The sequence below is a fragment of the Petralouisia muris genome (assembly GCF_004793545.1).
Lineage (GTDB): Bacteria > Bacillota > Clostridia > Lachnospirales > Lachnospiraceae > Petralouisia > Petralouisia muris.
Map to the genome: position 1 here is coordinate 57,672 of NZ_SRYA01000001.1, position 196,961 is coordinate 254,632.

The 196,961-nt window shown below is 46.0% G+C and carries 184 protein-coding genes and 3 pseudogenes (2 of these 187 cut by a window edge); 28 read left to right on the forward strand and 159 right to left on the reverse strand.

The annotated features are described in order from the left end of the window. Positions 1–18, reverse strand: partial view of an N-acetylneuraminate synthase family protein gene (locus E5329_RS32475; RefSeq protein ID WP_135987580.1) — the 5' portion only. Its footprint begins 222 nt before the window's first position; 18 of the gene's 240 nt are visible here — the first part of the coding sequence; its start codon is at positions 16–18; its stop codon lies off the left edge, out of view. Further along, positions 1–322 carry the 5' portion of an N-acetylneuraminate synthase family protein gene (locus E5329_RS00260; protein ID WP_275442875.1) on the reverse strand. Its footprint begins 80 nt before the window's first position, so only the first 322 of its 402 coding nucleotides appear in the window; it begins with the start codon at positions 320–322; the stop codon falls past the left edge of the window. Before E5329_RS00260 ends, E5329_RS32475 begins: the two co-directional genes overlap by 98 nt. Then, positions 319–693, reverse strand: coding sequence for a cytidylyltransferase domain-containing protein (locus E5329_RS00265; protein ID WP_135987581.1), 375 nt, complete (start codon positions 691–693; stop codon positions 319–321). The genes E5329_RS00260 and E5329_RS00265 overlap by 4 nt, the downstream gene beginning before the upstream one ends. Before the next feature lies 1 nt (position 694). After that, complete coding sequence (locus E5329_RS00270) at positions 695–931, reverse strand: hypothetical protein (protein ID WP_275442876.1); 237 nt, start codon at positions 929–931, stop codon at positions 695–697. Positions 932–1,107: 176 nt separating this feature from the next. After that, positions 1,108–1,946 (reverse strand): annotated as a pseudogene (locus tag E5329_RS00275) (SDR family NAD(P)-dependent oxidoreductase). 96 nt (positions 1,947–2,042) lie between these two features. Next, positions 2,043–2,186, reverse strand: a complete 144-nt coding sequence (locus E5329_RS29565; protein WP_168356466.1) for a hypothetical protein — start codon at positions 2,184–2,186, stop codon at positions 2,043–2,045. 680 nt (positions 2,187–2,866) lie between these two features. Here E5329_RS29565 and E5329_RS00285 point away from each other — a divergent pair. Next, the gene (locus E5329_RS00285) at positions 2,867–3,208 is read left to right on the forward strand and encodes a PilZ domain-containing protein (RefSeq protein ID WP_135987582.1); all 342 of its coding nucleotides are present in this window, start codon (positions 2,867–2,869) and stop codon (positions 3,206–3,208) included. 115 nt (positions 3,209–3,323) lie between these two features. Here the strand turns inward: E5329_RS00285 and gpmI are convergent, their stop codons facing one another. The 7 genes from gpmI to E5329_RS00320 all read right to left on the reverse strand — a co-directional run bounded on the left by gpmI (position 3,324) and on the right by E5329_RS00320 (position 12,244). Further along, positions 3,324–4,865, reverse strand: a complete 1,542-nt coding sequence (gpmI, locus tag E5329_RS00290) for a 2,3-bisphosphoglycerate-independent phosphoglycerate mutase (protein ID WP_135987583.1) — start codon at positions 4,863–4,865, stop codon at positions 3,324–3,326. Between the two features lie 363 nt (positions 4,866–5,228). After that, positions 5,229–6,275 carry an electron transfer flavoprotein subunit alpha/FixB family protein gene (locus E5329_RS00295; protein WP_135987584.1) on the reverse strand — a complete coding sequence of 349 codons (1,047 nt, stop codon included), beginning with the start codon at positions 6,273–6,275 and terminating at the stop codon, positions 5,229–5,231. A gap of 80 nt (positions 6,276–6,355) precedes the next feature. Beyond that, on the reverse strand, positions 6,356–7,141 hold the full coding sequence (locus tag E5329_RS00300; RefSeq protein ID WP_135987585.1) for an electron transfer flavoprotein subunit beta/FixA family protein: 786 nt from the start codon (positions 7,139–7,141) through the stop codon (positions 6,356–6,358). A 122-nt stretch (positions 7,142–7,263) separates the two neighbouring features. Further along, the gene (locus E5329_RS00305) at positions 7,264–8,418 is read right to left on the reverse strand and encodes an acyl-CoA dehydrogenase (RefSeq protein WP_135987586.1); all 1,155 of its coding nucleotides are present in this window, start codon (positions 8,416–8,418) and stop codon (positions 7,264–7,266) included. Positions 8,419–8,506: 88 nt separating this feature from the next. Continuing rightward, a complete protein-coding gene (locus E5329_RS00310) occupies positions 8,507–9,346 on the reverse strand; it encodes a 3-hydroxyacyl-CoA dehydrogenase family protein (protein WP_135987587.1) in 840 nt (279 codons plus the stop codon). Between the two features lie 152 nt (positions 9,347–9,498). Beyond that, positions 9,499–10,680, reverse strand: coding sequence for an acetyl-CoA C-acetyltransferase (locus E5329_RS00315; protein WP_135987588.1), 1,182 nt, complete (start codon positions 10,678–10,680; stop codon positions 9,499–9,501). A gap of 376 nt (positions 10,681–11,056) precedes the next feature. Next, on the reverse strand, positions 11,057–12,244 hold the full coding sequence (locus E5329_RS00320; RefSeq protein ID WP_168356467.1) for a cell wall hydrolase: 1,188 nt from the start codon (positions 12,242–12,244) through the stop codon (positions 11,057–11,059). A gap of 178 nt (positions 12,245–12,422) precedes the next feature. Between E5329_RS00320 and E5329_RS00325 the strand changes: the two genes are divergently transcribed. Then, positions 12,423–13,604 carry an HD-GYP domain-containing protein gene (locus E5329_RS00325; RefSeq protein ID WP_168356468.1) on the forward strand — a complete coding sequence of 394 codons (1,182 nt, stop codon included), beginning with the start codon at positions 12,423–12,425 and terminating at the stop codon, positions 13,602–13,604. A 55-nt stretch (positions 13,605–13,659) separates the two neighbouring features. Here the strand turns inward: E5329_RS00325 and galE are convergent, their stop codons facing one another. The 3 genes from galE to E5329_RS00340 form a co-directional block, all read right to left on the reverse strand. After that, on the reverse strand, positions 13,660–14,676 hold the full coding sequence (galE, locus tag E5329_RS00330) for a UDP-glucose 4-epimerase GalE (RefSeq protein ID WP_135987591.1): 1,017 nt from the start codon (positions 14,674–14,676) through the stop codon (positions 13,660–13,662). A gap of 243 nt (positions 14,677–14,919) precedes the next feature. Then, complete coding sequence (locus E5329_RS00335; RefSeq protein ID WP_135987592.1) at positions 14,920–16,017, reverse strand: phosphotransferase enzyme family protein; 1,098 nt, start codon at positions 16,015–16,017, stop codon at positions 14,920–14,922. Positions 16,018–16,042: 25 nt separating this feature from the next. Then, entirely contained in the window at positions 16,043–16,957 is a 915-nt protein-coding gene (locus tag E5329_RS00340) for a nucleotidyltransferase family protein (protein WP_135987593.1), read from the reverse strand. 239 nt (positions 16,958–17,196) lie between these two features. On the opposite strand from E5329_RS00340, the gene E5329_RS00345 reads away from it, so the two are divergent. After that, positions 17,197–18,084: a helix-turn-helix domain-containing protein gene (locus E5329_RS00345; protein ID WP_135987594.1), complete on the forward strand. Its 888-nt coding sequence runs from the start codon at positions 17,197–17,199 to the stop codon at positions 18,082–18,084. 250 nt (positions 18,085–18,334) lie between these two features. Here the strand turns inward: E5329_RS00345 and efp are convergent, their stop codons facing one another. From efp to E5329_RS00405, 12 genes are all read right to left on the reverse strand, one after another. After that, a complete protein-coding gene (gene efp, locus E5329_RS00350) occupies positions 18,335–18,892 on the reverse strand; it encodes an elongation factor P (protein WP_135987595.1) in 558 nt (185 codons plus the stop codon). A 161-nt stretch (positions 18,893–19,053) separates the two neighbouring features. Then, a complete protein-coding gene (gene rpiB / locus E5329_RS00355; protein WP_135987596.1) occupies positions 19,054–19,515 on the reverse strand; it encodes a ribose 5-phosphate isomerase B in 462 nt (153 codons plus the stop codon). A 34-nt stretch (positions 19,516–19,549) separates the two neighbouring features. Continuing rightward, positions 19,550–20,044 carry a YqeG family HAD IIIA-type phosphatase gene (locus E5329_RS00360; protein WP_135987597.1) on the reverse strand — a complete coding sequence of 165 codons (495 nt, stop codon included), beginning with the start codon at positions 20,042–20,044 and terminating at the stop codon, positions 19,550–19,552. Positions 20,045–20,160: 116 nt separating this feature from the next. Further along, entirely contained in the window at positions 20,161–20,613 is a 453-nt protein-coding gene (gene nrdR, locus E5329_RS00365) for a transcriptional regulator NrdR (RefSeq protein WP_135987598.1), read from the reverse strand. 320 nt (positions 20,614–20,933) lie between these two features. Further along, the gene (locus E5329_RS30295) at positions 20,934–21,065 is read right to left on the reverse strand and encodes a hypothetical protein (protein WP_275442877.1); all 132 of its coding nucleotides are present in this window, start codon (positions 21,063–21,065) and stop codon (positions 20,934–20,936) included. Next, positions 21,040–21,840, reverse strand: a complete 801-nt coding sequence (locus tag E5329_RS00375; RefSeq protein ID WP_135987599.1) for an MBL fold metallo-hydrolase — start codon at positions 21,838–21,840, stop codon at positions 21,040–21,042. Before E5329_RS00375 ends, E5329_RS30295 begins: the two co-directional genes overlap by 26 nt. A gap of 92 nt (positions 21,841–21,932) precedes the next feature. Beyond that, positions 21,933–22,442: a DUF1097 domain-containing protein gene (locus E5329_RS00380; protein ID WP_135987600.1), complete on the reverse strand. Its 510-nt coding sequence runs from the start codon at positions 22,440–22,442 to the stop codon at positions 21,933–21,935. Between the two features lie 24 nt (positions 22,443–22,466). Next, positions 22,467–23,576: a butyrate kinase gene (buk, locus tag E5329_RS00385; protein ID WP_135987601.1), complete on the reverse strand. Its 1,110-nt coding sequence runs from the start codon at positions 23,574–23,576 to the stop codon at positions 22,467–22,469. 14 nt (positions 23,577–23,590) lie between these two features. After that, positions 23,591–24,589 carry a phosphate acyltransferase gene (locus tag E5329_RS00390; protein ID WP_135987602.1) on the reverse strand — a complete coding sequence of 333 codons (999 nt, stop codon included), beginning with the start codon at positions 24,587–24,589 and terminating at the stop codon, positions 23,591–23,593. A 2-nt stretch (positions 24,590–24,591) separates the two neighbouring features. After that, entirely contained in the window at positions 24,592–24,831 is a 240-nt protein-coding gene (locus tag E5329_RS00395) for an acyl carrier protein (protein ID WP_135987603.1), read from the reverse strand. Positions 24,832–24,865: 34 nt separating this feature from the next. Beyond that, positions 24,866–25,279, reverse strand: a complete 414-nt coding sequence (locus E5329_RS00400; RefSeq protein ID WP_135987604.1) for a Zn-ribbon domain-containing OB-fold protein — start codon at positions 25,277–25,279, stop codon at positions 24,866–24,868. An 11-nt stretch (positions 25,280–25,290) separates the two neighbouring features. Continuing rightward, complete coding sequence (locus tag E5329_RS00405) at positions 25,291–26,601, reverse strand: thiolase family protein (RefSeq protein ID WP_135987605.1); 1,311 nt, start codon at positions 26,599–26,601, stop codon at positions 25,291–25,293. 194 nt (positions 26,602–26,795) lie between these two features. Here E5329_RS00405 and E5329_RS00410 point away from each other — a divergent pair, with 194 nt between their 5' ends. After that, positions 26,796–28,343, forward strand: coding sequence for a PucR family transcriptional regulator (locus E5329_RS00410; RefSeq protein ID WP_135987606.1), 1,548 nt, complete (start codon positions 26,796–26,798; stop codon positions 28,341–28,343). A gap of 18 nt (positions 28,344–28,361) precedes the next feature. On the opposite strand, the gene E5329_RS00415 is transcribed toward E5329_RS00410, so the two are convergent. The 13 genes from E5329_RS00415 to E5329_RS00475 all read right to left on the reverse strand — a co-directional run bounded on the left by E5329_RS00415 (position 28,362) and on the right by E5329_RS00475 (position 41,179). Next, positions 28,362–28,937 carry an NADH-ubiquinone oxidoreductase-F iron-sulfur binding region domain-containing protein gene (locus E5329_RS00415; RefSeq protein ID WP_135987607.1) on the reverse strand — a complete coding sequence of 192 codons (576 nt, stop codon included), beginning with the start codon at positions 28,935–28,937 and terminating at the stop codon, positions 28,362–28,364. Between the two features lie 11 nt (positions 28,938–28,948). After that, a complete protein-coding gene (locus E5329_RS00420) occupies positions 28,949–31,039 on the reverse strand; it encodes an FAD-dependent oxidoreductase (protein ID WP_135987608.1) in 2,091 nt (696 codons plus the stop codon). A gap of 56 nt (positions 31,040–31,095) precedes the next feature. Continuing rightward, the gene (locus E5329_RS00425) at positions 31,096–32,583 is read right to left on the reverse strand and encodes an FAD-dependent oxidoreductase (protein ID WP_135987609.1); all 1,488 of its coding nucleotides are present in this window, start codon (positions 32,581–32,583) and stop codon (positions 31,096–31,098) included. Between the two features lie 26 nt (positions 32,584–32,609). Further along, positions 32,610–33,554 carry a flavodoxin family protein gene (locus tag E5329_RS00430; RefSeq protein WP_135987610.1) on the reverse strand — a complete coding sequence of 315 codons (945 nt, stop codon included), beginning with the start codon at positions 33,552–33,554 and terminating at the stop codon, positions 32,610–32,612. A 276-nt stretch (positions 33,555–33,830) separates the two neighbouring features. Further along, complete coding sequence (locus E5329_RS00435) at positions 33,831–34,079, reverse strand: YlmC/YmxH family sporulation protein (protein ID WP_135987611.1); 249 nt, start codon at positions 34,077–34,079, stop codon at positions 33,831–33,833. Between the two features lie 70 nt (positions 34,080–34,149). Beyond that, positions 34,150–34,509, reverse strand: a complete 360-nt coding sequence (locus tag E5329_RS00440; protein WP_135987612.1) for a DUF1667 domain-containing protein — start codon at positions 34,507–34,509, stop codon at positions 34,150–34,152. Between the two features lie 4 nt (positions 34,510–34,513). After that, entirely contained in the window at positions 34,514–35,785 is a 1,272-nt protein-coding gene (locus E5329_RS00445) for an NAD(P)/FAD-dependent oxidoreductase (protein ID WP_135987613.1), read from the reverse strand. Between the two features lie 27 nt (positions 35,786–35,812). Continuing rightward, positions 35,813–37,249, reverse strand: a complete 1,437-nt coding sequence (locus E5329_RS00450; RefSeq protein ID WP_135987614.1) for an NAD(P)/FAD-dependent oxidoreductase — start codon at positions 37,247–37,249, stop codon at positions 35,813–35,815. A 127-nt stretch (positions 37,250–37,376) separates the two neighbouring features. Then, on the reverse strand, positions 37,377–38,081 hold the full coding sequence (locus tag E5329_RS00455) for an MIP/aquaporin family protein (protein ID WP_135987615.1): 705 nt from the start codon (positions 38,079–38,081) through the stop codon (positions 37,377–37,379). A 39-nt stretch (positions 38,082–38,120) separates the two neighbouring features. Further along, positions 38,121–39,617, reverse strand: a complete 1,497-nt coding sequence (gene glpK / locus E5329_RS00460; protein WP_135987616.1) for a glycerol kinase GlpK — start codon at positions 39,615–39,617, stop codon at positions 38,121–38,123. A 144-nt stretch (positions 39,618–39,761) separates the two neighbouring features. Next, on the reverse strand, positions 39,762–40,316 hold the full coding sequence (locus E5329_RS00465; protein ID WP_135987617.1) for a hypothetical protein: 555 nt from the start codon (positions 40,314–40,316) through the stop codon (positions 39,762–39,764). Between the two features lie 63 nt (positions 40,317–40,379). Beyond that, complete coding sequence (locus E5329_RS00470; protein ID WP_135987618.1) at positions 40,380–40,946, reverse strand: glycerol-3-phosphate responsive antiterminator; 567 nt, start codon at positions 40,944–40,946, stop codon at positions 40,380–40,382. A gap of 26 nt (positions 40,947–40,972) precedes the next feature. Beyond that, positions 40,973–41,179 carry a hypothetical protein gene (locus E5329_RS00475; RefSeq protein WP_135987619.1) on the reverse strand — a complete coding sequence of 69 codons (207 nt, stop codon included), beginning with the start codon at positions 41,177–41,179 and terminating at the stop codon, positions 40,973–40,975. 475 nt (positions 41,180–41,654) lie between these two features. Here E5329_RS00475 and E5329_RS00480 point away from each other — a divergent pair, with 475 nt between their 5' ends. Further along, positions 41,655–41,915, forward strand: coding sequence for a hypothetical protein (locus E5329_RS00480; RefSeq protein ID WP_135987620.1), 261 nt, complete (start codon positions 41,655–41,657; stop codon positions 41,913–41,915). Between the two features lie 179 nt (positions 41,916–42,094). On the opposite strand, the gene E5329_RS00485 is transcribed toward E5329_RS00480, so the two are convergent. The 7 genes from E5329_RS00485 to E5329_RS00515 form a co-directional block, all read right to left on the reverse strand. Then, the gene (locus E5329_RS00485) at positions 42,095–43,099 is read right to left on the reverse strand and encodes an HsdM family class I SAM-dependent methyltransferase (protein WP_135987621.1); all 1,005 of its coding nucleotides are present in this window, start codon (positions 43,097–43,099) and stop codon (positions 42,095–42,097) included. A 149-nt stretch (positions 43,100–43,248) separates the two neighbouring features. After that, a complete protein-coding gene (locus E5329_RS00490) occupies positions 43,249–44,064 on the reverse strand; it encodes a TrmH family RNA methyltransferase (protein ID WP_135987622.1) in 816 nt (271 codons plus the stop codon). 14 nt (positions 44,065–44,078) lie between these two features. Further along, complete coding sequence (gene pfkA, locus E5329_RS00495) at positions 44,079–45,053, reverse strand: 6-phosphofructokinase (RefSeq protein ID WP_135987623.1); 975 nt, start codon at positions 45,051–45,053, stop codon at positions 44,079–44,081. Between the two features lie 47 nt (positions 45,054–45,100). Further along, on the reverse strand, positions 45,101–48,691 hold the full coding sequence (locus E5329_RS00500) for a DNA polymerase III subunit alpha (RefSeq protein WP_135987624.1): 3,591 nt from the start codon (positions 48,689–48,691) through the stop codon (positions 45,101–45,103). A 20-nt stretch (positions 48,692–48,711) separates the two neighbouring features. After that, positions 48,712–49,749, reverse strand: coding sequence for an immunity protein Imm33 domain-containing protein (locus tag E5329_RS00505; protein ID WP_135987625.1), 1,038 nt, complete (start codon positions 49,747–49,749; stop codon positions 48,712–48,714). Between the two features lie 41 nt (positions 49,750–49,790). Next, positions 49,791–50,378 (reverse strand): hypothetical protein, encoded by a 588-nt coding sequence (locus E5329_RS00510; protein ID WP_135987626.1) that lies wholly within the window; start codon positions 50,376–50,378, stop codon positions 49,791–49,793. A 65-nt stretch (positions 50,379–50,443) separates the two neighbouring features. Further along, positions 50,444–51,862, reverse strand: coding sequence for a phosphoglucomutase/phosphomannomutase family protein (locus tag E5329_RS00515; RefSeq protein ID WP_135987627.1), 1,419 nt, complete (start codon positions 51,860–51,862; stop codon positions 50,444–50,446). A 205-nt stretch (positions 51,863–52,067) separates the two neighbouring features. Between E5329_RS00515 and E5329_RS00520 the strand changes: the two genes are divergently transcribed. After that, complete coding sequence (locus tag E5329_RS00520; RefSeq protein ID WP_168356469.1) at positions 52,068–52,937, forward strand: CPBP family intramembrane glutamic endopeptidase; 870 nt, start codon at positions 52,068–52,070, stop codon at positions 52,935–52,937. Between the two features lie 54 nt (positions 52,938–52,991). Here E5329_RS00520 and E5329_RS00525 read toward each other — a convergent pair whose 3' ends face one another. The 4 genes from E5329_RS00525 to xylB form a co-directional block, all read right to left on the reverse strand. After that, complete coding sequence (locus E5329_RS00525; protein WP_135987629.1) at positions 52,992–54,551, reverse strand: ATP-binding cassette domain-containing protein; 1,560 nt, start codon at positions 54,549–54,551, stop codon at positions 52,992–52,994. A gap of 497 nt (positions 54,552–55,048) precedes the next feature. Continuing rightward, a complete protein-coding gene (locus E5329_RS00530; RefSeq protein WP_135987630.1) occupies positions 55,049–55,231 on the reverse strand; it encodes a hypothetical protein in 183 nt (60 codons plus the stop codon). Between the two features lie 180 nt (positions 55,232–55,411). Then, positions 55,412–56,887, reverse strand: a complete 1,476-nt coding sequence (locus E5329_RS00535; RefSeq protein WP_135987631.1) for an L-fucose/L-arabinose isomerase family protein — start codon at positions 56,885–56,887, stop codon at positions 55,412–55,414. 54 nt (positions 56,888–56,941) lie between these two features. Continuing rightward, entirely contained in the window at positions 56,942–58,411 is a 1,470-nt protein-coding gene (gene xylB / locus E5329_RS00540; protein WP_135987632.1) for a xylulokinase, read from the reverse strand. Between the two features lie 255 nt (positions 58,412–58,666). Between xylB and E5329_RS00545 the strand changes: the two genes are divergently transcribed. Then, positions 58,667–59,692: a LacI family DNA-binding transcriptional regulator gene (locus E5329_RS00545; RefSeq protein ID WP_135987633.1), complete on the forward strand. Its 1,026-nt coding sequence runs from the start codon at positions 58,667–58,669 to the stop codon at positions 59,690–59,692. A gap of 103 nt (positions 59,693–59,795) precedes the next feature. Here the strand turns inward: E5329_RS00545 and E5329_RS00550 are convergent, their stop codons facing one another. From E5329_RS00550 to E5329_RS00770, 46 genes are all read right to left on the reverse strand, one after another. Then, the gene (locus E5329_RS00550; RefSeq protein ID WP_135987634.1) at positions 59,796–61,157 is read right to left on the reverse strand and encodes an MATE family efflux transporter; all 1,362 of its coding nucleotides are present in this window, start codon (positions 61,155–61,157) and stop codon (positions 59,796–59,798) included. Positions 61,158–61,333: 176 nt separating this feature from the next. Continuing rightward, entirely contained in the window at positions 61,334–62,431 is a 1,098-nt protein-coding gene (ychF, locus tag E5329_RS00555) for a redox-regulated ATPase YchF (protein ID WP_135987635.1), read from the reverse strand. A gap of 152 nt (positions 62,432–62,583) precedes the next feature. Beyond that, entirely contained in the window at positions 62,584–63,237 is a 654-nt protein-coding gene (locus tag E5329_RS00560) for a thiamine diphosphokinase (RefSeq protein WP_135987636.1), read from the reverse strand. A 19-nt stretch (positions 63,238–63,256) separates the two neighbouring features. Next, positions 63,257–63,907, reverse strand: coding sequence for a ribulose-phosphate 3-epimerase (gene rpe / locus E5329_RS00565; protein ID WP_135987637.1), 651 nt, complete (start codon positions 63,905–63,907; stop codon positions 63,257–63,259). Positions 63,908–63,945: 38 nt separating this feature from the next. Continuing rightward, the gene (rsgA, locus tag E5329_RS00570) at positions 63,946–64,824 is read right to left on the reverse strand and encodes a ribosome small subunit-dependent GTPase A (RefSeq protein ID WP_135987638.1); all 879 of its coding nucleotides are present in this window, start codon (positions 64,822–64,824) and stop codon (positions 63,946–63,948) included. A 64-nt stretch (positions 64,825–64,888) separates the two neighbouring features. Further along, the gene (pknB, locus tag E5329_RS00575) at positions 64,889–66,979 is read right to left on the reverse strand and encodes a Stk1 family PASTA domain-containing Ser/Thr kinase (protein WP_135987639.1); all 2,091 of its coding nucleotides are present in this window, start codon (positions 66,977–66,979) and stop codon (positions 64,889–64,891) included. Further along, positions 66,973–67,719 carry a Stp1/IreP family PP2C-type Ser/Thr phosphatase gene (locus E5329_RS00580; protein WP_135987640.1) on the reverse strand — a complete coding sequence of 249 codons (747 nt, stop codon included), beginning with the start codon at positions 67,717–67,719 and terminating at the stop codon, positions 66,973–66,975. The genes pknB and E5329_RS00580 overlap by 7 nt, the downstream gene beginning before the upstream one ends. After that, on the reverse strand, positions 67,716–68,762 hold the full coding sequence (gene rlmN, locus E5329_RS00585) for a 23S rRNA (adenine(2503)-C(2))-methyltransferase RlmN (RefSeq protein WP_135987641.1): 1,047 nt from the start codon (positions 68,760–68,762) through the stop codon (positions 67,716–67,718). The genes E5329_RS00580 and rlmN overlap by 4 nt, the downstream gene beginning before the upstream one ends. An 11-nt stretch (positions 68,763–68,773) precedes the next feature. Continuing rightward, positions 68,774–70,078, reverse strand: coding sequence for a 16S rRNA (cytosine(967)-C(5))-methyltransferase RsmB (gene rsmB, locus E5329_RS00590; protein ID WP_135987642.1), 1,305 nt, complete (start codon positions 70,076–70,078; stop codon positions 68,774–68,776). A gap of 15 nt (positions 70,079–70,093) precedes the next feature. Continuing rightward, positions 70,094–70,795 carry a zinc metallopeptidase gene (locus E5329_RS00595; RefSeq protein ID WP_135987643.1) on the reverse strand — a complete coding sequence of 234 codons (702 nt, stop codon included), beginning with the start codon at positions 70,793–70,795 and terminating at the stop codon, positions 70,094–70,096. 50 nt (positions 70,796–70,845) lie between these two features. After that, positions 70,846–71,793: a methionyl-tRNA formyltransferase gene (gene fmt / locus E5329_RS00600; protein WP_135987644.1), complete on the reverse strand. Its 948-nt coding sequence runs from the start codon at positions 71,791–71,793 to the stop codon at positions 70,846–70,848. A gap of 4 nt (positions 71,794–71,797) precedes the next feature. Beyond that, positions 71,798–72,277 carry a peptide deformylase gene (gene def, locus E5329_RS00605; RefSeq protein WP_135987645.1) on the reverse strand — a complete coding sequence of 160 codons (480 nt, stop codon included), beginning with the start codon at positions 72,275–72,277 and terminating at the stop codon, positions 71,798–71,800. 31 nt (positions 72,278–72,308) lie between these two features. Further along, positions 72,309–74,555, reverse strand: a complete 2,247-nt coding sequence (gene priA, locus E5329_RS00610; protein WP_135987646.1) for a replication restart helicase PriA — start codon at positions 74,553–74,555, stop codon at positions 72,309–72,311. Positions 74,556–74,574: 19 nt separating this feature from the next. Beyond that, positions 74,575–76,044 (reverse strand): UDP-N-acetylmuramoyl-L-alanyl-D-glutamate--2,6-diaminopimelate ligase, encoded by a 1,470-nt coding sequence (locus E5329_RS00615; protein WP_135987647.1) that lies wholly within the window; start codon positions 76,042–76,044, stop codon positions 74,575–74,577. Between the two features lie 145 nt (positions 76,045–76,189). Beyond that, positions 76,190–77,284, reverse strand: a complete 1,095-nt coding sequence (locus E5329_RS00620) for an HD domain-containing phosphohydrolase (protein ID WP_135987648.1) — start codon at positions 77,282–77,284, stop codon at positions 76,190–76,192. A gap of 132 nt (positions 77,285–77,416) precedes the next feature. After that, the gene (gene cbiB / locus E5329_RS00625; RefSeq protein ID WP_135987649.1) at positions 77,417–78,397 is read right to left on the reverse strand and encodes an adenosylcobinamide-phosphate synthase CbiB; all 981 of its coding nucleotides are present in this window, start codon (positions 78,395–78,397) and stop codon (positions 77,417–77,419) included. Next, entirely contained in the window at positions 78,384–79,013 is a 630-nt protein-coding gene (locus E5329_RS00630) for a GTP pyrophosphokinase (RefSeq protein ID WP_135987650.1), read from the reverse strand. Before E5329_RS00630 ends, cbiB begins: the two co-directional genes overlap by 14 nt. A gap of 77 nt (positions 79,014–79,090) precedes the next feature. After that, positions 79,091–81,343: a tripartite tricarboxylate transporter TctB family protein gene (locus tag E5329_RS00635; protein WP_135987651.1), complete on the reverse strand. Its 2,253-nt coding sequence runs from the start codon at positions 81,341–81,343 to the stop codon at positions 79,091–79,093. Between the two features lie 13 nt (positions 81,344–81,356). Next, positions 81,357–81,848 carry a bifunctional adenosylcobinamide kinase/adenosylcobinamide-phosphate guanylyltransferase gene (locus E5329_RS00640; RefSeq protein ID WP_135987652.1) on the reverse strand — a complete coding sequence of 164 codons (492 nt, stop codon included), beginning with the start codon at positions 81,846–81,848 and terminating at the stop codon, positions 81,357–81,359. Beyond that, complete coding sequence (locus E5329_RS00645) at positions 81,842–82,603, reverse strand: adenosylcobinamide-GDP ribazoletransferase (RefSeq protein ID WP_135987653.1); 762 nt, start codon at positions 82,601–82,603, stop codon at positions 81,842–81,844. Before E5329_RS00645 ends, E5329_RS00640 begins: the two co-directional genes overlap by 7 nt. Then, on the reverse strand, positions 82,600–83,127 hold the full coding sequence (locus tag E5329_RS00650) for a bifunctional adenosylcobinamide kinase/adenosylcobinamide-phosphate guanylyltransferase (RefSeq protein WP_135987654.1): 528 nt from the start codon (positions 83,125–83,127) through the stop codon (positions 82,600–82,602). The genes E5329_RS00645 and E5329_RS00650 overlap by 4 nt, the downstream gene beginning before the upstream one ends. 22 nt (positions 83,128–83,149) lie before the next feature. Beyond that, entirely contained in the window at positions 83,150–84,202 is a 1,053-nt protein-coding gene (gene cobT / locus E5329_RS00655; protein WP_135987655.1) for a nicotinate-nucleotide--dimethylbenzimidazole phosphoribosyltransferase, read from the reverse strand. 132 nt (positions 84,203–84,334) lie between these two features. After that, positions 84,335–85,834 carry a cobyrinate a,c-diamide synthase gene (locus E5329_RS00660; RefSeq protein ID WP_135987656.1) on the reverse strand — a complete coding sequence of 500 codons (1,500 nt, stop codon included), beginning with the start codon at positions 85,832–85,834 and terminating at the stop codon, positions 84,335–84,337. Further along, positions 85,835–86,236, reverse strand: a complete 402-nt coding sequence (locus E5329_RS00665) for a DUF6483 family protein (RefSeq protein WP_135987657.1) — start codon at positions 86,234–86,236, stop codon at positions 85,835–85,837. Between the two features lie 13 nt (positions 86,237–86,249). After that, on the reverse strand, positions 86,250–86,906 hold the full coding sequence (locus E5329_RS00670; protein ID WP_275442881.1) for a YoaK family protein: 657 nt from the start codon (positions 86,904–86,906) through the stop codon (positions 86,250–86,252). A 22-nt stretch (positions 86,907–86,928) separates the two neighbouring features. Continuing rightward, entirely contained in the window at positions 86,929–87,351 is a 423-nt protein-coding gene (locus E5329_RS00675; protein WP_330571865.1) for a thioesterase family protein, read from the reverse strand. 93 nt (positions 87,352–87,444) lie between these two features. Beyond that, entirely contained in the window at positions 87,445–88,362 is a 918-nt protein-coding gene (locus tag E5329_RS00680) for a fructosamine kinase family protein (protein WP_135987658.1), read from the reverse strand. Positions 88,363–89,124: 762 nt separating this feature from the next. Continuing rightward, on the reverse strand, positions 89,125–89,331 hold the full coding sequence (locus E5329_RS30300) for a hypothetical protein (RefSeq protein ID WP_275442882.1): 207 nt from the start codon (positions 89,329–89,331) through the stop codon (positions 89,125–89,127). Positions 89,332–89,385: 54 nt separating this feature from the next. Further along, positions 89,386–89,544 (reverse strand): Panacea domain-containing protein, encoded by a 159-nt coding sequence (locus tag E5329_RS30305; RefSeq protein ID WP_275442883.1) that lies wholly within the window; start codon positions 89,542–89,544, stop codon positions 89,386–89,388. A gap of 175 nt (positions 89,545–89,719) precedes the next feature. Continuing rightward, on the reverse strand, positions 89,720–90,772 hold the full coding sequence (gene pseI, locus E5329_RS00690; protein WP_135987659.1) for a pseudaminic acid synthase: 1,053 nt from the start codon (positions 90,770–90,772) through the stop codon (positions 89,720–89,722). Continuing rightward, entirely contained in the window at positions 90,769–91,905 is a 1,137-nt protein-coding gene (gene pseC, locus E5329_RS00695) for a UDP-4-amino-4,6-dideoxy-N-acetyl-beta-L-altrosamine transaminase (RefSeq protein ID WP_135987660.1), read from the reverse strand. The genes pseI and pseC overlap by 4 nt, the downstream gene beginning before the upstream one ends. Positions 91,906–91,932: 27 nt before the next feature. Next, a complete protein-coding gene (gene rfbG / locus E5329_RS00700; protein ID WP_168356471.1) occupies positions 91,933–93,057 on the reverse strand; it encodes a CDP-glucose 4,6-dehydratase in 1,125 nt (374 codons plus the stop codon). Positions 93,058–93,064: 7 nt separating this feature from the next. Beyond that, positions 93,065–94,525, reverse strand: a complete 1,461-nt coding sequence (rfbC, locus tag E5329_RS30310; protein ID WP_275442884.1) for a dTDP-4-dehydrorhamnose 3,5-epimerase — start codon at positions 94,523–94,525, stop codon at positions 93,065–93,067. Continuing rightward, entirely contained in the window at positions 94,470–95,867 is a 1,398-nt protein-coding gene (gene rfbH, locus E5329_RS00710; protein WP_135987661.1) for a lipopolysaccharide biosynthesis protein RfbH, read from the reverse strand. The genes rfbC and rfbH overlap by 56 nt, the downstream gene beginning before the upstream one ends. Before the next feature lie 12 nt (positions 95,868–95,879). Then, positions 95,880–96,659: a glucose-1-phosphate cytidylyltransferase gene (gene rfbF / locus E5329_RS00715; RefSeq protein ID WP_135987662.1), complete on the reverse strand. Its 780-nt coding sequence runs from the start codon at positions 96,657–96,659 to the stop codon at positions 95,880–95,882. After that, positions 96,656–98,494 (reverse strand): glycosyltransferase family 2 protein, encoded by a 1,839-nt coding sequence (locus tag E5329_RS00720; protein ID WP_135987663.1) that lies wholly within the window; start codon positions 98,492–98,494, stop codon positions 96,656–96,658. The genes rfbF and E5329_RS00720 overlap by 4 nt, the downstream gene beginning before the upstream one ends. A gap of 9 nt (positions 98,495–98,503) precedes the next feature. Continuing rightward, complete coding sequence (locus E5329_RS00725; RefSeq protein WP_135987664.1) at positions 98,504–98,941, reverse strand: GNAT family N-acetyltransferase; 438 nt, start codon at positions 98,939–98,941, stop codon at positions 98,504–98,506. After that, on the reverse strand, positions 98,938–99,684 hold the full coding sequence (gene pseF, locus E5329_RS00730; protein WP_135987665.1) for a pseudaminic acid cytidylyltransferase: 747 nt from the start codon (positions 99,682–99,684) through the stop codon (positions 98,938–98,940). Before pseF ends, E5329_RS00725 begins: the two co-directional genes overlap by 4 nt. Continuing rightward, on the reverse strand, positions 99,645–100,403 hold the full coding sequence (gene hisF, locus E5329_RS00735) for an imidazole glycerol phosphate synthase subunit HisF (protein ID WP_135987666.1): 759 nt from the start codon (positions 100,401–100,403) through the stop codon (positions 99,645–99,647). The genes pseF and hisF overlap by 40 nt, the downstream gene beginning before the upstream one ends. Before the next feature lie 17 nt (positions 100,404–100,420). Next, positions 100,421–101,032 (reverse strand): imidazole glycerol phosphate synthase subunit HisH, encoded by a 612-nt coding sequence (hisH, locus tag E5329_RS00740; protein ID WP_135987667.1) that lies wholly within the window; start codon positions 101,030–101,032, stop codon positions 100,421–100,423. Further along, entirely contained in the window at positions 101,013–102,218 is a 1,206-nt protein-coding gene (locus tag E5329_RS00745) for an N-acetyl sugar amidotransferase (RefSeq protein WP_275442885.1), read from the reverse strand. The genes hisH and E5329_RS00745 overlap by 20 nt, the downstream gene beginning before the upstream one ends. Next, positions 102,211–103,206 (reverse strand): UDP-N-acetylglucosamine 4,6-dehydratase (inverting), encoded by a 996-nt coding sequence (gene pseB / locus E5329_RS00750; protein WP_135987668.1) that lies wholly within the window; start codon positions 103,204–103,206, stop codon positions 102,211–102,213. Before pseB ends, E5329_RS00745 begins: the two co-directional genes overlap by 8 nt. Positions 103,207–103,251: 45 nt before the next feature. Further along, on the reverse strand, positions 103,252–105,108 hold the full coding sequence (locus tag E5329_RS00755) for a motility associated factor glycosyltransferase family protein (protein WP_135987669.1): 1,857 nt from the start codon (positions 105,106–105,108) through the stop codon (positions 103,252–103,254). Continuing rightward, complete coding sequence (locus E5329_RS00760; protein ID WP_135987670.1) at positions 105,077–105,445, reverse strand: hypothetical protein; 369 nt, start codon at positions 105,443–105,445, stop codon at positions 105,077–105,079. Before E5329_RS00760 ends, E5329_RS00755 begins: the two co-directional genes overlap by 32 nt. 145 nt (positions 105,446–105,590) lie before the next feature. Next, positions 105,591–106,769 carry a flagellin N-terminal helical domain-containing protein gene (locus tag E5329_RS00765; RefSeq protein ID WP_135987752.1) on the reverse strand — a complete coding sequence of 393 codons (1,179 nt, stop codon included), beginning with the start codon at positions 106,767–106,769 and terminating at the stop codon, positions 105,591–105,593. Positions 106,770–106,938: 169 nt separating this feature from the next. Next, on the reverse strand, positions 106,939–107,250 hold the full coding sequence (locus tag E5329_RS00770) for a carbon storage regulator (protein ID WP_135987671.1): 312 nt from the start codon (positions 107,248–107,250) through the stop codon (positions 106,939–106,941). A gap of 852 nt (positions 107,251–108,102) precedes the next feature. Here E5329_RS00770 and E5329_RS00775 point away from each other — a divergent pair. Beyond that, a complete protein-coding gene (locus E5329_RS00775; protein WP_135987672.1) occupies positions 108,103–108,858 on the forward strand; it encodes a Fic family protein in 756 nt (251 codons plus the stop codon). 186 nt (positions 108,859–109,044) lie between these two features. Here E5329_RS00775 and E5329_RS30315 read toward each other — a convergent pair whose 3' ends face one another. Continuing rightward, positions 109,045–109,326, reverse strand: a complete 282-nt coding sequence (locus E5329_RS30315) for a hypothetical protein (protein ID WP_275442886.1) — start codon at positions 109,324–109,326, stop codon at positions 109,045–109,047. Between the two features lie 279 nt (positions 109,327–109,605). Between E5329_RS30315 and E5329_RS00785 the strand changes: the two genes are divergently transcribed. Next, a complete protein-coding gene (locus E5329_RS00785) occupies positions 109,606–110,184 on the forward strand; it encodes a tyrosine-type recombinase/integrase (protein WP_135987673.1) in 579 nt (192 codons plus the stop codon). A gap of 316 nt (positions 110,185–110,500) precedes the next feature. Here the strand turns inward: E5329_RS00785 and asnB are convergent, their stop codons facing one another. From asnB to cbiD, 8 genes are all read right to left on the reverse strand, one after another. Continuing rightward, on the reverse strand, positions 110,501–112,360 hold the full coding sequence (gene asnB, locus E5329_RS00790) for an asparagine synthase (glutamine-hydrolyzing) (protein WP_135987674.1): 1,860 nt from the start codon (positions 112,358–112,360) through the stop codon (positions 110,501–110,503). A 160-nt stretch (positions 112,361–112,520) separates the two neighbouring features. Continuing rightward, the gene (locus E5329_RS00795) at positions 112,521–113,156 is read right to left on the reverse strand and encodes a hypothetical protein (RefSeq protein WP_135987675.1); all 636 of its coding nucleotides are present in this window, start codon (positions 113,154–113,156) and stop codon (positions 112,521–112,523) included. A gap of 64 nt (positions 113,157–113,220) precedes the next feature. Next, positions 113,221–115,332 (reverse strand): precorrin-6A reductase, encoded by a 2,112-nt coding sequence (gene cobK, locus E5329_RS00800; protein ID WP_135987676.1) that lies wholly within the window; start codon positions 115,330–115,332, stop codon positions 113,221–113,223. Next, positions 115,322–116,056, reverse strand: a complete 735-nt coding sequence (cobJ, locus tag E5329_RS00805; protein WP_135987677.1) for a precorrin-3B C(17)-methyltransferase — start codon at positions 116,054–116,056, stop codon at positions 115,322–115,324. The genes cobK and cobJ overlap by 11 nt, the downstream gene beginning before the upstream one ends. Further along, positions 116,049–117,206 (reverse strand): cobalt-precorrin 5A hydrolase, encoded by a 1,158-nt coding sequence (locus E5329_RS00810; RefSeq protein WP_168356470.1) that lies wholly within the window; start codon positions 117,204–117,206, stop codon positions 116,049–116,051. The genes cobJ and E5329_RS00810 overlap by 8 nt, the downstream gene beginning before the upstream one ends. Positions 117,207–117,299: 93 nt before the next feature. Further along, entirely contained in the window at positions 117,300–118,064 is a 765-nt protein-coding gene (gene cobM / locus E5329_RS00815; RefSeq protein WP_135987679.1) for a precorrin-4 C(11)-methyltransferase, read from the reverse strand. After that, positions 118,061–118,753, reverse strand: a complete 693-nt coding sequence (cobI, locus tag E5329_RS00820; RefSeq protein ID WP_135987680.1) for a precorrin-2 C(20)-methyltransferase — start codon at positions 118,751–118,753, stop codon at positions 118,061–118,063. Before cobI ends, cobM begins: the two co-directional genes overlap by 4 nt. 135 nt (positions 118,754–118,888) lie before the next feature. Next, positions 118,889–120,091, reverse strand: coding sequence for a cobalt-precorrin-5B (C(1))-methyltransferase CbiD (gene cbiD / locus E5329_RS00825; protein ID WP_135987681.1), 1,203 nt, complete (start codon positions 120,089–120,091; stop codon positions 118,889–118,891). Positions 120,092–120,462: 371 nt separating this feature from the next. On the opposite strand from cbiD, the gene E5329_RS00830 reads away from it, so the two are divergent. Both E5329_RS00830 and E5329_RS00835 read left to right on the forward strand, forming a co-directional pair. Next, a complete protein-coding gene (locus E5329_RS00830) occupies positions 120,463–121,197 on the forward strand; it encodes a radical SAM protein (protein ID WP_275442887.1) in 735 nt (244 codons plus the stop codon). Then, positions 121,187–121,894 carry a queuosine precursor transporter gene (locus E5329_RS00835; RefSeq protein ID WP_135987682.1) on the forward strand — a complete coding sequence of 236 codons (708 nt, stop codon included), beginning with the start codon at positions 121,187–121,189 and terminating at the stop codon, positions 121,892–121,894. The genes E5329_RS00830 and E5329_RS00835 overlap by 11 nt, the downstream gene beginning before the upstream one ends. Before the next feature lie 134 nt (positions 121,895–122,028). On the opposite strand, the gene nadA is transcribed toward E5329_RS00835, so the two are convergent. Both nadA and E5329_RS00845 read right to left on the reverse strand, forming a co-directional pair. After that, the gene (gene nadA, locus E5329_RS00840) at positions 122,029–122,931 is read right to left on the reverse strand and encodes a quinolinate synthase NadA (RefSeq protein WP_135987754.1); all 903 of its coding nucleotides are present in this window, start codon (positions 122,929–122,931) and stop codon (positions 122,029–122,031) included. Between the two features lie 113 nt (positions 122,932–123,044). Then, entirely contained in the window at positions 123,045–124,175 is a 1,131-nt protein-coding gene (locus E5329_RS00845) for a pyridoxal-phosphate-dependent aminotransferase family protein (protein ID WP_135987683.1), read from the reverse strand. Positions 124,176–124,480: 305 nt separating this feature from the next. Here E5329_RS00845 and E5329_RS00850 point away from each other — a divergent pair, with 305 nt between their 5' ends. Beyond that, positions 124,481–124,759 carry a type II toxin-antitoxin system RelB/DinJ family antitoxin gene (locus E5329_RS00850; RefSeq protein ID WP_135987684.1) on the forward strand — a complete coding sequence of 93 codons (279 nt, stop codon included), beginning with the start codon at positions 124,481–124,483 and terminating at the stop codon, positions 124,757–124,759. A 9-nt stretch (positions 124,760–124,768) separates the two neighbouring features. After that, positions 124,769–124,870: pseudogene (locus tag E5329_RS00855) on the forward strand (type II toxin-antitoxin system mRNA interferase toxin, RelE/StbE family); the annotation flags it as partial. A 248-nt stretch (positions 124,871–125,118) separates the two neighbouring features. Here the strand turns inward: E5329_RS00855 and E5329_RS00860 are convergent. The 15 genes from E5329_RS00860 to E5329_RS00925 all read right to left on the reverse strand — a co-directional run bounded on the left by E5329_RS00860 (position 125,119) and on the right by E5329_RS00925 (position 137,572). Next, entirely contained in the window at positions 125,119–126,876 is a 1,758-nt protein-coding gene (locus E5329_RS00860) for a CotH kinase family protein (RefSeq protein WP_135987685.1), read from the reverse strand. A gap of 11 nt (positions 126,877–126,887) precedes the next feature. Further along, positions 126,888–127,559, reverse strand: a complete 672-nt coding sequence (locus E5329_RS00865; protein ID WP_135987686.1) for a DUF4956 domain-containing protein — start codon at positions 127,557–127,559, stop codon at positions 126,888–126,890. 24 nt (positions 127,560–127,583) lie between these two features. Beyond that, positions 127,584–128,255 (reverse strand): polyphosphate polymerase domain-containing protein, encoded by a 672-nt coding sequence (locus tag E5329_RS00870; RefSeq protein ID WP_135987687.1) that lies wholly within the window; start codon positions 128,253–128,255, stop codon positions 127,584–127,586. Positions 128,256–128,341: 86 nt separating this feature from the next. After that, complete coding sequence (locus E5329_RS00875; protein ID WP_275442888.1) at positions 128,342–129,595, reverse strand: sensor histidine kinase; 1,254 nt, start codon at positions 129,593–129,595, stop codon at positions 128,342–128,344. Then, positions 129,588–130,271, reverse strand: a complete 684-nt coding sequence (locus E5329_RS00880; RefSeq protein ID WP_135987688.1) for a response regulator transcription factor — start codon at positions 130,269–130,271, stop codon at positions 129,588–129,590. The genes E5329_RS00875 and E5329_RS00880 overlap by 8 nt, the downstream gene beginning before the upstream one ends. 210 nt (positions 130,272–130,481) lie before the next feature. Continuing rightward, on the reverse strand, positions 130,482–131,588 hold the full coding sequence (locus E5329_RS00885; protein ID WP_135987689.1) for a zinc-dependent alcohol dehydrogenase: 1,107 nt from the start codon (positions 131,586–131,588) through the stop codon (positions 130,482–130,484). Between the two features lie 141 nt (positions 131,589–131,729). Then, positions 131,730–131,966, reverse strand: a complete 237-nt coding sequence (locus E5329_RS30320) for a TetR-like C-terminal domain-containing protein (RefSeq protein WP_275442889.1) — start codon at positions 131,964–131,966, stop codon at positions 131,730–131,732. Further along, the gene (locus tag E5329_RS30325; protein WP_275442891.1) at positions 131,963–132,277 is read right to left on the reverse strand and encodes a TetR family transcriptional regulator; all 315 of its coding nucleotides are present in this window, start codon (positions 132,275–132,277) and stop codon (positions 131,963–131,965) included. The genes E5329_RS30320 and E5329_RS30325 overlap by 4 nt, the downstream gene beginning before the upstream one ends. A gap of 145 nt (positions 132,278–132,422) precedes the next feature. Then, on the reverse strand, positions 132,423–133,526 hold the full coding sequence (locus E5329_RS00895; RefSeq protein WP_135987690.1) for an Ig-like domain-containing protein: 1,104 nt from the start codon (positions 133,524–133,526) through the stop codon (positions 132,423–132,425). Then, a complete protein-coding gene (locus tag E5329_RS00900) occupies positions 133,468–134,103 on the reverse strand; it encodes a hypothetical protein (RefSeq protein ID WP_135987691.1) in 636 nt (211 codons plus the stop codon). Before E5329_RS00900 ends, E5329_RS00895 begins: the two co-directional genes overlap by 59 nt. A 105-nt stretch (positions 134,104–134,208) precedes the next feature. Beyond that, on the reverse strand, positions 134,209–134,370 hold the full coding sequence (rd, locus tag E5329_RS00905; protein ID WP_135987692.1) for a rubredoxin: 162 nt from the start codon (positions 134,368–134,370) through the stop codon (positions 134,209–134,211). A gap of 112 nt (positions 134,371–134,482) precedes the next feature. Beyond that, positions 134,483–134,764: a DUF2325 domain-containing protein gene (locus E5329_RS00910; RefSeq protein WP_135987693.1), complete on the reverse strand. Its 282-nt coding sequence runs from the start codon at positions 134,762–134,764 to the stop codon at positions 134,483–134,485. A 90-nt stretch (positions 134,765–134,854) separates the two neighbouring features. Then, the gene (gene feoB / locus E5329_RS00915) at positions 134,855–137,041 is read right to left on the reverse strand and encodes a ferrous iron transport protein B (RefSeq protein ID WP_135987694.1); all 2,187 of its coding nucleotides are present in this window, start codon (positions 137,039–137,041) and stop codon (positions 134,855–134,857) included. 83 nt (positions 137,042–137,124) lie between these two features. Continuing rightward, positions 137,125–137,346, reverse strand: a complete 222-nt coding sequence (locus E5329_RS00920) for a FeoA family protein (protein ID WP_135987695.1) — start codon at positions 137,344–137,346, stop codon at positions 137,125–137,127. A 13-nt stretch (positions 137,347–137,359) separates the two neighbouring features. Further along, positions 137,360–137,572 (reverse strand): FeoA family protein, encoded by a 213-nt coding sequence (locus tag E5329_RS00925; protein WP_135987756.1) that lies wholly within the window; start codon positions 137,570–137,572, stop codon positions 137,360–137,362. Positions 137,573–137,806: 234 nt separating this feature from the next. Between E5329_RS00925 and E5329_RS00930 the strand changes: the two genes are divergently transcribed. Continuing rightward, positions 137,807–138,181, forward strand: coding sequence for a metal-dependent transcriptional regulator (locus E5329_RS00930; protein WP_135987696.1), 375 nt, complete (start codon positions 137,807–137,809; stop codon positions 138,179–138,181). A 217-nt stretch (positions 138,182–138,398) separates the two neighbouring features. Here the strand turns inward: E5329_RS00930 and E5329_RS00935 are convergent, their stop codons facing one another. From E5329_RS00935 to E5329_RS00960, 6 genes are all read right to left on the reverse strand, one after another. Next, entirely contained in the window at positions 138,399–138,842 is a 444-nt protein-coding gene (locus E5329_RS00935; RefSeq protein ID WP_135987697.1) for a GNAT family N-acetyltransferase, read from the reverse strand. A gap of 182 nt (positions 138,843–139,024) precedes the next feature. Then, positions 139,025–139,711 carry a hypothetical protein gene (locus tag E5329_RS00940; RefSeq protein WP_135987698.1) on the reverse strand — a complete coding sequence of 229 codons (687 nt, stop codon included), beginning with the start codon at positions 139,709–139,711 and terminating at the stop codon, positions 139,025–139,027. A 50-nt stretch (positions 139,712–139,761) separates the two neighbouring features. Beyond that, on the reverse strand, positions 139,762–141,180 hold the full coding sequence (locus tag E5329_RS00945) for an efflux RND transporter periplasmic adaptor subunit (RefSeq protein WP_135987699.1): 1,419 nt from the start codon (positions 141,178–141,180) through the stop codon (positions 139,762–139,764). Then, positions 141,170–142,006, reverse strand: a complete 837-nt coding sequence (locus tag E5329_RS00950) for a carbohydrate ABC transporter permease (RefSeq protein WP_275442893.1) — start codon at positions 142,004–142,006, stop codon at positions 141,170–141,172. Before E5329_RS00950 ends, E5329_RS00945 begins: the two co-directional genes overlap by 11 nt. A 94-nt stretch (positions 142,007–142,100) precedes the next feature. Continuing rightward, on the reverse strand, positions 142,101–142,937 hold the full coding sequence (locus E5329_RS00955; protein ID WP_135987701.1) for a carbohydrate ABC transporter permease: 837 nt from the start codon (positions 142,935–142,937) through the stop codon (positions 142,101–142,103). Then, positions 142,934–145,276 (reverse strand): ABC transporter substrate-binding protein, encoded by a 2,343-nt coding sequence (locus E5329_RS00960; RefSeq protein ID WP_135987702.1) that lies wholly within the window; start codon positions 145,274–145,276, stop codon positions 142,934–142,936. Before E5329_RS00960 ends, E5329_RS00955 begins: the two co-directional genes overlap by 4 nt. Before the next feature lie 311 nt (positions 145,277–145,587). Between E5329_RS00960 and E5329_RS00965 the strand changes: the two genes are divergently transcribed. Beyond that, the gene (locus E5329_RS00965; protein WP_135987703.1) at positions 145,588–146,262 is read left to right on the forward strand and encodes a response regulator transcription factor; all 675 of its coding nucleotides are present in this window, start codon (positions 145,588–145,590) and stop codon (positions 146,260–146,262) included. Between the two features lie 36 nt (positions 146,263–146,298). Beyond that, the gene (locus E5329_RS00970) at positions 146,299–147,564 is read left to right on the forward strand and encodes a sensor histidine kinase (protein WP_135987704.1); all 1,266 of its coding nucleotides are present in this window, start codon (positions 146,299–146,301) and stop codon (positions 147,562–147,564) included. On the opposite strand, the gene E5329_RS00975 is transcribed toward E5329_RS00970, so the two are convergent. Then, the gene (locus tag E5329_RS00975; RefSeq protein ID WP_135987705.1) at positions 147,565–150,702 is read right to left on the reverse strand and encodes a hybrid sensor histidine kinase/response regulator; all 3,138 of its coding nucleotides are present in this window, start codon (positions 150,700–150,702) and stop codon (positions 147,565–147,567) included. Positions 150,703–150,726: 24 nt separating this feature from the next. Continuing rightward, entirely contained in the window at positions 150,727–152,112 is a 1,386-nt protein-coding gene (locus E5329_RS00980; RefSeq protein WP_135987706.1) for a glutamate synthase-related protein, read from the reverse strand. A 186-nt stretch (positions 152,113–152,298) separates the two neighbouring features. On the opposite strand from E5329_RS00980, the gene E5329_RS00985 reads away from it, so the two are divergent. Beyond that, positions 152,299–153,342 (forward strand): LacI family DNA-binding transcriptional regulator, encoded by a 1,044-nt coding sequence (locus E5329_RS00985; RefSeq protein ID WP_135987707.1) that lies wholly within the window; start codon positions 152,299–152,301, stop codon positions 153,340–153,342. 78 nt (positions 153,343–153,420) lie between these two features. Here E5329_RS00985 and aes read toward each other — a convergent pair whose 3' ends face one another. The 10 genes from aes to E5329_RS01035 form a co-directional block, all read right to left on the reverse strand. Continuing rightward, positions 153,421–154,437 carry an acetyl esterase gene (gene aes, locus E5329_RS00990; protein ID WP_135987708.1) on the reverse strand — a complete coding sequence of 339 codons (1,017 nt, stop codon included), beginning with the start codon at positions 154,435–154,437 and terminating at the stop codon, positions 153,421–153,423. A 2-nt stretch (positions 154,438–154,439) separates the two neighbouring features. After that, entirely contained in the window at positions 154,440–155,720 is a 1,281-nt protein-coding gene (locus E5329_RS00995) for an MFS transporter (protein ID WP_135987709.1), read from the reverse strand. Between the two features lie 18 nt (positions 155,721–155,738). Next, complete coding sequence (locus E5329_RS01000) at positions 155,739–156,599, reverse strand: YitT family protein (RefSeq protein ID WP_135987710.1); 861 nt, start codon at positions 156,597–156,599, stop codon at positions 155,739–155,741. Continuing rightward, positions 156,599–158,212, reverse strand: a complete 1,614-nt coding sequence (locus tag E5329_RS01005) for a sodium:solute symporter family protein (RefSeq protein WP_135987711.1) — start codon at positions 158,210–158,212, stop codon at positions 156,599–156,601. Before E5329_RS01005 ends, E5329_RS01000 begins: the two co-directional genes overlap by 1 nt. 219 nt (positions 158,213–158,431) lie before the next feature. Then, positions 158,432–159,574, reverse strand: a complete 1,143-nt coding sequence (locus E5329_RS01010) for an acyl-CoA dehydrogenase (protein ID WP_135987712.1) — start codon at positions 159,572–159,574, stop codon at positions 158,432–158,434. A 98-nt stretch (positions 159,575–159,672) separates the two neighbouring features. Further along, positions 159,673–160,809: an acyl-CoA dehydrogenase family protein gene (locus tag E5329_RS01015; protein WP_135987713.1), complete on the reverse strand. Its 1,137-nt coding sequence runs from the start codon at positions 160,807–160,809 to the stop codon at positions 159,673–159,675. A 136-nt stretch (positions 160,810–160,945) separates the two neighbouring features. Continuing rightward, the gene (locus E5329_RS01020; protein WP_135987714.1) at positions 160,946–161,719 is read right to left on the reverse strand and encodes an enoyl-CoA hydratase/isomerase family protein; all 774 of its coding nucleotides are present in this window, start codon (positions 161,717–161,719) and stop codon (positions 160,946–160,948) included. A 111-nt stretch (positions 161,720–161,830) separates the two neighbouring features. Continuing rightward, positions 161,831–162,451: an MBL fold metallo-hydrolase gene (locus E5329_RS01025; protein WP_135987715.1), complete on the reverse strand. Its 621-nt coding sequence runs from the start codon at positions 162,449–162,451 to the stop codon at positions 161,831–161,833. A 74-nt stretch (positions 162,452–162,525) separates the two neighbouring features. After that, entirely contained in the window at positions 162,526–163,731 is a 1,206-nt protein-coding gene (locus E5329_RS01030) for a CaiB/BaiF CoA transferase family protein (protein ID WP_135987716.1), read from the reverse strand. Positions 163,732–163,810: 79 nt separating this feature from the next. Then, positions 163,811–164,998 (reverse strand): CaiB/BaiF CoA transferase family protein, encoded by a 1,188-nt coding sequence (locus E5329_RS01035; RefSeq protein WP_135987717.1) that lies wholly within the window; start codon positions 164,996–164,998, stop codon positions 163,811–163,813. A gap of 362 nt (positions 164,999–165,360) precedes the next feature. Between E5329_RS01035 and fixA the strand changes: the two genes are divergently transcribed. From fixA to E5329_RS01060, 5 genes are read left to right on the forward strand one after another with little or no spacing between them, the layout of a single operon-like run. Then, positions 165,361–166,125, forward strand: a complete 765-nt coding sequence (fixA, locus tag E5329_RS01040; RefSeq protein WP_135987718.1) for a putative electron transfer flavoprotein FixA — start codon at positions 165,361–165,363, stop codon at positions 166,123–166,125. A gap of 19 nt (positions 166,126–166,144) precedes the next feature. Next, entirely contained in the window at positions 166,145–167,071 is a 927-nt protein-coding gene (locus E5329_RS01045; RefSeq protein ID WP_135987719.1) for an electron transfer flavoprotein subunit alpha/FixB family protein, read from the forward strand. 52 nt (positions 167,072–167,123) lie between these two features. Continuing rightward, the gene (locus E5329_RS01050; RefSeq protein WP_135987720.1) at positions 167,124–168,689 is read left to right on the forward strand and encodes an AMP-binding protein; all 1,566 of its coding nucleotides are present in this window, start codon (positions 167,124–167,126) and stop codon (positions 168,687–168,689) included. Further along, positions 168,686–169,492: an electron transfer flavoprotein subunit beta/FixA family protein gene (locus E5329_RS01055; protein ID WP_135987721.1), complete on the forward strand. Its 807-nt coding sequence runs from the start codon at positions 168,686–168,688 to the stop codon at positions 169,490–169,492. Before E5329_RS01050 ends, E5329_RS01055 begins: the two co-directional genes overlap by 4 nt. Positions 169,493–169,522: 30 nt before the next feature. Next, complete coding sequence (locus E5329_RS01060; protein WP_135987722.1) at positions 169,523–170,527, forward strand: electron transfer flavoprotein subunit alpha/FixB family protein; 1,005 nt, start codon at positions 169,523–169,525, stop codon at positions 170,525–170,527. 101 nt (positions 170,528–170,628) lie between these two features. On the opposite strand, the pseudogene E5329_RS32480 reads toward E5329_RS01060, so the two are convergent. From E5329_RS32480 to E5329_RS01080, 4 genes and pseudogenes are all read right to left on the reverse strand, one after another. Beyond that, a pseudogene (locus E5329_RS32480) lies at positions 170,629–170,888 on the reverse strand (hypothetical protein); the annotation flags it as partial. Positions 170,889–171,645: 757 nt separating this feature from the next. Continuing rightward, complete coding sequence (locus tag E5329_RS01070) at positions 171,646–172,305, reverse strand: helix-turn-helix transcriptional regulator (RefSeq protein ID WP_135987723.1); 660 nt, start codon at positions 172,303–172,305, stop codon at positions 171,646–171,648. 189 nt (positions 172,306–172,494) lie between these two features. Further along, positions 172,495–172,839 carry a YolD-like family protein gene (locus E5329_RS01075; RefSeq protein WP_275442895.1) on the reverse strand — a complete coding sequence of 115 codons (345 nt, stop codon included), beginning with the start codon at positions 172,837–172,839 and terminating at the stop codon, positions 172,495–172,497. Further along, on the reverse strand, positions 172,832–174,097 hold the full coding sequence (locus tag E5329_RS01080; RefSeq protein ID WP_135987724.1) for a Y-family DNA polymerase: 1,266 nt from the start codon (positions 174,095–174,097) through the stop codon (positions 172,832–172,834). Before E5329_RS01080 ends, E5329_RS01075 begins: the two co-directional genes overlap by 8 nt. Positions 174,098–174,314: 217 nt before the next feature. Between E5329_RS01080 and E5329_RS01085 the strand changes: the two genes are divergently transcribed. Then, on the forward strand, positions 174,315–174,731 hold the full coding sequence (locus E5329_RS01085; RefSeq protein ID WP_135987725.1) for a DUF523 domain-containing protein: 417 nt from the start codon (positions 174,315–174,317) through the stop codon (positions 174,729–174,731). 95 nt (positions 174,732–174,826) lie between these two features. Here the strand turns inward: E5329_RS01085 and E5329_RS01090 are convergent, their stop codons facing one another. Then, positions 174,827–175,630, reverse strand: a complete 804-nt coding sequence (locus E5329_RS01090) for an AAA family ATPase (protein ID WP_330571873.1) — start codon at positions 175,628–175,630, stop codon at positions 174,827–174,829. Between the two features lie 21 nt (positions 175,631–175,651). Then, complete coding sequence (locus E5329_RS01095; RefSeq protein WP_135987727.1) at positions 175,652–177,058, reverse strand: amidophosphoribosyltransferase; 1,407 nt, start codon at positions 177,056–177,058, stop codon at positions 175,652–175,654. A 252-nt stretch (positions 177,059–177,310) separates the two neighbouring features. On the opposite strand from E5329_RS01095, the gene E5329_RS01100 reads away from it, so the two are divergent. From E5329_RS01100 to E5329_RS01115, 4 genes are all read left to right on the forward strand, one after another. Next, positions 177,311–177,940 (forward strand): ABC transporter permease, encoded by a 630-nt coding sequence (locus E5329_RS01100; protein WP_135987728.1) that lies wholly within the window; start codon positions 177,311–177,313, stop codon positions 177,938–177,940. A gap of 114 nt (positions 177,941–178,054) precedes the next feature. Further along, the gene (locus tag E5329_RS01105; RefSeq protein WP_135987729.1) at positions 178,055–178,948 is read left to right on the forward strand and encodes a glycine betaine ABC transporter substrate-binding protein; all 894 of its coding nucleotides are present in this window, start codon (positions 178,055–178,057) and stop codon (positions 178,946–178,948) included. Positions 178,949–179,043: 95 nt separating this feature from the next. Then, complete coding sequence (locus tag E5329_RS01110) at positions 179,044–179,829, forward strand: ABC transporter ATP-binding protein (protein ID WP_135987730.1); 786 nt, start codon at positions 179,044–179,046, stop codon at positions 179,827–179,829. A 13-nt stretch (positions 179,830–179,842) separates the two neighbouring features. Further along, complete coding sequence (locus E5329_RS01115; RefSeq protein ID WP_135987731.1) at positions 179,843–180,457, forward strand: ABC transporter permease; 615 nt, start codon at positions 179,843–179,845, stop codon at positions 180,455–180,457. Between the two features lie 109 nt (positions 180,458–180,566). On the opposite strand, the gene E5329_RS01120 is transcribed toward E5329_RS01115, so the two are convergent. From E5329_RS01120 to E5329_RS01130, 3 genes are all read right to left on the reverse strand, one after another. Further along, on the reverse strand, positions 180,567–181,223 hold the full coding sequence (locus E5329_RS01120) for a hypothetical protein (RefSeq protein WP_135987732.1): 657 nt from the start codon (positions 181,221–181,223) through the stop codon (positions 180,567–180,569). A gap of 88 nt (positions 181,224–181,311) precedes the next feature. Next, positions 181,312–182,616, reverse strand: coding sequence for a sensor histidine kinase (locus tag E5329_RS01125; protein WP_135987733.1), 1,305 nt, complete (start codon positions 182,614–182,616; stop codon positions 181,312–181,314). A gap of 26 nt (positions 182,617–182,642) precedes the next feature. Then, positions 182,643–183,347 (reverse strand): LytR/AlgR family response regulator transcription factor, encoded by a 705-nt coding sequence (locus tag E5329_RS01130; RefSeq protein WP_135987734.1) that lies wholly within the window; start codon positions 183,345–183,347, stop codon positions 182,643–182,645. Positions 183,348–183,603: 256 nt separating this feature from the next. Here E5329_RS01130 and E5329_RS01135 point away from each other — a divergent pair, with 256 nt between their 5' ends. Continuing rightward, positions 183,604–184,383, forward strand: a complete 780-nt coding sequence (locus E5329_RS01135; protein ID WP_135987735.1) for an HAD family hydrolase — start codon at positions 183,604–183,606, stop codon at positions 184,381–184,383. A 139-nt stretch (positions 184,384–184,522) separates the two neighbouring features. On the opposite strand, the gene E5329_RS01140 is transcribed toward E5329_RS01135, so the two are convergent. The 8 genes from E5329_RS01140 to E5329_RS01175 form a co-directional block, all read right to left on the reverse strand. After that, entirely contained in the window at positions 184,523–185,929 is a 1,407-nt protein-coding gene (locus tag E5329_RS01140; RefSeq protein WP_135987736.1) for a sodium-dependent transporter, read from the reverse strand. A gap of 294 nt (positions 185,930–186,223) precedes the next feature. After that, on the reverse strand, positions 186,224–187,255 hold the full coding sequence (locus tag E5329_RS01145; RefSeq protein WP_135987758.1) for a galactose ABC transporter substrate-binding protein: 1,032 nt from the start codon (positions 187,253–187,255) through the stop codon (positions 186,224–186,226). 59 nt (positions 187,256–187,314) lie between these two features. Next, positions 187,315–188,289, reverse strand: a complete 975-nt coding sequence (locus tag E5329_RS01150) for a sugar ABC transporter substrate-binding protein (RefSeq protein ID WP_135987737.1) — start codon at positions 188,287–188,289, stop codon at positions 187,315–187,317. Continuing rightward, a complete protein-coding gene (locus tag E5329_RS01155) occupies positions 188,276–190,174 on the reverse strand; it encodes a sensor histidine kinase (RefSeq protein ID WP_275442897.1) in 1,899 nt (632 codons plus the stop codon). The genes E5329_RS01150 and E5329_RS01155 overlap by 14 nt, the downstream gene beginning before the upstream one ends. Continuing rightward, a complete protein-coding gene (locus tag E5329_RS01160; protein WP_135987739.1) occupies positions 190,155–191,759 on the reverse strand; it encodes a response regulator in 1,605 nt (534 codons plus the stop codon). The genes E5329_RS01155 and E5329_RS01160 overlap by 20 nt, the downstream gene beginning before the upstream one ends. Before the next feature lie 232 nt (positions 191,760–191,991). After that, positions 191,992–193,638, reverse strand: coding sequence for an ABC transporter permease subunit (locus tag E5329_RS01165; protein ID WP_135987740.1), 1,647 nt, complete (start codon positions 193,636–193,638; stop codon positions 191,992–191,994). Positions 193,639–193,653: 15 nt separating this feature from the next. Continuing rightward, a complete protein-coding gene (locus E5329_RS01170) occupies positions 193,654–195,162 on the reverse strand; it encodes a sugar ABC transporter ATP-binding protein (RefSeq protein WP_135987741.1) in 1,509 nt (502 codons plus the stop codon). Positions 195,163–195,299: 137 nt separating this feature from the next. Next, positions 195,300–196,649 (reverse strand): substrate-binding domain-containing protein, encoded by a 1,350-nt coding sequence (locus E5329_RS01175; protein WP_135987742.1) that lies wholly within the window; start codon positions 196,647–196,649, stop codon positions 195,300–195,302. Positions 196,650–196,961: the final 312 nt, after the last annotated feature.

Below are 196,961 nucleotides of genomic sequence, written 5' to 3' on the forward strand. Positions count from 1 at the left end.
AATCCAGACCTTTTTCATTGGCGTATTGGATGAGCCCTTCCTGCCATTCCCATGGGGTGTAGGCTTTCTGGTATAGCTGGTACAGATTCATCCCTTCCCACAAGCCATGGGCCTGAAACTCCTTGGCGCCGCAGTCAATGGTTATGGTATCCGCCCGATAGGTCTGGATTTTCACTGCATCCGCTCCAGCCTCTGCCGCTGCGTCAATAATCGCACACGCCCGTTCATAATCCATGTTATGGTTTGCAGACAGTTCCGCTACAATATAGACGCTGCTGTTTTCTGAAATAATATGGTTTCCCAACTGTATTTCTCTGTTCAATCCTGATTCCCTCCAACTTCTTGCCTGCTGCACATCATTTCATATTTCAGTTCCGCCAGCTTCTTTGCTGTCACAAAGGGAGCTTTGGGATAAATACAGACCATGTAATCAAATGTTTTGCCCTGCTCCCCGTAATTTTCAAGAACTTCCAGCAATACTTCCGCTGTTGTGGCGTAATCTCCCGACGCATCCTGGCTTCTCATAAAAGGAACTGCCGCTCCATACCTCCTTGCCGCCTTTGCAATTTCTTCACTGTCTGTAGAAACCATGGCTTCTTCCAAAAGCCCTGTCCCAAGAGCCGCTTCAATGGAATATGCCAAGATAGGCTTTCCGCAGAAATTGCATGTTATCGCTGCCTGATCCTCAAACACATTACTCTTTTTCCATCAAAAACCATGTAATGTCGTCCATGGGAAAATTGGAATCCAAATGATAGCGAAAACCATAAGATAAAAGCTTCACATCCTGGTATTTAATCAGGACAACATCATACGGCACTGCAGGTTCATATTCCAAAATAGAAGTCTCATGAACCTTTACCGGGATTTCGAAAAAAGAATCCTTTCGTAAGATTTCCGCCGCTTTATGGTTGATCTCAACCGCTTCCAAAGAAGCCTTAGGTAGCAGCCACAATCTGTTGATTCTGGTTTCTTTCTATGTAAGCGTCCCCAAACTGCCCGCTCCAAAATTCTTCCTGTTCTGTCCTGTATGCCATATCCTGTTCCTCTCTTTTCTAAAAATGATTATGAATTCTCTTGAAAGAGCACTCCATAGACTGCCTGTTTTTATTCTGCTTCAAACACTTTCAGCCGTTTTGGCAGTTCTTCTATCCCAAGCCAATCCGGATTGCTGCCAGAACTGTATTCAAATCCTTCCGGCACCTTCCTGCCTCCCGGAATCACCTTTTCCTTTCCCCACCAGCTGTAATGGGGATAAATGATGAAATGCTTTTCATATTCATAAGTCATAGGGGAATCTTCTTCTGTCACCATAATCTCATGAAGCTTTTCTCCCTCCCGAACGCCAACCTGGGGCATTTCACATCCCGGTAATATGGCCTGCGCCAAATCCGTAATTTTGAAGGAAGGAATTTTGGAAATAAATGTTTCCCCGTCACATTGCCATATCGCACCACGGAAAAACTGATATCCTTAGGGCCTGCGTAAGAATTGGCTGAAACAAACAATTTATCTGACACCAGCTTCGTTCCGCCGTACAGATTCACGGGATTTGCCGCCTTGTCAGCGGAAAGGGCAACCACCTTTTTTACATTGCAGTCCAGGGCTGCTTCAATCACATTAATTGCGCCATTAATGTTGGTCTTAATGGCTTCGATAGGATTATACTCACAGGCCGGCACCTGTTTTAAAGCGGCCGCATGAATCACATAGTCCACTCCGTCAAAGGCCCGGCACAGACGCTCTCTGTCTCTGACGTCACCAATAAAAAACCGCAGCTTTTTCTCATATTCTCTGTAATTATTTTTCATGACAAATTGCTTGTACTCATCTCTGGAATAAACAATGATTTTCTTGGGATTGTAATGCTCCAAAACATATTTTGTAAATGCATTGCCGAAAGAGCCTGTGCCTCCGGTAATCAGTATGGTTTTGTTGTTCAGCATAAGGTTCCTCCTCGTATTTTTTCTGCCGAATCAGGTCTGCAAAATCTGGATACCACTTTTCCATTGCCTTTAGATTTTTTTCAAAAATAGTCTCTTTCATGCTATAGCCTCATCATCTTCTCTATAAATATCCACAAGCTCCCGGAGTCCATAATCCAACGTATCCAACATCAAAACGGTATCCTCCTGTTCCGCTGCCTCTATATAATCTTCCAACGTTTGTATAACATAACCGCACAATACTCGTATTTTTCTCCTATAAAAATATAAAAAAGGCAATTATGCTGATTCTCGTTGTTCCGCATAACCGCCTGACTGATTCACTTTTTGTTCTTTGCAAGGACACTCTCTTTCGCATGGACAAAAGCCTCTGTCCGCCTGGTCTACAACTCCAGGCTGTTTTCTTTCAAAAGAAAATCATAAATACTCATTGTGGTAATTCCAACTTCATCTCTTGTGACATTGACAACATCTTTCACAAGAATAATCTTCTAAAAAAAGTCATTTACACTGGCAAGGGGCACTTTCTCCTGAAGTCTTTTTTCCTCCGTGGCATGCTGAACGCAGATTGTATATAATAACGCCTGCTGCCAAGATTGGCAATAAAATCTATTTCCATCTGCTTCTTTTCTTCTTTGCTAGATATTTGTCCCGTTTTAAATCCATGCGGCACCTCCGTTGAATATGCAGGGTAAACCTGCCCTCTTTTTTCAACCAATATTATACCATACCTTTTTAATCTGTAAATGGATTGTAAACCTTTGGAGTAATTCTACTATTTTTCAATAAATAACTATTTACTCCAAATTCCGAAAAACCTCTTGCCATATTTTCTTCTCCGTGATAGACTAGTACCAAAATACCAGAGTTCTTTTGAAAATGCTCTGGTTACAAATTTTACAAAGGAGGTTAAATCAACCATGCTGGAAAAACGCAGAAGCCAACGAATTCCCAGTGATGTTCAACTTCACATTTGTGATCTGTACAGACAGGATGTCTCCGGCATCCATCATTTGGAAGTCTCCCTTGTGCTGATTCATATTTCTGAGCATGGCGTTGGATTCATTTCAGAGAGTATCCTTCCACCCCAATACCAATTCCACGCCTGCCTTACTCTTGGGACAATACCAGGATTTTTGGTTACATTGAAGATTGTCCACTGTTCCGCAGTGGAACATAACCGATATGCATATGTATGTGAATTTATTGAATTGGAAGATTCTTTCCGTACTTCGATTCGGAAGTATATCAAAACCTTATAATGAAAAGGCTATCACCGCACGGAAGCGTCCGCCGGAGACGGACTGCTCCTGTTCTCTGTGATAGCCTTTTACTTTACAGAATATTTTCTTCTCGCAGAACTCTCTGCACCCGTTCTTACCGCTTTACCAACAGGGATTTTCCTGTCATTTCTTCTGGCTGTTCCATACCCATAATTTCGATCAAGGTTGGAGCAATATCTGCCAGGCAGCCGCCCTCCCGCAGCGTGTAGCTGTCATCATAATTGATGAGGATAAAGGGCACTGGATTAATCGTATGGGCCGTAAAGCTTTCCCCGGTGTTATAGTCAATCAACTGCTCTGCATTTCCATGGTCTGCGCATAGGAACATTACGCCGTCCACTTCCTTCAATGCTTCCACTGCCTTGCCCACGCAGGCGTCTACTGCTTCCACTGCCTTGATAGCTGCCGCTTCCACACCAGTATGGCCTACCATATCCGGATTTGCAAAGTTAATAATGATCACATCATATTTGTCTGACTTAATGGCTTCCACCAACTTGTCACATACTTCATAAGCGCTCATTTCCGGCTTCAGGTCATAGGTTGCCACCTTGGGGGAATTCACAAGAATCCTGTCTTCTCCTGCATTCGGTTCTTCTACGCCGCCGTTAAAAAAGAAGGTAACATGGGCGTATTTCTCTGTTTCCGCAATCCTTGCCTGGGTCTTGCCATGGTCTGCCAAAAACTGCCCAAAAGTATTGGTCAGCTCCACTTTATGGAACGCCACAGTCTTATTGGGAATTGTCACATCATACTCCGTAAAGCAGATATAGGTCACCTGTCTCCTGGGGCCCCGGTCAAATCCGTCAAACTCATCCATGCAGAAAGTTCTGGTAATCTCTCTTGCACGATCCGGGCGGAAATTGAAGAAAATAATGCTGTCCTTATCTTCGATCGTTGCAACCGGTTTACCGTCTTTTTCCACTACTGTTGGAACTACAAATTCATCCGTCACATCTTCTGCATAAGACGCAGCCACCGCCTCCACTGCATTGGCCGCACGTTTTCCTTCCCCGTAAGCTAGAGCTTTATAAGCAATTTCCACTCTATCCCAACGGTTGTCACGGTCCATTACATAATAACGGCCCATTACCGTTGCAATCTGTCCCACGCCGATTTCCTGCATTTTGCTTTCCAGGGCTTCCATAAATCCTTTTCCGGAGGTTGGAGAGGTGTCACGGCCATCCAGGAAGCAATGCACATATACTTTCTCAACGCCTTCCCGCTTTGCCATTTCCAGCAATCCGTATAAATGCGTATTATGGCTGTGTACGCCGCCGTCTGACAGCAGACCGTACAAATGCAGGGCAGAGTCATTGTCTTTTACATTCTGCATTCCCTTAAGCAGCGCTTCATTTTTAAAGAAATCTCCATCTACGATTTCCTTGCTGATTCTGGTTAATTCCTGATACACAATTCTTCCTGCACCCATATTCAAATGGCCTACTTCGGAATTACCCATCTGTCCGTCCGGCAATCCTACCGAAAGCCCGCTGGCATAGCCTCTGACGAAAGGATAATCTTTCATCAAGCCGTCAATGTTGGGGGTATTCGCCTCATACACTGCATTTGCCTCATGCTTTTCATTTAATCCAAATCCATCCAAAATCATTAATACTGCTGGTTTTTTGCTCATAAGATTTTCCATCTCCCTTTCTCTCTTTAAAATGATATTTCATTTCAGGGCTCCTCCCGGCCTCTTTGTTTTGATATTTCTAGTTTTGCGCCGGGTCCCTCCTCAAGGCAAGGCCTTCAGGGCTCCTCCCGGGCTCTTTGTTTTGATTATTTCTAGTTTTGCGCCGGGTCCCTCCTCAAGGCAAATTATAACACAACCGGAAGGAAAAATACAATTAATTTCATGAATTCTCCAACATCATCCTGCTGGCACAACCGAAAAAATGTGGTTACCGGCAATAAACATTCATAATCGAAAAAAATGTGGCTTCCGGCAATGAAGATTCACCGCCGGAAACCACACAGAGTTTCATGACTTATCTGCTTATTTCGTCATTTCAGCTTTCAAAGCTTCTGTCAAAGCCGGAACAACTTTATGTAAGTCTCCAACCACGCCATAGTCAGCTACATCAAAGATCGGAGCGTCCTCATCTTTGTTGATTGCAATGATGATATCTGCTTCTTCCATACCTGCCACGTGCTGGATTGCTCCGGAAATACCGATTGCAAAGTATACATTCGGACGAACTGTCTTACCAGTCTGGCCTACCTGTAAATCTACCGGCTTCCATCCATTTTCCACTACTGCACGGGAGCAGCTTACGGTTCCGCCGATCACGTCTGCCAAATCCTGCAGCATCTTGAAGTTCTCTGCGCTTCCAACTCCGCGTCCGCCGGAAACCAGAATCTTTGCTTCCATGATATCTTCTGTTTCTTTTACAGCTTTTACCACGTTAAGGATTTCAACGTATTTGTCATTGGGAGTAAATCCTGGATTGTACTCAACTACATTAGCTTTTGCACCCTTAATCGGATCAATTTTCTGCATAACGCCGGGACGCACGGTTGCCATCTGAGGACGGTTGTCCGGGCATGCGATAGTAGCAATTGTGTTGCCGCCAAATGCAGGACGGGTCATAAGCAGCTGATTGTGCTTCTGCTCATTTTCTTTTCCCGGAACCGGATTCAATGGGAAATCACCGATTTCCAATACGGTACAGTCTGCAGTAAGACCAGTCTTCACCCTTGCGGACACACGGGGACCAAGGTCACGTCCGATTGCAGTAGCGCCTACTAACATAATTTCCGGTTTATACTCATTGATGACAGATGCAAGGGCATGTGTATAAGGCTCTGTTCTGTACTCTTTCAATTCCGGATCATCTACAACGATGACTTTATCTGCACCGTACTCTGCCAGCTGATCTGCCAAATCTTTTACTCCGGAACCAATCAATACTGCTGTTACATCTGTGCTTAAATCTTTTGCCAAGTCTTTCGCTTTGCCCAGTAATTCAAAAGCAATTCCGCTTAATACATTGTCTACCTGCTGTGCAAAGACATATACTCCTTTATATGCTTCTAAACCCATTATTTTCACCACTTTCCTTATTTTTACGGATATTCGCAATCCATCTGATTCGCTCTTTCGTGAGCTTTCTGAACTTTTCTTTAGATTACGTGTTTCTCTTTCAATTTACCTGTAATATAGGCAACTGCATCTTCGGGCGTATCGGGAACCACTTTTTCTCCGGCACCTTTTTTCACTTTATCAGATGCCTTTGCAATCTTCGTAGGTGAGCCTTTTAATCCAAGGTCAGAATCATCTACATCCTTCAAATCTGCCCTGCCCCATACAGTTACTTCTTTGTCGTAAGCGTCAAAGATTCCGCCCGGCGTCATATAACGCGGCTCGTTTAACTCGGAAAGAGCGGTAACTAAACATGGCATTTTTGCCTTTAATTCATGATATCTATCTTCATACTGACGCTGAACTACTACATAGTCCCCATCAATCTTGATTTCCTGCGCATAGGAAATAACTGGAATATTCAGGTGCTCAGAAATCTGAGGTCCAACCTGTGCGGTATCGCCGTCGATTGCCTGACGTCCGGTAATAATCAAATCATATTCCAGATTCCGGATTGCTCCTGCAATTGTAGTAGAAGTAGCCCATGTGTCTGCTCCTCCTAATACTCTGTCTGTTACAAGGATGCCCTTGTCTGCACCCATTGCCATTGCTTCACGGAGAACTTCGTCTGCTTTGGGAAGTCCCATGGTAAGTACAGTTACTTCTGCACCATACTGTTCTTTTAATCTAAGGGCTGCTTCTAACCCGGCTTTGTCGTCCGGATTCATAATAGTAAGCATTGCGCCTCTGTCCAGAGTACCGTCTGGATTGAATTTCACTCCGCCTTTGGTATCTGGTACCTGTTTTATACATACAACGATTTTCACGGTAATTCACTCCTTATGTTTTATTTTTGTGGCGAAAACTCCCGGCTTCCATCACATAGATAACCGTTTTGCCCGTCACTGGCATATTGAGATCAATGATTTTGTAAGCGCTGAATAATAATTTATTTCAGCAATGCGCCGGAAATAACCATACGCTGAACTTCAGAAGTTCCTTCATAAATCTCTGTGATCTTAGCATCACGCATCATACGCTCTACATCGTATTCTCTGATGTATCCGTATCCGCCGAAGAGCTGAACGCATCTGGTGGTTACATCCATAGCAACCTCTGCTGCAAATAATTTAGCCTTAGCTGCTTCAACAGAATAAACCTTCTGTGTTGCTTTTGCCATAGCTGCTTTGTAAACCAGAAGCTGAGCCGCTTCAATCTTAGCTGCCATATCTGCTAACTGGAACTGAGTGTTCTGCTGTGCAGCGATGGAACGTCCGAACTGTTTTCTTTCTTTTGTATAAGCAACAGTTGCCTCCAATGCGCCTTCTGCGATACCAAGAGCCTGAGCTGCAATACCGATACGTCCGCCGTCTAATGTATGCATCGCAATTGGGAAACCTTTGCCTTCCGGCCCTAACAGATTCTCTTTGGGGATTCTGCAGTCTTCAAAAATCAATTCATATGTAGCAGAGCCGCGGATACCCATTTTCTTTTCCTTGGTTCCAAAGGAGAAGCCTGGAGTTCCTTTCTCTACGATAAAGGTGGAGAAATTCTTTTTCTTCCTTCCTCTCTTATCTTCCACTACGCTTGTAATTGCAATTACAATATAGATATCAGCTTCCTTACCATTTGTAATAAAGCATTTGGAGCCGTTTAATACCCATTGATCACCGTCCAACACTGCCTTGGTCTGGCATCCCTGTGCGTCGGTGCCTGCACCTGGCTCTGTCAGGGCAAATGCGCCCAGTTTCTCTCCTCTTGCAAGCGGTGCAAGATATTTCTGCTTCTGTTCCTCATTGCCGTATGTCATGATAGGGTCACAGCAAAGGGAAGTGTGTGCGGATACGATAACGCCGGTAGTGCCGCAAACCTTGGATAATTCCTCTACACACATAATGTAGGTAAGAGGGTCACATCCCTGTCCGCCGTACTCCTTCGGAATAGGAATACCCATGAATCCTATTTTCTGCATTTTTTCTACGGTTCCTCTTGGGAATTTTTCTGTTTCGTCAACTTCCTGAGCAAGAGGCTTTACTTCATTTTCAGCAAACTCTCTGAACAGAGTTCTCGCCATTTCATGTTTTTTATCTAAAGAAAAATCCATGATACTTTTCCTCCAAACTTTCTTTTATTTTCAATACAGCATGGCCTTGCAGACTGGCTGCCCGGCCACGCTTCATTATATTTATGTATTATTTGCTGTAGTCATAGAAACCGATTCCGGTCTTCTGTCCCAGCTTGCCTGCACGAACCATTTTCTTTAACAATGGATGCGGACGGTATTTCGGATCTCCTGTTTCGTCATACAATACATTCATGATTGCAAGGCAAATATCAAGACCAACCAAATCTCCCAAAGCCAGAGGTCCCATCGGATGGTTTGCGCCTAACTTCATAGCAGTGTCAATGCCTTCTACAGAAGCAACGCCGTCTGCATAGATTCCAACCGCTTCATTGATCATCGGAATTAAGATTCTGTTTACAACAAAACCTGCAGCTTCATTTACTTCTACTGGAGTTTTGCCGATTTCTTCAGAAATTTTAACGATTTTGTCTTTCATATCGTCCGGCGTGTTCTCACCTTTGATAACCTCAATCAGCTTCATAACCGGAGCCGGGTTAAAGAAATGCATACCAATGACCGGTCTGTCAAGTCCTGCGCCAATCTCTGTGATGGAAAGGGAAGATGTGTTAGTTGCAAACATGCAGTCTTTCTTTACGATATCCTGCAGCTCTTTGAAAGTCTGTTTCTTAATGTCCATTACTTCCAATGCTGCTTCTACGATCAAATCGCAGTCACCGCAGATTTCCTTTGTGCCTGTGGTAATTTTAGCCAGGATTGCATCCGCTTTTGCCTGATCCATTTTGCCCTTTGCAACTCTCTTCTCAAATCCTTTTGCAATTTTGTTCTTGCCGTTTGCCGCAAATTCGTCATTAATATCGCAGAGGCATACTTCATATCCTTCTGTCTGTGCAAATGCCTGTGCAATTCCGGAACCCATGGTTCCTGCTCCAATAACGCCAACTTTCATGATAGTCCTCCTTAAATTATTCTATGGGATACCGGGGACTGGCCCCGGCGCCCCATTAGCTTTCTTATTTCCGGATGTTACAGAAGCCTTAACCTCCGTAATGGTATGAATTCATGCCGCCTGCCCCAGGGCAGGAACGGCTTGATTCTATATTAGTCTCTCTCAACGATGGTAGAGCATCCCATACCGCCGCCGATGCACAGAGTTGCAAGACCCTTCTTAGCGTCTCTTCTCTGCATCTCATGTAACAATGTAACAAGAATACGGCATCCGCTGGCTCCAACAGGATGTCCAAGAGCGATTGCGCCTCCGTTTACATTTACTTTGCTCATATCAAAGTTCAGATCGTGAGCCACTGCCAGAGACTGAGCTGCGAATGCTTCGTTTGCCTCTACCAGATCCATATCGTCAATGGTTAAACCTGTCTTTTCAAATACTTTCTTTGTGGAAGCAACCGGGCCTACTCCCATAATGGAAGGATCTACGCCGCCGAGAGCTCCTGCTACGAAAGAAGCCATAGGCTTCACGCCTAATTCTTTTGCTTTTTCTTCGCTCATAACAACAACTGCCGCTGCACCGTCATTGATACCGGAAGCATTTGCCGCTGTAACGATTCCGTCTGGTTTGAATGCAGGACGCAGCTTAGAGATGCCTTCCTTAGTTGTTCCAGGACGCGGGCCTTCGTCTGTATCTACAATAACTGTTTTCTTTTTCTGTTTTACTTCTACAGGAACGATTTCATCTTTGAACTTGCCGTCGTTAATTGCCTGTTCGCATTTCTGCTGTGAAGCTGCAGCGAACTCGTCTAACTGCTCTCTGGTCAGTCCCCACTGCTCTGCTACGTTTTCAGCTGTGATTCCCATATGATACTGGTTGAATGCATCCCACAATGCATCATTTACCATGGTATCCACCAAAGTAGCATTGTTCATTCTGTATCCGTAACGTCCCTGCATAGCTGCATAAGGAGCCATAGACATATTTTCCATACCGCCTGCTACAACGATATCAGCATCGCCTGCCTGAATCATCTGAGCAGCCATATTTACACAGTTCAAACCGGAACCGCAAACTACGTTAACGGTAACTGCTGGCGTCTCAATTGGCAAACCAGCGTTGATGGACGCCTGACGTGCCACGTTCTGTCCTAAACCAGCCTGGATAACACAACCCATATACACATGATCCACCTGTTCAGCCGGAACGCCTGCCCTGCTTAATGCTTCCTTAATTACGATAGATCCCAATACCGGTGCCGGAGTTGTGCTTAAAGCTCCTCCCATAGTTCCGATTGCAGTACGGCATGCGCCTGCCAAAACAACTTTCTTTGCCATTTTCTTCGTCTCCTTCTTTAAATATAGTGTATCGCGAAAACTTTTTGACAAAATCACCAAAATTCATGTTATTTTTTTAACAATCTTTTGCCAAAAAAAGGAAAACAGGCTGTGGACCTCTTCCAGGCTTCCATACCTGCAGGGCGCTTCCGATGATTCCCGTTTTTCCTGTGTTTTCTCCGTCGATAAAAGTATCCTAGCATATTTTTACGTAAATTGCAAGAATTATCTTGCCCCCGCTCTCCCTCTGTCCTTTTGTCTATCTTTGTTATATTTTTATCATTCTTTCCAGCCTTTTTCCCAGAAAAAAGGCTGTTTTTTGTAAATATTATACAAAAACTGCCTTTTCCTCATCTTCTGCTGTTTCCGCTATGTATTAATAAAAAACATGATTGCCGATGACAGTGCCGGGAATGGTTCCGTCATTCCTCCTGAAATACAGACAACTAATTGTAATGTTTCCGCCGAGAACTTCTCCTGCCGCCTGGGTGCAGCTCTGATTGGCCCCTTTTGCCAGCACAGAAGCAAACCGCCCGCTTGCCACAGGGGAAAATTGTCCGCCCTGATAGATGACTCCCGCCACCGTATTGGGAAAATAGGAGCTTCTCACCCGGTTCATCACAACGCTTCCCACCGCCAGCTTTCCTTCATAGCTTTCCCCTCCTGCTTCGCACTGAATCAACGCTGCCAGAAGTGAAATATCAGAAGCGTCGCTGCTGGGCGTAACCGTCCCGCTGCCTGTGGAACTGTTCTGGTTCTGTTTGACTTCTTCTTGCTTCTTGATTTCCTCTTCCTGTTTTCTGATTTCTGCCAGCCTTTTTGCATCCTCGGCTGCTTTCTGGGCTTCCAGCTCCTCCTCATAAGCCTTCTGCCGTTCAATTTCCGCTTCATAGGCTTTTACATCTGCCTGGGCTTCTGCAAGCTGTTTTCTGGCAGCGCTCAGCTTCTCGGAAGTGCTGTCTACAAGAACTGCCAGCTCCTGCTTTTTTTCTTCCTGCTGCAGCTGCAATTCTGCCAGCTGCTGTTCCTGCGATTCCAGCTCCTGTTCTTTTCCTGCAATTTCCTCTTTCGTTGCACGGTATTCTTCCAGCATTTTCCGATCGTAGTTATGAATATTTACGATATATTCTCCTTTATTCAGAAAATCTGCAAAATTCTCCGCGCTCAGCAGCACTTCCACCATTCCTTCCATGTCCATTTCATACATGAACCGGATTCTTTTTTTCATGGCCTCATACTGCTCCTGTTCTCTAATTCTGGCTCCTTCCAGCGCAATCCTGGTTTCCTCCAGGCTGTTTCTGGTGCTTGTGAGCTGCTCTTCCGTCTCATTCAGCCTGGCGGCCGCATCCTCCAGACTGCTGTTGAACTCCTTCAGATCTCCTTCCAGACTTCCTGCCTTGCCAGACAGGCTGTTGGCCTGATTTTCTGCTTCTTTCTTCTGTTGCTCCAGGTCTTTGATCCCTTCCTGGACTTCATTTATTTTCCCCTGAGTTGCAAAAACCACCAGATTGGATAAACAACACAAAAGGAAAATTAATGCCAGGGCTTTTCCTGTTCTCTTCATGGTATCCTCCAGTATCTCCATCCTGCTCCTTTGTGAACCGCTGTTAAAATTCTATCACACTGGCGGCCGCAAAGCAATTCCTGAAATAATTTTATCTGCTGACAGTCTTTGCCAATTGCATATTTTATCCGATATAAAATACAATGACAGAATGGCAACAGGATTTGGAGGTGTTTTCGTGCAATATGTAAAAATCAACCATTTAAAGCCTGGCATGCGTCTTGCCCGGCCTATTTACAATAAAAAGGGAGTTATGCTTTTAGAACGGGATACCCGGCTCACCCGTCAGGGAATCGCAAATATAGAAAATTTTGGTCTTTGGGGGGTCTATATTTTAGAGCCGGCGGAGCCAGTGCCCCCTCTAAGCGATGAGGACATTGAACTGGAACGGTTTCTGACCGTCTCCACCTTCCGTCTGAAAGACGATCTTGCCCTGCTTACGAACGATATGGCGCCCCAGAACCTTACAGGACTGGCCCAGACAATCCTCAGAGATTTCGGTTCTTTGGACCATAAAATCAATTTTGCAAAAAATCTGCGCAGCAACGGCGATTATGTATACAAGCACTGCCTGAACACTGCTATTTTATCTGCAATGATGGTTCACAGACTGCACTATTCTTACGGGGAGCAGCTTGCCATTGTATGCGCGGCTCTGCTTCATGATATGGGACTGCTGTTGGTTCCTGATGAAATTATGGAAAAAGGCGACGCCCTCCTGTCACCGGACGAGCGGCGGCTGATCCGGGGCTATCTGGAAAAGGGATACCAGCTTCTGCACCCAGATTACAACGACTACAGGCTGCCGGAGCTTACCCTTCAGCTTGTGGGGCAGTTGACCCGGCTAGAGCACAATGTGAAAATCCCTCTTCAGAAAAATATTCGCTGGAGAAACGGCACCCACGTGCTTCATGTAGCAAGCATGTTTGATGAACTGACTTCCATGAACCTGGACAAAGAACCAGTTTCTGAAATCCGTGCGGTACGCTTCCTCAGAGAACATCCGGATTACTACCCTGCGCCTTTTGTTACAGCCCTTACCCAGTGCATCCATATCTTGCCCGGCGGATGCTGCGTGGACTTTTCCAATGGACAGAAAGGCATTATCATTGAAGAAAATGACAAGAATTATGCACAGCCTGTAGTAATTCTTTTCTCCGATAACCAGCGCATTGACTTTACCGACGCCAGATTCCAGAAAACCATGCACATTTCAGATGTGATGAAAACCATGGATCTGCGGCTGAAAGTGGATCAGGAGACTCTGAAGAAATATGCCAGCGATCCCCACACCAAGGAAACTGCCAAACGGTACCAGGAGAAGCGGAGCAAGCTGGTGGCCGCAGGAAGGGTTTTGTAAGATACCGTTGGAAAGCACAGGAAAGGGGCTGTCGGGAAATGACAGCCCCTTTCTATTAGCTGCGGTATCCATCCGGATTCATGCTCTGCCATCTCCAGGAATCTTCGCACATCCGGTCAATGCCAAACTCAGCCTCCCAGTCCAGTTCTTTCTTCGCTTTGGACGCATCGGAATAGCAGGTGGCAATATCTCCGGCCCTTCTCGGCTTGATTTCATAGGGAATCGGCTTGCCGCAGGCTTTCTCATAAGCCTTGACCACATCCAGCACACTGTATCCGTTTCCGGTTCCAAGATTGTAAATATTCACGCCGGACTTATCCTCAATCTTCTTCAAAGCCTTCACATGGCCTTTTGCCAGGTCAACCACATGAATGTAATCACGCACTCCTGTTCCGTCCGGCGTGTCGTAGTCATCTCCAAACACTCCAAGACATTTTAATTTGCCCACTGCAACCTGTGCAATGTAGGGCACCAGGTTATTCGGAATTCCCTTGGGGTCTTCGCCGATAATTCCGCTTTCATGAGCTCCGATGGGGTTAAAGTAACGAAGCAACACCACATTCCACTCCGGATCTGCCACATGGAAATCCGTCAGAATCTGCTCCAGCATTCCCTTTGTCTGCCCATAAGGATTGGTAATCTGCCCTTTGGGGCATTCCTCTGTAATGGGGATGATTGCCGGATCGCCGTAAACCGTTGCGGAAGAGGAGAAAATGATATTTTTCACTCCATGCTTGCGCATCACATCGCACAAAATCAATGTTCCGGTAATATTGTTATGATAATATTCCAACGGCTTCTGTACGGATTCCCCTACCGCCTTCAGCCCTGCAAAATGAATGACGCTGTCAATTTTTTCCTTGTCAAAAACCTGGCTTAAGGCCGGCGCATCTAAAATATCCACCTGGTAGAAAGGCACCTTGGCTCCAGTAATTTTTTCCACTCTTTTAACCGCTTCTTCACTGGAATTTACCAAATTATCCACAACTACCACATCATAGCCTGCATGAATTAACTCGATGCAGGTGTGGCTTCCAATATAGCCTGCTCCGCCTGTTACTAAAATTGCCATAATGATTACCTCCTGTCCATAGTCTGCACACCATTGTGCAAAAATTGCATTGCATCCCGGAGAGAACGCCCTTCTCTCTTCATGACAAAGTATAGCACAATCCAATATTTTAGTAAATACTAAATTTATTTTACTATATTTTTAGTAAAACTTTATCTTTTACAACAGCTTAAGATATGAACCACAACTTTCGTCATCGCCGCAGCTGTGAATCGCAGCAGCTTTCTCCCGCTGATACTTGTTTTACTCAAAGCTGATTCCACTGATTTCTCTGACAATTTCCTTCAACTGTTCCCATTTCTCTTCCATATCCGCCATCAGCTTCATCTGTGTGCGGCACCGATCCAGATTGTGCCCTTCCCGGTGTATTTTGAAATACACGTCTCCTTTCAGGTAATCGGTCAGGAAACGGATTCCGTTTTCATAAGTCATCACCTTTGCCCCCATAGGAAGCATGGCAATTTCCATATCGGTGAGATTTCCTTTGCAGCCTTTCAAAAATCCTTCCGTATAGATACGAAACAATCTTAAATCACAGCTTACTTTCGACAAATCCCGCTCGTCTTCTTCTCCGGTGCTGGCGCCAAACCGGATTGCGTCTCCGAAATCATTGACCGCAAGCCCCGGCATCACGGTATCCAGGTCTATCACGCAAATCCCCTTTCTGGTATCTTCGTCTATCATGATGTTATTCAGCTTGGTATCATTATGAGTTACCCTAAGAGGCACTTTCGCTGCCGCCAGCATATCGCCCAGCACACAAGCCGTCTCTTTTCTGGCGCGGAAAAATTCAATTTCCTTCGCCGCATTTTTTGCCCTGCCGCAGACATCTTCATCCACCGCTTTCAAAAACGCCTCATACCGGGCTTTCGTATCATGGAATCCGGGAATTGTCTCATGAAGGGTTTCTGCCGGATAATCTGCCAGAAGCTGCTGAAAATTCCCAAAAGACAGCGCGCTTTCATAAAAATCCTCCTCCCGTTCCACCCTGTCATAGCTTATGGCGTTTTCAATCAGATAATACATACGCCAATACTCTCCCCGGGAATCCAGGTAATAAGATTTCCCGTCTCTGGCGGGAATCACCGTCAGTGTTTCCCGCATAACGTCTCCGCCGTTTTCCGCGATTTTCTTTTTTAAAAATTCTGTGACGCCCACAATATTTTCCATCACTTCCTCGGGACTTGAAAAAATACTCCGGTTCATCCGCTGCAAAACGGCTTTTTTTTCTCCCTCCACCAGAAAAGTATCGTTAATGTGTCCGCTGCCAAAAGGACGCACTTCCCCTCTAATTCCCTCCAATTCAAAGTGACTAACCGCTTCTTTTGCCTGTTCCTGCATTTCCTTCTCCTTTTTTTCGAAATTCTTAAAATTCTTCCGGATACAACCCTTTCTTCTTCAATTCTGCAATAGCGTTTACCACCATTTCTTTATCTTCTTTATAAGTAACGCCAAACCACTGATCCCTGGAATTCAGCACCTGTACGCTTGCCTTCCCTTCCCTGAGCAGGCTTCCCACTGCCATAGGCAGATAATATTCTGCTTTCAATGGGTTGTTGGGCAGCTCTTCCTTCAGGAAAGTCTCAAATCCCAGTTCCAGTTCTTTTAAAATACTTTCGGAAAATCCCCAGATATTCATGGAAACTGTGCTGTCCATGGAAATCTCTGTCCAGGTAGCGCCGTCATCTTCGGTATACACCGCCTGATCGCCCCGCTTCTCAATATGGGTCCGCTCACAGATTTCCGTCAGAAACCCTTCTGGGTCTGTCTCACAGACTCCCCTTGCCACATGACCGTTTTCCGTTAAGGTATTTTTCAAATCATATCCCACCATGGCGTAACGGTACTTTTCATCATCCTGATGGCTGGTCAGATAATCGTAAATTGCCTTGTAAGCATGCTTTCCGTAATAATCGTCTGCGTTAATCACTGCAAAGGGACCGTCCAGCACATCCTTGCAGCACAAAATCGCGTGTCCTGTTCCAAAGGGCTTTTCTCTGCCTTCCGGCGCCTGTATGCCTGCAGGTATTTTATCCAGTTCCTGAAACACATATTCCACCTGCATTTTCTCGGAAACACGATTGCCGATGGATTCCCGGAACACTGCTTCGTTGGCCTTCTTTATGATAAACACTACTTTTTCAAAGCCTGCTTCCACCGCATCATAAATGGAGAAATCCATAATAATGTGCCCCTGGGCGTCCACCGGATCAATCTGTTTTAATCCGCCGTAACGGCTTCCCATACCTGCTGCCATAATTACCAATGCTGGTTTCTTCATAATTTCAAACCCTCCTGATTTTAATTTCTTCTGTTGTCTATCATGATAATACAAAAAAAATATTCTGTATTTGCACAATATTTTTACTTTTTTGCACTATTTTATGTTAAAATAAAATACCTGGATCGATTGCCGCTTCCTGCTTCAGAATACTATTTCAGGCAGACGCAATTCAAAAAACGCCTGCAATTCAAAATACAACTCAACGGCTGCTGCGCAAAGGCCGGAAAGGACAATCTATGGACTTTTACAAATACCCTCTTACAAAATTATTTGAAATCCCGCAAATCGTTACCATCCACTATTTTGAATACAGCAGGGATTTCATATTTGACGGGGAATCCCATGATTTCTGGGAATTTCTCTGTGTAGACAAGGGTGAGGTGACAGTCACAGCAGACCATAGAACCCACAGACTGAAAAAAGGAAACATTATTTTCCACAAACCCGGCCAGTTTCATTCTGTGGCTACCAATGGGGTCATTGCGCCCAATCTTGTGGTAGTTTCTTTTGTGTGCCATTCCCCTGCCATCTCTTTTTTTGAAGATAAAATCTTGCCTTTGGGTGAAGCGGAACGCAACCTTTTGGCAACCATTCTTGCAGAGGCCAAAGATGCATTCCTGACTCCTTTAGACAATCCCTATACACGCCAGCTTTCCGGCAACCCCGGCCAGCGCCCCGGCTCTGAACAAATCATACAGCTGTCTTTAGAGCATTTTCTTATTTCTTTATACCGCAAAAGCTGTCAGCCTGCTTCTGACGCCCGCCTGAGCAAATCCGTCAAATTAAAACAGGATGACGAAACCTTCCAGCACATTATTGCTTATATGGAAAGCCGCTTAACGGGAACCCTCACGCTGGAGCAAATCTGCCGTGACAACCTGATTGGCGTCTCCCAGCTGCAAAATCTGTTCCGCAGTAAATGCGGATGCGGCATTATTGAATATTTCTCCCGGATGAAAATTATCCGGGCAAAGGAGCTGATTCGGGAAAAAAATATGAACTTCACCCAGATTGCCGACTTTCTGGGGTATAATTCCATCCACTATTTTTCCCGGCAATTCAAAAAAATAACCGGAATGACGCCTTCGGAATACGCCCTTTCCATTCAGGCCTTTTCCAAATAGTGTCATTCCGGCGTTTGTGAGGTAAACGAACCATCAGGTCTCCTCCCGGCATTCTTTGTTGCGATTCATTCTTCGTTTTGCGCCGGGTCCCTCCTCATGGTAACCATCAGGTCTCCTCCCGGCATTCTTTGTTGCGATTCATTCTTCGTTTTGCGCCGGGTCCCTCCTCATGGTAACCATCAGGTCTCCTCCCGGCATTCTTTGTTGCGATTCATTCTTCGTTTTGCGCCGGGTCCCTCCTCATGGTAACCTAAACTCTTGAAAGGTATTCTCCGGTTCTTGTGTCGATTTTGATTACGTCTTCCTGTTCCACAAACAGCGGAACATATACGGTTGCTCCGGTTTCCACCACTGCCGGCTTAGTTGCTCCGGTTGCAGTGTCTCCCTTAAATCCAGGCTCTGTTTCGGTAATTTTCAATTCCACAAACAATGGCGGCTCTACGGCAAACACACTGCCGTTATGGGAGCACATTTTTACCATTTCATTCTCTTTGACAAACTTCAGCGCATCCCCAATGGCTGCGGAATCCAATGCAATCTGTTCATAGGTCTCAACATCCATAAAATGAAACAGATCGCCGTCAGAATATAAGTACTGCATGTCCGCTCTGTCAATACGCGCCTGAGGACATTTCTCAGTAGGACGGAATGTTTTCTCCACTACGCCGCCGTTCTTGATATTTTTTAATTTTGTTCTGACAAAAGCTGCACCTTTTCCCGGTTTTACATGCTGAAATTCAATAATCTGAAAAATATTATTTTCTAATTCAATCGTAATACCATTTCTAAAATCTCCTGCTGAAATCATTGGATTTTCCTCCTTAAACTACATTCGGGCGCAATCCGCCCATGTGCTTTCTACATTCTATACTATAATGGCAGATTTTTCAACCTTTTTTTCCTGTTCATCCACACGAAACATTCTCCTGCCGCCGGGCTTAACCGAAAAAACTTCAAACAAGACATCTGTCACCGGCTGCAGAGTCCCCCTTCACTTTCTTCTATTTCGGAAATCATGTCTACCCGCGTCTGATGCCTTCCTCCCATAAATTCCGCTTCCAGATAAGCCTTCACAATATCTTTTGCTTTCTCAGGCCCTACGATTCTGGCTCCGAAAGCTATCACATTTGCTTTATTATGCTCCTTGATCAAATGAGCGGTGGTAGTATCGGAACAAACGCCGCAGCGGATTCCCTTAATCTTATTGGCGGCTAGGGAAATTCCCACTCCTGTTCCGCAAATCAGAATTCCGCAGTGTGCTTCCCCTGCTGCAACAGCGCGTCCTACTTTCTCCCCATAAACGGGATAATCGCAGCTTTCTGTACTGTCCGCTCCAAAATTAATGACTTCATGCCCCAGATCTTCCACAAACTTTATGATTTCTTTTTTCAAATCAATGGCGGAATGATCGTTTCCAATTGCTATTTTCATGGTGCTCCTCCTTTACAAACAAACCTTCCCTATTTCATTTTTTCCTATGATAAAAAAACAGTACAATTCTTTCCAGATACCGTTTTAATACAATCTGAATCTCTTCCTTTGGGTGAATGGGCTTCGTCAAAATTGTACGGATGCCTGCCCGGTTTGCCCCGTACACATCTGTAAAAATCTGATCTCCCACAAACAAGGTATTGTCCTTATTGGTTCCCATCAATTCCATGGCCCGCTCATAACCGGAAACTTTCGGCTTGCCTGCCTTAAAAATATACTGCACCTGCACCTCATCGTTAAACATTTTCACCCTGGGTTCCTTATTATTCGACAACAGGCAGCACTGATAGCCCAGCTTCTTCAACCGGGCAAATAATTTCTTTGCAGGCTCATCGGCCGGTGCGCCGTGAGGTACAAGGGTATTGTCCACATCAAAGATAATTCCCCGATACCCTTCCTGAAACAAACGCTCGAATTCTATCTGATATGCGGAATCCAAATATTCATTGGGATAAAATTTTTCTAACATTCCGTAACTTCTCCTGTGCCAATAAATTTCTGTCTCACTTAACCTGGCGTTTTGCAGGTCCCACGACCATCCTTATTGTGGAAGCCGAAGGTTTTCACAATAAAATCCAATCTTGCTTAATTGTCCAAAATCTTCTTCAGCTCATCCATAAAGGTATTGACATCTTTAAATTCCCGGTAAACGGATGCAAATCTTACATACGCCACCGGATCCAGCTCCTGAAGCCGGTTCATCACAATTTCCCCTATCTCCGAACTGGAAATTTCTTTTTCCTCCCGGCTGAAAATGTCCACTTCCACGGTATCCACCAACTGGCTGATCAAATCCACAGATACCGGACGCTTGTGACAGGCGCGGAGAATTCCCGCTTCCACCTTTGCCCGGTCATACTGCTCCCGGTTGTTGTCCTTCTTAATTACAATTAAGGGAATTGTCTCCACTTTCTCATAAGTAGTAAAACGCTTCCCGCAATCATCGCAAAGCCTTCTTCTGCGGATAGAATAATTGTCATCCGCAGGCCTGGAATCTATGACCCGTGTGTTATCGCTGCTGCAATATGGACATTTCATGATATCGCCTCCCCAATTTTATCTATTGCAATTTATCATTTCTTTCCGTATTTTTCCTTAATCTCATGCAGTTTATAATTTCTTTCAGTATATCTTTCTTTTTTTTTATTGTCAACAAAATTTGCAAGATTCCCCTGCTACAGCCAGCGTCAGCAGGCAGCTTTACTCCCAGTTTCGAATCATGAATGACATTGCCAGCCTGATAGCGGCAAACCCCAGAGCAATCAAAAAAGCCTGTCTGTAACCCCCTGTCTGCCAAAACAAATTCCCACCAGACAGATCCCCACATAAAATAATCCAGCAGAGCCATTTCCGCTCATTTAGAGAATTCCCATGGCAGCAACAGAAGCAACGAATACTGCCCGCAATGTCTGGATACAGTCAATCCGATCCGACGCCATTCCTGCCAGAATCCGTCCAAAGGTATTAAACAGAGCCAATACAGAAACCACTTTTCTCCTCTTCTGACAGAATCAGCGCTACAGGTTCCTCCTCCAGAGAATCCAGGTATATCCACCCCTTTGCATAAGGCGGATAAGGATACTGATAGCGGAGAAACTTTTTTCCAACGCTGTTTTCTATGCACTCCATCATCCTTTTGGTCAGTGATTTTGGAAATAACCTGTCATGATGAGACGTTAGATAACTGTCAAATTCCAGGTTCTGAATCTGTGCCAGAGTGGCATACTGTTCCTGCCCTGACAAATGATTCTGAAAATTCAAGCACATCACCGGAGTTAAGGCGTCTCCCGACAAAAGCAGCTTCATCGAGGGAATCCATACTCCAACAGAACCTGCCGTATGCCCTTTCAGGGGAATTATTTGGCACTCCATCCGTCCAAGATCAAAGCTTTCAAATTCCAGAGGAATGATACATTTCCATTCTTTTGGCGGAACCAAAAAGGGCCGGGCGCCATTCCCGGCCAAATCCAGAATCCAGCGGTTCAATGTTTCCGTATCATAGCTTTCTAAAATGGAAAAATCCGGTTTTGGAAAATACACACGCTCAAACTGGCTGTTTCCTCCTATATGGTCAAAGTGCCCATGGCTGTTTATCACCAAAAGAGGAAGTTCTGTCACGCTTTTCAGCGCTTTCCCCATATGGTCAATTCCGCAGCCGGTATCAAACAAAAGAGCCTTCTTACCTCCCACTACCAGATTCGCACAGCATCCTGCCTGATCCTTTAATACATACACATTCTCTAATACTTTTGTGATCCTAATCATATGTCCCCAAGAAAAGGACTGCCGCATTCTGGAATATGAATGCAGAAAACACCTTCCCGTCTCATATTCCTTCCTGGGGCAGCCCCGATTTCTCACCTTTTTATTTTACGAATTAAAAATTTCTGAAAAGCATCCACGCCTACGCCTACATAAAACACTCCGGCCGCCATGGCAATTCCAATTTGTATAGGGAGCGTCCTCAGTTCTGAAAGTTTCATCGGCCCCATAACGGTAAGTCCGATTGCCCATCCGCAGAGCCAGGCAGGGGTATAAAACACTGCCGGAAACGTTTCTCCGATGAGAACCGCAGCGCCGCCCAAAAGAAACAGGGTAAAATATAATTCCAGATTGGGATGCAGGGCCAGAACTTCCATTACCCAGATTGCAGTTACCGCCCATACATCGCCGGCAAGAAAACCTGCGGTAATCTTTAATGCGTCTTTTCTTTTATTTCCATTTGCCACATAAAGGCCGGCGCATATCAGCGCAACCGCGCCTACGTCAACGCCCAGATACGGCGCCGCCACTGCCCAGATGGGCGGCATAAAGGCAATGCCCAACGCCAGAGTCAGCATATTTATTTTCTTTTGTTTTTTCTCCATATGCCTTGTCTTCCTTTCATCTGGCTACCACGAAAAACCGCTCCATACTGGTTTCCCGGTATATTCTTTTAACCTTTCTTCCCCGTTCAGCACACGGACTGCCCCGGCAGCCATTGCTTCCATTTCAAACTCTCCCGGGTAAGCAGTAACCGGCGCAAGAAAGGAACAGCTTTCCGTTATCTGCCGCACTAAATCATCACTGTGCACCATGCCCCCGCCAAGCAGTATTCCGTCCACCTTTCCATGGAGAACCGCCGCCATAGCGCCAATGCATTTTTCAATCTGGTAAATCATGGAATTCCACAGCATTTCTGCATATTTATCCCCCTTCTTTACCCGCTGAGTCAGTTCCACTGCATCTGAAATTCCTACATGGCTGACAAAGCCGCCGGTCCTGGTACAAAGTTTCTTCATCTCTGCCGCATCCAGATGATTTTTCCCCATATACTCCAAAAGATCTGCAGCCGAAACGCTTCCGCACCTTGTAGGAGCCATAGGCCCTTCGCCGCCTACAATGTCATATCCGTCCACCATCCGTCCCTGGCGGTGGGCAGATACGGAAATTCCTCCGCCAATATGGCATACTACATAATTGCAGTTTTCATAAGCTTTTTTCAGCACATTTTTGCTGTGTCTGATTGCCGTTTCCTTTAAATTTAATGCGTGCAAATGGATGATCCGGTTCACTCCCTGAATGCCTGTCATCCTTGCCAGATCCTGAAGCTCATCCACATCCGGCGGATTCACTACCATGGCCTGTTTCCCATACTTCACGGCAAATTCATTGGCAAGCTGGGAACCCAGGGCAGCCGGGTGGATGACGCCGTTGGCGCATGTCCTGGCATGTTTCAGCATCAGTTCCGACACTCCATAGGTTCCTCCCTCCATGGCAAGAAGACCGCCGCCTCTTCCCACAAACACATCCACCTCTTCCAGTGAAATCCCCGCCTCCTTCAGAAGTTCCAGGATCATATCCCTCCGGTAAGGAAGCTGATCCGGAATCGTCTGATATTTTGAAAGCTCTGCGGCGTCATGGGATACATTTTTTGTAAAAACGCATTTCTCCCCTTGAAATAAAGCGATTTTCGTAGAAGTAGAGCCGGGATTTACCGCCAAAACCTTATATTGTTTCATTTATTTTCTCCTTTTCATTCTCCCGACGCCCGCACAGCGCTGATTACAATATTTCCTTTGATTTCAGAAACGGGAGCTCCTCTGGAACAGTCGCATACCACCTTGTTGAATCCCTGCATCATAGGGCCGTAAGCGTCTGCATGCCCAAACTGCTGAATCAGCTTCACTCCAACGTTTCCCACATTCAAATCCGGCCAGATTATGATATTCGCTTTGCCTGCCACCTTGCTCTCCCGCTTCACCTTTTTCTCCGCTACCGCTGGCGAAACTGCCGCGTCAAACTGAAACTCTCCGTCAATGGCAAGATCCGGCCGCTGTTTTTTCGCAATCTCCAGCGCCTGAACTACTTTATCAATCAATTCCCCCTGGCCGCTTCCCAAGGTGGAATAGCTGACCATGGCGCACCTGGGCTCCCAGTCCAGTAAGGCTTTGACCGTATCGCAGGCAGAAATTGCGATATCCGCCAGCTGCTTTGCATCCGGATTAGTGCACACGGCGCTGTCGCCCACCGCAAGAAGCGTCCCTTCGCTTCCCGCAAATCCCGGAATATCGCACAAGCCGATACTGGAAACAGTGCTGATGCCTTCTTTTAATCCAATGATCATCTGCCCCGCCAAAAGCACATCCCCGGTGGTATTGTCAATGCCCGCAAAGGTTACGTCCACTTCTTCCACTGCCTGCATTACCATGGCGTAATATAAAGGATTCTGCATCCGCCGGTTTAAAGCTTTTTCCTTTAAAATTGTCTGGGGAAGGGCCACGTATTTTTCAATCAGCTTTTTCTTATGGTCTTCTTCGCCGATATCCACAATTTCAAACACACTTTCCTCATAACCTCTTTCCCTGGCCGCTTCTCTGATCTCACCGCCGTTTCCCACAAGAACAGGGATAATATAACCTTCACGCCCTGTTTCATAGGCAGCCTGCATCATTTTTTCATTCATGGCTTCCGGAAACGCAACCTTTCTGGGGTTCCCTTTGGCCTTTTGGTAAATTTCATCCAATACTCCCATTTTTACATTTCCTCTTCAATCAGGTTTACCAAATCACCAATGGTTGCACAGCCGCTTGCGTCCGCCAGCATCAGTTCCACATCCAGCTCATTTTCAATCTCAGCCACAAGAGCCACCATCTGCACGGACGCGCCGCCTAAGTCTTCTTTGAATAATGTTTCCATCGAAAGGTTTGCTGCCTCCTGCTTATAAGATGTCGCCACCATATTGATTACCTGTGCTTCTAATTCTTTTCGTTCCATTTTACTTATTCTCCTTTTTCAAACAATCTATTATTTATGCTTCATCAAGGTCAAACACCACTGTCTTAAAGCCGCCTTCCCGTTCAAACACAGCCGCATGGCAGTTAAGGGGAAGTTTTGCGGACAATTCCGCCCTGTTTTTCTTACTGACGCCCCGGACAACAGCGTTCAGCCGTGTACCTTCTTCAAGTTCCACTTCGCCGTAGGCGTACTTGCCTAACTTTTTATATTCCGGCTTGGAAGAAAGAGCCGCTGGAAGGACAATCGAATGCAGCTTTGCTTTTCCGCTGATTTCATACCACTCCGTTTCATAATTGCCGCATGCATTGCAGGCGTATACCGGGGGAAATTCCACATTCCCGCATTTGGGGCATTTCCGTCCCATAAATTTTCCTTCTTCCAGTCCCTCATAAAACTTCTGGACTACTTTTTCTAACTGAATGCTCATGAAAGCGCCTCCTATCCTTCTAATGTACGAATTACAATTGCAGCCACATTCTGGGCCCCGCCGTATCCCCGGAGCATCGCAGTCCTGGGCGTCTGCTTCACCTGATGTTCTCCGCACTCGCCCCACATCTGTTTGCATGCCTCGTACACGTCTGCAAGGCCAGAAGCTGCATGTGCATGTCCAAAGGATGTCCGGCCGCCGTTGGTGTTGATGGGCTTGTCCCCATCCCATGCGGTGCGTCCATCGCAGATATACTTCCAGCCTTCTCCGTATGGAAGGTAACCTGCAATCTCTGCAGACACCAAATGGGAAGTAATGATAAAATCGTTGGCATAAAATAAGTCCAGATCTTCTCCTGACAATCCGGTTAATTCATAGACCTGCCGCACTGCCTCTTCCGTTGCCCGGACTTCAAAATGGGGAGTTGTGGCTTCGCAGGCTGCGCTTCCAATTCCCAGCACTTCAATGGGCCTGTGTTTTAAATTCTTTGCAATCTCAGAAACCCTCTCCGTTGCGCACACAATCGCTGCGGCTGCCCCGTCGCATTTCAGCTCGATGCCGCCGGCGCGGAGAAAATCTCCCATCCGCGGATTGTATGGAGAATTCATATATTCTTCCAGTGTCATGCCCGCTTCTTCGGCAAGGGCTTCATAAGTCTTTCTCTCAATTGCCAGGGGATTGACGGAAGCATTTCTTCTGTTGTTAATGCACATCCAGTTTAAGGTCTGGTTCATCTGTTCTGACGTAATGCCTCTGGTTCTGACATACCACTCTGCCGCATCATCATAAATCAGTTCCTGGCCCGCCATCAGGCTTCTGGTATAGGTACGGTCATAGAGCCATGATGTAGTTTTTAAGAACTTATCCATGGTCATCTTATCTCTTTTATAGGGATGTTTCGGAGATTCCACATTGTCTGCCGGCGACGGCGTGCTGTCCCCAAATTCCACTGCCCCGGTAAGCACACAGTCATATTTTCCGGAAGCTACGGCATTCACTGCCTGTTCAATGGCAAGATATCCGGTGCAGCACGCCTCAGAATGATGAATAGAGCCCTTCCCCTTCATTCCAAACCAGTTGGCAACCTGCACATTCGGCGTCAGATAGTTGGAGCCGTTTAAAGGGCTGGCTTCCCCATGAAAATAAAAATCCACATCTCTCGGATTCACGCCGGCGTCTTCCATTGCCTTCAATGCCGCATACCCAAACATTTCACCCTCTGTCAGCCCGTCCGTTTCGGGGTGATCTACCGTGTACATAAACGTAGTGCAGCCAACGCCGATAATCGACACGCTTCTTCCATACTTTCCCAAAGTACCCATAATTTTTCTTCCTTTCCTCTCTTTTGATATCATCAGTATAGAGAATTTTCTGCTTTGATTCATCGTGCCTGCATCCAATCTTTTCCTCTGCCAGCCTGATTTTTCGTGCACACGCACAATTCTGTTTGGGATATAATAAAAGCAATGACAATAAGAAACCATTCACACGCCACAAAAGCGAAAGGAACGCCTCTATGGAATATATACAGTTACTTAGCCATTTAAAAGAACAGGGATATGGTTACCATATCTACGGAAACTCCCTGCTGGATCCGGATTTGATTCATGCGCGTATCCTGACAGAGCAGAACCATGCTTATTCTCCATCCACCTTATATTTGGCGCCTGCCCGCCTGCTTCCGCCTCCCGATCTGGACAACTCCATCATCTTGTTTTGCCTGGAGCAGTCTGCCAATTTCCAGCAGTATGAAACAAGCGCCTTTCAGGTTGCGGCCTTTGAGCCGGGAATCTCCCAGGGAGAATTTTTGAACTTTATTTTAGATTGTCTTACCGAAATCCAGCAGATTACCTCCGGCATGCATATTCTGGTAAATGCTTTATTTTCTGGAAACGGGCTTCAATATTTAATCGACACAGCCACAAACATATTTGGCAATCCCATTTATGTGATTGATCTGCAATATAAATATCTGGCTATGTCTGCCGGAATTGTGCCTGACAATATTTTCTTTCAGGAGGAAAGCGCCACCGGATACATCAGCGAAACAGGAATTCAGCATATTACCAGAAATAACCTGGATGAAAAAGTACAGAAGACAAACCACGCCTATTACCATTACAATGAGTTAATCCAGAAAGGAATGCTGATTGATACAGTAGAAATTCAGGGAGTGGGAATCGGACATGTGATGATGCTGGAATCGGAACATGAGTTTTACGATTTTGACAGAGAATTTTTCCATCGATTCAGCAAGCTGATATCCATGGAATTGCAGAAAGACTCCTCTTTCCGGCGGAACAAAGGCGTCATGTATTCTTATTTTTTAATTGATTTAATCAAACATCCAAAGAAAAATACCAACCACATCCAGGAACGCTTAAAAGCTATGGGATACAACCTGAAGGAAACCTTTTACATTATTGCCATTCCCACCGTGGGATACAGCACCTCGGATTTGAAAATGGAAGTAATCCTGGAGCGGATGAAATTTATCTTATCTGGAAGCATTTACGTGATTTACGAAAATACGATTGTATTCCTAATCAGCCGAAACCTGAACCAGCGTTTCAGCGACTATGAAATGAACCAGCTGGAAAACTACCTGAACGCTAATAACCTGAAAGCGGGCATCAGTAATTTTTATCAAAATCTGGAAGACACAGCCTGTTTCTATCAACAGGCCGTGTCCGCCGTGCTTCTGGGAATAAAACTGTCTCCCGCTTCCTCTGTTTACTATTTCAGCGATTACTACCTCTACAAAATGTTAGAAACTCTGGAAAGGGAAGATCCCCAGATCCAATTCTTAATCCAGCCCGGCCTGATGAAGCTGTACCTTTACGACAAAGAACACGGCACAGACTTCATGGATACTATAATAGAATTTCTAAAGCATCCCGGCCAGCCTGCAAATATTGCGGATGCACTGCATATCCACAAAAACACGCTGCTGTACCGCATGGGAAAAATCAAACAGATTACAGGCTGCGATTTTGTGGAAGGGGAGGAATATATGAATTACAACCTGTCTGTAAAAATTATGAAATATCTGCACCTCATCTAATCTGGCTTGGGAACAGGCTTATTTTCTTTTGCAGGGAATAGGACGTTTCGGGCATTTGGGCTTAATTGTCCCTGCCCGGACAACAGCGTCCTCCTCACAGGCTTCCATGCAGGCTCCGCACTGGATACATTCTTTTTGATCTATTACATGCACAAATTTCGCTTTTCCCAGAACCGCATCCTCTTCACAGGCGTCTATGCACTCTCCGCATCCGATGCATTTTTCTGCAAGGATATGATACGTCATAAACTTCCTGCAGACTCCGGCCCGGCATCCTCTCCTGCCGATATGATCTTCAAAATCCTCCCGGTAACTATCAATTGCAGCAAGAACAGCCGCTCCAATCTCCTCCCCTGTCTCACAAAGAGACTGGCTCTTCATCATTTGGCAAAGTTCCTGCATCTGCGCCAGATCTGTGCTTTTTCCCTTTTTCTCTGCGATATCTCCAAGCATCAATTGAAGCTGGGTGACGCCCTCATATCCAAATACGCATTTGCCGCATCCGGCGCATTCATTTTCAGAAACCAGTTTGCATATCGTATCCACAATGCACTGGGTATCCTTTAAATTATTGATCTTATCCAGCATACTCATACAGACGCCTCCTAATACTCATTCCATAATTTCGGCCTGTGAAGCATAAGCCGCAAATCACACTGCAGGCACCGGCTGGCTTCACACTGTGCCTGTTCACAGGTCATGGACTCTTCCACAAGGGTGAAATCCTTTGCCCTTGCCGACGCCTCTGCCACTTCCGGCTCCACCCGCTCTAATCCTGCAAATCCATCTGCCTGTCCCAGATAAGGAGAAGGTTCCTCTTCCTCTAAAAGCCGCTCGCTGATATCTCCGTCACCGCCCAGATACAGATCCATCTGCTGTGCCGCTTTCCGTCCGGCAGCTATCGCTTCAATTACCGATTTGGTTCCTGTCACAACGTCTCCTGCTGCAAACACGCCTTCCATGCTGGTATGTAACTGCCCGTCTGTCTGGATATAGGGGCCATGGGTCAGATCAAGCTCCATCTTGTCTGTGCCCTCCGGCTTCTGCCCCACGGCAAAAATTACCTGATCTGCAGCAATCACCTGATTGCTGCCTTCCACTAATTCTGTCACTGCTTTTCGGTTCTCATCAAAATAGAACCTGGCAATCTTCTGAATTTCCACTCCTTCTGTCTTGTCCGTTCCAAGAATCCGAAGGAAAGAATAGGCTGCGTGAAGAATAATCCCTTCCTGCCGTCCTTCCTCGATTTCCTCCGGGGTGGCTGTCATCTGATCTTCCCTTTCCAGACAGGCCATGTGAACTTCTTTTGCACCCAACCGAAGCGCTGTTCTGGCACAATCATAGGCCACATTTCCGCCGCCTAGCACCATCACTTTCTCTCCTACCGGAAGAGGCGTCCCTTTCCTGGCCTGCTTCAGGAACTCTGCATTGACATATACTCCAGGCAGATCATTCCCTTCTATGGGAAGTTTCGTTCCCTGGTGCGTCCCGATGGAAACCAGAGCCGCATCATAGCCCTGGGCCAAGAGTTCTTTCGGACTGTCTGCAGACACTCCTGTTTTCAGTTCAAAGCCTGCTTCCAGCATCGTATTGATTTCCCGATCCAGCAGCTCATCCGGCAGCCGATATGCCGGAATGCCGTAACGGCACTGGCCTCCTGCCTTTTCATTTTTCTCAAACACTGTCACTTCATGGCCCTTTTTTGCCAGATAATATGCGGCTGTCAATCCTGCAGGACCTGCGCCGATAACGGCTGCTTTCTTTCCTGTGGCTGCATCTTTCCGGACATGCCGCTTCCATGCGCCGTTGTCATTTGCGGCAGCAGAACGTTTTAGCTTACAGATTGATATTGGGGCGTTCAGTTCTCCCCGCTTACATTCTCCTTCACAGGCATGGGTACAGACGCTTCCAAGCGTCTCCGGGAACGGAACTTTCTCCCGCACCACCGCTGCTGCTTTTCCAAACTCCCCGTCTTTGACATAGCGGACATACCTGGGAATATCAATATGGGCCGGACATGCGCTCCTGCAGGGTACGATATTTTCTGCGTAAGAACGCTCTTCTTTCATAATTTTCACCTGATCCATAATAGAACCGGTGGGACAGACCTCAATACATGCGCCGCAAAACCGGCACCCTGCCTCCTTCAGAGACTTTCCGTCTGGAATCCCCGCCCGAACGCCTGCCGGAGTCCGGATATAATCCAGCACCTTTACCCCTCTTAGCTCCTGGCAGGCACGGATACATCTTCCGCAGCGCACACATCTGGTAAATAAATGAGAAACCAGCGGATTGCTGTCATCATTTGCCACACTTCTGGATTTCTTTCTCCACCCCTCTGCACTGACGCCCAAATACTGGTACATGGACTGCAATTCACATTTTCCATATTTGGGGCATCCGGTGCAATCTGCCGGATGGGTTGCAAGAATCAGTTCCATGGCCATCTTCCGCACCTTTGACGACTCCGGGCCATTTACCGTAATCTCCATTCCATCTCTGACTTCTGTTTTACAGGCAGGCACGGCGCCTGGTTCCCCTGCAATTTCCACAGAGCACAACCGGCATCCGCCTTTTGCCTCCAAATCCGGATGGCTGCACAGGTGGGGAATAAAAACGTCCCCCTGCAAGGCAGCATCCAGTATATTCTGTCCTTCCTTTGCTTCAATTACTTTTCCATCAATGGTAATTTTCATATTAGCTATCATTCCTTAATATTCAAAATCATACTCTTTCTGTTGGATGCAATTCTTTAATATTCAAAATCATCCAGTTCTGCAGCTGCATGTTCTCCTGCAATGCGCCCGCTGTTCAAACAAAAGCCCATTGTATTTCCGGACAGGATAAAGGGATAGCTGTCCCCGAAAATATTGCATGCGTCTGTTCCCACACAATACAGACCCGGAATTACTTTGGCGTCCTGGGTAAGGACCTGGGTCTTATGATTAATTTTCACGCCGCCTAAGGAACCATAGGCTCCTACGTTCTGCCTGCAGCAATAGAAAGGCGCTTTGGCAATTGGCTGCATATATCGCCTGTCTTTTTCGAATATCTCATCAAAGCCAGCTTCACACATCTCATTGTATTCTTCAATCTGGGCCGTCAGTCCTTCCACATCGATTCCGGCTTTTTCTGCCAGTTCTTCAATGGTATCTGCCTGTACAATCGGTTCATAGCCTTCCGCCAAATCCCGTTCCCACTGTTCGTCAAAATGATCATACAGATCATGGGGATGTACATGGGAGACAATATCGGGACCTTTTTTCTTGTATTTTTTCAAAAGCTTACTGTCAAAAATGGAAAATGCTATGCTTCCCGGCTGAGCTGTAATGGCGTTTCCGGTAAATGTTGTATTCCCAATCTGGTCCTCCGGCATAAACCGTTCTCCATTCCGGTTCACCCACAGGCAAGGCTGACGGAATGCTCCGTCCAGGATAAAATGATTCATGTTATCCGGAAGCTGATACATCAGTTCCATGCTGCAGGGCTCTTTTCCAGCTCCGGCTTCCCATGCCATTTTCAGTCCATCCCCCTTCATCCCCGGAATAGCAAAGTTAAAAATAGTTTTTCCAAACTCATAGCCTGTCTCTTCCTGAATCATCTTCGGGTTATCTCCAAATCCTCCCGTTGCGATAATTACGGAATTAGCCCTTGCCTCGATCTCTTCTCCCTCTTTTGTCTTTGCCAAAACGCCTACTGCTTTCCCTTCTTCCATAAGAATTTTGGAAACAGGAGTCTCAAACAGAAATTCCACACCCAGTTCCGTTGCATGCTCTGTCATTTTTTTTGTCATGGAAGTTGCTGCACGGGGACCGGGAACTCCGCCGCCTTCCGGCTTGCATACATGCCAGGTAAATTCTCCGTCGGAATATGCCCTGGTATCCTCCGGGGCGCTGAAAGCCCGCTGCACTCCAACAAATTCCACGCCCATATCCATCAGCCAGTCAATGGTATCCCCTGATTTAAAATAATAATCTCTCACCATACGTGCATCCACACGGTAATGCGTGAAATACATATGTTTCCGGAACGCCTCTCCCGGCGTCAGGGAAATCATGTGCTCCCTCTGTATCCTGGAACCTATTCCCAAAGGTCCCATTCCCATATTGGCCGCTCCGCCTGTGGTGCTTGCTTTTTCAAAAGTCAATACCTGCGCTCCGTTTTCTGCTGCCGCAATACTTGCTGCAAGGCCGGATAACCCTGCTGCTACTACAATTACATCTGCTTTCATCTGTTTCATCGCGATACCTCCTGTTTTCCCGGTCATTAAATTGCCTGGAACTGTTTCTCTTTATATTTCTCCAGCTTTTCCTGTACAATCTTACGATTTTCAGGATTGGCGTAGAATCCGCCCTGGGTATGTGCAATCTCCTCTAAATGCTTTGCGCGCCCTTCTACGGTAGTCCTGTCTTTTAGCAGGCCGTCCTTCTGGATGACAAACTTCCATTTTCCTTCCTCTGTCTGTTCCAGTGTTCCCCCTGCGCCGCATACCTGGCATTCAATCGGATAGTAAAGCCCGTCCCATTGTTTTTCTCCTAACGCCAGCGCATTAGAGTGGCAATTAGGGCACCAGCCCATATCTTCATCTCCCAGCCACTTCCGATCTTTAACCGGAGTATTGACTGCTGCCATAATATGCTCCCCCAGCTGCCTTGCCCGGGCAATCAGCCCAGCATCCAACAGGCATTGGGCCAGACCTGGCACTCTGGCAGCCAGAATCATATCAACCACTTTCATGTCTGTGGTAAACATGGTCGCCTGCAGGCCCTCCAACGCCATAGACTGCCAGGAACGGGTAGAACCGCCCACTGCAATCAGCCCGGCCACTCTGTCCTTATGCTCAATGGCGCCGATTGTCTCCAAAAACGCCGTCTCATAGCTTAAACTCCGATGGGCAAAGGTGAGATACGCGCTTGCCGGCATCAAATCGTAAGTGGGAACAGAAAAAATGACAGCATCCTGTGCCAGCATAACGTCCATGATTTTTTTCTTATCGTCTTTCTCATCCAGGACACATCCCGTACTTTTTCCCTGAGACATTCCCATGGTACAGGAGGTGCACCCGGTACAGTCCAGGATGTTGTAGTCCTTCAAATTAATCATAGTAACTTCAGCGCCTGCTTCTTCACAGTACATCAGCGCTTCTTTCAGCAGTATCTCACTGTTGCTGTTCTTTCTGCCTGCTGCGATTCCCATTACTTTTACTGACATATTAATTCTCCTTTTTGCTTATCTTTCTTTGGCTAATCTATCTATTTATAATTATATTGGATTGTCTATTTTTTAACATCGTGTGCCATCCCCAAATTTAATGGAAATCTTTTTTTCATTTTGTGTCGGCGCACAAACTATCCAGAAGGCCTGCAACAACGGAAGGCCTAATGAAAAACTAAAAAAAGAAAAGGGGCTGCCGGAATATGACTGGCTTCCCACAACATATGGTTGTTAGAATTTCATTTTCCGGCAATCCCTTTTCTTTTCCAAAGATTATTTCGGCGGCTTCGGCTCGGGTACTTCCACCAAAATAATGTCCGGTCCGATTTTTACCACCTGGTTCCAGGGAATCACAAGCTCGCTTTCCCTTCCAAACAGCCCCCAGAACCTTCCGCAACCTGGAATAATCAACGCCAGAATGCATCCGTTGCAGGGATCAATGTCCAAATCCACCACAAATCCCAGGCACTTACAGTTACAGACATTGATGACTTCTTTTTCTTTTAAATCACATAAACGCATAATATCCCCCTGCTTTATTCTATGCCGCAGGGGGATATATGTGCAATTATATATGAAATTTAGGATAGGCTTACAATACGTTTTTGGTAGCGATAATATCTACCCCGGTGCCTGCCACGTCAGAAATAATCACATCCCCGATATGTACCGGCGCCTGAACCTTTACTCCCTTTAAGTCCTTCATAATGTCGAAGATTTTTCCCTTCGGAATATCTTCTTTGGTTTTTACAGATACCGCTGCAAGGCTTCCGCCCTCTACGATAACAGAACTTGTCACAATTCTGGTGGGATTGGTTACTTCTTTTCTGGCATATACGTCACCGCGCTTGCAGGTATTTCCGCTTACGCTTACTACCTCGCCATTGTTCATTTCTACCTTCAGCGGACATCCCATGGGGCATCCGATACAAATTAATTCTCTTGTTTCCATAGATTTATGCCTCCTCAATTTTTACAGTGATCTGGGACAGATTTGAAAATGCAGCCAGTTCTTCTTTCTTTAATACCACTTCTTCCATTTCTCCCGGAGCTACCACCGGACGTTTTTTGTGAATAATGCGTTCATCATTCAGATATACGGATACATAGCAGTTCTTGTATACATCGCCTACACGGAAACGAACGGTATGCTTTTCATCCATTCTGTCCGGATTAATGGTCTTAGGCACAGTGTAACGGGCTCCCTCCACTGCAACAATTGGAACATCCTTTGCACTGGATTCTTTATGCTTTGCGCCGTTTAATACATATTCTGCAGCATGTTTTCCGGCAGCGGACGCTTCCTCAGAAACGAAATCCACCAAATCATGTACGTGAAGCACGTTGCCGCATGCAAATACTCCTTCCACGTTAGTTTCCAGGCATTCATTCACCAACGGGCCTGAGGTCACAGGGCTCATCTCAACGCCCAGGCTTCTGGATAATTCATTTTCAGGAATCAGGCCGCAGGATAACAACAGCGTATCGCAGGTATAACGTTCTTCCGTGCCAGGTATCGGCCTTCTGTCCGGGCCTACTTCTGCAATGGTGATCGCCTCCACTCTTTCTTTTCCTTCAATATCAACAACGGTATGGCTTAATTTCAGAGGAATTCCGTAGTCATCCAGACACTGTACAATATTTCTCTTTAATCCGCCGGAATAGGGCATTAACTCTGCCACCACTTTTACTTTTGCGCCTTCTAATGTCATTCTTCTTGCCATAATCAATCCGATATCGCCGGAACCCAGGATTACAACTTCACGCCCCGGCATATAGCCTTCCATGTTCACCAGACGCTGTGCCGTGCCTGCAGAATAAATACCGGCCGGGCGGTATCCGGGAATATTCAATGCGCCTCTGGAACGCTCCCTGCACCCCATGGCAAGAACGATTGCTTTCGCCTGAATCTCAAACATTCCTTCTTCCCGGTTCATTGCCGTTACCACTTTATTGTTGGCAATGTCCATAACCATGGTGTTCAGCTTGTATTCAATCTTTTCTTCTTCTAACTGTTCGATAAATCTTCCGGCGTATTCCGGCCCAGTCAGCTCTTCCTTAAATGTGTGAAGTCCAAATCCATTATGAATGCACTGATTCAGGATACCGCCCAGTTCTTTATCCCTTTCCAAAACCAAAATAGATTCTACTCCGTTTCTTTTTGCTGATACGGCTGCTGCAAGTCCTGCAGGGCCGCCGCCTACTATTACGATATCATAATTTAACATGTTCTTTCCCTCCTGCTTTGCAGCCAACTATATTCTATCTTTATTAATTCCCACAATGATCTTGGAGTTTCCGCCTGCTTTGGTGATTTCTGCCGGATCTACTCCGCGCTCCCTTGCAAGAATTTCGATGGTTCTCGGAGAACAGAACCCTGACTGGCAGCGTCCCATTCCAGCTCTGGTGCGGCGTTTTACGCCATCTAAGGATTTCGCGCCCAGAGGCCGTTTGATTGCGTCAATAATTTCGCCTTCGGTAATCATCTCGCATCTGCAGATAATGTTTCCGTAAGCGGGATTTTCTTTGATCAAAGCTGCGCGCTCTTCGTTGCTTAATGTTTTGGGATCTAAGATACCCTTTCTGGACCCGTTGAAGCTGGGGTTCTCTTCCGCATTTGTCAGATCTTTGACAATTTCTGCCACCATTTTTCCAATTGCCGGGGCACTGGTTAATCCTGGGGATTCAATGCCTGCACAGTCAATGAAGCCTTTTGCGTCTTCTAACTCGCCGATATAGAATTCATGGCCGTCTTCATGGGCGCGCAGACCTGCAAAGGAGGTGATCACCTGTCGGATGGGAAGGCCTTTTACCGTGGTTCCTGCTTTATTGATCAATTCATCAATACCTTCCTGTGTGGTATTGGTTCCTTCTTTATTTTCAATATCAATTGCGGTAGGCCCTACCAAAGTATTTCCATGAACGGTAGGAGATACCAGAACGCCTTTTCCGAACTTGCTGGGAAGCTGGAAAATTGTATGTGTTACAAACCCTTCGGTGGAACGGTCTAACAGGCAGTAATCTCCGCGTCTTGGCGTGATGTGAAGCTTCTTATCACTTACCATATTGTGGAATTTGTCTGCATAAACGCCTGCTGCGTTTACAACATATCTGGTCTCAATTTCACCCTGATTTGTCTTTACCACCCAGTTGTCGCCCTTTTTCTCTAAACCTGTCACTTCTGTGTCAAACTTAAACTCTACGCCGTTGGTCGCCGCATTTTCAGCAAAAGCGATGTTCATTCCAAAAGGACATACAATGCCTCCGGTGGGTGCATACAACGCTGCAACTGCTTCGTCAGAGATGTTGGGCTCTAATTTTACCAGCTCGTCCCTGTCAATGATACGAAGATCTTTTACGCCGTTCTTTACGCCTCTGTCATAGAGTTCCTGAAGATTGGGCTTTTCTTCTTCATGCAGGCATACCACCAGGGAACCGTTGTTCTTATAGTGGAAATCAAGTTCTTTGGACAACTCCTCCATCATCTGATTACCTTCCACATTCAATTTTGCCATCAAAGATCCGGCCGCTGCGTCAAACCCGGCATGGACGATTGCGCTGTTTGCCTTGGATGTTCCGCAGCATACGTCTTCTTCTTTCTCCACTACGCAGACATTCAGCTTATATCTGGAAAGCTCCCTTGCGGAAGCGCTTCCTGATACGCCTGCACCAATAATTACTACATCATACATATTGTTCACCTTTCCTTTTCTATTTTCTGTTATACAAAAGGCAACAATTACACTCCCCGCTTGGGGAATGTAATCATTGCCTCTCTGTTATCTCCGCAATGTCATATCTCTCAACATCGAACTGCTTTTACCATGGAATCACTGCAAACAAACCAACTGCAATAAGAGCGCCGATGATTGGTCCAACTAATGTAACAACTCCATATCCCCAGTTAGAGCTTCCTTTTCCGCTGATTGGAAGAACTGCATGCGCCAGACGAGGACCAAGGTCACGGGCCGGGTTCAATGCATATCCGGTTAATCCACCTAAGGACATACCGATGGAAACGATGATTCCGAATACTAACAAGTTGCTTACGCCAGCAGGAGCTTCTGCCGGAATACCTTTGATTGCAAATACCAGTACAAAAGTTGCAACAACTTCAGCAAAAATATTAAGCGGCATATTCGGAATGGATGGTCCGCAGGAAAATACGCCCAATTTAGTTCCTTGATCATCCGTTGCGTCAAACTGATCTTTGAACAAAATCCATACAATCACTGCTCCAAGGAATGCGCCTGCAAACTGTGCGATAATATAACCAGGCACTAAGCTCCAAGCTAAGCTTCCGTCTGCTGCTAATGCAATGGTTAATGCTGGATTAAAATGAGCTCCGGATGCAGCGCCAAAAACAAATGCCGGCAACATAACTGCAAGACCCCAAGCAATGGTAATCTGGATAGATCCTGCCCCCTTCATTCCTGATTTATTCAAGGTTACGTTAGCAACTACGCCATCACCTAAGATAATCAACATCATTGTTCCTACAAATTCTGCTATATATGGTAACATTTCGCGTTCCCCTTTCTGCCTTCAATCTACTTTTGTCTACTAGTCTTCTTTTGCCCAGCCATAAGAGTATTTTACAGCCTTATTCCAGCCTTCTACCTTCTCTTTTCTCTCTTCTTCAGTAATCTGAGGCTTAAAGGTCTGGTCAATTGCCCAGTTCTTGATAACGTCCTCTTTGCTTGCCCAATATCCAACTGCAAGACCTGCCAGATAAGCAGCGCCCATAGCGGTTGTCTCAACACAGCAGGGACGGTTAACCGGAGCATTGATAATATCTGCCTGCGTCTGCATCAGGAAATCATTGGCGCTTGCGCCACCGTCAACCTTCAAAGCGCTTAATTCGATACCGGAATCCGCTCTCATAGCCTCCAGAACGTCATTCACCTGATAAGCCAGGGACTCTAATGTTGCACGGATGATATGATATTTATTTACGCCACGGGTAATTCCCACAATAGTTCCTCTTGCATACTGATCCCAGTGGGGAGCGCCAAGTCCTGTAAATGCAGGCACTACATAACATCCATTGGTATCCTTCACTTTCTTAGCCATGTACTCGGAATCCGGAGCGCTGTCAATGATTCTCATCTCATCCCGCAGCCACTGAATAGCGGCGCCGGCTACAAAAATAGATCCTTCTAATGCATAATTAACTTTTCCGTCAAGTCCCCATGCAATCGTTGTTACCAGTCCGTTTTTGGAGAAAATCGGTTTCTCGCCGGTGTTCATCAGTAAGAAGCATCCCGTTCCATATGTATTCTTTGCTTCTCCTGCTGTAAAACATGTCTGCCCGAACAATGCTGCCTGCTGATCGCCTGCTGCGCCGCTGACCGGAATCGAGCCGCCAAAGAAGGAAGGATCTGCTGTTCCGTATACACAGCTTGACGGTTTTGCTTCCGGAAGCATGCTTGCCGGAATATTCAGCTCTTTCAGAATATCCTCATCCCATTTCAAATCATTGATATTAAACAGCATGGTACGTGCAGCATTGGAATAATCCGTTACATGAGCTTCGCCCTTGGTAAGCTTCCAGATTAACCATGTCTCAACGGTTCCGAACAGAAGCTCTCCTCTTTCTGCTCTTTCTCTAACGCCTTCTACATTGTCAAGAATCCATTTTAACTTTGTTCCTGAGAAGTATGCGTCGATTACCAGACCAGTCTTATCACGGAATGTATCTTCCAGACCCTTCTCCTTCAGGCTGTCGCAATATTCAGAAGTTCTGCGGCACTGCCACACAATTGCATGATAAACTGGCTCTCCTGTATTCTTATCCCACACGATTGTGGTCTCACGCTGATTAGTAATACCGATTGCAGCAATGTCATCTGCAGAAGCCCCGATCTTCTGCATAGCTTCTACTGCAACTCCCAACTGTGTAGACCAGATCTCGTTAGCATCATGTTCTACCCAGCCCGGTTTCGGAAAATACTGTGTAAACTCTTTCTGAGCTACGCTGCACATTTCACCCTTTTCGTTAAAAAGAATACATCTGTTGCTTGTTGTGCCGGCGTCCAACGCCATAACATATTTTGCCATTTGTAAAATCCTCCTCCGTTTAAACTTGATAATGATATTATATCTTTTTTCATGAATTTTGTCATTAGACACATATACTTATTTGTACAATTTATTCATTTTTCATCCTATGTATCCCTTTTCTGCTGTCTTTCTGCCGAAACCCTAAGCAGTCATCGTGGATTTTGTTGTAGGAAGTACCAAAATGCTTCCAAACGGATGCTGCAGCATCGCCCTGATGTTTTCCACTGCCGCCAGCACCTCTTCTTCTTCCGGCCCCTTCTTCATAGCCACACAGTCAAGCATGAAATGACAGACAGATTTCACAATAAAGCTTTCCGCCAGATAATTTCCCTGCTTCTCCGACCAGAACCTGCTTCTGAGCTGTTCATCCACCACAGGAATCAATTCCTCCATCAGCCGCTCCCTTCTGATATTCTCCAGTACTTTCCGATAGAAGAAATGATTTTCCTTGATAATTCTTACCACCTTGCTGATCCAGTCCTCAAATGTTTCATTCTCATCGTATGCAGCCTGTTTGACAAAGTCTTCCTGATAAATCCATTCAATCACTCCGTAAATATCCTGGAAATGGTAGTAGAAACTCTGCCGCTTCATATTCTTGCAGTCCATAATATCCTGAACGGTGATTTTCCGCAAAGGCTTTTCATGAAGCATCTCCTGCAATCCGTCCGCAATCTTTCTCTTTGTATTACCCATCTCTCTTTTCCTCCTTTTGGCCCTGTCCTTTGGGCATTCAGGTACGCCCGAGGCGCTTCCTCCTTACATAAACCATATATCCTGGTTGGTCGTCGAGACCGAAATCGCCCCTGCATTTAATGCATCAATGACATCTTCCCTGTCAGTGATTAAGCCGCCGGCGATGACAGCCTGCGAACTAAGCTTGTTAATCTTTTGTATAATTTTCGGCATTACCCCCGGCAGTATCTCGATAAAGTCCGCTCTGATCTGCCTTTTCTGTTTCTCTATACTCTGATAAGCTCTGGAATCCAGGACAAATATCCGAAAAACTGTATAGAAGGACAACTCTTTCGCCCGATTAATCATATTCATCCTTGTAGAAATAATTCCATCTGCCTTAGTATTTTTTCTGATATAATCTACTGCAATCTCATGGGTGCTCAAGCCTTCAATTAAGTCAATATGCACCAGGGCTATCTTACCAGCTTCTTTCACCCTTCCCACAATCTCACTGATATTGCACAGATTCCCAAACAGTATAAATACAATCTTTACATCAGATTCCAAACACCGTTCAATTCCCTCAAAATTCTTAACCGCTGCGATTACCGGACAATCCGACATTGCATCATAAAACTTCTGTTCCATAAGCCTCCACACCAGTTCTGCTTAGTTCACGCTTTTGCTTTGAACTCTTCCACCTCCTTCGCAAAAAAAGAAAAAAGAGTAAAGCTAATAAACAACATTTCTGCTGCGCTAACCTTACTCTCCATTCTCCAGGCACCTTGTTGACTTCTGTCTTGTGTTCTTATACTAGCACTTTCAACAGGAAAATTCAAGCAATCTTTCAAAAAAAATAAAATTATATCCAAAACGTTCATATTTCACTCTGGCAATTTGGTTGTTTTGACCATCCTTCAGTAATAGGATTTTTTAATGTCTTTACTTTACTTTTCTCATACATCTTGGCATAAATGTCAAAAACCGAATTGATTTTTTGACACTTCTCATTTTTTGCCCTTGCATTAGCCCAAATTAGAAGATATAATACAAACACAGTCAAGTGTGATGGTTGATTCCATCATAAATGTAACTTAATTTTTGCCCACTCTCTTTTAGACCAGGGTTTTGCTTCGGCAAAGCTTCTGGTCTTTTCCATTTGCTTAAAGAACTGCCTGCAGTGCTTTATTGGCTCGGCCACAGTGCAGCAGGGTGCGCAGCTTCATGAAAAGCGGCGCTGTTTCCGGCAATTGTCCTCCTTTGTGAAAAACCTGTTGAAAATCTCTTCTTACTGCGATATACTCTACTGTATGTTACAGAACTGTAAAACAGGATAAAGCTACGAAAGGATCTGCTATGCGTATCTGGTTTAAACTATGGAAAAATAATCATCTTCTGAAAGACACTGTAATTACGAACGACAGTGACGACACACGAACACACAAGATTTTCGATGCGCTGGATCAGGTCTGCTACGAATTCGACCTGAGTAAGCCAATCTGGTTGGACGCCACTATCGCAGAATTCAAACACCGTGGGAAAGCCAGGTTCTCCCAGGATAACTTTGTGGAAACCATAGATTTCGATTATCTGGAGATTCACGTAATAGAAGAATAAGGCTGAAAATCCAAAACAAATTGCTGCGTCCGGATCTTATTCATACCGCTGATTCGGTATTTCCCTTATCATAACAATATTCCGAACTGACTGCATCCGGCAATTAATATAGGAACCGTCTATGGATCCATCTTCCTTCACGGGCAGCATAATATTAATATGAACCAGCCTTTTCTTCGTCAGTGAAATTTTCTTTCTGTAGATTCACCAGGCATTCTGGTTTTCTGATGTTTTATTAATTCATATCCATCATCAAACTTGACAAACCAGGCACTTCCCATATGAGCCTCGTCTGCTCGAAATACCAGAATAATCGTCTCTGTTCCTTTTGGATAAAACAAATTTACTGGCATCTGGATGGAAGCCACCAGTTTATGTTTTTGTAAAATACGTTTTTTGACTGAATTAATTCCACTGTGCTTCTTGGTTCTGGAGGATATAGCATTAATTGGTACAATGGCAATCCCTGTGGACTCCGGCAGCAAAACATCCAGCATCAATTCCACAAACTCAATTTCTGAATATACAGCATCTGAATAAGGAGGATTGATAAAGCCTGTGTTGCATTCAAATTCTCTCACCTTTTCTACCAAAGAAAAACAATCTCCCTTATAAATGTGTGATCTGCCGTCTTTATTAATAAACATGTTCAGCGCAATAATGGTATAAATGCTCTTTTCTTTCTCCACTCCAAACAAGTTATTGTTCCGAAACCGCTCTTTCTCTTCCAGTGTATACAAATCAGAGTATTTGACCATTTTCCACGCCGCCGTCAAAAATTCTTCTGTCCCGACACAGATATCAACCACTTTAGAAGACGCGCTGATTTCAGCCAGGTCACAGAATAATTCCGTAACATGGCAAGGCGTAAGCACAATTCCCAATTTTCTGGCTTTTTCATTCATTTTAGCAGCGTTGTCTGTTGCGAACTGCTGGCCGGAATGTTCTAAAAGCACATTCCGGTATTCCTTCACCGACAATATTTCATGAAGATTCAAATTATTAAAAAACGCAGCCCCTTTGTTCCAGACAAAGCTGTCAATGATAAGCTCTTCCAAATGATTTCCTGAAATGCCTATTGCAATCACATCATACTCTGTCTTTAGATATTTTGCATACCAAAGCGCTCCATTGACTGCAAATTCATCTGCCTTTTCTGTTTTCCGCTTAGACGCCTGGGACAAAAGCCTGTTTATCTTCTCGTTGGCAGACTTTTTCGCCAGACAAAAACCTCCGGATGCACAGGAAAAAAGCTACCGTCTACATATCTCTTTGCCTGCAAAACCTGAAAAACTATCATATCTGCCACTTTTTCCTATTTTTAAAAATATGCCTATAAACCCCTCTGCCGTCTGGCCTCATACATCAGCAAAGCTGCCGCCACCGCCGCATTCAATGACTCCACTTTCCCTTCCATAGGAATCCGGATCAGGGTATCTGCCAGCCCGGTAATTTCAGGGCTCAATCCATTTCCTTCATTTCCAATCAGAAATCCCACCGGCTGCCTGTAATCCGGCTGATGGTAAGAAAGCGCGCCTGCTAAATGGGCCGCATACATGGAAATTCCCTGCTCCTTTAAAGTAAGGACAGCGGCCGGCAAATCGGAAGCAATGTAAAAGGGCATCCGGTACAGGGCGCCCATAGTGGCGCGGATTGTCTTGGGATGAAAGATATCCGCAGAGGTTTTGTCCATTAAAATCCCCGTGGCGCCCGCCCCCTCTGCGGTCCGTATCATTGTCCCAAGATTTCCCGGGTCCTGAATGCTTTCCAGGATTAACAGATGCGGATTCCTCCTGCCTTCCTCCTGTTTCTGATTCCGGCAGCCAGGAGTATTTCCCAGCAAATCCTCCAGGCAGTATTCCGGCATTTTGACCAGGCAGAGAATCCCCTGGGGCGTCTGGGTATCGCTGACCGTCCGAAACAAACTGTCTGTAAGAACCTCATAGGAATAGCTTTGAACCTTCTTTCGCCTGTCTTCTTCTTTCAGAAAAGATTCGGAAACATACATGGCCTCCACACGTTCCCTGGGGGCCTCCATGCACATTTTCATTCCCTCAACCACAAAAACCCGCTGCTCATAGCGGGTTTTTGCCTTTTTATTCAATTGTAAGATTCGCTTTATCTGCTGATTCGCGGAACTTGTAATCATAAAACCTACCTTAACTAAACACTTAAATTTCTGCAAACCTGGAACTGGTATTCTGGAAGCTGCTTCTGCATTGCCAGAGCTTCGTCAATATCAAAATCCACAAAATCTCCGTGACGGTATCCCACCACACGGTTTGACTTGCCTTCGCACAGCAAATCCACCGCATAGGCTCCCATGGTGGAAGCATACACCCGATCCTTACAGGTAGGGCTTCCGCCCCTTTGCATGTGACCTAAAATAGTTGCCCTGGTCTCAAGGCCGGTAGCCGCTTCGATACGCTTTGCCATACTTGCAGAGTGTCCGATTCCCTCCGCATTGATAATAATATGATGCTTCTTTCCCCGTTTCCTGTTTGCAATAATATTATTTACCAGCTTCTGCTCGTCATAATCGTATTTCTCCGGCAGCAGGATGTCTTCCGCACCGTTGGCAATTCCGCACCACAGCGCAATATAACCTGCGCCCCGGCCCATTACTTCAATAATGGAACATCTCTCATGGGAGGTAGAAGTATCGCGCACCTTATCAATGGCGTCCATGGCTGTATTGACTGCAGTGTCAAAGCCAATGGTATATTCTGTACACGCAATATCCAGGTCAATGGTTCCCGGAATTGCCACTGTGTTCACGCCCAGAGCCGCAAGCTTCTGGGCTCCCTTAAAGGAACCGTCGCCGCCGATTACAATGATGCCGTCAATGCCGTGCTTTCTGCAGACTTCCGCTCCCAACGCCTGTCCCTCCGGCGTACGGAATTCACTGCATCTTGCAGTCTGAAGAATCGTACCGCCTCTCTGAATCGTATCTGAAACGCCCTTTGCTTCCATGTCAATGATCTCTCCCTGAAGCAGTCCGGCATATCCTCTCTTAATTCCCTTCACTTTCTTGCCCCGAGCAAGCCCTTGACGCACCACTGCACGAATTGCAGCATTCATCCCCGGCGCATCGCCTCCGCTGGTAAGCACACCGATTGTCTGAACTTCTTTTGCCATAACCGTCCCTCCTGTTTTCCTGTCCTAATTATCTAATCTATTACATTCTAATCTCTTTTGGAAAGATTTTCAATGCTCTTTTCTACAACTTTTACATTTTTTTCTCCAAAAATATTCGTCAATGTGTTTATTTTCTCATCTGCAGCATCCACACTGCAGCTTGCAGGCAGACGCTTCATCAGCTTTTCGCTGGAAATATAAATTACAACCCTGTCCTTTCCGAATCCCTCCCGCAAAAGCTCCATGACCTGCTTTTCTTTCTGCTCATATTCTTCTTTCGTGGCAAACTGCAGCCAAAGCTCCTTGGGCGTATCGTCAAAAGAATAGATTTTCTCACAAATCAGCTTTCCGTTTTTCTCCTCCTCTGTGACAACACGGCCCTTCACAAATACTTTTTCATCCACATTCAGAATACCGCTGCATTTCTCATAGGTTTTGGGAAAAATAATGATCTCTAAGTTTCCCACCAAATCTTCTAAGGTAATAAAGGCCATGGTCTGGTTATTTCTGGTGTATTTGACGGTTTTATCCACAATCATACCGCCCACTACGGCGATTTCCCCATCCCTGACCTTTGTCTGTTCCGTTTCCTCCTCCAAAAGAAAATCCGTAGTTACCCTGGTAATGTTTTTCTTCATTTTCTCCACGTACTCTTCTAAGGGATGGCCGCTGATGTAGATGCCCAGCACTTCTTTTTCAAATCCCAGATATACTTCTCTGGAATATTCCCCCACATCCGGAAGCTGCACCTCGAAATCTGCCTTCGTCTCCTCATCTGCCAGATCAAACAGCGTCATCTGCCCTGCCATGGTATTCTTCTTATTCTGGACAATTTCATCCATAATTCCCACATACACCATCATGCTCTGCTTCCGGGTAGGGCCTAAATCATCCAGGGCTCCGGCTTTAATAAGATTCTCTACCACACGTTTGTTGATCTCCTTATCCGCCATCCGGGTAAGAAAATCATTTAAACTGGTAAATTTTCCCCTCTCCTTCCTCTCTTCACACAGATTTTTAATAAAAGAATGATTTACGCTTTTAATGGCGGATAGCCCGTAGCGGATACCCCCCTCCGACACAGAAAAATCACTTTCTCCCTCGTTGGCGCTGGGAGGAAGCACCTGAATTCCCATCTGCCGGCAGGTAAAGATATACTCAGAAATCTTTCCGATATGCCCCATTACGGAAGTCATCAAAGCCGCCATATATTCCAGGGGGTAATAATATTTCAGATAAGCGGTCTGATAAGCCACCACTGCATAGGCCGCCGCATGGGATTTGTTAAAGGCGTATTTTGCAAAATCGATCATATCGTCGTAAATTTTATTGGCAACCTGTTCGTCAATTCCGTTGCTGATGCAGCCCAACACTCCTTCTTCCGGGTTGCCGTACACAAAATTCTTCCGCTCTTTCTCCATTACGGAGCCTTTTTTCTTGGACATGGCACGGCGCACCAAATCGCTGCGCCCCAAAGTATAGCCTGCCAACTCCCTCACAATCTGCATGACCTGTTCCTGATAAACGATGCAGCCGTAAGTAGGCGCAAGGATAGGCTCTAGCTGGGGACAGTCATAGGTGACGGAATCCGGATTATTTTTCCCTCGGATATAGGCTGGGATAAAATCCATGGGCCCCGGCCGGTACAGGGAGATTCCTGCAATAATATCCTCTAAGCTCTGAGGCTTTAACTCTTTCATAAAGTTCTTCATGCCGCCGCTTTCTAACTGGAACACTCCTTCGGTCTTCCCGGTTCCGATGGAATCCAACACAGCCTTATCGTCAAAATCAATCCGGTCAATATCGATCTTAATTCCCCGCCCTTCCTGAATCAGGCCAACGGCATTTTGAAGAACCGTCAGATTTCGAAGCCCCAGAAAATCCATTTTCAAAAGCCCCAGTTCTTCTAAGGTAGTCATGGTAAACTGGGTGGTTATGGCGCCGTCGCTTCCTCTGGAAAGGGGGACAAATTCATCTACGGCTTTGGAACTGATGACAACTCCCGCCGCATGCATGGAGGTGTGCCTGGGAAGCCCCTCCAGACGCCTTGACATATCGATTAATCTGGTGACGCTTTCATCATTTTCATAAAGCTCCCGCAGTTCCCGGTTCATTTCCATGGCCTTGTCTATGGTAATTCCCAATTCTGTGGGAATCTGCTTGGCAATACTGTCCACAAAGGCATAGGACATATCCATGACCCTGCCCACATCCCGGATCACGCCTCTTGCCGCCATCGTACCAAATGTGACAATCTGCACCACCCGATCCCTGCCGTATTTTTCACTGACATAATCAATCACTTCCTGCCTGCGCTCCACACAGAAATCAATATCAATATCCGGCATGGTGACACGTTCCGGATTCAGGAAACGTTCAAAAATCAAGTTGTAGCGAATGGGGTCGATATTGGTGATTTCCAGCGTATAGGACACCAGAGAACCGGCAGCGCTGCCTCGGCCCGGCCCTACCGCAATCCCGTTTTCCCTGGCAAAGCGGATAAAATCCCATACAATCAAAAAATAATCCACATATCCCATCTGCTGAATAATATCAAGCTCATACTGAAGCTGGGCTTCCAAATCCGCCAGGGGAACTTTTCCTTTTCCCGGAATGAACGCCTGTCTCTCTTGGGAAGACGCTTCTAGTCCATTTTCTGCCGAAGCCATTTCCTCTTCCCGCCCGGACGCCTGACCAGGATTTGCCGGATATCTGCGCTCCAGTCCCTCATGGCAGAGCTTTTTAAGATATTCCCAGGAGGTATACCCTTGCGGCACATCGAATTTCGGCAGCTTGGTAACGCCGAATTCGATTTCCACCTGGCAGCGATCCGCTATTTTCTGGGTATTCTCCAACGCTTCCAGGGCATAGGGAAACAGCTCTCTCATCTGCTCTTCCGATTTCACAAAATACTGGCCCCCCTCATAGCGCATCCGGTTCTCATCCGAAAGCTTTTTGCCGGTCTGCAGACACAGAAGGATATCGTGGGAATCCACATCTGTTTCGTAGGTATAATGGATATCATTGGTAGCCACTAAAGGGATGCCGGTATCCTGGCTCAGGCGCATCAGCTGCTGGTTCACATTCCTCTGTTCCGGCAGGCCGTGATCCTGCAGTTCCAGAAAATAATTCCCATGTCCAAAGGTTTTATCATGCCAAAGCGCCGCCTCTTTCGCTTCCTCATAGGCTCCTCTGGAAAGAAGCTTCTGAACCTCTCCTGCCAGGCATGCGCTTAAAACAATGATCCCTTCATGATAAGTTTCCAGCACTTCCCGGTCTACCCTTGGCCTGTAATAATACCCTTCTGTAAAACCTCTTGAGACAATTTTCATCAAATTCGCATAACCCTGGTTATTTTCCGCCAGCAGCACCAAATGGAAGTAACGATCTTCTCCCTCCACCTTCTCTCTGTCAAACCGGGAACCGGGAGCAACGTAGACCTCACAGCCCAGAATCGGCTTGATTCCGGCTTCATGAGCTGCCCGGTAAAAATCAATCACCCCATACATAACGCCGTGATCGGTAATGGCCGCTGCATTCATGCCCAGTTCTTTCACCCTGGCTGTAAATTCTTTTATCTTATTGGAACCGTCCAGAAGACTGTATTCCGTATGAACGTGAAGATGTGCAAATGACATAATGATCTATCCTCTGTATGTTATATGTATTCGGGATTAATGAAAGGAATGACAAGCTCTGCCGGTTTCCCCTTTGCATCCAGTCCCCAGTAACCACTGTAAATTCCATCTCCAAAGCCGCTTGCAAACATGGGAAGCTTATACTTCGTATCCGGAACCTGCCAGAGAAGAAAGTCCCCGCCCTCCCGCTGGACTTCTGGAAATTTTTTGTAGCTTTCCCGGAAAAATGCTGCAAAATAATCAGTATATTTATTCTTGCCTGGATTCTTTTCCTGCCAGTTCTGAATAAAATCCTTGTATTTTCCGGCCACCTTTAAATCCGAAAAGCATGCCAGTCCCGTATCTACGCCAAAAAATCCCCACACGCCGGATTTTCCAAGATCCTGGATTTTGCTTCCCTTAGGCATTGCAATCTCATGGCGAACGGCTTCTTTACTGCTGACAATCAGCCTGGCCGCTGTGACTCTCATCCCCGCAATCCTCGAAGGGCAGACTGCAACCTCCACCGGATAGCTGCCTGTGGGAATCCGCTTCTCCAGTACAATTGTGTACTCGCTTCCCAGGTAGGCAAGGGGATCGGCCAGCACCACCTCCCCGCTGGGGAAATCCGCTTTGCCGATAACAACCGTCCTTAACTTGTCACTCTTTTGAAACAATCCCCGAATCAGCTCTTCCGGATAGGATTCCTGATTCAGAAATTTCAGATTCTTATCAAATGCTTCCTGCATAGGATTCTTAACCGGTTCCCGAAGTTCTTCCCCTGTCTGAGTATTGACAAAATATTTTCCGGTCTCATCTGAACGAAACTCCAGATCGGTGCCTGCCGGAAGATAAAACACATGAACCACCGCTGGTTCGATATTTGCCAGTACATTAAAATCCACAACTGCCATATTGTCCGGATTGTCCACATATTCCTGAGTATCTGTATCGCCAAAGGCAATCCATCCGTTCCCCTGAGCGTTCTCCTGCCGGAAAAACCACTTCAGCCTGGAAGCGCCCTCCAGGATTGATTTGCTGACAATTGTCGAACCTGCTCCATTAATATATTGTTTCATATCTGATTCCCTTCCTGTTATTCATGATTTGTCCTGTCGGATCAGCTATAGCTTTTATCAATCTCCATCTCCACCTCAACCTCTTCTACGATTCCGCTCTCGCCAAAATCAAAACGGTAGAGATATTTCCCGTCTCTGTAGGACAGATGATCGCTTTCCTCTGAGAGCAGCTTATATTCTGCCATGGCCCCTTTGACTGCCTCTGCATCCATTTCAAAATAATTCACTCCGTTGACCAGCACGTTATCCTCTGCCCAGTAACTTGCATCTTCTTCCTCAGAATGCATACGGAACGTAAGCTTATAGATGGTGGCTGAGGGAACCATGACCTCCTCCCGTCCCGGATTGTACACATACAGATACGCATAGGAACTGCCGTCTTTTTTCAAAGTCATGAATGTGGACAGCCAGCTGTTGCCCGGCATCTTATCAATAGGAGTCCCTTCGCCGGGTATCGCCATCTCAAACTCCGTCAGGGGAAACACGCTTCCGCCAGTTTCTCCCAGGGTTACTTCTTTCCCTGCCACAGTCAGCACAGGCGCCGTTCCGCCTGAAGAACATGCGCTCAGATTCAGCGCCATCGCTGCTGCAAGAATCAACCCTGCCAGTCTTTTTTTCATTCGTTTCATTATAGATATCCTCCATGGTTGTTTTTCTTTATCATTCCATATATCAAATGATCGATGGTGAGAGATTACCGCTGCAGTCCCAGGAAGTTTTCATAAATTCTGCAAATCTTTGCAGCGTCCTCTAAATTTGGCATCTCACAGAAAATCCGCAGAAGGGGCTCTGTACCAGAAAATCTGGCAATCACCCATCCGCCGTTTTTGAAATAAACTTTACTTCCATCCAAATATGAAACATGGTCTATCTCTTCCGGAAGCTCCGGCAGCCGCTTATCCACCATCAGAATCTTGTACATTTCCTCTTTCTTTTCCCTGGTAAATTTATAATCCCGCTCTTCCATATGTATCTCCCCGCATTCCCTGCGTATATCCTTCATAATACCGGAAAGCTTCTTGCCTGTCACCGCGATCATTTCCACCAAGAGGGCTGCCGCATAGATGCCGTCCTTTCCATTGATGTGGCCGTTAACCGTAAGGCCACCGGAGGATTCCCCGCCGATAATGGCCCCTGTCTCTTTCATTTTGGCGGAAATGTGCTTGAATCCCACCGGCACTTCATAGCAGCTTTCCCCAAACTGCTCCGCTACCTTATCCAGCATATGGGTGGTAGCAATATTTCTCACCACCGGTCCGCTCCAGCCTTTGAATTTTACCAGATAGTAATACAGCAGCACCAGGATATCGTTGGGATGGAGGAAATTGCCCTGATCGTCAATGACTCCGATCCGGTCTGCGTCTCCGTCGGTGGCAATTCCGATATCAAATTTCTTCTCCACCACATAATTCTGCAAAGAATGCAGCGTAGCCGCCGAAGGAGCCGGCAATTTCCCTCCAAACAGCGTATCGTGCCTGTCATGAATGGTAGCCACTTCGCATCGGGCCGTCATTAAAATCATTTTCAGGGAAGTCTCGCTTACGCCGTACATGGGATCCAGCGCCACTTTCAAGCCTGCTTCCCGGATTGCCTGCATATTCACAGATGCAATGATGTTGTCCAGATAATCATTCAATGGATAGATTTCTTCTATATAGCCTTCCTTTTTTCCCGTTTCATATTCTATCTCTTTCACTTCCCCCGGGCCGATGTCTCTGATATAATCTTCGATATCCTTCGTCTGAACCTCATCCGCATCCCGGCCCCCCGCTGTAAATACTTTAATTCCATTGTAAATGGCCGGGTTATGGCTGGCTGTAATCATCATTCCATAAGGGAATTCATGCTTCATCACATGGAACATCACCAAAGGCGTAGGAGAAGATTTGTTAATCAGATATACTTTAATATGAGCCGCTGCGAATACCATTGCCGCCCACTGCATCGCCTCTTTGGAGAGAAACCTTCTGTCATATCCCATAACGACGCCTCTCTCCTGCACCCCTTCTTTCTTCATTTTATTCACCATTCCCTGAGCCAGAAGCTGTATGTTCTCCTTTGTAAATCCATCTCCGATCACAGCTCTCCATCCGCCAGTCCCAAATTTTACCATAATACCTCTCCCTTTCTTCCTGATACACCCGAAGCCAAATAATTGTTTCACATTCCTCATGACCGCTCAAAAAAACATTCATTTGGCAAATAAGTATACGCTTTTGGATAAGCTGTATTCTCTTATGGGGTATTTGACTTTTCTCATCTGCACTCCTATAATATATCATATCAAAATTTTTAAAGAAAAGAAAGGATTTCATACTATGAAATTACGAAAAACCATTGGACGCATTCTGGTCTGCCTGCTTCCTTTCCTTCTGGCCTTTGCCCTTCAGTTTCTGATCTCTTTCGGCGGAATATTTGTCAGAATCATGCTGGCCGCCCTGAAAGATCCTGGGCTTTTAAAGGGGGAGGAACTTTACTCCACTATATTTGCCCTGACGTCTGACAGCCAGTTTCTTGCTGGAGTTTCAGCCCTTTATGCCGTAATTGCCGCCCTGATTATGGGTTTCTGGTACTGGAAACGGTTTGTTCCAAAGAAACGGCCCAGGAGAAAAATATCTTCCATTATCAACCTCTCCATGTTCTTCGGGCTGCTATTTCTGATGATCGGTCTGCAGTACCTGACCACTTATATCGTTATGCTCACAACGGCTGTCAATCCGTCCTGGTATGACATTTATGAAGCATTGTTAAAAAACATCGGCTTCGAAGATGTAACGCTGATTCTGGCGCTGTATTCTGTCCTGATTGCCCCCATCAGCGAAGAACTGATATTCCGGGGCGTTACTTTAAAATATGCCGTGAACTCCATGCCTCTTATCGCTGCAAATATTTTTCAGGCGGCTCTTTTCGGCATTTTCCACGGCAATGTGATACAGGGAGTGTACGCCTTTGTCATTGGGCTGTTCTGCGGTTATGTGTGCCTGAAAGGAGGCAGCATCTATCTCTCCATCCTGTTTCATATGATGTTTAACCTGTGGGGAACCTTTGTGCCGTCGTTTTTGTATTATACCGGACCTTCGCTGCCGATTCACCTGGGAATTTTTGCCGGGGCAGTCTGCGCTGCGGCTCTTGGAATCTTTTTGTACCAGCGGGGAATTAGAAACAGAAAAGCAAGCGGCAAATCTTAATAAAACCCTTTTGGCTCACTGAACTATTTTAATTGAAAGGCGAGAAAGGCAAGGTTACTGATATGGAACTTTAATTACTTTCGTTGCCACCGCATCCCGAAATGCCTGGTCATGTTCCACGAATATCATGGCCGGGCAAAATTCCTTGATCAATTCCTCAATCTGCATCCGGGAATAAACATCCACAAAGTTCAGCGGTTCGTCCCATACATATAAATGCGCCTGCTCACAGAGGCTTTTGGCAATCAATACTTTTTTCTTCTGACCGCCGGAAAAATCCGCCATATCCTTCTCAAACTGCACCCGCTCAAAATCCATTTTCCGAAGCACCGCCTTAAACAGACTTTCCTCAATACCAGATTCTTCCGCAAAATCAGACAGATTCCCTTTTAAATGGAAAGTGTCCTGGGGCACATAAGAAATCACAAGACCAGAGCCTGCGGTTACTGTCCCGGTATGGGAAATTGAGCCCTGAGGATATTGCTGAATCTGAAGCGCTTTCGCTCGCCCGGCGTAACTCCTTTCGTTCTGGTGAAAGGTTTCTTCCATTAGTATTTTCAAAAGGCTGCTTTTGCCGCTGCCGTTTCTTCCCTCCAGGACAATCCTCTCCCCCTTTCGCACCTCAAAAGATACGGGCCTGCAAATTTCCTTTTCTCCATAACGCACCGAAACTTCGGAAAAGGAAACCAGCCTGTCTGTGTGGTAAGACAGCGGCAAAAGTTTCAGATTTTCTGCTGTTTCCATATTTTTTAAAAGTCCTGACTTCTCCTCTATGGCCTGATTCTGCCTTGCCTCGATTATTTTGGAACGTTTCATCATTTTTGCCGACTTATGGCCGATATAGCCCCGGTCGGGCCTGAGTCCGGAATTCCTGGTTCCTCTTTTGGTTTTTTCCACCTGTTCTGACCATGCGCCGGTACGTCTTGCGGATTTCTCAAGGCGGCGGATATCCTTTTGCAAATGTTCCTTTTTCAGCTGTTCAAATTTCTGCTGCCGGTTAAAATTCTCCATCCAGGAAGAAAAATTCCCGCTTTGCACTTCTATGTCCGCCCGGTTCAAAGACAAAATATGATCCACACATCCGTCCAGAAAACGCCTGTCATGGGAAACCAGAATAAATCCCTTTTTCTTTTTCAAATATGCCGCCACCAGATCCCTCCCCTCTGTGTCCAGGTGATTGGTGGGCTCGTCAATCAGAAGAAAATTCCCCTCCCGCAAAAAACATGCGGCCAGTTGCACCTTCGTCTGCTCGCCCTTTGACAAGGTTCCAAAAGGTCTCCACAGAACATCTTCCGGCAGGGAAAGATATGAAAATTCCCGCAGCAGTTCCCATTCCCTGGCGTTTGGACAGATCTCCTGCAGGATTTCCCTGGTCTGGCGGCTTTCCTCTCCCACCGCTCTGGGAAAATAGTCGAACGGTACGGCACTGATTATTTTTCCGCTGTATTCATATTTTCCCTGCAGTAAATTTAAAAATGTTGTTTTTCCTCTTCCGTTTCTTCCCACAAAGCCCAGCTTCCAGTCTGTGTCAATCTGGAAGCTTACGTTCTCGAAAATGTTATCATAGCTTGTAGGATAAGAAAAGGTAAGGTTTTCTATTTGAATCAATGACATAATTTAAATTCTCCTTTCCTGCCCAGGAGACATCGCTCAGGATTCTTTTCTCTTTCTCGCTCCATGTTTACCAATTCCACTGATATTTTTCCCTGGGCCAATGGATATAAAAAGTAAAAAGCCGCAGGAAAGTCAATTCCTGCAGCTCAATATACATAAAGATACCGTTGCTTCTGGTAACGGCACAACGATATAGAGTTAGAGAGACTTATCACTTTCCTGCAACAGGCGCAACAATATTGCAGCCAAAAGCTGCTAAACTGCCAGCGCATATTCTGTTATTATCTGCAAGAAACGTGAAACATCTCTCCACCTCCTTTTATTTATTTGTTTGTCAGTGTAACACAATTCTCCGGGAGAATCAAGTACAATCAAAAATTAATAGCACTGTAAGTGATAAAGCCTTATTTGTTTTGGGATATAATCAAAGGGCGCCGCTGTCTCTTCCAGCATTGGCAGCGCCCTCAAAATATTCCATAACCAGCCGACAAAATGCCTTATGTGTTCTGAAGTTCTGCAAGCTGCTTTACTTCTTCTACCTTAAGCCCTGCATATTCTGCAATCTTGTCCACAGATAATTCTCCGGCTTTCAGCATCCTAAGGGCAGTTTCCTTCCTGGTCTCATTCTGTCCCGTATTCAAAATTCTGCGTATCTCCGGATCGCCTAATGCACCTTTCATAGTCTCACCTTACCTCCTGGATCATCTTTTCATTTCTTAAACCATTAATCTTTTCTCTTGTCAAGTTTTGTAAGTCTTGTGATTAAAAACTGAATTGATGCTCATATTGTACCAAATAATTCCGGGAGTGTAAAGCATAATTTTGTGTTACCCTTAAAGCAGGAAACAATCAGCAGCCATTTAAGCAAAAGGATTTTCCGCAGGATAAAGCATGCCTTTGGGCTGGTTGAAATCAATCTCTTCCACCGGAACGCCCAGATATTTAAACACTTCATAAAGTGTTTTTCCGAAATGCCCGAACGCCACGGCGCCGTGATGGGGATAATTTTTTTCAATCAGCACATGGCGGTAAAACCTTCCCATTTCCGGAATGGCAAAGACGCCGATGGAGCCGAAAGAACGGGTGGCAACCGGAAGCACCTCCCCCTGGGCAATGTAGGCGCGGATTTTGGCGTCCGAGGTGCTTTGCAGACGATAAAAGGTAATATTCCCCGGCGCAATGTCTCCTTCTAAGGTTCCCTGGGTCACTTCTTCCGGCAGGCTTCTTGCCATGATCAGCTGATATTTCATTTCACAGAAAGACAGCTTGTCTGAAGGGGTATTTCCGCAATGGAAGCCCATAAAAGTATCCTTTAAGGTATATTCATACTTGCCCTTTATTTCCTTTTCATACATATCGGCAGGCACAGAATTGTTGATGTCTAACAGCGTCACTGCATCCTGGCTGATCACCGTCCCGATAAATTCACTTAAAGCGCCGTAGATATCCACCTCGCAGGATACCGGAATTCCCCGTTTCGTCAGACGGCTGTTCACATAGCAGGGCACAAATCCAAATTGCGTCTGGAACGCCGGCCAGCATTTTCCGGCAATGGCTGTAAACTCACGGCTTCCCTTATGGCCTTCCACCCAATCCGTAAGGGTAAGTTCATACTGAGCCAGCTTTGTAAGAATCTCCGGCTTCTTGTTGCCTGCCCCCAATTCCTGTTCCATCTCTGCCACGACCTGAGGAATCCGTTCATCTCCTGCATGGTTTTTAAATGCTTCAAACAAATCCAGTTCGGAATTTTCCTCAATTTCCACGCCCAGGTTATAAAGCTGTTTGATGGGTGCGTTGCAAGCCAGAAAATCCTGGGGTCTTGGCCCGAAGGAAATGATTTTCAGATTCCGAAGGCCGATCACCGCTCTTGCAATGGAACAGAATTCATGGATCATATCTGCACATTCCTCTGCCGTTCCCACCGGGTATTCCGGGATATACGCCTTTAAGTTCCGAAGCTTCAGGTTATAGCTGGCGTTCAGCATACCGCAGTAAGCATCCCCTCTGCCCTGGATCAGGTTGTCTCCTGTTTCTTCTGCTGCCGCAACTACCATGGCAGGACCTTCAAATTCCTTAATCAATAAGGTTTCTGATGATTCCGGGCCGAAATTCCCCAAATATACCACCAGCGCATTGCATTCTGCTGCACGTATGTCCGCAAGAGCCTGCCGCATATGGATTTCATTTTCCACACAAACGGGACATTCATAGATTTCGCCGTATTTCTCCTGATAGGCTTTTACCACTGCTTTTCTTCTTGTTTCAGACAGGGTCATGGGAAAACAATCTCTGCTGACTGCTACGATTCCGATTTTTTCTTTGGGCATATGATTCATAATGCATTCCTCTCTTCCTTTTTTATGATATTCGATTTCTGACGCCCCTTCGGGCTATTTCAATTTTTCAAATAATTGCCTGCACGCTGGGTATATTTCCCGGAACTGCTGATAGCGTTCTTCATACAATGCTGTAAGCTCCGGTTCTGGTTCTACGGTTTCTTTGATCTTCACAATGGCTTCTGCCGCCTGTTTTGCGGACGCATATTCTTTGCAGGCTACTGCTGCAAGCATGGCTCCGCCCAAGGCAGGGCCTTCTTCATTTTCCAGCACATCAATTTTCAGATTCAGCACATTTGCAAGAATCCGCTTCCACAGCGGGCTTTTAGCGCCTCCGCCGCAGATTTTACTCCGTGTAACCGAAATTCCCAAGGACCTGGCAATTTCCAGGGAATCCCGCAGCGCAAACGCCACTCCCTCCAAAACTGCTTGCGTCATATCTTCCCTTGCCGTATCCATGGTAAGGCCGATAAAGGTTCCTCTTGCATCGGGATCATTGTGGGGAGAACGCTCTCCCATCAAATAAGGCAGGAAATATACATGGTTTTCGCCCAGCCTGGTGATTTTCTCCTGCTCTTTTCCATAAGCCTTCGTACCTATGATCTCATCCATCCACCATTTGTTGCAGGAGGCAGCGCTTAACATACATCCCATCAGATGATAGCTGCCGTCTGCATGGGCAAAAGAATGCAGCGCATGAAATCTGTCCGCTCCGAATTTTTCCGCCGCAATAAACACTGTGCCGCTGGTTCCAAGGGAAATGTTGCAGGCGCCGTCCCCCACGGTTCCGGTTCCCACTGCCGCCGCTGCATTGTCTCCCGCTCCTGCCGCAATTACCGTTTGCTCTGATAAGCCAAGCTTTGCCGCAAGCTCTGGATTCAATGTTCCCGCCGCTTCATAGCTTTCATAAATCCGGGGCAGCCATCCTTCCTGGATTCCGCAGATTTCGCACATTTCTTGGGACCAGCGCCGATGCTCCACATCAAAAAGCAGCGTGCCGGAAGCGTCTGACACATCCGTACAGTGAACGCCGCTGAGCCGATAGGCCAGATAATCCTTGGGCAGCATAATCTTGCGGATTCTGGCAAAATTTTCCGGCTCCTGCCGCTTCATCCACAGGATTTTCGGGGCGGTAAACCCGGGAAATGAAATATTTGCCGTATATTTCGCCAGAGTTTCCTGCCCGATTTCCTGGTTCAGATAATCGGATTCTTCTGCCGTTCTGCCGTCATTCCACAAAATTGCCGGACGGATTACCTTGTCTTCTTCATCCAGAACCACCAGCCCGTGCATTTGGCCCCCAAAGCTGATTCCGGCCACTTGGGATTTGTCGCTTCCCTCCAGCAGTTCTTCTATTCCTGCTATGGTCTCCTGGTACCAATCTTCCGGATTCTGCTGGGACCACCCCGGCTTCGGAAAGCTGATGGGATATTCCCGGTTTACAATCTTTAAAATCCTGCCCTCCCCCTGCATCAGCAGAAGCTTAACCGCAGAAGTTCCAAGATCAATTCCTATGTAATTCATGAACTCCTCCTTAATGTGCACGTGCACGTTTTCTTTCATCATAAACCTGGAAGGATTTTTTTACAACTGCTTTTTTCTCCAAATACAATTTTTATCTATTTTTCCCAAATAATCCATCTGGAATTTGTGCAATATTTTCAGCTTTCCAAAGCATGGCTGCAGTGACAAAATTTATCCGGCATACTTGACTTCTGAAAATATTCCCGTAATATAATAACTGTTCCAAACTACAAAAAGCACCAGGGAGGTATTGCCATGGCAACTATGAAAGAAATTGCGGAACTCTCAGGCGTTTCCAGAGGCACAGTGGATCGTGTCTTAAATCACCGCGGCTCCGTTCATCCGCAAACCGCAAAACGCATTATGGAAATTGCCCAAGCATTAAATTACCAGCCCAACAAGGCTGGCCTGATACTGGCTGCCCAGAAGAAAAATCTGAAAATCGGAGTCATCCTTTTTCAGGACGCTAACCCTTTTTTCCAGGAAGTGCTCAAAGGAGTTCACGCGAAAGCGGAAGAATTATCCGGCTATAACTGCAAAGCCCTCATCCGCCAGGTCACTTTTGGTGAAAAATGCCAAAAATATGCCATGGAAGAGCTTTTACAAGAAAAAATTCACGGACTTGTGATTTCTCCCTTCAACGGGAAAGAAATAGCAGAAAAAATTAATCAGTTTTCTGAATCGGGAATTCCTGTCATTACCACTAATACGGACATTGCTTCCAGGCGCATCGCCTATGTGGGCAGCAATTATTATCTTTCCGGTCAGACTGCCGCAGGGCTTCTCGGAAGGATGACCTTTGGCCAAACTGAGGTTGGCATTATCAACGGTTCTTCCCATATCCTCTGCCATACCCAGCGGATCGCCGGATTCACTGAGACCATCCGCAAATTTTATCCCCATATTAAGATTTCAGGAATTGTGGAAAATCATGACGACGACAGAGAAAGCTATGAGAAAACCAAAGAACTCCTTATCCGGCGCCCTGGAATCAACGCTCTGTATTTTACAGCGGCAGGCGTTTTCGGAGGATGCCAGGCTGTGCTTTCTCTGGGCCTTTCCGAAAAAATAAAAATTTTTACATATGATAATGTGAAAACCACAGCAGAGCTTGTGAAAGACGGCGTAATCACAGCAACCATCTGCCAGCAGCCTTTCCTGCAGGGATACCGTCCTCTGGAGCTGCTTTCCCGGTATCTGCTGGAGGGCATTCTGCCGGAAAAAGAATTTTATTACACGGACATCGACATCCGAATCAGGGAAAATATAGAAACAGATTAAGCCGGGAACCTGCATTTGGATTCCCGGCTTACGTTACCGTTGCTCTTCCTTCAGATCCCCGGCTTATCCTACACTTGTTCTTCTTTGGGATTCCCGGCCTCTCTTACTGCTGCCCGTCATATTCTCTCGTAATATCTTTCAGCCACCGGAAACTTTTATAATGGCGGTACACCACGGGAATTTTCCAGAATTCATCCAGACACAGGACAAAATACACTGCCATAGGCGGCAGCTTTAACACAAACGCCGCCAGAATTCCCAGAGGCACGCTGACGAACCACATGTCAACAATATCGCAAATCATTCCGAATTTGGAGTCCCCGCCTGCCCGGAAAATTCCTGCAATCAGCAAGGTATTCATCGCCTGCCCCACTACATAATAAGAACTGATCAGCAGCATATGATTCAAATACCCCGTCGCCCGATCTGACAAATGGAAAAAGTAAAAAACGCCTGGACGGATCAGCAGCAGGAATATTCCTGTGAGAACTCCTATCGCTAATGTTACATAACAGGATCTTCTGGCGTCCCGTTTTGCCAGTTCCAGTTTTCCCTCGCCAATCTCAATTCCCAGCAGTACAGAAGCGCCTGCTCCCAGGGCAAAGCAGAGAATTGTACACAGATTGCGCACTGTGGAAGCCACCGAACTTGCCGCCACCACATCTGCATTTAATCGCCCCATAATGGCAGAATACATAGAAAACGCCACTGTCCAGGCACAGTCATTGATCAAAGCAGGAACCGCATATTTCACAAAATCCTGAAACAGCAGCCGATGACTTCCAAACATAATCCTTGGATCGATTCGAAATACTTTTCCCCGAAGGGCGTCCAAAAGGCACAGCAGCAGCTCCAGCACCCGGGCCGTTACCGTTCCTATTGCCACGCCGAGAACGCCCAGCTTCGGCGCGCCGCCAATCCCGAAAATAAAAACTGCATTCAACGCAATATTCATTAAGAGAGCCGTCGTACTGATCACCGTGCTTAACCTGGCCCGCTCCATACTCCGCAAAGCGCAGAGATACACCTGGGAAAAACTCATACACACGTAAGAAACGCCGATGACCTTGAGATATCCGGCTCCAATGGAAATCAAGGTCTCATCATTGGTATAAATCCCCATCAGCGCTTTTGGCGCCGCCACTGCGCCTATAGCCAGAACTGCTGTAATCACAGCTGCAATTTTCATGGCAATTCCCATGACTGCCTGAATGGAATTGGTATCTTTTTTCCCCCAGTATTGGGAGGCCAGCATAGTAACGCCGGAGGAAATTCCAAAAAACACTCCCGATAATAAAAACTGGAACTGGTTTGCCAGTGATACTGCGGACAATTCCGTCTGCCCCACATAGCCCAGCATAAATACATCTGCAGAATTTACTGCACTGGTAATAAAGTTCTGTACCGTAATCGGTATCACTAAAGATGCAAGGGCCCGGTAGAATCTCCTGCTCTCTGTTTTCATTTTCTTCCTCCCTTTCCAAATACGCCCGTAAACCAAATGATTTGCCGGCAGCCTCTATTATTTCAAAAAAGCAACAAAGTCCCCTGAGTCTTCGGAATTATCTGAAATTTATTGATAAATTCCGAAAACTTCAGGGAACTTTTCTTCAGAAACAAGCATATCTTTTGGCACAGATTCTACACATTAAACCGGAACAGAATCACATCTCCGTCTTTTACCACGTATTCCTTCCCTTCCAGTCCTACCAGCCCTTTTTCCTTTGCCGCAGAAAGGGAGCCGCAATCCAATAAATCCAGATAATTCACCACCTCAGCCCGGATGAATCCCCGTTCAAAGTCTGAATGGATCTTCCCTGCCGCCTGAGGCGCTTTCGTACCTTTTTTGATGGTCCATGCCCGCGTTTCGTCTTCCCCCGAGGTCAGATAGCTAATCAGCCCAAGCAGGCTGTAGCTTGCCTTGATTAATTTTTCCAAACCGGACTCCTGTAAGCCCAGTTCCTCCAGAAACATTGCCTTTTCTTCCTCATCCAGCTCTGCAATCTCCTGCTCAATCTGCGCGCAGATCACAAAAACCTCGCAATCTTCCTCCTTGGCGTTTGCCCGGACTTCCTGCACAAATGCATTTCCGGCAGCCTCGTCTGCCAGGTCATCTTCTTTCACATTCGCCGCATATATCACCGGCTTTGCCGTCAGAAGATTATAGCCTGAGAACCAAAGCTCCTCGTCTTCATCCTCCAGCTCAAAGGTCTTCGCCAGCTTCCCGTCCTCTAAATGCGCTTTCACCCGCTCTAAAAGCTTCAGTTCTTTGGCAAGGGTCTTGTCCATTCTGGCACCCTTGCTGGTCTTGGCAATCCGCCGTTCCAAAATCTCAATATCGGAAAAAATCAATTCCAGATTGATGGTTTCAATATCCCGCACCGGATTAATACTTCCGTCCACATGGACAATATTGCTGTCCTCAAAACAGCGCACTACATGGACAATAGCGTCCACTTCACGGATATTGGACAGAAACTGGTTGCCCAGCCCTTCGCCTTTGCTGGCTCCCTTTACCAATCCGGCAATGTCTACAAATTCAATGACAGCCGGGGTCACTTTCTTAGACTGGTATAAGTCCCCCAGCTTCTTTAACCGTTCATCCGGCACCGTTACAATCCCTACATTGGGATCTATGGTGCAGAAGGGATAATTTGCTGACTCTGCTCCCGCTTTTGTCAATGAATTAAATAATGTGCTTTTTCCTACATTGGGCAAACCCACGATTCCTAGTTTCATTTCTGATGATACCTGTCCGAAAATCCTTATATTTAAAGGGTTTTCGCCTTTCTCTATATTTTTACTGCACAATCCGCCACTTTTGAAGCTTGGCATCGGAACAAAGTCCCTGTCTTTTAGAGCATCGAACGCCTTTTGTACATGCAGCCCCGTCAATCCTTAGATTCCACCACAAGCAGCGCTCCATCCCGAAAAGAAATTTCCGCCTGTTCCTCCACAATCTCATTGCTGACTCCAAGAGAATGATAACATTCCAGCGTAAAATCCTCCACCAGATACTTAAAACCCTTCAGGGTAAGTCCTGTCACCTGAGGCGTAAAGGGAAGCAGGGACACATAATCCCCGTACTGTTCCTCTCTGCGGAGCACAAACCCTTTCTGCACCATCCGTATCCGGTTATTGGCGTCTGCAATGAAAGCTTCCACTCCCTGCTTCATGGCCATGCCAAGAAGATGGATATTTCCAAGCGCATGATCCATCCTGGAACCGGTAGCGCCCAGAATATGTATCCTATTACATCCCTGTTCTATGGCAGTTCTGACTGCAAGCTCCGTGTCCGTTTCATCTTTTTCCGGCTGAAACCGCAAAATCTTTGGCCTGCCCTTCTCCATTTCTGTAAACTTCCGCAAAATCCCAGGATTAACAGAATCAAAATCCCCCACAATAAAATCCGGCGCCATCACCTTTCGGTAGAAAAATCCCATTCCCGCATCTACAGCAATCGTAAGGTCAAAATGATGTTCGTTCATATAAGAAAGCGCAAAAACGTCTCCCAGACGCCCTCCGCTGATAATCAATGCTTCCATATCTTCCCTCAGTTAAAAATTATTTCATCAATTCTCGAAATCTTCTTACATTTTCAGAGATATCTCCCTGAAAAACTGCGCTTCCTGACACAATCACATTGGCTCCGGCCTTCAAAATCTCTTCTACATTGGACAGCGTAACCCCGCCGTCCACCTCGATGTCTGTATTCAGTCCTCTCTCCTCAATGATATGCCTCAGTTCACGGATCTTCTCAAAGGAATAGGGAATAAATTTCTGCCCGCCGAATCCTGGGTTTACCGTCATCAGCAGCACCATATCCAAACTGGGTAAAATGTATTCCAGCACACTCAGACTGGTTGCCGGATTCAGCGCCACTGCCGGCCGGATTCCCTTTTCCCGAATAGTTTCCACCGTCCGATCCAGATGAACACACGCCTCCGCATGAACGGTAATCATATCCGCTCCGCAGTCTGCAAATTCCTGAATATAGCGAATCGGCTCCTCCACCATCAGATGCACATCAAAAATTCTGCCGCTGCAGGGGCGGATGGACTGAATCAACGGCATGCCAAAAGAAATACTGGGCACAAAAGCCCCGTCCATCACATCAATATGCACATATTCTGCCCCCGCTTCGTCAATGGCCCGAAGCTGTTCCCCCAACCTTGAAAAATCGGCTGCCAATATAGACGGTGATAAATAATTCATATCCTTCTCCTTTGATTTATAATTGTTAATTTATATGTCTAATACTTCCTGACATTTTTTAATTCTTCATAAAACATGACATAATCCTCATACCGGACAGGGCTGAGCACTCCCTCCTCCAAGGCCTGCTTCACGCTGCAGTCCGGCTCATGGGTATGGCTGCACCCCTGAAACCGGCAGCAGGGCTCATATTTCTTAAATTCCCGAAAATATGTCTGCAGGTTTTGCTGTTCGATTCCTGTCAAATAAATGGAACTGAACCCGGGCGTGTCCATAATAAACGTCTGATCCTGAATATAAATCAGCTGGGAATGGCGGGTGGTATGCTTCCCCCGTTCAATTTTCTCACTGATGTCCCCGGTTTCCATTTGAACCTTAGACTGCAGCAAATTGATAATGGAAGACTTTCCCACGCCAGAAGGTCCTGCCACTGTGGTGGTTTTTTGGTCTAACACTCCCAAAAGCTCCTCTATCCCCTGTTCTTTCTTTGCGCTGACAACCAGAACTTCATAGCCGCAGCCTTCATAAATCCCCCGGAGCCTGGCAAGCTCCTCTTCCTCTGCCAGATCCTGCTTATTAAAACAGATCACCGTCTCTACCTGCTGCTGTTCCATCATAACCAGAAACCGATCCAACAGGTTGAAATTGGGCTTCGGCCTGTCTGCCGAAAAAATCACAAGAGCCTGATCAATATTTGCCACAGCCGGACGGATTAACTCATTTTTCCGTTCCAGTATCCTGACAATATTACCGGTTTTTTCCTCCTGGCTGATGGCTTCCATCTCAACATGATCCCCCACCAGAGGCTTTATTTTCTCTTTTCTGAAAATTCCTTTTGCCTTACATTCGAAGATTCCGGCTTCTGCTGTATATACATAGTAGAAACCGGCAATCCCTTTGATAATTTTTCCCTGCATATGCAACTTCCTGTATCATTCCCTGCTAATGAAGCGTTCTGCCATTATCTGACCTGACTGCCCCTTAATTCTGCGTGAATCCAACGCCATCAATGGTGGTCTGATCCGTTTCCGTAATCTCCGCATCATCCTCGTCCCGATAAGTCCACTCCCAGTCAATCACAAAATATCCCTCGCTGCAGTTTTCAATATTCGATGCATTTACCGTAAACGGGAAAGAAGTAGCCGTCCAGCTGTTGATTGCATCATTTCCTTCTGATTTAAACAGGGTAATCTTCGCCTCCACCCGGATAGCGTCTACCGGGATGCTTCTGGGAAGATCAATACTGTAATTATTCAGAGAATAATACTGGGTTGTGATCTTTTTGCCTAAACTTATGGTCAGTGTTACCTGGGTTCCCTTTTCCACCATCTTACCTGGGGCAATGCTCTGTCCCATCACATACCCTTCCGGTATTTCATCGCTATAATCCGAAGAAGTGCTTGCAACTGTGATTCCAGCCGCTTCCATTTCTGCCCTTGCTTCTGCCTCCGGCTTATTCCATACATCCGGCATATTAATGGTTTCTCTTCCCTTGCTTAACATCACGGTGACCGTATCTCCCTTTTTCACTTTGGCGCCTGCCTCCGGACTCTGGGAAATCACCTGATCATTGGGAATGGAATCGTCAAACTGGTAATCAAACACCGGCACCAGACCGGCATTGCGCAAAGTAGTTTCCGCATCGCCTTTTGCCCTGCCTTTTACATCCGGTGTGTCAAATTCTCCTGCACCGCTGCTGATGATGACCCGGATTGTGGTGTTTTTCTCCACCATGGCTCCTTTTTCTTCACTCTGGGATACAATCTGTCCTTCCGGATATTCCTCGGAGGATTCTTCCCCGCCTTTTTCAATTCCAAGGTGGATCTTATTCACAACATCCCTGGCCTCATCTATGGTATAGCCTCTCAAATCGGGCATTTCCACTTTCTCGGATTCTTCTTCCTTATCCACCTCTTCCTTATCCACCTCTTCTTCTATCTCCGTTTTTTTCTCCCCCTCTTTCTCTCCGCCTCCGAACTTAAAAAGCCCCAGAAAGCTTCCGCCGATGTAGATGATAATTGCAACAATAACAACCGCCGCCACAATTCCCATTATGGTAACTGCTTTCTCCATTTTGGGATTCAAAAACCCCTCGTCTTCCTCCTCTTCTTCCTCGTCTTCCTCCTCTTCTTCCAGCTCTTCCTGATAATAAATATTTCTGGTTTGCTGCTTGATGCTTTCCACCTCTTCCGACTTCATAACCCTTGTTTTATCCTGCTGTCCAAGAGGAACCATCACCACAAAATCTTCATCCGGGCTGATTAACGCCTTTTTCAAATCAATCAGCAAATCACTGATACTGTCATATCGCCTGTCTGGGCTTTTCTGAGTACATTTCAAAATAATCTTTTCCATACTGATGGGAAGATTGGGGGCATAGGCGCTGGGCGCCACCATTTCCTCCTGCAGATGCTGAATCGCCACCGCCACCGTGGATTCCCCATCATAGGGCACCCGGCCGGTTACCATTTCATACATTACAATTCCAAGAGAATAAATATCGCTTTTCCCATCTACAAAACCATTTCTGGCCTGCTCCGGGGAAGCATAATGCACCGATCCCATCACGTCTGAACTGATGGTATTATTGGTTGCCGCCTTGGCAATTCCGAAATCCGTTACTTTTACTTTCCCTTCGGTGGAAATAATAATGTTCTGAGGCTTAATGTCGCGGTGAATAATATGCTTATTATGCGCCGCCTCAATTCCTCTGCCAACCTGAATGGCAATGCTGACCGCCTCCTTGAAGGAAAGCTGTCCTTTCTTCTCTATATAAGTTTTGAGCGTAATTCCCTCCACATATTCCATCACAATATAATGAATGGAATTCTCGCTTCCAACATCATAAATATTTACAATATTCGGATGTTCCAGACCTGCCGCTGACTGGGCTTCCGTGCGGAATTTGGTTACAAAATTCACATCATCTGAAAATTCCTGTTTCAGAACCTTAATTCCCACAAAACGTCCCAGGGTATGATCCTTCGCTTTATATACATCGGACATTCCTCCGCTTCCTGCTTTTCCTACTATTTCATATCTGTCTGCAAGATAGACTCCTTCTTTTAACATATTTTCACCTCACCTGAAAATGGTTCTGTCAAAATCACTGTAATATTATCATTTCCGCCGTAGTCATTGGCTGCTTCAATCAGTTCCTCTACAGCATCCTCTATATTCTGTTTCTCATTTATAATCTCAAAGATTTCCTCATCCTCCAGCATATCCGTCAAACCGTCCGAACACATCAGAATCCGGTCTCCTTCTTTCAGCTCCACCTCAAAAAAGTCCACCTCTACATCATATCCGCCGCCTACTGCCCTGGTTATAATGTTCCGATCCGGATGCACTCTTGCAGCTTCCGGAGAAATTCCGCCCCGGCGCACCATTTCCTGCACATAGGAATGGTCCTTGGTGATCTGACTGAAAGATTCAGATCCGGCCAGATACAGCCGGCTGTCGCCTACATTAGCCACGCACAGCTCCTGAGCCCGTATGGTGGCCACCACTACGGTAGTTCCCATTCCTTCCAAATCAATATCTGTCTGGGCCTTTTCCATCACTGCCTGGTTTGCCTGACGGATTGCCTGACGGATGATGGCAACGGGCGATGCTTCACTGCTCTTCCTCACAGAATCCACAATCACTTCCACTGTATACCTGGAGGCGTAATCTCCGGCGTTGTGTCCTCCCATGCCATCTGCTAAAATAAACAGATTCGGCAGATTTCCAACCGGAGTCTCAGAAGTATACACATAGTCCTGATTCATTTCCCGCCTTCTCCCCTTATCCGTTTTGGAAAAAGTCTTCATGCTTCATCCTGCCTTTCTGAAAATCTCTTTCTTAATTGTCCACAGGCTCCGTCTATATCTCTGCCCATTTCCCTTCTTATAGTAACATTTATTCCATATTTTTCAAGTTTATTTTTGAAATTCGAAATAACCTGTGCCTTTGGCTGCACATATTCCCGCTCCCGAATGGGATTCACCGGAATGAGATTTACATGACAGTTCATTCCCCGGATCAGTTCTCCAAGCTGCCCTGCATCCTCTTCTCTGTCATTGACGCCCCCTACCAGGCTGTATTCAAAAGTAATCCGCCGCCCTGTTTTTGCAAAATAATCCTTACAGGCTTTCACCACCTGATGAATCTCATATTTCTTTGCCACCGGCATCAATTTTTCACGCTTCTCCTGAGAAGAAGCGTGAAGGGACAGCGCCAAGGTAATCTGCAGCTTTTCCTCTGCCAGCCGATACATGGCCGGCACAATTCCGCAGGTGGAAACGGTAAGGTTTCTCTGGCTGATATTCATTCCGTTTTCATCTGATATCAGCTGGATAAATTTCAGCAGATTCTCATAATTATCCAGAGGCTCTCCGGTTCCCATCACTACCACATGGGAAACCCGTTCCCCGGTATCCTCCTGAATCCGGTAAACCTGCTCTAACATCTCTGCCGGAGTCAGGTTCCGTACCAACCCGTCTAAGGCAGAAGCGCAGAACTTACAGCCCATCCGGCAACCTGCCTGGGAAGAAATGCATACACTGTTTCCGTGCCTGTAATGCATCCAGACGCTTTCCACCATATTTCCATCCGGCAAGGCAAAGAGATATTTCCTGGTTCCGTCTGATTTGGAACGCTGCATTTCTTCCTTCCGCAACACGGTCAATTCGCATGTATTTATTAATTTTTCCTTTAATTTCTTCGAAATATCCGTCATTTTCTCAAATGTTTGCGCATGTCTTACATGCAGCCAGGGGTAAATCTGTTTTGCCCGAAAAGGTTTCTCCCCTAAGGATACCAAAAATTCCCCCAATTCCTTTTGATTCCATGATTTTATATCTGCTTTTTCCATACTTTCCTCTATCAATTTCTCACAAATTTTGCCAGGAAGAATCCATCACAGATTCCTTTCCCGGGTAAGATCTGCTGCTGTTTTTCCAGAGAAAATTCCGGATGCTCCTGTAAGAACCACACCGTGTTTTCCTGATTTTCAGCGGGATTAATCGTACAAGTGCTGTAAATCAGAATCCCGCCTGCCTTCACATACTGACATACTGTATCCAGTATTTCCCGCTGAAGGGCCACCAGCTTTTTGCATGCTTCTTCTGTCACTTTATATTTAATATCCGCCTTTTTCCCCAGAACTCCCAGGCCGGAACAGGGCAAATCCGCTATGACAAGATCTGCCTGTCCCATTAATTTTTCATCAGGTATCCGGGCGTCTGCCTGCACTGTGCGGATATTGGGAAGCTGGCACCGCTCTATATTCTCCTGTATCAGAGAAACCTTATAGGGCGTCAAATCCCTTGCCTCCACCCTTCCGGTTCCATGCATCATTTCTGCAGCATGGATGCTTTTACCTCCGGGAGCCGCACAGACATCCACCACAAAGCTATGTTCTTTCGGCTGGGCCCACAGGCCCACCTGCATAGAACTAATGTCCTGCACATGGAATTTTCCTTCCCGGAAAGCCGGAATTTTCTCCAGAAAATCATAATTTTCAATCAACAGAACGTCTTCCAGCTCAGATTCCAAAACCTGAATCTGAGCCTCCTCCAACTCTTTTTTTAATTCTTCTTTGGTTGTTTTCAGGGGATTAATCCGGATGGCAGCAGGCATTTTAGTCAGAAACGCCTCCAGAAATCCTTCGATCTGCTCTAAAGAATATGAATTTTGCCACAATTCCAGAATCCATACCGGCATGGAGCCTGCAATGGAAAGATATTCCAGAGGCTCTTTGTCCTTGTCCGGCATGGAAATATTGGAAAGATTCCGGCTAACCGTGCGCAGCACGCCGTTTACAAAGCCTTTCAGATTCCGAAAGCCCCTTTTCTGCGCCAGCTTCACCGCCTCATTGCAGGTGGCGGAAGCTGGAACAGCATCCATATATTTCAGTTCATAGACGCTGCTCCTTAAAATACATTGAATGACCGGCTTCATTTTATGAACCTTCACGCTGGAAAATTGATTCAGCACATAATCAATCCATATCATATGCTCCAGCGTCCCTTCACAAATCCGCTTGATAAAGCTCCGCTCCTGTTTCGGGAGATACCGGTATTTGTCCAGCGTACTGCGGATGGCAATATGACTATACCTATGATCCCGCGTCACTGCCAGCAAAATATCCAGTATCAGTTCTCTGCTGTTTATGGTATTACTGCCCATAATTCCTCCTGAAATTTAATCGTCTCTTCCGCCGGAGAGAATCAGCAGTCTCACCAGCTGTAAAATTGCGGAAGCTGCGCCTGCCACATAGGTCAAAGCCGCCGCACCCAGCACCTTCCTTGTTCCTCTCAGTTCTTCTTCCCCTAAAATTCCGGTTTCTCCAAGAATCCGCACCGCCCGGTTAGAAGCGTTGAACTCCACTGGAAGGGTCACAATCTGAAACAATACAGTCAAAGAGAAGCACAAAATTCCAATATTAATCAGCAGGCTTCCAGTGCTGCTGGTAATAAAGAAACCAATTACAATCAAAGGCCATGAAATAAAAGAACCGAAATTCGCCGCCGGAACAATGGCGCTTCGGATCGTCAGCGGCGCATAAGACTGCTGGTGCTGAATTGCATGGCCGCATTCATGGGCTGCCACGCCTACTGCCGCCACTGAAGCAGAACCATATACACTGTCAGAAAGGCTTAACGTCTTATTTCTGGGATCATAGTGATCCGTCAGATTCCCGGAAATATGCTGAACGGTTACATCATAGATTCCAGCTGCATGCAAAATACGTTCCGCCGCCTGGGCTCCTGTCATTCCCGACATACTCCGGACTTTATTAAATTTCTTAAATGTGGATTTTACTTTTGCTGACGCTATCAGACAAATAACTGCTCCGATAATTACCAAAATATAAGTTGGGTCAAAATAATAATAATACGGCATAAAATCACTCCTTTTCTTAATCTCTGCGCAATAATTCTTCCCTCAACATATCATTCAGGGCTTTTCCCCAGTTTCTTCCCGGTTTCCACAGCAAAGCCCCGCAAAAAGGCTTCGGCGCTCATCCGCTTCTTGCCCTCCAGCTGAAGTTCCTTCAGAATCAGTATTCCCTTTCCAGTCTGAACCTCAAGGGTCTCCCGGGTAACAGCTGCCACCGTTCCCGGCTCCTGAACCTCTTCTTTATCATTGTCTCTTACCTCGGCCCTCCAGAGTTTCAGAGTTTTCCCTTCCAGATACGTGTATGCGCTGGGCCAGGGATTCAGCCCGCGGATCAGACATTCCAGTTCCCGGGCAGATTTCTTCCAGTCAATTTCTCCAAACTGCTTCTTTATCATGGAAGTGTGGGTCGCCTCCTGATGATTCTGAGGCGTATACACTGCAGTTCCCCGAGCAATTTCCTCCAGAGTCCTGACACAAAGCTCTGCCCCTGACGCCGCCAGCCGTTCAAAAAGGCTTCCCCCTGTCTCATCTTCTCTCAGAGCCACTTCTTCTTTCAATATCATATCTCCGGTATCTATGCCTGCATCCATCCGCATGGTGGTAACTCCCGTTACCTTTTCCCCATTAATGACTGCCCACTGGATGGGGGCAGCTCCCCGGTATTTAGGCAGCAGGGAGGCGTGGACATTCACGCAGCCAAATTCTGGCATTTCCAGAATTTCTCTGGAAAGAATCTGGCCAAACGCCACCACTACCATAATATCCGCTTTCTGCTTTCTTAAATATTCCACACATTCTGGCTCCCGTATCCGTCTCGGCTGATAAATCTCCAGTCCATGAGCCAGAGCCGCCGCCTTCACCGGAGAACACTGCATGTTCTTTCCCCGGCCTTTGGGCTTATCCGGCTGGGTAACCACCAGGGCAATCTCATGTCCCGCCTGAATCAGCGCCTCTAAGGTTCCCACAGCAAAATCCGGCGTTCCCATAAAAATAATTCTCATTCTGTTATTCTTCCTCCTCGTCCTCATACACAGCATCATGCAGGGGACCTTCTATTTTCTCCACATACATATGGCCGTCCAAATGGTCTATTTCATGACAAAATGCCCGGGCCAGCAGCTCTTCTCCCTCCATCTCAAACCGATTCATCTCTTCATCCCAGGCTTCAACCTTCACATAATAGGGTCTTGTAACTACCCCAGCCTTTCCCGGAAGGCTTAAACACCCTTCATCGCCCGTCTGTTCTCCCCGGCTCTCAATTACTCTGGGATTGATCAGAACAATGGGGCCGTCCCCGATATCAATTACCGTCAAACGCTTTAAAATTCCCACCTGAGGCGCCGCCAGACCCACGCCGTTTCCATCATACATAGTCTCCAGCATATCCTCAATCAATTCTTTAATCTTGGGAGTCACCTCTTTCACATCCCTGCATTTCTTGGTCAAAATTTCATCGCCCAGCTGACGAATATTCCGTAACGCCATAATCTTCTTCCTCCTTAATCAAAACGCGTCTCTAAAACCCATTCATGGGATTAAAATCAAATTGTATGATGACACTGGCAAATTCCCGATGGCTGTTTATAAAATCCTCCAGCACATCCTTTATCTTAACCAATTCTCCATAGTCTTCATGCTTAAAATAAATCACCTTTTTATAAATGTCCTTCACCTTGGCCACTGCGGCGTTTGCCGGTCCCACTACGGAGAGCCCAGGCAATTTGCCCTTTTCCTTGGCCTGCCGGACTTTCTTTGCCAAAAGCTCCGCGCTTAACATGGCCGTCATCTCATCTTTTGACGCCACAAGCATTGCCATCATATGGCCGCAGGGCGGATAATCCATCAGCTTCCGGCAGGCAATCTCCGTCTCGTAAAAGCCGCAATAATCCTGTTTTGCGGCCAGTTCAATGCAGTAATGCTCCGGATGATAAGTCTGTATCACCACTTCTCCGGGAAGCCGGCCCCGGCCGGCCCGGCCGGCCGCCTGAGTCAGAAGCTGAAACGTCCGCTCCGCTGCATGAAACTCACTGACAAACAAGGACAAATCCGCCGCCAGCACTCCCACCAGCGTTACGTTGGGAAAATCGTGGCCCTTGACAATCATCTGAGTGCCGATTAAGATATCCGCCTCCTGATTGGCAAAGGATGAAAGAATTTTCTCATATCCTGTTTTATTTCTGGTAGTATCAAAATCCATCCGCAGCACTCTGGCCTCTGGAAATTTTTTCTTTACAATTTCTTCTATTTTCTGCGTGCCGGCCTTGAATCCTCCGATATATTTGGAACCGCATTCCGGGCAGACCTGAGGAACCGGCTCTTCATGTCCGCAATAATGGCACACCATTCTGCCGTTGTTGTGCTGACTTAAGGAAACGTCGCAGTGAGGACACTTCAGCACATGGCCGCAGCCGCGGCAGGAAACAAATCCGGCCATTCCCCGCCGGTTGATAAACAGCATAATCTGCTGCTTTGCCTTCAGCCGATCCGCCATCAGCTCCTGAAGCCGCTCGCTTAAAATAGAACGGTTTCCCTGCTTTAATTCTTCCCGCAAATCTATAATTTCACACGCTGGAAGCGGCTTTTCCTCAATTCTTTCTGTCATCTCCAGCAAACGGTACTCTCCCTTTTTGGCATGATAATAGCTGTCCAAAGAGGGAGTGGCGGAACCTAAGACTACGCTTGCGCCTGCCATTTTAGCCCGCTGGATGGCTGTTTCTCTGGCGTGATATCTGGGAAGTGTTTCGCTTTTGTAGCTGGTTTCGTGCTCCTCGTCAATGATTATAATTCCAAGATTTGAAAACGGCGTGAACAATGCGGAACGAGGTCCAATCATCACATCCAGCTCATTGCTTTTCGCCCGCTCAAACTGATCGTACCGCTCTCCGGCCGACATTTTGGAATTTAATACCGAAACCCGCTCCCCAAAACGCTGATAAAAACGCACCAGGGTCTGATAGGTCAGGGCAATCTCAGGAATCAGTACAATCGCCTGCTTCCCCTCTTTCACCACCCGATCAATCAATTCTATGTAAACTGCTGTCTTACCGCTTCCAGTCACCCCATGAAGCAGCCAGGTATGGTGTCTTTCCTGGATAAATTCCTGCCAGATCTCCTCCACAATTTCCTGCTGCTTCTGATTCAGCACAAGACGCTGTTTCTCTTTCTGAAATTCTTCCCCAAAGGGACTGCGGTACAGCCGCCGCTCTTCCACACTGAGGATCTCCATTTCTTTCATAGCCCGCACTACAGAAGATGTAATGTTCAGTTTGCCCGTTACCATCTCGTAGGGAAGAGGATTCTGTTCCAGCAATGCCGCAAGAAGCCGTGCTCTGGCCTTGTGGTTCTTTCTTTCGAACATGGCAAGCCGCTCCCTTGCTTCCTGCTTTCCCAATTCCAATTTTACAAAACGCTGTTTCTTCTCTTTGGTCTTCTGTTTAATAGGAAGTACGGTTTTTAACGCATGGTTCATGGTTCCGCCGTAATTGTTCCGCATCCAGCCTGCCAGGGCAATCAGTTGAGATTCAATGGGGACGCTGTCTTCTACCACAGCCTCAATCTCTTTTAACTTCTCAACATCATATTCCGGCGCATCCGTCAGTTCCACCACATAACCGGTGGTTTTGCGCTGCCCGTTTCCAAATGGAATTTCCACCTGCATGCCCACGGCAAGATTTGCCTGCAGCTGGCCGGGCACTTTGTACTGGAAGGTCTTATCCAGTTTTTCATGAGAAATATCAATAATAATATTGGCGTATTCTGCCATTGCTGCATCACCTGTTTTCTTATTCCTGTGCCAGTTCCTCCAACACTTCCTGAATCAGCACGCGTTCATCCATTGGGTACTTTTTACCTTTGATTTCCTGATAATCTTCATGTCCCTTTCCCGCAAGCACAATCACATCCCCCGGTTCACCCTTTGAAATAGCATACCGGATGGCTTCCTTTCGGTCCGGGATCTCTACATATTTGCCTTCCGTTTTATTAATTCCTGTTTTAATATCTTCTATAATATCCTGAGGCTCCTCAAATCTTGGATTATCCGAAGTAATAATCGTCAAATCTGCAAGTCTGCCCGACACTTCTCCCATCTCATAACGGCGCAGCCTGGAACGGTTTCCGCCGCAGCCAAACAGGCACACCAGACGTTTGGGTTCATAGTCTTTCAAGGTTCCCAGCAGGCTCTCTAAACTCATAGCGTTATGGGCATAATCAATCATCAGCGTAAATTCGTCCGATACAGGAATCATCTCTATTCTTCCCTTCACCCTGGCCGCCTTCAGCGCCTGCTTCATATTCTCTTTTGTCACCTTAAAATGACGGCAGATGGCAATGGCTGTCAGAGAATTGTATACGCTGAACCGTCCCGGCACATCAATTTCCACTTCCAGATCCACAAGGCCCTTGGCCTGGTAAGCCACCCCCAGATAGCCTGGTCGCTTCACCAGATGGATATTTTCTGCCCGCAAATCCGCCTCCGGCGCAAATCCAAAGGTTTCCAGCCTGCAGGTATGGCCCGCTGTCACTTGTTTCCAATGTGCATCGTCAATATTGACAATTCCTGTTTTGCATTGGCGAAACAGCATTCCTTTACATGCCAGATATTCTTCAAAAGAAGCGTGTTCATTGGGGCCGATATGATCCGGTTCTATGTTGGTAAAAATTCCCATTTCAAAGGGTATTCCCGCTGTACGGTGCATCATCAATCCCTGGGAAGACACTTCCATCACGCAGCACTGACAGCCCTGTTCCAGCATCTGCTGAAAATAGTCCTGCAGAATATAAGATTCCGGCGTGGTGTTATTTGCAGGGATTGCCTGTTCTCCAATCATCGCTTCTATGGTGCCGATTAATCCTGTCTTATAGCCTGCCTGTTCTAAAATTGATTTCACCATGTAAGCAGTCGTGGTTTTCCCTTTCGTTCCAGTTACCCCAATGACCCTCAGCTTTTCTGCGGGATAATGGAACCAGGCTGCAGACGCCAGCGCCAGTCCATACCGGGTATCTCTGGTCTTTATCACAGTCACAGATTTCGGCGCCTCTACATCCTCCTGCACGAAAAGGGCTGCCGCGCCTTTTTTTACCGCCTCTTTCGCATAGGCGTGGCCGTCAGATACCGTTCCCTTGATACATACGAAAAGACAGCCTTTTGTCACTTTTCTGGAATCATATACCAATTCTGTAATATCCAGATCGATTTTTCCCTGTACCAGGGTATAATCCAGACGTTCCAGCAATCTATCCAACTTTTCCATATATAACCTCTTTTCTAAAAGCATACTCTTTTTATTATATGATATATTCAGGGATTTGGCAAGCTGGGAATTACATGCGCCCGCCCTTTCCTGGGATAGAAAAAACCCCCGGAAACACATCTCCGAAGGTTCTTATTCTCAGATATTAATTCACACTTTCCACATCTGCAAAAGACAGCCTTGTCTCCGTTGCATGAAAAAATTCTTCTTTCGCCAGCCCGAAGCAGTCCAGAATCTGAGGAGAAAATGTTCCGCATTCTCCGTCAAAAATCATCCGCGCCGCTTCTGTCACTGCATAAGGAGCCTTATAGACACGTTTGCTGACAAGGGCGTCATACACATCGGCAATGGACACCACCTGGGCCCAGATTGGAATCTCATCTCCTGACAATTTGTCCGGATATCCTTTTCCGTCATACCGCTCGTGATGAAAACGGCAGATATCATAGCAATAACGGTAGAAATCATCTTCCTCCTGTTTGAAATTCTCCAAAAGCTCACACCCATAAACTGTATGCTTCTTAATCTCTTCATATTCTTCATTGGTAAGCTTGCCCGGTTTCAGCAAAATACTGTCAGGAATCGCAATTTTGCCAAGATCATGCAAAGCGGAGGCGTTTACAATCAACTCCACATCTTCCTCAGATAATTCATATTCCGGATAAAATCGAACCAGATACTTCAGCAGTACGCCCGTATAGTATTTTACCCTCTGAATATGCTCTCCCGATTCCAAGCTTCTGAATTCCACCACGGAACTCAAAGCGTTCACCAGAAAATCATTATTTTTCTTAAGCTTCTCCCTGCTCTCTCTGAGCTGTCTGGTGCGTTTCTCCAGTTTCTTCTCTATATCTATTCTATGAGAAAACAACTCAATAATATTCATTGCGCGCCGCATAACCACCTTCGGAGTAAACGGCTTATACACAATATCTGACGCGCCGTATTCATATGCTTTCAACTCTGTATCCACAGAAGCCTCTCCGGTAATAATAATTACTGGTATGTATTCCATATAATTCTTTTCTACCATGTATTCCAGTACATCCAGCCCGGATTTGCCCGGCATAATAACATCCAGAAACATCAATGCAAGCTGCTCACTCTTCTCTTCAATGATCTGAATTGCCATGTCACCATCTTCGGCTTCCAAAATCTCGAACTGCTCTTCAAAAATGAACTTCAGCATTTCGCGATTTATGTCAATGTCGTCAACGATTAATAAAGTATTCCTTTCCATGACTTCTCCTTTGCAGAATTTTCCTAATCATTCATACTTTTATAAGTCTCACAGGGCATATTATACTATATCGTCTTTGCGAAATCAACTCGATTCCGAAAAACATTATAAAGGAATTTTCGCAAATTTCCATCATAAATTACAAAAAATCAGTTTTATGCCTATCAGCAAAACAGCCGACAGAATTGCTGTAACGTACATAAGTTTCCCACTTCGTTCAATATCTTTTTGCTCCGCTGGACGAATGTCATCTCCGATCAACGGCTTTTCATGCTTTACTCCAAAATACCATGCATCCCCTGCCAGCTGTACCTGCAAAGCTCCCGCCATGACCGATTCCGTCTGAGCCGAATTGGGACTTGCATGGCAGTAACGATCCCGTCTATATATCCGTAAGGCGCCTTTGGCGTCCAGGCCGCAGAACAAACAGCCACATATCATCAGGAAAGCGCTGAGTCTGGCGGGGATAAAATTGACAATATCATCCAGCCGGGCTGCAGCTGTTCCGAAATACCGATAAGCTTCATTTTTATATCCTACCATGGAATCCATGGTATTAATGGACTTATAAAAAAATCCTCCTGCGCCTCCCAACAGCGCCATAAAAAACATAGGCGCAACAATTCCGTCAGAGGTATTCTCCGCCACCGTTTCCACGGCTGCTTTGATGACCTCTGTCTCACTGAGCTGCCCGGTATCCCTTCCCACAATCATGGAAACTGCTGTCCTTCCTGCCTCTAACCCTTCCATTTCCAAAGCCTCCGCTACTTTCATGCTCTCCGTTTTCAGGGATTTTGCCGCCAGAAGCGTTCCGCACATAAGGCCCTCCAGCACAATTCCCGCCGCCGGATGAATTCGATAGCACACAAATAAAGCCGCCCCGGGAATCAACGTGGAACATCCTGCCACCAAAACCACCAGCAGGACGCCTGCTGTCCTCTCCCCTGCTTTTGTTGGGGGAAACAGGCGGCGCAGAAGTTTTTCTAATCCGGAAATCAAGCGGCCGATTGCCATGACCGGATGATACCACCCCCTGGGATCTCCAATGATAAAATCCCACAGGACGCCCAGCGCCAGCGCAATCGCAGAGCAGCACAATCTACGGTATATCATTTGTAACAGTCTCCTTCCAAACACTGTGTCCGTCACTATACTGCTCAAATCTGCTTTCAATCCGGACCAGGTTTTCCGCGTATTCCTTTAATTCCGCCGCCAGCTTTTCCCTGTCATCCCGCTCCATCTTATAGAGAATGCGGTGCTCCATGCTTGCCCAAAAATCCATGGACATGGTACGGAACTGAACCTCCACCGGAAAATATTCCATCCCATCCAGACAATACACAGGAATCCCCACAATAATATGGTAACTGCGGTAACCATTGGCCTTAGGGTTGGAAATATAATCGCATTCCCGAATTACAATCAAATCTGCCTGACGTTTCAGGGCGTCTGCCAGATTATAAATATCTTCCACAAAATAACAGATCACCCGCACTCCGGCGATATCCTGCAAATAATCCTTTGCATTCATCACAGTCGGTTCTTTTCCCTTCCCTGCCAGTTTCTCCTCCATGCTTTCCTTTTCCTTAATTCTGTGCTGGATATTGTGAACAGGCTGGCCTAAAGATTCACTGTATAGGTTATGCTTCAATACGTTCAGCCGGGCAAGCAGAACTTCACTGGCATCTGCATAAGGCTGGATTAACGTATAATATTCCTCGTTCGTCATAATTCTTACCGTTCCTCCTTATGGTAGATTATACCAGACTTTTGGTAGAAAAAAATAAAATTTTGTTATAAAAAATCTTAAAATTGTGTGAACAGTAAGCCCTGACGGATTCCCACATTGTCAATGGCAACTTTTCCTTCCTTACCGGGAAAGCACAGGCGAATCTGGCAGATTTTACCAGAATCTATCCCTTCAAAATCCTCCAGCGGCACAGACACAGTCTGAAACTGATGTTTATATTCTATGGTATTCCACAAATACTGTAACTTATTCAGCCGCACCAATAACGGCGGATACACCGGAACATAATCTTTCCCTGACAGACATGCTTCTGCCCCGCTTTTGTCTTTCACCCAGATCTCCACATCCAAAAGCCTGGCTTCTTTTTCAAAAAAATCCTCCTGCATATCCATCAAATCAAACTGCAGCGTTGTTCCCTCCAGCTCAAGCTTCGGCAGAGAGATGCAAAATTCCGCTTTTTCCTCCTGTCTGGCATTCTCTCCCTCTTTGTCTTCAGTATCCCATTTCAAAACCGCTGCATAATTTCCCCTGGATTCTTCATTGGAAAACCGCATCAGCTCCTCCCGCCAGCTGTCTACATGCTCTGCCTGAATCCTGACCCCTTCTGCAGTCCCTGTTTCAATCCGGGCGTCCTCCTCAAAATCACACAGCATCATTACATCAGACCTTTGGTAAGACTGGACATACACGGTTTGCGGCAAAAGGCTTCTGTATTTTCCCCAATTGGTCAGCAGCTCATACGAACTCTTTTCTTCCTGCCCTAAAGTCTGATCCAGAAAGACTTTGATCGCTATTTTTGCAATCTGCTGCTGTTCCTGCTGAGAAAGAAAATTTGCCACGTTCAGCATACGGTTTATGGGTTCCATCATATCATATTTTCCCCAGAGAGAATTAAACTGCCCATGGTTCAGTCCCGCCACATACAGGGAAGTCTTGATACAGTCCTTAGTTTTACTGAAAGAAATATTTTCATATTGCTCCATTCCCATAAAGGAGTTGACGTCCTGATCATTGGCGCCGTGAAGCAAAAGATAATTCACATCTTCCAGCTCCACACTCCGGTCAGAGGGGCGATATTGCCCGCAGGTAGGCGCAATGGCAATCAAAGACTTGATGGAAAAGTGATACTGAAATCTGCGGTTTCCGTTATCTGGATAATAATTCAAATCGTTAAACAGATAGGCTGTGCAGACAGCCTCTCCGCCTCTGGAATGTCCGGCCAACGCCAGATTGCCATAATCCATTTTCTGATACAGCACTCCCCCTTCATGCTGGTTATAAGCTGCCACCTGCCTGATATTTTCCAAAAGAAGCACCGCCCTGCCGTCATTTTCTCCGGAAAGGGAATTACATGCATTTTCATCTACCGACACTGTCACATAGCCATGGGAGGCCAGATATTCTCCCAGATATTCATAGCCCTGATAGGAATCCGTCAGCCAGCTGTGGTTTCCATGAATCAAAAACAAGGTAGGGCAATTGGAAACTTCTTCAGGGTACCAGATCATCCCGGACAAAGGAACCTCCGTCAGCGGATAACCCTGGTATTTTTCCTTGAAAAATCCTCCAATTCCCTCATTTTCGGCAAATCTGCTGATATTTACTGTTTCAGACTCCAAATCCCCCGGCTTTCCCGTCCCATAAGCTGCCGTTAACGCCCGATAAGGCCCCTTTTCCATTTCCCGGCAAAATTCCTGCTGCTCCTGTTTGGTCAATGTTTCTGCTTTGCCGCCTGTCTTTTGGCTTAAGTTCAGATACGTCTCAATATAAGAATCTGAAAATCCATCTCCCGCCAGAAGCCAACAGACCCCTCCCATAAAAATAACAGAAAATCCCAGGGAAACCGCAATCGTCTTTGTCCGCACCTTATGATACAAAAGCGCCCAAAGGCTTTTCAGCATCAGCGTAACCATCAGGCTAACTGCCAACGAAAGAAGCACGCTTTTCCCAAATCCTGCCGTATACGCCCCCGCCGTCATCACAATCAGGCTGACCATCCAAAGCAGAAGCCAGCACAGCCGCTCCTTTATATTTCCCCGAAACAGCCAGTAAAGAATTTTCCCCAAAAGCCACACTGCCAGCATGGTAATAGGAACTGCCGCCAAAAACGCCAGCAAAACCCCCGCCCATCTGGGACGCATGAAACCTCCTGCCATCAGCCCTGCACTAAAGCTGAACAGAAAGATGGCGCACCAGTACAGCAATGCAGTTGTGTCATTCCAGTTCCGTTCCCGGCAGCTGCGGAAACGAACTCTTGCTGCTGAAATTTTCTCTTTGATACACGTTATAGTATTTCGGATTTTCTGCATATGTATTTGCCTTTCATTTCAGCCTTTTGGCAATCCCGCAATTCACCAGATACGCCTCCTGCGCCTGCTTTGCCAGCAAGCATCCAATACGCCCCACCGTCTCACGGTATTTCCGGTCAAATGCATCCATGGGAACTATGCCGCATCCCATTTGATTCATCGTAATAAGCACACGGGGATTTGCCTTCAGCAATTGCTCTGTCATGGCGTATGGATCTTTTCCTTCCTCCAGTAAGCTTCGAATCCACAGATGAAAATGTAAAATAATATCTGCTTTCTTAAGAAGCTCCATCTCCTCTGTCTTTCCTTCCAGAATCAAAGGCTCCTTCCCATTCTCCTGTGCGAAATATAATTGTTTTGCCATTTCTGATTTTCCCTGAAAAGCTCCTCCTGTTATTAATATCATGGTTTTTTCCTCTGCACTCTTTCTTCCGCTGTTATTAATATCATGGTTTTTCCTCTGCACTTTTTCTTCCGCTGTATCAACATCATTGCTCTTTACCATATTTTTCCCGCTGCTGCCGCAGCAATCACAACCGCCAGTTCACAGATCTGCAGAAACCATCCCGCCAAATCTCCGGTGATTCCTCCGAACTTGTCCAAAGACATTCTGTAATACCAATAGAAGACCACAAAGGCTGCGCCAAGGGAAATTCCTCCAAGGCGCACGTCTGTCATAAGCATCACCGCCCCAATCATGCCCGTTTCCGCCAGAAGAATGCGCCCGGCCCATTTCTTCTGGGCATGCTCTGCAAACATGGCTGCAAGGCCGCTGTCCTTCGCACAGGGAAATGCAGTCACTGCATATCCGCTGAGACACCTGCTTAAGAAAAACCCATAAGAAACCATAAGAATTCCCTCCTGCTTCAGCTCCGAGGAAAATCCAAACCAAAGCAGAAAATACAAACATCCGGCAATCACTGCAAAGGCTCCCGCATTGGAATCCTTTAAAATCTCAAGACGGCGTTCCTTTGTCTGCCAGGAGCTTAAGGCGTCTGCAGTATCCAGCAGCCCATCCAGATGAATCCCTCCGGTCACTGCAACGGGAATTACCGTCAATATGGCTGCGTACAAGATCGGCCCCACCGGAATGCGCGCCGCACAGACGCCCCACAGATAAAACAGCAGGCCGATCACCCCGCCGATCCAGGGGAAGAAGCACATGACATACTTCATATTCTCTTTTTCCCATTCTGCTTTGGGCATGGGAATTTTGGAATACATGGCAAAAGCAATGATAAAGCTGTTGATATACTTCATAACTTCCTCCACTCCACCGGAATGCCGCAAATCACTTCTGTCAGACTGTCTGAAACCTTTCCGAGAAAACGATGCAGTCCGGCCATCTGACGCAGATATTCCATAGTCGTTTCATCATATTCCATTCCGTCTTCAAAGACATTGTTCCCCACAACCACCAAATGACGGCAATGCTTTGCCAGATGAAGGATTCCCTTCTCTATTGCCTGAGCAGCCTGCTCTTTCCTGCAATTTTCAGAAAACATCTCGTTTGCAGTCAAATTCGACAGACATTCCAATAATATAATCTCATTTTTATCCACCGAAAGCTGTTCCAAATGGGTGTAACACTCTCTCGTCTCAAAGCCTTTTCCTGCCCGCATCTTCCTATGGCGCCCGATTCTCTGCCAGCTCTCTTCATCCAACGGCTTCATGGTAGCCACATAAACCAATTTTTCCGTCTCCTGCTCCTTTAGCTGTACCGCAAGATTTTCCGCATATTCTGATTTTCCGCTGCCGCTTCCTCCAATGACAAAAAAAATCATACCTGTTTTGCTCCTTTAAAACCTATTCCAAGGGCACATAATCTTCTATTTCTATCTGTGAAAAAGTGCTCATTTTCTCATAAATATGTAAACTCATGTCCAGCAGCGGGAAAAAGGCCACGGCTCCAGTTCCCTCTCCCAGACACATATCGCACATCAAACTGGGAGATTTGCCCACTTCCTCCAGAACCATCGCGCCTGCCGGTTCTTTAGACACGTGGGAGGCAAGGATATAATCTTCCGCTTGAGGACACAGTTTCACCGCCAACAATGCCGCCACTCCGGAAATAAATCCATCGACTACCACAGGCATCCTGCAGGCTGCGCCGCCCAAATAAATCCCGGTAAGCCCTGCCAAATCCAGGCCGCCTACTTTGGCAAGCACATCTACGGGATCTTCCGGGTCCGGCTGATGCTTTCTTACAGCCTCCCGGATTACATGAATCTTGCGCTCCAGCCCTTCCCTGGTAAGACCTGCGCCCTTTCCAGTCACCTCTTCCACAGGCTTTCCCATTAAAACGCTGGCCACTGCGCTGCTGGTTGTGGTATTTCCAATTCCCATCTCTCCTGTGGCAATGATATGATATCCCTTTTCTTTCAATTCACAGGCAAGGGTAATTCCAACTTCAATTCCCCGCACTGCTTCTTCCCTTGTCATGGCCGGTTCCACAGCCATATTTTTCGTGCCATAGGCGATCTTTCTCTTTTCAACCCTTGGCGTATCGGTTGCCATTCCAATATCAATAGGAAAAATATCCGTCCCTGTATCCTTACACATAATCGCTGCACAGGATTTCACATCCAGAAAATTCTCCGCCACAATGGCCGTTACCTCCTGTCCAGTCTGGGTAACCCCTTCAGCCACCACCCCATTGTCTGCGCACATAACCACCAATGCTTTTTTCGCAAGCTTTATCCGTTCCGTTCCCTGGATTCCTGCAATCTGTATCAGGCTGCTTTCTAATTTACCAAGGCTTTTTAAAGGTTTGGCGATAGAATCCCACCGCTTTTCACAGGCACGGCCAGCCTCTTGATCCAAGGGTTGGATTTGTTTTAAACACTCTTCTAAATTCATATACCTTCCCATATCCTTTCTTTCTGTCTATCTTCCTATTACGGAATATCCCCCTCTATGCCTGTGAGGCTGCTGATTTCAAAATATTTCGCTGCCCTATTCTGGCTGCTGACTCTGGAATATTCCGCTGCCCTATTCTGGCTTCTGACTCCGGAACTCTCTGCATTTGTCCAAAAATCTTTCAGCAAATCCAGGATTGGAATAGTAATACAAATGGGGAAATCCTGCCGCATAATTTGCCCCGCCCCGGATACAGTCCCATTCCCGGCCGCCGAAAGGTTTTTTTCCATGGTATGACTGTCCGTTTTCCGTACAGTCAAAATAATGAAATTCATGAGCCCTGAGAACTCCTCCCGGCTGCAGCAGCTGTCCTTCCTCTCGGGCCGTCAGAGTAATATAACCAAAACGCCCCAGCTTTCCTGTGTAATGGGCCGTTCCCGGACAAACGCCCGCCATAGGCCAGGCCCTGCCCTCCAGATCCTCCATGGATTCCTGCAGATACAGAAAACCGCCGCACTCTGCCAGATAAGGCATTCCGCTGTTCAGACAGGATGAAATCTGACCGCGCATCTTATCATTGCCGCTTAACTCCTGCGCATACAACTCCGGATATCCCCCATATAATATCAGGCCGCTGATTCCGGAAGGAAGCTGCTTGTCATGAAGGGGGGAAAAAAACGCCAATTCCGCTCCCATCTGCTCCAGCAATTCCAAATTTTCCTCATAACAAAAACAAAAAGCTTCATCTCTTGCAATACCGATTCTGATTCTGTGGGAATCCTCTCCTTTTGTAGGATGCGCATTCTGCTCCTTCTGATTTTCCCTGGCTAATACAGGGCAGGATTTCCCAGCTGTTTCTCCATTTGCTTCCTTTCTTTTCTCCAGAATTCCATCTTCCGTTACAGGCAGAGGAGCCGCTTTGCGGGCGCATTTTAAGACTCCCTCTATGTCCAGTGTTTCCTCCAGCAATTGGGCGAAGGATTGCAGCCTATCCTGGATATCTTCTACCTCCTCCGGCGTCACAAGCCCCAAATGACGGCTTTCCAGCGCCAGTTTTGGCGCTTTCGGCACATATCCCAATGCCTTTACCGGCAGCGCTTCCTCAATCTTTTCCTTCATCACGCCATAAGAAGCCGGTGAGATCTGATTTAAAATTACCCCTGCAATCCTGCTGTCTTCCCGAAACTCCAAAAATCCCTGTATCAGCGGAAGAAGGGAAAGACTCATTCCCCTGGCGTTCACCACCAGAATCACCGGCGTATCCGTCACCTTTGCCAGTTCATAAGAAGACGCATAAGAAGTCACGCCGCCAGCTCCGTCATAAAATCCCATTACTCCCTCCAACAGAGAAATATCCGCCTGAGCTGCAGCCCTTTGGAACAACGTCCTGGTCGTTTCCTCACCAGTAAAAAACAGATCCAGATTCCGGGCCGGTATTCCCAGCGCCTTCCGGTGAAACATAGGATCAATATAATCCGGGCCGCATTTAAAAGAAACCGGATGCAGCCCTCTGTTTGCAAGCGCCTTTAATAATCCGCAGGTAATCAGGGTTTTTCCGCTTCCGCTGGCAGGCGCCGCTATCATAATTCTGGGAAATCCTGACTTCCCGGCCGCTTCACTTTTCCTACTCATTTACCGATTCTCCAACAGCGTTTCCGCCAATTCTCCATATCCATAAAGCTTCATCACACTCTGAATCCCGTCCTCGATTTCTTCCCTGGAATAGTTATGGGCCTCCAGAAAATCATTCTCCTTGGCATTGAGGTAATCATAAAACGCCAGCGCCAGTTCCAGTTTTTCCATATTCCCTTCCCTGTCCCAGTCATTTTCTTCCAGGCTTTCATACAGCATATTCTCCGCTTCATTAATTTTTCCTTCATCCGCCACATGGCACAGCCGATGGTAAAAATCCCGAGAGATTCCTTCCAGAAAAATTAATTCCTCCTCGGTTCCCTGATCTTTATGAAAAATCAACATGGCGATGGTCCGCACCATTTCATGAATCAGGCGCATCATATAATCCTTTTCAACCATAATATTCCTCCTGTCACTCTTTTCGGAACATCATAAAAAATACTGCCAAAAGAAGCCCACTGGACATCCAGATGGCTTTCTCTGTCAAAGCCATCGTCATAATTCCGCCCACGGCCGCCCCCAGAATAAAAATCCCGATATATCCATAATATAACAGACTTTTCTTCTTAGTTTCCTTATTTCCTGTAAAACGATAGCTGCACCATAATTCTGTTGCAGCCCGCAGATTTCCAATACACATGGTTGTGGCGTACGCACTTCCCTTTAATTTGCGGAAACTCTGCACCTGCATGGCGCACACAAAGGAAACCAGCATATTTGCAGGAAGATTCACCTGCCGGGGCATAAATCCCACCGCAAATAATGCCGCCGCCTCCAGCAGAATCACGATCTGCCGCCAGTGAATCCTTCCGGACTGCCCATAAAGCCCCCGAATCTTCTCGGCGGCATAGATTCCCATGGCAAAAGCAAGCACCGGAAGCAGATAGCGTATGCCCAGATACCAGTTTCCCATCGCAAAATTCTGTCCCATCAGCACCATATTTCCTGTCTGAGCATTGGCAAATACTTCATCCCTGCAATTGTAAGTATAGGCGTCCTGAAACCCGCCGGAAATGCATAAAAATGCAATCACAACTGCTGACTCCGACATCTGTTCCCTGCATTCCATTTTCTTTCACTCTTTCCGAAATCTATTTCTGCTTTTTCATATCTGCCTTATTCTGAAATTTTGTTTCTTCAATGATAAAACGATCATGCATCCCTTCTCCAATTTTGCCTGCCTCATCAAAGGCGGTAATCGAAAAGGTCAGCTTCCGTCCGTCTATTCCTGTCAGAACCGTCTCACACCATACCTTCATTCCCACCGGCGTAGGGGCAAGATGCTCCAGATTTAACTTTACTCCTACCGTGCCCATGCCCGGTTCTAAATGCTCTGACACGCTTTTCCACGCAGTTTCCTCCATCAGCGCCGCCATTCGGGGCGTTGCAAGCACATCTAAGGTTCCGCTTTTATGCACTTTTGCCGTATCTGTCTCTGTTACGGTAAATTCCTGATATCCTTTGATTCCTGTTTCCAGCATTTTTTCTCCTTCTTTCTTCTGATTTTGCAGCATCTTTCTGCATCCAATCGTTTTTTGCAGAAATAAACACCGCATACCTGACCGTTTCAAGTTTACCACAAAAAAAGTATTTTTGCCACCGTTACATTACCGGATATATTCTCCCATCAAGTATTTCACCTCTGCAAGATAGGAACTTCCAAAGAGATTTAGATGATTCAGAAGGTGATAAAGATTATATAAGCCCCGCCTCTTTGAATACCCTGGCTGCATAGGCATAACTTTCCTGTAAGCATCATAAAATTTCCGGGGAAATCCCCCAAAAAGCTCTGTCATGGCAATATCCGCCTCTGCATGTCCCACATAGGCTGCAGGATCGATCATCCATGCCTGGCCATCATTGCCTGTAATCACATTCCCGCACCACAAATCACCATGGAGCAGCGAGGGAAATTCCGGCTCTGTCAGAATGTCTCCAAGCCTGTTAAGAAGCTTCGGAATTTGTTCCTGTTCCTCTTTCTTAAAGTAATTCATTGCAAGCTGAAACTGAGGTTTTAGGCGGCATTCACGGAAAAAATCAATCCAACTGGCATAAGGCGTATTAATCTGTGCTGTGGCCCCGATATGGTTATCATGAGAAAATCCATATCTCCCGCCGGGAACCAGGCCTTTTGTATCAGTCTGATGCATGGCAGCCAGCCGATGGGCAAAAACCTCCCAATAATCAGCCGCCTGAGTCTTTCCCTTCATAAATTCCGTCATCAGAAAAGAATACTCATTTCCGCAGCCTGTACAGAACAGGCGGGGTGTAGAAACAGTTTCCGTTTCTGCAATGGCCTCCAATCCGGCAGCCTCTTCCAAAAATATGGATGCACGCTCCGGCGGGGCTGTTTTCAGAAATACCTCTTTCCCACTTTCCAGCGTCAGCTTGTAAGCGGCCGTACCTTTTCCTCTTGTCAGAAACTTTCTGCCGGAAATTCCGGCATTTACTCCAAATAAAGAATGAAGTGCGGTTTCTACTGCAGAAAACTGCCGGGTCTTAAGTTTTATATCTGCTGGAATCATTTTATCATCTCCTGCTATGATATTTGTACCTATAAGTCAAATAATTTACCAAATGGCATTCTCATTCCAAGAAGATATCCCACCTGCCTGCAGGGGGTATATATAGAATTGAGGGGTAACATAAATCAGAAAAAGAATTGACTTATTCTCATTTACAGAAACCATCTATATTGATATGAAAAACATGTTGCTATCATGCCGCAGACCAAGAGCACATTCACAAATATCCATAACCAATTTTTTCTAATCGTTTTTCCATTAATATCACGTATAAAATCAATCAATAGCCAAACTCTTCAAATACTCTTCTGATCCTTTAACTTTATTCTCTAACTCCCTTACAAGCAGCTTATTCTTTGCTAACTCCGACATGGTATCATTCGTCATTGTCTTTGTATAATTAATTCTTGCTATGTCCAAATTTGTATGGTCTTAAAGTTTTACAATTTCTTTACGAATATCTATTAATTTTCATCTTTATTTTTAGGTATATATCCTTCTTTTATCGCCTGCATATTCTGCGCTAACACATCTAAGCTTCCAATGTCAGGATCTCCGTCAATCAACGTAAGCGCTGGAAAAATATCAGAATAAAAATGACGAAAATTTTCTTTATTTCAGTTATAATATATTGTTTCCAGTCTTTTAAAAAAAGAGATTCTTTCCTTAGGTTCCCGTAAAATATCCTGCGACTTCGACAATTCTAATAAAATATCGTGCAAAGCATCTCTTTTTTCCTGTTCCTCTAATATCCTCATACACTTATCCTTTACTTCTTATCAACTCCTGCGGGATTACCTGAAAGTTCCCTTCCCCATTCCTGTAAATTAAGTCCCATGCCTTACCGCTGCTGTGCGTATCGCTTACCATATCCCAGGGATTCAACTGCCTCTTTTTCTCAACGATTGAATTAATAATTCTCGCATAATCCGGATCCAGCCTCACAGCATACCGCATTCTGATTGGCATTGCCCCAAACCCGCAGTATTGTCTGTAAACCTCCCGGACAACCGGTCCAAACTGCTACGCTTCAATTTCTTCTGGAAAAGCTTTAGTTCCCTGTTGTAAGAATTCTCTCTGCACATAATAAAGTATCTTTTGTAACTGCAGATTTGAAACAGGACATCTGTCCTCTGTACATTTATCAATAATATATTTTGCTATTTCCAATACTGAATACATGATATTTTCCCTTCCTTACAGGTATATTGATATTATTGCACAGAACGTACGTTCTGTCAACTGTTTTTTGTGATGAAATTCAGAAAACAGGCTGTTACGCTAATTATCATGATTCAAAAAACAGGCTGTTACGCTGATTATCATGATTCAGCGCAACAGCCTGTCTGTAAATTTTTCAGGAAATATCCTCCCACTTCAGCGGCATTCCTCTGGAAATATCCCGTTTCGCCTGTTTTCCCAGAATTTCATCCAGATATCTGGGCTGTATTCCGTACCCCGGTCGTACCGAACGGACGTTGCTTTCAGAAAAAGCCTGACCTTTTCTGATATCCTCTGCCGCAAACAGTGACCTGGAATAGCGTTTACTTTCTTTTTGTTTTTCCGTAAGTTCATATGTGACTGTCCCAAGGGCAGACTCCACATTCCGGATTTCTTTCACCATCCGCGCAAATTCCTTTGGCTCCATAGAAAAATCAGAATCCACGCCGCCGTCTTGCCGGGACAACGTCAGATGCTTTTCTACAACCTTTGCCCCCAATGCCGCTGCCGCGACTGCAACTTCCGTGCCGTATGAATGATCAGACAGCCCTGTCATACATTGAAATGTCTCCGCCATATGGGGAAGCACCCTCAGATTCATTTCCTGGTAAGGCGCAGGATATGCCGATGTGCATTTCAAAAGAATTACATCCTGATTTCCTTCCTCCCTGCAGGTTTGCAGCGCCAGCTCTATGTCTGACAGCGCAGCAATCCCTGTGGAGATTATCACAGGCCTGCCTGTCTGGGCGGCCCGTCGGATCAGAGGTATGTCATTGATTTCATAAGAAGCGATTTTATAAGCCGGCGCATTCAGCTGTTCCAGAAAATCTACCGCCGTCTTATCGAAGGGAGAGGAAAAACAAATCAGCCCACTTTCCTCTGCTTTTTGAAATAATTTATCATGCCAACTCCAGGGGGTATGAGCTTCCTGATATAAATCATACAAGATCCTGCCTTTCCACAACGTTCCTGTCTGCATTGCAAAATATTGATTCCTGCAGTCCATGGTTATGGTATCTGCCGTATAGGTCTGCAGTTTTATGGCGTCCGCACCGCTTTCTCCAGCCGCTTCTATAATCGCCAAAGCCCTGCCCAGATCCTGATTATGATTTCCCGACAATTCTGCAATGATAAAGGCCGGACTTTCCGCGCTGATTTTCCTGTTTCCGATTAAAATTTCCTGATTCATGATCGCTCCTTTGACAGCTCCAACACTTTATTTATTACAATATCCTGCTGTTCCTCCGTCAGCCCCGGATACAGAGGCAGGCTTATCATACGACTGTACAGTTCCTCCGCATTGGGGCAGTATACATCCTGATAGCCATGTTTTCGGTAATAGGGGTGATGGTAAACGGGAATATAGTGGATATTCACGCCAAAGCCAGCCTCCCGCAAATCCGCAAACACTTTATTCCGATCTGCTTCGGTAAACTGCAGCACATAGAGATGCCAGCCGCTTTCTGTATCGGGCAGCTGTTTCGGCGTCACAAGGCCGGGCACTCCCTCAAAAGCCCTGTCGTACCGTTTTGCAAGTTCTCTTCGCCTGGCTAAAAATCTGTCCAGCTTCTTGAGCTGGCTGCTGCCCAACGCTGCCTGAATGTCCGTCATCCGGTAATTATAGCCTAATTCCAGCTGTTCATAATACCAGCCGCCTTCATTTTTCTCCATCAGGGACTCTTCCCGGGTTACCCCGTGACTGCGAAACAACAAGAGACGCTGGTACAGCTTCTCATTGTCTGTGACTGCCATCCCTCCTTCGCCTGTGGTAATGGGCTTTACCGGATGAAAACTGAAAATTGTCATATCAGAATGCAGGGAACCGATTCTCTTTCCCCGGTATTTTGCTCCAAGGGCATGGGCCCCGTCCTCAATCACAAGAAGTCCGTATTTTGCGGCAATCCGATGTATCTCGTCCATCTCACAGGGCTGTCCGGTAAAATGCACCGGGATAATCGCCCTGGTCCTGTCTGTAATTTTACGTTCCACATCTGCAGGATCGATATTATAAGTCACTGGATCAATATCTGCGAAAACCGGCGCAGCGCCGCAGTAAAGCACACAGTTTGCCGAGGCGGCAAAGGTTATGGCCGGAACAATCACTTCATCCCCTTCCTGGATGCCGGCCGCAAGACAGGCAATGTGAAGCGCGGCCGTTCCGTTTGCGACAGTCACTGCATATTTTGCTCCCACATAGGCTGCTGTTTTTTCTTCAAATTCTGCGGCAGCCGGGCCTGTGGTGATAAAGTCTCCCCGCAGGATATTGGCTACCGCCTGGATGTCGTCTTCCTCTATGGTTTGATGTCCGTATGGTATGTACATGGCAAATACTCTCTTTCTGTTATACGATTATTTTTTCCATTTTTGTTCCTGGAGCGCATTTGAAAAACGCTCTGATTCAAATTCTTCTATAAACTCTTCTATCTGGTTTTTCATACATTTTACAATGTCCTCTCCTCTTTGGTACATCACAGACCATTCTACCGTTTTCTCTATTGCCTGTTCTATATTCCACACTGGCCTCCATTGAAATTTTTGCTTCATTTTGGAACAATCTAATTTTAGAAAATTTGCCTCGTGAAATCCTTTTTCCTTCCCAGCGTCCCAGTCCAATATTTCCCCTGTCCACCGCGCCCAAAGCTGACAAAACATGGTTACAATTGTTCCTGTTTCAACAGCATCTTTATCCTCCGGGCCAATATTGTAATTCCCTGCATATTCTTTCTGCCTGTATTGCGCCTGCCCGATCAGTAAATATGCCATTATAGCGTCCAATACATGCTGATACGGCCGGATAGAATTGGGATTCCTTACCTCTATTCTCTTTTGTCCATATGCCCCGCGGACACAATCAGGTATAATTCGATTAGCAGCAAAATCCCCGCCGCCAATTACATTTCCCGCCCGCACAGTGGATACCGCTGTCTGGCTTCCTTTAAAATAAGAATTTATGTAACTGCTTGTCACTAACTCAGAACAGGACTTTGAATTTGAGTAAGGATCATATCCGTTCAGTTCTTCATTCTCACGATATCCCCATTCCCATTCTCTGTTTTTATACACTTTATCTGTTGTCACATTTACAAAAGACTGAACAGAAGGAGTATGGCGAATGCATTCCAGCACATTCACCGTCCCCATTACATTTATCTCATAGGTATCAACCGGATTTTGATAAGCTTCATACACCAATGGCTGTGCCGCCATATGAATTACAATATCCGGCTGTGCTGCATAAAAAACTTCTTTCAATTTTTCCAGATCCCGTATATCCCCTGTTACAGAATTCATTTTCTCTGACAGTCTGCACAATTCAAATAAATTTGGTTCTGCAGGCGGCTCCAAAGCATATCCTGTCACTTTTGCCCCTAATTCCTTTAAAACTGCACACATCCAGGAACCTTTAAACCCTGTATGTCCGGTTATCAGAACTTTCTTTTTTCTGTAAAAAGAGCGATCAAATATTTTTTTCATCTCACTGTTATAATCCTTCATATTTTTCTGTAAACTCACGAAATGTCATCAATGCAGCATCCCGGTCTGACACTATCGGATTTTTTGTTTCCCATTTCACTGCAAGCTCTTTATCATTCCAGCAAATTCCGGTATCAAATTCCTTCTGGTATTTTCCAATACATTGATATGAGACAAGCGCCTCCTCAGACAAGACTTCGAATCCATGGGCAAACCCGGCCGGTATCCACAAACTTTTATGTTCCTTATCATCCAAAACCACATCCAGGTATTTTCCAAAGTTCTGAGAACCTTTACGAAGATCTACAACTACATCATGAATTTTTCCTCTTATGACACGCACCAGCTTAATCTGCGGCTCTTTCGTCTGAAAATGAAGTCCCCGGAGCACTCCTCTTCTGGAATACGATTCAAATTCTTCCTGAATTTCCACATCCAGCCCCCATTCGCTGAACACATCTTTTTCCAGGCTTTTTAAAAAGTACCCCCGCTCATCCTTAAGAAAAAAGGGAGTGATTATTTTTACTCCCCCCCCTAAATTTTGCACCTTAAACTCTGTCATAAGTTCCTCCATCCACATTTTTGTCATTTTTATCCCCGTTTCAAAATCAATCTCCGGCCTGAATCCAAGGCGTTCCATCTTTCCTGTGTCAAATTCGTTATAATTTAGCATAGCTCCCTGAAACGGCACTTTTCCAAACTGCAATTCTGATCTGCTTTCCAGGATTTCCTTCATCTGCAGAACAAAATGTTTCAGCGGAAACTGCTCTCTGTTCCCTATATAATAAGCAGAATTCTTCTCTCCCTTTTTTCCTGCCAGCGCTATTGCTTTTGCTGCATCCGAAGCATAAATAAAATCGTACATCTGCTCTCCATGCGTCAATGGTATCGGCTCATGGTTCAGCATTTTTCTTAACACCGAATTTAAAAATCTTTCTGAATACTCCCCAGCGCCATAAATATTGGAAATAATAAGATTTATGTATTCCATATCCTGATTTACCGCTGTCGTTTTCGCCATAAAATCCGCAGCAAGCTTTGCCGTGCTGTATATGTTCCCCATCCCCGGCTTTGTCTTTCCAATTGGAATGTATGACATTGCTTCATATTCCATGATGCTGCCTGCATTCACGAATCTATGGCACCCTAATCTCTTCGCTAACGCTACACAATCAACCGTATACTGAAGATTTTGAATCTGTAATCGGGAATCTGCTCTCTTTTGCCCGGATATGCCGCTCCATGCTAAATGAAATAAAATGTCCGCCCCTCCATCTGGAAAATCGCTCTGCTCCAATCTGCAAAACTGTTCCAAAGACGCCTCTGTAATCCTCACAATCCCATTCCATTCCGCCGGAACTTTCTTTTTGTTTTGCACAAGAATTGTTACCTCATCTTTCTGAGCCAGCAATTCATTTACCAGCCATTTCCCCACAAATCCCGTTGCCCCTGTCACTACGATTTTCATTTTTCTTCCCCACAGCTTCTTTTATCATTTTTATCATGTAATCTGTCATTTCTTCTGTCATTCCCGGATAAACTCCCACCCAAAAAGTATCCTTCATAATTCGATCAGTATGGATAAGCTCGCCTATCACACGATAGCCTTCCCCAGAAGCCCGCATCTGATTAAAACAGGGATGCTTCAGCAAGTTCCCGGCAAACAGCATGCGGGTCTGTATCCCATGATTTTCCAGATAATCAACCACTTGGCTGCGCTCTGTTCCTTCCCTGCATGTCAGTAAAAATCCAAACCAGCTGGGTGATGAATTCTCACAGGGTTCCGGGAGAATCAGCTGCCCCTGGCAGTCCTGCAGCCCTTCCAAAAGCCTTGCATAATTCTGCCTTCTTCTCTTCGTGAACTCCGGCATTTTATCAATCTGCCCGCAGCCAATGGCCGCCTGCAAATCTGTCGCTTTCAAATTATATCCAAAATGGGAATAGACATATTTATGGTCATAACCCAGCGGAAGCTCTCCATACTGTTTATCAAATCTATGCCCGCACAGGTTGTCCTGGCCGGCGCCGCAGGTGCAGTCTCGTCCCCAATCCCGGAAAGACCGGATACATTGATGCAGCAGCGGCTGATTCGTATAAACCGCCCCGCCTTCTCCCATAGTCATGTGATGCGGCGGATAGAAGGAAGAAGTGCCTATATCCCCAATCGTTCCTGTATATTTTTCCTCTCCATTTATCACATATGTGGTTCCCAAAGCGTCACAGTTATCTTCTATCAGCCACAACTGATGCCGAGCACAAAATTCCTTTACCCTTTTCAAATCAAAGGGATTCCCCAGGGTATGGGCCGCCATTACAACCTTCGTCTTATCGGAAAGAGCCTCTTCTAACTGACTGACATCCAAGTTATATTGAGGAATTGTTACATCAATAAACACCGGAACCACACCGTATTGGACAGCGGGCGCAACTGTAGTGGGGAAGCCCGCCGCAACTGTAATCATCTCATCCCCCGGCAGTACCTGGCGTTCCCCCAGCAAAGGGGAAGTCAATGCCATAAAGGCAAGCAAATTTGCAGAGGAGCCTGAGTTTACCAAAGAACAATATTTTACGCCTAAATACTCTGAAAACTTTTTTTCAAACTCTCTGGTATATCTGCCGGAAGTCAGCCAAAATTCCAGAGAAGCATCTACCAGATTACACATTTCTTTCTCATCATAGACTCTGGAAGCATAGGCAATACGATCCCCTGGAACAAATGCGTCTTTTTTCCTGTGATACACCTTATAGTATTGTGCTACCATCTGCAAAATCTCTTTTCTTGCCTGCTCTTCCGTCTTATTTTCAAACATTTTGTTTCTCCTTTAATCCCTCCAGGATTTCCATGGAGCCTTTCCCCGCTCCCACAGCTTATTCAGCTGATCCATCTCCCGTTTAGTGTCCATGCACTGCCAGTAGCCATCAAACATATAGGCCATAAGCTGCCCTTCTGCTGCCGCCCGTTCTAAAGGTCCTTTTTCAAACACAGTATCGTCCCCGTCAATATAATCAAAGATCTCCGGTTCCAGCACCATATAGCCGCCGTTCATCCTGGAAGCGTCATCTGCGCTTTTTTCCCGAAAAGACATAATTTCCTTTTCTTTTGTAATGTCAAGTACACCGAACCTCTGCTCCACATTTACCGCTGTCAGAGTTGCCAGCTTTCCATGTTCTCTATGAAAACGAAGCAAATCTGCAAGATTGATATCCGATACACCGTCCCCATAGGTCAGCATAAATGTTTCATTCCCGATATACTTCTGTATTCTTTTCACCCGGCCCCCTGTCATCGTGTTCAGCCCGGTGTCCACAATCGTTACCTTCCACGGCTCTGCCACATTATCATGCACTGTGATCTTTTTTCCAGACGAAAAATCAAAGGTAACATCACTGTTGTAAAGATAATAATCATCAAACCATTCTTTCACCACCTGCTGCTTATACCCGCAGCATATGATAAATTCATAAAATCCATAATGGGAATACTCTTTCATAATGTGCCAGAGAATCGGTTTTCCGCCAATCTCAAGCATCGGTTTGGGCTTTAGATGGCTCTCTTCACTGATTCTGGTTCCAAATCCTCCCGCCAAAATTACTGCCTTCATGTTCCGTTCTCCACCACAAAAGTATCTGTAATATCACTTTTTTCCTGTATTCCTTTTTCTTCTTTCTTCAGGTATTTCTCCCGGATCATCATTTCCACTTCCTCTATTTCTTTTCCCTGCTCAAATTCTTTTTCTATCTGCTGATAAATCAGCTTCTTTTGCTTTTGAACTCCCTGTGAATAGATTCGGATGATTCTTTCTGACTTCAAATACTTAAAAAACATTTTTTGCAAATCATTTTTTATTCCCACTTCATCTTCCCAGTCCAATTCAACTGGAAATTCTTTCAAATATCTTTCATGTTCTTTGTATACAAAAAAGCACAGTTCTTCCCAGGAATACAGCTCACGAAATCTGTCGATCTGATATGCTATTTCCAATAAAGCATACGTTTTTACACTTCTTATTATGAATATCCGGACAATTTCATATTTGCTTAATCCTATTCCTTTGTAACAGAAATCCACTGCGCCATTCTGCTGGGCAATTCTGATTTCAGGAAGCATATACCGACATACGGTATTGTCTACATACTCACTGCTTGTGGCGTCCCATAAAGGCAATTTCATCCAATAAAGTTCCGCATACATTCCCACAGTCATCATCAAAGGTATATGCGGATAATATTCCAGAAAAGCATTTCCCCTCATACTTTCAATCTTTTCCATTGCATGGCATTCCTTTAATATTTTCATTTGAAAAGTAATTCCCGTTACATAAGTCCTGAACATGACCATTTCCATTACTTCTCTTCCGGCATGATAAACCGTATCCTCAACCACTCTCCAGGAACTGAATTCAATCCCTATCCCAGCTTCCCAGAAAATTCCGCATTTCGGATTGGCCTTCAGACAAGTAAGATATTCTCCCAAATGCTCCAACAGCATCAGATCTTCATCACTGATCAAGACTGCATACTTTCCCTTCGTCAGTTCCAAGACTTTCATTATATTTGACGCAAATCCCTGATTCGTCTCAAATTCATGATAGACAAGCCTGGAATCCTGTATTGCTTTTATCTCCTGATATCCTTCTGTATTTTCCTCTGAGCCGTTATTGGACACTATAATTTCGATTTCACTATCATAAACGCATTGCAACAAATTCTGCACATTTTTCAGCGCAACGCTCCCTCTGTTATAGCTCGGAATGCAGACAGACAAAAATACATTTTTTCTCTCTTTCCTGCTGTCCAGCCTTTTTTTATGAAGTTTATGAAATAATCCAAGATACGGTTCAACCTCTGCTGCTGTAATATTTTTCGGAAGATAGAACTCTTCATATTGTTCAAACACGTCATACCACAGCTCTGTATTCTGAAAGACTGCTGCATTGGCAAGATACCGTTCACGGAAATGGGGAATTTTCAAGAAAGATGCAAATTTTCTTTCCACTTCGTTTAAGACAATATACACTGCATCCCATTTTTTCTTTTTCAATTCCGGAATCATCTCCCGGATATCCCAGATATCTGCAAACAGAATACTGCCAAACTCTTCTTCCTCACCCTGTACCGGCGCGTCCTCCAATTCAAAATTTCCTTTAAATACGCCTTCCTCTTTATCAAAAAGATAAAAATTCTTTTCACTGACTGGAATAAAATCTATGGCGCACGCTTCAAAAGAAACCTGTGTAATCCCTTCTCTGTCCTGAATAAAACTATTCCGAAATTTCTCCTGATTGGGCAGAATAAAACAATCGTAAATATTTGTCAGGATCTGTTCTCTCTCATATCCAAGGTTATATGCCTGTATCAAATATTTTATCGCTGTTTCATAATGTCCGTCTTCAAATAGTTCAATTCCAAATTTATAATATTTTTCTCCTTTAGACATCAACCCGCCTCATACCCTTTCTGTATACACTTCATATTCCTTTTGATAGCCTGCGCCTAAAAATGCCCGCTGAGACGCTGCATTTTCTGTTTTGACCTTCCCTTTTAAAGCTTTCACCTGAGGAAAATCTTTTTTTACCTGCTGAGGCAACATTTTAAGCATCTCCTGTCCATATCCTTTTCCCCGCTGCCCGGCGCATATGCTGTAACTGATTTCCGCTTCTTCGCCGGATACTGCAATGCGCGCCTGCCCAACCGGCGCTCCATCCCGGATATAAATGTACTCCCTTCTGTCTTCATCCTGTAAAAGCTTCTGATACCATAGCCTGTGTTCCTCATAAACAATTTCTTCCATAGAAAAAGAATTTTTCCTGACGCTTGAATCATTGGCCCACTCAAATAGCAAATCTGCATCTTCCCAGACTGCCGCTCTCAGATATGCATTCATTTTGCCACACCACTTTTTTCCAGCATCCGCTGATATTTTATTTCTGCAATTGCCCAGTCCTCCAGGGTATCTATATCCTGAACTTCACATTCCGGCACAAGGAATCCTCTGGTATTCCCTGTCACAAGCGTCTTCTCCCGCAGCAGAATCTCCGGCTTAAAACAATAAAACTGCCCGCTGTCATGGTACATGGTCTCAATATCCTGAGAACGTTTTGCTGCATATTCAGGATGATGATAAATTAATCTGCCGTCTCTTAGGTACATTCCCCGCATCGGCGGAAAAGAAAACGCAGTAACCGGAATCACCGCATCCGTCCTCTCTTCGTCCAAAAGATTCATTGCCTCTTTCAGCTTTTCCGCAGTAATAAATGGGGCGGTGGGATATATGCAGCAGGCCCGCTGGAAAACTCTCTTTCTCTTTTGATATTCTGTCAATACCTCTGCCAGCGCCTCCGCAGTTGTGGCATAATCACCGGAAGCATGTTCACTTCGCAAAAACGGAACCTTTGCGCCGTTTTTTACCGCAATCCCTGCAATTTCCTCATCTTCTGTGGATACCATAACCTCCTGAAACACTCCGGAATTAATGGCAGCTTCAATGGAGTATTCTATCATGGGCCTGCCGCAGAAGTTCCGTATATTTTTCTTTGGAATCCGTTTGCTGCCGCCTCTGGCAGTAATAATTGCAATTGCTGATTTTTTTAAATCCTCCGTACCGGTATCCCCCTTTCTCCCAGATATTCCTTCGCCTCTTTCGGCGTCTGCTCTGTAAAATGAAAAATACTCGCCGCCGCAACCGCCGACGCCGCCCCTTCTTTGACCGCCTGATACATATGCTCATAATTGCCGGCTCCGCCGGAAGCAATCACCGGTATACTCACAACATCTGTCACCATTTTAATCATTTCAATATCATAGCCCTGCATGGTCCCATCCAGAGAAACAGAAGTAAGCAATATTTCACCGGCTCCCGCTTTTTCCACAATCCTGGCCCAATCCTTTAACTGACGCCCTGTATTTTTCTGTCCATTATGGGAAAAACAGTAATAAACATGATCCACCTTCCGGCAGTCAATGCTTGCCACTATGCATTGACTGCCAAACATGTTGGCTCCCTGTGCCAGCAGTCCGGGATTTTCATAAGCGGCGCTGTTCACCGATACCTTGTCTGCCCCGGCCCTTAATAACTGTTTGATTTGCCCGATATTCCCAACCCCGCCGCCAACGCAGAAGGGCACAAAACATTCCCTGGAAAAGTCACGGATGGATTCATAATCAGGATCCCTCCCCTCTTTGGTGGCCTCCAAATCCATTAAAATTAATTCATCCACTTCCCGCATGTTATATACTTTTATGGCCGGCAAAACCGTATCCACACGTCTCCAGGCGTCAAAGCCGACGCCTTTTACCAAACCAACCGACTTGTACAGCAAGGTCGGAATCACACGAACCTTTAACATGAGTTCTCCCTTCTAGGCTACATTTTCAGAAAATTTCGAATGACCTGAAAGCCTGCTTTCTGGCTTTTTTCCGGATGGAACTGCGTACCGGCAATACATCCCTTTCCCACTGCGGACGTAAATCCGCCGCAGTAAGGAGTGCAGCACAGCACATGTTCCGGTTCTTTTGCCTGAAAATGATAGCTATGGACGAAATAAAAATTTGTTCCTTCCTTAATCCCTTCAAATAACGGTACCTCTTTCTTTTTTTCTATTTCATTCCATCCAACATGCGGAATCCGCTCCCCCTCCTTCGGTTCGAACAGGACTATTTCACCAGGAATATATCCCAATCCCCTGCACTCCTGCCCTTCGTATCCTTTCTCAGCCAAAAGCTGCATTCCTAAACAAATCCCCAGAACCGGAGTCTGTTTTTGCAGCACCGCGCGATCCAGTTCCTCGATCCAGCCCCCTTTTGCCAGATTCTCCATTGCATCTGGAAAGGCCCCTACGCCTGGCAGCACAATATGCTCTGCATTCCGCAATTCCATCGGATTGTCAATAATCCCGGCTTTTGCGCCGCATTTTGCAAATGCTCTCTGCACGGACAGCAGATTGCCCATGCCATAATCAATAATCACTGTTTCCATGCTTCGTTTCTTCCTGTGGATTATCATCGTTGGTTTTGGTCAGGTTTCCATGCTTATCCTTAATCAGATTTCCGTTTTTATCTGTCAGAAACAATTTCTTGTTTGTAAATTCATCACAGATATCAATAAATTCTTCTACCGTAATGTCTAAAGGCGCCAGAATATCCTCCAGGGGTTTGTCCAGATAAGTCCATCGAAACAGTCCATCCCGCTCTTTGACTATTTCCATCGCCTGCTCTCTTGTCATTCTGCCTCTGCGGATATGCATGGAGGCCTGATCTGAGGCCCGCCCAAAGCCAAATTTCAAATATTTAAAATACTCATGGATTCCGGCCTGATAATTGTCCAGGTTCTCATAATCGTCCGTATGGCCTTCCACTGCTTTTCCCCAGCTTTTAAAACCATGGGCTTTGGAAACCAGAACATTATGCAGCCCTTCCCATGGAATATAATATCCAAGGAAAATCCCTGTCACGCCTACTCGTTTTAACTCTTCATCACTGGGATAAGTAAAGGGGATCAAATCTTTTTTCGTAATTCCTTCCTGCCCGATTAAATCATTGACCCGCAGTCCCAGCATTCCTCCGAATTCTTCCAGCCATCTTCTGTCCAGCACATTATTCTCTACAGCCGCTGCAGGGCCTCCGTATTCATTCTGGGAATTCTCGCCCCAGATAATCAAAGGAATGTTAAAATTTACCGCCATCCGAACCGGAACCGTAAAAATGCTCACATGCTCCGGCCAGGAAATGTCTCCCACTTCCATCAATCCAATTCGGTTCAGCTTCCCCCGAACCACACGGTTTGTAGTCACTTCTATGTAGTCCACGCCCATATTCTTGATATTTTCAATATTTTCCCGCCCTATGGGCGTTAAATCACAGGTAGTGGCTGTTACACAGAGGGGATTCATTCCCATCTGCAACATGGTTATTACCTGATAGGTACTGTCTTTTCCGCCGCTGACCGGTATAATGCAGTCCCAGTTTGCCCCGTCCTTGGAACGGTAACGTTCCAGTATTTTTGCCAATTCTTTTTTTCTTTCCGCCCAATTTACCTGCTTCCTGTTCTCATAATTGCGGCATGCATTGCAAATGCCTTCTTCATCAAAAGACAAATGAGGCTTTGTACTTGGCAGGCAGCATCTTTTACAATATTGAATCATCTCTTTTTCCTCTCTATCCATGGTTCTTTACGTCTTTCAGCAATTCTTTCATCTGCTCCGCGCTCAGCCATTCGTCATTATTTCCCGAGTTATACTCAAAGCCTGGTTCCACGCGTTTTCCGCCTTCTTGGATCCTTCCCGCATCCCACCAGTCAAAATGGGGATACACGATAAAATGCTTCTCATATTCATAAGTCATCAGAGAATCCTCACGGGTTACCATCACCTCATGCAGCTTCTCCCCTTCCCGGATTCCCACTTCCGGCATTTCGCATCCCGGAAGGATTGCCTGTGCCAAATCTGTAATTTTAAAGGAAGGTATTTTAGAGATAAAAGTCTCTCCTCCTTTTGCCTCAGACAAGGCCTTTATCACCAGCTTCACGCCTTCATCCAGACTGATCCAGAACCGTGTCATTCGGTAATCCGTAATCGGAAGCCTGCGCTCTCCTTTTGCCGCAAGCTCCTGGAAAAATGGAATTACAGAACCCCGGCTTCCGGCCACATTCCCATATCTTACAATGGAAAAACAGACGTCTTTCCGGCCGGAGTAGGCGTTTGCCGCGATAAATAATTTATCCGATACAAGCTTGGTGCCTCCATACAAATTGATGGGATTGACTGCCTTGTCCGTAGAAAGGGCAACCACACGTTTCACCCCGCAGTCCAGCGCGGCGTCCACAATATTCATTGCGCCGTTGATATTCGTTTTCACTGCTTCCATGGGATTATACTCACAGGCCGGAACCTGCTTTAAAGCCGCCGCATGCACCACATAATCTGCGCTGTCCAAGGCCCGGTACAGCCGCTTTCTGTCTCTCACATCTCCAATAAAAAAGCGCAGCCTGTCCGAATATTCCCGAAATTTATTTGCCATATGGAACTGTTTGAATTCATCCCTGGAATAAATGATAATTTTCTCCGGCTGATAATGCTTTAATACAAATTCGGTAAACGCATGACCGAAAGAACCGGTGCCTCCGGTAATTAAAATTGTTTTGCCATTTAACATATTTCTGCCTCCTGCTTTGCGGTATTTCATCCTTGTTCTGCAGCATTATTCTTTCGCCACAGTTTCCCTGGCAATCTGTTCGATTGCTTTGGTATAGCCTTCCAGCAATTCCATATATTCCTTTCCCTGGCGGGCCAGTTCAAGCCCCTCTTCCTCTGCTGTGTCATATTTAAAATATTGTCCGGTACGGATAATCTGCTCCGCCTGTACCATACTGTTGATTAACAGGTCAAAATGTACATTTTTTTCAATCTTTTCCCTGTTTTTCTTCACCCGCTTCAAAAGCTTCCGATAAGCCCGCTTATCCATATTTCCAGCCTGGCAGAGCTTATCCAGCTGCCGGTATATCTTTTTTCCTTCCCGTGCCAAAAGAATCAGCCCATGAATCTGCTTCGGCGTATCATGGAAATACTCCAGAATTTTCTCCTGCTCTTCTTGGTTAAACGCCGGCTCCAGACTGTCTATGCAGGCCCCGATATCAACTTCTTTTACACACTCTTTATCAATTACCTCTTTTAAGGGCATCAGCGTTGTCCCTTCAATCCTGGCGCCGCCCTCAGTGGCATTGATAAATTCCACTTCATGGCCTCTTTCCCACCATTCGATATACTCCCCGAACCATTTGCGGTATCCGTCCAAATTCGACAATGTAGGCACTTCTTCTTCATAATTCCCAGGAACCATAATAAAATCCTTGGTGTCTTCCTCCGGCATCTCTTCCTTGAAGGTTCCGTCGGCATGAGATTTATTATTGGTATAGGCAAGATCCTGCCCCACAAATATAATTTTCCGAAATCCCAGATGGCACGCCAGAGAAAAAGCAAGAGTGGCTACGGAGCCTCCGGAGGGAAGCCCTTCCAGTTTTTTTCCGTTTATTGCAAACAGCTCTGCGGCGTATCGGAATCCATCGTAGATAAAAAATTTCTTGCCTGTATGATAATCCAGCATTCCTTTGGTGGAATTCAATTTGGCAAGCAGCGGAATTTCTTTTGCTTCCTCCTGCTCCACCAGCTCCACCGGCTTAATTCCATCCAACGTGGCAAACATATCTGGAACAATCCCTGCCTTTACCAACGGCTTTATGGCTGTATCCACCGCTATAATAAACGATTTATTTTTCGCCCTTTTTAATTCATGTATATTCTTGTTCAAAGAAGGGCCGGCAGACACTACGAAAGCCGGAATGTCTGCCGGAATTGTATTTAAAAGCTGAATCGCCTTGTACCCTGTCCGCATATATCTCACATTGCTGTAGAAATTCTCCGCCAGCTTATTGCGGAAAAACATTTTTGTCCCCACTCCTACAAAATAAGAATGGGAATGCTCCTTCATTAGCTTTAAAAAGTTTTCCACCTGCTCCAGACACAATTCCACATAATTGGGCAGTATAAAATATTTCATCAGAGGTACCCGATCCCCCTGCAGCATCGCCCGGATAATTCTTTCCAATCCGTCCTCATTAATGCCCTCTACAATAAGCGCGATGGTGCGTTCTCCGAAAAGCTCTTCTAAATCAACCGAACATAATTGCTTATAAAATACAGAAAAAAGCGGTTCATACAGGAGAACCTGCGCACTTTCATCCGCCGCCTGATTCAGTTCCTTCAAATAATTCAAATTCCCCATACCTAAGATAAATACCGACGCATTGGGCACTATTTTTCCCAGCACGGAAATCTGATTCTTTGGATGGGCCAAAGGGTCACGCCGTCCAGCCAGATACAGCCTTCTTCCTTCTTTTTCCACTGTCAGAATCTCTTCCCCGGTAAAAGCTGTTTCTCCCAGAACAGACATGCCTTCCTTTTCCAGAAGCTCTTCTTTCTTTTCTTCTATTAATTCTGAAATGCCGGGAAAACGCTTTTCCAGAATTTTAAGATTCCTGCTCTTTTGCTTTTCCGACATAAACTTTCTCCTTTTCCCTGAAATACTCTTCTGACAGAAACATTTCCAGATATCCGGCTATGCCCTGCTCTAACGCATCCATCATCAATACATTGTCATGTTCCCGAAGGGCTGTCTCGCAGTCCCTTAAAATATCCGCCAGATTCTGATAGATTCCTTCTTCCAGCCCTGTAATATTTGTAAGAAACCACTGGGCAAATTCCTGTATTTTCGGAACCAGTTCCCTACAGTTTTCGACATATGTATTATTTCTGGAATAGGTGGCGTTAAATCCCAGAAAGCTGATGCTTTCATACAATTCCTTTATCTTCTCTTCCATTGGATTCTTTTCTTCCATCGGTTCCTCTTTTCTTGAAAAAACCAGCCGAAGCTGGTCTTTTTCTTGAATTATATTTTGCGGACATACAACACTCTGCCGCTCTTGATGAAGATTGCAAAACACTATGCAGCCCGCCGTCCAACGCTCTGCGTATAGAAGCAGATTACTGCAACAAGGACAATACACCCTGTGTGGACTGGTTTGCCTGTGCAAGCATAGACTGGCCTGCCTGAGCAAGAATATTGTTCTTGCTGTATTCCACCATCTCAGACGCCATATCTGTATCACGGATACGAGATTCTGCAGACTGGGTATTCTCAGCAACGTTATCCAGGTTGGCTACGGTATGCTCTAATCTGTTCTGTAATGCACCCAAAGCGGAACGCTGTGTAGATACACGGTTAATTGCATTCTGTACTGCATTTAAGGTGGCATTGGCAAGATCATAATCATCTACTTTCGGTGTATCTGCATTAATTACACTTCCAAATCCGCCCACTGTAGTTCCTGTTACTTTTGAATTTGAAAGTAAATCATCCCAAGCGTCACTTGCCGTACCTGCATACATATCTCCCAGCACACTTGTTCCAGATGCATTTGCAGAAGCCATAGTTGAATAAGTTGTCTTTCCCTCTGAAAGCCCATATTTTCCTGTAGAGTCCATATGAACCATTTCGCTCTTGAACTGCGTAACTCCATAACTTCTTACATCATCCAGGAATATGCTCTTATTAGAGGCTGCACTTATCGTTGTATCATACTTATACTCCACTCCCAGATATGCTATGTCATTATATTTAACAGTCTCTGTCCCCTTTGTATAAGAAATGTCACGCAATCCCAATGACTTAGCATCCATTTTATCAATGCTGATGCTGATACTCTGATTTGCATTCGCGCCAACATGAAGCTTTTTGTCTGTAAAAGTTCCGTCCAGCAGTTCCTGTTTGTTGAACTGTGTGGTCTCAGAAATACGATCCAACTCTGCTGTCAAAGCGGTCAGCTCATCATTAATTGCATCACGGTCAATATCCTGGTTGGTGTCATTCGCACCCTGTACAGCCAGTTCATTCATTCTCTGAAGAATGCTGTGCGCTTCATTTAAAGCGCCTTCAGCCGTCTGTATCAAAGAAATACCGTCCTGAGCGTTGGTGGATGCACGGTTTAATCCGCGAACCTGGCTTCTCATTTTCTCAGAAATCTTCAATCCTGCTGCATCATCTGCTGCGCGGTTAATTCTGTAACCGGATGATAATTTCTCAGATGATTTGGACTGTGAGCTTGTTGTAATTCCTAACTGACGGTTAGAGTTCATTGCTGTAAGATTGTGTTGTACTACCATTGCCATAATTTTTTCCTCCTTGTTATATGGGCTTTTCTGCCTGCAAATCCGTTTGCATGCATACTTTTTTTATTTCACCGACTGACTGTCTGCTGAGACAGCCGCCTTTTATAATAAGCAGGAGCCCTAGGTTACCCCCGCATATTACCTATTTCCTTTACGCCGACGCTTAACAGCCGTATTTTGTCTGGAGTCTGCTTTTCGCCTCTGTCTTTCTGGACTTTCTGCGTTCTTCCATCAGAATCGCCTTAATCTTTTCCTTGGCTTCCGGGGACAGTTCCTTGTCTCTGTAATGCTTCACTTCATTTCCCGGCTCCGCCGCCATTCCGAATTTCTCCAGCGCTGCGCTTCTTACCACATTCATTTCTCTCGGTGCGTCTACCAGCACCCGCAGGTTATTGGAACTTCCTCCCGCAAACACCAGCTTGATTTCATCGCCGATCAGCAGGTACTCTCCTGGCTTTACTGTTAATTTCAGCATAATAACCTCCTTGTTTCCTCTGCGCCGCTGAATTAAAATTACTTCCCGCTCAACGGCCGCCCGTCACTTCCTGATGATTTTGCGATGCAACACTTTATATCAAATTGTTGCATGGATCCGAAACCCCTTAGAAACAGCAGGTTTGGAGCGATATATTTTTAGAATCTTTTTTGAAATTTTTTTAAAAGAGAGGTTAAGTATGTTGGAAAAGAGCCGATATTATCTGTGTAAATGGAAAATGCAACAATTTGATATAAATTGTTGCATTTTTCTGTAGTTATAAAATGGATAGGGGAGTTTGGGGGATGGGTCTGTGCCGTGCTGCAAAAAATGGACGACATTGATTCTGGCTATTATAGGCTTATTCCAAGTTTTGTTCCAGAATGGTAAAATTGGAGTATAAAAATAGCAGGAGCATATGAAAATACCCTGCTATTTTTAGTATTGCTTTATGGGGGATGAATTTTTTAGGGGTTTCCCAATGTCAGTGTGTGGGTGCTTACTGCCTTCTGCCATCCCTGCCGGTTTTTTCCTTTGTGAGATTTCATAAAGAATTACCAATTCTGGCAGTAATAGAATTTTATGAGTTCTTTCCATGCCAAGCTACCAAAATAAGGCCAAAAATAATAGAACAAAAATAATAATCCTCCCAATTAACCCAGAATTACGCATAACACAATTAATTCAGGAAATGCAGGATACGTCAGTAATTGATAAGGATTTACTGGCTTCTTAAGCATATAAACTTTTTACTATCCAGTAATGTAGATATTCTATATAATTTTGTAGATTTTTTATTGAAATATATAGAAATATGCATTATAATAACGCCACAGAAAGGAAGTGTTGCCAATGCCCTCGCTACAAGAGCTTCTGCAAAAAGCAGATTTCTATAAACAAAAAATATCCTCTGCCCGTCCATTGGCAAAGGAAGAACTGGAATCCCTGGATAACTATTTTCGCGTCGGGTTTACCTACGCCAGCAATGCCTTAGAAGGGAATACGCTCACCATATCCGAAACAAAGATACTCCTGGAGGATGGCATCACCGTCGGAGGCCGCCCTCTGAAGGACTGCTATGAGGCTGTTGGCCATGGCGCGGCTTACGACTTCATGTTGGGGCTGGCAAGGCAGCCAGATATGTGCATCACAGAAGACTCCATCAAGGAACTGCACCGCCTCTTTTACCAAAAAGTTGATGCAGAGCAGGCCGGCCAGTACCGTTCCATCCAGGTTTACATCTCCGGGACAGAGTATATCCCCCCTGCCCCAGGCGAGGTGCCACAGTTGATGGGGCACCTTACAGACCAAATCCATTCATCCAAACTTTCCTTGCACCCTATTGAACTGGCGGCGATGGCACATAAAAGGCTGGTTGACATCCACCCTTTCATTGACGGGAATGGCAGAGCCGCCCGGCTCCTGATGAACCTTATACTTGTCAATAGCGGCTACGGCGTGGTTTCAATCCCTCCCATCTGGCGGGATGACTATATCAATGCCCTGTCCGCTTCCAGATGTCTAAACGGCATAGAACCATTCTCTAAGCTGATTGCTGAATGTGTGATTGAAACAGAGAGGGATTATTGCCGGCTGCTTAAGCTATGAGGCATAAAAAATGGCTGTGCCAGAAAATGTGTGTAAGTAAGTTATCGGAAAATTCCCTTTGAACTGCTCAGCTTTCCTGTTTCGAAAACCAGTAAGGTCAATGGTCTAAGGCTTTTACAGGATTTTTGGATTTTGACAGAATCAGCATGGCAGCTCAGAGGACTGACACAGTTTAGATGGCAAAGCCTAATTTGACCCATCAGCGCCTGAAATCAAGCATCCCATGAAGGGGCAACGAGTCATGTAAAAAATATAAAACGGAATTAACATCAGCAGACTTTTTTCAAAAATATCATCCAGTGAATATGTCTGCACTTTCATAATCGGCACGTAATACTGAACCGTTCCGCCCGGCGTGACAATCACATATTTCATTTTCTCCGGCGTTTTTTTGTAAGTCCGAAGGTACAAAACCGCAAAATTCGTATCCCTAATCCATTCTTTATCTGTCTCGTCCTGCTGGCTCAAAAAATGCTCGTTGGGTAAAACGGATTTCTTCCTCCCCTGTATATGTTTCCCTAAAATGAAGAATTTCGCTTTTACAATTCAGCAAAAAAAGAGCGTTGACAGGAATATTATATCCTATCTTCCAAGCATCGGCCATCACCGACTTTACAAAACTTCCCATTCCCCAATTGCCAAACAAATGAAATTGTAATAAGCTGAATGACGACAGCGCTTCGCAGGACGCGAAGCACTATTTCCCTGACAGAATGCAGGAGTACAAAAGAAACAGGAGGTTACCTCATGAGCGTCACACAGCCTATTCGGAACATATCTGAAATCGAAAAATTAAAAAACTATTATTATCTGGAAAAACCAAATCTTAGAAATTACGCATTGATTTGTCTTGGAATCAATTCTGCCCTCAGAATCAGCGATTTGCTGGAATTAAACTGGCAGGATGTTTACGATTTTACGAAAAAGCATTTTCTAAAACACATCATGCTTAAGGAACGCAAAACGGGAAAACAGACACGAATTGCACTAAATCAAAACGCTCTGAAGGCATTGCAGCTATACAAAAGCGGCCTGCAGCAGATAAATCCTACGGATTACCTTTTTCCCGGCCGAAACAGAGCCAACCATCTCAGCCGTTCCCAAGCGTTCCGGCTCATCAAAACCGCCGGGCAGGAACTGAATTTTGAAACGGACATAAGCTGCCATTCTCTGCGGAAAACCTTCGGATATCATGCATGGAAATCAGGCGCACAGCCTGCCGTACTGATGAATATCTACAACCATTCCTCTTTTCAGACTACAAAACGGTATCTTGGAATTGAACAGGATGACAGGGATCAGATCTTTCTGGATGTGAATCTATGACATTTTATTTCAGAATACTTATATTCTGCAATTGTACTTTTCAATCGCAGCTTTTATTTTCTCTAATGACGCTAGTTTAGTAATCATGTAAGGGCGAAATCTCCATTGCATCACTCTGTTTTGTGCAATGGATGTATTTCGCTCTGGGAGGTCCGCTAAAACAATGATTCTATTATATGTATAATTACAAAAACTGTCAATCGTTCCTTAGCATGAAAAAACACCTCCAAAGCAGCAGATTTTTATATTTCATCTGCCCACTTTAGAGGTATCCTGTCAGTATGCCGGGCGGTTTTACCACATCTTCCCTATGCTCCTACAACCCCACCGTCCGAACCTGATACCGCTTCATCCATTCATCCACCTGCAGCAGATAAGCCAGCATCTGAGGCCCTGCCATCAGTTGTCCGTACCACGGCTTTCCATAATCGGAAGACTTGCTTAAAAATTCTTCCATTTTTTTTGGGTCTATAAATTGCAGGACGGGGGAATTCCCCTCCAGAATCACTTCCCTTACCATACCTTTCAAAAGTTCCTCATAATGAGGATCATAAGTTTTGGGATAGGGGGATTTCCGCCGAAACAAGATCTCCTCTGGCAGCAGATTTCTTCCGGATTCCCGAAGCAGGCTCTTCACTACTCCGTCTTTGGCCTTCATTTCCCAGGGCACATTCCACACATACTGTACGATCCGAATATCCGCAAAAGGCACGCGGGCTTCTAAGCCGCTGTACATGCTGGTTCTGTCCATACGGTTCAAAAGGGTCTGCATAAACCATTTCAGGTTCAGATAAGCAATCTCCCGTCTTCTTGCTTCTCTGGGACTGTCTTCCTCACACCGGGGCGTCTCTGCGATGGAACGGCAATAACTCTCCTGCACATATTCCTCCATGCGAAGGGCTTCCAGAAATTCATCTGACAAAAGCTCTTTTCTGGGGGATAAATCCATCGTCCAGGGAAACATCTCCGCTTTCATAGATTCTTCTTTGTGGAACCAGGGATAGCCGCCGAAAATCTCATCGGCGCATTCCCCCGTCAGCGTCACCTTATATTTTTTGCTGACCTGGGAACAGAAATACAACATAGAAGAATCCACATCCGCCATTGCAGGTAAATCATGGGCTTTCACAGAATCGTACAGCAGCTCAATCTGATTGCGGTTGTCACACTCCAGAAAGGTATGCGCTGAACCAATATATTCCGCCATTTTTTCCACATAAGGCCTATCTTGGGAGGGCTGGAATGCATTTGCCTTAAAGTTCTTCTGATTATCCACAAAATCAAAAGAAAAGGTTGCCAGCCTTTTACCCTGTTTTTTTAATTCAGCGGCGCAAACTGCAGATACCAGGCTGCTGTCCACCCCGCCCGACAAAAAAGTGCAGATCGGCACATCGGACACCATCTGGCGCCGAATGGAATCCTGCACCAGAAAAGATACCGTCTCCACTGTTTTCTCGTAACTGTCCTGGTGGGGATGGCTGCTTAACTTCCAATAAGTATTCCTCTGCAGTTCCTTTTCTCTGCTGCAAGCCAGATATTCTCCGGGAAGCACCTCCCGAATGCCTTTCAGCACGCCGCAGCCGGGCGTTCTGGCTGGGCCGATTCCGAAAATTTCATTCAGTCCCTGCCGATCAATCTCTGCCTCTACTGCAGGATGAGCCAGAATTCCCTTAAGCTCGGAAGCAAAAATCAGTTCACCGTTCCGCTCTGTATAAAACAGCGGCTTCACTCCCATAGGATCCCGGAACAGATGAAGCGTCTCTTCCCTGGAATCATAGACTGCAAAGGCAAAAATGCCGTTGAGACGCTTGACAAATTCCGGACCGAATTCCATAAATCCCAACAGAATCACTTCTGTATCACAGGAAGTGTCAAAGGTCCACCCCCGTTCAGTCAGCAGACCTCTTAATTCATTCCCATTATACAGTTCTCCGTTATAAACAATCATGCAGGTCCTTCCTGCTGCTGAACGCATCATGGGCTGATGTCCTCCGGCAATATCTATAATCGAAAGCCGGCTGTGGGACAACCCGCAATGCTTTGTCAGGCAAGTACCTGCATCATCCGGTCCTCTGCGCCACAATTCCCGGTGCATCGCATGCAGCAGGGAACGGTAGTGCAGTTCATTCTCTTCATAATTCTTTTCTTTATGATAAAATCCTGCAATTCCACACATACACTTTCACTCCTGATTTTCGCATATAATTCATTATATCGCAGAAACCGGAAAATTATGTCTGTGAAAGTCTGATCTGATTCTGCTGTAACTTATAAAACATGCTTCTGTTACAGCCTAATCCGCTTCCTGTCATTGTTCAGATACGAAGTATGCTCTGTTACAGCTTAATCTGGTTCCTGTCACCATGCAGAATCAAATCTTTATCCGAATTGCTGATTCCCACTAAGCTTCCCTTGCGATCATACTGGGTTAGCAGTTCTGTATTCTTCGCCAGCTGTTTTTCACCGTGATTGGATATAAAATCTGCGATTTCCTGCTGATTGCCCCGCTGGAACATCCGGCGGATTTCCGCCTGGGTATAGATGGATTCCGCTATTTTATCCTCCAAAATCTCAGGAAATTCTTCCTTTTCCACCTCTTCCGGTTCCAGCACCTCCGGCTTGTCGTTCCAGACCCTGTCCCAGACAGTTTTCAGAAAATCCACTGCAATCCTGGCATATTTTTTTACTTCCTCCACCAGAGAACTGCGCTGCTTTTCCCGGACAGATTTCTGATAACCCCGGTCAGAGATTTCCAGTTTTACTCCTGAGGCTTTTGGAGCGCTGCTGCCTGCATCCTCCTGTTCCAGGGCCGCTTCTTTGGATTTCTCAGTTTTTTTCTGCTCATTTTTCTCGTAAATGACCCCTTCTTTGCCCATATTCAGATTAAACCCGGAAGCTTCGGTACTTTCGCGTTTCTGTTGATTTACTTTGGCGTAATCATAATATTTCTGATTGCTAATTTTATCTATCATATGAAACCTCCATGATCTGCTGCCGGATTCTGCAAAGGAACTTCAACCCGTTCCTGATTTTATTTTATAACTGGCCGCCGGATTTTTGCAAAGTGATAATATACACCGGATTCTGCCCCATCATCAGATGATGATTTCCAAGCTGTTTTGCCTTTGCCACAGTTACCTGAACAATTTCTTGCTGTTTTATCTCATATTTTTTCAACAATTCCACTGCTTCCTGCAGCGTTTCTAAAGAAATCACATTCAAAACAACTCGCACTTCGGGAGATTTTTGCCACAAAACCTTCAGAATCTGTTCTAATTTCCCGCTGCTTCCTCCGATAAATGCATGGGTAGGCGCTTCCAGCCCTTCCAAAACCTCCGGCGCCTCTCCTGCAACGATATCTATGTTCCATGCCCGGTGATAATGCTTATTCTTCTCAATCAGTTCCAAAGCCTCCGGATTCTTTTCAATGGCGTACACTTTGCCCCTTACTGCAATTTTAGCGCATTCCGCCGCTATGCTCCCAGTTCCTGCTCCGATATCATACACAACGGAATCCCGGCGCAGCGCCAGCTTGGAAACAGAAATGCTCCGTACCTCTTCCTTTGTCATAGGCACTTTCCCCCGAACAAACAATTCATCGGAAATCCCATGGGATACGGAAGCTTCTTTTGCATCTTCGTGAATCAGCAATACTGCCAGAACGCCTTCTCGTTCAAAATCCAGAAATTGCTCCGGCCCTCCTGTCAAGATCTCTTCTTCCGGATAACTCAGCTGACAGCCCACATACATTTTTACGCTGCCCATTCCGTAACGAAGCAGTTCACTGCTTAATCGGCGCACTCCCTTGTCTCCGTCTGTCAGGGTGAACACCTTCTCATGGGCGCTAAGCATTCCAACGATATTCTGCCGTCTGCCATGATCGCTCATCAGTGTGATATCCTCCCAGGGAATCTGAAGCCTTGAAGCAAAATACTGCACAGAAGAAATTCCGCATAACTGGCGAATTTGATATTGGCGTTTTCCGCTGCTTTCCGGCTGCTCTTTTAATTCCTTGAAAGCGCTGCTTTCCGGCTGCTCTTCTGTAATTCCCGCTTTCTCAAATGCCTGTAGCAGCTTTTTGGCTCCGCTGTAAAATCCCACGTCTCCGGACAGCAATACCACAATCCTTTGATATTGAGGATGCTCCTGAATAAATGCTGCGATTTCTGTTCCAATGTACAGATTTTCCATCGGTTTTCCAAGAGTTCCAACCGTCTTCAGCATCCGCTCTGCCCCGATAATCATATCGGCTTCCCTGCATGCCTGCTGCACTTCACCGGTCATATTGTAAAAGCTTCCCATGCCCATTCCAGCAATGGTGATCTGATATTTATTTATATCGGCTCTTTCTTCCTTTGGATCCACACCGATTCTCTGTAAAATTTCTTCCATAGAACAGCCCTGCTCTCTGGGACGGCGAATCACCACTGTTTTTGCCCCTGCCTGTCTGGCCGCCGCCAGTTTTTCGGGATAGCCGCCTGTCTCTGCTGTTTCCTTTGTCACTAACACAGAAGCATGTATTTCTTTCATTATGGCAAGATTCATCTCTTCGCTGAAAGGTCCCTGCATGCAGATAATCTGCCTGCCCTGCAGGCCAAGGCTGCGGCATTTTTCCACTTCCTGTCCCGCCGGCAGAATTCTTGCATAAATCCGGCTGATATCCTGAATCTTTTCCACATATTCCGGCAACGATTTGCTTCCGGTAGTCAGCAAAATATTTCCGCTGGTCTGATTCAGATAAGCGGCTGCTTCCTCCACGGAATCCACAAACTGTATGTCCTGATTTCCGAAAATATCAGCGCTTTGCTCCCGCAGCAGACGTAATGCCTCTTTGCCCTGATTCCGGCAGGCCGCCGCAATATTTTTGGTCACTTCCTCTGCAAAAGGATGTGTCGCGTCCACAATTGCCTGCCAGTTTTTTTCTCCTGCCATGCGTTCCATTTCTGAAACATCCATCCGCCCTGTGTGTACAGTCAGAAATTCCCTCTCCTGCTGCCCCATCATTTCCTGCCCATACTCGGTGGCGACGCAGACGGTAACGGCAATTTTGTTCTGTATCAGAATTTCTGCCAGCTTTCTTCCTTCGCTTGTTCCTGAAAATATCAGTATTTCTTTTTCCTTCATCATTTTTCCTTCATTATTTGTCAATTACATATCCTCTGGGCGTCACCATATTCCCATTTACTATTTTCGTTGCGGAATTCCCTATAAATACGGTAGAAAACATATCTGTCTGCACCTGCTGCAGCTCCTCTAACGTATACAGGGTTCTGCTCTCTCCCGCACGGCCGATATTGGACACTACAGCGCATACGGTATCTTTGCTTCTGAATGTTCGGAGAATCTCACATGCTTTCTGCAGATAATCCGCCCGTTTTTTGCTGGAGGGATTATAGATACAAATGGAAAAATCTGCACTGGCCGCCGCTTCTAACCGTTTTGCAATCAACTCCCAGGGGGTCATCAAATCACTGAGACTGATTACCGCAAAATCATGCATCAGCGGCGCGCCTGCCAAAGCGCCTCCGCTTAAGGCAGCCGTCACTCCTGGAACAATCTCAACAGACACCTGAGGATATTCTGCGCCAATTTCCAATATCACTCCGCTCATGCCGTAGACTCCGGCGTCTCCGCTGCAAATCATTCCAGTGTCCTTTCCCTCTGCCGCCTGTTCAAAAGCAAGGCGGCACCGTTCCACTTCCCTGCGCATGGGAGTGGTAAGAAATTCCTTATCTGGAAAGTGATCCTTTACTAAATCCACATAAACAGTATAGCCTACAATCACCTGACACTGTTCCAGGGTACGGACTGCCCGCAAAGTCATTTCTTCATAGCTTCCAGGCCCAATGCCTACCACATATAATTTACTCAAATTCAACACTCCATTCTTTCTCTGCCAATGCCAATGTAATTCCGCATTCTGCAGTCTTTTCTAAAATCAGCCTGCCGGCTGTCACTTGATTGTCTTGTGCCAAAGAAAGGTCTGAAAATTCTCCTGCTGCCAGAACAGCCGAACGTTCACACACATTTCCAATGCCCGTAACTCCTTTTACAAATTCTGATTCCGTATATTCCCCCGGCGCCTCCAACAATTTCTCTCTGGAAAACGTAACAAAGGGAAGCTGATATTTCCCGGCAAATTCCAGAATGCCTTTTTCTTCTTGTTTGAGGTCAAGGGAAGCCAGGCAAAGGACGCTTTCCATGGCAAGCTGCTGTTTTTGCAATATTTTTAGCACAAATGCTTCTATTTCTTTCCCCGTCTTTCCCTTTTTGCAGCCTATACCGATGATTAATGCTTTTGGATGCAGATACAGGGTATTCTTCCTGTCCTTGTAACGGTGTATCCCTATATAAATCCGGCTTCTTTCTTCCAATACCCGGTCTTCCTGCAATCTTCCTGCCTCTTCCCGGAATGGGCTTTCCTGCACTGCTCTTTTCCCGGACAGTTTTGCCTGGAATTCGTCCAAATCTTCCCAAATTAATTCTTTGGGAAGGCTCCCGGATACTTTTCTCTCGCAGTAAATTCCTACCTGCGCTCCCGCCAGAATCTCCGCGGAAATCTTCTTTGCCATCCCGCGATCTGTAATTGCCAGCTTCTGCCCGGACGCAAACACATCCACCGCAAACTTCCCATACAAATCCGTTGCCGTCGTAATTACTCCAACGGCAGAAAGTTCCTCTGCCAGAAAAGCAGCCCATCTGTTTCCGCCGCCTACATGTCCGGACAAAACCGGAATCACATATCTGCCCTGCTCATCCAAGACCAGAACCGCTGGATCGGTAAATTTATCCTGCAAAAAAGGGGCAATGGTACGGACTGCAATTCCCACTGCTCCTACAAAAATCAAAAGCTGTTTCCTTTCAAATCCTGCCCGGCACCATTCTTTCAGAGACTGTCCGGGCTTTCTTCCCATTTCAATATGCAGGTTCTGATTGGCTTTTTCCAACTTCTCTCTGATTCTGTATGCAAGCTTTTTTCCATTTTCTGTAAACCAAACAATGGCAGCCTGTGTCTGTTCCATAATTTTCACCATTCCCTTCCAGCCATAAAGACAGGAAAGGCGCTTTCGCTCCCGAAGTACGAATATACGCCTTTTTCACTCTCTGAACCATACTCAGCTTTGGCTGGAAGGCTTCCGAAATTCTGTCTCAAAATCAGGATGATACAAATCACTTCGCCGGTAATGGCTGTGTGTCACCGCATCCCCTACAATCACCAGCGCCGTTTTGGATATTCCCTGGGTTCTGCCTGTTTCTGCCAGGGTTCCCACTGTACAGATGCATGTTTTCTCATCCGGCCAGGTCGCTTTGTACACAAGGGCTGCCGGAGTGCTTTTCTGATATCCGCCGGCAATCAGCCGCTCTGACAATTCTTCCAGCATTCCTGCGCTTAAGAAAATCACCATCGTAGCCTGATGCGCTGCAAATTCTGCGATTTCCTCTTTTTCCGGCACAGGGGTCCTTCCTGCCATTCTGGTAATAATCACACTCTGAGAAACATCCGGCAGCGTATATTCCAGATTCAGCGCTGCGGCTGCTCCGCAAAAGGAACTGACTCCCGGACAGCTCTCATAGGAAATTCCTGCCTGTTCCAGACAATCCATCTGTTCCCGCACCGCCCCATAAATACTGGGATCTCCGGTATGAAGCCGCACAGTCATTTTTCCCATCTTCTCTGCATCCTTCATCACCTGAATCACTTCTTCCAGCGTCATTTCGGCGCTGTTAAATACCTCACAGCCCGGCTTCTTTTCTTCCAACAACATAGGATTTACCAGGGACCCTGCATAAATAATTACATCCGCTTCCTGAATCAGTCGCTGCCCCCGGACTGTAATCAAATCTACTGCTCCGCTTCCTGCTCCTACAAAATAAATCATTTTTCCTGCTCCTTTACAATCAACAGTGAGTAATATCCAGTCTGCTCCGGAATTTCCTGGGCGCCGTGATACACGCGCTCCTTAGGCATTCCGCACCGTTCCACCATAGATACGCGGCTGTCCGGATATTCTGACAGCTTTTCCTTAATGGATTTCAGCTTTTTCCCGGGTTTCATCAGCACCTTTGTGCCTGGCAGATCCATCCCCTCTTCCACTCCATAGGTTGAAGGCAGGATATGAAGCATCTGGGACTGTTCTACAAGCCCCTGGTTCAGTTTTGCGGAAACTGCGCAGAAAGAAGGGATTCCATTGATAATTTCCGTCTCATATCCTGCCTCTGCGGCCAGCTTATGCATATAAATATAAGTGGAATAGATACAGGGATCGCCCAGTGTAAGAAAGCCAATCTGTTTCCCCTGATCCAACGCTTCCTTAATACTGCCGAAAGCCTCCCTGTGGCTATTCGCCAGCTTCTCTTTGTCCTTTGTCATAGGCATTTCCAGTTCCAGGCACTCCTTCTTGGCAATCTCCGGCGCAGCCTGCAAAACAATACGGTAGGCTGCTGTCTCCTCCTTCTGCTTTCCTGGCACTGCAAGTGCGTCACAGGCTCTGATACACTTAAGAGCCTTCAGGGTCAAAAGTTCCGGATCTCCCGGACCTACTCCAATACCATACAATTTTCCTGCCATAAATCTCCTGTTTCTCCTTTTCTTTTTGTATTTTCTATTTGAAAAATCTTTCTTTTCTTTTTGTATTTTCTATTTGAAAAATCTTTCTTTCCTTATCATTCTGCAGCTGCATATTTTCTGTGACGCCAAGGGAGATCATTTAATAATTTTTCCAAGGATCTCTTCTGCATTCTCTGTTCGCCCCAATTCACCGCTGCCATGATTTCTCTTCCCGTATTCACTGGAAAACACAATGGCGCCGCAGCCTATTTTTCCATAACTTCTCCGGTTCAGATGGTATTCTATCCGCTTCATCACCTGTTCCATGGTTTTTTCCAGACATCCCGCTTCTTCCAGCAAACGCACTGCATCATCGGTTGTCAGCGCCTGCATCATCTCCGCCAGCAAAGGCTGTTCCACGCCTGCCACTGCCGCATTTGCTGTCAAAATCTCCATTCTGGCGTCTGCATTCCGGGAATGGGTCTGGAAGATTCCTCCCGCTACTTTGATAAATTTGCCGATATGGGAAACAAACAGCATTCGTTCCACTCCAAGCTCCACTGCCATGTCAATGGTTTCCCCAATAAAATTGCTGCATTTCACAGCTTCTTCCAGAGATATCGGAACATTCTGCTTCAAAAATTCCTGTCCGTAATTGCCAGGCGTTACCACAAGGCTCTTCCTGCCGCTCTGCACCTGCTGATTTAATTCCAAGCGAATGCTGGACACAAGAGCCGCTTCGCTCATCGGTTCCACAATTCCTGTTGTGCCCAGTATGGAAATCCCTCCTTCAATGCCGAGTCTGGGATTAAAAGTGCGTTTGGCCAGTTCTCTTCCCTCTGGCACAGACAATTCCACTTTCAGCCCTTCCGAATAATTCTGTTGTTGGCAAAGCTTTTGCAGCTCTTTCTCTATCATCTGCCGCGGAACAGAATTGATGGCATAACTTCCCGGCGGCTGTTCCAAACCGGGCTTTGTGACAATTCCGACGCCTGTGCCTCCGGTAATATGGATGCCTTGTTCCTTTTGTCTGGATACTTTGGCATAAATCCTGATTCCATTTGTAACATCCGGGTCGTCTCCTGCGTCTTTTTCAATGGCACAGGAGACGACCCCCGGCTCCCGCCGGATATCCAGCGCTTCTAGCTGCAGGCGGATTCCTTTTGGAGTGGCAAGATTCACATAATCTGCCTGCTTGCCTGTCAGCAGCATATATGCGGCTGCTTTTGACGCGGCTGCGGCACAGCTTCCAGTGGTGTATCCGAATCTCAATTTTTGATTATCTATAGTTTTACTGTAATTTTCCAGGCCGGTTTTCCCCTGGGAAACTCCAGGTGATTTGTAATTTGATTCCGTCAATGATTTTATTCCTCCAGTGTAACAGCAGAGCTTGGGCCCTCCTTATGGTAATGATTATACCACTTTATCAAATTTACACAAGTTATTCTTGCAATAATGAAACTAATGTGCTAGAATACTTTAGCGGCGGAAACGATTCTATTTCCGTCTGCCAGAGCATGTTAGCAGTTATGTAAAAATATCCTCTGGAGTATAACTACATAAGACAGTTCGTGACCATCCTGTCTCTAAACAAAACTAGGGAATTGTCAGAACGGAATCATTCTGCAGATATTTCTGTACAGAAGAATGCCGTTCTTTTCTTTGGGCACGTTCTGCGTGCTCATTTTTTATGAAAAACTCCCTGACACAATTTAAGAAAGGACTTGATTATGGAAGATTTTAACCCGAACCGCTATGCGGTCATTGATGCAAAAAATCCACGGGAAATTGTAATGCTGCGGGGACATGGCTGCACCTGGAGACGGTGCCGGTTCTGCGATTACCACCTGGATTCCTCTAAAGACGAAGCGGCAAACTTCGCATTAAACCAAAAACATCTAAAAAAAGTCACCGGCGTTCACGGCAAGCTGGAAGTGATCAACTCCGGCAGTTTTGTAGACCTGGATGAACAAACCGTAGCCTTGATTGAACAGGTCTGCTTAAAGCACGGCATAAAGCAGGTGCATTTTGAATGCCACTGGCGGCACAGAAATGAAATTGCTGATTTTCGGAAACGTTTTGCTGCACATGACATTGAGTTAAAAATAAAAACTGGCGTGGAAACTTTTGATTCCCTGTTTCGGGAAAGCTATCTGGATAAGGGAATTACCACTGATTCTCCGGAGGAAATTGCCGAATATTTTGATGAAGTCTGCCTGCTGCAGGGGATTCCGGGGCAAACGGCTAAAAGCATGGATTCTGACATTCAAACCGGCCTGAAACATTTTGAGAGGGTCTGTATCAATATCATGCAGGAAAACGGCAGGCCCATCAAGCCGGACCCAGGGGTAATCCGCATTTTTTCCCAGGAACTTTACCCAAAATATATCAATGACAGCCGCGTAGATATTTTAATGGAAAATACTGCTTTTGGCGTAGGAGGCGTAGTGACTCATGCAGAATGAAATTCTTTTAATTGTATCTTTGATTGTTACCTATTCCACAGTTCTGATACTGTTCCGCCTTTTTCAGGAACAGGGACTTTACCTTTGGACTGTAGTTGCCACAATTTCTGCCAATATTGAGGTTCTGATTATGGTGAACGCCTTTGGGATGGAAATGACGCTGGGCAATATCCTGTTTGCCTCCACCTTCCTGATTACTGACATCTTAAGTGAGATTTACGGAAAAAAATCTGCCCAAACGGCTGTTTATCTTGGTATTGCAACCTCTGTCATTTTCATTGCCGTCAGTCAGTCCTGGATGCTGTATAAACCCAATGAAAACGATTTTGCCACTCCGGCTATCCGCACGGTATTTTCCAATACGCCAAGGCTTATGGCTGTGGGCATTATCGTCTATGTGATTGTCCAGCTTTTTGATGTGTGGGCCTACCATAAATGGTGGGCGTTTACTGAGAAAAAATTCGGCGATCGGAAAAAATTCCTGTGGCTGAGAAACAATGGCTCCACCCTGCTCTCTCAGCTTTTAAATACTGTTTTATTTACCTGGGGCGCGTTCCTTGGCACTTACAATACCTCCACGCTGATTTCCATTGCTTTTGCCAGCTACGTGATTTTTCTGGTAACCAGCCTGGCAGATACGCCCTTTGTCTACCTTGCACGTTATCTGCACCGCAAAAAAAATAACGCCGCGGCTTGACGGTTTCCTATTTATTACTCCGGCGGTTAAAGGTCAACGAAGTCAATGGTTTTTACAAATTCTCTAAAACGCCAGAAGGGACACTTCTTTCTATGAAGCGTCCCTTCTGACCATTCTTTTATTTTCATGGGCCTTTAACCCAATTCCAGCATCCGTTCCAGAGGCTTGTTGGCGCGAATTCTCATTTCTTCTTCCATTTCAACGGCATTCGTCATCTTTTCCAATGCATCTTTGACTTTCTCCAATGTGATAAGCTTCATATCCGGACAGCACTGGGAATCCCCTGCGGAATAAAATTTTTTATTCGGATTCTTTGATTTCAGTTCATAGAGCACGCCCAGTTCCGTACAGACAATAAACTCTTCTGCGCTGCTTTTCGAAGCATACTCAATGATACCGGAAGTGCTTCCCACATAATCCGCCTGAGAAATCACATCCATCGTGCATTCCGGATGCACCAGAATCTCCGCCTTCGGATGGGCTTCTTTGGCTTTTGCAACGCTTTCCCCAGTAATGCTCTTATGTACATGACAAAAACCATCATTAAAAATAAAATGCTTCTCCGGCGCCTGATAGGCCACATATCGTCCCAGATGCTCATCCGGAATAAAGAAAATATGGTGATTCGGCAATGCTTTTACAATCTTAAGAGCATTGGATGAGGTGACGCACACATCGGAATATGTCTTTAATTCGGCTGTGGAATTGATATAGCAAACCACGGCCACATCTTCATATTCCTCCCGCACCTGATTGATTTTCTCAATATCTGCCATATGGGCCATGGGACAATCCGCCGCCATGTCAGGCATAATCACTGTTTTCTCCGGGTTGAGGATCTTAGCGCTTTCTCCCATAAAAGACACGCCGCAGAACAAAATGGTTCTTGCCTCCACGGCAGTGGCAATCTTACTGAGATAAAAGGAATCCCCCACATAATCTGCAATTGCCTGTACTTCATCATTGACATAATAATGCGCCAAAATCACTGCGTCACGTTCTTTTTTCAGTTGATTAATTTCATCTACGATTGACATATCTGCTCCTGCTTTCTTTCCCTGAACTCTCCTGTCCTCTGCTCCAGACAGAAGACAGTTCCGGTTTTCTCTGGTATTATTCAAACTAAATATCTCACAATATCTGCATTCTGTCAATCCACCAATTCACAAAACCTGTCTTTCAGGGAACATTTCAAAGGCATGCCCAACTGTTTCAGGGTCTGTCCCAGGGCTTCCATCGTTTCTGCCATATCTGCAAAATTGGCGTTGCTTCCCATATGCCCAATGCGGATAACCTGCCCGGCAAGACTGTCAAAGGAGCCTGCCAGCATAATATTGTGCTCCCTTCGCATCAGCTCCAGAATCTTTTGAGCTGTAGTTTCCTTTGGCGCGTCAAATACGGTTACCGTATTGGAAAATCCCTGTTCCAGGTGCAGCTTTAATCCGGCGTCTGTCAACGCCTGTCTGCAAGCATTTCCAATCCTTGCGTGGCGCGCCAGCATGTCTTTATCATTTTCTATATTGTCAAACGCCTGCCGCAGACCGTAAATATCGCTGATTGGCATGGTATAGGGAAACCATTTTGCCTCGTAATATCCTTCAAACACTTTCAGATTGGCGTAAAAAGAAGCAATCGGCGTCTTTCGATCCGCCATAGCCTTTTTGGCTTTTTCGCTGACAGTCACAAAGGTCAGCCCCGGCGGTGCGGAAACTGCTTTCTGAGAACCGCCGCACAGCACGTCTATGCCGGCCCGATCCACGTCTACTTCTTCTCCGAACATGGCGGAAACAGAATCCACCACTGTAAGAATTCCATAGCTTCCCAGGATGGGACAAAGCCTGTGGATATCATTCAGCATACCGCTGGGAGTGTCGCAATGCACCAGGGTGGCGTACTTATAATCATGGTTTTCCTTTAAAAATTCTGCCAGCGCATGAGGGGCAATAGGATTTTTATCATCCACCGTATACAACTCCGGTTTTCCCCCATACATAGATACAAAATCTGCAAATCCTTTTCCGTAGATTCCATTATCCAGCACCAGCACTGGGTCCCCCGGCTCTGTCAGGGATGCGCAGGCGGCCTCCAGCCCCAGAATTCCTTCCCCGTCCAGAATCAGCGTTTCATTCTCCGTATGGAGCAGCCGGCTGATTTGCTGACAGGTTTCCTTATAAAATTCCACAAAGGATTCATCCAAATCCGGGTTGGTGCACTCTCTGGCCCTTGCCAGGCGGACATTTTCACTGACCTGGGTTGGGCCGGGCGTCATTATCTTATACATAAGCTTCCTTCTTTCTGTTAAGTATGTTCTTGAGTATAACTCTCTGGAAAAACTTTTCGTATACCCAGTTTTTTTATTTTTCTTAATGCCAGAAAAAATGGAAGCAACACTCATACGCCAGTTTCCTTACCCCCGGTATTGTCTGTAATCCATAACAGGAATCAAGTCACGCTGTTTCTGTTTACCCGGCACCCGTCGTCTCACCTTCCCAAAAATCAATTTACTGATAATTTTTCGTGCAAAATATTGCATTCTTCGTGCAGATATCATATACTGTAATCACCAGCAGGAAAGGAGATGGTTATATGGCTGGCTCTACTACAAACATCAGTATCCGCATGGATTCAGACCTGAAAGCACAGGCTGACAGACTGTTCGGTGAACTCGGCATGAACCTGACAACGGCATTCAATATTTTTGTCCGCCAATCTCTCCGTGAGGGGCGGATTCCCTTTGACATTTCCCTCAACCAGCCCAACAGCGAAACGGTTGCCGCCATTCTGGAAGCAGAAAGGATTGCGAAAGATCCGGCAGTAAAAGGGTATACCGATCTGGACGAACTATTCGCAGACCTGAAAGCATGAGAAACACAAAATATACTGCCCGATTGGCTGCTTGTCTACCGCATTGACGATGATGTTCTGGTATTGACCTTATCCCGAACCGGTTCACACAGCGATCTGTTTGGAAAGTGATCTTTACCTGCCGCCGTATGGGGTGTTCCCTGTACGGCATTTTTTCTGATACAGACATGGCTCGGAATGGGATGTAAACAGTGCTATTAGTTTGAATGTCATCGTGCCAGTACACTAGATACAAGCTCCGCAGCTATGGCAGAAATGCCCGGTCTTTGACAGTTTCTTCCTGTTTGAACCTTTCCTCATACCGTGCATTCCTGCTGCTGAGAGCCTGCCTCTGTGCAAAAAACGGCTTTTACCGCAGTTCAGCTTCCGATTTTGCGCCGCTTAAACAGGGCAGCAGCTACAATCCCCAGAACAAGAACGCCAGCAGAAATTCCGGCCCATGTCCAAGAGACAGCCAAATTTGCTGTTGTATGCCCGGATTCGCCCATTTGCCCCATTTCACCAGGCATACTGTTTTCACTGGGCATACCGTTTTCACCAGAATTTTGCATTTGTCCGTTTGCATCTCCTTCCTCATTATTTCTCGGAAGCTCAGGCGTTTCGCCATTGCTGACTTCCCCTTGGGGAAGCTTTCTATCGCCGCCCATATTGCTGACGGGCTGCTCCATCCCTCTGCCACCCATAGCATGGTTCATAGAACCCATATCTGTAATCTGAAGGTCCCCTGCATCAACCAGCGTATCGCTCTTCTGTGTATCCGAGGTCAAACCGATTGTGCCATTCAGCTGGCCGGTAATGCTTTCTGCCCGAAGCAGGCAGAATTCCTTCAGTGTGGAAACCCCTTTTTCAAATTCTTCATAGGTGCAGAATTTCGTCGGATCTTTTTCTACGAAGGGAGCGATCATTGACGATACGTTATCCATCATTTCTGTAAAATAATCGCTGTCAAAATACTCGGAAATAAACTCCGCAAAATATTGATGGTACAGTTCTGTGTATTCTTCATCTGCAAAAATCCAGGAGATCATCGGCCTGTCTTCCACATTGCCTCCGGACACCGGAGAGTCTATCGGGTAATTCACCAAATTCGAAGCTCCTCCTGCAGACTCAAAACCACCGAAGGCAATGTTATAATCCCAGGGAATCATCTGCATCTGTCCGTCTTTTTCGTATAGATAGTAGTTATGGATCATCGAGCCGGTGTAGCTGTCAAAATTTAAAACAAAATTATGTACCACAAAATAGCGGATCACTTTTTCAATATCAACCGTATTCGCAAGATCTTCCCCACTGTTAAGCTTTTTGAGCGCTGCAATCAAACGCTCTTTCTCACTGTCAGAGCTATCGGTTTTGGCATTTTTGAAGATGTTTTCATAGCTGTCAATCTCATCATCAATATATTTCAGCAAAACATCCTCACTGCCGTTTCCCCTGCCGCCTTTGCCTGGCGTCTGACCACCTGTGTTTGGAGCATCGCCCCCTGGCGTCTGACCGCCCATATTCTGGCTGTCGGGCTTGTAGAGCTGGCCGTAGTCATTTCCATAATTGCGCTGAAGAAAAGATTCTTCAATCCCTTCCACCGCAAGATAAAGCCCCCAATCTTCACCATTTACCCTGAGATAGACATAGCTGCATAGCGGTGAAGCAACGCCCATATCCGCCATCATCTGATAGCTTAGATAGTCTTTCATATAGGTATTGTCCTGAATGATGTTGTTCAGACACAGTTTATCCAATCCATAGTAAGTATTGGTACTGTCGTAATGATCGAATTCGAGCTTGAAGCTATATCGATCATTGCCATAAGATTCCACCTGTGTCAGCGAAGTGTTCCCTTTGCCGCGGATCGCTACATTTTTATAGGCGTCGTTATCAATGACAACGGAACAGGTATAGTATTCTTCACTTTTGCAGTTCGCTAGAAATTCGTCCCAATCATCCATAACAATATCAATGGTGTGGACGGTGGAGGCGTCAAACAGTTTTTTTTCATAGCCCATAACGGCAGAAGCCTTTGGAACGCCAAAGCTTTCGGCGTTCATGAACAATACTGTAAGAAGCAGCGAAACAGCAAGAACAACACAGCATATCTTATCAAAATGCTTATGCGTTGACATAGCGCGCCTCCTTATCCCATATATTCTCCGTTATAGCTGACAAGCACTGCGCTGCTCATGCCGTCCATTTCCGAAAGAACATTGATAAAATCCGTATTTTCATTCTTCATTCGTATTTCCAGATTCAGTTCAATCATTCCCTTTTGTGCGGTTTTGCTTTTAACCACGCATTTCTGAACCTGCTTTTCCAGAAAATCTTTTGCACGTTTCTCGGCTGCTGCATCCCTGCAGGACAAAATCACGATATAAGGATTACAGTGTGATTTCCTGTTTACGAAAACAAGAAGAATTGCGCCAATAATAACGCTGCCAATGACGGCAAGAGGAATCATGCCTGCCGCCAGTACGATTCCCACTGCGATAGCCCAAAACAAAAAAGCAATATCAAGCGGTTCTTTGATGGCCGTACGGAAACGTACAATGGACAAAGCGCCCACCATACCAAGGGAAAGAACCACATTAGATATCACCGCTAAAATAACAACGGTTGTAATCATTGTAAGGGCGACAAGGGTCGTACCGAAGCTGGAAGAATACATCACGCCTTGATAGGTCTTTTTATATACCAGAAAAATAAACATACCGATTCCAAAAGCCAGTATCAAAGCCAAAACCATATCGAGAATGCTTACGCTTGTAATATTCTCCAAAAAACTTGATTTAAAGATGTCGTTGAATGTCATAATAAATTTCTCCTTTTTTAAATTTCAGCCGTATACCCTGCATACGGCATATTTGGAAAATGCGGATGTCCGGCAGTTTTCAAGCTGAACGGCGTCCCGAATAATATCCGGTAAATACTCATCCCACTTTACTTCTAATATAATCGGTGCGTTCCCTGCAAAAACAGTCACACTGTCAGGATTCAGAAAATCCGTATTCTGTATTCCGGTTCTGATATTGTAGTCCAAAGTAACACGGACATTGCCAGGGGCAAAAATATAGGGTTCTCTTGTATAATCGACGATTGTTTTCGGCCGAAGCCCCTGGCTGATGATTTTTCCATAAAATTCTGTGATAAGAGGAACCTTGTTCTGGGCCATCCGGCTGTAGTCTCCGTTTAATATTGTTTGCGTCTGTTCCGCCGTCAGTGATGCAGTTTCTTTCCGGCAAAGTCCATTTATCTTACTTTTCTTCTCCAGCCGGATAAAAGATAGATCTCTGTTATAATACCTGATACGGAATTTCTCACGGATATTTACGCCGTCTGTTTTCTCCCGCAGCGCCTTATCGGTCAAAGTATCAAAGTAAAGACTGCGGATTTCATACTTTCCGTCTATTGTATGTACGTCACGCTTTGTAATTGCCGAAAGCCTCTGTCTTAAAACCAACAGATCACCATAACCTATTTCATGCTTCCATTCATGCCGGTATTTCATTTTCTCACTTCCTTTTCCTTATTTTTATACATAAAAACCTCCTGTACTTTGAATCGCCTTCATCGTACAGGAGGAAGATTGAAGTTTCATTGAAGATAGGAAAATTTCCTTATTGGTATCTGAACCTTAAATTCGACCAGTCCGCGATCGCAGTGAACGCTGATTTTTCCGCCATGCGATAACGTGATTGCTTTTGCTATGGCAAGACCCAGTCCATAGTGTCCGTCCTCGCCGTTTCGGACAGCATCCACACGGTAAAACCTTTCAAAAAGCTGCTTTCTTTGCTCCGGCGCAATCGCCTCGCCTGCATTAATCACGGATAGCCTGGCAGACCCATCCTCCGCTTTTAATATAAGCTGAACGTCTTTGCCGCTGTTCCCGTAACGGATTGCATTATCCAGCAAGATAGAGACAAGCTGCTTCAATTGCACACTATTTCCCTCAAGGACAATATTATCCATTACGCTGCAATTCAGAATCAGGCCATTTTCATAAGCTACGCTTTCAAAAGGCAGCGCCTCCCCATTTACAAGATGGGAGAAGTCGATGGGTTCCCTTTGAGGCAAAACATGTTCGATACGGGAAAGCTCCAGCAGTTGAGACACCAATAGGCCCATCCGCTCATTTTCGTATTGAATATTGGCAAGCCATTTGTTAGCGCCAAGTTCTCTTGCTAAAAGCTCCGCATTGGTGCTGACAATCGATATCGGCGTTTTCAGCTCATGCCCCGCATCGGAAATAAATTGCTTTTGCTTCTGATAGCTTTCTTCCAGCGGTTTCACGATCTGCCTTGCAAGATAAATCGCAAGGAAGAACAGGGCAACGATAGCAAGTCCGCCGAATATCAGCGTATAACGAAACAGGGTGCCCATGCTTTCCTGAATAATGGTATTGTCTTTAAAGGAAACAAGCATATATCCGCCTTTGTCCATCGTATAATAAATAAGGTTATTTTTCACGCCTGTTACTTTATCATCTGCCAATACATCACGGGCAAAACCTTCCAGTTCTTCCTCGCTGTACACGGTTTGCTGCGGATTATTGATTTCAAGGAGCTTTCCGTCGTATGTCATTGCAACCGTATAAAAAGTGGAAAGCTGAAATGACGGTAAATCCAAATAGTGAGGCTTTCTCAGGTCAGGTTCGGGCTTAGCGGGAGGAGGCGCGTCAAAAGGCTGGGACAGGACATACTGTTCGGCATGTTCCCTTAACATTCCGCGGTTTTGCTTTGACATTTCATAATAGCTGGAAGCGTAAATAACCGCAAGCGTCCCTACCCATAAGAGCGCCAGAACAGACATAATGGCGGCAACGATTTTTCTCCGGGACTTTTTAAACATTACTGTACCTCAATTCATATCCGATCCCACGAACTGCTTTAATTTCCGTTTTTGCTTTTACAAATGAAAGCTTTTTTCGGGTAAAGGACATATATACTTCCACATTATTGTATTCCGCTTCATTGTTGAAGCCCCATATTTTTACTGCAAGCTGCTCACGGGATAGAATCTGTCCCCCATTGGCAATGAGATATTCCAGAATACGGTATTCCTTTTCGCTGAGCCTTATACTCTGTCCGCCGGTGGTACAGGAAAGCATATTTGTATTGGTATCCAAGGAGATATCCCCATAGGCCAATGTTCCATCTGCTGAGTTGATGTTCCGTCTGCCCAGGGCCCGAAGCCTTGCTAGCAGCTCGCAGGTCTGGAAAGGCTTGGTAAGATAATCGTCAGCTCCGCTGTCCAGCCCCAGAACCTTATCGTCAAGCTCGGCTTTTGCCGTCAGCATTAAGATGGGCGTGCGTATCCCTTTCTGCCGGGCTTTCCTGGCAATCTCATGTCCGTTCATTCCCGGCAGCATCACATCAAGGATCACAATATCATAAATATCACTTTCCACAGCCGCCAGGCCATCTAATCCATTCACGTAATGATCCACCTCATATTTTTCCAGACGTAAAATCTCGCACAACGCCTGCGCCATTCTTTTTTCATCTTCTACAAGTAACAGCCGCATACCAAACACCTCCACTTATACCCGTGAGCCAAATGATTTGGCAAATAAGTATGCTCTTGAGTATAATGCTATTATATCATTATACTGCCTAAAATTGAAAAAAGATTGAAAACGATAATGAAAAAACAAGGTGTGTTTGAAAAATACTTTAGGGAAGTATGACCCAATACATGTCTTACTTCCCTCTTGTCTCTTTTTGTTAATTTTGTCTTACTGATTCACAATTGCAATTTTGAATCCATCCATCCGGATATTTGTTTCCATTGCTTCATTGATCGCATCCAACGGAAATTTATGTGAAACAAGTTCTCCTACAGGCCACCCCTGCTTCATGGCTTCTTTCAGCATTTCCATAGCCTGCAGCCAGTCCTTTGCCTGATAGGTCCATGAACCAGTAACTTTAATCTCTTTATTGCAGATATCCAGATGTGGATTATAGGTTGTATCACCATTATTTACGAAAAAGCCCAGTTCACACATAGCTCCTCCGCGGCGTACATAATGCCAGATAGTCGATGCAGCCTTCGGTGAACCGGTACATTGAAATGCCATTTCTGCACCCTTGCCTTCTGTAAGCTCTTTTACCCGCATCCCAGCATCCTCTTTTAAGAAATTAATCGTCCAATTAGCGCCAAGCTTCTTTGCCATACCAAGACGCTTTTCATCTCCGTCCACTGCAATGATATTTCTGCATCCCATTGTCCGTACCGTTGTCAGAAGAAGCAGGCCAATCGGTCCGCATCCCTGAATAAGAACATAGGAATCATGCTTGAAATTAAAAATTTCTTTTGCCTTTTCTACCGCATGCACCACAACGGCAGCTGGTTCAATCAGAAGACGGCTGTCCAAATCCTCCATATCGGATACATTGAAAATAACGCCGCCGGCTTTAATCTTTATGTATTCCCCAAACCATCCGTGAAAGAAATTTTCCTCTCCAGGCAACAACCCAAATATTTCTCCTCCATCACACAGATGAATCTGCTCCGGATGCTTTACACAGGTATCGCAAGTTCCGCAAGGCTTCAGACCTGTTACAACCTTATCTCCAACACTCAACGGTTTTCCTGAATAATCTTTGGTTACATTCTTTCCGAGCTTTACAATCGTACCAGTTCCTTCATGACCAAGCTGAATCGGAATATATCCAAACGGATCTCCTTTGTATTCATGGACATCTGTTCCGCAGATACCACATCCTTCCACTTTTACAAGAACTTCATCATCATTAATCTCCGGAATCGGAAATTCTCTGACATCAATCTTCTTTTCTCCTGTTAATACTGCTACTTTTGCTGCTTCTGGAATTTTACACATGGAAGCACCATCCTTTCTTTATTGATATTTTTCTAACAATCTGTACTTTCATTGTAAAATTCAATTGCTTTGAACACAAGTTACACATAATTCCAACTGTTAAAAATATTACACATCACTCAAAATGTAACATCATATTTTTTACAAATCTTTTAATAATTCAAATAATTTAGGCGGTAACGCATCCAGCAGACGTTCTGTTATTTCTTCTGGCGCCAAAGGCATCTTATGTTTCGTCCATTCCGCAGTCATATAAATCGAACCGTAACAGTACATGCGTAACAGAAAATCAATCTCTGCTGTTAAAAGCCCGTCTCCCTTTTTATGAATCACATCCTTATAAAACTGATAGATACATTCATAATCATAATCAATCAAACAATTTTGCGCTGAGGACGAAAAGGCTGATGTAAAAAAACTCTTTCCTCCACCATCAATCGAATTTTTGTAACAAGGCCTTCCCGAAGTGACAGACTAATCCCCATTTGTCTGAACGATTTCTGTGCCAGAATATCGAAATACCAGTTTACCAGATCATATTTATCCTTAAAATAACGGTAAAACGTAGGTCTGGTCACTTCACATGCTTCTACAATCTCAGTCACAGTAATTCGGTCGAGCGACTCATATTCCATCAAAGAAATCAGTGCTTTTATGAATTTTCGTTTGATTCTTTCTGATGAATTCATAAATACGAAGTTCTCCTTCCTGTTTTACATCCATACTAATTTATACCATATTATCAAAAAAGGATGGAAGATTCCACCCTTTTCTGCAAGTCTCTGTTTCTTTATGGTTATGCTATCGCTTTCTATTTGCTGGATTCCAAAATTCTTATTTCTTTACCGTCACACTGATTGTTACTTTCTTTTTGCCGGATGTTACGGCAATTTTAGCGGTTCCCGCTTTCTTGCCGGTAATTTTTCCCTTGGAGGTTACCGTCGCCACTTTCTTATTGCTGCTCTTCCAGGATTTAACTCCGTCTCCCTCTGTCATGGAGACAACCTTCACTGCCGTGGTTGACTTCTTGACTTGTAAGGGGATTTTTTTCACATTCAGCTTAATGGTTGCTTTCAGCTTATTGGTTTTTCTGGTTTCTGCCGTCTTACAGGTTGTGCAGGTTCTGGTCTCTGTGCTTTGCTGCAATGCGGTGGGTTTGGCTGTCTCTTTCCATTCTCCAAAGGAATGTCCGGTTTTGGGCAGATCCTTGGTGTTCATAACCGTTCCGCATACCGTACATTTCTGCTGCTGGGAGCCTGCTTCAGTGCAGGTGGCTGCTTTGGCAGTTGTAAAGCTTCCGGCTTTGTGTCCGGCTGCTGGGATGGTTTCTGCCTTTGTGGCTGCATGGCATTTGCTGCATTCTAACACTTTCGTTCCCACTTCCGTACAGGTGGCTGGTTTTAAGGATTTCTGGACAAAATTGTGGCTGCAGACATTCACAGTAACTGTGCCAAGCGCATACTCCTTAATCCCCTCAGAATTTTCTTTTTCCAGACGCACTCGAATCCGTATCTTTTTCCCTTCAACCGCGTCAGGATCTACAGTAAAGCCTGTCTTCGCCTCATTGAGACTGACTTCTCCCCATTTTCTATAGAAATAATAGGTAAAGCTGCCTGTCTCTGTCACACCGTTTTTATGCTCCAAATCAAATGTTTTCCATTCCAATTCCACATTGTTAATGGTTTCTCCAGGAACCGCAACAATTTCCTTTGCGACTGCCTGCGCGTAACTGCTACTTACGCTGATTTCATCTTCACACCAGTCTTCATAACTCTCGCCATCCGCTACTGGAATTGTACATTTGGCTGCCATATATCCATATCCATTTTCTCCAACTGCTTTCACGGTTCCGTCTGCCGCTACAGAAATAATCTCTTCATCATAAGAAGTATATGTAACCGTATATTTTCCGGGTTCCAGCTTTTCCCACTTCTTCATACCTGTCTGTTACAACAGATTTTTCATGGGTAAATGTCTTTTCTCCGCCCAAAGGAAGGGCAACCCGATACTCTATCGTTGCCGTTCCGGGATTTTCAGCCGTCAGAAGAATATCGTTTCCATTCTTTTTCACAGTAAACACATTTGCATTTGCAGTTTTCAGATCCTGTTCCAAAACCTTCACTTCTTTCAGATCCAGCATAATTTCTGCACCGTCAGGATGTTCCTTATTCTGTGCACTACCTTCAATTTTCCCGTCTTTGTATGTAAATACTGTACTTTTCAGCACTTCATAACTGCTTGTTTGAATCCAATAGTAGGGTTTCATAATATTGATCCACAAAAATTTTCTCCCCTGTTCTTCTCCCCCAGCTTTTATAATGGCATAAAGGTTACAGTAATAATCCTCGGACTCATTTTCTCCCTCTAGTTTTGCTTTCAAATCATCCCTTAACACTTTGGGGTTAATTGTAATCCGCTCCCCTTTTTCACCGCTTACCGTATAAACGCTGGAATCTACGAACTCGCCCATACTGCTTTCCAGACGCCATTCAATCTCTGTTACCTGGCGACTCATGTAATGCTTGTCGCCTATGCTGAGGATTTCTGCCATGGGCTGTCGAAATATCAGGCATGCAAAACAGCCTGCGAAACCGCAGGCTGCCGACAGTAAAAAGTATTCTTACTGCTCTTTTACAAACACATCTTTCCCCAATCCGCACAAAGGACATACCCAATCTTCCGGCAAGTCTTCAAATGCTGTTCCAGGGGCAATTCCGTTATCTGGATCACCAGCTTCGGGATCATACACATATCCGCAGGGTTCGCAAACATACTTGTCCATCCTTTCACCTCCTTCATAAGATGATATTTACCTCTATATATTACCATATAATATGAAAAATATACACTGCCAAATGGAATATTTTTCCATTGTATTTGCATCTGTTTGGAAATCAGCAGCATTTTTCGGAGAGAATTTCTGTCAGGGCGCTGCCGCTGCTGGTATGGCACCGGACAATATCTGCCTGGACCTTCTGGGCTTCGGCCACTGCGCATCGAACCATTTTATGGGACACTGTATTGGTAAACAGAACTACCAAATCCGGGCAGCCAATTTTATCCTTCAAATTACCGGACATTTGGGTAAAAACCTTGGCTTTGCATTGATATTCTTTACATATTTTTTTATACTGACAGACCATGCGGTCGTGGCCGCCAATAATTACGACGCTCATCTTATTTCCTCCTGTTCCACTTTTAAAAACCGGGGAATTGTGCAGTGGACATTACACAATTCCCCATATTTTTTGTTCGATGACTCTCTCTTATCTTGCCCCTGCAAGCCCTTTTACTTTCAGGCTGCTGCCTTCCCGACAGGGGCGAAACAGCAGATAAATAAATCCTGCAATCAAAATCAGCGCCACAACCGTTCCGATTCCAAAGGTTCCCAGGGTAATCCAGGTTCCAATCTGATAAATGCAAAGCGCCACAACATAAGCCAGAACACACTGATACCCAATGGCAAACCAGAACCACCTGATGTTGTTCATTTCCCGCTTGATGGCTCCCATTGCCGCAAAACAGGGTGCGCACAATAGATTAAATACCATAAAGGAATACGCTGCAACTGCTGTCATGGAAGAGGCCAGCAATCCCCAAATCTCTTCTCCGTCCTCTGCTACCTCCGCATAGCCAAAAATAATGCCGAAGGTGCTTATAACATTTTCTTTGGCAACCAGCCCTGTAATTGCTGCAACCGCTGATTTCCAGTCGCCCCAGCCAAGAGGGATAAAAATCCATGCAAATGTATTTCCAATGGCCGCCATAATACTGTTATCAAGCTCCATCTGATCCAGCATGCGGAACTGTCCGTCCACCCAGCCGAAATATGTGGTAAACCATACGAAAATCGTAGACAGCATAATAATCGTTCCTGCCTTCTTAATAAAGGACCATCCCCGCTCCCACATACTTCTCAGCACATTTCCAGGAGTAGGCATATGGTAAGCCGGCAGCTCCATTACAAAGGGTGCAGGATCTCCTGCAAACATCCTTGTTTTCTTTAAAATAATTCCAGAACAAATCACTGCTGCAATTCCTACGAAAAATGCACTGAAGGAAACCCACCAGGCGTTTCCAAAAAACGCTCCTGCAATCAATGCGATAATCGGAAGCTTCGCCCCGCATGGAATAAAGGTGGTAGTCATAATCGTCATTTTCCGATCTCTGTCATTTTCAATGGTGCGGCTTGCCATAATCCCCGGTACGCCGCAGCCTGTTCCAATCAGCATCGGAATAAAGGATTTCCCGGAAAGACCGAACTTACGGAAAATACGGTCCATGATAAACGCCACTCTCGCCATATATCCGCAGGCTTCCAGAAACGCCAGAAACAGGAATAATACCAGCATCTGCGGTACGAATCCCAGCACTGCTCCGACGCCTGCCACAATACCGTCTACAATCAATCCCTGCAACCAGGCCGCACAGCCAATGGCTTCCAATCCGCCAGAAAACAGTTCCGGAATTGCAGGCACATGAATGCTTTCTATGCCAAACAGATTCCATCCTTCTCCAAATACCCCGTCATTCACCCAGCCGGTTGCCCAGTCTCCTACCGTTGTTACGGACACATAATACACCAGAGCCATCACTGCCGCAAAAATCGGAAGCGCCAGAATACGGTTGGTTACAATCCGATCAATTTTATCTGAAACTGTGACCTTCTCTTTCTGTCCTCTGGTATAACAAGCTTCGATAATTGAAGAAATATAAACATATCTTTCATTGGTGATAATACTTTCCGCATCATCATCCATTTCTTTTTCCAAAGCTTCAATCTCTGCTTTCACATCCGGCACATGCTTCATCTGCGCAGCTATTTTTTCATCCCGCTCTAACAGCTTTACCGCAAAAAACCTTCTCTGCTCCTGCGGAATTTCACTGCCCAGCTTATCTTCAATGGCCGTTAAAACTCCTTCTGTCTCCGGCGAAAACTCATGTACGGCTTTTACGTTCCCTTTTCCCTGAGCAAGCTCCAAGGCTTTCTCTGCCGCTTCCATCACACCGTCCCCTTTCAGGGCGGAAATCTCTGTCACCAGACAGCCCAGCTTTTTGCCCAGCTCCCGGATATGTATCTTTGCCCCGCTTTTGGCAACCACATCCATCATATTCACAGCCATAACAACTGGAATTCCCAGTTCCATCAGCTGGGTGGAAAGGTACAGGTTCCGCTCAAGATTAGTTCCGTCCACAATATTTAAAATAACATCCGGACGCTCTCCAATCAGATAATTTCTGGCAACCACTTCTTCCAGCGTATAAGGCGACAGGGAATAAATTCCCGGCAAATCCATAATAACAACATCTTTATGCCCTTTTAGTTTTCCTTCCTTTTTCTCAACCGTAACTCCAGGCCAGTTTCCCACAAACTGATTGGAACCAGTCAAACCATTGAACAAGGTTGTTTTCCCGCAGTTTGGATTTCCTGCTAACGCAATTTTTACTGACATTTCACAACTCCTATCCGCCTTCCGGCAAGTTTTTTCTTACTTACTATAATTAGCACTTACTAACCTATAACCAAAAAAAATAATCACATCACTTCAATCATTTCTGCATCCGCTTTTCTCAGAGACAATTCATATCCCCGCACCGTTACTTCCACTGGATCGCCAAGAGGCGCTACCTTCCGCACAAATATATCTATGCCTTTCGTAATGCCCATATCCATAATTCTCCGCTTCACGGGGCCTTCTCCATGCAATTTTGCAACTTTAACCGTTTCTCCGCAAGGGATCTGCTTTAATGTCCTCATGCTCTTTCCTCCCTTAAATCATTATCTTATTGGCCATATCTTTATTGATGGCAACTCTTGACTCTTTTACATTTACAATCATGCTGCCACTGATTTCTGACACCACAGTGACCTGCCCTCCGGTTACAAATCCCAGATTTTCCAAAAATCTCCTGGTCTCTTCTTTTCCGCCAACTTTTTTAATTACATTGACTTCCCCTGCTCTCGCCATGGTCAACGGCATCATAATCATCCTTTCTTTCCTTAGAATCACTTATTGAAATTGGTTCTCATTCGCTTTTCAATAGTTAGTATATGCTAACATACGTCTGTTGTCAACAACTTTTTTGAAATTTCTCTAAAATGCCAATGATTCCATATGTTCAGATGGTTCCCGCACAGCCAGAATAAAAAGTATTTGCTATTTTGCCTTCCTTTCAGTATACTTATAATAAGTAGAAGCAAAGGAGGATCTGTTACTATGAAAACCAACGAATCTGCCGAGAATTATTTAGAAACTATTTTAATATTAAGCAAGAAGCTGCCTGTGGTCCGTTCCATTGACGTATCTGTAGAACTGGGCTTTAAGAAATCCAGTGTCAGCGTTGCAATGAAAAATTTGCGTGAGAAAGGCCATATCACTGTTTCAAAGGCAGGATACATCACATTGACAGAATCCGGACGCGAAATTGCAGAAATGATTTATGAACGGCATAATTTTCTTTCCAGCTGGCTGAAAAGCTTAGGCGTAGATGAAAAAATTGCGGCAGAAGACGCCTGCCGCATGGAGCATGTAATCAGCCGCGAGAGTTTTGCGGCAATAAAAAAGGCTGTGAAACAGAATTTTTCACTATAAGAAAAAGGACTGCTGCTTAATTATTTTACTGGAGCAGTCCATATCTGTGTCAATCCAACGCCTTGCATTCTCTTCGTCAAGCAACCCCCTTCCCCTGTCCTGGCACCGCTTCACAAAATGCCTGTATAACTCCTGCCTGCGTTTCTGTGGCCTTTTTCAGTTCTTTCTCCAAGCAGGTATTCTCTGACTGCCGCTGCTTCTCGCTGCCCTACAATAACTATTCCAGAATGGCGTCTTCTTTTCCCATTATTTTCTTAGACATCCAAATATGAGGACAATTTTCATCATATTCTATTTCCCCATATGGCAAATACCCCTGCTTTTCATAAAAATGTTGTGCTTGTATTTGTGCGTGAAGCATGATATACTTCCCTCCATTTTTACACACAATTTCCTCTGCTTTTTTTATTAATTCCGCACCTAGTTTTTGACCGCGATATTCCTTTATCACAGCAATTCGCCCAATCACATAACACGAAATATGTTGCTTTTTAAAAAAGCGGCAAGTGGCTATCGGCACATTACTTTTGAACATAACAAGATGACTTGCATAAATATCAATTTCATCAAATTCATTCTTGAATCCCTGTTCTTCCACAAAAACTAATTTGCGAATTTCTACCGCCTCTAATGGCAATGTGTCATAAAATTTAATATCCATTTTTTCCTCCTAAAACTAAAGGCATCCAAAAGTCAGCCTTATAGTGCAAACTGCACCGTACCTACGGCTAACTTCTGAATGCCTTAATAATACACACTATCCGGTGATAGTGCGATAGCAAAATTATTTTTTGATTATATCAAATACTTTTTTATAAGTCAATTCTTTAGAAAAAGATTTCTCTATTCAACAATTTTCCCAGCACATCTTATTCCGATTCTGCGGACTCTGTCTGCCGCCGCAGCCAGAAATACCGCCAGATATCCCACACTCTTTCCCATGCATTCGCAATACCCGGAAACCACGGAATGATCCCAGAAACGGATGATGCAGCAAAGCTGGTTTTCCACTTCCTGCCAGAACTCTCCCCAACCCTCAAAATCCGACCAGCGCCCCGGAAGGGACCAAAGAGGAAATTCAGGCATGCCGCCAAAAACTGCATATCTCACATACATTGCCCAGAACAGAAACGTAACGCCATACACCCATTTTTTACAGCCCCATTTCTCATAACAGTAAAATACCAGCAGCAGCAACAACGCAAAACATCCCAGAACCAGGATGGCTGTCATCCATTTCAGCAAACTGACGTCTATTCTCACATCACTGTCAGAAAACAGGCTTTCCACCCGGCCGTAGTCCATGGCCTCTATGCCGCCGACCAGAACTGCCTGGAATTTTTCTGATTCCCTTTGCACATCCTCCGCCCCTATGTCCGATTCCTGAATCTCACATGGAATCTGCTGTCTGCGGCATTCCTCCGTTAATTTTTCCTCAGAAACCGGTTTCTGATAAAGAAAGGCAAAATATTCCGGCAGCATTTTTAACTGTTTAAAATACACGCAGAAACCGGTAAAACTGCTAATCAAAAAAATTACCGCCAGCATCCGCAAGGCCCTTTCCCATACCTTGCCCGTTTTTATTCTCTCACAATTCGTATCCGCTCACCTTCCTTGATATTCTTGTCCGCATCCGTCACAATTATGTCCTCTCTGGAAATCTCTCCTTTCACTGCCGCATAGTCTGCGCTTTTTTCTAAAAGCGTCACCGGCACATACTCCGCCACTGTCTCCACTCCCAGAATCGTTTCTTTCTCCCGAACTCGGATAATATAATTTTCCTGCTCTCCATACTGCAGAGACGACCGGGGAATTACTGCATCATACCAGGGACTTTCTTTTGTAATGCTTAATACTGCCTCTTTTGCCTGGCATGCCGCAGAGGAATCTACCGCTGCGCTTACCTGCCAGATTCCTTCCTCCAAAACGGCTTCACGGATCTTTACGCCTTCCAGCCTTATGTTCCCTCCATCCGCCTCCAGAACGCCTTCCATTCCTTCCTCCAGACGCAGATTTTCATCTTCCTCCACACTTCCCTCAAATCGGAAGGACTGTCCATAATCCTCCAGAATCATTACCGGTTCACTGCCGACAGAGCTTCCAACAGAAATATTTAAGGTTTTCACCCGTCCATCCACCTCTGCGTAAATTTTTCCTTCTGCCTGCTCTAGCTTATTGTAATTCTCCAAAGAATCCTCCAGCTTCTGTTTCTCAATTTCCAGCAATGTGCCAGAATGATCCTGCGCCGTTTCTTCCCCGGCGTCTTCCAGCTGCCTTGCGGCTGTTTTCACCGCTTCCTCACTGGCTGCCAGAATTTCCTCATATGCCTTCTGTTTCTCCTGATACTGCTGTAACAATTCCTGCTGTCTCTGACTCCATTCCGCCAGCGTTCCTCCCTCTGCGTCATTTTCCTCTGGCTCTGCAGCTTTTTCTTTTCTTCGCCCCATTTCCTCCTGAGGCTTCTGATTCTCATGCTGCCGAAGGGCTTCCTCTGCCTGCTGCAGTTCAAGATCTGCCTGGCTCACCTGGCTCTGCATCCGGCTCACCGTTTCGTCATAATCCTGCCCGGCCCGCTGAAATTCCCGATTCTGCTGCTGGACCTGCTTCTGATATGCCGTCTGTAAATCCTCAATCTGCAGATTCATTTTCTGAATCTCCTGCTCCAATTCCCGTATCCGCAAGGACAGACTGTCCAAATCTACCGCAAGCAGCAGCTCTCCCTTCTGAACCTGTTCTCCTTCCCGAACTGGAACCTGCGCTACCCGAAGATTTTCCCTGCAGTAAACAGCCGCTTCCTTCTCAGCCTGAATCTGTCCCTGAATCTGCACATGATATTCCAGCTTTTTTTCCGCCGGCGAACTTACGGATACCCGCGGAATAAGAAAATTATCTGCCGCCCGGGCCGCTCCCGTCATAAGAGCCATTCCTGCCAGAAACAGCGCCAACGCCCGAAAATTCCGGCTGCCGGACATAAACTCTATGATTTGCCTACCTTTCATCTGTTTCACCTCTTTCCTGTTTCACCTGCGCCATTGCCCCGATTCCTCTGCCAAGCTCCTCTCTTCCTATCAAAATAACCAACGCCATGGGAATCAGAACCACCAAAGAAAACGCAAAAATATAGGAAAGCTCCTCGTTTCCGATGTTCGGAATATAGATGGAAAAGGGCCAGAGCGACGGCGTTTTAAGAAACAGCAGCGGCTGCTCCACCATATTCCAGTATTCCACCATATTTAATAAAACCGACGCCTTGATTCCAGGCATGGCAAGGGGAACGCCTATATGGCAGAACGCCTGGAATCTGCTGCCTCCGTCCAGCGAAAACGCCTCGTAGACTTCCTCTGGTATCATAAGAAAACTGCGGTACATCAAAAACACTGGAAACGTGGAAAATACTGCCGGAATTACCACTGACCCATGGGTATCCATCATTCCCAGCCGATCAATAACAATATAATGAGACAGCATGGTAACCTGAAACGGCAGCAGCATCAGAATCGTATAAATATAAAACAATACACTGCTTACTTTTCCATGCCACCTGGAAAACCCCCATGCCGCTGGAACAGCCGCCGCAAGCTGCCCTACAAGAATTACAAGTGTGATTTTCACAGAATTCCAGAACACAACATAGAATTCCGGCGCATCAAGCAGCAGCTCCACAAATCCCCTGGCTGTGGGGAACATAGGAAACAGCACAAACTGGGTCCGCCCCTGCCCCTGCAGCACTCCCTGCAGGTTTGCCCTAAGCTCCTGCTCTCCGGTTATGGCTCCTGTCACCAGAAAAAACACGGGCAGACAAGAGAGAACTCCTGCAAAAAACAAGATAAAAACTGCCAGGATTTTGAACGCTTTTTCTGAAAAATACTTCGACGAACATCTTTTCTGAGTGGATGTCCCCAAAACCTTTCCTGTCTTGTTAAAATTGTACGGTATCAGGATTGCCGCCTCCCTTCTTTCGGAATGGATATACCATCACCGCGAAAATACATACAAGCACTACCGCGCTTGCCGACATTTTTTCCATGGACATATCCCGGAACCAATGATGAAACACATGCTGGATCATATAAATACTCGTGTCAGGATACTCCCCTGCCAAAAGCCATGCTTCCCGGAAAGTCTTAAAAGCCCCGATCAATGCCAGAATAAAGGCGGCGGAAGCCATGGGCCTTAATCCTGGCAAAGTTACATACCAAAACTTCGCAAAAACCCCCGCTCCGTCTAAGGCAGCCGCTTCATACAAGCTTCCCGGAATCTGCTCCAGCCCTGTCAGCCAGAGCACCGTATAATACCCGGTATTCTTCCACAGGAAACTGGCCGTCAGCACGCCAAAGGCATGGGAGGAATTCAGCCAGTCCGTGGAAAGTCCCAGGAAGCTGTTCAAAAGTCCGTATCTGTGGAAAATCATTTTCCACACAAACGCCAAAGAAGCCACTGGAATAGCCATGGGCAAAAGACAGACATTTCTGTAAAATTTTGTCACTCCAAAATAAACAAGATTGGCCAGCGCCAACGACAGGAGCAGCAGCAGAGGCACAGATACCGCAAGAAATTTCCCGGTGTTTCCCAAAGCCAGACAAAACGCCTGGTTGGAAAACACCCTCTGATAATTCTTCAGCCCGCAGAATTCATCTCCGGACACATCCATAAAAGATCTACGCACCACATCCAAAAAGGGAAGCAGCACAAAAACGGAAACTCCAAGCAGGCTTGGCAGAAGGAACACAACATAACTCCTGTTTTGCCCTTTCATAGCTCGATCCCTTTCTCCGCAAAATACAATTCCAGTATCCGGACAATTTCATTTACCGTCTCATCCACTCCCTGTTCCCCGGACAGATACCTTGCTCCCTGTTCCGACACCGTCTCAGCCACCACCGGATCTTCCATGGCCGGCGCCGACAAATTCTCTATCATTTCTGTTAACCTGTCAAATTCCTCTTTGCCGGGCCAGGTGAAAGTTAACTGCAAATTTCTCCCCCAGGTCTCATATCTGTTCCCATACAGCTCCTCTGTTTTTTCGGCAGAAGGCTCCTGTATCATTTTCTCATAGACCCTGCGGTTCACCGGGAACTCCCTGATTAAGAAATTTTTACCTGTAAAAATTTCCTGTTCTTCTTCGCTTAACGCAAATTTCAGAAATTCTTTGGCCGTATCCATGCTGCTGGATTTCCTGTTGATTCCTGCCAACATAGAACGGAAGACATGCTCAGAAATAGCGCATCCGGTCAATCCCAGATTATGCATATCCACAAAATCAGGCAGATATCCCAAATACCCCATTGCCATCGCTGTGTTTCCATATGCAATGTCAGAGATATGATGAAGCCCGGCGTCGTTTGCAAAAAAATCCATGCTGCTGTCTGCAGTTTCATCCGAAATAAAGCTCAGCATAGCTTCTTCCCCTTTCTCTTGTATGGCTTCTTCTATTTTCTCTGCCTCTGTCAGCAAATTTTTCAGTTCTTCCTTTGAGACAGAGCCTTCCTGTTCTATTCTCTGCCAGTAAATGCTTGCCAGATACCGCAGAAGTTCTTTCGGTGCCCGGTACAAAGGCGAAATTTCCGTTTTCTGAATCACTCTGGTGAGTTCTTCCAGTGAGGTTACCTCAGACGCCTGACTGTCCCTCACCAAAACCGGAATCTGAAATGAAATGGGGACTGCATACTGTTTTCCCTCTTTCTGATAAGGCAAAAACAGATTTTCAAATAGACTGCCCTCTTCCAAATCCAGAGCCAGCTCCTTTGTAAAATCCTCCAAAATCCCCTGCTCTTCATAATCCTCCCAGGGAAGGTTGTTCAGAATCAGCACATCCGGCCCATTTCCTGCCATGATTTCTGTATTCAGGCTATTAATGGCGTCGGCTTCTGTTTTGCTGGTACCCTGTTCCAGCCCCACCTGATAGGTCACATACGCTTCCGGATGGCTGGACTGAAAATCCCCAATCAGTTTTTCCACAATATCATTTTCCTTTAAGGAATAAACGATAAGCTCCTGTTCTGGCTCCGTATTCAGATTTTCGTCATACTCATATCGGAGCAATTCTTTTTTCAGGGATGTATTTTCCACAAACACCAGAAACACACGGTCACTGATACAGCAAAGCCTCTGCACCGCATAATCGATCTCATTGCCGAAACGGCTCCGCTTTCCGTCCACCAGAAGCTCCCGAAAAGCCAGCCCGGAATCTGTTCCGTAAATCCCCGTTTCATCACAGTAAAATATCCGGTCTTCCCCCAACTGAAAATCTGCCTGCTCCAGGCGGACCTCCAGCGGAATCTTTCCATCTGTCAGCTCTTTTCCAGAGTCCGCATCCACTACTTGAACGGAACCTCCCAACTCTTCCAGGTAAATCCTGTTTCCCGACAGGGCAATTCTTCCGGCCCCAACTTCCTGACTCCAAAGAGGTTCCCCGCCTTCTTCAGGAAAACAGTATAGCTGTGAAGACATCATCATTCCCTCTGTCTCTTTCCCCGGTTCTTTTCTCTTAAGAATTCCATACAGCTTTCCTTCCCCAGAAGCTGAAAGATCTGACAGCCCATATCCCGCGTCCGAATAATCCTCCTCCGGCTTCGGCAGACTCAAAGACAGACTCTGCACCTTTTGTTCACTGCCTGTGCCCCTGATTCTGAAATACTCATATACTCCAACCGCATGCTGATCTGCCAGAACATCCTCTGACATTTTTCCAGCAGAAACAATCACATCCCCCTCTTTGGCAAAACATGCGGAAACCACCCGGTAATCTTTGGGCAGCCAGTCCATGGGCACATCCTTTTTCTGCCAGCCTGCACCGGAATCACTGCTTTCACAATAATAGAAGCTACCCGGCTCATTTTCTCCCACCAGCCGCACCGTATGTTCCTCCCATGATACGTCAAAAATTGTTTCGAAAGGAACCGGAAGGGATACCAGTTCTTCCCGGTATCTGCCCTTTGCAGTGCCCTCCTGCTCCCCGTCAGACGTCTCTTTAGCCTGTTCTTCTTTTCCTTCTGACTGTTGTTTTGCATTCTTATCCGGAGCACACGCCGAACTGAATACCGGCAGCGACGCCAGCAAAAGAATCAGCAAAACAGCAATTGCTTTTTTCTTCATACTGATTGCCTCCTGTTTGATTTTTCGTTAGTTTATCACAACATTTTCAGGAAAGTACTCTAAAAGTTCTCTAACGCCACAGCAAAGCTTTTCTGATTAAACACAGACAGAACAACGGGCTCCCAAGAAAATATCATGTTTTGCGTTGTAGAATTTTAAGTTATAGAATTTTGAGTTATAGAAAGAAATATCTTCCAAGTTAAATTTTAGAGGATTTTTAGAGAGGTTTTATGTTATGATTTTATAAAGGATTCTGGGGCAAGCCTTTTCTGGATGTTTGCCGCCAGACCAGTGATTAACCGGAGGAACTTATGAGAATTTTAATCATAGAAGACGACGCCAGCTTAACAGAGCTTCTCACCTACGGCCTGGAAGCAGAAAACTTCACCGTAGATATCTGCCATGACGGACAGGAAGGCCTGATTCTGGCGCTGCAGAACATGCACGATATTATTTTACTGGATCGGATGCTGCCCGGCATACCGGGAGAACAAATCCTTAAGCGCATCCGGAAGGCTGATGTAACCACTCCTGTCATATTTATTACCGCCCTTGGAGAGCCTTTGGAAAAAATCACTGGGCTGGATCTTGGCGCAGACGATTATCTGGTCAAGCCCTTTGACATTGGAGAGTTGTCCGCCCGCATCCGCAGCGTGGCCCGTCGAAGCTTTGCGCTTGGCGCCTCCCCGCTGCTGGAATTCGGAGACATCTCTTTTTCTGAAAAAGAATCCAAGCTTATCCACCGGGACAACGCCTTTTCTCTGTCCCGGACCGAAGGGGAGCTTCTGGCTTACTTTCTCCGAAATCCAAACCGGATTCTGACACGGCAGCAGATTATCGGAAATGTATGGGGACCGGATGCAGAAATTGAGGACGGAAATCTGGACAACTACGTTTATTTTCTGCGGAAAAAGCTTGGAAAACTCCGCACCAATGTGCAGATTAAGACCGTTTACCGGAAGGGCTACTGTTTAGAACTCAGATAGCCGCCCAGACTATTTGCGATAGAAAGGACACAAATCATGTACCGGAAACTTCGAAGGAAGCTCTCTCTCTTGTGCTGCTTTGCCATGGCGGTGATTGTAATGGCAATTATTTTATGCTGCCTGAATATCTCAGAAAAAAATATGTACGGTCAGGAAGAGGCTATTTTTCTCCTGAAAGCCAACACAATTGCCTATCATCTGAAAACTGCGGAATCGATCAACATACAATGGTATCGCCGAAACGCTGCAGAACCGGGAAACCTTCTCTATCTGGAAGTAGACCATTCTCCCTCCGCCCTTTCTTCCATCACGCTGTCAGATCAGGAGTTGGCTCTTGTTCAAGATTATAAAAAAGACAAGGAAAAACAAAACAGCCAGGCCAAAACCGGACAGCCCTATGTGGCGTTCACCGCTGGAACCCGACCATTTCTTGTTATGGAAGAATCCATCTCTGAAAAAGAACCGGACATCCGTTATCTCTATTTCTACAGCCTGGAAAACTTCTATCAAAACAGAAACCTGCAGCGGTTCAGATTTGGAGCAATCTGGCTGGTTTCCCTGTTCATCCTCTACGGCTTTTCTCAGGCCTTTACCGCCCATGCCTTACAGCCAATCATTCAAAATGAAGAAAACCAGAAGCATTTTATTGCAGTGGCTTCTCATGAACTCCGCTCTCCCCTGTCTGTATTTAAGACAGGCTTATCTGTCTTGAAAAATAAACCGGACACGGAAAGGTCTGCGCGGATTTTTACCCTTATGGACAATGAAATGTCCCGGATGGAACGGCTGATCCAGGATCTATTATCTTTGACAAAAGCCGGGCAGCCTTCTATGAATTATCAGTTTCAGCCCATTCGGCCCGGCGATTTGCTGGAAGAAATCTATCAGAAATACAAGAAAATTGCAAAAGAGAAACAAATTGCCCTGTCACTTTCCAAAGAGGGCAAGCGCTGCTGTCTCTGTGATCCCCAGCGCCTGGAGCAGCTTATTATTATCCTTCTGGACAATGCCCTGTCCTATACTCCTGCCGGACAAACAGTCGCCCTCCGCCTCTTTTGCTCCCGCAATAAATGCTGTATCCAGGTCATTGACACCGGACAGGGAATTCCGGATCAGGAAAAAGAAAAGATATTCGGCCGGTTTTATCAGGTAAATGCTTCCCGCAGCAATAAGGAGCATTTTGGCCTGGGGCTTTCCATTGCACAGGAAATCTGCCATGCCCACGGAGGTAAAATAACTGTCTCTGATACCAAAGGAGGGGGCAGCACCTTTACGGTCCGTCTGCCCCTTTCTCACAAATAATTAAGCAAGCACCTCTTCTAACGTCTGGAACAAGATTCCCACATCTATGGGTTTGGCCAGATGTCCGTTCATTCCAGCCTGCAGGGCTTCCTTCTTATCTTCTTCAAAAGCATTTGCTGTCATAGCCAGAATCGGGATTTGAGCCAGCTCCCGATTCTCAAGCTGGCGGATTGCCCTGGTGGCTTCATATCCGTTCATCACCGGCATGCGGACATCCATCAGCACCGCCTGGTAATAGCCCGGCTGGGATTTTTTCAGCATATCCACCGCAATCTGCCCATTTCCGGCAATCTCTATGGTAAAACCCGCATCTCCCAGAATTACCTGGGCAATCTCCTGATTCAGTTCATTATCTTCCGCCAGTAAAATACGCCCAGTGAAATGTTTCTCTGTTTCCCCATCTCCTTGCTGACTGCTGTTTTCTTCCTCCACAATAGAGTGCAGACAGCTGCGCAGTTCGGACAAAAACAGAGGCTTGCTGCAGAATGCCGTAATTCCGGCTTCCTTGGCTTCATCCTCAATATCCAGCCAGTCATAAGCCGTCAGAAGAATAATCGGCACATGCTCTCCCATTTCCTTGCGGATTCTCCTGGTAACCTCAATTCCGTTCATATCCGGCAGCATCCAGTCAATCATATACACTGTATAGATATCGTCACGCATCACAGCCTGATGGGTGCGCAGCAGCGCTTCCTTCCCTGACAGCGTCCATTCTGCCCGCATTCCAATCTGGCTCAGCATATAGGTTACGCTGTCACAGGTATTAAAATCGTCATCCACCACCAGAGCCCTGCAGTTTCTCAGTTCCGGAATATCCTGAGGCTCCTTTTCCCCTTCGTGCAGACGGAAGGTAAAGCAGAGATTGATCTCCGTTCCCTTGCCCTGCTCACTTTTCACCTCAATGACGCCGTTCATCATATCCACAATATTCTTCGTAATTGCCATTCCAAGGCCGGTGCCCTGAATTCCGCTTGTGGTGCTGCACTGCTCCCGTTCAAAGGGTTCAAAAATATGGGATACAAATTCCTCGCTCATACCAATTCCGGTATCCTTGATATGAAACTCATAATTGGCATATCCCGAAGGAGCTCCGGGCTTTTCTGTCACCCGTATGCTGACAGTCCCTCCGGTTCCGGTATACTTTACCGCATTGCTTAACAGATTCAAAAGCACCTGATTGAGACGCAGCTTATCACAGTAGATTTCTTCATCCAGAACATCTACGGCGTCAATATACAGTTCCATCTGTTTTGCATGGATATCTGCCTGCAGAATATTTCTCAGCCCGTGAAGGATATCCGGCAGACGGCATGGATTCTCGTCCAAATGCATTTTCCCGCTTTCGATCCGGCTCATATCCAGCACATCATTGATGAGGCTCAGCAGATGGTTTCCGGAAGTCATAATCTTTTTCAGATATTCCTCTACCTGCTCCCCGTCGTCTATATGGGCAAGGGCAAGGGTAGTAAATCCTACAATAGCGTTCATTGGAGTACGGATATCATGGGACATATTGGACAGGAAAATACTTTTTGCCTTATTGGCCTGGTTTGCCTGCATCAGAGCATTTTGCAAAAGGTTCTTTTTCTCCATTTCGCTCCGGGTCTCTTCATCCACGCTGCGGAATCCCAAAACCAGTCCCCGCTGCCTGTTCCATTCTCCGGCGCGCACCACCTTCAACTGGAAATATTTCATTTCTTCTCCCAGAGCAATACGGTAATTCACATAGCTTATGGACTTTTCCGCCATTTCTTTTTCCAGATTTTCCGGAGCGGAAAACTGCCGCAGCATCTCTCTGTCTTCTTCATGCACAAGTTCCTGTATGTAAGCTTCCATACTCTCCTGAAATGCGATGGTTCCTTCCAGACCGGCCGCAAACGCCCGGCCGTTTTCTTCGCTATTCCGAAGGGGAATCCCTGTATTGGCGTCCAGATCCAGATAGAACACAGTGCTGTAATCAATGCTCAGCGCCTGGATCAGTTCCGTATGGCGCTTCTCATTCTCATTCTCTTCCAGCTTCTGGGCTGTGCAGTCTAATAAGAAACGCTGATAAACCTGCTGCCCGTTCTCTTCTAACAGCTTGACATTCCCCATCACATGCAGGATTTCACCGTCTTGATGCCGCACCCGGTACTCTACGCTGACGCTGTCTCCCACTTTTTCCAATTTCCGGATATAATTCCGCAGCTTCTTTTTATCTTCTTCTATCACAGAACAGGCAACCATGTCAAATCCATCTGCCAAAAGTTCTTCTTCGGATTCATACCCCAGAATCTCAAGGGCTGCCCGGTTTATACTGAAAAGCTGTGCGCCGTCAATGGAATGGCGGATCACTCCACAGTCTATGGTGGTGAAAATTTTTTCCAGCGTCTGCGTCTTCTGTATGATTTCCCTCTCATATGCCCGCTCCTGGGTAATGTCAATGGCCAGGCCCACGGTTCCCATGACACTGCCATCCACATTATACAGGGGAGATTTATAGGTGGTGAGAATCCGTGCGCCTGCGCCTGTCTGAATGATTTCCTCTGATACGCAGGTCTCTCTCTTGCGCATAACCTCCTCTTCTGATTCTATACAGGCGGGATCATCCTGATCCACATCCCAGATATAAGCGTGGCCGCGCCCTTCCACCTGCTGTCTGCTTTTATTCACTGCCTTGCAGAAACTGTCATTCACTTTCCTGTGAATTCCGTTTTTATCTTTAAACCAAATCAGATTCGGCGCTCCGTTGATGAGGGATTCAAAAAAATGCTCTGTCTGCCAGAAATCCTTATCCCTCTTGTATGCCTGCTGCCATCTCAGAAAACGGAACCTGACTTCTTCCTCTGACATGGGACAAATCCAAATATCCATAAGGTCCGGCATCACATCGTTCAGGCATTCCATTTGATGTTTCTCTGCAAGCAAAATGAGCTGCGCTTTCCTGGATTTTGCTGAAATAAGCGTCTGAATCCCCGTCAAACCCAACATTTCAAAATCCGCCAGAATCACATCCGCCTGGGCCGCTAACGCTTCCACTGGCTGCTCACTTTCCAAAAATTCATGGGTAAAACGCTCCAAAGGAGGCATCTTTTTTATGATCTCAAATACACTGCATCTTTGGCTCAATAAATAAAACTGTACATGACACTGATACATAGCGTTTCTCCTTGCTATCCTTATTTATGCATGCGCAATATCCGTATTCTCTGAAATCTCACTGCTGATAGTGCACAAATCCTCCACCGATAATTCATGGATATCCGAATGACCGGTAATCCGCGCAAAGGTCCTTAACTCCTCTGCAGAACAGCTTAAATAATTGGCCACTCTTTCAGCGGAAGCTTCTGTCTGCAGCCGCTTTCTCAATTCCGAATCCTGGGTCGCCATACCCACCGGGCACATTCCTGTTCCGCAGATACGGTACTGCTGGCATGCCGCCGCCACCATCGCTGCAGAAGCCACTGCCACTGCATCTGCTCCCATGGCAAGCGCCTTGGCAAAATCTGAGGAAACCCTTAAGCCTCCGGTAATAACCAAATCGATTTCAGAATGAATAGAATCTAAATATTTCCTTGCTCTGGCCAGAGCAAACACTGTAGGTACGCTTGTTGCGTCCCGGATAATGGCCGGAGACGCCCCTGTCGCCCCTCCCCTTCCGTCTATCGTAATAAAATCAGGCTCTGCAAACACACAGTATTCCAGATCCTTTTCAATCCGGCCTGCGGCAATCTTAATTCCGATGGGCCGCCCTTCGCTGCGGGTACGAAGCTCCTCTACAAGTCTCTTCAAATCCTCTTTCGTGTCAATTCCAGGAAACTTGGAAGGGCTTATAATATCCTCTCCCAATGGTTTATTGCGTATTTTTGCAATCTCCGGCGTCACCTTGCTTCCAGGCAGATGGCCGCCCATACCTGGCTTGGTTCCCTGTCCGATTTTAATTTCAATTGCATCGGATGATTTCAGGTTCTCATCGGTTACGCTGTACTGATTGGGCACATATTCAAATATGTATTTATAGGCAGCTTCTTTTTCTTCCGGAAGAATTCCTCCTTCCCCGCTGCACATTGCCGTTTTCGCCATTGCGCTCCCCTTGGAAAGGGCGATTTTGCTTTCTTTGGAAAGGGCTCCAAAAGACATATGGGAAATATAGACCGGCATATCCAGCGTCATTGGCTTCTTTGCATGCTTTCCGATTACGGTCTTCAGCGACACCTCTGCATGCTCCTCCAATGGAGACGGATTTAACTGGGCTCCCAACACTAAAATATCATCCCAGTCCGGCATCTTTCTTAACGTTCCCATGGCTTCAATGGCCGATTTTCCTGTCACTGCCATCTCATGGATTTCTTTCATATAGCGGTAACTGCTGTCTGTTTTCCTTGTTTCCCTCGGATAACTCAAATCCTGCGCCTCCTCAGAAGCAGCCGGTTCCCTCTCCTCAGAAGCAGCCGGTTCAAACTTTTCCACCGGTTGTTTGCAGACAGGGCATTCCGTCAGCTCCGAAAAAGATTTCCCCTGTTCCTTTTCATCAAATATATAACCGCAGACACTGCATCTGTATACCATAGTTCCTTCCTCCTAAGTTTCTTTTCCTGTAATCAGGGCACAGTCAAAACACTTTCCAACCGTACTTTATTTCTATAAAAATTGTATTTTATTTCCCTGCTTTTGTCAATTAGAAATACATACTTGAAAGCATGGAAAAAAGGTGATATTATCAAAGAAAACTCTACGAAATTAAGGAAACCTATCATGCAAAGAATAACCATTAAAGATATTGCAGCGGCCGCAGGCGTTTCACACACTACGGTTTCTTATGTATTAAATAAGAATCCAAACCAGAAGATTTCAGATAAAACCAGAAGAAAAGTAATCGAAACTGCAAGAAACCTGAATTACATCCCCAACGAGAACGCACGTTCTCTGCGCAGCGACAGCACCCACTGCATTACCGTGGCTCTGGAAAAATCCATTACCCACACACGATTCAGCGGAATCCTCCAGGGAATCCGGGAGGAACTGGGGAAAGAAGGATACGGCCTTCTGCTGACCGGATTTCAGGCCAGAGACAATATGAAGAACCCTTATTACCTGGACAGCGTACTGCAGCGGCGGGCAGACGGCATTATCTACATATCCTCAGACGGTCTCTCTCCCGCCTGCAGCAAGAATATCGAGACCTACAACCTGCCCTTTGTGGCTTGTGACTGCTGTCCCGACGAAGAAAGCCTGGCCAGCGTCAGCTTCGACTATGAAAAAGGCGCCTTTGAAGTGGCCTGCCGCTTATTCGGAGAAGGATCCAAGAGAATCCTGTACTGGCAGCCGGACGCCCCTACTTTTCAGGAAACCTACCGGATCACGGGCCTGGAAAAAGCAAGGGAGCTTTATCCCGGAACCGTCATTGAAGTCTGCAAAATGCCTTGCATTCCAGATGACGCCTCCCCCAATGACCGCTACCCTTTGATTGATGATGTGTGCAGGCAGTCACTGGTTCAGAATGTGATGCCCCGCCTGGCGTTATTTGAAGAAGGGGACGCCGTAGTCTGCAGTTGGGGCGTAATGGTGAAGCACCTCTGCGCCGCCCTCTATCAGAGAAATGATAAAAGATTCAAAATCGCTCTGCTCTCAGACGCAGACATTCCCGTAATCCCCAATATCAGGGTTCTTACCAGCCGTCCGGGTTTCATCCGGGGCGGAAGGGAAAGCGCAAAGCTTTTGCTGTCACAGTTAAGAGGAGAAGATGTGAACCTTCGGGTGGTGCTGGACCCAGACCCGCCTACCTATGTGGAATTATAATATAAAGGCTGCCGTATTCCGAATCCGTAATACGACAGCCTTTTGAATGAATGATCTTTGGCAGCAAGCTGCCCGTCTTTATTTTCCTTTACGCACCGACACGTAGAATTCCCCGCTCTCTTTCAGGCAGTGAACCGCTTCCTCCATCATACGCCCGTAATGCATAAACGCATGGAGCACGCCAGGCACAACCTCCAGTTTTGTATGTACCCTGCGGCTTTTCAAGATTGCATGAAGGGCCTGGGAATCCCCCAGCAGCGGGTCTAAATCCCCGCAGCAGAGATAAGTCGCGGGAACTCCGTAAGTCAGATCATTGTTCAGGGTGGAAAAATATGGATTTTCCATATCTGCCATCCCTTCTTCCAGATAATAGCTGACATAAGCCAGCATATCTGCTTTCGTCATGCCGTCCAGAGCCGTTCCGTTCAGTCTCCAGGAATACCCGTCAAACATGCCGTAGCTTCCATAATAAAGCAGAAGCGCGCTGATATAATCATTGCCTCCGAACGCATCCCGCAGATACAGGTTGGCAGCCAGCGCAAGGTTGGCGCCGCCGGAATCACCGGCAATTGCCATTTGATCCGGAGCAATATTATATTTTTCCGCATTTTCATGGAAATGCCGGATTACCGCTGCCGATTCATACAGAGGAATTGGAAATTTCGCCTCCGGCGCCAGATGATAGTCCACGCCAATCACCACACAGTCGCCGGATTCCATCACACACCGCATCATCCGGTCATGGGTGTCATTATTTCCAACGGTAAACCCGCCTCCGTGGATAAATACAAGGGCGTTCCGGCCCGGCTTCTCATCCGGATAATAAATGCGCACCGGAACCGGCCCGATGGGACCTTCTTCCACCTCCGTATTGACCACCCGAAATGGTTCCGGTCCGCCTTCATTCCAGAATTTGCGTTCCTCAATATATTTTTCCCTAAGTTCTGTCCAACTGCAGTTGGTGTCAAACGCATCCTTGGAATGCTCTGCCTGATAATCAATGACACGCTTCATTCCTTCCGAAAGCAGCGGATAGGGATCCGGTTTATTGATTTCCATGTCCACGTTACATTCCGGCATCTTGAATTGATACATACTTATCCCTCCTTCAGAGAATCCAGATACTCCGGCGTCTTTCTGAATTTCAGCACCAGCCGGTCACTGATAATTGCGCACACCAGTCCAAGGGCCATAGCAGCCATACAGGTGATGAACACAAAACGGTATCCGCCCACCGGATCTGCTTCAATTTGTGCGCCGCACAGGGAAGTATAGAACGTATCCGGCAAAAATCCAATCAGAGAAGCAATACCGATAACACTGCCCACCTGATTCTTAGAAGTGCCGATTTCATCAATTACTGCGTAATAAAGGGCACGGAACACCGGGTAACACAACGTGGAGAAAATCATAATGATCATAATCGGGTACATCATTGCCGCAGAACCCGGAATCAGAATCAACGCCAGGTAGCTTACAATAGAACCGACGCCTGCATAAATCATAAATTTGCTGGAACGCCCCATCTTCTTTGCCGCAATTGCGGAAACGCCGGCGCCGATCAGCGTGCAGACCGTCCGGTTGTAATTTGCAAAAATAACGGTCATATTCTGGTCCATGCCGCAGACATTTGCCAGATAAGGCGCAAGATAAGATATTCCCGCCTGTGCCACGCAAGCTCCGCAGATCATTCCTGCCAGAAGATATGTAATCGGCAGCTTGAAGGCAAAGAGCATAGCTTTGATACTGTCTACAAGACCCTCATTGGTAGAGCCGTCGCTGCTGGTTTTCGGCATCAGGAAAATCATTGCAACTCCAACCAAAATCATAACAATACTGCAGGAAACCACCACATAACTCATAGCCTTTGCGCTGTCTGCAGAAAATCTCGTAAAAATAGCAACAAAGAAAGAGGTCAGAACAATTCCTACAATCCCGCGCCCTGCCTCCAGGGTTCCAAACATGCTGCCCTGCTCGTCAGAGCCTGCAATCAGATTGATGCATTTGATAGATGCTGACCAGTAAGTAAGCACGGTTGTAAAGGCCCACGCCACATGAATCACCATCAGCATTGTATAGCTGGGCCAGGTTGCTTCCCACAGTCCCAGTGCGCCTGTGCCGATCATGGAAATAATCAAAAGCTTTTTCGCATCAAATTTATCTGCAATCCACCCACCCGGCAGATACAAAATCACGTTTGCAATTCCATAGATATTCAGCAGCTTTCCATAAGCTGCATCCTGCCCTACCAGACGCATTGCCTCCTGCAGGGGAGTATAATATGTGTACATCAGATATGGCAGCACATAGATGGTGTTTAAGGACAGCATCATCAGTATAAGAGTAACAATTTTTGCACTGTTTTTCGTTTTAGCCATAATTTCCTCCTTCGATCCTCAAGTTATTTTACTTCCTCCGAAATGCCCTCCGATAAGCTCGTTCGCCGGAACCACCACCACAAAAGCAGTAGGATCTAATTCCTTCAAAAGCGTCTTTACCTGAAACACTTCCCGCGGACGCACCGCCACCATCAAAACATTTCTTTCTTCACCGGTATACATGCCATTGCTGTCCCATCGGGTCACTGCCCTTCCCAGCTTTTCCATCAGGGGATTTGCAATTTCCTTCGCATCCTTCCCGCTGACCACAAGGCAGATGCTTCCCCGCCCAATGCCAAGAAGCACCCGGTCAGCCACAGTAGAACAGACAAATATTGTCACAATGGCATACAGCCCCACTTCCACATTTCCAAATACCAGCATCGCCATCACTACAATGCCCCCGTCGATAAAAAGGCTCAGTCTGGCAACGCTCAGAGACGGTATTTTTTCATTCAGCAGACGGCACAGAAGATCCGTACCGCCCACCGATACATTTCCGACAGTAAGCAGCGTCATGCCGATTCCATAAAGCACCCCGCCGAAGATGGCTGCCACCAGAGGCTCACTGGTCAGCGTCGGCATCATCCGGTCAAGAATTTCCACCGTAAATGAATACAAAAACGCCGCAACAATGGTGCCTATGGTGTAACGCCATCCTTTAATTACAACTGCACTGGCAAGAATGGGAATATTCATCACCAAAGTCAGTATTCCCACTCCCAGAGGCAGAAAGCTGCACAGCACTACCGCGATTCCTGCAAGGCCTCCTGCCGCAATGTTGTTTCCGGTCAGAAACAGCGCCAGAGCCAGTGCATACAGCAGGTTGCCTGCCATCAGAAATCCCCAGCTTCTCAATGAACCCAACTCTTTTTTCATCACAGTATACCATTATAGGGCAGCGCCCATCCAAACAGCAGAAAACATGTAGTTGCAATTCCAACCGCAATCAGCAGATATCCATACATTCTGTCCCGCTTGTATTCTGCCGCCGACTTCTCTGATTCCGGCAGAACCAGCAGTTCTTTGCGGTATTCCGCTTCCTCTTTCCCTACAGGCTGAAGCTTACTTCCGATTACCGCAAAAATCAGGCTGAGATACAACCCGATAAAAAACGGGTCCAGGAAATTCACAAATATGGATGCAAAGGGCTGTATCCCAAAGCCCGACAGGCATTTGGTAACCATAAATCCTGCAAATCCTGCGATCATAGAATAACGCGCGCCGGCAGCGGAAAGTTTTTTGCTTAAGACGCTTCCTACGCCTGGAACCACCCAGCTTGCCGCAATAATCGTAGAAGCAAACCATGAAATTACCCGGATTCCGCCCAGTCCCATATAAGCCAGTATCAATGCAAGTACCCCAACTACCAGCATTACGATACGGCTGAACCGAAGCTGCGCCGCTTCATCTTTAAAATCTTTTTTGATTATATCAGAGGTCACGGAAAATCCAATGACAGATAAAAAGGTGGAAGCGCTGGAAAGCCCGGCGGCCATAATCCCTGCCAAAAGCAGCGTCCCCAGCAGCTTGGGAAGCACCTCAAAGGAGGCCCATATCAGAACTCTCTGGGGGTCCTCCAACGCCCCGTTTAAGTTCAGCACCGCTACAGACTGCAGATTTAAATACATCAGGAAAATTACAGTACAGATGGCGGCAATCACTCCCGAACGGAATGTTACATGCTCACTTTTCGCCATCAGATTCCGCCCTGCCTGCCAGGGAGAAACCGCCACGGTAATAAACCAGATAATTCCCATAGTAATCGCATACATCATGGCTCCGAACACATCCTGAGCCCCAGTTCCCGCTATATTTCCGTGAAAATCCAAAAGACCTTCCGGCGCCGCCGGATTATTCATCAGATTTGCAAGAAGCTCCGAAATTCCTCCCTGTGCCCCAAAAATCACCGGCCCTGAAAGAATCGCCGCAAACAGAAACACCAGAAACATAATGGTATCAGTAAGAACCACCCCTTTTGACCCGGAATAAAAGGTAAACGCAGTAAAGCATCCCCAGGCCAGCAGCAGGCAGGCCTCATAAGAAAAACCAGTCAATTCCTGCATCAGGATGCCCACGCCTGTAATACAGGCCAAAAGATAGGCTGTCAGTGACACAATGGTAATTACTGCAGCCACACGGCGGATTTTCAGGTCCTTGTAGCGGGCGCCAAAATATTCCGGCATGGTGGTGCACTCTGACCGCCTTAAATACCGCCCGAATACCAAAGGGCCGAATACATATCCGCAGGCGCACAGGGCGTTTAAGAATACCAGAGACGTAATATTTCCGGTATAGCACCAGCCCTGATCGCCCATAAACCCGTTTACTGACAGCATGGAAGCAAACAGCGTTCCCGATATCAGAAGCGTAGGCGCATTCCTTCCGCTTACATAGTAATCATTCACATCCTTTACCTGCCGGCCGGCATATAAGCCTACCACCAGATATACGATAATGCTGACAATTACTCCAATTAAAAATATGTTCACATCCTCACCTCCGCTTTTGGGTCTTTCCTGCCGCCCGGCGCAGGCAGCATGCCGCCATTTGCACCGGACAACGTTTCATTTCAGGAAGCCACGTCATTTAATATTATTTTTCTTTTCTTCATTCTTGAGAATCAGGTTCATGGCAATCCCTGATATCACCAAAAAGCCTCCAATACAGACAGAAAAAATAATTTCACCCATAGCCTTCCTCCTTTTTGCCTATTTAATTCCCATATCTGCGGCAATTACCATTCTCTGCACTTCGCTGGTTCCTTCGTAAATTTCTGTAATCTTAGCGTCGCGCATCATCCGCTCTACCGGATATTCCCTGGTGTAGCCGTATCCGCCGAAGAGCTGAACTGCCTTGCAGGTTACATCTCTTGCCACTTCGGAAGCAAATAATTTTGCCATGGCTGCTTCTGCAGAATATTTTCCTCCTTCGTCTTTCTTAGACGCCGCACGGTATACCAAAAGACGGGCTGCTTCCACCTGAGTTCTCATATCTGCAAGGGTAAACTGCGTATTCTGGAATGCGGAAATCGGACGGCCGAACTGGATACGCTCTTTCACATAAGCAGCGGCAGCGTCTAACGCACCCTGGGCAATTCCAAGAGCCTGGGCAGCGATTCCGATTCTTCCGCCGTCTAAGGTTGCCATTGCAATCTTAAATCCTTTTCCTACTTCTCCAAGCAGATTTTCTTTCGGCACTTTTACATTGTCAAATACCAGTTCATAGGTTGCGGAACCCCGGATACCCATTTTGCGCTCCTTGCTTCCAAAGGTGAAGCCTTCCATGCCTTTTTCTAAAATAAATGCACTGATTCCCTTATTTCCTGCGCTCTTGTCTGTCATTGCAAAAATCACATAGACGTCTGCATAAGAACCGTTGGTAATGAAAATCTTGCTTCCGTTAAGAAGATAATGATCTCCCTTATCTTCTGCTGTGGAAGCCTGCATTGCTGCGTCTGTGCCGGCGTTGGGCTCTGTCAGTCCAAATGCGCCTAATTTCTGTCCTGTTGCCAGTTCCGGAAGATATTTCTGCTTCTGCTCCTCCGTTCCAAACGCCAGAATCGGCCAGCAGCACAGAGAAGTATGTGCAGAAACGGTAACGCCTGTGCTTGCGCACGCCTTTGAAATCTCTTCCACTGCCAATACATAATCTAAATTGCCCATTCCTACTCCACCGTATTCCTCTGGAATGGGAATTCCCATTACGCCGATGTCCGCCAGCATGGGAATCAGTTCTTCTGGAAAACGCTCCTGCTCGTCAAGTTCCGCTGCAATAGGCGCAATTTCATTTTCTGTAAATTCACGGATTGTGTCACGCAGTAATTCCTGTTCATCATTTAATTTAAATTCCATAACAATAGTCCTCCTGTTTCGCGGTAACGCCCCCTCACTTCGTTTCGGCGGCAAATCGTCAAAAGGCATGAGAGAAACGCTCCGCGTTTGCCTTTTTCCTATCTATACCTTCTAAGAATCTGTTTGCTTGCGATTACGGTTTGGATTTCTCCTGTGCCGCCGGAAATACGTGTGATTCTCAAATCACGGTAAATACGGCTGACACGGCTTCCGCAGAATCCGATTCCCGCCATTACCTGCATTGCATGGTCTACTACCTCGTTGGCTGCTTCAGAGCAGTACTGTTTTGCAATGGAAGCCTCTTCACGTTTTAACATATCGTTGTCCTTATTCCATGCAAAGTGCAGAAGCATATCCCGCATAGAGTAAATCCGCATTGCCATTTCCATAATGTGGTTCTGGATTAACTGCAGTTTTCCAATTTCTTTTCCGAATGCAATTCTCTGGTTGGCGTAACGGCATGCATCCTCAAATGCGCAGAGAGCCTGCCCGTAAGCATTGAATGCGTCAATGAGACGCTCATAATCGAAACCTTTAGAGGTTGCTAACAGTCCGTTTCCTTCGGTACTGAACATATCTTTTTCTTCGATTTCCACATTGTCGAACCAGATATCGTTTACATTTTCCATATGAAGCCCCATGGTTTCCATCGGCTCTTTCTTGCAGTTTGGCACATTGGTGGGCACGAACCAAAGAGTAAGCTGCTCTGGATTCTCACTGTTCTTAGCCAAGGTCAGGCAATAATCGCTTCCCTGGGCGCCGGAAATAAAATGTTTATGTCCGTTGATATACACTTTTCCGTTTTTTCTGGTATATGTAGTCAGAATGGTATCGCTGGACAAATCCGTACCTGCAGTGGGTTCGGAAAATCCCTGGGAATAAGCCGGATGTCCTTCAAAAAACAGAGGCATAAATTTGTCAATCTGTTCTTTGGTTCCGTTTTCCAAAAGAGCGTCTGCTTTCACATGATCCCAGAACAAATAAACTGGAGCTCCGCATCTTCCAAGCGCCTCCATTACTAAAAACATGGTGACAGCCCCTTCTCCGTCTCCGCCTGCTTCTTCCGGCAAAAACATGCTGAAGCAGCCTAATTCTTTCAAAATATCCCAGAACTTCTCCGGGTGCTCATGGTTCTTGTCACAATCCTGGAAATAGCTTTCCAAGTTTTCACGGGTCAGCGCCTCTTCAATTGCCTGTACCATCAATTCCTGTTCCTCTGTAATTCTGAAATCCATAAAAAATTCCTCCTTTTATTTTTACATTTTCTGACAGAACAGCCTTGCTTCCGCCAGTTTTTATTCTGTTATTTTCCATCAGCCAGACTGGCTTTTTGATGCTTTTCTTTTTCTGTCCTTTTTCAGCCAGATGGAATTATTTCCCCTGCCAGTTGGGCTGGCGTTTCTCTAAGAATGCTCTCGGCCCTTCGGTAGCGTCTTCTGTTTTCTCAATGTAATCCCAGCAGCGGTTGCAGAAACGCTGTGCGTCTTCCTGGGATACCTGCGGTGCAATGTGGAAAATCTCTTTGGTGAGACGCAGAGAAATCGGTGCGTTTTTGGCAATGGTCTGTGCCAGCTCCATGGCTTTTTCCATCACCTGATCTGCAGGAACCACATAATTCACCAGTCCCACTTCATAAGCCCGCTGTGCAGAAATCAATTTTCCGGTTAAACACATCTCAGCCGCAATTTTCTGAGGAATCAGCTTTGGCAGACGGATTAAGCCGCCGCTGGTTGCAAGGAGCCCCACCTTCACCTCAGAGAGTCCGAACCGGGCATGGTCTGCTGCCACAATCAGGTCGCAGGATACTGCAATTTCCAGCCCTCCGGCTACTGCGGTTCCATTTGCTGCACAGATAATCGGTTTTGCGCTGACACGCTCTGTAATTCCTGCAAATCCATGTTCCATAATGGTCTGGCATCCACCGTTTTCATCATAAGCGCTTAAGTCCTCTCCTGCGCAGAAGCTCTTCTCTCCTGCTCCGGTAATAATAATGCAGCCAACTTCCGGATCTTTTTCTGCATTGTTCAGCACTTCTTCCATCATTGCTGAAGTCTCCGGGTCAATGGCGTTTCTGCGCTCATTTCGATTAATTGTCACAATCAATACGCCATCTTTTAACTCTGTCAGTACTTTCTTGTTTTCCATTGTTTCCCTCCTGAATTATATTAATCTGTTCCCTTTTCAGGGATTTTTATTATTTCAAATATTTACGCGTTCCTGTTCTGCAGCGCCGTTTTCTTTTCAGGGAGCTTATCGTTACATATACGCCAGATAGGGATTGGTTTTTTTCTCTGCATCCAGCCTGGTAAGCCCTTCATGCCCAGGATAAACCCGGTAATCTCCGGGAATTGCTGCAAGCCGCTTCAGAGACGCCCGCATCTGTTTCATGCTTCCTCCTGCAAAATCTGTCCGCCCAATGCTGCCGCAGAACAAAGTGTCTCCGGTAAACAGCGCATCCCCTGCCTGAAATGTCACAGACCCCGGCGTATGCCCCGGCGTGTGAAGCGTCTGAAATGTAATTCCTGCCAGCTTCAATTCCTGCCCTTCTTCCAGACTTTTGACATTTGCAAACGCCGTTACCGTTGGAAATACCATTCCCATATCATGCTCTTCTAATTCCTTGGGGCAGTCCAGCGAATGACAGTACACTGGAAGCTCTGCCCATCGCTTCTGCAGCCCCGGCACAGCCAGAAAATGATCGTAATGTCCATGGGTCAGAAGCACTGCCTTCGGCACAAGATGTTTCTTTTCCATATAACCAATCAACTTTTCTGCATCATCAGCCGGGTCTATGAGGATGCATGCTCCTTGTTCCTGTCCTGTCACAAGATAGCAATTTGTCTCAAACATCCCCAATACAAACTGTTCTATCTGCATAACCGCCTCCTTGTGTTTTCCATCCCAAAACGCCAGGATTTAATTTATGAAAAATCATCTGTCAGTCCGGATTTTTAAAACATATGCTCCCCTGCCACTTCATCATCAATTAGTTTCTGAATCTCTGCTTCACTATAACCAACAGACGCCAGAATATCCCTGGTGTCCTGCCCCAGCAATGGGGAACCTCTGTGAATGGGGCAAACCTCATCATTAAACCGGATTGGATTATTGTAAAACCGGATAGTTCCAATCTTATCCTGCCATGCAAAGGATGTTGCTTCTGTCTGGTTGGCATGGTCTGAGGTATAGGCCTCAATAAACGGAAGCATTTCCGAAGCCGGAACTCCCGCTGCCAAAAGCTTCTCTTCCGCCTCTTTGCGGAACATAGTGCGGGTCACCCCTTCAATCTGCTCCACAAGCGCATCCCTGTTGGCAATCCGCCCGGCGTTATCTGCAAACCTGGGATCTTCCGGAAGTCCAAGGGCCTTCTGCATGCTCTTCCACCGTTCCTCGGTATCTGCGATAATGGATACCCAGCCGTCTCTTGCTTCAAAGATGCCGTAAGGCGCCACAAATCTGTCATGATTGCCGAATCTGGACTGGGCCTCTCCATATTTGCCGTAATCCATCAGGGTTTCTGCACAGGATACCATCACAACATCCGACATGCCCACATCAATCCTGCATCCTTTTCCCGTTCTGCGGGCTTCTATCAGCGCCATCAGCACTGCATTAAAGCCATAAATTCCAGTGAGCGTATCACAGTTGGCGTTTCCGGCCTTCATAGGGGCGCCCTCCGGTTCTCCGTTGCTGGCTGCAAAGCCGCCTCTTGCCGCTGCAATTGCGTCATAACAGGGATATTTCATCAGAGGGCCGCTTGCTCCGAAGCCGCTTAAGGACATGAACACAATCTTTGGATTGATTTCCTTTAACTTCTCATATCCAAGTCCCAGACGGTCAATGGAGCCGCTTTTGAAATTCTCCAGAACCACATCCGCTTCCTTTACCATCCGGTAAATCACATCTTTCCCTTCCTGAGAGGAAAGATCCAGCTCAATGCTCTGTTTATTCTTGTTATATGCACAATATAAGGTGCTCATCCCGTTTACAAAGGGGTCCCAGGTTCTGGCCTGATCTCCGGCATTGTAGCGTTCCACTTTCCAGACTTCCGCACCCAAATCCGCAAACTGCCATGCGGTATACACACCGGCCAGGGCAATGGTAAAGTCCAGCACCTTCATTCCTTTAAATACGCCTTTTGATTCCCATTTGGCCATTTTTCTATCTCCTTTCTCCGTCTTCTGCTATTCTCTGTTTTATTTCAGATGACAGCTTCCGGCATACTCAGATTTTCCTTCAGATAATGCCTTCCGCCCGCATATGCTCCATCTTTTCTCCGGAAATGCCAAGCTCCTTCAGATACCCTTCTGTATCTGCGCCCAATGTTGGAGCCGGAGCAATTTCATCGTCCCCATCCTCAGCGGCGCCGATAAATTTGGCCGCCCGGCCAATCTGCAGAGTGTCTCCCGCCTCAGGATCCTGGATGTGAATTAACATCTTCCGGTCCGCCACCTGGGGATCTTCCGCCAGCTCCTTAAAGGTATTGCAGGGGCCGCCCGGCACCATTGCCTCCCGGCAAATCATATCAGCCTCTTCAATGGTGATGGTTGCAAAATAGTCCCGAAGCTGCTGGTCAAGATCACCGAAATAATTCTCCATGGACCGGGCCGGGTCATGAGCGTAACGGGGATCTTCCGCCCACACATCATTTCCTGCACACTTTGCAAAATTAATCCACTGCACATCGCTTCCGATACTCAAAGAGAACCAGCCGTCCTTACACCGGAACGTATCGGTGGGGTTGGTGGTGGGGAAGCCGTTTCCAATCCGTTTAGGCAGCGTATTCATTCCCAAAAGCCCCTCTACAAAAGTATCATCCAGAGATACCATGGTGTGCCATACGCTGACAGACACCTTCATGCCTTCCCCGGTTTCCTGAGCTTTCAGATAGGCCGCCAGCATGCCTGCGCTTAAATGCCAGCTGCTGTAAATATAAGCCAGCGGAAAACCGAACTTGGTAGGTCGCTCAGGAAATCCTGTCTTTTCCTGCAGACCGGATCTGGAATTAATCAGCAGGTCATAATCCGGCATATCCTTCCATGGCCCCGACTCCCCGTAAGGGGTAAGCACGCCGTAAATAAGCTTGGGATTCACTGCTTTCAAATCTTCATATCCCAGTCCCAGCTTCTTCATTGCCGCCTCCGGCTGATTCACCACCAGCATGTCAAACTGGGGAACCAGACGCTTGAGCACCTCTCCTCCGGCGCTTTTTGTAATGTCAAGCGTCATGCTTTTCTTTCCCCGATTGTAAAACGCCTGATAAATTCCCTCTTTTCCATCTTTGGCCCCGCGCCTGCGGATGGAATCGCCGCCGTGAGGGTTTTCAATCTTAAGCACATCAGCGCCGTAATCGGCAAACATGCTGCCGGTATAGGGATTGCCGTCCGTAAGATCCAGTACTTTCAGTGAACAAAGTGGCTTCATAGTTTCGTCTCCCTTCTTTTACTTTTACGTGAAAACTGACAGTCAAAAAAAATTACTCCTATATCTGTCCTGTTGCTAGGAAGTATAACACGTACTAGTTTCCTAAGTCAAATCACAAAATCAGACAATATTTCAATTGATTTTTTGGTAAAATTGCACAATCAGTTTTTTTCTTCTATGAAATATCATTTTCTAAAATGACGTATTTCCCATGACAAACAGAAAAAACTTTGGAATTTTCAAAATTCAGCCATTGACAAAATCAAATCCATTGATTATGATAAACACATCAAAAATACTTTTTCGTGAAAGTTTCCGAAAAACGTATCAAACCCATCACATAGGAAAGGAAGAACAGGTATATGAAAATCATTGCATGTTGTAAAATCGTTCCAAACGAAGAAGAAATTACAGTTCTGCCAGACCGGACCCTTGCAATGGCAGACGCATCACTGAAAATCAGCCAGTACGACTTAAACGCCTTGGAAAGCGGCAAGACGCTGGCAGCAGAAAGCGGCGGAACCATGACGGCCCTCTCCATCGGCTCCGGCGCTTATCTGGAAAATTCCAAAATCCGCAAAGATATTTTATCCCGGGGCGCAGACGATCTTGCCCTTGTGATTGACAACGATCACGACTTTTCTGATTCCCTGCAGACTGCAAAAGCCATTGCAGGCGCAGTAAAAGCTATGGATTCCTATGACGTGGTGCTCTGCGGCGCAGGCTCCAGCGATCTGTACCTTCAGGAAGTGGGCATCCAGGCTGGAACCCTCTTAGGCGTTCCCGTTGTCAACAACGTAACCGGCATTAAAATTGCTTCTGAACACAGTCTGGAAGTGGAACGGACCCTGGAGGAAGAAGTGGAAGTCTTAGAGGTGACGCTTCCCGCTGTGCTCTCTGTTTCCTCTGAAATTAACGTACCGGCAGTTCCAAGCATGCGTGAAATTATGAAAGCAGGCAAAAAACCTGTGAACACACTTACCATTGACGCAGACATCACCCCTTCTTCCGCCACAGCAGAACAGCTTGCTCCCCAGCAGCAGGAACGCCGTCAGGAAATTGTGGAAGGCGACAACGAAGAGGCTGTAGATGCACTTGTTTCATTCCTGAGAAAAGAAGGATTTTAAGTAGAGGAGGATATTCATTATGGCAATTCAGTCTGTTTTTATTGTTAGTGACAACTATGCTGTCCTGCCGGAATTCTGTGCAGGGGCAAAAAATCTGGCAGATTCCGTAACTGCCGTTGTATTCGGCGATGAAGCTGCCGCTAAAGAATATGCATCCTGCGGCGCAGACAAAATCGTTTACTGTCCGGTTTCTGAAGAAGGCGCACCGGAAGATTATGCTGAAATCATTGCAGCGCTCATAAAAGAGCAGCCCAAAGCAATCGTTATGGTAAACAACAGCATCCGTGGACGCTGCCTGGCAGGCAAGCTTTCCGTTTATCTGGATACCGCTGTTTTGGGAAGCGTCAACGAATTAACGGTAGAAAATGACGTTCTTTGCTGCCGCAGAGTGGTATACGGCGGAACGGCTCAGCGCAAGGAAAGCTTCACAGCCGACTACGGCGTGATCACCATTTCTACCGGTATTTTTGAAGCTCCCCAAGAGACTTCCGGAAATGCCGAAATCCTTCCGATTCCGGGGGAACCGGCTGCTCCTATCCGCAGAATTTCCCGCAGCGAGAAAAAGGAAGGCACGGTTAACCTGGTTGCCGCAAAGCGCATTGTAGACGTAGGCCGTGGCCTTGCTTCCGAAGAAGATCTTGAAATGTGCAGAAACCTGGCCAAGGTTCTGGACGCTGAGGTTGGCTGCTCCCGTCCGGTTGCTGAGAATAACAAATGGATGCCTAAGGCATGCTATTTAGGAATCACTGGTGTACAGGTAAAACCGGAACTGATTGTTGTGCTGGGCGTATCTGGTCAGGTACAGCACATCGGCGGCATCAACAAATCCAAAGTAATTGTTGCCATCAACAAGGACAAAGCAGCTCCCGTTTTCAAAAATGCTGATTTCGGGCTGGTAGGCGATATGTACAAAATTGTACCGGCTTTAATTGAAAAGCTTTCTTAAAGGCTTTTATAAATAATAATATTTTTTCCAGGAGTTACAAAGGAGCATTGTTATGATAGCAGATATTGTAGGAAACCGTACTTTAAAAAGCCAATGGGATGAAACCGTAACACTTTATGGGAAAAACCTTTTTTTGAAATATATATCCATACAAGATGAAATTTGTTCTTTCACTTATCAGGAATTTGATCGGAAGGTTAAGCAGGCTGCCAACCTGCTTTCGGATCTGGGCATTCAAAAAGGCGATTTTGTGGCGCTTCACCTGCACAACCGGCCGGAATATCTGGTCTGTTGGCTGGCAATCGCCCAAATCGGCGCAGTCTCGGTCCCAATCAATGAACATTTTCAGTCCGGAGAATGCAGCTATATCCTCCAAAAATGCGACATCTCCCATCTGATTGCAGAACCATGCTCCATTGGAATTTACCTGGAACTCTATGATAAGCTCCGGCTGAAAACGCTGCTTTTAGCCGGCGGAGAATCGGAGAATCCAAGAGTGATCTCTCTGGAACCTGCCTTAAAGCAGCAGCCGGACTCTTTAAAAAAGCAGACAGAGGTATGCTCCGAAGATACTGCTGTCATCCTGTTCACTTCCGGCACCACCCGCCATCCCAAGGGCGTAATTTACACCCATTGTAATGTGATTTACGGCGGGCTGCTTCATGCAGAGCAGATCTGTATGCGCACCGGGGATCGTTTTTTGACCTCCATGCCCTGTTACCATATGGATTTTCAGGAAATGGCTGCAGCCCCTGTAATTTGCACCGGGAGCACATTAATTATGTCGGAACATTACAGTGCAAGGCGGTTCTGGCGCCAGGTTTACGAACACAAAGCAGATTTTACCGATACCATGTCCCTAATGAACCGCACTTTGCTGATGCAGCCTGTTCAGCCTTGGGAAAAGGAACACAGCCTGAAGCAGATTTACTTTTCCATGGGATTAAGCGACCAGGAAAAAGAAGCCTTTGAAAAGCGTTTCAACGTCCGGCTTTTAAACTCTTACGGCATGACGGAAACGGTTTCCGCCGTCACCTGCGTGCCTCCCTGGGGCGACCAGCACTGGCCCTCGGTGGGCCGGCCTGCCCTTTCCTACGAAATAAAGATTGTGGATGAGCAGGGAAACGCCCTTCCCCCAGGAACGGAAGGAGAAATCTGTGTCCACGGCGTACCCGGCCGCTCTCTGGTACAGGGCTATTACCAGGATGAAGAGGCCACCAAACGGCTGCTGGACGAGGAAGGCTGGCTTCATTCCGGGGACTGGGGCTATCTGGACGAGGAAGGCTGGCTCTTTTTTCTGGGACGCTGCGGCCAAATTATCAAGCGTTCCGGGGAAAACATCAGCTGCACGGAGGTGGAATGCGTCCTGACCTCCCACCGCCTGATTTCCGACGCTGCCGTAATCGGTGTGCCGGATTCCATCCGGGGGCAGGCAGTGAAAGCTTTCATTCAGCCAAAAGAAGGCGAAACCTTAAGCAAAGAGGATGTGATCGGTTACTGCGAACAACATCTTGCCAAATTCAAAGTTCCTACCCAGATTGTATTTGTCACGGAATTTCCCCGGACTGCAACTGGGAAAATCAAAAAAAATCTTCTCAACCAGGAGGAATCAGAATGAACATACTTGTATGCATTAAACAGGTGCCGGATACTACTGAAATCAAAATAGATCCGGTAAAAAATACACTGATCCGCGAAGGCGTTCCATCCATCGTCAACCCATTTGACGGTTATGCACTGGAAGCCGCTGCCCGCATCAAGGACAAGAATCCTGACGTCAAAATTGTCGTGCTTTCCATGGGACCGGCACAGGCCAAAAATGCTTTAAAAGAATGCCTGGCCATTGCCGCTGACAAGGCGTATCTCCTTACTGACCGGGCTTTCGGCGGTTCTGACACGCTGGCGACCAGCTATATTCTCTCCCAGGCCATCCGCCATGTGGAGACATTAGAAGGCAAGTTTGACCTTATTTTCTGCGGTAAACAGGCCATTGACGGGGATACGGCGCAGGTTGGCCCTGAAATTGCAGAGCACCTGGGGCTTCCCCAGATTACATATGGACTGGAAGCTTCCGCAGAAGACGGCAAAGTCATTGTGAAAAAGGAAGTAGAAGAAGGCGTACAGGTAATTACCGCCTCTATGCCCTGCCTGGTAACCTATACCAAGCCTTCCTGGGACCCCAGATATCCCACTCTGAAACGTAAAATGGCTGCCAACCGTGCAGAAATTCCTGACATTACCGCCGCAGACCTGACAGAAATCAATTTGGAACAGGCCGGCTTAAAGGGCTCTCCCACCAAAGTAAAAGCAACTTTCGTACCGCCAAGGAAAAGCGGCGGCATAATCATTCAGGAGGATACTCCTGCTGAGAGCGCCATGAAGCTGTTTGCACTGATGAATGACGGCGGGTTATGCTCATAAATTGCGAGTATTATAAGGAGGAATCGTATCATGGAAGTCAAAAGTAAAGACCTTTGGGTATTTATTGAAACAAAAGAAGACGGCTCACCGAAAAAAGTCGGCCTTGAGCTTTTAAACCCGGGCAAGGATATGGCAAAAAAACAGGGAGGCGCATTAGTAGCTGTTGTCATCGGCTGCAGTGTTGACGCTTCCGTGGAAGCTGCTTCCCGTTACGGCGCTGATACTGTGATCGCAGTGGATGGAGAAGAGTTCAAAGAATACTCCACAGACGCTTATACCATTGCCATCACCAAGCTGGTGGAAAAATACGGCCCTACCAGCATGTTAATCGGCGCAACTAACAACGGCCGGGACTTAGGCCCCAGAATTGCCTGCCGCCTTCACACCGGCTTAACGGCAGACTGCACCGCTCTTGACATTGACGAGGAAACCGGAAATGTGGCGTGGACCCGTCCCGCCTTCGGCGGAAATCTGATGGCAACGATTATGTGCCCGGAGCACCGCCCCCAGATGGGCACCGTCCGCCCCGGCGTATTTAAGATGGCAGAGCCTTCGGATCGTAAGGCAGAAGTGATTCACGAGGACATTTCTGTTCCTGCAGAGGATATCCGCACTCAGGTGATCGAGTTAATCCGGGAACTGGATGCAGAAACGGTAGACTTAGAGGGTGCACAGATCATTGTCTCTGGCGGCCGCGGCGTCAAAGGACCAGAGGGATTTGAGCCAATCCGGGCGCTGGCAGAAGCTTTAGGCGGCACAGTAGGCGCTTCCCGGGCTGCTGTGGATTCCGGCTGGATTCCCCATGCGCACCAAGTTGGACAGACTGGCAAAACAGTAGGGCCCAAACTCTACATTGCCTGCGGAATCTCCGGCGCTATCCAGCATTTGGCCGGCATGAGCAGCTCTGACCGGATTATTGCCATCAATAAAGATCCGGATGCGCCTATTTTCGGCGTGGCGGATTATGGCATTGTGGGAGATTTGTTTGAGGTGCTTCCAGTATTAACGGATGCCATTAAGAAGGCGAAGGCTTAGAATAAAGAGATTTAAAATTGTCTATCAGAGAAAGGGGTTGTTGGGAAATTTGTCTTTTCCTGACAGCCCCTTTGTTCTATAACTTGAAATTAAATAAACATATTAAAGTTAAAACTGAGCATATATCCTTTTTTCAAATGATAATGCTCTAAATATCTCAAAAGCTGTTCTTCCCTTCTCTCATGATACGCAATCATCTGCATCTGAAAATCCATACTTACCACATAATATTCGTCTTTTAAATATTCTTTCAGAGCAGGGAGCGTTGTGGTTTTCCCATATTGGCGGACACGGTTTAATGTAAAATATTCTCCCCGGCAATCAGTTTTTTCATTCCGGCCAGACGGGAACTGATGTCTATCTAATAATTGCCTATTCCATTGATAATCGGCTTTAAATTAGTCTGTGATAATCTGATCCACTATCGCTGATGTGTCGGCAATATAATGCAGAGAGGGAACACAGATTCCTGTGACGTTAAATCTTTTCTTCATATAAATTCCCCGTTCTTTTCTTTGTTTCCATGATACGCACATTTTGAACTTACTCACATTTTAACGGAGGCGGGAAGAATATGCAAATACTTATTTTCAATGGCTGTCGATCGTTCTCTGGAGCCTCTATATTACAAAAGATTGTCCGATACCTTCTGGCACTGCTGGCACCCGGTATAACACTGCATCCAAAAAGGGCTTCCACAGAAAAATAAACAAGTTTCAAATGAATTCTTGCAGATTTCTATCATCAAATGATATACTTAAAGCCATACCACACAGAAAGGGTGACAATCCTATGGGATTTTATGTAAATCCTCCGGCAGATGCATTTCAAGCGGTTTTAAAATCAAAAATTTACATTGATAAATCTGAACAGGCATGATGTACTATTTTTTGATATTACATCTTTTATTTCCATGGCAGATACAATTAATGCCACAGTCCGAAATTTGCAAGCTGATATCATCCAGGAATTAACCGAAGCATTTCCAGACTGTGTAACCAAAAGCACTGTTTAAAGCACTCATGCAGATTCATGCAAAAACCGGAAGAAAATTTTTCATCATTATTGATGAATGGGACGCATTATTCCGTGAGGCAAAAGAGAATACAAGCTTACAATTAGAATAAGTCCGCTCTATAACTCTGGGAAGGAAAATTTACATACTCTGCGATCATCGACAAGGTTTCATTGGAATAGAGCAGCAGATTCGAAGAACGCTCCACTTTCACTTCATTTACATAATCCTGAAAACACATCCCTGTATCCTTTTTAAATAACCGGGACAAATAACTGCTGCTGATTCCCAGCATTCCGGCAATCTGATCCAAATATATTTTCTCCCGGAAATGTTTCTGGACATAGTCTTTGCATTGTTCCGTATAACCGGAGGTATGGCGCCTGTGTTTCTGGGCTTTTACTCCCTTTGCCAGGTAATACAGGCCCTTCTCCCAGCTCTCTGAAATTCCATAATGATGGTAAAATCTGTGATTTTCCACACGGCTCATCACACTTGAGCTTATAGGGCCGATAAAATAATACAGTTTTTCATGTTTGATGCAGATAAAATAAATACCGAACTCATCCGGATAAATTACCGGAAGCTCCTGATTATCTGCAGCAAAAATAAGATATTCCCGAAGCTCCCGATTCTCATAGATGGGATTGTACCGGGGATTTTCCTCATAGGAAATCAACTTCTGTTCTCTCAGGCAATATATGCCCGTATGCAGCAAATGAGATAATTGTACAAATGTATACTTTTGCGTGTCTGATTTCATCCTATCTCTTCCTGTTGTTTGATATGCCAGAAACTACAGATTCAAAGCCTCTGCCTGCTTGTTTTATTCTTTTATTTTAGCACATACCAGAAACTGGGAAATGCTTTTTTTCATATACACGCTCTGAAGCATAATGGCAATCTCAATGTCCCTTTGGCCCTTTTGGGACTGGCCGGGCAAAACAGCAATTTAATGCATCGCAAAAATTTCTCCCTGCAAATCAGAAAGATCGGCAAAGGGAATCTGTGTATCCAGGATTTTTAAAACTCCGGCGGTTTGATCTATCCCGGACACCTCACCTGTTATTTTCAAATACTGCCCATCCCGGAAATACTCTGCCGTGACAAAATCTCCGCTGCAAATCCGGCGCAGCCTTCGGTCAAGCTCCTCTTCCCAGTCCCGGGGCAATGCTTTCCTGGTTTCTGTCACCCGCTCTTTCTCTCTCAGAGCCTCCTGGAATCCTTTCAGGGCGTCAAAGGGCATAAACTGTTTGGCCCGGGCTCCGCGATCCATTTTGGGATATCTTCTATTCACCGCTTCTATGCCCTCCAATCTGGCGGTTTCGTTTCATGGCTGTCCCTGCTTCCAGCAAATCCATCCCCCGGACAAGGGCGTTTTTCCCAAACCGCCTTTTTATTTCAAGAACCGCCTGCTGCAATTTTCTCTCCCGTTCCACAGCCTCATAATCGGTAAACAGCTCATATTGTTCATAAGCTTCCGCCCCAATGCCGCTGCAAGTCACATTCAGTCTGCGGATTGGCCTTCCCCTCTGCACAATTCGATCATACAGCCTGAGCACACAGGGAATAATTTCCTGATAGCTGTTTGCCGGGGCAGGCATGGATACGCTGCCTGCGGCGGGCTTCATGGCTGTTTCATGGGAATAGCCCACCACAAGGGAAACAGACCGGGCCGTAAGCCCCTGGTCTGCCAAATCAAGACAGAGAGCGTCCACCATTTCTTTGATCAGCAATCTGCACTCTTCAAAAGAATAGTCCCTGAGAAGCACCTGCCCGCTGGAAAGGGAGCTGCTTTTGGGCTGATAGGACTTAATGTCTGCCATGGTTGCACTTTCTCTGCCCCAGGCATGGTCAATGAGAAGTTCTGCGTCTATGCCGAACATCCGATAAAGCATCTCTTCCTCTGCATGGGCAATCTCCCCCATGGTCAGAATCCCCGCACGGGCAAGGCGGTTTGCAATCCCCTCTCCCACTCTCCAGAAATCCGTAAGAGGCCTGTGGTTCCACAAGGTTTTCTGATACAGCGCTTCATCCAGATAACCGATCGAATCCTCTGTCTGCTTAGCTGTGAGATCCAGCGCCACCTTCGCAAGATACAGATTTGTACCCATTCCTGCAGCTGCAGGTATCCCAGTGGTCTCTTTTATGTCCGCCATAATCTGCACTGCCAGTTCCCTGGCTGTCCGCTGATATAATTCCAGATACTGGGCAACGTCCAAAAATGCTTCATCAATGGAATAAACATGAATATCCTCCTTGGCAAGATATTTCAGGTACACTGCATAAACGTCTGCAGAATATTCGATATAACGCTTCATTCTGGGCGGCGCCATGATATATTCCACATGCGCGGGAATCTGATATACCCGGCAGCGGTTTTTGATTCCAAGAGCCTTCATGGACGGAGAAATGGCAAGGCACAAGGCTCCTTTTCCCCGCTCCGGATCGGCCACAGCCAGATTGGTTTTCATAGGATCCAGTCCCCGCTCGACACATTCCACGGAGGCGTAAAATGATTTTAAATCTATGCACAGATATCTGTTTTCTTCCATATTTAGACATTCTCCAATCTGAATTGCTGAAGTTAGTATCTGTGATTTCACAATTATTATTACGAATAACAGGAGGCTGCCAATAAATGATTTGGTCCGCATCCATCAAATATTCCGAAATCATCTTGCATCTTACTTTCTATTTTGGTACAATTCTGACAGAAAAAAACTCTTGCTGTACTGTTTTTACTTAGAAAATTCGAAGAGGCGTTTTAAAATGAAAGTATTGGTCAGCTCCTGCCTAATGGGAATCAACTGTAAATATAATGGGAAAAATAACAAAAACCAGTCAGTCATCCATTTCTTAAAAGAGAAAGACGTCATCTGCATCTGCCCGGAACTGCTGACAGGCATGGGCAGTCCCCGGCCCTGCGTGGAACTTGTAAACGGCGTTGCCATGGACGAAAACGGAAACAATGTGGACCGGGAGTTCCGCTCTGCAGTAGCCCTTGCTTTGTCTCAAATTCAAAACGAAGAGATAGATTTTGCCATACTGCAGTCCAGAAGCCCCACCTGCGGCGTCAATCAGATTTATGACGGCAGCTTTACCGGAAAATTAATTCCAGGCATGGGCTTATTCGCAAAAGCGTTAAAGGAGAAGGGTTACAGGGTCATAGACGCAGAAGAACTATAAAAGAATAACTGCAGATTTGGAAAAAGAATATGAAAGAGAGCGGCAGCAAGTTCCGCTCTCTTCCTTCAGTAATTCAGTTATTTTCTTTTATCAGATTATTCAAACTCTTTCTTATGCTTCTTGAAAAACTCATAAAAATACCGCACATTGGAAAGCTCGCTCCATCGCCTTTCCTCCAGCTCCCCGGAATCCAAATCGTAAATTTTGGCGTTCAAAGTCCCCAGCAGAAAAGGAGAATGGGTGGCAATGATAAACTGACACCTTAAAAACCGGGCCATTTCATTGAGCTGTTCTGCAAGGGCCACCTGATTGGCCGGTGAGAGGGACACCTCCGGCTCATCCAGCAAATACAGCCCGTCCGGTTCAATATAATCTTCCAGCATCTGCAGCGTAGTCTCGCCATTGGAATATTTTTCCTGGGAAAAAATTATATTTTCCATGGCCTTTTTCATCTGCCAGGAATTCTTAAGATTTTCCCTCTGTTCTTTCGGCATTCCTCTGCGGATATGCTCATAAACATATCCGTCCGCCAGAACCTGTTCCTGTTGAATTTTCTTGATTTCATACAGAATATCTTCACTTTTGATATATCTGCTTTCCTTGGGAATACGGACAACGCTTCCATCCTCTTCCTCCCCGGGAGTGTATCTGCATTCCCCAATAAACCGCATAAAATAAGAGCAAGGGCCAAACATATTACAGGAGGCGTACTCCTGCCCTTTCAATCCCAGCTTATTGGCAATGATATTGAGCATGGTAGATTTCCCGGAAGCGTTGCCGCCATACAGAATCGTAATAGGACGAAACAACAGCACCCTTTCCGTCATCTTTGCAAATACATGGTAAGGATATAGATTGGGATTTTTCACTGTCTGATCGGAAAACATAAAACTGCTCAAATAAATCAATCTTCCGTACCCCTACTCCTTCCCATTCCAGCAATAAGTGCAGAGCCTGCATTTCTCCAGTCCCGTAGCATCCAGCATATCATCCAGCCGGTTAAACCTCAGAGAGGTAAATCCCTGCTCCTTACGCATTTCCTCCACCATCTTCTCATACCGTTCTGACTCCGGGTCTGCATATTCGGCCAGAATCTCCTCCGTCACCTTCCCGTGCTCCAGCTTATCAATAACCCGGCGGGAAAACAAATCCATATCCGAGGTGGAACGAGAGAAGTTCAGATATTTACAGCCATACAATATCGGTGGGCAGGCAGGCCGGACATGCACCTCTGTGGCTCCGCTCTGATACAGGAATTCCACCGTTTCCCGAAGCTGGGTTCCCCTTACAATGGAATCATCAATCATAATCATGCTCTTGTCCTGAATCAAATCCTTTACCGCCAAAAGCTTCATTTTGGCAATCAAATCCCGTTTGCTCTGAATGGTGGGCATAAAGGAGCGGGGCCAGGTAGGAGTATATTTGATAAAGGGCCTGCTAAAGGGTATGCCGGATTCATTGGCGTATCCGATTGCGTGAGGAACCCCGGAATCCGGAACTCCTGCCACAATATCCGGTTTCACATCATCCCGCATTGCCATCTTCCTGCCGCAGTGATAGCGCATCTTTTCCACATTCATTCCCTCATAGGAACTGGCAGGATATCCGTAATAGACCCAGAGAAAGGTGCAAATTTTCATTTCATTTCCAGGCTCAGACAAGGTAACGCAGTCCTTATCCGTCACCAGGACAATCTCACCCGGCCCCAGCTCTTTATAATCCGAATAGCCCAGATTATGATAAGCAAAATTCTCAAAAGAAATACAGAACGCATCCTCCTTTCTGCCGATTACCACCGGAGTTCTTCCGTATTTGTCCCTAGCGGCGTACAGCCCCGCCTGATTCATCAGAATCAGGGACAGAGAGCCATCCACGGATTCCAGTGCATAACGAATGCCCTCGATCAGATTTTCTTTCTGGTTAATCAACGCCGCCACAAGCTCCGTAGCATTGATCTCTCCTCCGCTTTGCTCCATAAAATGAGAATGGCCGCCGTCAAACAGCTGCTGCAGCAGCTGATCGCTGTTATTGATTCTTCCTACTGTAGTAATCGCATAAGTCCCATGATGAGATCGTATCATCAGCGGCTGAGGTTCATAATCAGAAATGCACCCAACGCCAAACCATCCTTTCATTTCACTGAAATCTTTATCAAATTTCGTCCGGAAGGGAGAATTTTCGATATTATGGATTGCCCGGTTAAAGCCTTTTTCCCCAAATACCGCCATTCCGCCCCGTCTGGTTCCAAGATGGGAATGATAGTCAATGCCGAAAAACAAATCGAATACGCAATCCTGCTGTGATGCTATGCCAAAAAAACCGCCCATTTTTCTATCCTCTTTCCTTTCTGTCCTGTGATCCGCCGCTGCTGCTTTTTGTCAAACGCTGCGGAATATTTCATGTCAGGCATTATTATACATGGTTTTCCTATTATTGTGCAATCATTTACTGATATATTTTTTCGTAAATTTATAAAATTTAAACATCCACTGTACATATTCTTCAATTATGTTTATAATAAGAAAAGCCTACGCTGAACCATTTCCGTAAGTCCTGATAAGGGAGGTAATTACTTCATCATGCATCATCAAATTATAGATTATTTTCAAACCAACAGCGGCCGCTTCCTTACCATGCTCACAGACCATCTCAGAATCAGCCTGTGCTCTTTACTGATTGCGGTACTGATTGCAGTGCCCGCCGGTTTTTGCTGCGTCCGGTTTTCCGCTCTGGAAAAACCTGTTTCCATGGTATTTGGAATCCTCCGGATTATTCCAAGCCTTGCCATTCTTTTGCTGATGCTTCCGGTTCTGGGCACCGGAGCTGTTCCTGCCGGAGTTGCCCTGGTGCTTCTGGCTATCCCGCCCATTCTGGAAAATACTGCCGCCGGATTAAAAGACGTTCCACCTTTTATGCTGGAAACCGCCCGGGGACTTGGAATGACGGAAAGGCAGGCCTGGATCAAAGTCCGGTTTCCCCTGGCGTTTCCGTTAGTCCTTACCGGCATGAAAACCGCCGCAGTGGAAATCATTGCCAGCGCAACCCTGGCGGCAAGAATCGGCGCAGGCGGACTGGGAGATCTGATTTTTACAGGCATCGGCCTGTTTCGGACAGATCTTTTGCTGATTGGCGGCCTTTCGGTGGCGCTGCTGTCATTTTCCATCGGATTTTTCTTTTACTTATTGGAAAAAATAATAAGATACCCGTGATCCAAATGTTTTGCCGACAGATTCCCACTATTTCAAGAAGAACAGCAAATCATTTGGCAAATAAAAATACTCTCGAGTATAAAATACAAAAGATTTTAAAGGAGATACGCTTTTATGAAAACAAGAAAATTTACCGCCCTGCTGCTTTGCGCAGTGTCATTGTTCCCTTTCCTTCTCTCTGGCTGTGGAAAATCTGATCAGGAAACCATCCGCATCGGCTCCAAGGATTTTACCGAAAGCCTGATTGTGGCGGAAATCTACGCGCTTGCCTTAGAAGACAATGGCTACAAGGTAGACCGGAAGCTGAATGTGGCAGGCTCTTTGGTTCACACTGCCATTACTGATGACGAATTTGACCTCTATCCGGAATACACAGGAACCGCGCTGCTTTCCGTTTTGCAGATGGATATGGACAGCGATCCGGATTCCGTCTACCAAACGGTAAAAGAAGAATACGAGAAACAATTTAACCTTACCTGGCTTGATTCCACCCAGGTAAATGACCGAAACGGCATTGCCATCCGTAAGGAAGCGGCCCAGGAATACAATATTTCCACTATGTCAGAGTTACAGGCCAACGCAGATAAACTGAAATTGTGCTCTCAGGGGGAATTTGAACAGCGGGAGGACGGTCTTCCCGGCCTTGCCAAGGTCTATGGGGAATTTAATTTCGCCTCCATCAACCTTTATGACAGCGGCCTGAAATACCAGATTTTAGAGAATGGGGAAGCTGACGTATGCCCCGCCTATTCCACCGACGCACAGCTTGTCAATACGGACAAGTTTGCCTATCTGGAGGATGACAAGCAGTTCTGGCCGCCTTACTACATGGCTCCTGTAGTCAGAAATGACACGTTAGAAAAAAATCCTGAAATTGCTGAAATCCTCAACAAAGTCAGCGCAAAACTGGACACGGAAACCATGATTTCCCTGAACGCAAAAGTGGACATCGACAAACAGGAATATGATGAGGTGGCGAAAGAATTCTATGATTCCATCCGGGAATAAGCCGCCGCATGCAGCCTGTTTCCTGGATAACCAGTAAGCACTGGCGCAGAATTTTATCCCTGCATCAATCACAGCATATGACCGGAGGTACTCAGATGGTACACGCAATCGAATTTCAAAATGTGACAAAAGCATTCCAGGGGTCTTTGCACAACGCAGTCGATCAGATCAACTTCACCGCAGAAGAAGGGGAATTCATCACAATCCTGGGTTCCTCGGGCTGCGGAAAAACAACGCTGTTAAAAATGATCAACCGCCTGTACGAGCCTGACGCCGGAACAATTATTGTGTTTGGAGAAAATATCAGCACTCTGGACCCGGTAAAACTTCGGCGGCGCATCGGCTATGTCATTCAGCAAATCGGCCTGTTTCCCCATATGACGGTGGGAGACAATATTGCCATGATTCCAAATCTTCTGAAATGGGAGAAAGAAAAAACAGAGGCCAGGATAAACCAGCTCCTGACGATGGCAGGACTGGCTCCGGAGGAATTTAAGAACCGGTATCCCGCCCAGCTTTCCGGCGGCCAGCAGCAACGGGTGGGTCTGGCCCGGGCGCTGGCGGCTGACCCTAAAATCATGCTGTTGGATGAACCCTTCGGGGCAATTGATTCCATCACCCGCACCCGGCTTCAGGATGAGCTTCTCACCCTGCACCGGGGAATGAACAAAACATTTCTGTTTGTCACCCATGACATTGAAGAGGCTTTTAAGCTGGGAACGCGGGTGATGATTATGAATGAAGGGCATATCCTGCAATTTGACACGCCGGAGGAAATTATTCTGCATCCGGCAGACGGATTTGTCAAATCCCTGGTGGACTCTGCAAGAGCAAAAGAGCAATTCTGGGAAAAGTTCAGATATCCCCGTGAGTATCGCTGACAGGAGAATTCAAATGATAGATTATATGTTCAAACACTATGACGATTTAATCAAATCGGCGCTGGAACACCTGCAGATTGTACTGGTTACACTGGCTCTTTCCCTTGTGATAGCTGCCGCTCTTACCGTAATCTGCAGTTATTCCAAACTGGCTGCAAGAATCCTCCCGGGGATTTTGTCTATGGTCTACTCTGTCCCCAGCCTTGCCATGTTCGCCCTGTTAATTCCACTGACTGGACTTGGCCAAACTACGGCAATTATCGTCCTGGTTATCTACAACCAATACCTGCTTCTGCAGAATTTTCTTGCAGGGCTCAACGGTGTAGAAAAAAGTATCGTGGAAGCGGCAGCAGGCATGGGAATGACGCCTATGCAGACCCTGATAAAAATTAAACTTCCCCTTTCCAGGAAATCGTTCATTGCCGGAATCCGCATTGCCATGGTTGCTACTATAAGCATTGCCACCATCGCCGCCTCCATCAACGCCGGAGGGCTGGGAACCATCCTTTTCGATGGACTGCGGACGATGAATCCTGCAAAGATTCTATGGGGCAGCCTTCTGTCAGCGCTGCTTGCAATTTTAATCGACAGAATACTGAGACTAGCGGAAAAATTCTTTGAGCGCTGATATCAGAAAGGAACCTTTGGGATCTGCCCTTTTTCTGCCTTAAGTCTAATCGCCGCCTTGGAGGATTTCACAATTTTTGCCATTACTGCAAGGCGAGGGATTTCTTAAATTAATAGAAATTGGTATGCTGCCGTCTGTATCCCTCGTTGTCCTTCTTGCTTAATTCACTTTCTACCTGCTGCAGCTTTTTCTCCAGATCCCTGACCTTTTTTTCATCTCCGGAAGCGGATTTTACCTGCTGTTCCAACTGCTTTTTCTTCTCTTTCAATTTCTCAATTTCCCTGTCAACCTGATCTGTGCTTCCGACACATATCTCTTCCGTTTTTCCTTGGGCGCCTCCTTTTACCTTTGGCTGTCCGCCCTCCTTGCCCTTTTCAGGACTGTCCGGGTCTGCTTCTGGCTGCAGATTCTCCTTGTCTTCTTTCAGACTGTCCTGCCCTGCTTCTGGCTGTACCCCCACTTTATTTCCTTCGGAACCCTCCGGATTTACTCTGGGCTGTTCCTTTCCGTCAGCAGGAACGGATTTCTTCGGATCATCAAAAAACACCTTCGGATTACCGTTTTCATCCTGCCCCAGCCGATACAGGCCGCTTGGCTTCTCGCCTGCCTTCTTGCTGCTGATATATTCATCCTGCAAAACCGGCGTTTGATCGGATGCTTTTGTTTCCTCTGCTTTTTGGGCCTTGTTCATGGACTGCTCTTCTTCCAGCTTCCTGACATCATTGATTTTAGAATGGTGATAGCTGCTATCCACTTTGATTGACATAAGCGCCGCCTCCTTATAAGTTTATTTTGAAGTGCAATTTTAAAAGCTCTGCCCTCCAGAACCTTTTTCGACTGTCCATATCCGCCAATCAACCCATTTGCCGTGAGATGCTCTCTGAATGCTGTGGAATGATAAGAAGCACACTGAGCATAAATTCCGTCCCCTGTGTCTTCACGCTCACTGCGCCATGATATTTTTCAGCTATCGCCTTGACGTTCGACAGGCCTGTTCCTGTCCGGAACAATCCCTTTCCCTGAAAGCTGTTCTCTATTTCCAGTAAAATAAAATCTCCCTGGATACGGCCTGACACACGAATATATTTTCTGGCGCCGTCATCCATATCTCTGCAGGCATGGATTGCATTATCCAACGCATTTGACAAAATAATGCAAAAATCAATGTCACGCACCAAACAGGGATACGGCAGCAGCAGCGAACAGCAAACGTCAATTCCCATACTTTCCGCAATCCCCAGCTTATTTCCCAGCAGAATGTCCGCCACAGGGTTATTCGTGCTGCAGGGAAAAGACAATTCTTCTGTCATATCCTCCATATCTCCAATATAATCTAATGCCTGTTCTGGTTTTCCTCCCTGCAAAAGCTCTTTTACCACAGTAATATGATTCTTAATATCATGTCGGAAGGATTTTGTTTTATCATAATTTGCCTTTGCCTCCTCCACATACTGATTCAGTGAATGTTCCTCCTGTTCCAGCAGCGACAATTCCGTAGTAAGGTGAAAATTCTGCAGCAGTTTCTTATAAGCAAACATCACGCAGAACAGGCTTGCCATTCCGAGAAGCTGGATTCCCAATATCTGAAAGTAATTGATATTTATCATAATTTCACTGCTGTTTGTAACTCCCAGGCCGTAAATAATGGAAGTGATATACTCTCCCATCAGAAATATCGTAAGCACAGGAATTAAAATCATAAGCACATACTGCTTTTTGATGGTTTCATAATAGGAAAAATACCGGCACACCATACGGTAACAAACCGCCGCCAGCAGCAACGCCGCATTTCCCAGCACCATAAACGCAATGCCCACCAGCTTTGGGTGAAAGGGATACGCCAGGGGATACAGCATTCCCTGAAGGGAATTCACAATTCCGTAACTGAGATGCATAATCTCAACAGTCAGCGCCGCATACAGCACAGAAGATTTCCAATCTGCATGACAGATCCAAATTCCGCTCACTGTCAGCAGCAGGACAAACGCCCCAAAATCCGCCATTCTGCCTGCCTTAACAAATTGAATTACAAAAAGCGCCCCTGCCGCAAACACTCCATAGTAATAAATCTTTATGTTCTTTTGCAGCAGTCTGACAAAAAAATGAAAGCCCACAAGCATCTGAACGCTGCCCATAATATATACATTAAAAAAATCCATAATATTCCCCGCTTTGCATCCTGTATTTACATATTTTTCATATACTGCAGTATCACATTGGAAAATTCCTTGCTCCGCAGCCGCGACACCGGTATTTCTTTCCCTCCTTCCATGTACGCCACCTTGTTCTTATATGTTTTCAAATACCTCAAATTGATTAAATAGCTTCTGTGGCACCGGAAAAACCTGCTGTCCAGCCTGGTTTCCAGATTTTCAATCCGGTCATAAAAATCCACCACCTCCGCCGACGCCAGATGCAGGTAGATCTTTCTGTCAATGATTTCACAGTACACAATATCTTCCAGCGAGATAATGCGGCTTTCGTGTCCTTTCTGCACCAGCAAATTCGCTTCTTTGGCACTTTGCATGGAAACCAAAAGACGTTCCATTGTTTTTTCAAATTGCCCCTCTTCTACAGGCTTTACCAGATAATCATACGCCTGCACTTCAAAAGACTGAAACACCATCTCCCGCAGAACAGTAATAAATATCAGAAAACCTTTAAACCTGCGCTCCCGCAGCCTCCTTGCCGCTTCCATGCCATCCATATCCTTCATCTGAATATCGAGGAATAAAATATCAATTCTTTTGTCACATTCCAATAGCTCCTCACCGCTGGAAAACTGCAGGATTGCCGTCTCCATATTTTTTCTGCCAAAAAAGCCAGACGCCATGGAACTGATGGCGTCACACATATATTTTTCATCATCACAGACTGCAATACGAATCACATTATCACCTGAACTTTCCTGTTTATCTGCAAATGCAATGAATTGATCTCCTCGGTTGTTTGCCCAACCATATCAATTTTCAAAAAGCATGCCCTTGCGTATAACAGCTATATTATAAACGAAAAGCATCAAAACATCTATACTTTTCGAATGGCAAGCCTGAAACTTTATTTCCAGCCCATTCATTTTATTTCTTCCATTCCTTTCTCTTTTGTATTATAATAGTGGCTGAAATTTACAGCAAAGGAGAATAATTATGATTCAATACATCGCAAGCGACCTGGACGGAACGCTGCTGCCAGACGGCGGCCAGAATATGAACCCGGAAATCTTTGACCTGATATTGCGGCTGAAAGAAAAAGGAATCCGTTTTATCGCTGCAAGCGGAAGACAATATCAAAGCATGCGCCTCCTGTTTGAACCTGTCAAAAATGAAATCTCTTATATTTCAGAAAACGGCTCTCTCTGCATCCACCAGGGGCAGGTAATTTCCCGGGGTCTGATTGAACGGGATCTGGGCCTTAACATTATAAACGCCGGGCATGAATACGGCCAATGCAGTATCCTGCTTTCCTGCGAATCCCGCCACTACACTGACTCAGGCAATGAGGCCTTCCTCAATCACATGAGAAACGTAATCCACAATGATATTGCAGTTGTGGAGGATCTGCGTCAGGTAACGGAGCCTTTCTTAAAGCTTGCCATCTGTGACTTTAACGGCACTGACAGGCTGTTTCCCTTTCTAAAGGAACGGTTTTCCCAGGAAATCCGGGTAGTCACCGCCGGAAAAATATGGGTGGATTTCCTTGCGCCGGGGGCTGATAAAGGAACTGCCCTTGCCGGACTTTTAAAACATCTTAACATTCCGCCAGAAAACGGCATTGCGTTCGGGGATCAGTACAATGATATTGATATGCTCCGGTTTGCAGGCACCGGCTATGCGATGAAAACCGCCGCCCCAGGCGTGGCGGATTATGCAGATTGTGTAACAGAATCTGCTGCAGAGGTGATAAAAGAATTGCTGGAGCGCGCCTGAACATTGTTTTCTTATTGCTCCAGCAGTTAAATAGGGCAGAAGATCGTTATTTGGACTGCAATATTTAACCGCCGGAGCAATGCACAAAAACCAATCTCCTTGCTCCAGATTATATGTTTTTGTTGTCTTTCAAAGCTGCCTAAATAATTGTCAGAATTCCAATGGACTTCAGCAGTAAAATTACCAGAAGCGCCGGCGCAATAAAACGTATCATAACAATATAAAGCTGCTTTCTGCCGAATTTGCATCCTGTCTTTTCCGCTTCCTCAATAATCGTCTTTGGCGTTACCACCCATCCAATCAGGATACAGGTTCCAATAGCCACCAAAGGCATCAGGCAGTTATTGCTGATGTAATCCATAATATCCAGCACCTGGGCATGAGCTCCGTTGGGCAGCACAATGTCAAAATACAGCTTATTATAACCAAGACACACCAGCACGCCGCCGGCCAGTGCAATGAGCGCTTCTAAGACCGTGGCTTTGGCCCTGGACATATGAAACTGATCCATGAAACTGGACACTACCGCTTCCATCACCGATACCGCGCTTGTCAGAGCCGCAAACAATACCATGGCAAAAAACAGTGCGCCAATCAGATTTCCAATCCTGCCCATGGAAGAAAATACCTTAGGCAATGATACAAACATCAAGCTGGGGCCGGAGGCTTCCATTCCCTCTCTTCCCATAAACGTATACACGGCCGGAATAATCATAACTCCTGCCAGAAATGCAACTGCCGTATCAAAAATTTCAATCTGGTTGATGGATTTTACCAGATTGGCGTCATCTTTCACATAGGAGCCATATGCAATCATAATGCCCATCGCCACACTGAGACTGAAAAATAACTGCCCCATGGCATCCAGAAGCACTGTGAAAAATCCCTTAACCGTCAATCCTTTAAAGCTTGGAATCACATAAATCCAGAATCCTTCCAATCCGCTTCTGGTAACTCCCGATTCATCCGTCGCATGAATGGTCAGGGAAAAAGCAGCGATTCCCACTACCATCAGAAGCAGCAGCGGCATCAGTACCTTTGAAAATGACTCAATTCCATGGTTCACGCCCCGGTATATAATAACTGCCACAACCAGCAGGAACACAACCATAAATATCAGCGGCTCCGCTGTTCCTGTGATATATCCTGTAAAATATCCGTCTGCCGCCGCGCTTGCGCCCTGCCCAGTCAGATATGCCAGCAGATATTTCACAACCCAGCCGCCGATGACGCTGTAATAAGGCATGATAATCACTGGAACCAGACATGCCAGTATGCCCAGAAATCCCCACTTTTCCTTCAGTTTTCCATAGGCTGTCAAAGGACTCTGCTTCGTCTTTCTTCCTATGGCAATTTCTGTAGTCAGCAGCGTAAATCCAAAGGTCAGGGCTAAGATCAGATAAATAACCAGAAACAGTCCGCCGCCGTCCTTCGCCGCCAGATACGGAAACCGCCAAATGTTTCCTAATCCTACCGCACTGCCTGCTGCCGCAAGCACAAAACCTATTGAGCCTGAAAATGAATGTCTGTTTTTTTCCTTTTCCATGTTCTCCTCCGGGAAACGAATCCCTTTTCCTTCCTTGTAAATTCAATAAACTGTTCCTATTATACTATAGGACAGCCCTATTTCAAACCTTTTCTTTGAAATTTTTCCAAAAAAATCTGACTCCTGGACATGGCGTTTAAAAACGGGTAAAATAAATTCACACTTTATTTTACTCATTTTCAGGAAGCAATAGACGATGGCAATTCAAGAAGGCTGGCAGAGAAAGATCCAGCCCTTTTCTTTGAAACCTACATCTGAAGCTCTGTTGAAAAAGCGCAGAGACGGAATATCCTTCTAATACAGAAACTCCCTCACATTATCCTCTGTAACCTTCTGATAAGGCAGATAGATATATTTCTCATTCTCAAAGGCAAGCGTTTCCAGCCCGGCTCCTGTTACAGCGCCAACCGCCAGTTTTGCCATTGCCAGCGCCTGTCCCTCCTTGTCATTGTAGACAGTGGCCGCAACCTTTCTGTCAATGACCGCTTCCAGCCCGGCCTCTGTTCCGTCAATGCCGAAAAATACCGGCATCGCCCCTTCCGTGTAATTCAGCTTTTCATAAGCGTCAACAGCGCCTAACGCCATGGCGTCATTGTTTGCCAGCACCATTTCAATCTGATTGGGATATTGGCTGAGAAGCTGCTGCATCCGGTTCTGGGCCTGGGCACGATCCCAGTTGGCTATTCCTGCGCCTAATTTTTCAAGGACAATCCCGCTGCTTTTCAGAGTATCCACTGCACTTTCTGTTCGGATAATGGCATCCTGATGCCCCGCCTCACCTTCCAGCACCACATATTGGATTTTGCCGTCCCGGTTCTTGTCAATCTGCTGATTCCCGGCGATTACATCCACCGCCAGCTCCCCCTGCATTTCTCCGGACTGCTGGGCGTCCGCTCCCACATAGTAAAGCTTCTCCCACTGCATCATATCCTCCGCCACCGGCTCCCGGTTAAAAAATATGATGGGCACATCGTTCTTTCTTGCCAAATCAATAATTTCTGACGGATCTGCCCGATCCACCAGATTCACACAGAGAACATTGCACTTCATGCCAATCAGCTCCTCAACCTGATCGTCCTGGGTGCGCTGGGAACCTGCCGCATCCCGCACCATAACGGTAATTTCAAGGCCGCTGTTCCCAAATTTCTCAAACTGCTGCTTCAGACAGGCGACCAGTTCCCCCAGAAAGGTATCGCCCTGATTATAAAAGGCTACGCCCACCTGTATTTTCTCCGAAACCTTAGGCTGCTGTTTGCCGCAGCCGCAAAAAAACAATAACAGCATACAAGATACTATTCCAACTGCCATGTATCTTTTAATCTTCATCATATAACTCCATTCTGCCGTCTCAGGCTGGAAACCAAATCAGCCATTCCCTGTCTTACTTATTGGCTCATGGTAAACAATAGCTCCTGATTCTTTTCTGTAAATAAATCTTCCCTGCGCAGCACCGTGTAAGAAACCTCCTGACTCTGAATCTGATGGAAATAACGCCCCAGATTCTCTGCAAGCTCTGTCAGGCTCTGATAACCCATATGAAACCCATCCGGCACAATCAGGCACTGCACCCTATCCGTATCCAGATAGTAGACGGCCTCTGTAGAATTCCCAATGCCATACACCAATGCCCCATGAAGATCATTGGCAGCCGAAGATTTCCCGGCCGCCGCCAGGCTTCTGTCATCCAACGCAACTACAACCTCCACTTTTGAAAGGCTTTTCAGAGACTGCTCCCAATCCTCTGCATGAACGCCGGACACAGACCAGCGAATCTTGGCCCCTCTGCTTTCCAATACCTCCCTTAGCCCTCTTTCCCGGCTGGCCAAAGCCTGAGAGCCGTCCTCTCCCGCAATAATCCCAAAAAACTTTCCCTCTATGTTGCCGCCGTAATCCTTCCATAATTCTTCCGCCAGGCTTTTTCCTATGGCGTAATTATCAGGCCCCGTTACCGGCAGAGTGGAATCCTCTGTCTCCCGGCTGGCTGCGCACACTGCAAGCATAACGGGAACCTTTTTCTCCATCTTCCTTAACATCTCTTCCGCCTCCCGGCCCGGAACTGGCTGGACAATCAGAGCGTCAGCCCCATTGCTGATCTCAGCTTCCAGCAGATCCTGTTCCTCCTCCAGGGTAAACGTTCCTCCCGTACTGACGACAGACAGTTCAATATTCTGATCCTCTGCCGCCATCTTAAGTCCGTATTTAAAGGAAGCCCACTGGCTGCTGTCCGAATTCTGGATGATTACGGCAATCTTGTAGCGGCTTTCTCCACTCTTTTCCCAGAACATGCGGATGACCAGTCCAATCAGCATTACTGCCAATATGGATTCCACCAGAATAAAAATTTTTTTATGATCCTTCATCGCCTAACTCCTGTCTGCCTGGCAGATCCCCCTTTTCAGGAACTTTCTCTGTTCCTTGTCTGCCTGGCAGATTTCCCTTTTCAAGAACTTTTCTGTTTTCCTCTGTAAAGGCCACTGCCGGAATGCGGATGGTAACCTCTGTTCCCTCATCCGGCTCGCTGACAACCGTAAGGCCATATTCTTTTCCAAATAAAATCCGGATGCGTTTGTCGACATTGACAAGACCAACCCCGGAACCATGCCGCTGTTTACGGGTGCTTTCTGTCAAAACCAAACTGGCGGCCTCCCTGGTCATTCCCATGCCGTTATCTTTTACTGACAAAAGAACCATCCCCTTCTCAAGCCGTCCGGTTATCCGAATTTCCCCTGCATCCTCCAAGCCTGCCACTCCGTAATTAATGGCGTTTTCGAGGATAGGCTGTAAAATTAATTTTACTGTACAGCAGGAAAGAATCGCCGGATCTATGTCAAACTCCATGGAAAACGCATTTTTGTAACGAATTTTCTGAATATTCATATAGCTTTTTGCATGCTGAAGCTCATCTTTAATCGTAATAATGGTGCGCCCTTTGGAGAGACTGATCCGAAACAGCCTTGCCAGTTCGGAAATCATAAAGGAAGCCTCTTCATTCCGTTCATCCTCCACCATCCAGATAATAGAGTCCAGGGTATTGTAGAGAAAATGCGGGTTAATCTGGCTCTGTAAAGCATCCAGCTCGCTTTTTCTCCGCTCGTTCTGCTCCCTGACAATCTCCTTCATCAGCTTATCAATCTGCTCGTAGGAAGTCTGAATAGAATAGCCCAGATGCCGGATTTCCCTGGAACCGCCAATGTATATTTCCGGCGTTTCCCCAGCCTCATATCCCACAACAGAAGCATTCAGCTTTAAAATAGGGCTGGAAATTCTGACGGAGACAATCCGGTTTACAAATGCCAGCATCATCGCCATAAACAGCATAAAAATGCCGAAAAAATATCGAAGGTTAAACATCCCGTAAGTAAAGGCGGAATAAGGAATCACGCCCACCAGCTTCCATCCGGTATAGCTGATGGTATTAACAATCACCTTCCGGCGTTCACCCTCAAAATACTCATCATACACGCCGTCCTTATATCTGGCCGCCTGCCCGCTGTTTTCACTGCCAATGCCATTGCTGATCTGAATCTGGCGGGTATGATAGATAATCTGCCCGTTGCTGTCGCACAGGTAAAAATACTGCCCATTGCCGGACTCATTGATCTGCTTCATCATCCGCTCAATGCCGGAATAATCCATGTCCACCAACAGCACGCCAGACCGGGGAACTCCATTGTCTGTAAGCTCCACCACACGGCTTAAGGAAATCACCCAATAATACCGAAGTGCCCCGTCGTCAAATAAATTCTGGATGTGCGGCGTAGAAAAATGCATATTTTCCATCTCCTCCAGCGCCTTTTCATACCAGCCCTGTTTGGTTATATTGGGGTCTTCTTTCTGCAGAACTACCGGCTCTGCCGCCAGCAGGCTTCCATATTCATTATATACGGCAATGCTGCGGAGATTTTCTCGGTTTGCCGCATACAAAAGATTCATTCCCTGCTGAATATCCTGGCTCTGCCTGGAAAAATCATTTTCTTTGATTACATTATAATAAATGGAATCCGATACTCTCCGCATACTGACCAGATAATCCTCCAGGTTTTCCCCTGCCTGCTCAATCAGCTTCTGCGTGCCGGAAATAATTTCCTGGCGGGCCGAAGCAGAAAACCGGCCATACATTACAAATCCCAAAATCAGCAGAAGAGAAAAGGATATCACGGAAAACACCGCCATAATCATAGATTGAATGCCCTGAAGTTCCGGTTTTTTCAGGAACCTGAAATACTTATTCCTCACTCTTTGCATGCTCCGTTCTGTATTTGGATGGGGAAGCCCCAAACCGCTTTTTAAACACATAGCTGAAATAATTTGGATCAGAATATCCTACCCGTCCGGCTATCATATAACTTTTCTCATTGGTTTCAATCAGCAGGCGGGCCGCCCGATCCAAACGGTAATCCGTTAAATATCCAATAAAGGAACTGCCAGTTTCCTTCTTAAACACCGTGGAAAAGTAAGAATTTGACACTCCCAAAGCTGCACAGATATCGTCCAGGGAAAGCTTTGCATCCCCATAATTATTCTGCACATACTCCTTAGCCCCGGTTACAAGGGATTCCGTAGAATTGCTCCGCACACGGATTAGCTGTTCCCGAAAAGAAAGGCTGACCTTCAAAATCCAGCTTCGAAAAGCATCCGGCTCCATATCCAGAATGCTGCTGTACAGCTTCCCCATATCCTCCATATCCTCTCCCATCGAAATGCCGTTATTAGCTGAAAAACGAAGCAGCATATTCAAAAGCTCCATCCGCTCCAGACAGTGCTGCTGCAGGGATTTATCTGCAATTGCAATATGGTGAAGATACCTGCCTGCCGCTTCTGTAATCTCCTCCTCAGAACCCACCCGTATCATGCGAAACAAATCCGACAGCTGTTTCTCGCAGGATATAACGTCTCTATCCATTTTCTGAGGAACAATTTCCTTCATATTGATTGCCCTGGAAGCGCCATAAACCGCCCGATAAGAAACAGCCTCCCTGGCACTGCTGTAAGACCGGGGCAGCTCCAGAATGCTGCCGCAGACCTGGCCGATTCCCAACGTAACCACAGCCCCCAGCATCCGTCTGGCATATCTGCAGAACCTGTCGCATTCATCCGTCAGCTCCCAGACCTGGTTTTCATTTTGAAGCTGCACAATAAAAACCGTGTTCCCAAGGTAAGCAAAGCTTTTGGCCTGCCATTTTTCCCGCAGCCGTTCTTTGGCCTGTTCCCGCACAGAAGCAGACAGCAGCAGCGGGTCCATATCTCCTGCTTCCTGGCTGGAGGAGGTATGGATCACAAGGCAGTCAAACAACGGACCCGGGAAGGATACCTGGCAATCTGACAGGTATCTGGAAATCTCGTCCTCATGGACTCTTCCTTCAATCAGTCCGGAATAAAAATCAGCACGCAGAAGAGGCAGCGATTCCAGATAATATTTCTGCAGAGTTTCCACATTGCGCTTCTCACTGATTTCCTGATCCAGCTTCATTTTCAACTGGGAGAACACAGATTTCAATTCCGCAGAATTCACAGGCTTTAGAATATATTCCTCCACCTCCAGATGAACGGCCTCTTTGGCATACTCAAACTCATCAAACCCTGTGAACAACAGAATCTTGGTAGCCGGGAACTCAGATTTCACGCGGTTTGACAGTTCCAGGCCGTCCATATAAGGCATTTTAATATCCGTCACCACCACATCCGGCTGAAATTCTTCCACCAGTTCCAGAGCCTTCACTCCGTTTCCTGCAGATCCAATTACGGAAAATCCCAACTCTTCCCAGTTGATTTTTCGCATAATCACCTGTATAACTTCTTCCTCATCGTCCACTAAAAGCACCGTATACATATCCTTATCTTCCCCCCAAATCCGCTTTATTGTTTGTTGATCATAATTCCTCTGACCATCGCATTATCTAAATTATAGCAAAAACAGCATAAAAAGTAAATGTTCCTGTTTTTCCAGACACGCAGCTTTACGCCCTTAGAACGGCCGGTTTCATCACATCTCCCAAAGTTTCAAACACGTTCTGAGAAGCTCAAAAAAGCCGGACTATCGCCCGGCTCTTTTGCATTCATTCTTATTTTTTCTGCACATATTTCAGACAGTCAAGAGTTACTGCTGAAATAATGATAATTCCTTCAAATACAAACTGAAGATTTGTGTCAATTCCAAGAATCGTAAGAGAATATGTGAGGGCCGTAAAAATCAGCACGCCTACTACCACGCCGGATATCTTTCCAATACCGCCGGTAAAGGAAACGCCGCCCACTACGCAGGCTGCAATAGCGTCCATATCCCAGCCCTGCCCATAAGCTGCAGAACCGGAACCAACCATTCTTGCACATTCCAGCCAGGAACCGAAGCCGTACAAAACGCCTGCCAGCATAAATGCCCCCATGGTTACCTTGAATACGGAAATACCAGAAACCGAAGCCGCTTCCGGATTCCCGCCCACTGCGTACAGGTTCTTACCAAATGTGGTCTTATTCCAGATAAACCAGATAATTGCGATTGCCGCCACTGCCCAGAGGATAATGGTTGGGAATCCATTGACCTTAGGGATAATCATGTTTGGAATCACAGGCTCAATGGCTCCAAAGGACACTCCCTTGGTAGCATAAGTGATAATACCGAAAATCATCAGCATGTTTGCCATTGTTGAAATAAAGGGATGCATCTTGAATTTTGCGGTAAAAAATCCAGCCAGGGATGTAAAACAGGTACATAAGAAAATACATACCACTAGCGCCAGAACCACACGCACAATAATCGGAAGCCCTGTAAAATCAAATACGTGCCCAAACACTCCACCGGTATTAATCCCCTGGTGCATAATAATGGTAGCCGTCGTCATACCCATACCGACCATACGCCCGATGGAAAGGTCTGTACCAGTAAGTAAAATCAGGCCTGCAACTCCAAGAGCAAGGAACATTCGAGGCGAAGCCTGCTGCAAAATGTTCAAAACATTATTATAGGTAAGCAGCGGCGTATTCTTTACAATAGGAGTAATAATACACAACGCCACAAAAATCAGCACAATAACAATGTAGAGTCCGTTCTGTAAAAAGAATGATCTGCGGTTAAAGGTATATTTATAATTCTCCCACTTCTGTGTTCTTGTCTCCATAAAGGTAAACTTAGACATACGCAGCATGTCAATCAGATGATATCTGTGGGCAAAAGCTGCATGCTTCCTGTCCTTGATCTGCTGAAGTTCCTTTTCCAGCTCCATCTTGGCAGCAAACAAGCGGTTCTTATGCACATATTTCTCATCTTTTATTTCATTATGATCGGAAAGCTTTGCCAGCGCCTCCCTGTGCTCTTTTTCCAGCCGTTCCACTTCTTTGCTATATTTCTCTTTTACAAAAGCTTTTTCTCTCTCGCAGCTTTCTTTTACAGGCTGAAAATAGTCTTTATCATAGTTTGCCTTCAAAAACTCCTCTGCCTCAGAGATCAACTTTGCAACCTGATCCTTATTCTTTGCCTCAACTGCCTTAGCCTGTTCTAATTCCGTCTGATATCTGGCAATTGCCGCATCCTTCTCTGCTTTTGTATAAATACGGTCTCTCTTTACGCTGTCAATCTCATTCTGAATAGAGAGAACCTTATTCGTGCCGTCCGCTCTTAAACTGTCGATATCCTTCTGAATTGCCCCGACACGATCATCAATTGGCTTACGCAGCTTCATTTCCTGCTCAGCCGTAAGAATTTTATTATCCATATTCCTTCTGCCTCCCTACAGGTATTTGGCGCTGAGCCTTAAGAGTTCTTCCTGATTCGTCTCTTTCGTATTGACAATCCCGGAAAGATGTCCGTTGGACATTACGCCGATCCGATTGGTAATTCCCAGGATTTCCGGCATCTCAGAGGAAACCACTAGAATGGTCTTTCCCTGTTTCGCCATATTGATAATCAGTTCGTAAATCTCATATTTTGCGCCTACATCAATTCCTCTCGTGGGTTCGTCCATCATAAAAATCTGCGGGCCGCGCTCTAACCATTTTCCAAAAATCACCTTCTGCTGATTTCCGCCGGAAAGGTTCGCAATCATGTCCTCCGGACCCATACACTTGGTATGCATTACTTTAATTTCATTTGCGGTTGCCTTAGTCATTTTCTGCTGGTCAAGGGCAATGCCGGATTTATATTCAGGCAGGTTTGCAATGGTGGTATTGAAAATCAAGTTGCCTTTTAAGAACAGTCCGTTGGCCTTTCGCTCCTCTGTAATCAGGGCAAACCCGTGCTCCATGGCTTCTAAGGCACTGCTGAAATTCATCAGACGGTTTTTAAAATACACCCTTCCGGCCGCTCTGGTGCGGATTCCGAAAATAGTTTCCAGAAGCTCCGTCCGTCCGGCTCCTACCAGACCGTACAGCCCAAAGATTTCTCCCTCTTTCACATCAAAGGTGATATCCTGCAAATGAGGTTCGAATTTTGTAGACAGGTTCTGAATGGACAAAATCACATCCTTCGGCGTATTGTCCACCGGCGGGAATCGGTTCTCAAGAGAACGTCCTACCATCGCTGCAATCAGCTCATTCATGTCTGTTTCTTTTGCGCTCTTTGTCATAACAAGGTTACCATCACGGAGCACAGATATTTCATCACAAATCTCAAAAATCTCATCCATTTTATGGGATATGTAAATCAGGGAAATTCCCTGAGATTTTAACATCCGCATCATTTCAAACAGCTTATCTACTTCCTGCACCGTCAGGGAAGAAGTAGGCTCATCTAATACAATTACTTTTGAATTATAAGAAATTGCCTTTGCAATTTCGCACATCTGTCTCTGCGATACTGACATATTCCGCATGGGCTGCGTAAGGTTTACCGTCATCCCCAGCTTCCGGAACAGCTCTGAGGCTTCTTTTTTCATTCTGCCTTCATCCACAATTCCCATGGAATTCACGGGATAACGCCCAAGGAACAGGTTGTCAATGACATTTCTCTCCAGGCACTGGTTCAATTCCTGATGCACCATCGCAATTCCGTTTTCCAGCGCATCCTTCGGTCCTGAAAAACTTACTTCCTTGCCGTCAAGAAAAATATTGCCCTCATCCTTCTGGTAAGTTCCAAACAGACATTTCATCATTGTTGATTTTCCTGCACCGTTTTCACCCATCAGCCCCATTACCGTGCCGCGCTTAACATCCAGATTAATGTGGTCAAGCACACGGTTCCGGCCAAAGGATTTGCTCATGCCCCGTATCGATAAGACAGTATTATCTTTCTTATCTGCCATTTTTATTACTCCTGTATGCATAATTGATAGTTACAATAGCTGCTGGCCGCCTCACGCCAAAAAGCTGCTATAAGGAAGGGCTGCCAGAAAGAATTCCTTCCTGGCAGCCCGCTTTCACAGCTAGAAATCATTACCGCTTACTGGCTAAGCAAAGATGTGTAGGAAGCTGCATTATCTGTCTTAACCATGTTGATGGCAAATGCATCATACTGGCTTGGATTTCCAAGACGGTTTGTAACGTTAGACTCAGTCTGTCCGTCACCGCCGATGTACTCAACTTCAAGATTCAGAATATCATCATAATTCTGAAGCAACGGCTGATAAGTAGAGCTTAAGAAGTTGTCGGAAGCATTATAGATGTTCAGCCAAACTTTCTTAACTGCATGAGAGCCTTCCTCAAGCTGGTTTGATACTGGCTCATAAATCTTGGTAGAATCTGTAAAGTCCTGATAATTGTCAGAAGTAACCGCTACGTTCAATGCGTAATAAGAACGCTCTTCTTCTCTGTATACATATACATCTTCAGTCAGGACATTGCCTGCTTCGTCTGCGGTTCCAATTCCTGTATCAATGTCAACTCCGTCCAAAGCATTGCGGAGAACTCTCAGTGTCAGGTACGCCTGTACGTCTGCATGCTGGCTGATGGTTCCACCGTATCCTTCTGCAATGGCTGCAACTGCATCGCTGTTTGCATCATAGCCGAAGGTAGGAACATTGTTATCTTTTGACCATGCATTGAACATGGACATTCCCATACCGTCATTATTGGAAACTACAACGTCAATCTGATCGCCAAAGGAAGAAGACCATGTTCCAATTGCATTTCCTGCTGTAGCTGCATCCCAGGTAGCTCCTGCAGAGTTCTTCATTTCCTGGGAAGCCAGTTCGCGAACCACATATTTCTTGCCGCCAACTTCAATTTCGCCGTCCTGTACCATAGCTGCTGTTCCGTCTGTATTGGTGCCTGCAGGATCGCTGTTGATATTGCCGTCCTTGTCCACTCCGGTTCCAAGAGCCTTACGAACGCCTCTGGTACGTGCGATAGAATCATTATGTCCGATATCGCCGATTGCCAAAACATATCCGATGGTGCCGTCGCCGTTACGGTCAATCTCATCAATATGAGCTTCAATATATTCCTTTACCATCGTTCCCTGAAGTTCTGCCCCCTGATTTGCATCAAATCCTACATAATATGTATTGGCATTGAAGTTCAAAGCTGTCATATCCAGTTCTCCTGTGGAGCTGTTGGAAGGCTGACGGTTAAACCATACCAGGGGCTTATCTTTATTTGCAGCATCTCCGGTTGCTCCTGCATCTTCTGTACCGGCGTCTTCTCCGCCGTCGGCATCTGCTGCAGGCTCCTGGCTGTCTTCTTTCTGTCCAGTGTTATCTGCCGGAGCATTGCCGCCTCCGTTGTTTCCGCATGCTGTAAGAGAAAGCCCAAGGGCCAATGCCAAAGTTACTGAAACAAATTTCTTTTTCATAATGAATATCTCCTTTCCTCCTGCGCTGTTCGCACTTTTGTTGGTATTGACAGTATAGACCATGAATAAGCGAGAAAGAATAGAATATTTTTCACTCAACATTGAAATTTTTATTATGTTTGATTCGTCACAAGTAACAATATTTTTCAAATTATTTAATATTTTTACAGCAACGACAACAAATAACCATAAATACTTATAATACACCAGTTTACAACTTTTATAAATGATAGCCCTTTTGTTGGACAAGATATTTCAGGACTCTTATAAGAACAGATGATTTTATCATACTTTCGCTCTTTTTCACGAAAG

Coding starts and splice junctions, on each gene's coding strand:
- E5329_RS00285 (WP_135987582.1), top strand. CDS start 2,867: ATGCTGGAAAAACGCAGAAGCCAACGAATTCCCAGTGATGTTCAACTT.
- gpmI (WP_135987583.1), bottom strand. CDS start 4,865: ATGAGCAAAAAACCAGCAGTATTAATGATTTTGGATGGATTTGGATTA.
- E5329_RS00295 (WP_135987584.1), bottom strand. CDS start 6,275: ATGGGTTTAGAAGCATATAAAGGAGTATATGTCTTTGCACAGCAGGTA.
- E5329_RS00305 (WP_135987586.1), bottom strand. CDS start 8,418: ATGGATTTTTCTTTAGATAAAAAACATGAAATGGCGAGAACTCTGTTC.
- E5329_RS00310 (WP_135987587.1), bottom strand. CDS start 9,346: ATGAAAGTTGGCGTTATTGGAGCAGGAACCATGGGTTCCGGAATTGCA.
- E5329_RS00315 (WP_135987588.1), bottom strand. CDS start 10,680: ATGGCAAAGAAAGTTGTTTTGGCAGGCGCATGCCGTACTGCAATCGGA.
- E5329_RS00320 (WP_168356467.1), bottom strand. CDS start 12,244: ATGAAGAGAACAGGAAAAGCCCTGGCATTAATTTTCCTTTTGTGTTGT.
- galE (WP_135987591.1), bottom strand. CDS start 14,676: ATGGCAATTTTAGTAACAGGCGGAGCAGGCTATATTGGAAGCCACACC.
- E5329_RS00335 (WP_135987592.1), bottom strand. CDS start 16,017: ATGCAGGAACAGGCAAAAGAAGCGGTTAGTCACTTTGAATTGGAGGGA.
- E5329_RS00340 (WP_135987593.1), bottom strand. CDS start 16,957: ATGAAGAAACCAGCATTGGTAATTATGGCAGCAGGTATGGGAAGCCGT.
- E5329_RS00345 (WP_135987594.1), top strand. CDS start 17,197: ATGGACTTTTACAAATACCCTCTTACAAAATTATTTGAAATCCCGCAA.
- efp (WP_135987595.1), bottom strand. CDS start 18,892: ATGATTTCAGCAGGAGATTTTAGAAATGGTATTACGATTGAATTAGAA.
- rpiB (WP_135987596.1), bottom strand. CDS start 19,515: ATGAAAATAGCAATTGGAAACGATCATTCCGCCATTGATTTGAAAAAA.
- E5329_RS00360 (WP_135987597.1), bottom strand. CDS start 20,044: ATGTTAGAAAAATTTTATCCCAATGAATATTTGGATTCCGCATATCAG.
- nrdR (WP_135987598.1), bottom strand. CDS start 20,613: ATGAAATGTCCATATTGCAGCAGCGATAACACACGGGTCATAGATTCC.
- E5329_RS00375 (WP_135987599.1), bottom strand. CDS start 21,840: ATGATTAGGATCACAAAAGTATTAGAGAATGTGTATGTATTAAAGGAT.
- E5329_RS00380 (WP_135987600.1), bottom strand. CDS start 22,442: ATGGAGAAAAAACAAAAGAAAATAAATATGCTGACTCTGGCGTTGGGC.
- buk (WP_135987601.1), bottom strand. CDS start 23,576: ATGAAACAATATAAGGTTTTGGCGGTAAATCCCGGCTCTACTTCTACG.
- E5329_RS00390 (WP_135987602.1), bottom strand. CDS start 24,589: ATGGGAGTATTGGATGAAATTTACCAAAAGGCCAAAGGGAACCCCAGA.
- E5329_RS00395 (WP_135987603.1), bottom strand. CDS start 24,831: ATGGAACGAAAAGAATTAGAAGCACAGGTAATCAATATGGTGGCGACA.
- E5329_RS00400 (WP_135987604.1), bottom strand. CDS start 25,279: ATGAGCATTCAGTTAGAAAAAGTAGTCCAGAAGTTTTATGAGGGACTG.
- E5329_RS00405 (WP_135987605.1), bottom strand. CDS start 26,601: ATGGGTACTTTGGGAAAGTATGGAAGAAGCGTGTCGATTATCGGCGTT.
- E5329_RS00410 (WP_135987606.1), top strand. CDS start 26,796: ATGGAATATATACAGTTACTTAGCCATTTAAAAGAACAGGGATATGGT.
- E5329_RS00415 (WP_135987607.1), bottom strand. CDS start 28,937: ATGAGTATGCTGGATAAGATCAATAATTTAAAGGATACCCAGTGCATT.
- E5329_RS00420 (WP_135987608.1), bottom strand. CDS start 31,039: ATGAAAATTACCATTGATGGAAAAGTAATTGAAGCAAAGGAAGGACAG.
- E5329_RS00425 (WP_135987609.1), bottom strand. CDS start 32,583: ATGAAACAGATGAAAGCAGATGTAATTGTAGTAGCAGCAGGGTTATCC.
- E5329_RS00430 (WP_135987610.1), bottom strand. CDS start 33,554: ATGTCAGTAAAAGTAATGGGAATCGCAGCAGGCAGAAAGAACAGCAAC.
- E5329_RS00435 (WP_135987611.1), bottom strand. CDS start 34,079: ATGCGTTTATGTGATTTAAAAGAAAAAGAAGTCATCAATGTCTGTAAC.
- E5329_RS00440 (WP_135987612.1), bottom strand. CDS start 34,509: ATGGAAACAAGAGAATTAATTTGTATCGGATGCCCCATGGGATGTCCG.
- E5329_RS00445 (WP_135987613.1), bottom strand. CDS start 35,785: ATGTTAAATTATGATATCGTAATAGTAGGCGGCGGCCCTGCAGGACTT.
- E5329_RS00450 (WP_135987614.1), bottom strand. CDS start 37,249: ATGTATGATGTAGTAATTATTGGTGCAGGCGTATCAGGAAGCGCTTCC.
- E5329_RS00455 (WP_135987615.1), bottom strand. CDS start 38,081: ATGTTACCATATATAGCAGAATTTGTAGGAACAATGATGTTGATTATC.
- glpK (WP_135987616.1), bottom strand. CDS start 39,617: ATGGCAAAATATGTTATGGCGTTGGACGCCGGCACAACAAGCAACAGA.
- E5329_RS00465 (WP_135987617.1), bottom strand. CDS start 40,316: ATGGGTAATACAAAGAGAAAGATTGCGGACGGATTGCAGGAGATGCTT.
- E5329_RS00470 (WP_135987618.1), bottom strand. CDS start 40,946: ATGGAACAGAAGTTTTATGATGCAATGTCGGATTGTCCGGTAATCGCA.
- E5329_RS00475 (WP_135987619.1), bottom strand. CDS start 41,179: ATGAACGTTTTGGATATAATTTTATTTTTTTTGAAAGATTGCTTGAAT.
- E5329_RS00480 (WP_135987620.1), top strand. CDS start 41,655: ATGCGTATCTGGTTTAAACTATGGAAAAATAATCATCTTCTGAAAGAC.
- E5329_RS00490 (WP_135987622.1), bottom strand. CDS start 44,064: ATGATTACAAGTTCCGCGAATCAGCAGATAAAGCGAATCTTACAATTG.
- pfkA (WP_135987623.1), bottom strand. CDS start 45,053: ATGGCAAAAGAAGTTCAGACAATCGGTGTGCTTACCAGCGGAGGCGAT.
- E5329_RS00500 (WP_135987624.1), bottom strand. CDS start 48,691: ATGTCATTTGCACATCTTCACGTTCATACGGAATACAGTCTTCTGGAC.
- E5329_RS00505 (WP_135987625.1), bottom strand. CDS start 49,749: ATGAAACAATATATTAATGGAGCAGGTTCGACAATTGTCAGCAAATCA.
- E5329_RS00510 (WP_135987626.1), bottom strand. CDS start 50,378: ATGAAACGAATGAAAAAAAGACTGGCAGGGTTGATTCTTGCAGCAGCG.
- E5329_RS00515 (WP_135987627.1), bottom strand. CDS start 51,862: ATGGTAAAATTTGGGACTGGCGGATGGAGAGCTGTGATCGGAGATGGA.
- E5329_RS00520 (WP_168356469.1), top strand. CDS start 52,068: ATGAAATTACGAAAAACCATTGGACGCATTCTGGTCTGCCTGCTTCCT.
- E5329_RS00525 (WP_135987629.1), bottom strand. CDS start 54,551: ATGTCATTGATTCAAATAGAAAACCTTACCTTTTCTTATCCTACAAGC.
- E5329_RS00530 (WP_135987630.1), bottom strand. CDS start 55,231: ATGAAAGGTGCATTAGGCGATCCGGAGATACGCAGAATTTTGAATACG.
- E5329_RS00535 (WP_135987631.1), bottom strand. CDS start 56,887: ATGAATCATATGCCCAAAGAAAAAATCGGAATCGTAGCAGTCAGCAGA.
- xylB (WP_135987632.1), bottom strand. CDS start 58,411: ATGAATTACATAGGAATTGATCTTGGAACTTCTGCGGTTAAGCTTCTG.
- E5329_RS00545 (WP_135987633.1), top strand. CDS start 58,667: ATGGCAACTATGAAAGAAATTGCGGAACTCTCAGGCGTTTCCAGAGGC.
- E5329_RS00550 (WP_135987634.1), bottom strand. CDS start 61,157: ATGAAAACAGAGAGCAGGAGATTCTACCGGGCCCTTGCATCTTTAGTG.
- ychF (WP_135987635.1), bottom strand. CDS start 62,431: ATGAAACTAGGAATCGTGGGTTTGCCCAATGTAGGAAAAAGCACATTA.
- E5329_RS00560 (WP_135987636.1), bottom strand. CDS start 63,237: ATGGAAGCATTGATTATCAGCGGAGGGCGTCTGGGAGACGTTTTTGCG.
- rpe (WP_135987637.1), bottom strand. CDS start 63,907: ATGAATTATTTATCACCGTCTATATTGGCAGCCGATTTTTCAAGGTTG.
- rsgA (WP_135987638.1), bottom strand. CDS start 64,824: ATGCAGGGAAAAATTATCAAAGGGATTGCCGGTTTCTACTATGTATAT.
- pknB (WP_135987639.1), bottom strand. CDS start 66,979: ATGTTAAAAGAAGGAGTCTATCTTGCAGACAGATATGAAATAGTAGGA.
- E5329_RS00580 (WP_135987640.1), bottom strand. CDS start 67,719: ATGAAGACTTTTTCCAAAACGGATAAGGGGAGAAGGCGGGAAATGAAT.
- rlmN (WP_135987641.1), bottom strand. CDS start 68,762: ATGGAAAAAGCAGATATAAAATCATGGAATCAAAAGGAATTGGGGGAA.
- rsmB (WP_135987642.1), bottom strand. CDS start 70,078: ATGGGCAGTAATACCATAAACAGCAGAGAACTGATACTGGATATTTTG.
- E5329_RS00595 (WP_135987643.1), bottom strand. CDS start 70,795: ATGCCGTATTATTATTATTTTGACCCAACTTATATTTTGGTAATTATC.
- fmt (WP_135987644.1), bottom strand. CDS start 71,793: ATGAGAATTATTTTTATGGGAACGCCGGATTTTGCTGTGGGAACCTTA.
- def (WP_135987645.1), bottom strand. CDS start 72,277: ATGGCGTTACGGAATATTCGTCAGCTGGGCGATGAAATTTTGACCAAG.
- priA (WP_135987646.1), bottom strand. CDS start 74,555: ATGGCAGAATACGCCAATATTATTATTGATATTTCTCATGAAAAACTG.
- E5329_RS00615 (WP_135987647.1), bottom strand. CDS start 76,044: ATGGAAAAGTTGGATAGATTGCTGGAACGTCTGGATTATACCCTGGTA.
- E5329_RS00620 (WP_135987648.1), bottom strand. CDS start 77,284: ATGGAAAGGAATACTTTATTAATCGTTGACGACATTGACATAAATCGC.
- cbiB (WP_135987649.1), bottom strand. CDS start 78,397: ATGATATACCGTAGATTGTGCTGCTCTGCGATTGCGCTGGCGCTGGGC.
- E5329_RS00630 (WP_135987650.1), bottom strand. CDS start 79,013: ATGACGAACGAGGAATATTATACGTTAATCCAGCCTTATGCAGATGCC.
- E5329_RS00635 (WP_135987651.1), bottom strand. CDS start 81,343: ATGCAGAAAATCCGAAATACTATAACGTGTATCAAAGAGAAAATTTCA.
- E5329_RS00640 (WP_135987652.1), bottom strand. CDS start 81,848: ATGGTAAAGAGCAATGATGTTGATACAGCGGAAGAAAAAGTGCAGAGG.
- E5329_RS00645 (WP_135987653.1), bottom strand. CDS start 82,603: ATGAAGTATATCAACAGCTTTATCATTGCTTTTGCCATGTATTCCAAA.
- E5329_RS00650 (WP_135987654.1), bottom strand. CDS start 83,127: ATGATTTTTTTTGTCATTGGAGGAAGCGGCAGCGGAAAATCAGAATAT.
- cobT (WP_135987655.1), bottom strand. CDS start 84,202: ATGAATTTAGAAGAGTGTTTAAAACAAATCCAACCCTTGGATCAAGAG.
- E5329_RS00660 (WP_135987656.1), bottom strand. CDS start 85,834: ATGAGTAGGAAAAGTGAAGCGGCCGGGAAGTCAGGATTTCCCAGAATT.
- E5329_RS00665 (WP_135987657.1), bottom strand. CDS start 86,236: ATGGTTGAAAAGGATTATATGATGCGCCTGATTCATGAAATGGTGCGG.
- E5329_RS00670 (WP_275442881.1), bottom strand. CDS start 86,906: ATGGAATGCAGGGAACAGATGTCGGAGTCAGCAGTTGTGATTGCATTT.
- E5329_RS00675 (WP_330571865.1), bottom strand. CDS start 87,351: ATGCTGCAAAATCAGAAGAAAGAAGGAGAAAAAATGCTGGAAACAGGA.
- E5329_RS00680 (WP_135987658.1), bottom strand. CDS start 88,362: ATGATTCCAGCAGATATAAAACTTAAGACCCGGCAGTTTTCTGCAGTA.
- E5329_RS30300 (WP_275442882.1), bottom strand. CDS start 89,331: ATGCCAATCAGAATGCGGTATGCTGTGAGGCTGGATCCGGATTATGCG.
- E5329_RS30305 (WP_275442883.1), bottom strand. CDS start 89,544: ATGTATTCAGTATTGGAAATAGCAAAATATATTATTGATAAATGTACA.
- pseI (WP_135987659.1), bottom strand. CDS start 90,772: ATGAATCAGGAAATTTTAATCGGAAACAGGAAAATCAGCGCGGAAAGT.
- pseC (WP_135987660.1), bottom strand. CDS start 91,905: ATGTACATACCATACGGACATCAAACCATAGAGGAAGACGACATCCAG.
- rfbG (WP_168356471.1), bottom strand. CDS start 93,057: ATGAAAAAAATATTTGATCGCTCTTTTTACAGAAAAAAGAAAGTTCTG.
- rfbC (WP_275442884.1), bottom strand. CDS start 94,525: ATGAAAATCGTAGTGACAGGGGCAACGGGATTTGTGGGGAAATGGCTG.
- rfbH (WP_135987661.1), bottom strand. CDS start 95,867: ATGTTTGAAAATAAGACGGAAGAGCAGGCAAGAAAAGAGATTTTGCAG.
- rfbF (WP_135987662.1), bottom strand. CDS start 96,659: ATGAAGGCAGTAATTTTGGCGGGAGGATTTGGAACCAGAATCAGTGAA.
- E5329_RS00720 (WP_135987663.1), bottom strand. CDS start 98,494: ATGTCTAAAGGAGAAAAATATTATAAATTTGGAATTGAACTATTTGAA.
- E5329_RS00725 (WP_135987664.1), bottom strand. CDS start 98,941: ATGAATGCATATCTGAGAGCGGCAGTCTGGGAAGATGCAGATTTGCTA.
- hisF (WP_135987666.1), bottom strand. CDS start 100,403: ATGTTAAAGGTTCGTGTGATTCCGACCTTGCTGTACAAGTCGGTTGGT.
- hisH (WP_135987667.1), bottom strand. CDS start 101,032: ATGGAAACAGTGATTATTGATTATGGCATGGGCAATCTGCTGTCCGTG.
- E5329_RS00745 (WP_275442885.1), bottom strand. CDS start 102,218: ATGGATAGAGAGGAAAAAGAGATGATTCAATATTGTAAAAGATGCTGC.
- pseB (WP_135987668.1), bottom strand. CDS start 103,206: ATGTTAAATGGCAAAACAATTTTAATTACCGGAGGCACCGGTTCTTTC.
- E5329_RS00755 (WP_135987669.1), bottom strand. CDS start 105,108: ATGTCGGAAAAGCAAAAGAGCAGGAATCTTAAAATTCTGGAAAAGCGT.
- E5329_RS00760 (WP_135987670.1), bottom strand. CDS start 105,445: ATGGAAGAAAAGAATCCAATGGAAGAGAAGATAAAGGAATTGTATGAA.
- E5329_RS00765 (WP_135987752.1), bottom strand. CDS start 106,769: ATGGTAGTACAACACAATCTTACAGCAATGAACTCTAACCGTCAGTTA.
- E5329_RS00770 (WP_135987671.1), bottom strand. CDS start 107,250: ATGCTGAAATTAACAGTAAAGCCAGGAGAGTACCTGCTGATCGGCGAT.
- E5329_RS00775 (WP_135987672.1), top strand. CDS start 108,103: ATGCCCTCGCTACAAGAGCTTCTGCAAAAAGCAGATTTCTATAAACAA.
- E5329_RS00785 (WP_135987673.1), top strand. CDS start 109,606: ATGAGCGTCACACAGCCTATTCGGAACATATCTGAAATCGAAAAATTA.
- asnB (WP_135987674.1), bottom strand. CDS start 112,360: ATGTGTGGAATTGCAGGATTTTATCATAAAGAAAAGAATTATGAAGAG.
- E5329_RS00795 (WP_135987675.1), bottom strand. CDS start 113,156: ATGATAGATAAAATTAGCAATCAGAAATATTATGATTACGCCAAAGTA.
- E5329_RS00810 (WP_168356470.1), bottom strand. CDS start 117,206: ATGGAACAGACACAGGCTGCCATTGTTTGGTTTACAGAAAATGGAAAA.
- cobM (WP_135987679.1), bottom strand. CDS start 118,064: ATGATTTATTTTGTAGGAGCAGGAAGCGGAGCAGTAGATTTGATTACA.
- cobI (WP_135987680.1), bottom strand. CDS start 118,753: ATGGCAGGAAAATTGTATGGTATTGGAGTAGGTCCGGGAGATCCGGAA.
- E5329_RS00830 (WP_275442887.1), top strand. CDS start 120,463: ATGGAAGATTTTAACCCGAACCGCTATGCGGTCATTGATGCAAAAAAT.
- E5329_RS00835 (WP_135987682.1), top strand. CDS start 121,187: ATGCAGAATGAAATTCTTTTAATTGTATCTTTGATTGTTACCTATTCC.
- nadA (WP_135987754.1), bottom strand. CDS start 122,931: ATGTCAATCGTAGATGAAATTAATCAACTGAAAAAAGAACGTGACGCA.
- E5329_RS00845 (WP_135987683.1), bottom strand. CDS start 124,175: ATGTATAAGATAATGACGCCCGGCCCAACCCAGGTCAGTGAAAATGTC.
- E5329_RS00850 (WP_135987684.1), top strand. CDS start 124,481: ATGGCTGGCTCTACTACAAACATCAGTATCCGCATGGATTCAGACCTG.
- E5329_RS00860 (WP_135987685.1), bottom strand. CDS start 126,876: ATGTCAACGCATAAGCATTTTGATAAGATATGCTGTGTTGTTCTTGCT.
- E5329_RS00865 (WP_135987686.1), bottom strand. CDS start 127,559: ATGACATTCAACGACATCTTTAAATCAAGTTTTTTGGAGAATATTACA.
- E5329_RS00870 (WP_135987687.1), bottom strand. CDS start 128,255: ATGAAATACCGGCATGAATGGAAGCATGAAATAGGTTATGGTGATCTG.
- E5329_RS00875 (WP_275442888.1), bottom strand. CDS start 129,595: ATGTTTAAAAAGTCCCGGAGAAAAATCGTTGCCGCCATTATGTCTGTT.
- E5329_RS00880 (WP_135987688.1), bottom strand. CDS start 130,271: ATGCGGCTGTTACTTGTAGAAGATGAAAAAAGAATGGCGCAGGCGTTG.
- E5329_RS00885 (WP_135987689.1), bottom strand. CDS start 131,588: ATGTGTAAAATTCCAGAAGCAGCAAAAGTAGCAGTATTAACAGGAGAA.
- E5329_RS30325 (WP_275442891.1), bottom strand. CDS start 132,277: ATGAATTCATCAGAAAGAATCAAACGAAAATTCATAAAAGCACTGATT.
- E5329_RS00895 (WP_135987690.1), bottom strand. CDS start 133,526: ATGAAGAAGTGGGAAAAGCTGGAACCCGGAAAATATACGGTTACATAT.
- E5329_RS00900 (WP_135987691.1), bottom strand. CDS start 134,103: ATGAGTCGCCAGGTAACAGAGATTGAATGGCGTCTGGAAAGCAGTATG.
- rd (WP_135987692.1), bottom strand. CDS start 134,370: ATGGACAAGTATGTTTGCGAACCCTGCGGATATGTGTATGATCCCGAA.
- E5329_RS00910 (WP_135987693.1), bottom strand. CDS start 134,764: ATGAGCGTCGTAATTATTGGCGGCCACGACCGCATGGTCTGTCAGTAT.
- feoB (WP_135987694.1), bottom strand. CDS start 137,041: ATGTCAGTAAAAATTGCGTTAGCAGGAAATCCAAACTGCGGGAAAACA.
- E5329_RS00920 (WP_135987695.1), bottom strand. CDS start 137,346: ATGAGGACATTAAAGCAGATCCCTTGCGGAGAAACGGTTAAAGTTGCA.
- E5329_RS00925 (WP_135987756.1), bottom strand. CDS start 137,572: ATGATGCCGTTGACCATGGCGAGAGCAGGGGAAGTCAATGTAATTAAA.
- E5329_RS00930 (WP_135987696.1), top strand. CDS start 137,807: ATGAAAACCAACGAATCTGCCGAGAATTATTTAGAAACTATTTTAATA.
- E5329_RS00935 (WP_135987697.1), bottom strand. CDS start 138,842: ATGGATATTAAATTTTATGACACATTGCCATTAGAGGCGGTAGAAATT.
- E5329_RS00945 (WP_135987699.1), bottom strand. CDS start 141,180: ATGAAAGGTAGGCAAATCATAGAGTTTATGTCCGGCAGCCGGAATTTT.
- E5329_RS00955 (WP_135987701.1), bottom strand. CDS start 142,937: ATGAAAGGGCAAAACAGGAGTTATGTTGTGTTCCTTCTGCCAAGCCTG.
- E5329_RS00960 (WP_135987702.1), bottom strand. CDS start 145,276: ATGAAGAAAAAAGCAATTGCTGTTTTGCTGATTCTTTTGCTGGCGTCG.
- E5329_RS00965 (WP_135987703.1), top strand. CDS start 145,588: ATGAGAATTTTAATCATAGAAGACGACGCCAGCTTAACAGAGCTTCTC.
- E5329_RS00970 (WP_135987704.1), top strand. CDS start 146,299: ATGTACCGGAAACTTCGAAGGAAGCTCTCTCTCTTGTGCTGCTTTGCC.
- E5329_RS00975 (WP_135987705.1), bottom strand. CDS start 150,702: ATGTATCAGTGTCATGTACAGTTTTATTTATTGAGCCAAAGATGCAGT.
- E5329_RS00980 (WP_135987706.1), bottom strand. CDS start 152,112: ATGGTATACAGATGCAGTGTCTGCGGTTATATATTTGATGAAAAGGAA.
- E5329_RS00985 (WP_135987707.1), top strand. CDS start 152,299: ATGCAAAGAATAACCATTAAAGATATTGCAGCGGCCGCAGGCGTTTCA.
- aes (WP_135987708.1), bottom strand. CDS start 154,437: ATGTATCAATTCAAGATGCCGGAATGTAACGTGGACATGGAAATCAAT.
- E5329_RS00995 (WP_135987709.1), bottom strand. CDS start 155,720: ATGGCTAAAACGAAAAACAGTGCAAAAATTGTTACTCTTATACTGATG.
- E5329_RS01000 (WP_135987710.1), bottom strand. CDS start 156,599: ATGAAAAAAGAGTTGGGTTCATTGAGAAGCTGGGGATTTCTGATGGCA.
- E5329_RS01010 (WP_135987712.1), bottom strand. CDS start 159,574: ATGGAATTTAAATTAAATGATGAACAGGAATTACTGCGTGACACAATC.
- E5329_RS01015 (WP_135987713.1), bottom strand. CDS start 160,809: ATGGATTTCAGAATTACAGAGGAACAGGAATTGATGGTACAGGCAATT.
- E5329_RS01020 (WP_135987714.1), bottom strand. CDS start 161,719: ATGGAAAACAAGAAAGTACTGACAGAGTTAAAAGATGGCGTATTGATT.
- E5329_RS01025 (WP_135987715.1), bottom strand. CDS start 162,451: ATGCAGATAGAACAGTTTGTATTGGGGATGTTTGAGACAAATTGCTAT.
- E5329_RS01030 (WP_135987716.1), bottom strand. CDS start 163,731: ATGGCCAAATGGGAATCAAAAGGCGTATTTAAAGGAATGAAGGTGCTG.
- E5329_RS01035 (WP_135987717.1), bottom strand. CDS start 164,998: ATGAAGCCACTTTGTTCACTGAAAGTACTGGATCTTACGGACGGCAAT.
- fixA (WP_135987718.1), top strand. CDS start 165,361: ATGAAAATCATTGCATGTTGTAAAATCGTTCCAAACGAAGAAGAAATT.
- E5329_RS01045 (WP_135987719.1), top strand. CDS start 166,145: ATGGCAATTCAGTCTGTTTTTATTGTTAGTGACAACTATGCTGTCCTG.
- E5329_RS01050 (WP_135987720.1), top strand. CDS start 167,124: ATGATAGCAGATATTGTAGGAAACCGTACTTTAAAAAGCCAATGGGAT.
- E5329_RS01055 (WP_135987721.1), top strand. CDS start 168,686: ATGAACATACTTGTATGCATTAAACAGGTGCCGGATACTACTGAAATC.
- E5329_RS01060 (WP_135987722.1), top strand. CDS start 169,523: ATGGAAGTCAAAAGTAAAGACCTTTGGGTATTTATTGAAACAAAAGAA.
- E5329_RS01070 (WP_135987723.1), bottom strand. CDS start 172,305: ATGAAATCAGACACGCAAAAGTATACATTTGTACAATTATCTCATTTG.
- E5329_RS01080 (WP_135987724.1), bottom strand. CDS start 174,097: ATGGAAGAAAACAGATATCTGTGCATAGATTTAAAATCATTTTACGCC.
- E5329_RS01085 (WP_135987725.1), top strand. CDS start 174,315: ATGAAAGTATTGGTCAGCTCCTGCCTAATGGGAATCAACTGTAAATAT.
- E5329_RS01095 (WP_135987727.1), bottom strand. CDS start 177,058: ATGGGCGGTTTTTTTGGCATAGCATCACAGCAGGATTGCGTATTCGAT.
- E5329_RS01100 (WP_135987728.1), top strand. CDS start 177,311: ATGCATCATCAAATTATAGATTATTTTCAAACCAACAGCGGCCGCTTC.
- E5329_RS01105 (WP_135987729.1), top strand. CDS start 178,055: ATGAAAACAAGAAAATTTACCGCCCTGCTGCTTTGCGCAGTGTCATTG.
- E5329_RS01110 (WP_135987730.1), top strand. CDS start 179,044: ATGGTACACGCAATCGAATTTCAAAATGTGACAAAAGCATTCCAGGGG.
- E5329_RS01115 (WP_135987731.1), top strand. CDS start 179,843: ATGATAGATTATATGTTCAAACACTATGACGATTTAATCAAATCGGCG.
- E5329_RS01120 (WP_135987732.1), bottom strand. CDS start 181,223: ATGTCAATCAAAGTGGATAGCAGCTATCACCATTCTAAAATCAATGAT.
- E5329_RS01125 (WP_135987733.1), bottom strand. CDS start 182,616: ATGGATTTTTTTAATGTATATATTATGGGCAGCGTTCAGATGCTTGTG.
- E5329_RS01135 (WP_135987735.1), top strand. CDS start 183,604: ATGATTCAATACATCGCAAGCGACCTGGACGGAACGCTGCTGCCAGAC.
- E5329_RS01140 (WP_135987736.1), bottom strand. CDS start 185,929: ATGGAAAAGGAAAAAAACAGACATTCATTTTCAGGCTCAATAGGTTTT.
- E5329_RS01145 (WP_135987758.1), bottom strand. CDS start 187,255: ATGAAGATTAAAAGATACATGGCAGTTGGAATAGTATCTTGTATGCTG.
- E5329_RS01150 (WP_135987737.1), bottom strand. CDS start 188,289: ATGAAGGATCATAAAAAAATTTTTATTCTGGTGGAATCCATATTGGCA.
- E5329_RS01155 (WP_275442897.1), bottom strand. CDS start 190,174: ATGCAAAGAGTGAGGAATAAGTATTTCAGGTTCCTGAAAAAACCGGAA.
- E5329_RS01160 (WP_135987739.1), bottom strand. CDS start 191,759: ATGTATACGGTGCTTTTAGTGGACGATGAGGAAGAAGTTATACAGGTG.
- E5329_RS01165 (WP_135987740.1), bottom strand. CDS start 193,638: ATGGATAATAAAATTCTTACGGCTGAGCAGGAAATGAAGCTGCGTAAG.
- E5329_RS01170 (WP_135987741.1), bottom strand. CDS start 195,162: ATGGCAGATAAGAAAGATAATACTGTCTTATCGATACGGGGCATGAGC.
- E5329_RS01175 (WP_135987742.1), bottom strand. CDS start 196,649: ATGAAAAAGAAATTTGTTTCAGTAACTTTGGCATTGGCCCTTGGGCTT.